We start from the raw sequence: 230,686 nt of genomic DNA, 5'->3' as shown, positions 1-230,686 counted from the left end.
TATAGATATTGCAGCCCAAAACTGCTTGTTTAATATTTTCAAAACAGATGATTTGAAGAAAGCATTAGAAGAAATGTATCGTGTGCTAAAGCCTGGTGGCCGATTGGTTATGAGTGATCCTACTTGTGAGCAAGAAATGAACGAAACCCTACGTAATGATGACCACTTAAGAGCTTTGTGCCTTAGCGGAAGTATCCCAATTAAAGAGTATATCAAAATGTTAACTGATGTAGGTTTTGGAACTATCGAAATTAGAGGAAGAAGACCGTACCGAATTTTAGATCCTGCAAATTATGCGACAGACGAACTAATTTTTATTGAAAGTATCGAAGTTTGCGCCATCAAAGACCAAATGCCAAGTGATGGACCGTGCGTTTTTACTGGGAAAGCGGCAATTTATTATGGTACAGAGGCTTACTTTGATGATAAAAAAGGACATACTTTATTAAAAAATCAGCCTCTTGCAGTATGCGATAAAACAGCTCAAGCGCTGGCAGACCTAAACAGAAGTGATATTTACATCAGCGAGTCGACGTTTCATTATAACGGAGGCGGTTGTTGTTAACCCTAACGAGCTGCAGTTTTAGTCCAACTGCAGCTTTTTAATTTTAAATTATGCAGCAAAAAAATGCAATTATTTTATTTACTAAGAATCCAGAATTAGGCAAAGTAAAAACTCGCTTGGCTAAAACGATTGGAAATGAGAAAGCTTTAGCAATTTATAAAAAACTATTGCACCATACTCAGGCAATTGTTACCCCAATTACTGCTGATAAATTCCTTTTTTATTCTGATGCAATTGTACAAAGCGACCAATGGCCGGAAACCGAATTTCACAAAAAAGTGCAACACGGTTCGGGTTTAGGAGAGCGAATGAATGCTGCTTTTCAAGAAATTTTTAGCTTGGGTTATACCTCAGTTTGTATCATTGGTAGCGATTGCTTTGAACTGACCTCTACAATTATTGAAGATGCTTTTACTCAACTTGAAAAATACGATACAGTGATAGGCCCTACTTTTGACGGTGGATATTATTTATTGGGTATGAAAAAACGACATGAATTCGTTTTTTTAAATAAAACTTGGAGTACTGAAACAGTTTACTCTGACACAATTACTGATGTGAAAGAAAATAATCTAACTTATTTTGACCTTCCAAAATTAACAGATATTGACGAAGAGAAAGACTTACCGCATATTTGGAAATAATTGCCTATGTATTATTTTTTTAAACTAGCAGCTTCTGTGGCCTTGCCATTGTACACCAAAAAAACGATAGCGCGTTTTCATGAGCCTTTTGTAGCAAATCAACCTACCATTTTAGCAAGTAATCATCCAAATTCTTTTTTTGATGCTATCGCGATTGCTGTACACTACCCGCAACCCATTTATTTTTTGGCGCGAGGCGATGCGTTTAAAAAGCCTTTGGTGGCACAATTTTTAAATGCCTTGCATCTAATTCCTATTTACCGCTTGAGCGAAGGGAAAGAGAACTTGAGTAAAAACACTGACACGTTTCAAACTTGTATCGATTTACTCCAGCAGAATCAAACTATTTTAATTTTCTCAGAAGGAATTTGCAAAAACGAATGGCAGTTACGTCCATTGAAAAAAGGAACTGCTCGATTAGCGCTAATGGCAGCTGAGGCAGGATTAAAAAACTTACGTGTTCAACCTGCTGCCATCAATTATTCATCATTCAACAAAAACCCGAAAGAAGTTGAAATACATTTTAATCCAACCTTTTCGATTGATAAAAAAATACGAGAAAACGAAGCAGTTTTTTTCAATGATTTCAACCAACAATTAAAAACAGGTATGACCACTAATTTGTTGGTAAAAAGTAATACAAAGGATATTGAATTATTTCCAAAGCAAGCAATCTTACAAGCAAAATTTATAAGGTACATTGTTGCAATACCAGCCTTTATCGGTTTTTTGGCTAACTATGGAATTTATTACACCCTTAAAAAAATAGCCTTGCGAAAAACTGAGAATACCGTTTTTTACGACTCCGTGTTGTTTGGTCTACTGTTAGTATTATATCCAATTTTGGTTTCTTTTCTGGCTATATTTACGGGAGTAATTTTTAATTGGAATGCAGCGTTGATGCTTTTTATAGGCATGCCCCTAAGCGCTTGGTTTTACAAAACCTATAAAAGTTTGTAATTACTTTACCTTACTTAAAGCTAGCATTTTAATCATCCATCGCGGTAATGGCTTTTCTTGATTTCTTTTGCGAAGGTCTAAATACCAACCTATTTTTTTTAGAATGGGAACTTTGTGCGTTTCTACCAATTCAATTAAAGTACCATCTGGATCTTCGATATAACAAAATCTACCTGAGGCATTATCCATCGCGAAGGTATTGTTGCTATCTACTGTAAACTCTAATTCGTGAGTAGCTGCATGATTTTTCAAGGCATCCATGGCAATAACATCAAAACAAAGATGGATAAACCCACAATCGCCCCAAAACCTGTTTTCGTAAATTTTAGGTTGTTTTTGATCTAAATTTTGCAGCAATTCAACAGTTACATTTCCGAGCAAGGTATTGAATGCTCCTTTACCTGTTGCTGCTTTAGAAAGTCCTACTTTTCTAAAATTATGACCGTTTTCAGTGCACAAATTATCGTATGTGATAGTATCAAGTCCTAAAATAGTTTGGTAAAAAGCAATTGATTTTTCCATATCGCTTACACCAATAACCGCTCCTACAACGCCACCCAAATCAAAATCATTATTTTGAAACCAATCGGTAGAGGAAATTATTTTAAAATGATTTGAGTCTGTATCAGTTACATAAAAATAAGGTTGACTATCAGGTCCTAATGCAATTGCACTCACTACCAAACCATCTATTACAGAGAGTCGTTGGTACGACTGTTTTAAATTTCGAGATTTTAAAATGGCCGCATTAATCCCTAAATGACCCAATGCAACTTGAGCACCTTGAGTTGGAGTTCTATCTTTAAATTGCCAAATTTCTAAACCTCCACCGCCTTGCAAATTCATAGTCAAAATAGCACGTCGGCTGTATACAACTCCACCAGTATATTGTGTCATTAAACTTGCCTGAGCTTCATCATCAAAAATTAAAACATCCATTCCAAAAAGATGTTTATAAGTATGCATGGCTTTTGTCGCTTGACTAACTCCAATTCCTACTTGTTGAATTCCTGATAAATACTGATGCATAGACTGTTTATATTTTAATTTTGTAAACCTTTTTTATGAGCAATTTTATAATACAAAGCGGGACAAAACCACCATAGCCACAGCAAAATACGTTCAGCTTTGACAATTACGATTGCTTTTTTACCTTTTTGAATTCCTTTAATAATTTTTCGGGCGCAAATTTTTACGTTCATTCCCACTTCATTGTTGGCATCAGTAGTACCGTACTGTTGTCCGTTGCCTTGAAGGGCATTTTTCGAGATCGGAGTATCAATCCTTCCTGGATATACGATAGAATGCCGTACTTTGGTTTCCAATAATTCACATTGTAACGTTTCGACATAACCTTTGATAGCGTGTTTAGAGGCTGCGTAACCAGAACGCAATGGAAAACCCATTAATCCAGCTACGCTGCTAATTATAACGCTATGGCCCGAGTTTTTAGCAACAAAATGAGGCAGCAAAGCCTGATTGATTGCAACTGGAGCAAAATAATTTATGGCCATTAATTTTTCATAAACTGCCATATCAGTTTCGGTAGCTTGAGCACGCTGACTAATACCAGCACTTTGAATCACGTAATCAATACGCCCGTAACAAGACAAAGCCTCGTCAACCAATGCAGGAATTCCTTTTAAATCTAATAAATTATAAACTAGTATTTTTGATTTTTGCAACTGTAGCTGCAATTCACTTAACAAACTTTTATTGGAAGACGTTAAAATCAAAATTGCTCCTAACGCATCAAATTGCAAAGCAAGCTCCTTTCCTATCCCTGAAGATGCGCCGGTAATCCAGACTACTTTGTCTTTAAAATGCATTTTTACGATAGTTTAAAAGATGTTTGTAGGTGGTCACCATATCAGTTTGAGAGGCTCCTTTTTTATACATACGTACAATTTTTAAATTAGCCAACTGCACGGTTAACCATGTATTATCAGTATATTTTCGAGCAGAAACCATGGTCGCTTTAGGAATTAATTTGAATTTTCCTTGTTCCCAAATTCGAGCAATAAAATCATAATCCTCCATGATAAACATCTGCTCTTTGTACGAACCCACGCGCTCCCACAATGCTTTGGTTACAAAAATTCCTTGGTCACCTCCTCTAAAAAACAAATAATTGAAGCGTGTAAAAAAGGCATTAACTTTTAATAGAAAACTATCGGAATCAAATTTCGTTCGGAAACTTCCACAATTATACCCTTTAACAAAAGCTTTTTGTAGTGATAGATAACAATCTGCAGGAGGTAAACTATCGGCATGCAAGAAAAAATACACTTCTCCTGATGCCTTTTGCACGCCAAAATTCATTTGCCCGGCGCGTCCTTTTACAGGCGAAAGGACTGCTACTACACCTAATTTTTCAGCAATTTGTAACGTACCATCCGTGCTACCGCCATCAGAAATAATTATTTCACAATTCGAAGGCGGTATAATTTTTTGCAAATGCAAGATTGTGTTTTCTATTATGAGCGCTTCATTGTAAGTTGGAATAATTATGCTGATGACCATACATTTGGGGTAGAAAAAAATTCTTGAAATAGTAATTAATTTGCAACTTCGCTAATAAATTTGATTCGCATCAACCGCAACTCATCTAAATCGTAATCACCATCAAATTCTTTCAAAGCTTTTTCGATACTATCTGTTTCTGATTCCATGAAATACTCATGAATTTCTTCTTGCTGATCATCATCGAGCATTTCGTCAATCCAATATTTGATATTAAGTTTGGTACCTGAATAAACAATTTGCTCCATTTCTTTAATCAAAGCATCCATGGTCAAACCTTTGGCTGAAGCAATATCGTCAAGCGAAAGTTTTCTGTCTATGTTTTGAATGATGTATAATTTGTTGGCAGAATTTACTCCAGTAGATTTTACCACTAAATCATCCGGTCGAATAATATCGTTGTCTTGCACGTACCTACTAATTAACGCTACAAATTCGTTACCGTATTTCTTGGCTTTACCTTCTCCAACACCATGAATATTGATTAATTCAGCTGCGGAAATAGGATATTTAAGCGCCATATCTTCTAGCGAAGGATCTTGAAAAACCACAAATGGAGGAACACCAATTTTTTTAGCTACTTTTTTACGCAAATCACGAAGCATTCCCATCAAAACCTCATCAGCAACACCTGTTGATTTGGCTGCAGTAACAATAGCCTCATCTACTGATTCATTGTATTCATGATCTTCTGACATCAGAAATGATTCTGGATTAGCAATAAAATCAGCTCCTTTTGAAGTCAATTTTACAATTCCATACGTTTCAATATCTTTTGACAAATAGCCTGCAACTAACACTTGACGCAATAAAGCCATCCAATATTTTTCATCATGAGCTGCTCCACATCCAAAAAAAGATTGCGAATCAGTACGATGCGCTTTGATTACCGCATTTACACGTCCAATTAGTGTAAAAACAATTTCTTTTGATTTGTATAAGTGTTTGGTGTCACGCACTACTTCTAGCAATTGCACCACTTCTTTTTGTGCTTCTACTTTTACTTTTGGGTTGCGAACGTTATCATCCATATCCGCACCTTCTCCGGTAGCTGAGTCAAATTCCTCACCAAAATAATGCAAGATGAATTTTCGACGAGACATTGATGTTTCAGCATAAGCCACTACTTCTTGCAGCAATGCAAATCCTATTTCTTGTTCAGCTACAGGTTTGCCAGACATGAACTTTTCTAATTTCTCAACATCTTTATAGGAATAGTAGGCCAAACAATGTCCCTCGCCACCATCTCGACCTGCTCTACCTGTTTCTTGGTAATAACTTTCAAGTGATTTAGGAATGTCATGGTGAATTACAAAACGTACATCGGGCTTGTCAATCCCCATACCAAAGGCAATGGTAGCTACTACTACCTCAACATCTTCCATCAAAAACATATCTTGATGTTTCGCTCTAGTTTTGGCATCTAAACCAGCGTGGTACGGCACTGCAGAAATTCCGTTTACTTGTAAAACTTCGGCAATAGCTTCCACTTTTTTGCGGCTCAAACAGTAAATAATTCCTGATTTGCCTTTATTTTGTTTGATAAATCGAATGATATCCGACTCAATATTTTTTGTTTTGGTGCGTACTTCGTAGTACAAATTAGGTCTGTTAAACGATGCCTTGAATGTGGTAGCATCAGACATATCTAGATTTTTCAAGATATCTTCCTGCACCTTTGGCGTTGCCGTTGCGGTAAGACCAATAATTGGCACATCGCCCAATTGTTTGATAATATGTTTTAAATTACGGTATTCCGGTCTAAAATCATGACCCCATTCTGAAATACAATGCGCTTCATCAATCGCTACAAATGAAATGGGCACGCTTCTTAAAAAAGTAACATACTCTTCTTTAGTTAACGATTCTGGCGCTACATACAACAGTTTAGTCAAACCCGAACTGATATCGGCTTTCACCTGTGTAATTTCAGTTTTGGTCAACGAAGAGTTTAAAACATGAGCAATTCCATTTTCTGAAGATAAGCTACGAATAGCATCTACCTGATTTTTCATCAAGGCAATTAAAGGCGAAACTACAATTGCAGTCCCCTCTTGAATCAAAGCGGGTAATTGATAACAAAGTGACTTTCCTCCACCTGTAGGCATAATCACAAAAGTATTTTTTTGACTCAAAATACTTTTAATGACTTGTTCCTGCAATCCCTTAAATTGGCTAAAGCCAAAATACTTCTTTAATTCTTTGTGTATGTCAATTTCGTTTGAATTCATTCTTTATTACGTGGTATTTTGTATAAATTTGCAATATCTAAAGGTACAAATTTCTTTTACACATACAAATTTTAATCATTCTGTTTTGATCACTAAAGAAAATATACTGGCCAGCGCCAAAAAAACTATTCTTTCCGAAAGCCAATCAATTGCTAAACTCACTGATTATCTGGACGAAAACTTCAGCAAAGCCGTTACTGCCATTTACCAATCTAAAGGACGGTTGGTTGTTACAGGTATTGGCAAGAGCGCCATAATAGCCCAAAAAATGGTGGCCTCGTTTAACTCAACAGGGACTCCATCCTTATTTTTGCACGCTTCAGAGGCCATTCATGGTGACTTAGGAATGATTCAAAATGAAGATATAATTATTTGTATATCTAAAAGCGGCAACAGTCCTGAAATTAAAGTTTTGGTTCCGTTATTGAAGCGATTTGGAAACACCTTAATTGCAATTACTGGAAACATGACTTCGTTTTTAGCAAAAGGATCCGACTACGTTTTGAACACAACAGTTGATGCCGAAGCTTGTCCTAATAATTTGGCTCCAACCAACAGCACTACTGCACAATTGGTAATGGGCGATGCGCTAGCGGTTTGCCTTATGGAAATGCGCGGTTTCAAAGCCGAAGATTTTGCCGTATACCATCCGGGTGGCGCTTTGGGAAAAAAGCTACTCATGCGCGTACAAGACCTATTAGAGCATAGTTTGAAGCCATTGGTTAGCCCAGACGCTCCAATCAAAAAAGTGATATTCGAAATTTCAGAAAAAAGACTTGGGGTGACTGCTGTAGTTGAAAACGAGCAAGTAATTGGAATTATTACTGATGGCGATATCCGTAGAATGCTTAACGAAACCGATACCTTTGCTGCGCTTACCGCAAAAGATATCATGACCAAAAACCCAAAAGTTACTAGCTCAGCAAATCGCCTTGAAGACGCACTTAATCTTATGGAGGATTTTTCGATTACGCAGCTAATTGTTGTCGATGAAGGAAAGTACAAAGGTGTATTGCATTTGCATGACATATTAAAAGAAGGAATCGTATAATGGCAAAAAAGAATCTAAACGAAATGTCGTTTTTGGATCATCTTGAAGAATTAAGATGGTTGTTAGTGCGCAGTACCATTGCTATTTTAGTATTGGCTACCATCACTTTTTTTATTAGTGATTATATTTTTAACGATGTTATTTTTGGTCCTACAAAACCTAGTTTTGTAACCTATCGCTTTTTCTGTGATTTGTCCAATCAATTGGGTTTTGCTGAAACTATTTGCGTTACAGAGATGCCATTTATCATCCAAAACACCAATATGGAAGGCCAAATTAATGTTTTGATTTGGACGTGTATCACGGCGGGATTCATTCTTGGTTTCCCTTTTATTTTGTGGGAATTATGGAAATTTATCAGCCCTGCTTTATATGATTCTGAAAAAAAACACGCCAAGCTTTTCATTTTTTCTTCGTCCATGTTGTTTTTCTTGGGCGTATTGTTTGGCTACTTTGTAATCGTACCGATGTCTGTGAATTTCTTTGCCACTTTTACAATAAGTGATGTGGTAAAAAATCAATTTAGTATCGACTCCTACATCAGTTTAATCAAAACCAGTGTCATCGCATGTGGGTTATTCTTTGAATTACCAATAATTATATATTTCCTAACCAAGCTTGGTTTAGTAACCCCCGTATTTTTGCGAAAGTATTGGAAATACGCCGTGATTATAATCTTAATTGTAGCAGCAATTGTAACTCCGCCAGATGTGGTTAGTCAAATTATTGTTACCATTCCGATGCTAATCATCTATGAAGCAAGTATCTTAATATCAAAAATAGTAGTAAAAAATCAACAAAAAATCAATGGCTGATATCATTCAAGAATTCAACGACTACCGTTCTAAAATGAACGAAAAATTATTGGCAGACAATAATAAAATTGTAAAACGTATTTTTAATTTAGACACAAACGCTTACGCTGAAGGTGCTTTAGATGTAAAAACTAAGGAGCTCCTTGGATTAGTAGCATCGGCTGTTTTACGTTGTGACGACTGTGTAAAATACCACTTAGAAACAAGCCATAAAGAAGGTGTAACTAAAGAGGAAATGATGGAGGCTATGGGAATTGCAACCCTAGTTGGCGGTACTATTGTGGTGCCACATTTGCGTCGTGCGTACGAATTTTGGGAAGCGCTAGAAGAAAACGCAACCAAATAAATTGTTAAAAGAAGTTCTAGTTTTTAGTTTTAGTTGTTCTTTTGAACCCTGAAACTAAAAACTATAGTTTCTAAAACCACTATATCATTAAAATAAAAACAAGAAGTAATGCAATTAAGAGCCGAGAATTTGATCAAAACCTATAAAGGTCGTAGTGTTGTAAAAGGCATTTCAGTAGAAGTAAACCAAGGCGAAATCGTAGGTTTATTGGGACCAAACGGTGCTGGTAAAACTACCTCTTTTTACATGATTGTTGGTTTGGTTAAACCCAATTCTGGCAACATTTTTTTGGATGATTTGAATATTACTGATTATCCAATGTACAAAAGAGCGCAGCAAGGTATTGGCTACTTAGCGCAAGAAGCTTCTGTTTTTAGAAAATTAAGTATCGAAGATAACATTTTGAGCGTGCTGCAATTGACCAACTTAACAAAAGCAGAACAAGTTGCCAAAATGGAAAGTTTGATTGCCGAATTCAGCTTAGAGCACATTCGTACCAATCGTGGTGATTTATTGTCGGGTGGAGAGCGTCGTCGTACCGAGATTGCGCGCTGCTTAGCTACCGACCCGAAGTTTATTTTATTAGACGAACCTTTTGCGGGTGTTGACCCTGTTGCTGTTGAAGATATTCAACGTATCGTGGCGCAACTTAAAAATAAAAACATTGGTATTTTGATAACCGACCATAACGTTCAAGAGACCCTTGCCATTACTGACAAGACCTATTTGATGTTTGAAGGTGGTATTTTAAAAGCGGGAATTCCTGAGGAATTAGTAGAAGATGAAATGGTACGAAGAGTATACTTGGGTCAAAACTTTGAATTGCGTAAAAAGAAAATTGAGTTCTAATTGAGAACTCATTTTTTTTTTGCTAAAGCAGTTCCGTTCTCAAAAACTGTTTGAACAGGACTATCAACCAACTATTCAATCGTAATAAAACGTAATTGTTGCAGATCGCCATTGTAAATATTTACGTCGACATTTTCATCAATACCTGGCACGGTAGCTTTTTCAGTAAACTGCCAAAACAACCAATCAGAGTCGATCGATTCACGGTAAAAATTATAATTGGCAATCCAAAAAAGGTAGTCACTAAATTCGTCCTTCAAAAAATCATCATAATACCGCTCTCCTGAATAGATAATGGGACGCACTCCATAATGCTTTTCAACCGCTTGCAACCAGCGTCGCAAACCTATTTTCAAATTTGTAATTGACTGATTTTTAGGCAATTTTTCAATATCTAAAACCGGAGGCAAATCACCTTTTTGCAAACGCACTGTTTCAATAAAAAGCTTTGCTTGTTCCAAAGAATTTTCGTTAGGACGGTAATAATGATACGCACCTCTGATCATTTTATTTTTTTTGGCACCAAGCCAGTTTTGATCAAATTTGCGATCCTTTCGATCCTTTCCTACAGTAGCTCTGATAAATACAAAGTCAATAGGATATTTTTGTTCTAAAGTATCTACGTAAGACCAACTAACTGCACCTTGGTATTCAGAAACATCGATCCCAATGCTTTTGCCTTCATGTTTTGCAAGTACTTGTATGTTTCTAACATCCGAAAGTTTTTTAGATAATGCACTTTCAGTGTTTGATTTATCACTTTTAAAACTAAAATAATAAGCTAATCCATTACGGTAATGATACGCCAGAGCCACCAGTAAAAAAACAACTAAAAAACCGATTACATATTTTGAAAACAAAAAGCGACGCCAATTGCTGTTTTTTTTTGGTTTTCGTACAGTACGCGTTTTTCTAACTATTTTTTGCCTAGCCATACCGACAAATTTACTTTTGTAACATTTTGTTGTTTACTACAGAAAGTAAAACATAAAATAAAATCACTAACGGAATTCCTAGGTATTGGAAAAACACTAATAACAATACAGAAATCAAAAGAAAGACGATTTGCAATCGGTTACCTGCCCAACTTAATTTTTTAATTTTCAAAGAAAACAACGGAATTTCAGCATTCAACATATAGGCGCTCAATAAAGTAATGAGCAATAAAAAGTAATTTGTTGTAAGCAATTCAATTGCAATTAATGAGTCGGTGTATTTTAAAACCAAAGGCAAACTCAAGATAAATAATGCATTGGCAGGAGTTGGCAAACCAATAAATGAATCCGTTTGACGCGTATCAATATTAAAATTAGCCAAACGGTAACACGATCCTAAAGTAATTATAAAACCCAAATACGGGAGAATTTGCAAATGAGGTGCAGCAGCAGTTGAGGAATGGCTAACCAGCATGTGGTACATCACCACGCCAGGCACGACGCCACTAGTTACCATATCAGCCAATGAATCTAATTGTAAACCAAGCGGACTAGAAACTTGAAACATACGCGCAAAAAAACCGTCAAAAAAGTCTAGAAAAATACCCAAACACACAAAATAAAAAGCCATTTCAAAATCTTGCTGAAATGCAAAAACAAGAGCGATACATCCTGAAAAAAGATTAAGTAAGGTAATAGAATTAGGAAGGTGTTTTACAAACGACATGGACTTGTGATTTAAAGTATAAGTGCGCAAATTTAGTACAATATGCCAATGAAAAATACGTTTTTAAGATAGTTTTTAGGAGCAGTGGTTGTTTTTAAGTTTATACTCATTAATGCATGTATTGAAAGCTTAGTCGTAATTGTCTTAAAAACGTTATCTAGCAACCTTACTAGACCATATCATCCCAAAAGAATTCAGCAGGAAATGAAAGTCAGCTAAATAAAAAATTCTATTTTTGATAAAAATTAAACAATCCCCCTTGTTTGTAAAAATGACATCCTTGCACAAACGCCTTCTCCTTGTATTCGCATTGCTTTCAATGAGCACCTTTGCACAAACAGTTAGAAAATATTCTAATGAGTTTATGAACATCGGTGTTGATGCGGCTGCTCTAGGGCGCTCCAATACGGCAGTAGCCTCCACAAAGAATGTCAACTCAGGCTACTGGAATCCAGCAGGATTGGTTCAATTAGAGGACCACGAAGTCTCATTCATGCATGCCAATTATTTTGCAAATATTGCGCAGTACGATTATTTGGCCTACGCTAGCCCTATTGACGAGCGTAGTGCGTACGGAATATCACTCATTCGCTTTGGAGTAGATGACATTTTAAATACCACTGAATTAATTGACAGCGAAGGCAACATTGATTACAACAGGATAAGTTTATTCTCAACTGCGGACTATGGTTTTACTTTTTCATACGCACGAAAATTGCCCGTTCCTGGTTTTCAATATGGAGTGAATGCAAAGGTAATCCGCAGGGTAATCGGAAAGTTTGCCGATGCTTGGGGATTTGGTTTTGATGCAGGAATACAATTTGAACGCAACAGTTGGTCTTTTGGATTGATGGTACGAGACATCACAACAACTTATAACGTTTGGAATATCAACGAAGAGGAATACCAAAAAATTGCCAATGCCATACCCGGACAAAATCAAGAATTACCAGAAAGCACTGAAATTACAGCTCCAAAGGCACAATTGGGATTGGCAAAAAAATTTATCATCAGATACGATTACAGCATTGAAGCAGCTGCCAACTTAAATATGCGCTTCACAAAAACCAATGACCTCATTGCTACTGATTTTGTTAGTATTGATCCTGCAGTGGGTTTTGAGTTTGGTTATACCGATCTGGTTTTTCTTCGTGCAGGAATGGGAAATTTCCAGAACGTACAACAATTAGACGGCACCGAAAAAGTAGGTTTCCAACCCAATATTGGTCTCGGATTCAAATACAAAGGCATTCAAATTGATTATGCACTAACTGATATTGGGGATCAAAGCACCGCCTTGTACTCGAATATTTTTTCAGTTAAAGTCGATTTGGGTCTTTTTAGAAGGTAACCAAATAACATTTAGTTGCAACGCTTTTTTTGTTTTCGCAAATGAAAAAGAAACAGTATCGCAGCTATTGAATAACATTATAAAAATGAATTTCATGCAGAAATTTTCAATTTACAAATCCATTATTTTCTTTTTAATCGGAATATTTAGTAGTGCGTTTTATGCCCAACCGCTATCGTTATCACCACAAAGTAAAGTTAGTGTGCTTACATGTGGCACCGGTAACGAATCGTACTCTTTGTTTGGCCATACAGCGGTTCGAGTTCAAGACGCAACTACTGGCTTTGATGCAGTGTACAACTATGGTGCTTTCGACTTTAAAACGCCCAACTTTGTCATGAAATTTGCTAAAGGCGATTTACAGTATTTTGCCGTTGCCCATTCGTATACAGATTTTATCGCTCAATACCAATACGAACAAAGAGCGGTTTATGAGCAAGAATTAGTACTCCCACTTGATGCCAAACAACGACTATTTGAACAACTACAGCACGATATCACCTCAGCAGATAGTCATTATACGTACAAATTCATTGATAAAAACTGCACGACGATGGTTGTTGATGCCATCAATAAAGCAGTTGGCATCAACTTAATTACAAAAAAAGAGGCTACTGATAACAGTTATCGCGATGTATTACTACCTTATTTTGATGGTCATTTTTACGAAAAACTCGGCACAAGCATCATCTTCGGATCTAAAGTAGACCAAGCAGCCAACCGCATTTTTTTACCTTTTGATTTGTTAGAAAGCCTAAAGAAAGTTCAGTTTAATAAATCACCGCTAGCCAAAGAAACAGTAACGGTATTGCCTTATAACCAGCCCACTCCTTTTTCGTGGTGGAATAATCCGTATAGCTATATTTTAATTTTGTTTACTATCGTAGGTTTAAACAGAAAAGGACTTTCTATATTTTTCATGACGATTTTAGGACTGATTGGAGTATTATTTGCAACAGCGTGGAATTTTTCATTACACGCAGAATTAGCCAATAATTATAACCTACTAGTTTTTAATCCAATATTACTTTTGTTATTGTTGGCTTATGTTATGAAAAACAAAAAAATAATTTGCTACTTGGCTACTATGAATTTAATTGCTTTGGGAGTTTATACCGCTTATTGCCTCAACAAACCACATTTAATTTTAGTGCTACCTATTGTACTCACAAGTGCAGCACTATCAGTTAGAATGTTAATTCAAAACAAAAAACCAATTCCTATTATTATTTAGATTGTGAGTGGTGAATTGTGAATTGTGGGAAAGTACTAAGAACCAATGACTAAAGACTAGGGACAATGAACTAAAGACTACTAAAAAAATAAAATCATACCTATTATTGCCCTCTATAAAAAAGAACAGTAGTAATGGTCTTAAAAGCAATGTTTAGATCTAAATAAATAGAACGGTGTTTGATGTAATACAAGTCGTATTGCAATTTGATCAGGCTATCTTGTAGTGTTTCTCCATACGAATAATTGACTTGCGCCCAACCCGTCAATCCCGGTTTGATAATGTGTCGCGTTTCATAAAATGGCATACTAGCGGCTATTTCTTTAACAAAAACGGGACGCTCTGGTCTTGGACCGATTACAGCCATATCTCCTTTTAAAATATTTATAAACTGCGGAAACTCATCAATTCTCGTTTTTCGCATGAACTTACCAAAAGTAGTAACTCGGCAATCGTTAGCCTTTGTAAAAACAGCACCATTTTCCTCCGCATTTTTGACCATCGTTCTAAATTTAAAAATAGAAAAAACAGCCCCATCCTTGCCCACACGTTCTTGTGTATAAAACAAAGAACCGCGGTTAGCTAAAGCATTCCCCAACAGAATCAATGGCAATAAAGCCAAACCTACTAATATACCCGCAACGGCAACTAAAACGTCAAAACCACGTAGGGTAACTAAATATAATTTATTTTGATTGGAACGGCTAAAAGGAAAAAAACGATAAAAATCACGAGACATGTGTTGTAGTGGTATACGCTGCGTTTTACTTTCATACACTTGCGTATATTCTCTAATAATTATACCCGATTCTAATGCTTTGAGTAATTGCTGATACAAACTAGTAGTCATTCCCGTAGTTATTTGCGAAGCGATTACTAACTCCGAAACGCCATTTTTTTTCACAAACGATAGCATTGCATCTCCATTAAGTTCCTTTACATAGGGATAACCCTCTTGCTGCGATTCGAAATCCAAAGGAACAAATCCAATAATTTTGTAGTGCGGATCAATATTTTCCAGACCTTTAATCAATTCTTTTACTTGTACCCGATCGCAGAGCAATACTGCTTTTTGAAAAAACCGATTAGAAGCTAAAAAACTTACGTAAATCATTCTCCACGCAAATAAACTCAGAAATACAACTATAAAAAACAAGGCGATTTGAAGTCGATTGCTAGGTAAGGTAGGCGAAAAATAGGGAGTTAACAAATAGATTAGTACCGTGGTAGAGGCTGTAATTAAAGTGCTTTTAAGCACCTGAAACTGATTACTTGCCACTTGTAAATTGTACATTTCGAATATAGTTCCGAATAAATTAAGATAAACAGCCAATAAAATCGCTCGGTGGTAGGTTCCAGCCTCAACTGCAAAATAATTAAAAGCTTCAACGTAAGTCAATAAATATAAAGCAGCTAAAACAAAAAACACATCAAAAAGCCGAAGTAACATCTTTCGCTCTGAGATTTCAAAATGCATTTTATCAACTGCAAACATGTGTGGTATTTTGATTGAGCATGCAATTTAGTATATTTTGGCTGAATTCAATTTGCTTCAAAGTTGTTTTTTTTTAACAAATTTTTAATAAAGCTAGCTTACATTGTTATCGGTCGATTTAACATTTATTGTTGAAGAACTTGACGAACTAGTACAATCAATCAAAGATCAATCATTTTCTAATCGCTTTTTTTGAGGTAATCCTAATTGCACATTTAATAACGAAAGTGAATAAACAAATGCCGGAGCGGCAGTACGCATAGCGGCATGATTAATAGTCAAAAACCAAAAAGCAACAAAACACAATAAGTACATGTTGAACTTATTCTCAATATACAACACTAATGGTGTGAAAAATAACAGCAATAAACTTAGTACACCTAAAGAGCCATGCTCTGCTAACATACGAGTAATTTCGTCATGAGATACAACAAATATTCCCGTATCTTGTGCTCGAATTTCTGCACCCTTACCTACGCCAACACCCAAAATTGGATTTTTAAAAAATATAGTTATCTCACTTTGAGCTACATCTTCCCTACCAGTAAACTGACTTCCTTTAGTTCGCCCTGCAGCATCTTGATTGGCATATCTTTTTTCTATCAATCCACCTGTTTGCAACGAAGTATAGCTCCAAGTGGCGGATCCAGCTAAAGCCAAAATGATTAGAATATAACTCAGTTTAACTTTTCCTTTTGTGTTCGATTTAAAATACAAGAACACTAACAGTAGTATGATCATTAAAAAACCAGTTATCATTCCCCCTCTCGAGAAAGTCACCATACCTCGATAGGTTATATTTAAAACTAAAATTGTATTAATTATTATTTGTAATGTAGTTTTACTCTCTAAAATAATTCTTGATACAAACACGAACATGCCTAAACCTAAAATAGTTGCCACCTGATTAGGCCCATAGCCTCCAGAGGTTTGAAAATTAGATTCTGTACTTGTAATTACATCTTTAATATTTGGGGTATAAAAGGCCAAATATACCATACATGAAATAATTGGCAAACCCAACCACAGTAGAATTCGATTCATTTCAGAGATACTTATTTTTCTGCGAAAGGTATACAAGGATGCAACCCCCAAACATACGGGACCAGAAATATTAAAAGCAATTGCTTTCCGCATATCCGTATCAAAATTCAAATTAACTGTTGCCAAAATAATTCCGGGCACTAATAATAATAGGAAAATCCAATAGGGTGCTGCACCTTTTGAGAAACCACTATAATACATTCCGATTAATAAAAATACCATTACGGCATATTTTGAGATTTCATACAAAGGATTGCCATCAGTCATTCGTAAAAAAACCTCACTGCCCACAATATAAGCTGCAGCTAAAAGAGCCTCATTATTTCTATTCTGATTTTTAATTACGTAATAAATTCCATATAAAAATATTCCATAGCCATATATTTTTGCAGTAAACGGGATTGCATACCCCATAAAACCAATTAGGACATGAAACAGTATAATCATCAAGTAGGATTGATCCTCTTTTCTCATTTTAATATATTTTTCAACCAGTTCAAATAGTTGGTCATTACCGATTTTTCAGAGTAGTGCTCTTGCACAGTATCATAAAGGGCTTGTCCTAAATTATCTCGCAGCGTACTATTTTCAATCAATTGTACTATCGCGTCATAAAATAATTGAACCTCTTGGGCAGGCACTACTAAACCATTTAAACCATTTTGTACAACAGCCTGCACTTCGCCAACGTTTGTTACTACCACTGCTTTTTTATGTGCACCATACTCTAATAAAGCTACCGGTAAACCCTCTGATTTAGAAGTTAGAATTGCAATATCTACCTGCTGGATAATTGCGGCCACATCGGTTTTACTGCCGTAAAGAAACACATTTTTTTCTAGTTTTAAATCGGAATGCCGCTTCTTAATTGTTGCAGCATATTCATCTTCAAAATCTTTTCCTACAAGGTGAAAAGTCCAATCTGGATGAGAATATTGTAATTTATTGGCCACTTCAAGTAAAAGGTGCTGGTCTTTTTGAGGTCTTAAATTAGCCAAGCACAAGATCCGTTTTCCTGGCAGCCCCAGCAAGTTAGTTTTAAGTGCAGTATTTTTCTCTAGTGCAGTAAAATTGGGCAAATACAGTACATGAGGTACTTTTAAAACCGTCTCGCACCAATTTTTGAGTTTCTGATTGACAGTGATGACGCCACTAAAAAACGATGCAGTGCATTTTAATACAGTTGCCGGTCTTTGTTTCAAAAATTCACTATCGCCATAATGATCGTGCCAAACTATTTGAAGGGATGGCAAGCAACATTTAAGCAAAACCGCTGTAAAAAATGAGGTGCTGTGCGCCTGCAGCACTTGAATTCGGTTCTTTTTAACAAATCTTCTCAAGCGCCAAAGTGCCTTTAAATCGATACTCCTTTTTTTTCTTAAAAAGAAATACGGCACTGCTGCTTCCAATTGATCTTGTAATGGGCCTTCTTTCCGAGTTACTACCAATGCCGAATAGTCGGTTAGTTTTGATAAAGCATTCGCATAGCTTACGGCCATTCGCTCTGCTCCACCTGCTTCTAACGAATCGATTAGTTGCATGATTCGAATTGGCACTTTTTCATCATCATTTAAAGCTTTACTAAAATGATTTATGCGCTGATCGTTTGGATTTGAAAGTAGTTCCTGTATGGCTTTTGCAAAAGAATCGGTGGTGAAATTTCTAGACCATGCCATGGCACTCATTTGTAGCTCAAGATATTGTTTTTCATTTTTAAGTAGGCTGGCAATTTTTCTACTATCGGCATCAGTATCTAGTTCCAACAACACCCCTCTATTGCCATGATCTAACATTGTAGGCACGCAGGAAACCGCAGTTCCTATTGGCACACAACCCCAAAACATCCCTTCAGCAAGCGCTTTGGGCCAACCTTCGGATTGTGATGGCAAAATTACAAAATGACTATTCTGATAAGCCTGTTGTACAGTCGCTTTGTTTTGATTACCGAATAGAACAACGCTCCCTTTTAAATCATTTTTATTAATGTAATGTTCCAAATTAGATCGTTCTGGACCTTCGCCATAGAATTTTAATTGCACCGCAAATCCCAAACGCGCTAACTCTTGAACCAACTTTATAGCATAAAGCGGATTTTTACCTTTGACTGAGGCTCCGACAAAAATAAAGGAAATACAATCTTTGGGTGACTTCGGTTCCACATTAACTGCGTCAGCAGCCGAATAAGATGCGGTAAAAAAAGGTTTGATATTGGTAGAACTACCGGGCCATTCCCCATAAACCAGCACCTGCATGTTACGCGTAAGAAAAGTATTTGATAAAATCCATTTTTGCAGTCGAGAGGACCAAGGTTGTTTTGCCATCGGATCCCAATTGCCCGCATATTTGGCTGTTTTGGATTTTGAAGGAAAAGCTATTTGAACAATACTTCCCAACAAGCCCATATTTCCGGGGCAGCGTAAGTGAATGTGATCTGCTTGATTCATCGATTTTGAAATGCGCCAAAGCAATAACGGCAGCATTACAATTACTTTAAAAAAGGACAGTGTGGATAATAAATTGATTGCAGGAACGGCTATAAACTTAACATCGGGGTGTTCGTACTCTTTGTCTATGGCAGTAGGTTCTGCTTTTGAACAAGGGGCAACGATGGTAATTTGGGATACAAATTGACCCCAAATATTCATTTCATCAATATAGGGTGCGTAAGAATAATAGTGCCCGTTTTTTTGTACATGCGGGACTTGTGTTATAATAAGCAATTCCATAACCCTCATTTAATTAAAATACCACCAACACCTGTAAAAGAATCAATACACCTTTAAAGTGGTGCCGGATGAATACAAGTTGTAAATATAATTAATAAAGAGGGATTGGCAACGAATCTATCAAATACCGGCGACGGAATTACTACGCTTTAGGTCACTAAGAGGCATGTTGTACTTTGGATCGGGACAAGACAGCAACCACTTCTTGATAATCAAAACCATAGTAGGTGCAATATTCTTTAATAGTCACTTTTTGATGTTGTTCTTTTTGTAAAACCTTCTTCAAATTTTGTATTTCTTTACGCGCATAGCTCTCACTCTTATCAGGGAGTAAGACAATATCGCTTGGGTATAATACAATTCTATTCATATGGTTTTGAGCTATCTACAGTTATTACAACTACAAACATAAGAAACATTTTTTATAGGTCCTCATGAACTTATTGACAGGTTTCCTCCGAGATTAATCTAATGTACAAAAGCAATTAAGTCAAAAGCATAAATAATCGACTAAGCAAGTTATTTATCAGTTGTTCTACTGAAAAAAAACACTTTAACACTATTTATATCTTATTTTATTGTTAATAAAAAAGTTTTCAAAACTTTACTTTTATACCATTACTTAGATTTTGACATAGATTTTCTATATAAAATTTCAATAAACAAGGCAAAATGAAATTGTTGCTTCCCACTTCAACATTTGTACTCGAGACAAAAAAGACAGCTTTTTAAATTTTTCGGCAAGCAAAATATCTATCTAAAAATGACATCTTTATTTACGTCATAACAATTCTTTTAAAGTTGCCATCATGTATGCATTATGTATAGGGTATGTACCGAGTATGTCCCAAGTTACAATTGAATTATTAGCTGTATAGAAATAACACTCTTTAGCTATTAAAAGCCCTTTTTTAAGCTATGTTTTCTGTAAAAAGTGAACAAAACGGTATTTATGTACTTTTTTTATCGTTTTTAGTCTACTGTATTCGTTTCTGTTCTTTATGCTATTTCTGAGACAAAACAAGCTTTTTACACTATTGCGCCAACAATTACAACAAACGCCAAACCCAGCACCAAGTTGTTGGCTATCAAACAAAACCGCTGTAGTTTTGATCATTATTAACCCTTAAACAAACAACAATGGGCAAATTATCAGGAATTATTAAGTTGGAAGGAACATTAGACGGACTAACGTTCTACAAAAGTAAAGACGGTCATTTGGTTCGAACCAAAGGAGGTGTCAACAAGAAAAGAATTATGACCGATCCTGCCTTTGCGCGTACTCGTGAAAATTTGAGCGAGTTTGGTCAGAATGCAAAAGCGGGCAAACTCATTCGCGACGCGGTTGGTTTGATGCTGAACAACTCCAAAGATTCAAAATTATCGAGCCGTATGTTACAACTCATGAACAGCATCAAAAACTTAGATTCCACCTCCGAGCGAGGCAAGCGCAAAGTGCAAGTAGGCCTGAGCAGTATCGAGGGAAAACAATTGCTTAAGGGATTTGACTTTAACATACAAGCTCCAATGGCTTCCGTTTTGCATGCTAACTACTCGCTTGATCCAGCAACAGGGACGGTAACTATGAGTGATTTTGTTCCCGAAGAACAATTGAGTAAACCAGCAACTACGACGCATTTTAGTATGCGAACTGCATTTGTAGTAGTTGATTTGGCAACTGGCCAATTTACAAAAAGCTACAGTCCACGCAACAGCTACCCCATTCAATCCACTGAGGTAACCTTTGACATGATTCCTGAAGCGGTACCTACTGGATCAGGCATTCATTTGTATCTACTTTTGATCGAATTTTTTCAGGAAGTAAACGGCGTGTCATACTCTTTAAAAAGTGGCTCTTACAATACGTTGAATATCGTAGAAGTGCTTTAAAATTTTCGATTCCAATTTAGAAAAACACCCAATAGACGGGTGTTTTTTTGTTTTTGAACATTAAATGAACAGCCAATTATCTTATAAAAAAAGCTAAGCAAAGCAGTGCTTCTCGATACATTTTTGCCCCGTTTCTCTACGCAAAAACACTCGAAGTGACGGGAATGGGGTTACTTCAGTTCGACTTCTCGATACACTTTTGTTTCGCTGTGCCGCACAAAAGCACTCGAAGTGACGGGCACTCAGTTGCTGGATGTTAGCCGTCAGTTCGAGTATTTTAATCAAAAATGCGATAGCTTTTTTGATTAAAATGTATCTAGAACAGTACTGTAAACAAGGTGACTTCTCTATACATTTTTACTCCGCTAAGCTGCACAAAAGCGCTCGAAGTGACGTGGCAGTTGTCATAGTAATTGCAAAACAATAAATAAAAAGCACTCGTAGTGACTAGAATACAGTTGCTAGATATTAGTCGTCAGTTCGACTTCTCGATACACTTTTGTTTCGCTGTGCTGCACAAAAGCACTCGAAGTGACGGGCACTCAGTTGCTGGATGTTAGCCGTCAGTTCGAGTGTTTTTTAAAATAATGCGATAGCTTTATTTTAAAAAATGTATCGAGAACAGTATTGCAAGCAAGACGACTTCTCGATACATTTTTGCTCCGTTTATCTAAGCAAAAACACTCGAAGTGACAACAGTTCTGATATCGTTATTTTAAATCTTCATTTATAAACAATAAATTTTCACCCCTGTTAAAATATGAAAAGTTGTATCTGCTAATGGCTGCAAAAAAACTTTTTGAACTGCCCTTTGTAATACCATCATGCAATTCGATTATTATACATTTTGTCTTTGGTAACCAATTCTCATAATTACTTTCAAATAAGTTTTTTTCTGCTCCTTCGATATCAATTTTAAGTAAATCCAAACATTCCAATTTATTATAAACTAAAATATCATCAATAGTTAATGACTCAACTTGATCAACTACTTTTTCTGATTGAATATCCTTTTTGACTTGAGTTACAAACCCCCAATTACCGAATCCTTTGTCCACAACATCGAAACTTAAATCCGACTGATTGGAAATCGCTTTCTTTACACAAAAAATATTTTTGTATTGAGTACTATTCTTTAAAAGCATGTCAAAATTTGACTTTTCTGGCTCAACAGCAAAAATTGTCGCATCTGGAAATTTATTTGCAAAAAAGACAGCGGAAAGTCCAATGTTTGCCCCAGCATCAACTATAAATTTTGGAACAAAACCTAAATTCATTCCATATTCTTTAAAAGTAAATATTTGATGAAAAGTTAAAATGTCTGATGATTTCTTTCTTAACTGAATGGGGAATTTCAATTCATTCAATTTTATTTTTTCAAAACCCAATGCCAATAAAAAATTGATGAAAAAATATCGTATTCCTTGCTGTGCTCGTACCAAAACTCTTTTCATAATCATTATATTTTTAGATTTGATACAATTCTATCAATGTAATTTTTAGGGTGTATATAACGATCGCTCCAATCTATATTAGCAAGACCCATATCTAAATACGATTTGTTTTTAAGCAAATTAGCGATTTTATCTGGTAATTCATGATATGCTGAACGCGAACTTAAAACTTCAAAATTTATCTGTGGTTTAAAATTTTCTACAACAATATTTATTGGTGTAGTAATTACTGCCTTTCCGTATAATACATATTCGCCAATTTTCCATCCAGGAGTATCTTTTAGTCCATCATCAGCAATGCCAATATCACTTTCTTTCATATAGTGCAAATAATGCTTTAAGGATGTTTTTTTTAAATCCAATAAAACATCAGGTGCTAACTGACTAGATAAAGCATCAGGAAACAAACCAACAGATACGTTCCTAAAATGTTTGTTTATTATGCGACAAGCTTCAATTCTAAATTCATTTTGAATGACTCTTCTTTCCTTTTCTTCATTATCTACATGATTAGCTGGATTCCATAATCGAGTATGAAAAATAACCCTACCGCCAAAATCACTTTTAGTCATTGGTATTTTTCTTATATCTATTGCATTGTGTGAAGAATTAGTGAAGGTATTGAAAAAGTCTAATGCTCTGATTAATTCTATTCTATTATTTTTATTGAAAAATTGTTTAAAAGGAAATTTAACAAGTAATTGTAGTGCTTTATATGACATATTGACTTGTAAATTTAGAGGATAAACATTTTTAATATTTACACCAGGCAATAATGCTCTTTTAAGATAAAAATCAAACTGCTCAGGATCTAAATTAAAGGATGGACTGTCGGAATAATCAAAGTATATTGTTTTCTCATTTAAAAACAATATAGCTGCATCCCATGGTAATTTTTCATTAATTTCCAAATAAAAATCACAACTATTTGATTTACAATAATAAAACCATGAGTAAATTAACATATTTTGATGAGGAGTCCAATGATGAATTTGCAATCTGTTCATAATTAAATTTTTGTTAATTTGGTTTATTAAACAACAAACTCCACCATCCCACTGTTCTTCCAATTGCTTCGGTTAAAGCTTCTTTTCTTTTTGATGTGGTCACTACATTAGTATACCGAATTAAAGTAAGCAACAAAGTTATAGCATTCCATTTATACCGGTGCTGAAAAGTAGGATTTGGATTTTTTACACGCCATACGTACCAGCCGTTGCGCACTACCATTTTCCCGTAATGATACTGATTGGGCCTGCCTGCTGCATCATGATAATGAAACAACTGTGCCGAAGTGTTCAGATACAGTTTTCCTAATTTTGAAACGCGTAAACTAAAATCGGCATCTTCATATAAACCATAGCCTTCAAAATAGGTCGAAAATTGCAGCTGCTCAAAAACTTCTTTTTTAAAGGAGGCTACACCACCCATGAGCATTTCAACAAGATAAGTTTTTCCGCTCAGTGGCAAAAAACCCACACTACGTCCATGCGAATATAATGAGGAATAACCCGGAGAACAATCGCTATCCAAACCTAATTTTTTACGTAGCACGAACCTACTGCCATCCATTTGTTTGTACCCGTCAAAATAAAACTCAGATTGTTTGGCTTGGTAATCGTAGCCTACAAATTCAAATTTGTCTTCATTACAAATGGCTCCACCCACACCCAAAGCATCAGGAAATTGATCGTATGTCTTAAGTAATTGTTCAAAATAGTCCTTTTTTAAGACAATATCATCGTCTAAAAAGCAAACTACTTCCATCTCTTGACTTACTTTCCCAATACCATAATTGCGCTGTTTGGTTAAGCCGCGATTTTGATCCGAAACCATAAAGTAACGCAATTGTTTTAGCTCGTTTTGCTGCAATACTTGCTTTGTTTGGTCGTTGACCGATCCATCAACAATAATAATTTCAGTAGGTGCTATGGTTTGTTCTGCTACTGATTGAAGCAATTGCATAAGAGCTTTAGGTCGCATATATGTGCAAATGATAAGTGCAAATTTCATTACTTCATTTTTATTTGATTAGCCCAATAAACACTTTTTTTCCATTGCTTCCTAAAAACTATCAAATATCGAAAAGGATTCTTAATCTTTTGATGCTTGTAAAACTTAAAAAACAAAACGGTTTTATACCCTAAAATTTGTTGTTTGGTGTTATGTGTAATTAAATAAAGCATCACTGTCGGCGATGGCTTAGGTTGAATGACATCATGATGCCACTGTAATATTGGTTTGGTTCTAAAGCCACCAACTGGTGCTTTTAGGTGTGCAATTGAAGGCTCGGGCAGATATAATACATCATGCCCTTGATTCCGCAATTGCATACCAAAATCACTGTCTTCACCATAACCAAATTCAAATGCCATTCTAAACTTTACATCCTTCAAAACAATATTTTTTAAAAAACTGTTACCTGCACCAAAAGTCGGCCACTGTATTATCCTATGGTGTGAGTTGCTTTCGCCATTTTGAAGATAACAAGTCGTAGCTATTAAAGAACCGTACTCTTGGATTTTTTGAAAAATCTCTTTTATTAGATTAGCTTCAAATCTATTATCATCATCCGCTAAAAAAACCCATTCACTTGTAGTTTGACTCAAAGCCACATTTCTCGCATTACAAGCTCCTGCTTGATGGGTAAAAATATGTTTTATTTGAAAAGGCCACTTTTCATTTTTTAAGTAATCTAGTTCGCTTGTACTAAGTGGCTCTGGATTTTGTTCTACGATAATTATATTTTGAGGTAAAACACTTTGCTTTGCAAAATCTCTTAGCACATCATACAAATAGGCTTTCCTACCAATTGTAGGAATTACAACATCTAAAGTTCCTGTGTCGATAGTAACTCTTGATGATTGAACGACAATTTCATCTAGGTTTATTTCATTATTAAATCTTCTTTTATAGAAAAATGCAGCTACAAAAGGATAGAAAACAATTTTACGCTCATAAATAAGCAAATTCAATGCTAATAAAAATATCCATCGCATTTTATAATGTTGCTTTACAAAACGAAAAAGTGTAAAGTGTGACGCTTTTGCTAGTGAATCAATTTTTTCTACCGACTTCAAAAGCTGTGGTTCGGAATAACACAACAAACCTAACGGCATGCATAATTTAGCAAGTGAACTCAGATAATAATCCAAATCGATATCGAAAGCTATTTTATCACTAATCGCATTTAAAACTGACGCATGAATAACCCCTACATAACCGCTCATCTGCCAGGTAGGATAAGATACCTTTTTATTCACATTTATAAATAAAGATTCCTCTGCATATCCGATGGAATGATCAAAAAAACAATCGGAATTCGGTCGGAATGATAGCATCATTTTATTGTGATGAAAAAGTGTTGCAATACCTTCAATATTCAAACTATTTCCCAGTAGTTCATGACACCATACGATAGGTTCATGAGGGAATTGATAAGACAATCTCACTAAAACCGAAGCAACGCTCGAATGGACAGCAACAGCAACCAATTCATTATTAGGTGATACAACTTTGGTTACGAGGTTATTTAGATGGTAAACGATAATCACGACTTCCCAATTATAGATTGATAAAAAATGATGTTTTGTTGTGCAATTTTTTCAATATCAAAAATGGCCTCAACACGTTTTCTGGCGTTACCTCCTATAGTCTGACAAAGATTAGTATCCGATAATAACTGCAGTATTCTATTAGCGTACAGCGAATGATCTTGTGGATGGACCAGAAAACCACTTACCCCATCTGCAATTAACTCTTGTGCCCAACCTATATTGGTATTAACCACTGGCTTCTGAAGCGCCATCGATTCAATAGTCACCATTCCCAAAGTTTCTGCAAAGCTAGGGAAGACACAAACATGTGCTTGTTTAATATAGTTTTGAACCTCTTTGTAAGGTATTTTTCCAAGATAACTTACTTTTTCTAAATCACTTGCCTCAAATTCTGTTTGAAGTAGTTGCCATGTAGAATGACTGCCAGTTTGTACATCCGAAGAATCTCCACCAATTAAGATAAGCTGTGCTTCTGGAAATTGCACTCGCACTTTTTTAAAAATTTCAGGCAATTCAAACACACCTTTCTTACGTATTATAGTGCCGATATACAGTAGCATTCCCTTTTCAAAAAGTACAGGATTTAGATTTTCAAAACGGCTCAATTCAAGTCCATAATGAATGGTTTCTATTCGTTTATTTTTTATGAAAAATAATTCTTTAGATACATTTCCCGCAAAAGTAGTAGGTGCAATAAAAGCTTTGGCATTTCGAATAGCGAGCTTTTCAAACCAATAGTTTTTTAATTTCTGTTGACGCTTTTCAAGATGGCAAAAATAGGTATCACTTCCGTGAAATCGAATAACCACTTGTGCTTTCAGACGCATAAAAGCAGTAATTCCAGTCCAATCCGGTACTTCTACAGCATCAATTTGTTCAGAAATAATGTGTTTATTTAAATATTTTTGGATGTACTTTCGATGCCAATACCAACCCATGAATTTATACTTTCTGTTTTTGATCATGTGAATAGTATATCTATCCTCGATAAGCACCGCATCCTCTTGCTGACCATACACAAATACCGTTACTTGGACTTTTTTATATGCCAAAGCAACTACTAAATTTTTGATGCTGGTACCTATTCCAGCTGCGTGAGTTACTCTTTCGTGAGGGAATTCAGGAGTTAGAAAGGCTATGTGCATAGTTTATTTATTAAAAAAATCTTTTATCACTACTTGAGTGAACTTTCGCGCTCCCGCATCATTCAAATGGCCACAAGAAGAAAAGTAACGATCTTCGATAACAGCATTTTCGTAATTGTAAATCTCAGGATACAACTTTTTAACTTTATTAAAATAATTTAGGCCTTTTGTATTTTCACACATCGGCGTCATCAAAACAATTAAATTGATATTATTCAATTTACAAAGATGCTTAATTTCTTCGTAGTATTTATTGCGTAAGGGTTTCAGATTAGTAATATTGTTTTTCATATTGGCATTTGGCTTTTTGCCTAATGGATAATAACCTAGATTATTTAAAGCATTGGTTGGCTTTTTTAATGCCGTTTGATACATCTCTCTAAATCCTATTTGAGAATCTGCAACAATATACCTATAAAAAGGCAGATAATATTTAGCATTAAAATCTTGATGCTCTTCGAAATGATTTGCAATAACAGTAGATTCATGTAGGTAAGGCATAAAACGGGCCACCACTGTTTCGGACTCTTTTTCGTTAGACAAATTCAAGTCGGCTTCAAGTATGATATTCTTGATTTTATGGTTTCGCTCCATCATTAGTTTCAGCATCAAAGAGGCTTCAAATAAATGACCACCACTCATACCGTAATTAAACGCTTTCAATCCTTGAGCCTCAAACATTGGGGTCACAAAATGATTGTTTGCACGCGACGATCCCAATACAACCACATCAAACTGCTTGACTTTTGAATTGATTACATGCCCAATTTTCCCACGATTAGCAGATTGCAAATACACTTTAGTATAAGCTACATCCAAGATAACAAGTAACAAAAATGTTACTACAACTATTTTTATGATAAAAATTAAAAAATGCTTCATTTACAATTTTGCTGTTAATTGTGTTTTAAAAATTATAGGATCAACCGCAATTTTGATTTGTTTTTTTCATCAATCTTGACGGGATTTTACCAAACTCTACTGAAGGAATCTGTTTGAGATTTGGAAAACAAAGAGTAAAGCAACTCTTAAAACTGAAAATAGATAAACTCTTTATAATCCGAATACGTTCCTAACGCGATAATGGCAAGCAAGCAAGCCGCTAATTTGAGCCAAGAATATCTCCCAGAAATAGGCTCTACTTTTGTACGATTGTACCATTCTACGATTACAAAAACACCTACCAAAAGCAAAATTTCGTAATTGTATCGTTCGTTTTCTAGATATTGCGAAGCGAAAGTGCTCTCAGTAAAAAGGCGAACGATGTAACTTACTGCTGCTTCAATACTTGGTGCCCTGAAAAAAATCCAAGCCAAACAACTTAAGGCGAATGTGAGTAGCATTTGAAAAAACACGCTAACCGATTGCCATTCCCACGGTAGAGCGACAGTACCCATATTCGATCTGTTGCGGTTCAAAAGTAATAAGGGTAAAAAATAAACCGCATTAATCGCGCCCCAAGCAATAAATGTCCAATTGGCACCATGCCAAAATCCACTAATTAGAAAAATAATAAAGGTATTTCGAACTTTCATTCCCATGCCTCCACTACTACCACCAAGCGGAATGTACACATAATCTCGAAACCAAGATGATAACGAAATATGCCATCTGCGCCAAAACTCGGCTATGTCTCTTGAAAAATAAGGATAGTTAAAATTTCGAAGTAAGTCGATTCCAAATAACTTTGACATACCCAAAGCCATATCTGAGTATCCTGAAAAATCACCGTAAATTTGGAAGGCAAAATAAACAGCACCTAAAATTAGTGATCCTGAATTCATGCTATCATGATTGTCAAAAATAGCATTAGCATAAGTAGCGCAGGTATCTGCAATAACTACTTTTTTTACCAAACCCCAAATGAACTGATAGACTCCTTGCTTGGCTCTTTCAAAATCAAAATTTCGCTTCACCTTTACTTGAGGCAGTAAATGTGTGGCGCGCTCAATAGGTCCGGCCACAAGCAAAGGAAAGTAACTCACAAACAACGAATAATCTACAAAATTACGTTCGGCTTTAATGCGTTTTAAATAAATATCAATCACATACGATAGCCCATGAAAAGTATAAAAGGAAATTCCAACCGGAAGCACCACTTCTAACAACAACGGACTGCTTTGTATGCCCCAACCATTTAACAAAGTGGCAAAAGAATTGGCAAAAAAATTATAATATTTGAAAACTCCGAGAAAACCCAAATTAACTCCCACACTCAACCAAAACCAAAACTTTCTGGCCGACTCTTTTTTGGCTTTTTCAATTTGAATACCGGTGTAATAATCTAAAAATGTAGAGAAAACCAACAGAAATAAAAATCGCCAATCCCAACAAGAATAAAAATAATAGCTTGCTATAATAAGTAAAGTGTTTTGATTGGTTTTATTCTTATTGAAAACAAACCAATACAATACAAAAACTATGGGAAGAAAAAGCGCAAAGGACAAGGAATTAAAAAACATAGAACAGGGAATTATTTTTGGTTTTTTAGAACTGTTTGAGTGAAAATTTCAGTAAATAGTGCTGCACCGCTAGGATTTAAATGAAAACAGTTTACAAAATGAGAATCCTCTTTCATGGCATTTGAAAAATCATATAGTTCTGGAATTTTCATTTTTAATTTTCGAATATAATCCAAGTTTTTGGTGTGCCTACAAAATGGAGCACAAAAGAAAACAATTTTGATATTATAGGCGCGGGCGAATTGTTTTATTTTTTCGAAATATTCGTTTCTCTTTTTTATTCTCAAGGGAAGCGAACGATGATCTAGATGAATATTATTGTCTGGTAAAGACTGTAAAGGATTAAATCCTCGATTATTCATTACTTGCGTTTTTTTGCCTATCGCGTTGGCTACCAATTCACGAAATCCTATTTTTTGATCTTGGTCAAGATACCTGTAAAAAGGGACATAATAATAAGCATCAGGTTTACCCAAATAATCCAAGTAATAGTTTTTAGCTGCAGTTGTTTCGTTTATAAAGGGAGCCATTTCATAAGGTAAATTAATTGAGTTACCTGACATTTCAAAGCTATAATCTATTTGAATAAATACAGTATCCGCTTTAATATCATATTCGTGAATAACTGCTAACAAACTATAAATATCTGCAAGTTTAGCCGCTTGAAAACCTGCATTCACAACTGACTTTTTAGTCATTTTTTCTATTATTGCCGGGTCAATTCCGTTATCAACTCTAGAAGAACCCAAAAAAATATAATTGACTTTGGTATTGGCTAAACTTCGTAAATATTGAAATTTAGTGCGCGGTCCTGCTTGCTTATAAATAGTGGTAAAACCAACATCTAGCACTGCTGCTAGTACTAAACCCAATAATAGGAAAACACCAATAAAAACACCAAATTTCCTCATACCACAGGATTTATACTTTTGCGAGTTTGCCTTCTTGTTCTAGTAGTATTCCAGAAATGCCTTCCCATATTTTTTGAGAAGCTTGTGTAGGTGTTGTTCCTGCAACAATGGCATACCATTTTTCACATTCGCTTACATTGGAAAGCTTATCTGTTATTATTTTTTCTACCAAACCTTCTAAATCCGCTTTATTGGTGCAGAAAACGGCGGCTTCTAAACTTGGCATGTTGCGGAAATGGACGTATTTGTAATTTTGACCAATGTCACGAATCCCTTTTTTAAGCTGTGGTTGTTCGTAATTAAAATAGATACATGGCTTTTGATGGGCAACAAAATCAAAAACAGTTGATGAACAAACGTTGGTTACCAGTTCGGTGTGTGCACAAATATTGTGCAATAGCGCCAGATCTTCCTTTGTGGGTAAAATTTCATTCCAATTGGTTCCCATTGGTTTCCACAACGGGTCAATTGCCATAATCAAATCATTATTTTCTGCCAATACTGCATCGTATCGCGTAGTGGTGTCTACGGGACATTTCCGATAAATTATACCTAAATTGTGCCCTTTAGCATTTAAGCTTCGAACGGCATTAGCCAAATCTTCTAAATAATACTGGTCTAATGGAGAAGTAGTTTCGTCATCACCAGAATAACAAATGTATTTTTTGGAAAGATCTAAATTGTAAGTAGCAAAAAATTCTTCTTTGGTTTGCATTAATTCCACATCATAGTGCGGTTCAAATTGTGGGGTGCCCGTTACGATAACTTGTCGCTCACTAATAAAAGGATAGTATTTTAAAACCTCATTTTTCATTAACTTACTCCAAACGAAATAATAGTCAGTTTCTACCACTTGCATAGCTTTGGGTACATTGTCCCACGAATACACAAAAGAGACCGTTGGTATCCCTAAATCTTGTGCAGCTAATAAGGCACTGATGGATTGTGTCGCACGTTGTGTGGTACAAAAAACCAAATCAGGTTGGTGCGCTTGCAATTGCGCATTGCAATACTTGTATTTTTCGGTAGCACGCTCTAAACTATTGATGCGTTTGCGAATACGAACGATTCCTTTTTCTGAGGAATTTAATCCAATCATCACTTTCGTAAAAACCGTGATCAAAGTATTTTTGATTCCGTTGTAGCTAAAAGGAAATTTATAGGTAGGATACACGTCATCGTTGAATTTTTTACGAGATACATTCAACTCAATATGCTTTCGTATTCGGGCATAAATGGGAGTTAACCTGCTGATGCGATGGTTTTCGATTTTTACTTCCTTGAAGCCTAATTCTTTTTCTAAAGAAAAAACAGTGTTGTTCCAATATACAATATCAAAACCTTTTTGCTCACCCAAAGTTTTGAATTGGGTAAAAGCAAAGTTTCGTAATCCTACTCCATCCGGAAAAAATACAAATATTTTTTTACTCATGCATGCTTGGTTTATATTCGTACACGACCAAGTGTACTACTTTTTTTGAATGCTACAAACCTACAGCTTTTTCTGCTGATGCCATTTAGTTTGGGTACAAAAAATGTAAAGCCAATCGAAGAGCATGGGTTGTTTATTGGCTACGGTAGTTGTTAGTGCATGAAAATACCGCTTCTCGATACACTTTTGCTTCGCTGCGCTACGCAAAAGCACTCGAAGTGACGGTGGAACTAAATTTACATGCCGCTACACTTCGTCAAAGCAATCTAAATGACGTTACAATGCATCGTCAGTTCGAGTGTTTTAAATAGAAGCGCGATAGCTTTTTTGTTTAAAATGTATCGAGAACAGAACTGCAGGCAAGACGACTTCTCGATTCACTTTTGTTTAGCTGCGCTACTCAAAAGCACTCGAAGTGACGTTAAAATACGTCGTCAGTTCGAGTGTTTTAAACAAAAACGCGATAGCTTTTTTGTTTAAAATGTACCGAGAATAGTATTGCAAACAAGACGACTTCTCGATACATTTTTGCTTCGCTGCGCTACTCAAAACCACTCGAAGTGACGGCTAAAAGACACTTTTATTTTGCTGCGATACTCGAAGTGACGGGAACTGCTTCTGCGACCATGATATTCATTACGAGCGCTTTAAACAAAAATTTGTCAGCTTTTTTGTTTGAAATTTATCGAGAACAGTACTACTAACAAGACAACTTCTCGATACATTTTTGCTCCGTTTCTCTACACAAAAGCACTCGAAGTGACGTTAATACATCGTCAGTTCGAGTGTTTTAAACAAAAACGCGATAGCTTTTTTGTTTAAAATGTATCGAGAACAGTAGTGGAAAAAACACTCATTAAATAAAATCTTAAAACTTCTTTTTAGCCAAATTGGGCAAGGCATCAAAATCACCATTTATGAGTGCTTCTTTTTTCGCACGAGACCACTTTTTGATTTGTTTTTCTTTTTCAATGGCTATATTTATATCTGTAAATTCAGCATAAAAAACGAGTTCTAGTGGGATGCGCTTAGCGGTATAGCAGTCAGGATAAAAACCAGATTCATGTTTCATCATCCTAGCATCCAAATTACTAGTTACTCCTGTGTAATAAGTTTCATCTGAACATTTTAAGATATAGACATAAGATACTTTCATCCCTAGCTTTATTTTTAAAAGTTATTTCTACCTCTTGATACGCCGCGCTACTCGAAGCGACTGGAACTACTTTTTCATTTTTGATCGTAAGTGCGACTTCTCGATACACTTTTGTTTCGCTGCGCTACCCAAAAGCACTCGAAGTGACGTTACAATACGTCGTCAGTTCGAGTGCTTTTTAAAATAGTGCGCTAGCTGTATTTTAAAAAGTATATCGAGAACAGTATTGCAAAAAAGACGACTTCTAGATACACTTTTGCTTCGCTGCGCTACTCAAAAGAACTCGAAGTGACGGTAAAAAGACACTTTTGTTTCGCTGCGCTACTCGAGGTGACGGGAACTACAACTTAGAACTTGAGCGTCAGTTCAAGTGTTTTAAAAAAAAATGCGATAGCTTTTTTATTTAAAATGTATCGAGAACAGTACTGCAAGCAAGACGACTTCTGGATACGCTTTTGTTACACTGCGCTACTCGAAGTATCTGGAACTGCTTTTCCCATCTTGATCGTCAGTTCGAGTGTTTTAAACAAAAATACGATAGTTTTTTTGTTTTAAATGTATCGAGAACAGTACTACAAACAAGGTGACTTCTCGATACACTTTTGTTTCGCTGCGCTACTCAAAAGCACTCGAAGTGACGGTTAAAAGACATTTTTGTTTTGTTGCACGACGTAAAAACACTCGAAGTGACGAGAATATATTTTAGCCGTTTACGACTTTCTGTTTTTTAATTTATCGCGCTGTACTTGCTCTATTGGCAATATATCGGTTGATTTGAATGCCAATGCGCTGTGCACTGCATGCAAATCTCGTGCAAGTTTACGCAAGCCCATAGGCTCTAAAGAGGCTGCATGATCGGTACCTTTCCAAGTTCGGTCAATAGTGTAGTGACGTTCTATGATATTCGCCCCAAGTGTATATGCTGCTACATCAACTGCAATACCTAAATGATGACCTGAAAAACCAATGTGCTTTACTTTGTCACCGTACTTTTGCTGAAGCAAGTTGATATCCAACAAGCATACATCTTGAAAAGGTACTGGATAGCCTGAAGTACAGTTGTACAACACCAAATCTTTATTACGACCTTTCTCGATAAAGTAGTTTACTAAAGTGTCCGCTTCATCTTTTGTAGTCATTCCTGTGGAGATGTGAATTTCTCCCTGATAATGATCACACAACCAGGCTAACATGTCGTAATTGTTATTACAAGCTGATGGAATTTTAATAAATTCTGGGTTTAAAGAAGCAATTTCTGTAGCAGAAGTAGTGTCCCAAACTGAAGTAGAATAGGTAATCCCAATCGATTCGCAGTACTCTTTCAACTCACGATGCTGCTCAACATCGAATTCTAGAAACTCGCGGTGTGCGCCATAAGTATCTCCGTAAGAGTTAGAGGCATTGGGGTGCGGCGCATTGTATTGCTCCTCGGTCAATAATTCTTTGTTATTTCTTTTTTGAAACTTCACCGCATCTACATTGCAGAAAATTTTAGCAATCTTGATTAGTTCCTTGGCTATTTCCATATCGCCTTTGTGGTTGCAACCAATTTCGGCAATCACATATGGCTTTTTATAATTACTCATATCTCTTGTTGTACTTTATAATCGTTTCACATACCTCTCTTATTGCACCAGCACCTGAGGCTGATCCGAGAACAAAATCGGCATGCTGTTTTATTGTTGATGTTGCATTAGCTGGAGCAAAAGAGAGTCCGACTGAACACATATTCGTTAAATCGTTTACATCATCGCCCATGTAAGCCACAGCTCCAAAACTACTATTTTTACTTGCAAGAACTTGTTTCAAAAAAGAATATTTATCCTTAACACCCAAAAAAGTAGCTTCAATTTGTAATTTTTTCATTCGTTGCGCCACCAACTCTGAATTTTCAGAGGTTAATACGAGTACCTCAACCGCATGCTGACGTAGTATTTCGAGTCCCATACCATCGCGCATGTCAAATTGTTTGGCTAGCTCTCCACTTTTATCATAATAAACGGAACCATCGGTAAACACGCCATCTACATCTAATACGAGATGGTCAATCCTTTGGTTTTGTTTTCTCCTTTTTTGGCGTTCTATCAACAAATCTTCAACTATAAGCCAATCAGTAGGACTGTCTATTTCAGTATAACTGTTTTCCTCCATTGTTACCAGACCTACTGCCCCACTCAAACGGCTTTTTGATTCTATGAATGCCAATTTCGTGCTAGCATAAACGGCGCCATTCTCGACTAACAAACCATTGAAGTCTTGTCTTCTTGGACGGTGATTGAAATCGTAATTTTGAGGTGTTCCATCAGTATTCCAAATAAAACGATGCGTTTTTACCACCGTCAAGGCACTGTCTTTTTGTTGTTCAACAAGCTGTTGCAAAACTGCATTGATATCGTGAGCCTCTGTAAAAGGCGAAGTTGCTTGCAATAAACATATGATATCGTAATCGTGATTGATTTTTTCTGAAAACTCCAACATAGCGCTTTCAGTCGATGCGGTATCAGTAGCATTTTCATCCACTCGTAATAGTACTTTTACTTTAGGAGTCCAACGGTATTCGCGCTCCACAAAATCAATTACTTCTTGATCATCTGTGAATACATACACCTCATCAAGCTCCGAAAAAATAGCAGCCGTAATCACCCATGTAAACAACGGGCGACCGACCATTTTCTTTTTATTTTTTCCTGGGATTCCCTTCGAATTTTTTCGAAGTGGAATAAGTCCTATTTTTTTCATTTTAGCTAAGTATCTTTTCTTTTGATTATCAATCAACTCAACGAGAATTCCAAATTTTTAGAATATCATTTTCAATTCTATAAATTTAGCTTTTCGATCATAAGTGTAATTATACGGATTATTTCGATGAAATTGCACAATCTGTCCTAGAATCAACGAATTTATTAACTCTAATTCTAGTTCATCACAAGTTCTGTTTACTAGTCGGTTCTTAATTTTGTTTTTCCATTTTTCCTTAACCCCAAGTAAAACAATTTTTAAATGAAGGCTTTCATCTTTAAAATTATGCAACTGTGACAAAACTGCATTCACTTTTTTAACTGAATTTGTTATTTGAAGCGAATTATCAAATGTGGCGTTGTTCAATTTTTGATACAAAAACTCTTCAGCTAATAAACCCCAAGGTTGTTTTTGATTTACAATTAATCGCTTTGTGGTCTTGGTAAGCTGCAAATATTCGTGATTAATTTGTTCTAAACCGATGTGAAATGGATGTTTACTTTTCTTATTGCGATATTGTTTGGCGTGCCACTGGTGCTTAATGATACAATCTGAATCATAAAATTTGATTGCATAGCCGAGCAACTGCATCCTAACATGCATATCTGTATCTTCGGCACCCCAACCATGATAAAACTCATCAAAACCGTTTATACTTTGTATAGCAGAAGTAGGAAATAATGTAGTACCTGTAACCTCTGGACTACCTTTAAAATCAACGGTATAGTCTTCAAAAGATTTATTTAAAAGAGATTCTTGTTGGGCTAAAAAGCCGTATTGAAAATACCAAACTTGTTGGTCATTCATTAAAGTATGAACTGTATTAATAAAATGTGGTGCAAAAATTAAATCGACATCACCTACTAAAAAATAGGGTGTAGTTGTTTGTTTCAATGCAATATTAATGGCTCGACTTTTATTCCACAGCTGTCCGTTTACCGGGCATAGAATCAGTTTAATTTTTGGATACGCTTGCATTGCTTCTTTTAAAGCCACTACATATTCTGAGTCACTACCATAGTCTACAAAAAACAACTCGAAAGCATCATTGGTTTGATTCAAGAGCGAATCCAAACATTTTTTTACAATTCGAAAATCGCGATTGCGATTGGTTAATACAAGTGTGACCATTAATTATTTATTGTCTTTTTGAATCAAAGATATCATTATACATTTTAATAATATTGTTTTTAAGCATCGCACGATCGTATCGTTGCTTAATCAATTCAATATTGTAATCCATTGCACTACTAATTAAATCGACATCAAGCAAAGCACTTTCAATTTGATTTGCAATTGCGGCTGTATCCAATGGATCTTGAATTAAAAATCCATTTTTACCCTCAGAAATCACCTCTTCGGAAACACCTCCTGGATTAGATTGAATAGGGAAAGCACCCATGCCCATTGCTTCAAGTAAAGCATTTGGCATTCCATCTGATACACTGTTGCCAATGTGTAGCACTGCTTTTCCCATTATTTGTAAAAGCTTTTCATTGGCCAAAAACTGACCTCGAGGGATAACTTTACAAGGCAATGATTGAAAAATTAAGTCAATTTTTATAGTCTGAACAATTGTTTCATCAGCGCTGTATACGAACAACTCATAGGGAGATAAAAGTTCTTTGTTTACCATTTTCAATGCTTGTAGAACAACATGCGCTTTTCCTACCCCATCATCATAACCTTTAACAATAATTTGATTGCGGTATTCTCTCGTTTTTATATAATCGTGCTTAATGGCTATTCCTCCATTACCAGGATACACCCCAAGAAAAGTATTTGAGAAACCTAAAGCTTTTGCAATTTCATGATCTCGATGGCAATCAGTGATTAAATAATTTACTCTTTGTAAAAATTGACATACACGTTCTTGCGAAACGCCTAATGCTTTGAAGTAATACAAATCACTGCCCCAAGAAGAATACACTAAAGTAATTGAACCATATTTTTGCAATACCTTAATCAAGGGTAAGCCCGTTAAGCGCATTTCAAAACAATGAATTACATCAGGCTTAAACTGATCGATCAATTTTTCAAAAACTACTGCTATGTCTTTTTCATTGAATCTGGCGAGCCATTGAGAAATTTTTGGGTAATGCATTTTGATGGTTTGCCGAAATGGAAAATCCCATCTCAATTTCCAACCTTTAATTTGATGTACCCATTGAATACGCTGCACCAAAGCTCCACCATCTGAAGCATCAAGCCACATTACTTCATGCCCGCTTTTTCCCAATTGGTTTACCCATTGAAAAAAATGATGATTCGGGATAGACACCATAAGGATTTTCATTAGGAGCTTAAAATTTTTTGATATGATTCATTAAATTTTTCTATACCAAAATGTTCCTGAGCATATAAAAACGAATTATACGATAAATCATTTCTGTATTTTATGTTCTCAACTATTTGATAAATTTTAGTACAAAATTCTGCCACAATTTTTTTTTCATCAAATTCATTAATCAAGATACCATTCTCATTATTTGTAATATGTTCACTAATCCCTTCCAATTGAGTTGAAATGGCTATAACACCATGAGACATTGCCTCCATTATCACTAAAGGAAATCCTTCATATATCGAAGGTAAGAGAACTACATTTAGTTCTTTGTATAATTGGTTTAAAATGGATTTATCTGTTATTTCTCCCAAAAACTCAACACCTGCTTCTAAAATAATATCTAAATTACTTCTCATTCCCGTTCCCGCCATTACAAAAGAAATAAAAGGGTATTTGCTTTTTACTCTTTTGGCTATTTCTAAAAAAAGTAAAGGACGTTTCTCAAAACACCACCGTCCTATAAAACCTATTTTAAATACGGATTCTTGCTTTTGGCAATACGTATCATTATCAAGTTCTATTCCGTTGCCAATAATTTTTATGGTGTTATGATAGTTATAATCCACTTTATTTTTATGATAGTATTTTAAAATATCTTGTTTAGCTGCATCATTGATCACTATTCTATGATTTATATATGGGATTGAATTAATGATTTGGTTTTCACGACTGTCATTTTCAAAAAAATTGTGGAACAAATCGATTCTTGCTATTTTATCAGAGATAAACGGAAGTAGATTGTAAAAATAAACTGAGTTGCAACCAAATACTGTTTTACAATTGTTTGCTTTGTTAATAGTGTTATAAATAGTTTTATTTAACAAACTATTTACAAACGAATTACGCTTATTTAATATCGGATTTATCTCAATACATTGGGCATTAGCTTTGAACTGTTCTTGAAAGTTTTTAGTTGCTGAATTTAATGTAAAAATTACACAGACTTTTTTAGAAGCCAAAGCTTTAACTATATTTAGATGTACTTTTTCCGCACCTCCTGTATGAAAGTACGGAAAAAAACATACGATGTTCGCTTGTCTAATTTTTTTTAAGTCAAAAATAAGGAACTTCAATAAATTCCATAATCCATGAAAAAAATAAATCAGACTTTTTATTTTTGATTTCAATACAAAACAATATTTAAAAATTGAATTTTTTTTTGACTCTCAAAACCCACAACTGTTATTTTTAAAAAACAATTATTTAGCTTCCTCATTAAAACATTACATTATTTAATTTTTACAATTTCTTATCATTTTTAAATGAGTATAAAATATGACGTAGTACCTTTTTAAAATACTCTATATTCATCTTATTTTTATAAAAAATTGACTTTAAAACTTTAAATACGGCTTTTAAATATTGTTTATTTTTTAAATAATCGAATTCATCATATTCCACCCAAGAAGCATTCCATAAATGAACTGCATATGTAGATGAATCAATATATCTTTTATAGTTTTTTATATCATATTTTTTTTTATTCGGCAAAGGATAAAAGTAAGAAAAAGAATAAATAGATAAACCTCCGCTATTTTGATTTTTGTCAAATAAAAGCTGAAAATTAAACAAATCACGATATACTTGAGTTAATATTATAGGTATTGCAATCTGATTAAAATCGGTACCAGCATTAATTTTGATAAATTCATATTTAGAAAGGCATCTCTTAATAAAATCATTATTTTTTTGCGCTCCAATAATACCAGCACTAATTAAATATTTGTCTTCAACTCCAAAAAAACAATCGTCTAGAAGCAAACTATTTAGAGATTTGATTATCATCATATCAGTATCTAAATAAATCCCACCATTAACAAGCAAAACTTTTAATCTTATAAAATCAGCAACAAAAGCCCATTTTTTTAATGCATAAGCTTCTTTTACGAAAGGATGACTCAAATCGGAATTTGTTTCATTCCATTCTTTTATTTCATAATCAGGTAAATGTTGCCTCCATGACTGAATACAGTCTAATATAAGCTTTGACTTTGGTTTTTTTCCAAACCAGCAATAATGAATGACCTTTGGAATCATTAGTACAGCTTTATTTTACTTAGATTCATAGCAATTGTATCTCCAGATTCATTGAAAGTATAATAACCTTCATTTTGCAATAAGTTTAGTAGACTATTTTGCTCTATTGTATTTAGATTTACATATTCATACTTTAAAATACTGGGATGCAGTTTTTTAAAATCGATCATCTTTATAACTTCGAAATCAAAACCCTCAGTATCAACTTGTAAATAATCTATTTTGCTATGTTTGAAATTTTGATTTATAATATTCATCAAAGAATCTGCTTTTACTATTTCTTTAATAATATCATCACTTTTAATACCTGTTTTTTTATGATGTTCAAAGTCCAATGACGCTATACCTTTAACCCAATCTGGATAATTATCAACAGCAATTGGGTCTATCCTATTAATTAATATTTCTTTTTCACAAGGATGTACAGCTTTATTAATCTTAATAATTTCTGGAAAATTTTGATAATTATTTACCAATTCGTTAAAATATTCTGTAACTGGTTCTATCACCACTCCCTTCGAATTACGAACTGTAATAAAATCATATAAAAAATCAAAACTGACACCATCATTAGCACCAACTTGAACAAAATTAAATTCTTCATCCCTTTGAAAGTTATTTTCTAACACCCTTTGACTTGAAAAAATATTTCTATTTAATTGTCTCCCACGTTTGAACTTACCTAAAATTTTCGATACAAATATTAGCAATATATTTAATAAATATTTCATTTTTAATTATTTTAAAACACCGTAATTTTCATTTATAAACCCCTTAAGTGAATTTTTATTCAACTTTATAATACTAACTGTCTACTCTAATAGATTATACTTAACTAAATACTTAGATAATCTTAATCTCTTAATTTTTTTTAAAGCGTAACGCTTTCTTTTCAATTAAGTGCCACGAGCAAAATCCACAAACTATTGAAATAAAAGCAGAAACTATAATCAGACAATAGACGTCTATATAATAACAAAAAATTAGAATTTGCTGTACCGGAAAACTATAAATATAAATACCATAAGACGAGTCGCCATACTTGCCAAATGTACTAAAAAAAGGTATTGCAGTAAAGCCAATGCATAATACTAAAACAGGAAAAAATAAATGTTTGATCAAACTATAATTTCCAAAATAAAGGGCGAGGATCAGGATAATAAAACTTAAGACCAAAAGAGTAACTGAAACCAACTTTTCAAATTTTATGCTTGCTAATGCACTTCCTGCTGCGAAAAAAGTACCCAAATTAAAGAATTCATATCCTTGAAGGGTTGCCAATTTTGAGGCACCAAATCGATCCATCGCAAAAACATAAAACAGATACATACAAAAGAAAACTATCCACAAGAATATGCGCACTTTATTTATTTTTTCTTTTATGAAAAACAAAAGTCCAAGAGCAATGTATAAACTAAATTCATAGCGAATAGTCCACAAGGAACCATTTATGGCATGGTAATAATTGGTATTAAACACGCCAGCAACAGTCGATTGAAAACCAAATAAACTAAGATTTCGTGGCAAATAGGTATAAAAATCTACTTGTTTAAAAATTGTATTCCCAGCTCGATGTAACAAAGGTAAAAGACAAACTGTAATAATTAGAACAACTAATAATCCTGGAAATACTCGTAAAATTCGTTTTTTAAAATAGTCATGCAACGAACGACTGCGTTCTAAACTTTGAAAAATAAAATACCCACTGATTACAAAAAAACCATTAAGTCCAATACTCGCCCAATTTATTTGATGGTTCGTTATTTTACTTAGCCATTGTGAAGTTTCACCTAAACCTGTTAAGGCGTACGAGTGCGACACTACGACAAAAATGGCAAATAAAAAGCGTAAAAAATCAAAATTATTGGCTTTAAAAACTCGATCTACTTTCAAAATTTCTTGGATTTATTACTTATAAAATGCAGTAAAAAGTAAAACCGCTTGCTATGGTAGTAACAATCTATGAAAAACTGCTTACCACTGTTCCATATTCCGCCAACAAATCCTTTCCAAGCCATAGCTGAGGTAACCTCTTGATGCCACAATTGGTAATTGCCTACCACATCATTTTTGAATCTAAAAAACAATTGTTTGGGAGTTCGCTTGATTTCATAACTAAAAATAACAGGAGCAAATTCAATGTCGTACCCATGACTTAGTACCCGTACAGTCCATTCTTTATCTTCAAAAGTAGCGACGTCTTCTCGAAAAGGATGTCTAGCCCAAACTGTTTTACTAAAAGCTGAACCTGAAAATATCAAGCCCGATTTGTTAGGGTCTATAATAGCCGAGATGTTATTGATATAATTGCGGTAATCGTTGACGCTATGCAAACAACGCAAGCCTGCCAAATTGGGATTACTATTAAATTTTGCTTGAATGACCTTAAAAAAATCTGGACTAACCGGGTACGAATGTGCACTAAACATAACTACTATAGGATGCTGCGCTGCATTGGCACACACATTGGCACTGCCGCCAAAACTAAAATTAGAGATCGATACCAAGCGCGCCCCAAATTGTTTTGCAACAGCGTGACTTTCGTCAGTAGACAAATGATCTACTACAACAATTTCAGAAATGTCCGCACTGTAGCGCTCTGTTAGATTTTTTAACAAAAAAGACAAAGCCGAAGCTTGATTTTTATTTCTGATGACTACTGAAATCATATTCTTTTATTTTGAAAACAATGCTTCCATTAATCGAAATGGTTTTGTAATTAACTTCCCAATTTTGTATTCTAACGAATTTTTAGAACGATCGTGTCCCTTTTTCTGAACTTTTAATTCAAAAAAAAGAACCTCCATGCAATTATTAAAATCTTCAATATAAAGTTCTTTGTGCTTGGTGAAAATATATCGTTTTATATCCTCCGCATGTGAATCAATTGTTTGCATTAACATTGATTGCTTTGCTTTGCGATAATAGAATAAAAATTCAGGAATAATTTTATAGGACCAACCTCTCTTTGTTACATTGAGCCAAAACTCCCAATCTTCAAATCCCTTTTTCATTGTTTCATCATATCCCTCAGCTTCTGACCAACATTCTTTCCTATACAATGAAGTAGCTACTAACTGATTCACATAATGCAAATAAATCGTTCGGTCTCCTTGCGGTTTCAATTCATAAAAAAAATCTGCTATACTTTTTTTGAAAAAACGAGTGTAACAGGACACAATTCCCAACTCTGGATTTTGCTCTAACACGGGAACTGCTTTTGTCAAATAATCAGCATCCAAAATATCATCAGCATCCAATGGTAATATAAATTTCCCTAAACTTAACGCAATACCTTCGTTTCTCGCACTTGATAACCCCCCGTTTTCTTTCTTTAAATATTTAAAGCGACTGTCTTTTTCAAGCCATCGTCTAGCTATTTCCTCGGTATTATCGGGGCTGCCATCATTCACAATAATACATTCCCAATAGGGATAGGTTTGGTGCAGCACCGATTGCAGCGAATCTTTTAAAAAATTCGCTTGCTTGAAGCAAGGTACTATTATGGAAACTATTGGACTCATCTTCTGTAAAATATTTTTTTTATTGCTCGCAAAGGTTTCAAAATATTTACCCCAATTGTATAATCTATGGAATTCTTTGCTTTATGAACACTATTCCTCAAAAGTGAATTTTGACGTAATAAAGCACCAATATAAAAATCAAAATGCTCGAGATACACTTCTTTGTGTTTTAGAAAAATATAATTTCTTAATTCAAAATCATGTGTTTTTAAGGCATTTTGATCCCTAGAAACTTCTTTTACCCTGTAATTCGACAAAACTTCTGGAATAATTGTTATACTACCTCCTATTTTTAAATTTGCAATCCAAAATTCCCAATCTTCATAACCGTCCCGCATTTTTTCATCAAACCCTCCCACTGCCTTCCAATCTAATTTTCGAAAAAGAGTATTTGCACTACAATTATTGATAACAATAAAATCTTTTAGTTTCCCTCCTAAAGGTTTTGTAATCTCAATTGTTTTAGTTTTTTGAAATATGCGGTGATAACTACTTACAGCTACAACCTTTTGATCTTTGTGCAAAACAGCCACTGCTTTTTCAAAAAAAGTAGACTCATAATAATCATCGGCATCTAAATTAACTATGTAATCTGTCTGGGCCATCGCAATGCCTCGATTTCGAGCAGCACTAACCCCTTTATTTTCTTGATAAATAATTTGAACTAGAGGATTATTAATTTTGTTCAGTATTTTTTTGGTAGGTACATCTGAACCATCATCTACAATAATAATTTTTTCTGGTAATAGTGTTTGATGGTAAAGGGATTGCAATGCTTCCATGATGTACTGCCCATCATTATAACAGGGAATAATAACAGTTATATTGCTCGCTAATAATTTAGACATTATACATTTTATTAAATTTAATACACACTCGCCAAATAGGTAAATTTATCTAGTTATTTTTAAACTCATAGGCTTTCATAAAGTAATGTAGTACAAGTACTAAAACATACTACACAACATTATATCTAATCAATCTCTTACGTACTTAGCAAATTTGTACCCTCTTTTTGTTAATACTCCCAAAAGTATAATTAGTGGATAGAGAAGCCCCTTTAATCCATTTACTCTTAAAAGTAAATAGGTAGCTCCTAAAATATTATCGGGCCATTTTTGTTGAATAGCTATCTTAAAGGTTAGTATTATATAGCTTGAAAGCAACCATTTCAACAAAGGTTTTGAAGCCAAATCTTTAATATACAATGCGGTTGTATAGTATGTTTCTGCATTCATCGTATCGAAATACAATTTATCCTTTTTTGCTTTTACCACAAGTCCATCATCATGTATAAGTCTGTAAGTTAGTATTTTAGGAATCAAAAAGCCATTCTCTGTAAGTAGCAACAATTTTATATTATACTGATACTCAGTAGCTTTATCTCGAATACCACCTCTAAATTCTAATTGATTTGCAAAATAGCGTTTCACCAACAAATCATTAGTAATCCAAGCTGTTTTCCATTGCGCAAAATTGATTGCACTTATTGGGGAGTTTAATCTATCTATCTCATATGGGCGCTCTAAAAAATTTTTCCCATCAAAATTGATACAATCCGCCACAACAAAATCATAATTACCTTGCTCTAGAGCAGTAACACAATCTGCTACATGATCTGGCAACATGATATCATCACTATCAAAAAATTTAATGTATTCTCCTTTTGAAAGGGAAAAACCATAATTTCTTGAATAGTTTGCCCCCTTTTTTACAGTATCAGGACGAACTATATAATTAAATCTACGATCGGACCTAACTATCTGATTAACTATAGCTGCAGTATTATCTGTCGAACCATCGTCGATAATAATACATTCAAAATTTTGATAGGTCTGGGATGCAATAGAATTGAGTGTATTTTCTATGAGGGTTGCTCTGTTATAGGTAGCTATAATAATTGAAACTAATTTACTCATTATTTAGAATTGAATTTAAGTGTTTTTTTAATAAAGCTAAACCAGACCACAATTCGATGTCCAAGTTGATAAGAAGTACTCTCTAATACTATTTGTTTTTCTTCCTTAAGTTTATTGTTTTGTTGTACTAATTCTTTGTAAATATATCTTGCATTATCTGTATAGTCATCTTTGTATTTATCATAAATCTGCAATTTTAACTCCAAGTCATTCTTTGTAGCAGTAGTTGTTCTTGACCCTTTTATATCTGAATAATTAAACAAAATCTCCTTTACTACTCCAAAAGTGTAACCCAATTTTAATATTCGTATGTTAAGATCCCAGTCCTCGTACCCTTTACTCATAGCAGTATCGTATGCTCGCGCTCTTATCACAACTTCTTTTTTAAACAATAAACAAGAAAGTACACCATTGTTCAACAAACAAGACGAGAGCGATACCATTGGTGGGATATAAGGTTTTACTTTCCTATCTTTAACAATCCGAACATAACCACACATGATACCACCATAGGATGAGTCTTCAGAAAATTTAATTAATGCCTTTTCCACAAAAGAAGGATCAAAATAATCATCGGCATCTAATGTTAGTATATAGTCTCCCATTGCCTCTTGTATGGCAATGTTTCTAGCATAAGAGACGCCTTTATTTTCTTGGTGTATTACTTTTAGTTGCGCATAATTTGATTTTAAATGCTCTAAAAGTCTTCCCGAATTATCTGTAGATCCATCATTAACTACAATAATTTCAGACACTGGACTAGTTTGGGACACCACACTCAATATGGCTCTTTCTATTGTGGTTTCAGCGTTAAAACATGGAATTATTGCAGATACAGTCATAAATATCAAATTAACTAGGAAAATTTAACACTAAAAAAATAATTTAAGATCTCTTTTTCTTCAAAATAATCGCAAATAGTCTAATAATACTATTTATAATTTTCAATAGTTGCTTATTGGTTACTAGTATTTCTATGCCTTCATCTAGTTGATTAACAAGTTCCTTTTGTTGTTCAAATTTCATTATAAATTTCTCAAAATACGCATCGTAAAAATCAAAATTTTCTATAAGTACTTTTTTACGTTCTTCAAGATGCTGTTGCTGATAAATCGTAGCAGTTGACAAACCTCCCTCATAAAAAGTAGCTATAATAGAATCTACCTTGCAGTGAGAAACTTTATGTCTACCTAATACTTTAACAAAAAAGGCCCAATCTGAAACTATTTTTAAATCTGTCCTATATAACCCATAAGTCTGAAATAACTCTTTTTTGATAACAGTAGACGGATGGCCTAAGGCGGTTTGCTTTAAAAAAGAAAAATCAATAAAATCAGGATATCGATTTCTAAACTCTTTCCCTTTTTCATCTACAATCCACAAATCACCATATACAATATCCATGTCTAACAAAAATGACTTTTTTAGAGCAAACAATACATTGTCATTGTTCAAGATATCACCGCTGTTCAAAAAAAGTAAATATTCTCCTTTTGCTACTTCAATACCTTTATTCATGGCGTAATAAACACCTTGGTCTGGCTCACTTACCCAAAAGTCAATATACTCACTTTGACTTTCGATATATGCAGCACTACCATCATTAGAACCACCGTCAATAATAATATACTCAAACTCTTGCCAAGTTTGATTGACAACGCTTTCGACGGTTTTTTTCAGCCCTTCAAAATTGTTATAGTTGATGGTGATAATTGAAAGTTTTGGCATTACCTATTAATTTTAAATTCTTGTTTGACTCTATCAAAACAAATCAAAGGTGGATAACTAAAATCTAATTGTTTCTTTTTGATCATATCCGAATAAAAGACCTTGGTCAAAATTCTTTTCAAAAAAGTATAAGGCATTTTATTCATGATAATATTGTACTTTTTTATACTTATCAACAAATCTTTTTCTTTTTTCGGAATATGATTCTCTATTTCTTCTTTTATCTTCATTCTTGCTTCCTCCATATATTCATCAAGAAAATTTATAGACAATTGCCCTTCACTTCGCTGTCGAAATCCTCCTAATAGGGCTTGTGTAACATATAATTTTTCACTTCTAAAAAAACGAAGCCATAATTCTAAATCAGCTGCATATTTCATATTGGAATCAACTTTACTTCCTGATTTTGTCCATAAAGAGCGCCTCCAAAAAACAGATTCCTGTTGAATCCATTCAAAATTCCTAAGATAGTAATCTAATTTATTCCATCTTTTTAATGGACTAACTGAGACCGTTCTTCCCAACTCATCAAAAGTTGATGGTATACCCATCAACCAATTAACATTTTTAATATTAGTAAAGATTTCTGCTACTGTAAAAAATGCTTTAGGGTGGTACAAATCATCTGAATTGATCCATGCCATAATTTCGCCCGTTGAACAATCAAATCCTTTTTGAACAGCATCATACAATCCTTTATCTGGTTCACTAACCCAATATGCTAGATGACTTTCATATTTTTTTATGATAGCAACTGAATTATCAGTACTTCCTCCATCAATTACAATATATTCCAAATTAGGATAATCTTGAGACAAAACAGATTGTATTGTGTGCTCAAGATACCTTCCCCCATTAAAATTTGGAGTAACTATAGAAATTTTTGGGTAAATAGTGTTATAAATCATAAGTGGTAAAGGTACATTCTTTTCCGTTCTTCTTAATACAAATCATGTCAAACGGCCATGATGAATTATGTTTTGTTTTTTGTAAAACGTCTACTAAATCAAAATAGATTAAGGTATTTTGCTACAATTCTTTAATGATTTGAGCAAAAGTATCTTCACGATTAAAATGATCGTCACGATTTTTTAAAAAAATACTCCGCTGTTTCTTTAGCAATACCTATGATAACGAAATCGTAAATAGTTTGATCAGCTTACTAATCTAGTAGTATATTACTTCCGTATTTTACAAGGTCAAATGGGTTGCAAAACCATCTTTTGAACAACTAATTAATTATAATATACTCAAAGTTGCGTCAAGTTTGACCAAACACGCTTCCGATGTTTTTTTGTTAACCAGCTGTATTGTTTCAATTAATATTGATGATATAGAGTTTATACATTATTTAAACTATGATTGAATTTTTAAACTGAGTAACCAAAGCGACGGATATGAGGTTTCCAAAACTCAAAATCATATTTTACCCATGCATGACATCCCATAGGAAGTCTAAAATCATTTAATGTAAATAAATAAGATGGCTGTACCTCAAAACTAAATTGTATTGCTTCTTTAATTGGAGCAATATTAAAATTTTTTATTTGAAGGGAAATGACATTTGCAATAAACCAATCTTCATTAAAATACTCCGCATTTTGAATTGTACTATTCTCTTTTCTATTAAACTTTATAAAAAACAATATTTTTTTAAATACATCTTTAAATCTTTTTTTTGTTGATAATTTGGAATTATTGGTTTCTACATAATAAAGTGCCCGAATTGCTTTGCGCATTGTCTTTATTTTACGCAATGAAAAGCCAGAATTACCTACCCCTATAATCTCATTAGTGTTTGCCTGATCGAATCCCAAAAACCAAGGCGCTCCGATGTAGTCATAATTTTTTTTACACCAATAATCGACTTCATCTTTAAATATAAAAGCATCTAATTCATAAGTAAGTAAAAAATCAAAATCATTGAATAAATGATAAAAATAAGAACTCAGCTTCAACTTGTTATAATTTTCAATAGATGATTGCCAATTTGGGTCAATAAAAATTACGTCAAAAACTGGTATTATTGCTCTATACTTTTCGAGATTAATACCTAAAGGAGCAATAATTTTTATTTCATGCTGATGTAATATTTTAAAGCACTGTTCAAAAGAAATCAATTCATAAGCAGTTGGGCAATGGCTATGAATAGGAATGACTACAACACACAATTTTAAGTTTTTTTTTCTGGCCACGGTTTAAATAATTTTGTAGTCCATCAATTAAAGTTTGCCTGTTAATAAAACATTGACTGTTTTTTTTAAACGGCTTTCAATTTTTGATAGTAAAGATTTTTTTTGAGGTGCTAACATTGATTTATTTTTACTGTGGATATAAAACACTTTTAGATTATAAATAGTTTCAATATTATTAGCAAGTAGTTTATTTTGATAGCTTTGAAAAAGTAAACGCAAATCAGCTCTTGCATTAAAATCAAAACGGGTTAAATAAGAGGCAATACAATTAGGGTTTTTGTAACTGTAACCGCTAAAGTGAAAAAAACGTAATTCGTATTTATTATTTACTACAAATTGTTCTTGTTTATTTTGCGATAGGATTCGTTCGTGTAAATTCCAATTTGCCATATTATAGCCAGGATGTTTTAGTATGTGATAATCGTCCCTCATGGCTGGGACATAATTAATCCAAAGCTGATCATAAAACATTGATTTACTAAAATTACAATAGCCATATTTTGCAACTCTATCGTGCCACCAAGCTATAAAATCAGCTATTTGATTATAACGAGCTAATGCAATGAAACCCAGATTAAAAACACCACCGCGTAAAGTGTGGTAATCTGTTGGCGCATATTCATCTTCAATAGGAGTACAAATATGCGGCGTGATTACTATATTTTTTGTATCTAAGATGGTTATTACTTCATCTAATCGGCTCGTCACTAATATATCAGGATCAATGTAAATTAACTTTTCGACTTCATAATTTGTGAAAATATGTTTTATAAATGTTGGTTTTACACACGTATTCAATTCAACAATATTGTATTTGTTGACTAAATTTTCAAAATCTGGAACACCTATATCTTTTACTTTAATTATTTCACATTTATTGAAAACATTATAATCAAACGATGAATCAAATTCATCACACAAACCAACAATAAATTTCCAATCAGGATGAAATTCTAAAAAAGAGTCTAAAAGCGTTTTAGCTTGAGCAAGATAATTATTTGAGCAAATGGTAAAAGCTATGTTCATGAATTAATTTTTAAAAATAAATATTCAGTAGGTAGGACCACAATCAAAAAATAAAAACAACCTTAATACTTGTTAATTATGATTATTTGGATAGAATTCGAATCATTTTTTTTTTAATAAAAGCAATATCTTTTTTACTATTATTTTCAAAATTGGCGGAACAAAAAGTAATACAAATTGTTTAGTTTTAATTCTTTTTTTAATTGGTGGTACTCCATTAATACTATTTATTTTCTCTGTACAAATTTGAAGCCCTTTCAATTCATTCTGAGATTCCAAAAATATTTTTATTTTCTGCGCCGCTTTTATAAATCCTTCGCTCATTTTCCCTAAATCATGACACATCGAATTATTATGAATTCTATAGCTTACTAAACAGTATTCCAAATTATAAATGCCTGAGGAAAAATAAAATAATTTTGTCCAAAAAACCCAATCTTCATGATTTGGTAATGATTCATCAAACTCAAGAATTTCACTATTCTGAACTAATAATTTAGATTTAAAAAGAACAGAATGACATGGTATCGACAGTGTCTGCTCCCACCTTTCAATTACTTGATATTTATAATTTTCAACATCTGGAAAAGGATTTATATATCTGTTTCTCTTAAAACCTTTTAGTTCATTATCAAATGGAAAATAATCACAAATTACGATATCAATTTTTTCAGAAAAAAAAGAAAGTTGAAATTCCAGTTTTTTTTCATTAAGTAAATCATCTGAATCTAAAAATTGAATAAAATCTCCGTTGGCCTCACTTAATCCTAAATTCCTAGCACTACTTAACCCACCATTTTCCTTTCTAACATACTTAAATCGCTTATCAATTTCAAGCCACTGTCGAGCTATTATATGAGTATTATCTGTTGAGCCATCATTAACAATTATACATTCCCAATTTTGATACGTTTGTTTGTATACAGAAGTCAAGCATTCATCTAAAAATTGAGATTGATTAAAACAAGGTATAATAATTGAAACCTTGTTTTTATTTATTTTTTTTGAAATAACCATAGCTGATATACAAGTATTTCGGAAGCACCTGAAATAGGTGGAATTCCATATCTTTCTAATTTTTTAACAATAAAATTTTCTCCAAACATCAACCCCTCAACTTCTTTTTCAGTTAACCAATCTTCAACCGGTTGGTCAGGACTTGTGAATGAACACCATTCTTTCTGAACCTCTTTTCTAGGTGTTGTAAGTATGAGATAGCCTTTTTTATTAAGAAGCTTATAAATATCTTTGATAAAGGTTACTTTTTCACTATCAGGTATGTGCTCTATTACCTCTGAAGATACAATTAAGTCAAAATTATCCTTGTACTTCTTAATCAAATCTTTGGTAGTGCCACATTTAAATTTGATATCTGGAAATAATTTTTTTGCATGAAAAAAAACTTCTTTAACTGGCTCTACTCCTAATACTTCGCCATGATTTGACATCAAATGAGTTAACCATCCTCTGCCACACCCTAAATCTAAAATCTTGATTTTTTTTTGATCGGATTCAACAGTTTCTATAAAATCTTTAATTATATGCCATCTTAAGAGCTCCTCCTTATTTGGAAAAGGCTTATTCCATAACGGATTTTCAATAAATAAATGTTCATAATATACATCATCAAAGCTTTTTTCTTTTGAAAATTTAAATTTTAAACTCTTAATTGCGTTAACAATAATCTTCTTCATTTTGGCTTTTTTTATAAATCTAAACATTTCCAATTAACATTCTCGTGAAACACTTTATTAATTCTCAAATTAAGTCCATTTAGGACTTGTTCATTAAAATCTTCAGTCACTTGAAAACTGATCGCATCATTCTGAACTTCTAAATCTATTGTGGAATCACCAAAGAACAGATCTACTTTATATTTTCCTGGCAGTAATTTTAGCCGCTCTATTTCGAGTGAAATTACTCCTCCAAAAATACTTTTCATATTTAATTTAGATGCCACATAATGCCTATTGTTAATCCCCATTAGTGGAACTTCGTCAAGGTCTTTTATTACAACTCCTAAAATAGGATTCGTTATTAAAAATTTCGCTTCAAATTCGACTTCCAAATATAAACGAGAATTATATTTTATAGTCGAAGCATTAAGTGTTGCTTTCTTTATAATTTCATCCCCAATAAAATACTCTTTAACCTCCTGCTGATCTGATTTTTGATAGATATTCAAAGCATCATCAATTTTTCCATCAAAAGCAATTTTTCCATGTTCCAAAACAATACCTCTTGTGCACAATTGTTTGACAGCTGCCATATTGTGACTCACAAACAAAACCGTTCGGCCACCAGTTTTAGAGATATCCTGCATTTTGCCAATTGCTTTTTTTTGGAACTCAGCATCGCCTACTGCTAAAACTTCGTCAATAATTAAAATTTCAGGTTCTAAAAATGCGGCTACGGCAAAAGCCAAACGCACGTACATCCCGCTACTGTATCGTTTTACAGGAGTATCAATGTAGCGCTGGCAGCCTGAAAATTCGATTATTTCATCGAGCTTTGAGGTTATTTCTTTTTTGGTCATACCCAAAATAGCACCATTCAGGTAAATATTTTCGCGTCCGGTCATTTCGCCATTAAAACCAGTGCCTACTTCAAGTAACGAGGCCACACGCCCACCAAACTTAATGCTACCTGTTGTAGGTGCAGTAACACGTGATAAAATTTTAAGTAAGGTTGATTTACCAGCTCCATTCTTCCCGATAATTCCAATAACTTCGCCACGACCAATTTCAAAATTGATGTCCTGAAGCGCCCACACATAATCACTCTCCCCTTTAGTAGAACGATCGTTAGTTTCACCAATTTTCAAGTACGGATCCTCTTTGCCACGTATTTGATGCCACCAACGGTTAAGGTCATGCATCAATGAGCCAGTACCTACAACTCCAAGTCGGTATTGTTTAGAGATGTTTTCTGCTTTTAATATTATGTCTTTCATTCTTTTTTAGTGAGTCGTGAGTGGCGAATTGTGAGTGATGAATTGTGAATGGTGAGTCGTGAATAGTCAATGGTGAATATTGAATGATGAGCATCTAAAATCAGCTTTTCACTTCTCTCCTCTCACTTTTAACTTCTCACTTTAAACTTCTCACTTTAAACCGTATCAATAAATTTCTTTTCAGTATGATTAAACAAAAGTAACCCTATTAAAAAAACACTAGCTGTAATGATCACCGTATAGATCATACCCCAAATTGGAAATTCTCCCGAACTCAATAACATATAACGAGTAGCTTCTATGCAATACGCTAAGGGGTTGTATTTTACAAGCCAAGCATAATTGGGCATTTTAATGGCAATTAACTCTAAAGGAAAAAAGACTGCCGAAATATACATGAGCAATTGAACACCAAAACCAATAAGATACGTTAGATCACGGTATTTGGTTACTAATGCCGAAATCATCATACCCAACCCAAGTCCAAGCACTCCCAATAAAATAACAATTAAAGGAAAAAAAACAGTAGCGCTGTTAAAAGAAATTGCAGCATTCTGACTATAGTAATAGATAAAGAAACAAAGAAATATAAAGACCTGAATTAAAAACTTAGCCAAATTTGAAATCACCACTGTTAAGGGAGCGATAATTCGAGGAAAATATACTTTTCCGAAAATACCAGCATTGTTTGCAAACGTATTGGAAGTACCGTTCAAACAAGAAGTGAAATAATTCCAAACCGTAATACTAGCCAAATTAAATAAAAAAGGAGGTACTGTGCCTGTACTAATCCCTGCTACATTATTAAAAATGATGGTAAAAGTGATACTGGTAAATAAAGGTTGAATGAAAAACCACAGTGGTCCGAGAACAGTTTGTTTGTAAACCGTTACAATGTCACGTTTTACAAACAAAAATAATAAGTCACGGTATTGCCATACTTCCTTTAAATTGAGGGAGAAAAATTTATTCTTAGGTGTTATTTCAAACAGCCACGTGGTATTGGTTTGTTCGTTTGGGGTCATAGTTTTTGGATTGAACTTTGTAAGCCTAACCAACAAAGATGCTTGGGCAAATAAAGTAAACAAATATAACAATTTTAGGATGGTTTTAACAAATACAAAAACAACCACTTATTGATTTTTTGACAAAAATACCCGCTGAAATGGCAACTGTAATGAAATATAATAGATACTTAGGTAGCCGTTTATCAATTATCCAAACCGCCACAACAATATCACTATGAATAAGTTAAAATGCAGTAAAAAGCGAAGTTTAAAATAATTACCTTAGCATTTGATGCACTAAAAACCACTACATCAGACAATAAAAACAAAAAAATAATCAACTCAAAAACAAACCAAAATGTTGACACAAATTCATCCTAAACTCCCTATGCGCAATAAAGCTATAACCAAAGCTTATTACACACAACAGCTCGGATTTGACGATGTGAGCGCCCATGATTATGAAGGCTATTTAATAGTAAAACGAGACCAAGTAGAAATTCACTTTTTTGAATTTAAAGAATTAGACTCGTTAGAAAACTATTCAGGCACCTATATCAGGACCAACGAAATAGAAAATTTTCACAAAGAATTGATTGACAAAGGCACAGCTATACACCCAAATGCACCATTAAACATCAAACCATGGGGACAGAAGGAATTTGCGTTACTTGATCCGGATCACAACTTACTCACCTTTGGTCAAGCAGTAGAATAAAATAAATTTATTTAATCAATACTAATTCTCGATATACTTTTGCTACGCTGCGCTACTCAAAAGCTAGCCAATTAACGAAAGCTACGCCGTCAGTTCGAGTGCTTTGTGCAATAATGCAATAGCTTAATTGTACGAAGCGTATCGAGAACAGTACTACAAACATGAAGACTTCTCGATACACTTTTGTTACGCTTCGCTGCACAAAAGCACTCGATGTGACGGTGAAATAAACTTTTGCTACGCTTCGATACACAAAGGCACTCGAAGTGACGTTAAGTTAGTCTTGAACAACGTGCAGTTCAAATTCTCGAGACACTTTTGCTTTGCCGTGCTGCACAAAAGCATTCACAATACCGATAGCTAGGCCGTCAGTTCGAGTGCTTCTTACAATAATGCAATAGCTTTATTGTAAGAAGTGTATCGAGAACAGTACTACAAACATGACGACTTCTCGATACACTTTTGTTACGCTTCGCTGCACAAAAGCACTCGAAGTGACGGTGAAATAAACTTTTGCTACGCTTCGATACACAAAAGCACTCGAAGTGACGTTAAGTAAGTCTTGAACAACGTACAGTTCAAATTCTCGAGACACTTTTGCTTTGCTGTGCTGCACAAAAGCATTCACAATACCGATAGCTAGGCCGTCAGTTCAAGTGCTTCTTACAATAATGCAATAGCTTTATTGTAAAAAGTGTATCGAGAACAGTACTACAAACATGACGACTTCTCGATACACTTTTGTTACGCTTCGCTGCACAAAAGCACTCGAAGTGATGGAAGCATTTTAACTTTGCTACGCTACAAAAAAGCAATCGTCTTGAGAATAGAACAAATTAAATAAACTCTTGACCTTAGAATAGCATTTATTTAAAAAACTAGAAAACCGTTTTTATGTGATTTTAAATTCATTCACATGTAACCTTGTCGAATTTAAACTTAACAGAATCAAAATCAATAGGTTCCCCTTTTATGAAATAAGTAGCACCCATAGTAGTCTGCATTTTACCATTCCCTAAAATCAGCTGCTCTCCACGTTTTAAAAAAGCCATAGGATTTTTGAAAGTTAGTTTTTCATTACTACCTTCAATAAAGGTATAACTAACAAATAAGGTATCACCACTAAATTCACCTGCAATTGCACCTTTTTTTATCGGCATTTTATCAAATTGCATTTGCATATTGCCTCCGATCTTACCACCATTGAATTTCTCAATTTGTAAATTTATTGTATCACGTTCATATATAGCTTTGTAACATTGCACAGTCAATAGCTTTTCAGCATTTTGTTTCTTTGAAGTTCCTTCAATATTTTGTTTCTTGTCTTGGCAGGATGTGATGGCTAAAATAGAAGCTGTAATAAGAAATAAATTTATTTTTGTTTTCATTTTGATAAAAGATTGATGGTTAAATAGAATAGAATAACGTAAGATACTAAGAAAATATTTTCTTTTGCGTTCCAAACAAATAAAATAAAATTTAAAAAATCATCAAATAAAACAAAGACAATATTTAAATGCTAATTACCATATACAAGGAGATAAATATCACACTAACCTCGGTAAATAAAAAACCCTTCCACACATTAGTGTAGGAGGGTTTATTATTGTACTCAGAGCGGGACTTGAACCCGCACGAACATTGCTGTTCACTGGATTTTAAGTCCAGCGTGTCTACCAATTTCACCATCCGAGCGAGCTTTGGTTGTGGTACCTCCAGGGATCGAACCAGGGACACATGGATTTTCAGTCCATTGCTCTACCATCTGAGCTAAGGTACCTTACTTGTAAAAAGTAAATGATAAAAAAAAGCCCATCCGATTAGAATGGGCTTTCAAAGAAAGGCAACGACATACTCTCCCACATAACTGCAGTACCATCTGCGCTGGCGGGCTTAACTACTCTGTTCGGGATGGGAAGAGGTGAGCCCCGCCGCAATAATCACCTTAAGATTATTGTTTAAGGAGTTTCAAGTTTTTATAGTTTCAAGTTTTTCAACCTGCAACATTAAACTTCAAACTTTAAACATCCGCCGCGGCGGACAAATATCTTAACATACTGAGATAAAGAATATAAAAAAGTATACATTGAAGTATTAGAAAGTTTCTCCCTCCCGATTACTCGGGAGGAAAAGGGTGTACATAAGCTTACGGGTTATTAGTACTACTCGACTATGACATTACTGCCTTTACATCTATAGCCTATCAACGTGGTCATCTCCCACGACCCTTAAAAGAAATCTCATCTTGTGGTGGGTTTCGCGCTTATATGCTTTCAGCGCTTATCCCTTCCAAACGTAGCTACTCTGCGGTGCCACTGGCGTGACAACAGATACACTAGAGGTTTGTCCAATTCGGTCCTCTCGTACTAGAATCAGATCCACTCAAATTTCTTGCGCCCACAGTAGATAGAGACCGAACTGTCTCACGACGTTCTGAACCCAGCTCGCGTGCCACTTTAATGGGCGAACAGCCCAACCCTTGGGACCTTCTCCAGCCCCAGGATGTGACGAGCCGACATCGAGGTGCCAAACCCCCCCGTCGATATGAGCTCTTGGGGGAGATCAGCCTGTTATCCCCGGCGTACCTTTTATCCTTTGAGCGATGGCCCTTCCATGCGGAACCACCGGATCACTATGCTCTACTTTCGTACCTGATCGACCTGTATGTCTCTCAGTCAAGCTCCCTTATGCCATTGCACTCTACGCACGGTTACCAAGCGTACTGAGGGAACCTTTAGAAGCCTCCGTTACTCTTTTGGAGGCGACCACCCCAGTCAAACTACCCACCAAGCAATGTCCTCCGCAATGCGGAGTTAGGCCTCAGATAAACAAAGGGTTGTATTTCAACAATGACTCCACAACGCCTAGCGACGCCACTTCACAGTCTCCAACCTATCCTACACATCATTTATCCAAGGTCAATACTAAGCTATAGTAAAGGTGCACAGGGTCTTTTCGTCCCACTGCGGGTAAGCGGCATCTTCACCGCTACTACAATTTCACCGAGCTCATGGCTGAGACAGTGTCCAGATCGTTACACCATTCGTGCAGGTCGGAACTTACCCGACAAGGAATTTCGCTACCTTAGGACCGTTATAGTTACGGCCGCCGTTTACTGGGGCTTCATTTCAATGCTTCTCCGAAGATAACATCTCCACTTAACCTTCCAGCACCGGGCAGGTGTCAGGCCCTATACTTCATCTTACGATTTTGCAGAGCCCTGTGTTTTTGATAAACAGTCGCCTGGACCTCTTCACTGCGGCCAGCATTGCTGCTGGCGACCCTTCTCCCGAAGTTACGGGTCTATTTTGCCTAATTCCTTAGCCATGAATCTCTCGAGCACCTTAGGATTCTCTCCTCGACTACCTGTGTCGGTTTGCGGTACGGGTACTTATTACCTGAAGTTTAGAGGTTTTTCTTGGAAGCCCTTAGGCGCACTATCTCTTCTACCGAAGTATCCGAGTACTATCGTATTTCCCCAAAACCCGTGGATTTGCCTGCGGGTCTTATAGGTAGGTACTTCAACGAACTATTCCGTCAGTTCGCGGCGCTTTCATCACTCCGTCACCCCATCACAGTAATAACTAGTACGGGAATATTAACCCGTTGTCCATCGACTGTCCCTTTCGGGTTCGCCTTAGGTCCCGACTAACCCACAGCTGATTAGCATAGCTGTGGAAACCTTAGTCTTTCGGTGTGCGGGTTTCTCGCCCGCATTATCGTTACTTATGCCTACATTTTCTTTTCTAACCAGTCCAGCATACCTTACGATACACCTTCTACCCTGTTAGAATGCTCCCCTACCACTTACAATAAATTGTAAATCCATAGCTTCGGTAATACGCTTATGCCCGATTATTATCCATGCTCGTCCGCTCGACTAGTGAGCTGTTACGCACTCTTTAAATGAATGGCTGCTTCCAAGCCAACATCCTAGCTGTCTGGGCAGACAAACCTCGTTCTTTCAACTTAGCGTATATTTGGGGACCTTAGCTGATGGTCTGGGTTCTTTCCCTCTCGGACTTGGACCTTAGCACCCAAGCCCTCACTGCACGGAAACATTATATAGCATTCGGAGTTTGTCAGGAATTGGTAGGCGGTGAAGCCCCCGCATCCAATCAGTAGCTCTACCTCTATATAACTTTATGCCGTGCGCTGCACCTAAATGCATTTCGGGGAGTACGAGCTATTTCCGAGTTTGATTGGCCTTTCACCCCTACCCACAGGTCATCCGAAGACTTTTCAACGTCAACCGGTTCGGACCTCCACACTGTGTTACCAGCGCTTCATCCTGCCCATGGGTAGATCACACGGTTTCGCGTCTAACACTACTGACTAAAGCGCCCTATTCAGACTCGCTTTCGCTACGGATCCGTGGCTTAACCACTTATCCTTGCCAGCAACGTTAACTCGTAGGCTCATTATGCAAAAGGCACGCCGTCACCCCACTAAAGGGCTCCGACCGCTTGTAAGCGTATGGTTTCAGGATCTATTTCACTCCGTTATTCACGGTTCTTTTCACCTTTCCCTCACGGTACTGGTTCACTATCGGTCTCTCAGGAGTATTTAGCCTTAGCGGATGGTCCCGCCAAATTCAGACAGGGTTTCACGTGCCCCGCCCTACTCAGGATACCACTATTTATTATACTCGTTACCCATACGGGACTATCACCCTCTATGGTTCGACTTTCCAGTCAATTCCGGTTCCTTGTACATAAAATATCGTGGTCCTACAACCCCAACATTGCCGTAACAACATTGGTTTGGGCTAATCCGCGTTCGCTCGCCACTACTTACGGAATCACTTTTGTTTTCTTCTCCTCCGCCTACTTAGATGTTTCAGTTCAGCGGGTTTGCCCACCTATCGGTGTACTATCTCTTCAAGATAGTGGGTTGCCCCATTCAGGTATCTACGGATCAATTGGTGTGTGCCCATCCCCGTAGCTTTTCGCAGCTTATCACGCCTTTCATCGCCTCTGAGAGCCTAGGCATCCCCCATACGCCCTTATTTTGCTTATTGTACCAATCGTAAAATTAATTACGACCGTTTTTTTTCGCTTTTTCTAATAAATTAGAAAAAACTGCTTTCTACTTTTTATTATTTCTTATCTCAATATGTCAATGAACTTTATTTAGGTCAAAAGTTGTAAAGCCTAAGGTCATAAAGTCATACTTTTGACTTTCAGACTTTAGTCTTTCGACTAAATTTGTGGAGAATAACGGAGTCGAACCGTTGACCTCCTGCGTGCAAGGCAGGCGCTCTAGCCAGCTGAGCTAATCCCCCAATCTATTTATGAATTGTGAATTATGAATTATGAATGTCGATTCATAACCTCTCAACTCTAGAATTTCCTTCCGAATGGCTAAAATAGTAGTCCCGGGCAGACTCGAACTGCCGACCCCTACATTATCAGTGTAGTACTCTAACCAGCTGAGCTACGAGACTCTGTTTTACTTCATCCTTCTTTTCAATTTCTTTAAATTAACAGCAAGAGTAATAGAACTTCTTTATTTAGTAAGTCCCTCTATCATTTATCTTTTTCCCTAGCGTGTATTGCTACTAACACTAAGGCTCTAGAAAGGAGGTGTTCCAGCCGCACCTTCCGGTACGGCTACCTTGTTACGACTTAGCCCTAGTTACCAGTTTTACCCTAGGCAGCTCCTTGCGGTCACCGACTTCAGGCACCCCCAGCTTCCATGGCTTGACGGGCGGTGTGTACAAGGCCCGGGAACGTATTCACCGGATCATGGCTGATATCCGATTACTAGCGATTCCAGCTTCACGGAGTCGAGTTGCAGACTCCGATCCGAACTGTGACCGGTTTTATAGATTCGCTCCTGGTCACCCAGTGGCTGCTCTCTGTACCGGCCATTGTAGCACGTGTGTAGCCCAAGGCGTAAGGGCCGTGATGATTTGACGTCATCCCCACCTTCCTCACAGTTTGCACTGGCAGTCTTGTTAGAGTTCCCGACATGACTCGCTGGCAACTAACAACAGGGGTTGCGCTCGTTATAGGACTTAACCTGACACCTCACGGCACGAGCTGACGACAACCATGCAGCACCTTGTAAATTGTCTTGCGAAAAGTCTGTTTCCAAACCGGTCAATCTACATTTAAGCCTTGGTAAGGTTCCTCGCGTATCATCGAATTAAACCACATGCTCCACCGCTTGTGCGGGCCCCCGTCAATTCCTTTGAGTTTCATTCTTGCGAACGTACTCCCCAGGTGGGATACTTATCACTTTCGCTTAGCCACTGAGATTGCTCCCAACAGCTAGTATCCATCGTTTACGGCGTGGACTACCAGGGTATCTAATCCTGTTCGCTACCCACGCTTTCGTCCATCAGCGTCAATCCATTAGTAGTAACCTGCCTTCGCAATTGGTATTCCATGTAATCTCTAAGCATTTCACCGCTACACTACATATTCTAGTTACTTCCTAATAATTCAAGTTTAGCAGTATCAATGGCCGTTCCACCGTTGAGCGATGGGCTTTCACCACTGACTTACTAAACCGCCTACGGACCCTTTAAACCCAATGATTCCGGATAACGCTTGGATCCTCCGTATTACCGCGGCTGCTGGCACGGAGTTAGCCGATCCTTATTCTTACGATACCGTCAAGCTCCTACACGTAGGAGTGTTTCTTCTCGTACAAAAGCAGTTTACAATCCATAGGACCGTCATCCTGCACGCGGCATGGCTGGTTCAGACTTGCGTCCATTGACCAATATTCCTCACTGCTGCCTCCCGTAGGAGTCTGGTCCGTGTCTCAGTACCAGTGTGGGGGATCTCCCTCTCAGGACCCCTACCCATCGTCGCCATGGTAAGCCGTTACCTTACCATCTAGCTAATGGGACGCATGCTCATCTTTTACCGTTGGAACTTTAATAATCTCTTCATGCGAAAAAACTATACTATGGGGCATTAATCCAAATTTCTCTGGGCTATTCCCCTGTAAAAGGTAGATTGCATACGCGTTACGCACCCGTGCGCCGGTCTCTAGTTCCGAAGAACTATACCCCTCGACTTGCATGTGTTAAGCCTGCCGCTAGCGTTCATCCTGAGCCAGGATCAAACTCTTCATCGTATATTGTTTGTCCGCCGTGGCGGACTGTTGTATGACGATAAACTCTATCGGTTCTTTTCAAATCTCTCGATTCTATTACTCTTATTCTTTTGTTTTGAAATCTCTTTCAAAACGGCTGTCAATTCAATATGTCTAGGAACGTATTCTTCTTTATTTAATGCGCTTTTCGTGTGTCTCAAAGCGGGTGCAAAAGTAGAAATTTCTTTTTAACTATGCAAGAAAAATTTAAAGTTTTTTTCGAAAATGTTTTTCTCGATTTTCTTTCCTTTTTCTCTCAATATGTCATAAGAACTCTGCTCTATTGCGGGGTGCAAAGGTAACATCTATTTTAACTCTGGCAAACTTTTTGCAATCTTTTTTTAAAAATTGTTTCTTCGTTTGTTTCAGGTTTTTAGTAGAACGTTGCGCTGATTGCGGGTGCAAAACTACAACCTTTATTCGCTTTTACAAGCCTTTTTTAAACTTAATTGTAAACTATTTTTTAAGTAACTTAAAATCAATAAGATTAGACAAGAAGTTTTTTGTTCATTATGAGGATTAGGTCGTTTTTGCGCGGTTGACACGGTTCTCGATAAGCGTCACTTCGAGTAGCGGAGCGTATCGAGAAGTTTTGCTGCGTTTTACTGCGCAAAAAACACTCGAACTGACGTTTTTAAGAATTGCAGTCTACGTGTTTTACTCTATATAATATGTAGCTCTTACAAAATTTGTCACTAATAAGTGGAGCTCGCGTTAGGGATAGCAGCGGAAAGCCCACAGGCACGACCGTCTTGAGGGAGTGCCGAGGACTTGCAGCAAATAGCTCGACGACTTTCTTGATCTTGCCCTAACAAAAGGCAAGAGCAAGAAAAGCGCAACGCCAAAAGGGAGACACTATTCATAAACAATGTGAGCTGCAATAAACATAGAGTGATGCATCAAAATTGAATATACAAAAAGCCATACAATAATAGGAGACTTTATTTATATTTGCAGCATGTTTACATTCTTAAAACCCAAACCGATCTTGAGGGACTTGATCCCTGATCATCATATTGACATACACTCTCACTTGCTTCCAGGTATTGATGATGGAGCTCAAACTGTGAACGAAACCCATGCTCTTGTAAAGGCGTTGCAAAGTTTTGGGATTTCTGAGATTATTACTACTCCTCATATTATTCAACATGTATGGAACAACACCAAGGAGGGTATCATTAATAAGGAACAATCTACTTTATTGGACTTAAATGCAAACGGATTTGTATTGCCGTTTAAAGCTGCAGCTGAATACTTGATGGACGACCAGTTTGTCACACTTTTTCAAGAAGGCACTCTTTTAACTCTAAAGGATAATTATGTGTTAGTAGAAATGTCATACATTAATGCACCAATACAGCTGTACAGTATTTTGTTTGACTTGCAAGTGGCAGGATATATTCCTGTGTTAGCACATCCTGAGCGATACCTCTTTTATCACAAGAACAGCAGTGAGTATGATAAACTTTTGCGAGCAGGCTGTGTCTTTCAATTGAACCTACTTTCGGTAGTAGGGTATTATGGTGAAGCAATTTCAAAAATCGCAAATCAATTACTACAGAAAGGCATGTATACTTATGTAGGAACGGATGTACATCATTTAAAACATATTGCAGCTTTTGAAAACAAAGTACTTTTGAAAGACCTAAAACCACTTGAAGAAGCCTTTGCTAACAATCAATTTTTTAAAAGTACAGGTCTTTAAGACTGGCTCAAAAAGCTTGATCACTTAACATAAAAAAAACGGGCACTATAGCCTTACGCTACAGTACCCGTTTTTCATGAAGATATTCTCTATTTAATTCCAAGTAGTCGTTTGTACCAAACTTTTTTCTCTACTTGTACTCCATAACCATAACCGTACCCATAACCTTTTGTTGAATCTGTATCATTAAGAAGCAAACACATGTTAGGCAACTTTTGTTCTTTGTACAAAGTGTTTGGTATATTAAGCATTCGTTTTTCTAAAAAATTAGCACGAGCTACGTAGATAAAACAATCCGCATGCTTGGCAATTAATAATGTATCTGTCACTAAACTTACGGGAGCCGTATCGACTATGATGTAATCGTATTGTTTTTTGAGTGATTCAAAGAGTCCATCTACTTTTTTATTCATTAACAACTCCGCTGGGTTGGGAGGGATAATTCCCGCTGGTAGAATATGGAAATCTTCGAAACCATCATACTTCACAATTAAATCTTCTAAAACTAGGGTTTTGCTAGACAAATAATTAGTTACACCACGATCTGGAATTGACAAGTACTCATCTAGTCTAGGATTACGAATATCCATTCCGATTAATAAAACTTTTTTTCCTGACAATGCAAAAGTTGCCGCTAAATTTACCGATACAAAGGTTTTACCTTCTTTAGGAAAGGTTGACGTCAGAAAAATTGTTTTTGCAATACCTTCTGGTACCTTGGTCAACATAAACTCTAAGTTCGTTCGGATGATTCGTAATGCTTCGGCTGAACTGGTTCTGCTCTCTGATTTTATAATTTCAGAAGGAGAATCGGATGAAGGCACGTCACCAATAAAGGGAATTGGCGATTTACCCTCCAAATCCAAACGGCTTTTAATTTTAGTATCTAAAAGATCCAGCAAATAAATGATAGCGAAAGGAATCAATAAACCTAGGAAAAGAGCACCTAAATAAATAATGCTTTTTTTAGGTGAAATTGGAGCGTACGATCCTTTTGCAGAGTCTACAACACGTGCAATTGACTCAGTTGCAGCAAGCGCTATAGCAGTCTCTTCGCGTTTTTGCAAAAGATACAAGTACAATTCTTCTTTTACTTTTTGTTGGCGTGCAATTACTCTAAATTGACGTTCTTGCGACGGGATTTTTTTTATTTTACTGTTGAAAACACCTTCTTGACTCCCTAAATCTCTTTTTTGAATCATCAAATTATTTTTTTGACGACTCAAACTAGCTGCAACATTTGATTTCAAAGCATTGATTTGTTCACTAATTTTAACTACCGTTGGATTGACCTCTGTTGCCGTTTTAAGAATGCGATTGCGAGTCAAAACTAACTGATTGTAATCTTGGATAAGTTCTTGCGCTTCTCCACTTGCAATATTAGTTGGTAATAAATCAGAAGGTGTACTTTTCTTTAAAAAATCAGTCAACGATGCAATCACATTCAATTGAATATCTGTCTCGATCCCTTTTTTGTCATACTCGCTTGAACCTTCTATAAAAAGTTGTGCCTCTGCCTCGATGTTGGTTAGCTGATTTCCTGTTTTAAAACTTTCTACATTTTTTTCAACACCATCTAACTCTTCAGTGATCAGAGCCAAACGATTTGCTATGAATTTGGAAGTGTTTTCAGAAATGAAGTTTTTATCGGCAGCAGCTTCTTCATTGTAATTTTGCACCAAATTATTCAAAAAATCTTCAGCTTGTTCTACTACAGGATCTACAAGGGACAACTCTACTACACTACTCGTTTTGCTCAACAAAGCTACACTTAAGCGTGACCTAAAACTAGTTGCTACACTTTCTAGAGGGTTGATTATGATTTTGATTGGACGCACCTCATCATTGTAAGGTTGCGTGTTGACCAAGGATTTGTTAATCACCAAAGTTCCATACTTAGTGCGTATAGGTTGCCCATAACGAAACACTTTTTTCCCTCCTTCTAAGACATTTCCTTGACCTAACAAATCAATAAATTGAAAAGTATCATTGGACAATGCCCAAAATTGATAGGATCGACCTTCGTTGTAGAAATCAGATTTTTTTTCAAGATAAGTTAGTAGAATTGGTGCTTTATTGTACAAATTAGTACTAAGCACCTTACCTTCAACAATAAACGCAATATTCAAGTTCATTTTACGAACGGTATTCTCAACCAAACTGCGAGATTTGAGAATTTCAATTTCGTTGTCTAAATTACTTTTACCGCCACTAATACCCATATCTGCAAAAGCAGACAGCTCTGAGGACAAGCCTCCTTTTTTGTCATCCTTAACTAAAATTGTTGTCGCCGCTTTGTACTGCGGAATTGAATAGCGCAAATAAATGTACGCCACACTCATCGTTATTGCCACTCCTAAAACAAACCACCTCCAATAGGAAAGGTACTGATCTACAATAGCCCTAATTTGAAAATCCTGTTCTGGTGTATCATTTAGCATAGAATTGTTTTCCATGGTCATAGCTTATTTTAAAGTGGTGATTATGAAAGTTGCCAATGATATTAATATACCCGTAACGGAGAATATCAAGTTTGTACTTGGCCCAGTAGCAGATCCGTCAATTCTATTTTGATTTGGCTCTACGTATACCACATCATTTTGTGACAAATAGTAAAAAGGTGAATTCATAAATTCAGCCTTTGTGATATCAATTCTATTATAGGAGCGAACCCCTTCCACCTCGCGAATCACCAAAATATTATTTCTTTTACCATACACCGTTAAATCTCCCGCCATAGTTAGGGCTTCAATCAGAGTCACCCTTTCAGATGCTATTGGATAACTTCCTGGTGCAGCAACTTCTCCTTGTACTGAGACTTTAAAATTACTAATTCGAAGACTAACGATAGGCTTTTTTATGTATTTGGATAACTCCTGCTCTAGTGATTGTAAAGCCTCACTACGAGATAAACCACTTATTTTGAATTTACCAACTGTTGGGAGGTCAATGTACCCATAAGCATCTACTAAATAAGAGGATCCAGCCGAGCTTCCTGATGTCAACTCTGTTGACATATTTAAATTGAATGACTTTACAGCTTCGGCATCGTCTGCGTAAACAGTGAGTAACAATAAGTCATCAGGTTGTATTTTAATTTCATAGCTATTTAAGCCTTTTTGACTTGATTGATTATCAACATCTTGATAATAAATCATATCCTTACGCGAAGCGCAAGAGCACAACAATACTACAAAAACCACAAAGAGTGCTGTTTTTTGTAAAAGAATGTGTTTCATATTTCTTAGTTTAAAAGACACCAAAGATAGTAATTATAATCATACAAACTTGCCAGATTTATGCTAAGAAGCTTTTAAATTCTAGCATTAACCTATGCGGCGATGCTCCAACTTGCGACAGACTATCCTAGGCTTTATCTCGTACTAAACTTTTTGGATAATTGTCCAAAAAAATCAATTCTAATATTTATTGTGTCGGAAAATAGCGGAAAATTTTCAACAGCCAATAAAACTTGAAAAGAGGCGTATCTAGGATTTTTATCTGACTAATCCTACTCAATTTCGACACAAATTGTCGCAAAAATCAATAGCTTTTGATTGTGGTCTGCTCGCACTTCACTTGTGATCAAATTGTCATGATCTACTTTAAAATTGACATTAATAGCACTCTACAGGATCTTAAAATCAAGAGCATAAAAAAACAGGCGATTGGATGCCTGTTTCGTTTAATTAAATTAATGTGTATTTATTTATGTTACTTATCTAGTGTTTCGAAACTAGAGTTCATGCTTTTGAATTCGGGTACAATTTTTTTCATTTGCCCAACGATGGCATCACCTGCAAAGTTTTTAGAAATGGAGATCAATTCATAAATCTCTTGGTGAAGATTCTCATATTCTTCTTGAATTTCTTGTGCAATCATAATTTTGGCATGATGCGTTGGAATAGACTTTGAGGTATCATTGAGTAGTTCTTCGTACAGTTTTTCTCCTGGTCGTAAACCCACTACTTCAATCTTTATGTCTTTTTCAGGCAGAAATCCCGCCAATTTTATCATTTTACGAGCCAAATCTATAATCCTAACAGGTTTACCCATATCAAAAATGTAAATTTCACCTCCTTTACCCATTGCGCCCGCTTCAAGTACCAATTGGCAAGCCTCGGGAATGGTCATGAAATAACGGATAATATCTTTGTGAGTTATGGTCACTGGACCGCCTTGGGCAATTTGTTTTGTAAAAAGCGGCACTACAGATCCATTAGATCCTAAAACATTACCAAATCGTGTGGTGATAAATTTTGTGGCTGCCTTTTCGTTCTCTTGTCGATTTTTTAACTGTAGCGATTGCACGTATTTCTCTGCAATTCTTTTACTAGCACCCATTACATTACTTGGGTTTACCGCCTTATCGGTAGAAACCATTACAAATTTTTTGACCTTGTACAAGCAAGATAAATCTGCTAGTATCTTTGTACCTACTACATTCGTAAAAACGGCTTGACAAGGATTATCCTCCATTAAAGGTACATGTTTGTATGCTGCAGCATGAAAAACAACTTGAGGAGCGTAGGTTTTAAAAACCATATCCATTGCTTCAAGGTTGCGAATATCACCAATAATTGTGCGAATCTCTACATCAATCCCTAAAACTGCTGTTTCTAATTGTAAATGATGCAAAGGCGTTTCAGCCTGATCCAGCATGATGACCAATTTTGGATTAAAAGTGATTACTTGTCTTACTATTTCACTACCTATTGAACCGGCCGCTCCCGTGATTAGAATAACTTTATCTTTCAATTGTTTAGAAATCCCTTTGTTATCTAAAACGATAGGCTTACGCTCTAACAAGTCCTCAATTTCAATTGTCTTCACTTTTTGAGAAATCTCCTTTTGATTTTCCCAATCCGAAATTAATGGTACGGTATAAACTTTTAAATTGTATTCCAAACATTGATCTACAAATGCAATTTGATCCTCTTTAGACAACGACTTATCTGCAATAATGACACTTTGAGCATTTACAGATCGCATCAATGTTGGCAATTTCTTTTTGAGTACTAGGATTGGTAAGTCTAACATCCTTTTGGATGCATTTTGATTGTTTTTATCCACAAACCCTACAATTTTGAAACGAGAAGGCGTTTCAAAATTAAGCGCATTGGCAACAGAAATTGCATTTGCATCAGTGCCGTAAATTACCGTTCGAATTAGATTTGCGCTCTTTTTATCTGAGAAATACAATTCGAAAGCTTGTTTTACCAAAACGCGGTATAAAAATAATCCACAAAAAGACAAAGTGGTATTAAAAAACAAAGCGGTGTTTAGTAAAGGCTTGAAACCAAGAGAAACCAAGCAGATAAAATTCAGCAGTACAAAGACAATCAATACTGAAGCCTGAGAGAAGAATAATTTAACTGCATCGATGTAAGATGAATGTCTTATAATTCCAGAATAAGTTCGAAATAGCCAAAAGAAAAATAAGTTTGTCCCAAAAAAAGAAAAGATAAATGCTACGTTGTGATGAGTTACAATATAACTCATTCGCATCCCTTGGAAAATCAAAAAAGTAGATACAAAACTAACCATTAACACCATCATGTCAATACTTACAATGATCCACCTAGGTAGATAGCCTAAATTTTTCATATTAAGTCTAACATTCAGCTTTTCTGCCAATGAAGCAATAAATTTAATCGATTTTTTCTTAGAAGAATTATGCAAAATTTTTGATTTATTTAATATTACTTACAGTACAAATATAATAATTAAAGTAGGCCATTGTACACCATTATTTCGATAAATATTTTTGAAGTAAGCTACCTTGTTCACCTTCAAATAACATACGGGTTCCTTCAGGCTATGTATAGGGTATGTACGGGATATGTATGGAGTATTTCAGAAGTACTTTCAATGAGGTACTTTTAAATTATGACCTTTTGATTGCATTAATTATCGATAATAATTCCCTGCCAATTAAAGTGTATTTAAATATAGTCTACGTTTCAATTCCGTAGTTAAAAACACTCGAACTGACCTTTTGAAAAACACACCTAATTATTTGTAATTAAGCAGTACCTTCAATATCGCTTGTTTAATACGCGTTTTATCAGTGTCAGTCAAATTAGACCCTGAAGGCAAACACAAGCCATTTTCAAATAAGTCCTGAGAAACCGTTGTGCCATAATAGGCATATTGTTCAAAAATTGGTTGTAAGTGCATGGGTTTCCATAATGGTCTTGACTCAATTTGTTCTGCGTCGAGTGCCAAGCGCAACTGTTCGCTTGTTAAGCCATTTGTTTTTGTAGGATCAATCACGATAGCGCTTAGCCAATAATTTGCAAAATAATCCGAGTCAGGCGAAGAGAAAACAGTGATACCCTCTTCATCTTGAAATAATTCTTCGTAAAAATCATGCATTTCGCGACGTTTAGCTACATGATCATCCAGTACTTCCATTTGTCCACGACCAATTCCAGCACAAATGTTACTCATTCTGTAATTATAGCCAATTTCACTGTGTTGGTAATGCGGTGCTGCATCTCTAGCTTGAGTAGCATAATAAATCGCTCGCTCCTTTATTGCCTCAGATTGTGCTACCAAAGCACCACCTCCAGAAGTAGTAATGATTTTGTTACCATTGAAAGATAATGCTGCAATATCACCAAAGGTGCCACATTTTTGGCCCTTGTAAGTACTGCCCAATGCTTCTGCGCTGTCTTCTAAAATTGGAATCTCGTATTGATCTGCTATCGCTCTGATAGCTTCAATTTGATAAGGAACTCCGTATAGATGCACTGCAATAATAGCCTTAGGCTTTTTTCCTTTCGCTATTTCTTGTACAATTGCTTGCTCTAGTGCTACTGGGCAAAGGTTCCATGTAGCGATCTCGCTATCAATGAATACTGGTATTGCACCTTGATACAAAATTGGATTTGCTGATGCAGAAAAAGTCATACTTTGGCATAAAACTACGTCACCAGCTTGTACCCCAAGGAGCACCAACCCTAAATGCAATGCTGCTGTACCTGAACTTAAAGCTCCAACATGTGCGTTGTTCCCTAAGTACGATTCTAAATCTTTTTCAAAGCCAGTAACATTTGGTCCTAGCGGAGCAACCCAATTGGTATCAAAAGCTTCTTGTACGTATTTTTGTTCATTGCCTCCCATGTGTGGAGAGGACAACCAAATTTTTGAATTATTCATTTTATATATCTAAGTATTGTTTTCCAAATAATTTTAAGATCACCCAAAATTGAATTGTGATAATAGTATTGTAAATTAAGTTTGACTTTATCAGGAAAAATGATAGCGTCATTATAGTGTTTGGGATTTTGCTTTTGTTTCAAAAGATTTTCTTCATTAAAATATTTAATTGACGCTTCACTAGTTAATCCTGGTTTTAGTTCCAAGACATGCAAATCTTCACCCTTAAGTGTATTGTAATATCCTTCGATATCTGGGCGAGGCCCAACAAAACTCATCTCACCGATAAAAATATTAATCAACTGAGGTAATTCATCAATTTTAGTTCGGCGAAAAAAAGAACCCGTTCTTGAAATTCTTGTCTCGCCATCAGATCCTACCTTCATTGTTTTTATTTTTATAATGGTAAAAGGACGGCCGTATTGGCCTATACGCTTTTGCAAGAAAAAACCTGAACTGCGGGTATCTAAAGTAGCGACAAAGTAACTCAATACAATAATCCACCCAAACAACAATAAGGAAGAAAAGGAACCAAGTAAATCAAAAAAACGTTTAATCATTATTATTTTAATAAGCTAACATTTAACTATAGCATCTTAAAATTGGCACTAAGAAAATCATTTTACACTTCATGAAACTTTATTGGCTTAGCTGGTATTCCTACCGCAGTACAATTTTCTGGAAGTGTTTTAGAAACTACTGCACCAGCACCAACAATAGTATTAGAACCTATCTCCAATTGATTGATAATTTTAACACCTGTACCAACGTAAACTTTTTCATGAATTATTACTTCGCCAGAAATATTGACAGAAGGCATAAATGACGAAAAAGAAGAAAGAGTTGTATCGTGTCCTACGGTACACATTAGATTAAGAATAACAAAATCTTCAATTTTAATATTACAAGTAATGATACAACTGGCACAAACTATACAACCGTCACCAATTTCAACAAAATCATTAGAGATTAATACGTTGGGATGTATAAGTGATGGAAAGGAAATTTGTTCATTTTTTATTTTTGAAAATAAAGTAAACTTAGTTTTGGGATCTCCAATAGCAATAGCAATGGCTAAAGCACTCTCTATTAAATTAACGTCTTCTACCCCTCCTAAAACTGGGTATCCGTTAACTAGACTTCCTTTTTCAAAACCATCATCATAAAATCCAACAAATTGATAGGTTGGATTTATCATATTGATACTGTCAATTAATGTTTTAACTTCTCTTCCAAAACCACCTGCTCCTATTATCGCAATTTTTTTCATAGCTCCTTATTTTGTTGTACCTGTAAATGCTTTCATAGTAACTTCACCATCTTGGGAAATTCCTTCTCTAACAAATACTTTTTTTACTGTTAGTAATAAAATTCTAATATCCAAGATCAAGCTACAATTCATCACATACCAAACATCATAGTCAAATTTCTGTTCCCAACTGATGGCATTGCGACCATTGACCTGAGCCCATCCTGTTATTCCTGGCTTTACCTCATGTCTTCGCTGCTGCAGCTCATTGTATAAATGCAAATATTCTGGCAACAACGGACGTGGTCCTACAATGCTCATATCACCTTTCAAAACATTTAGCAATTGTGGAAGTTCATCCAAAGAGGTCTTACGTACAAAGCTACCAATTTTTGTCAATCGCTCGGCATCGGGCAACAAATTACCGTCGGCAGATTTACGATCATTCATAGTTTTGAATTTGATAATCTTAAACAATCTACCGTTCAAACCCGGGCGAACCTGCACAAAAAATGGCTTTCCCGAATTGGCAAAAAACAACCCAATAAAAGCAACTAAAAACAATGGACTCAATAGCAGTAGTAAACTTAATGCGGTTAAAAAATCAAAGACAGGTTTTATTATATTTTTATACATCTGATCGGAATTATCATTTATTTTTTTTATCCAAAAAATTACTTTTTATCAAATAATCTACAATTTGATCAGCACCAAATTTAGTTAAGTGACTGTCATCAAACATATAAGGTATTTTGTTTTTTGAATCAAATTTTTTAATACCCTTTAGGTTATAAATGTCAATGTAATTTTTTTTAGGTTTAAATGACTTCAAGTAATTATTTAAATCAGATGTTTCTTTGTTTATGTAGCGATCATAATTAGCTTTTTCATTAGCTTTTGTAATAGCAATTATTCTTGGAAATGGCAATAGATATGATTCTGTTTGCCCTAAAACTATAAATTTAATTCTCTTGTCCTCATAATATTTTATTAACTGCAACATTTTAATTTTCAATTCTTCTTTACTGTAATCAATCAAATTATATTGATACATAGGCCAATGCACCGAAAAAACCACAATGTCGATATTTTTATATTGTTCAGGAAGAAAATCGCTGTATAAAAAATTCATTAATCTTTTTGAATCATCTTTTCCTATAGCATCAATAAATGGAAATGTAAAACCTGCACTTACCTCAATTATATTTTCATCTTTTAAATTTTCTCTAAATGATTTTGAGTATTGAGCAGAATGACTATCCCCTATTAAAAGAATATTTCTTTTTGTAGTACTTATTTTTAAACATTCTTCTTTCTTGTAAGACTTAATACTAGTCCCTCCATCGATGTAACATCCACAAGGATTGTATTGATCTTTCATTTCTTTTTTATGTAAATCAAAATAATTTACAATTTCATATGTTGAATTATTGTAGACAGATACAATTTTAGAAAAGCTATTTATTGGAAAAAAGAAAACAAACATGATAAAAAAGAAATTATAATGGAAAACAATAGTACCCTTTTATAATTTAGAAATTTTTCATTTTGTTCTACAAAGTAATAAGAAAGTATTGCCATCACCATTGATATAATCAACATCATAACAGTAGTTACGAAATTGATAATTCCAAAGTATTTAAATATTATAAAAATTGGCCAATGCCATAAATAGAGAGAATAAGATATCTTTCCAAAAAATTGTATTAGTTTATTTTTAAAAAATTTATTGTTATAATCCGATAATGTCAAGATCAAAAAAGTGCTTATGACAGGTATAATGGTAAAATAAGATGGCCATAAAAAACTCTCATTGATTAGCATACTACACAATAAAATTGTCACCAAGGAAAACAAGACAATGATCTTTTTCCAGTTTCCAGAAATAAAATCCTTTATTGAATTTGAGTAAAGAAAGGCAAGACCCCCAAAAGTCATTTCCCAGGCCCGTGTCGGAAACATATAAAAAGTAAAGCTATTAAACTCTTTGGTTAAAAAAGCAGCAGCTAAAAATGAGAATACAGTAATGAGAATTAATACTTTAGCAATAAGATTTCTTTTCTTTAAATATTTTTTTCTAAAAAGCAACAATATAATCGGGTACAAGATATAAAACTGCCATTCTACAGATAATGACCAAGTATGAAGTAAAATATTTTCATGAGAAGCGGGATCGAAATAACCACTGTAAAGCCAATAATAAACATTCGAAACAAAAAAATTACTTAAAAATATGTAGATTGAATTAATCTTTACGTCGTTAGCAAAAAAAAGAATATTCGAAATTAATAATACGAACAGTAGCAAAACCAGTAGTGCGGGAATGATGCGTTTAACCCTATTAATGTAAAATATCTTTAAATTAAAATTCTGATTGTCAAATCCCGTCAAAATTATTTTTGTCATCAAAAAACCAGAAATAACAAAAAAAACATCTACCCCAATAAAACCTCCAGAGAAAAAAGGGACCTTAAAGTGATAAAACACAACCACCAATACTGATAGTGCGCGTAACAAACCAATATCATATCTAAAATTACTTTGTTCTTTCATGTATTATATTTTTTGTAAGTATCAAGTACAGCTTCCCAAACCATTTGTTGCTTGTATCTTGTTACAATTATTTCTCGAGCGCTATGCGCTAAATTATTAGTTAAAACATTATCCTGCAACAACAAGTCCATTTGCGTCAATAGGCTTTGGGTATCGCGAACTGGAATTACAATACCGTTGCTATTATCTTGAATAATCTCATTACTACCACTAATGTTAGTAACTATACTAGGTAATCCCATAGCGCCCGCTTGCAAAACCACGTTGGGAAACCCTTCTCGGTAACTTGGAAACACAAATACATTCGAAATACTTAAATACGATCGAATATCTGCTTGAAATCCAACTGAAATAATGGCTCGATTAGTAGAAATAGCCTGCAGCGTGGCAGCAGATAACGGGTCCAATTCAGATTCCAAAGGCCCCACCAAAAGTAATTTACAATGCGTATTGTTTTTAGACAATTCAGAAAAAGCCGATACCAACTCATTGACGCCTTTATCTGCAACCAAACGACCTACAAAAACAAAAACAAAATCAGACAAGTTTAATTGCAGTTCCTTTCTCAAAGTTAATTGTTCCGACTCCGAAACTTGACTTTGATCAAAAAAGGCTGTATCAATGCCGTTCACATTCCCATTGGCAAGAACGTGCAACGGCTTAGTAGTAACTTTATAACGCTGCAAATCGCTCTTTACTCCTTCACCTTCTGGAAAAATATGTGTGGCAAAACGGCACAAAACTTTGTCCATAAACAGTAACAAGGTTTGCATTAATCCTTTTTTATACGGAAAAATCAAACCGGTAAAAGTATGCATGCGAACTGGAACTCCAGCAAAATAAGCCGCAGTCATACTCAACAAGCCAGCTTTAGGCGTAATTGAATGTACGATTTGTGGTTTTTCTTTTTTAAACAAAAAATACATTTTAACCAAAGAGACCAAATCTTTGATAGGAGCTATACTTCGACTCATAGGTACTGAAACAACACGAACACCTTCACGTTCTGCAACAGTTTCTAAATGACCATCGGCTCCAGACACCGCGACAACTTCATAGTGGGAATTCAAAAAGGAAAGTTGACCTTTTAGCAATATATCCAACGAAATAGCAACCGTAGCGGTACGAATGAGTTTAGGTTTGGAGTAGTTCTTCATACAAATCGATATGTTTTTGAACCATTATTTTTATATCGTATTGCAAGGCACGCTGCATACACAAGTCAGCAACAGCATCTGAAAAAGCGCTATCATTAAGTAAGGTTGTCACTAGCTCTGCCAATTGCACTGCATTACCTTGCTCAAACAAAATACCTGCACCACCTACAACATCAGACAAACCAGGCACATTAGAGGCTATAAAGGGTTTTCCTGCAGCCATTCCTTCAATACTTGACAATGATAAGCCTTCATAATGTGAAGATAAAACCACCACATCAGCCGTTTTCAATAAAGCAGCTACGTCCATACGTAAGCCCAAAAAATGAACTCTATTTTGTAATTGCAACGAAACAACTAGGGCCTCACAAATAGGTTTGGTTACACCATCTCCAACAAGCAGTAAGTGTACATGGGAAGGTAAAAGAGCCAAAGCTCGAATCAAGGTAAGCTGGTCTTTTTGCTCCCGAAAACCAGCAACTTGCAACAACAATTTGGCATCCGTAATATTCCAAGATTCTGCAAAATCCGACCTATATTGAGGCGTTGCGATGATTGCATCCAAATCAACCCCATTGTGAATAACTAGAAATTTTGATTCTTTGGAGTGAAGATGCTTTTGTAATAACGTTTGAACTTCTTCAGTGATACATACTATTCTAGTATAAAAAGAATAAATAAAGCGATCAATCAAACCAAATAATTTCGATTCCATGCGTCTATTATGCGTGTTATGCTCTGTAAAAAGGAGCTTAACTTTCGAAAAAGAAAGTAATTTGGCAAAGACAGTCCAATATTGCGCTGGAAACAAATGCACATGAACTAAATCATACTGCCTTAAATACGGGATCATTTTAAAAATAAGTATCGGATTATATACCGAACCCGTACCCAAAGAAAAAATCCGGCAACACGACTGCTCTTTTAGTTTTTTTAGAAAAGGAGTTTCGCTACCATTTAAAACCAATAAATCTACCAAAATACCTTTTTGATAATAGAGCGGAAGCGTGTCTAACAACAATTTTTCTGCACCACCTGTGCTTAAGGAGTTTATAACGTGTAGGATTTTCATTTATCTAATTAGTAATAATAAAATTAGGAACTTCTTTAAATTCTTTTGATTTAACAAATTTATATCCTTGAATACTTCCTTGGATAAAATATATTATTGGGTAAAAATTCAACTTTATTAAACTGTAAATAACATGTATACCAAAACTCCAAAACAGTTTTACAGTAAAAGCTAAAACTGTAAAAAAACATTTAGAAAAAGAATTTGTCTTTAAATTATAACAAATGCGCCACCATAAAATAAATTGAATCTTAGCCCTTTTCAATAACTTTTTTGCGCTGGATTTATATTTATCGCTTGAGCTTCCTGCGTCTAAATGAACTATTCCACTATTATAATGAACAAGTAGCACGTAATTATTGATATATAGTTTATAAAAAAATAATAAATCATCTCCATAGGCAAATTCAAAATCATCCAACCATTTCTCATCTTGAAATTTTATTCTTTTATAAGATTCTAATTTCCATAAAGATGCCGGACCTGCAGCACTTTGAGAGAAGCAAACCGATTGTGAAGGTGCTTTGTTAAAAGAAAAAGAACCGTCTCGTTTAATTTTAAATGCCCAATCATCATCTTTTCTTGAGGTTACAAAATTAGTAGCAAAAGCAGCTAATTTATTTTTAAAAGACATATCCTGGTTTTTAAATGTATCTGCAGCTATGCAATCTGCATTGTGTAACTGTAAACCTTCAAAAAGTTTTTCTACAGCATCATTTGGTAAGTATACGTCATCATCAAGAAAAAGAACATAATCAGTATCAACTTCATCGTAAGATAATGCGCGCTGAGCAATCATACCTTTTGGAGTAAGTATATATTGCTCAATACCAACCGTTTCCGTTGGCCTGTCGTATCCCTCAGCAAGATAAACTAAAATCTTTTTGGGAGGAATTGTTTGATTTACCAACGAAGTTAATTCTTGCTGGTATTTAACACCTGCCTTACCTAAAGTTCTAATGGCAACACAATAAGACAAATTATTCATGTTTAACTTATTTATTTGTTTAACGGATCGCTTTAATATATATATATCTTTTTATTGTTCGCTTTTGATTAAATATTTTTGAAGGAAACAGCTTCTGATTTCACTTCTTAAAAACTCGGCTTAATTATTATCGGTCTTTTAAATAAAAAACAAGACTAAGAGGATAAGCTACTAGAGAGAAAGCTGGGTCAACTTGTCTCCATTTACTTTTAAAAGAAATATTTAAATATCTTGCAAATCGCCAATAATTAATAATAGCACGCAGTTTATTGTAGGAATCAATGGGCATTTTAGACAATTCTTTATAGAAATTAGTTGTACCTACGGGTGATTTTTTCCGAATCTGAAAGATGCTATTAGTCAACCCATCTTGTAAATAACCTCCTATATAAATAATTTTTGAAGTCCATAATATTTTATAATTAACCGACAAGCGGATAAAAAGTAATCCTTCGGTACAAAATTTTTCTCCATCTATTTTAGGAAATGGAAACTTTTTCAAGACATCAGTTCTGAAAACTTCTGCCATATCACCCTCGATACGATATTTAAATCGAAGTTCTAGAGCTGTGGCTTCAATATCTTTAAAAGTTTTTTTTGACCCGATATAAGTATCTTTGTCTAGACCTCGACGAAAAGAAAAACCTGCTAGGTCACCTCTATTTTGAATGTTTTTAAATTGATTTTCAATTATTTGAATTGCATTATCAACTAAATAATCATCACTATCAACAATAAAGAATAAATCCCCTTTAGCCAACTCAACACCTTTGTTAATTGCTATATGTTTTCCTTCATTCTCTTTTTTACAATAAACAATTGATAGTGTATTTTCTTCAATCCATCGAGAAACTAGCTCATCGGTAGTGTCAGAACTTCCATCATCAACAATAACCCATTCAAAATTCTTGTTATCTTGACGCAATAAACTTTCATACAAATTTGAAAGTATGTAAGCTCTATTATAAGTAGGTGTAAAAACGGTTATCATATTAACGTAACATATAAAAAGTGAATAAAGCATTTAGAATTAAAGTCAAGGCAATTATTCGCGATTGAAAAGCTATCAAATGCTTGTTTAACAGCGGATACAATAACACAACCATATAGAGAAACCAAGACAAATAAGCAAAACGGTCAGAGAAATTAGCACGAATTACCAAAATCCAAAAAGCATTACACAAAACATAAGTATTGTACACAATAGCATAAAAACGGTCTTGATACTGCTTTTTATATATGTAATAATAGCCAACGGCAATTGGCATGAAACTGTAAATCACAAAATCAATTCGAAAACCAACATTATAAAATGTTTCTTCCGCAGCTAAATAATCTACCAATCGTTTTTCTTCTACCAAACCAGACATAAGCAACTGGATTTGACCACCTAAAACCAAACTAAGTGGCACACAAAGCAACCAAAAGTAGTAGTAGTAACGAGTAGCGTTAAATCGTTTGGAAATAAGTATCGCGATCACAGGAAGTAACATAGAGTTATGAAATCCAACAGCAGTAATCAACAATGCATAGAAAAAAGTTCTGTTTTCAATTTTAGCTAAGGCTAATAACAAAATGGAGCAAGCCAAACCAGCTCGAATAGTATTTGTACCATAGCCGAAAAATATAAAATTAGTTATTAAACCTAAAAATAATATGAAATAATTAGCAGTAACTTTCTTTGAAAAATAATAATAATTAAAAGTATATATAAAAGCCGTAAGTACAAACCAAATTTGGTCATCCATGAAAAAAGAACAGAACTTGTTATACAGAAAAAAAAATCGTTCTTGCACTACCGTTTCTAAGGATACATATTTAGCATTTAAAAAACCTTCTTGATAATTAGCGCGATCACCTTCGCCAAATACTGGCAAGGTACCCATTAAAAATGTCACAAATAAAACAGTAAAAATAGTGAGTCCATTTAAATGTTTAAAAACAAGTCTGTTTTGTGAGTTGGGAAGTATATGTAACGCTATCAGTATGCTAAAGCTAACTAACAACAGATATATATTTTTATAAAAAGTAACGTCTTCCAATCGAGGTAAATTATTTTAATAGGTATGGTTAAAATGGGACTAACAAATTTTAAACGATATTCTGAAAGCCTGCGAAGTTAGAACAATCTTCGTTAAAGTTAGTGCATTAATAAAGAATTGAATTTATATTCGATAATATGCAATTGTGACATTCTTACATGATTTATGCAATCAATGGAGCAACTGATACAGTTTTTCCAATTCACATTGATTGCTCTTGCGATCTTGTTCTAGATTTTTACTGTATTTTGTCCTCAAATTAGCATCGTTCAATAAGTCCGATACATCTTGAGCAACCGTCGTGGGTTCAAAACTAGTAATGGTGGCATTGTAACGATGCATAAATTGATCGTTGACAGTACTAAAATTAGTAACCACAATTGGCTTAGCTAATAATTTAGCTTCGTCCAGCGCAATGGATTTTCCTTCGAAAGAAGACAAATGAACCATAATCGTGGCATTTTTTATATATGGATAAGGATTCGGCGTAACACCAACAAAATGGATGTACTCTTTCAAACCTTTTGACTTCACGATTTGTACATAGTCAAAGTCTTTGCTGTCTTGTCCCACAAAGTACCATTGAAACTTAATTCCCTTGTTCTTTAAAATTTCAGCTACTTCCAATGCTAAAAGGGTACCTTTTAATTTTGTTAAATGCCCCACCGTTACAATCGAATTAATGCCCATATCAATAGGAATGGAACCAAGCTCATTTATTAGTTCAAGAGATGAAATATTCTCAAACAATTCAATTTTTGAAGCTTCGTTCGGAAAATACTTTTGTAGAGATGCAACACAAATATCAGAAATAGTAAAAATTTTATCTACTTTCGAAAAATATTCTCGATCCATTTCATAGTAATAATCCCATTTAGAATAATCACTATGAAAGAAACTTACTTTTACTGTTGCTTGCACTCGGTCTACCAAATAATACAATTGCTGTTGCCCATTAAAATCAACTGCTAAATCATAATGATCATGCAAGGTAAGAATGCCTTTAGACAACAATTTAGCACCAATTCCTTTATTAAAAATCATTACAAAAGCAGCAACAAATCGTAAAAGTGCGGCAAATAAATGCCCTTTCGCAATTAAGCTTAATAGATTATTGGGAAATTTCGAAAAAAACAAAGCTGTTTTAGCATCTTTTAATACTGTAACATCTGAAGGCAACAAACTCATAAAAACACCTGTTGGATTGATAATCAATACAGATACATCAAACCTACTTTTATCAATAACCGTAAGTAAAGTTGACATACTTTTCGAAACGCCTCCACTTTCTAAGTTACTGACAATAAATAAAATTTTCTTTTTCATTAGCGTTTATTAAAGTAAGGCTTCGAATTGTTTTATAGTATTTTCTACACTAAAATCTTGTGCACGAGTGTACCCTACTTTTTGGAAATGATTACGAAGAGCCTCGTCATTTATCATTTTTTTAACAGCTTCATAAATCGATTCGTCATCGTGATCACACAGCAATCCGTAGCGATTTTCATCTATTATTTCTATTGGACCAGCGGTTTTGGTAGATACTACAGGTACTCCCAATACCATTGCTTCACAAACAACCAATCCAAAACCTTCAAAACCAGAACTAAGCAAAAGTAGGTCCGCATTTTTCATATGAGGAAAAGGGTTAGCAACATATCCAAGCAAAGTAACATAATCTGAAACGTTAAAATCGGCTATTTGCGCTAATAAATCGGCTCTCAACTCGCCTTCTCCGATAATTTGAAAATGAACTTGATAATGCTCCTCTTTCAAACGGGATGCTAAACGAATAACACGATCCATTTTTTTTGGCAATGTCAAACGACCAACACAAACAATGGTAAAAACAGGACTTTTTGTACTAGAGTCTTGCGCCATCAACTCAATTTTTTTTCGATCAATAGGATTATAAATTACAGTTATTTCAGAACTGCAAGTAGGGAAACGTTTTTCGAATGCTAGTTTAGCATCATTAGAAACGCAAACAACTTTGTCCATCTTATTATAAGTAGCCAACTCCTCATTCTTTTCAAATTGTTTGTTAGTATAATGGAAATTGTATAAGTCACAATGCACCCAACTTATTTTTTTTGCTTTGGTGTTGAGTAATCCATGAAGTTTTAACGGCATTCCTTCTAAAAAACTAACTTCTACATCATATTCTTCAATTATCTTTTTCTTTAAGATACGCGTAAACATAAAACTATTCGAAAACCAAACTGACATCCGAAAAGCTATTTTATAATAAAGAGAATAATCATTCCATAAAGAAATTAAGGTGACTTCTTTAGGGATCTCGTGCAGCAATACTCCTTGATTTACCATCAGACAAAGCGTCACATCATAACGTTTATAATCTAAATTTCTTAATATATCAATTAATACTCTTTCTGCTCCACCAGCATTTAATGGACCATAGAGAAATAAAATTTTTTTCATAGACTAAATTATTTACTAGAAATTTTTTTGTAATAACTTCCTATTTTAGCACACCAAATATCAACATCATACTGCATCCTATTGATTTCTTTGGTCTTTAAACATAATTCCGATAGTTTTTCCTGCTTAAGTAATAAAACTTCCTCCATTTTTTCACTCAAATTATTACTATTTAGTGATTCAAACAAAAATGTTGAAGGTCTATCAGCATTCCATATCGTACCAGGGATATCTGACTGCAGTACTGGTACATTATAAAATGTAGCCTCTAAAATAGCGAAGGAAAATGTTTCATGTGCGGATGTTGAAACAAAACAATTAATCATATTGAAAAAATTACCGATATCATCCGTTTGATCAATTAAAGTTAACCATTCAGGTTGTTCCCCCGCAAAAAATTTATTTACGATTTCATTTGTATCGACACCTTTTGTAATCACTACGCGAAAGTTTAAGCCTTTCATGATTAAATTAGCAGATGCTTCTAACAGTAAATCAATTCTTTTTTGCACATTTCTACCTCCAAATGCTCCAAAAACCAGACTATCATTATGAAACTTAAAAGATACATTTTCAGGTAACTTTACCCCATTAGGAATAACGTCAGTGCTAAGGCTAAGTCGATTTCTATTACTAAATTTATTAAGGAATGTAACCATACCTTTACTCACAGAGACAATATTAACTTTCTTTGCCAATAAACCATAATGGTATTTAAAGACAAAAAATTGGTAACAACGTTTTACAAAATTGGATTGGTATTCAATAGTATTATGTAAATGCCAAATCAATTTAACATCAACTTTTGTTGCTCTCAAGTATTTATTTTTAGCTTGAGTTACTGGAATATCATATCCATCAAAATGTGTATGCACAATTGTAGGCCTCACATTTTTAAAGATTTCCAATAACACTTCAGACGATTTTCTTACATCTTTTTTCGTAAAAAAAACTTTATGATCATCCATAAATTTATTAACCCAAGGCGTTGCTTTGGTATCTTCTGGAAAAACATAAACAAAATCCATTTTGCCTTGATTTAATTCCTCGAGTCTTTGTAAAGAATTAATAAATGCTCCTTTATATGGTGCTGCATATTGGCAACAGTGGATGACTATCATAATAATCTAAATTTTAGGTAAAGGAATAAAAACACAACACTACTATTTTTGGTACCCAACAAAAATTTATAACTTGAACTAATTGACGATTTTGGTATAAAATCAATTATGTTTTGAAAGTAATTGGAATTAAATATCTCTTGAATTTCCTTTCGTTTTTCAGTAAATGTTTTTTGAGAGGTCTTATGAAAAATATTTGCCAATTTTTTTAAGATCGTATCCAAAATGATTTTTTTTATTGTAGTTGCAGACTCTTCATTTTGCGGCATTTTTTCTAATAAGTCAAACAGCAATTCTACATGGTCAAATTTATTATGGAATCTTGCAGTTGATGACGTCGGATGTTTAACATAGTAGTAACCATAATAATCAAGCAAGAGAACTGATGTAATGTGTTGACAGTATTCTAAATTAAATATTAAATCCTCTTGGTAAGAAATGTTCTCAAAAAATCTTATTTTATTTTCAATCAAAATATTTTTATCATACAACCTACAACATGGCGTACTAAAATTATGATGCGTGATAATTGTAAATAAATTAGAATATTCAATTCGTTTTTGGGGATTTCTAGATAATAATTCTTGATAATTTTCGCGCTCTACAATGTGAGATCCATCTACCAAAAACATTCCACACATTGGCCAAGAATCTTTCTTGTTTTTCAAAACAAACTGTTCAAGTATGTCAGGTTTCACATAATCATCGCCATCAATAAACATAATGTAGTCGCCTTGGGCCAACTCAATACCTCTGTTTCTGGTGTAACTTACTCCTTTATTATCGTGTGCATAAACTTGTATTCTAGTATCTTGCCCAGCATACTGTTTACAAATATCTAAAGTACCGTCGATCGAGCCATCATCTAACAATAACAATTCAAAATTGGAATATGTTTGTGTAAGAACACTGTCAATACATTGTGCAATATGGGGCGCAATATTATAACAAGGAATAATTATCGAAATTAAGATATGACTCTCACTTTCCCTTAAATTACTTTTTTCTGTAAGCAATGGTTACTTTTTTATTTTATTGATTAATTCAGCTGTTTTGTTTCCTTCAAATTTCGCGTATTGAACACTACCATAATGATTTAAATGCCCCTCATCATAATACATCAAAGTATCATTAAAATAAGGTGCATTCTTAAAAAATTTTTTGTTTTTAATATCCAAATAATGCACATTAGGATTTTTGTCAATAATTTCTTGTACGCCATAAGGCATTGTAGGAAATTTTATTTTTTCTAATTTAAAACCTGTTTTCTTAACCACCGAACGATACTTTCTAACAGGATTTTCATTTAATTTAGGAAAATCAGATACTAATATTAGGTGTTGATTAGTTCTTAATTTAGCAATCAATTTTTGTAGAACTGACCTAAAATATGCAGTTTCGCCGCTCCAATTTTTTACCAAAACAATGATGCGTGATTTTGAAATCAATTCGTTTGCAATAGGTATGGCTTCTAAATACTCTTTTTTATACGAAGATGGAACAAACCGTGCTTCGATCCCTTCTAAGGGTACTACATTATTTATTGCTAACGTTGAAAAATTAAAATCATTTTTTTGTCCAACTGCATCTAAAAAACCACTCATTACCATTGCATGGCTATCACCAATTAGTAAGATCTTATCATCTGATTTCTTTGAATTACCCAACAAAAAATAGTCTCTTTTGGCAATTTTATCAATATCAAAACCACTTGCACTTGTGTAAGGTCTTTGAAAATCTTGAATATCCTGATTATGAATTTTTGAAAAATACCAAGTACCAATTAATAAAGAGCTAAGAAATGCTAATCCTATATTGAGTTTATTTTTTTTCGTTGTTCTAAAAAACTCTTCAATATAATAGTACGAACATATTGAGATTACCACTATAATAACTCCCAAATAAAAAACTTCCAACAAAGTCAAGTCGTATTTAGCAAAGTAATACCTGTAAAAAGCAAGAATCGGCCAATGCCATAAATATAATGAGTAAGAAATTGTTCCAATAAAAACAACCAATCTAGTACCTAATACTTGGTTAATTTTAGTATCCTCCAACCAAATAAGAAGCGCCGTTCCAAAACAAGCAGGGACAGCCAACATACCCGGAAAAATTGAATGCTCATCAATAAAAGTAAAACTTAGAAGTAATACTAAAACACCTAGAATTGATAAAATAGATTTAATACCTCTAGAAACACGATGTGATGTTGGAATGAAATTTAAAAGTATGCCGATAACAAATTCTGAAATTCGAGCAATGGTAGAGAAATAAACACCTTGCTTGTTTACATCAAATTGCAATTGGTATTGTGTGTAAAATAATAAAAGTACAGTGCCGATTACCAAAATCCATTTATAAAACCTTCTTGGTAAAATCATAAATAGAATTGGCAAGAAAATATAAAATTGCATTTCTATACTTAATGACCAAGTATGCAATAATGGATTTTCAAAACTTTTTGCTCCAAAATAATCCGTAGCAGTTGCATACACTTGATTAGAAGTAAAGAGAAGTCCTCGCCTTAAATTATATAAGAAAGCTTCAAGATCATTGGGAATAAATAATTGTATTGCAATAAAAGCGCTGACTAAGCACATTATAAAATAAGCAGGTACAATTCGTTTTATTCTATTGATGATAAAATCAAAATAGCTAAAAGTATGCGCATCTGTTTGTTTAATTAGTGCTTTAGAAATTAAATAACCACTGATAACAAAAAACATATCTACACCAACAAAACCGCCCGGTAACCACTTGTTTTGAATATGAAAAATAATTACGGACACCACTGCTACAGCTCTAAGTCCTTGAATATCTAACCGTAAATTCATTATCTTTTATTCACAATTTTTATTAAATTAATGATTTTTTCGCTGGTCAAAACATCCACTTCAATTTTTCGTTGCGCATTGTATACGCCATTTTCTGCATCTACATAACCAGGATGACACATGATTTCGATACTGCCCTTTGCTTTTTCTATAATATCCTTTAAAACTGTTTCTGAAACTGCTTCGTCATAAAACTGAGAAGTAAACGAATCCGTGTAAAATTGATGCTTCTTAAACAACAAATCATGTTTCAACCATTTTATGGGGTTTCGGTATCCATTTGCTACTTTTCGTAAAGGCATTCGATACTTAGTAGCTAATTTTAAGAATACCCCTTTCAACAATTCACTCATGTGTACGTGATGGTGACTGTCAAAATGCGTAATGAGCACACCAGCGGCAAGTGCACGTTGGTATTGCGCCTCCAATTCGGCTTCTACTTCTTTTAAATCGACATTTTCTTTATCGCAAATAGATCTAATAAAAACACCCTTTTCATCTACTATTGTTTTGTGGCCAGGTAATAATGGAGGGAATTCAGTTAAATTAAAATGCAAACCAATGTTTTGCAATCCATGCTCTTGAATTAAAGAAACAGCCTCTTCAAAATAAGGTGTGGTGGTCATTAGCGAAGCACTATTCACCACGCCATTTTTATAACATTCCACTATACCAAGATTAACGCCATGTGTCAATCCTAAATCATCTGCGTTAAAGTATATTCTAGCCATTATCTTGTTATCATTTTACTATACATTTGTTTGTTCATTCCTGATAAGGTACCTACGACTTTAAAATTAGCCTTTAGAATCCCCTTACAACTTGATTTATTATCTGGAAATGCATAAATAATTTTTTTGGTAGCATCGCGACTACAAATTTTGTGCAATAAATAAGGATAAAGTCCTTTACCTCTGTATCGCTCATAAGTCTGAAAATCATATAAAACACTAAATTTTTGTGGCAAATTCATCGTTAAGTCCAACTCACCTAAATAATGAGATCCTGAATGATTGTACCAACCGTAACTCGCCACCAGGCCTTTGGAATCTTGTAACACACACAAAATATGATGTTCTAAAAATCGTTCCTCAAGAACTAACGTGTCATATTTAAAATTTATTGATGCTAAACTAGTAATATTACTATACTCAGAATATTGCAAATCGGTTTCAATATTAATTGAAGAAGCATCTATACTAAATCCATCCCAAACAAACAAAGTAAGTTTTCTGGTTAGATAATCAATCTTACCTTTTATTTTATGAAGTAGTGCAATCAAAATGTGCCGTTTATATTAAAGATTTTATGTGTTTTACCTCCTAAATCGTACTTGTATTTCTCATCTCCAACAGTCAAATCAATAGTTTGAATGCCTGTCTCGTAGGCCAATTTAACAAAAGCATCTAACAAGATCATACCTGGCGAATAAAATTTTAAGTTGTGGTTTATGGCGACTCTATTTATTTCTACTACTGCACCATTTTTAAGCCCAAAAAAATAAGCTCCAATCACATCATCTAGTTTTAAAATACCTACTACGAAGTCGGTATTTTTTACTTCTTCTAAGTCAAACAAGTCTAACTTTTTGCTTAAAGGATCATCTAAAAACCTATACAGTTTTGACTTCCAATGTACTGCTTGATTTTTAGAAGCACTACGCTCTTTGTAAATGGCTTTGAGTAAATTAAAATCAATAGCGTCGGCATCTTGTTGGTTCAAAAATAAAAGTTCGTTGCGAACACCATTTTTTAAAATCCGATTATGAGCTGTTCGTAAATTCTGTCGGGCATTTTTGCTGAGCGACTGATAATGTTCCTCATAACTAGAATTTAGTTCTAGCGCTACGCAATCTAAAGAATCCATTTGAAGAGTTCCAAAGAGCTGTAAAGCCTCATACAAAGCAGAACTTTCTTTGATATGCGAAAAACTAAAAGTAGTACATCTTTGATCGTGAGCTATTTTAGAAATACAATCTTTTAAAAAAGAAGCAGAAACAGGCTTTGCATAAACAAAATCATAATAATCCGATGGCCCAAGTAATTGAGTAAATTGTATCGATTTAGTTCCTTTGGTTTGTTTAATAAAGAAAAAACCCAGCATTAATATGGCGTTATCTGAACTAGATTCGCGCACCGTAAAATAAACTATTCGATTTGTTTTCTGAGTTAAAAAAGTGGCTTTTAAAAAACGTCTTACAATTTTATGCCATGCAAGGGTACAAAAATAAGAAGGCGGAACAACTTTATTCAATTGCTTCCAAATAGGAGCTATCTGAGTAAAGGAGTGGTAATATTGAATATTGATTTCTTTCATTTTACAATCAAATAATACAGCTAGTTAGTTGGCTTTATTTTTTAAACGTGGCTATCTTTCCTTTCACAAAATTAATCAGCATATTGCGTTCAGAAGATTCAATTCCCAAAAGTAAAATAAAGACAATACTACTAAAAAAAACAATGCTGCTTTGTGTGATAAATGCAAAAATAGTACTCGACTTGCCCAAATAAATTCTAACAAAATAAACTACACTAAAGACTAGCGCCGAAACTAAAAAAACTCTGAATAGTGTAACAACAAAAAACTGTTTCACGTCAATGACTTTTCTAACCAAGGCAATTCTAGCAAATAAGGCAATAGAATTAAGCACCATAGAAACATAAAATACGGTTAATGGATTGGCATTGATTTTTAATAGCACATACGATATCGGAACATTCAATATAATCAAGGTTCCTTCAATAATTTGAAACCATTTTACATTTCCTGTAGCTTGATTGGCAATAATTAACGGCTCGGAAACCGAATCTATCAAAAGACTAATTAACGATAAGGTTACAAACAGCACCACATAATCGGGTACGATAGTAAGCCACAATTTCAAGACAAATTCTAAATTTAATAGAAGTGGACAAATAATAACAAGCATTAAAAAATACGAAAACTTAGAACTTTTATAAACAATATCTTGAAAGTTTGAAATATTACCATTGGCATAATTCATTATAATTTGAGGACGAAAAGCAACTTGCAAATTGATTAAAAAGATACTAACTGCCGATAAAACCTGCATTGTAATTCCGTAAGCAGCATTTAGCACTGTGCCGAAAAAGATATTCAATAAGACATTAATTCCTTGATTTTTTGCGATTACCGACATACTACCAAACATTGTCCATCCAGAAAAGGATAACAACTTTTTGAACAGCGGTTTGTCATAATAAAAAACATATCGACTCTCTTCAAAGTTTCGAGTGCAATACATTTTATAAGAAATTCTAATAATAACAGAAACGAGCAAATACAAACCAGCGTAAACAATCAAATGATCGTATACAATGATTGGCAAAAGAAAAACAATAACTAATTTTAAAAACACTTCAAAAATACTCATGTAGGCAAACACATCCATTTTCTCTTTGGCAATCAATAAAGCATTGTAAGGCACCTGAATAATTCCTACGACAAAAGTAAGAACTGACAAATGAAACACGACATTCGCAGCAAACAAACGATCTTGTTGGATTACTAGCTTAGTATTCAAAAACCACAATCCAACAGTTTCTGCCAAAATAAGAAACACTATGGCCATAAAAAGATGCAAGGTAAGACTGGCGCTAAAAGTATTTTTTAACTTAACAAAGTCATTTTCTCCGAGCGCAAATGATAAAAAACGCTGCGTAGCATTAGCCATAGATGCATTAATAAATCCAAAAGAAGAAACAATACCGCCCACAATACTATATACTCCAAAATCAGAAACGCCCAAAGTAGTTAAGACTATACGTGATGTGTATAAAGAAACTGCCATAGTGAAAAACATCCTAATGTAGAGTATTAGCGTGTTTTTGGCAATAGTTTTGGAACTTGACATATAAATTTATCTCTTTTTAATATACTAGAATGAATTGGACAAATAAATCCATTGAAGCACTGTATTTGACAATGCGCTGCGGTTTAAAACAATTTGTGAATGCGTAAAATTCGAAAAACAACTAAAATGTTCTTTTCAATTATTTGTAAATAGTCAGGATTAATCGAAGTCTGTGTCAGCACGATTAGCGTTCAGCTGCAACTCTTGTTGAAACAAAAGTACATCAGCAGCCACCATTTCTTGAACCAAACTGGCAAGTGTATATTTAGGTTTCCACCCTAATTGTTGTTGCGCTTTTGTGGGATCGCCCAAAAGTAAATCAACCTCGGTTGGTCTAAAATAAGTGGGATCTACACGCACCACGACTGTTCCTATTACTAATTTATTTTGATTTTTTATTTGAATTGCTTGCAAACGTTCAGTATCAATAGCAGCCACAACTCCAATCTCGTCAACTCCTTCGCCTTCAAAACGCAGGTGATAACCTACCTCAGCAAAAGCCATTTGTACAAAGTCACGCACCTTGGTTGTAATTCCGGTAGCGATCACAAAATCTTCTGGTTTTTCTTGTTGTAAAATGCGCCACATGGCCTCTACATAATCTTTGGCATGACCCCAATCGCGCTGTGCTTCTAAATTACCCATGTATAAAATATCTTGCTGACCTAAAGCAATTTGTGCCACGGCACGTGTAATTTTACGGGTAACGAAAGTCTCTCCGCGCAAAGGTGATTCGTGATTGAATAAAATACCATTGCAAGCAAACATTCCGTAAGCCTCTCTGTAATTTACAGTAATCCAATAGGCATATATTTTAGCAACCGCATAAGGCGAACGTGGATAAAAAGGTGTCGTTTCAGACTGTGGTACCGCTTGTACCAATCCGTACAATTCAGAAGTACTGGCTTGATAAATTCGGGTTTTTTTCTCTAAACCTAATAATCGCACCGCTTCTAACATACGTAGCGTTCCTATTCCATCTGCATTAGCAGTATATTCTGGGATATCAAAACTCACTTTTACATGACTCATAGCACCCAAATTATAAATCTCATCAGGTTGCGTTTCCTGAATGATTCGCGTAAGATTCATAGAATCAGTCAAATCACCATAATGCAATTTAAAGCGCTGGTTTTTTTCGTGTGGATCTTGATACAAATGATCGATTCGCGTAGTATTAAACGACGAAGCTCTGCGCTTGATACCGTGAACCATGTATCCTTTATCTAATAAAAGTTCGGCTAGATATGCGCCATCTTGACCTGTAATACCTGTTACTAATGCTACTTTCATTATTGCTATTTTTTAGCAGATTTTATTGTGTCTACCCTATCGTAATTGTTTCTAATTACTTCTTTGTTGAACGGTTTCCTGATTGTCAAGATACCATTCGTATGTTTTTTGAATACCTGTTTCGAGGTCAACTTGCGCTTTCCAGCCCATCTCCTTCATTTTCGATACGTCCATCAATTTTCTAGGCGTACCATCTGGTTTGCTAGCATCCCAGGTAATAGTTCCCGTATAACCAACAATTCTTTTAATGGTCTCTGCCAAATCTTTAATAGAAAGATCAGTACCAGTCCCTACATTATAAAATGATTCTGTCATGTTGTTTTCTAATGCAAAAACAACAGCAGCAGCCAAATCGTCTACATATAAAAATTCACGCAAAGGCTTACCACTTCCCCACAAACCAACCGATGGACTGCTATTGATTTTGGCTTCGTGAAATTTACGAATCATCGCGGGTAATACATGCGAGCTATTCAAATCGAAATTATCATAACTCCCATACAAATTTGTTGGCATCAAACTAAAAAAAGCTTTGCCGTATTGTTTTTGAATGGCTTCACAGGCTTTTACTCCTGCTATTTTTGCAATCGCATACCATTCGTTAGTAGACTCTAGATAATCGGTAAGTAAGTATTCTTCCTTCAAGGGTTGTGCCGCCATTTTTGGATAAATACAAGAACTCCCTAAAAAAACAAACTGACTCACATTAGTACGCAAGGCAGTGTCGATTAAATTATTTTGAATTTGCAGATTCTGCATTAAAAACTCATAAGGCGCTGTCATATTGGCTAAAATTCCACCTACGCGAGCCGCTGCATCAATTACGATTTCGGGTTGTTCTTTCGAAAAAAATGTTTGAACTGCAATTTGATCGCGCAAATCTAAATCAGCACTTGCAGCGCCTATTAAATTGGTATAGCCTTTAGCTGTTAAAGCGCGCCAAATGGCACTCCCAACCATTCCTTTGTGACCAGCAATATAAATTTTGCTATTTTTTTCCATTACTGCAAAAGTGCTGGGTTTTCACGTTCCAACGCGTTGTAAATATTTTTCACATCCTGCGAACAGTCCTTTTGAAGGATTAAAGTAGCCGAATCAGTATGTACAAAAATAGTGTTTTTTAAACCTACAAAAGCGGTGAAATTAGTAGTTCCAATAACCATATTCCCATTAGCATCTACTGGATGACCGTTACTGTGCAAATAGTCATAAACCGATTCAAACGAACCTAAATCAGACCATAAAAACTCCGATGTTACCACTTTGATTTTTTTACTTCGTTCCATCACCGCATAATCGATACTGATAGAAGGAATCTCCAAAGAAAGTTCTAAGTCAAGTTGTCCAGCTTTGTTGGCCTCCCATGCTATTTTTGATTTTTCGTAAACCTCAGGAGTGAATGCTTGTAATTCTGCTAAAAAAACACTCGCTTTAAAACAAAACATACCGCTGTTCCAGAGAAAATTACCACGTGCAATAAACTCGCGTGCCGTCACTTGATTCGGTTTTTCTCGAAAAGAAAGTACTGTGTCTCCTTTGCGCTCAATATAACCATAACCCGTTTCTGGCTTAGTAGGTAATATTCCGAAGGTTACAATGTGCCCATTAGAAGCTTTTTCAACTGCTTCAGTAATGGCAGCTTCATAAGCTTCAGAGTTTGCTATAATATGATCCGAAGGTGTCACAATTAAAATAGCCTCAGGATCTGATGCAAAAGCAGCAAAAGCAATTGCTGCTGCAGTATTTCGTGGTGTAGCTTCTACAATATCAATATAAGAAGTTCCTACTTTATCTAAAACATTTTTACTGAGATGGCAGTTATCTATATTACCAACCACCATAATTTGATTTGCCAAATTGCGGTTGCGCTCGACCGTCATTTCGAATAACGACTTGCCTTCAAATAACTCTAAATATTGTTTGGGCTGGCTTTTTCGGGATAAAGGCCATAACCTGCTTCCTACTCCTCCAGTTAAAATCACATGTGTGACAGTTGATTTATTTTCCATAGTTATGTAACTATTATTTGTATAATCGCTTTTAAAAAAAACGAATTGTTTTATAATTTTCCGTCAGCTGCAGTTCCTAAAACGCCTTTCACATCATACAACACGCTATTTTCTTTTTGCAACTGTGCATACTCAATAGGAAGAAATTCACGATGTGCCACTCCCAAAACAACGGCATCAAATTTATTCTCAGGCAGTGTTCTAGTAGTTGTTAGCTTGTATTCGTGTTGCACTTCAATTGGATCTGCTAGCGGATCATAAATGGTGATTGCAATGCCATAATCAGCAAGAGCCTTGACAACATCTACAATTTTAGTATTGCGTACATCGGGACAGTTTTCTTTAAAGGTAATACCTAATAGCAATAATTGGGAGCCATGAACTGTTATTTCTTTCTTAATCATCAATTTAACAATTTGTGAGGCTACGTAATCGCCCATACTATCGTTAAGTCTACGACCCGCTAAAATGATTTCAGGATGATAACCAAATTCTTGTGCTCTTTGAGCTAAGTAATACGGATCAACACCAATACAGTGACCTCCGACTAAACCAGGTTTAAAGGGTAAAAAATTCCACTTTGTTCCCGCTGCCTCTAACACGGCCTGCGTATCAATTTGCATTAAATTAAAAATTTTAGCCAGCTCATTTACAAAAGCAATATTGATGTCTCGTTGAGAGTTTTCTATTACTTTGGCTGCTTCGGCTACTTTAATGGTTGGTGCCAAATGCGTTCCTGCGGTAATGACACTTTTGTACAAAGCATCTACCTTAAGACCTATTTCTGGCGTGGATCCCGAAGTTATTTTAAGGATCTTATCAACTGTATGTTCTTTGTCTCCTGGATTAATGCGTTCAGGTGAATACCCCACAAAAAAATCGACATTAAATTTTAATCCAGAATGTTTTTCTAAAACTGGTACACACTCTTCCTCAGTAGCTCCCGGAAAAACTGTAGATTCATACACTACAATATCTCCTTTTTTGAGCATTTTACCAACTGTTGCACTCGATGCGTATAAAGGTCGTAAATCGGGTCTGTTGTTTTTATCTACTGGTGTTGGTACAGTAATCACATAATAATTACAAGCTTCCAAAAAGGAATTATCTGTGGTACAATACAATCCCACTTGATCTGACACATTTGTCAACAATACTTCTTGAAGCGCACTGTTCGAAACTTCTAAAGTAGTATCTATACCAGATTGCAAAGCGCCTACTCGACTCTGATTGATATCAAAACCAACCACACTGTATTTTGTAGCAAATAGTCTGGCGAGCGGTAAGCCTACGTAACCCAATCCGATTACTGCAATTTTTATTGGTAAACCCATGTTATTAAAATGTATTTATAAAAAAGAAAAATACTTTTGATGAAATCTGTCGCTATATTGTTTCTAAAACAGCGGATTCATTATCTATGAGATATTTCTTAAAACAGTTGTCGTTATTAAAAAACCAAATTGAATGCATCTAAAAAAAAATCAAACACACTGTTTTTCAACACTATTACTCCAACTTAGACCGCATTTCGCTCACAAAAAAGCACCGCTTCGCAATCCTTACTCCCATTAAAAGGAATAAGAATTGCTTGTTTCAGAGAGCAAATATAGCTAGAATAGCGCATTTATAGATAGACTTCTTCATATTTGATGGTAAAAAAAAGACTGCACTTTAAAAAAGCAAAACTCATTTGCCTCATCTCAAACAACTAAAAAAGGGTTGATTTTTTTAAAGTTTTCTAACCTTAAAAAAATCAACCCTTCTACGTAATTTAAAAAGAACTACTTACCTATTTATATTGTTTTTCGTAATAAGAAGCATAATCACCCGAAGTGACACTTTGCAACCATTTTTCATTTTCTAAGTACCAATTTACCGTTTGCTCTAAACCTTGTTCAAAAGTCACTGACGGCTCCCAACCTAATTCTTTATTAATTTTAGAGGCATCAATTGCATAGCGTAAATCATGTCCAGGTCTGTCTTTTACATAAGTAATCAAGCCTGCAGAAGTACCTTCTGATCTGTCTAATTTTCGATCCATAATGGTACACAACAAGCGTACTAAATCAATATTTTTCCACTCATTAAAACCACCTATATTATATGTTTCGTGATTTTTACCTTGGTGAAAAACAAGATCAATTGCTCGAGCATGATCGACCACAAATAACCAATCACGAGTATAATTACCATCACCATATACAGGTAAAGGTTTGTTATTAATGATGTTATTAATAAACAACGGAATTAACTTTTCAGGAAAATGATTAGGGCCGTAGTTATTAGAACAATTGGTTAATACATAAGGTAATTGATAGGTTTCGCCATAGGCACGAACAAAATGGTCTGAACTTGCTTTACTGGCACTATAAGGTGAGTTTGGATCATACGCTGTACTTTCAGTAAACAATCCTTCTGCTCCTAATGATCCGTAAACCTCATCGGTACTAATGTGGTAAAAACGCTTGCCCTCTTGGTTATTCGCCCATTGCTTACGAGCAGCGTTTAATAAGTGAACAGTACCAAAGACATTCGTTTTTACAAAAGAAAGCGGATCAGTAATAGAACGATCTACATGCGATTCAGCAGCTAGATGTATCACTCCATCAAATTGATGTTCCTCGAATAAAGAGTTTACAAAAGTTTCATCGGCAATATCTCCTTTTACAAAATTGTAATTCGGTGCTTTTTCAATATCAGACAAATTTTCTAAATTTCCGGCATAGGTCAAAGCATCTAAATTATAAATATCATATTGTGGATATTGGTTAACGAACAAGCGCACCACATGCGACCCAATAAAACCAGCTCCTCCTGTTATTAAAATTTTCTTCATTTCTTCTTAATTCTTATGTTTTGAATAGGACTTTTTAGGGACCACATTTAACTTGATTTTTGCTAAAACTCCTTCTGACGCTAGAGCATTATTGATTGTGAATTTTCATTTTTAAAACACACCCCATACCTTCGAGCACTAGAACATAGTGTGTTTTTTTAATGTCCTGTACCACCGCACTTTGCGCCGTAAATGGCCCTGTTGGCACTTGAATACAATCTCCAATTTGATGCTGTGTCAGCGTTACTTCATTTTCTTGTGCAACTTGCAACCAATTTTGGATCGTTTCTATTTCTTCATTTCGAACAATCGCTGGCTTGCCCAACCAAAATAAATATCTTACCACGCCAGGCACATCAAACACTAAGTGACGATTTTCTTCTGACAATTGTACGAAAACGTACGAATTAAAAAGAGGAATATCTACCTTCTTTTTTCGGTCAGACCATTGCCTGCTCTGAACAACGACAGGACAGTAGCAATTTATACCTCTATTTTGCAATTGCAAAGATACTTTCTTTTCTCCTTTCGGTTTTGTATACACTACATACCAATTCATGTGTAAATATAATTTATGCCAATGAAGCTTTGTGCGGCTAGTTAGCTTTTTACTTATGAACCAATCGATTGATAAACAAACCCAATATTACGCAATTGCTCTTCGTTTAGTAAATTTCTACCATCAAAGATAAAAGCCGGTTTTTGCATGTTATCATAAATTTGTTGCCAATCGTAGTGAATAAACTCATCCCACTCGGTTAAAACTGCAATAGCATGTGCATCTTTACACGCTTCATAAGGATTTTCAAAGGACCTCACATAGGCTGCATTTTGATCTGCAGTTCTAGTTTCTAAATAATTCAAATCGTTTAAAACCTTTTTAGCTGATACCTTTGGGTCAAAAACCGCGATTTGAGCATGCTCATTTATTAAATCATCTGCCACGTAAATTGCAGCTGATTCTCTAGTATCGTTTGTATCTTTTTTGAAAGCCCAACCTAAAAATGCAATTTTTTTATCTGAAACTGTATTATACAAGGTTTGAACAATTCGGCTTGAAAAGCGTCTTTTTTGATGATCGTTCATGATAATCACTTGCTCCCAATAGTCTGCCACTTCGTGTAAACCATACGACTTGGCAATGTACACCAAATTAAGAATGTCTTTTTGAAAACAAGATCCTCCAAAACCAACTGAAGCTTTCAAGAATTTTGGACCAATTCGACTGTCCATCCCAATAGCCTTTGCTACTTCATTAATTGAAGCGCCTGTTTTTTCACATAGTTCAGACATGGCATTAACAGAAGAAATACGTTGTGCTAAAAAAGCATTTGCAGTAAGTTTCGAAAGTTCTGATGACCAAACATTTGTAATTAGAATTTGCTCTGTAGGAACCCAATTTGCATATACTTCTACGAGCGCATCAATAGCTTTTTGCCCTTCAGAAGTGGTGTCGCCACCAATCAAAATACGATCTGGTTGCAATAAATCTTGAACCGCTGTACCCTCTGCCAAAAACTCAGGATTAGATAAAATTTGAAACTGAACACCATTACCAGTGTGGTCCAAAATACTCTTAATAGCTTCGGCAGTGCGAACTGGCAGTGTTGATTTTTCAACTACTATTTTATTATCCTTTGCTACCCTAGCAATTTGTCTGGCGCAAAGCTCAATATATTTCAAATCAGCTGCCATACCTTTGCCTTTTCCGTAAGTTTTGGTTGGCGTATTTACAGAAATAAAAATCAGTTGTGCCTCTTCGATAGCTTTATCCACATCAGTAGAAAAAAATAAATTTCTACCTCTTGCCTCAGCAACAATTGCATCTAATCCAGGCTCATAAATTGGTATGTTTTTAGTATCGGGATCATTCCAGGCAGCAATGCGCTCCTGATTTAAATCAACAACCGTAACCTGAATGTGGGGACATTTTTGGGCTATAACTGCCATAGTAGGCCCTCCTACATATCCAGCTCCAATACAACATATTTTAGTAACTTTCATTTTCTTTATTTTGTAACATTTAAATCCCTCATTTACTCGAATCTTTCTTTTGATGGGATTACTTGAATAACTTTTTTATTTTTGTAGATTTTTCCAATACCAATCTACTGCTTCTTTTAAGCCTTTTTCTAAATTAAATTGAGGGTCATAACCAAGGAACTCCTTAGCTTTATCAATACTTGCTAATGAATGTGGAATATCACCCAATCTTTCAGGACCGTACTTTATTTGTACATTGGCTATTTCGGGATCGTACGTACTTAAATATCTTTTTAAATATTCTACCAAATCATTTAACGTATTGCGGTCACCAAAAGCAGTATTGTAAACCGTATTTATTGCTTCAGGGTTTTGGCTAAGCATAGCCAGTTCATTCATTTGAATTACATTATCGATATAGGTAAAATCCCTAGAATATGTTCCATCACCGTTAATTATCGGGCTCTCGTATCGAATTAATTGCTGTACGAATTTTGGAATAACAGCCGCATAAGCACCATTAGGATCTTGCTTTCGTCCAAAAACATTAAAATATCGTAATCCGATAGTTTCTAAACCGTAAGTACGACTAAAAATAGTAGCATACAATTCATTCACATATTTTGTAATTGCATAAGGCGATAATGGCTGTCCAATCGTTTCTTCAACTTTTGGCAAAGCAGACGAATCTCCATAAGTAGAAGAACTAGCTGCATAAACAAAACGTTTTACTTTTGCATCACGCGCCGCAACCAACATGTTTAAAAAACCACTAACATTAACCTCATTGGTTGTAACAGGATCATTAATTGATCTTGGTACCGATCCCAAAGCTGCTTGATGCAATACATAATTTACTCCTTGAACTGCAGCATTACAATCATCAGGGTTTCGAATATCTCCCTCTAATAACGTAAAATTAGGATTATCTAAACAGGCTATTAAATTATGCCTGTGTCCTGTTGCAAAATTATCTAAGCAGACAACCTTGTAATCCTTGCTCAAAAAATACTCACAAAGGTTGGATCCTATAAATCCTGCACCGCCAGTGATCAGTATGCTTTCTTGTTGTTGCTGATTCATAATTAGCGGATTTATTTTTTGCCTTTTTTCAATATTCTTTGTGCTACCTTTTGGTAAACACTTTTCTTTTTCTCCTCTTCATAATATCCGTTGCCATAGTTGCCATAGCCGTAACCGTAGCCATAGCCATAACCCGTACCATATTTAGCTTTGTTTTCGAGACCGTTAAGAACAATACTAGCATTTGTCAACTCACCGCGTTTTACTCGGTTATTCAACAATGAGATCATTTCTTTTTTGGTATAATTTTGACGAACAATATACAACGTAACATCGCAAAATTGTGCTAATTCAAGAGCATCTGACACCAATCCGACAGGTGGAGTATCAAGTATTATATAATCGTACTCTTTTTTTAACGATTCAATTAAATCCTTCATACCCTGACTCATAATCATCTCACTTGGGTTAGGTGGTACTGGACCTGACAAAATAACATCGAGGTACGGAATATGAGTTTTATTAATGATTTCGGGTATAGTTTTTTGACCAATTAAGTAGTTTACTACACCTACTTCGTTAGTTAAATTAAATTCACTTGCCAGTTTTGGCTTTCGTAAATCCAAACCAATAACAACCGTTTTTTTCTCGCTTAGCGCAAATACAGTGGCAATATTTATCGAACAAAACGTTTTTCCTTCCCCACTGACAGAAGAGGTAATCATCAAGGTTTTGGCTCCATTGAGATTTTGTTGCTTGTATAAAAATTGTAAAGAAGAACGGATAGCTCTAAACGACTCGGACAAAGCTGATTTAGGCCTATCAAATACAGCTAAATTGCTACTTTCTTTATTAACACCAATGATTCCGATCAACGGAATTTTAGTTAACTTATTAATATCTTCACTGTTTTGTACCGAATTATTGATAAAGAAAATGATGAATACAAATATCAACGGAATCAATAAGCCTAAAAAGAGTGCTAAAACATAATTCACCGAAGTTTTAGGACCAATTAATCCTCCACCTATATCCTTGGCGGGATCTATAAAATGCACATCAGATAAATTAGCTGCCTTAACGATATCGGCTTCACTTCTTTTTTGTAAAAAAGTATTGTAGATATTGTCGCTTAAGTCATATTTTCTCTTGATTTTTATGAGTTCTTGCTGATCCTCCGGAAGTGCTTTTATTGTACTTTCTGTCTCACTTATTTGGCTATTAACAATGGATAAATCATATTGCAGCGCTGATTTTGCAGTAGCAATATTCTCTAACAAAACATTTTTTATGGCCTCCATTTGATTGTCAAAATCCTGAAATATTTTTTCGCTTTTAACAGCATACGCCATTTCTGAGCGTTGGGTAGATAATGCAATTAATCGCGAGACATTTGCCACAATGTTGGGATCATCAATACCTGCCACAGATGGCGCAGGAAGTTTGGCGTAATTGACACTGCTTTTAAGGTAGGATTTCAAAGAGTTATAATAGGCTAACTTTCGGTTTACTTCATCTCTTTTTAGATCGAATTCTGAAATTTTTTCTGAAAACTTGGCACCACCATCTTCTACATCGAACATGTTTTTGCCTTTTCGGAACGATTTGAGTTCATTTCCGGTTTCTTTAAGCTGTGCTTCCATTGCAATCAAAGTACTATCAATAAAAGCGATCGTATTGGTAGCAAAACGATTTTTATCCTCAAGCTGCCTACTAATCAACATTTTAACAGTAGCATTGAGATATTCTACCATTCGAGCTTTATTGGTACCTTGCATACCTAATGTAATGATCGAACTACTTTTTTCACTAGACTGCACATTGATTCCTTTGTATCCAGACACAGTGCCGTCAAAATCATTAAATCGCACAAAATACTCATTGCCTTTGTACAGACCTGGATTTTCTTTGATTTCTAATTTCCAATTTAAGAATGGTAAATTGACTTGTTGTCCTACTTTGTATCTTTTGACAAATTCTCCCTCTTGTACAGCTGTATTGCTATACGTGTTATTTGCATAAGTAATCATTGAAGCATTAGTACCCTCAAAAGGAATGCGAATTTCATAAACGCTTTCAGAAATAAATTTTATGGCAATGTTTGCTCCAGCCAATTGACCTTTTGACTTGTCGATATTAACATAAAAAGGCGTTGCACCGTAAGCGTCTATTAAATTGTATTCGCCTTGTGTTAAGTAACTAATGTAAAACTGCAATTTATCAACTACAAGTTCATTATGAGATCTTGACTGTAAAGTCGTAGCAATAGTTTGAACTTGATCTGATGTGCCTCCCCAATTGAAGGTTAAACTAGTATTTGAGGTGAATAAAGGATTATTTTCTTCTTTAATTGAAATCATGGTTTCCATCCCGTAAATTTTTTCTTTTCGAATATTTACTTGATGGGCCACAGTAAAAGTAATTAGCAAACTGATTAAAAACCACTTCCAATAGCTTCCAATTTTTATTAAAAAACCTTTGAAATCAAAACTAACTTGATTTTCAAAAACCGCAAAATCCTTTATATCTAGCATGCTGTTGTTGTGGTATTAATTTTTAAGTAGTAAAAAAACAGTAGAAATCACAGAAAAAAGAGTCATGACAGTTCCGAAAGACTCTAAAGCTGTTTTCCCGGTTCCCCAAACTTTTTGTTTCAATGGCTTAATATAGATAAAATCATTTGGTTGTAAATAGTAATACGGAGAATTCATGACATTGATATCCGTCAAATCTATATCACCTATTTGCACGCCCGTCGGGGTTTTACGAATTATAGTCACAGCTTTTCTATCGCCGGTTATAGTTATATCACCAGAATTTGCAATAGCCTCCATGATATTAACCTGTTCTTGATAAATAGTTTTTGTACCAGGACCACCAATTTCGCCATTAATGGTAAAACGCAGTCCTGCCAACTTCACGGTAACAAATAAATTGGCTTCTTTATTAAAATATTCTGCTAACAACTGTTTTTCGATACGCACTCTGATTTCCTCGAGCGTATAACCAATCACATTCATCTCTCCTAAAACAGGAATACGAATATTGCCATGATCATCTACTGTAAAACCATCAAAATACAAGCCCGCTTCAGATTGACTTGCCGCCGCACCATCGTTGTTTGTACTAAATAGCTGGGCTAATTTAGGATCAATAGTTTTTATATTTAATCGAATAACATCATTAACCTGCAAGCGATAAGGTTTTCCCTCTACGGCAGTAATTTGAGATGTAGGGGTTGTTTTATCTTTTTGCTGTAAGTAAATTAAATCTTGGGTTGAGATGCACGAAGTAAGCATGATACTCACAACAAAGAACAAGTAAAGTGCAGATTTGCTCATTATATTTTATTTTTTAACACAAATATAGCTTTTCATTTAGGATATAAAAAGTCTGTTTTGGTATTTAGGAATCTAATTATTTTTTAAGGATTTTTCAAAAGGGACTCTATGTAATATGCTTCGCCCTAAGGTAACTTCATCAGCGTACTCTAATTCATCACCTACCGATATCCCTCTTGCAATTGTTGAAACAATGATATTACAGTGAGCTATTTGTTTGTAAATAAAAAAATTAGTGGTATCACCCTCCATCGTGGAACTCAAGGCAAAGATAATTTCGCTAACCAAACCTTCTTTTACTTTATTTACAAGCGAAGTAATATTCAACTGACTAGGCCCCACTCCATCAATTGGAGATATTTTACCTCCTAAAACGTGATAAATACCTTTGAATTGTCCTGTATTTTCAATAGCCATAACATCACGTATGTCTTCGACAATACAAATGAGTTGATGATTTCTATTACTATTGGAACAAATTTCACAGACCGATTGATCTGAAATATTATGACAACTCTCACAGTATTGAATATCCTCACGCATAGACAATAATGCCTGCGACAAAAAAACGGTTTGATCTTTGGGTTGTTTTAGCAAATGCAAAGCCAATCGTAGTGCCGTTCGCTTACCAATACCAGGCAATTGTGAAATTTCGTTAACTGCTTTTTCTATTAATTTTGAAGAGAATTCCATAGCTACAAAGATAGCAATTTGTTTGCTTTTTATCTGAATTACAGCCCAAGCATTAGCCTAGCGCCAACAACCAAAAGACAAGTATTTTACAATTTATACAATACAAATAAGGCCAGGTATCATTAAAATTGATTTGTTGCTAATAAAACTAATGTGCAAGCTACCTCTACTTTTATTCCGTTTAATTGTAGCAACTGATAAAACTCTGGATTTTCAGTTCCTGGATTAAAAATAACACGTTTGGGTTTAGCCTCGACTATGTAATTGTAATAGTCTCTTTGACGAGCAGGATTTAAATATAAACTTACCGTATCAATATTTTTTAAAGGAATTGCCTTAGTTTGAATTTTTATTCCTGCTACTTCGCCTGCACTTTGCCCTACCGCCAATACGGAGTGTCCTTTATCTGTTAACATTGTTACTGCTTTAAAAGCATAACGATCTGGCTTTGTACTCGCTCCTAGAACTAAAGTTTTTTTATTTTTTGTCATTTTCAAATGGTATAAGCCACAAAAGTACGCAAAAAAGAGGCTGTAGACAGTCTGCTTTTAAATTTAAGTTTGCCCGGCAATTAAAAACATTCCATTAACACTAAAAAACAAAAAAACAGTACTTTTACTTTATAAAACCAAAATTATGGATCTATTCATCTACTTATTTGTTGCCCTATTTTCAGTATTGAACCCTATCGGAACGGTACCAATTTTTGTTGGTCTCACACAAAACGACACCAAAAAAGAACGCTCCAGAATTTCGCTTTGGACTGCAATTAATGTTTTTATCATTTTAATGGTCTCATTTTTTATTGGTCAATACGTTTTACTATTTTTTGGAATCAGCATTGACGCACTTCGAATTGCGGGTGGAATAATCATTGTAAGTTCCGGCTTTTCGTTACTATCGGGCAAATTCACCAAAAAACGAGGGATCAACAAAAAAGTAGAAAATGAAGCCCAAAAAAGAAATGATATTGCTTTGACTCCGCTTGCCATACCAATGCTTGCTGGTCCTGGGTCTATTTCCTTACTAATTGCATTTTATCAAGAACACAATTCAACCCTTGAAATTATCATCTCTTGCTTTGCAATTTTAGCGATTGCAGTGGTCATTTTTATAATTCTTAGAAGCGCGCATTACTTAGCAAATTTTCTTGGAGCATCAGGTATTGTAGCCATCTCAAGAATTATTGGCTTTATTGTAATCGCTATCGGAATACAATACATCGTTAGTGCGATTATTAATATTATAAAAAGCAATTTAGTGTAATAAAAAAGGGATTCGCTTTTTGAACAGCCAATCCCTTTTTTATATGATTTTATATAGTTACTCTTTTGGCAAAAAGACCTCTGCCATCATGCATCGGGCGCTTCCACCACCACAAGCTTCGATCGTATCTAAACTAGAACTCAAAATATCTGCATGTTTTTCTAATTGAGCAATTTGCTTTGCATTCAAGGCTTGGTGCGCAGCAGCACTCATGATAACAAAACATTTATCATCGGTACCACGTAACTCTAACATGTTTCCTGCAAAATTATTCATTTGATCTTCTGTAATCAAAATAACATCTTTGCCACTTTCTTTTAGGTTATCTAAAACCATTTTGCGCTCTTTCTTATCATCGATACAATCAGCACAAATGACTGCAAAAGTTTCACCAATACACATCATAACATTAGTATGATAGATTAACTTTCGCTCTTCACCAACTGTTTGATAGGCTTCAAAAATAACAGGAGCAAAATCATAATCCTCGCAAAACTCGATAAACAATTCCTCATCAGCTCTAGGAGACAGTGCACAATACGCTTTTCCGTTTGCTCTATCTAACACAATGCTTCCGGTTCCTTCTAAGAAAAAGCCATCTTCTTCTGCGGATGTGTAATCCATGACGTCTTGAATTACAAATCCTTTCTCTTCCAACACATCAAATAAATCCTCACGGCGCTCTAAACGACGATTTTCAGCAAACATGGGATACATAACCACATCGCCATTTTCATGAAAAGAAATCCAGTTGTTGGGGAAAATACTGTCTGGTGTATCAGGGCTAAGCGTATCCTCAATTACAGTAACGTCAATTCCTTCGGCTTGTAACTTTTCTACGAAAGCATCAAACTCTTGTTGCGCTTTTGCATTAACCGTTGCTGGCAACAAGCCATCGATTACTTTTTGATAATAATTATTAACAGCTGTTTGTTCGTTCATTCGGAATGCCACCGGACGAATCATTACTATTGAATTGGTAGTTTGTTTCATATATCTTATTTTAAAGTTCGTCAGTTCAAAGTGTTATTTTTAAAACATTGAACAGTAAAACCATTATTTATTCTCTAATTAAAGGCAAGGTTGAACAACGTAATAATCCTTCTTGTTTGGCAATTTCAGCATATGAAATTTCTTCAACGATAAAATCATGTGAACGCAGCCAATTGTTTAATCGTGTAAAATTACGTTCAGAAACTACCACTTTTTCATCAATCGAAAAAATATTTGAATTCATGTGGTACATTTCGTCTCTTTTAATGTGAAAAAGATTTTCCTTTCCAAAAAGATCAACCAAAAAAACATAGTCTGCTTCTTCTCTAAAACCATTTTTGTAGATAATCCCTTTGTCTTTCCCGACAGGTTGAAAACAGCAATCCAGATGCAGTGCATTATCTCTAGCTTCTATTTTTGATTTAACTAAATCAAAATCTTTCACTTTTTTATGAGGAAACAAATCCTTAATAAATTGAACACCCAGTCCATTGGTGCGAGCAGTAATATAATCTGCATAATCACTTCCTTTATAGGTCCCGATAAAAATGTAATCATTCCAAAGCATTACATCACCACCCTCGATGTGTACTTCCTCAGGAGGACGCACCACTTTTAGCGGATCCATTTGGTCAATGATATAATTTATGGCGTCTAATTCGCGTTCGCGATCGGGTAGTATATTCGACTTTATAAAAACATCATCAATTACAAATCCGATGTCTCTGGTAAAAATTTGATTGTAGTTTTCAATACATTCTGGCCTGTAAATTTGAACATCATATTTCTTTAAAACCGCATCAAATGCATTCATTTCTTGAACCATATCTGCTTCAATAGGATAGGTTCCAGCTAAAATATGTTCTAATGACTTAGGATCATAAGCGTCGGCTGCTTTTGGAGTTGGGCCGTTACTCACTGCAGTTCCTAAAACTACCGCTCGAAGCCGCGAAGTTTCAGTTTTGATATTTAACTTTAACATGTATTTTTAGCTTTTGGCAAATATAAAAAAAGCCTCACCAATTAGTGAAGCTTTTTAAACTGATTTTATCTTTTATCTGTTGCAACAAATTCTCTCAATGGATGACCAGTATACACTTGTCTTGGACGCCCAATTGGTTCTTTATTTTCGCGCATTTCTTTCCATTGTGCAATCCAACCTGGTAAACGACCAATAGCAAACATAACAGTAAACATGTCAGTAGGAATACCTAATGCTCTGTATATTATTCCTGAATAGAAATCAACGTTTGGATATAAGTTTCTTGATTTGAAGTATTCATCTTCAAGAGCTGCTTCTTCTAATTTTTTAGCAATTGCTAAAATTGGATCTTCTACTCCAAGAGTTGCTAATACTTCATTAGCTGCTTTTTTGATGATTTTGGCACGTGGGTCGAAATTTTTGTACACTCTATGTCCAAAGCCCATTAAACGGAAAGGATCGTTTTTATCTTTGGCTTTAGCCATGTACTTATCAGCATCGCCACCGTTTTTGTGAATTTCTTCAAGCATTTCTAATACAGCTTGATTGGCTCCTCCGTGTAATGGTCCCCAAAGTGCCGAAACACCCGCAGAGATAGAAGCAAACAAACCAGCGTGTGACGAACCTACCATACGTACTGTAGATGTAGAACAGTTTTGCTCGTGATCACCGTGCAAGATAAATAATTTATCTAATGCATCAATCACTACAGGATTTGCAGAGTAAGGACCTGTTGGTAATTCAAACATCAAACGCATAAAGTTTTCAACGTATCCTTTTGTATTATCGTAATAATTCAACGGATAACCCATACTTTTTCTGTAAGTCCACGTAGCAATAACAAGGAATTTACCCATTGTTTTGCACACTGCCTCGTACATTTCTTTTTCGTTTTCAACATTAACCGATTTAGGATTGAACGCTGTTAACGCACTCGTTAGAGCAGCTAAAACACCCATTGGATGAGCCGTTTTAGGAAACCCATCAATAATGTTTTTCATTTCCTCATTTACAAGCGTGTATTTGCGAATATCATTTTCAAATTGCGCTAACTGATCTGCAGTTGGAAGTTCACCAAAAATCAATAAGTAAGAAACTTCTAAGAAATCTGCTTTTTCAGCCAAATCTTCAATAGCATATCCTCTATAACGAAGAATTCCTAATTCACCATCCAAAAAGGTAATATCACTCTTGCAAGAGCCTGAGTTTTTATAACCTGGATCAAGTGTGATTACACCTGTTAAATCACGTAATTTGTTCACATCGATGGCCACTTCATTTTCACTACCTTCAATTACAGGTAACTCAATTTTTTGTCCATCAATCTCTAATGTTGCTATCTTTGACATAATATAATTGAAAATAAACTTTTTTAAATAATAATTTCTCAAATTTAGGGAATTACACACTAAATAAAAAGAGAATCCCACAATGAAATTGTTAAATAAAATAAAAAAAAGCCATTCACTAGGAGCGAGTGGCTTTTTAAAAGAAATAGGTAAGAATTACTTTATTTTGAAAGCGTTTTTTCCAGGAAAATAGGCAGTATTTCCTAATTCTTCCTCGATCCGCAATAATTGATTATATTTTGCCATACGATCAGAACGAGAAGCGGAACCTGTTTTAATTTGCCCGCAATTCAATGCTACTGCAAGATCCGCAATAGTATTATCCTCTGTTTCACCAGAACGATGTGACATAACAGATGTATAACCTGCATTTTTTGCCATATTTACTGCTGCAATTGTCTCTGTTAAAGTACCAATTTGATTTACTTTAATTAAAATTGAATTAGCAATACCTTTTTCAATTCCAGTTGACAAGCGCTCTACGTTAGTAACAAATAAATCATCACCAACTAATTGAACTTTATCACCAATTTTGTCTGTTAACAATTTCCAGCCTTCCCAGTCATTTTCATCCATTCCATCTTCAATAGATATGATTGGATATTTTGCTGTTAAATCAGCCAAATAATCTACTTGCTCAGCAGAAGTTCTAACTTTTCCAGTTTCTCCTTCAAATTTAGAGTAATCGTATTTTCCATCTACATAAAACTCCGCAGCAGCGCAATCTAATGCAATCATAATTTCGTCTCCAAAAGAATATCCTGCTTTTTCAACTGCTAATTTAATAGTATCTAAAGCATCTTCAGTACCACCAGCTAAGTTGGGAGCAAAACCACCTTCATCACCTACAGCTGTAGACAATCCTCTGTCGTGAAGTACTTTTTTCAAACTGTGAAAAATCTCAGTACCCATTTGCATAGATTGCGAAAATGAAGTTGCCTTAACAGGGAAAATCATAAATTCTTGAAAAGCAATCGGAGCATCAGAGTGCGAACCACCATTGATAATATTCATCATTGGAACAGGCAATGTGTTTGCAGAAACACCACCTACGTATCTATACAAAGGCAATCCCAATTCATTAGCAGCCGCTTTTGCAACAGCTAAAGAAACTCCTAAAATAGCATTTGCACCTAAATTAGATTTGTTTGGAGTACCATCTAAATCAATCATTAATTGATCAATGTGATTTTGTTCAAAAACAGAAACACCAACCAATTCTTCAGCAATTACGGTATTTACATTTTTCACAGCATTCAAAACTCCTTTTCCTAAAAATGCTTTTCCACCATCACGTAATTCTACAGCTTCATGCTCTCCAGTCGAAGCTCCAGATGGAACTGCAGCTCTACCTAAAACACCATTATCTGTAATTACATCTACTTCAATAGTAGGATTTCCTCTTGAGTCAAAAATTTGTCTTGCGTGAATTTTGATTATAATACTCATATACTAAAATTTTTAAAATTTAAAATACAAATATATTCTATCTTTCGAAACCATGGAATGAAAAAAATGAATGTTATTAACGAAAACGATATAAATATTTGAGAAATAATGCATTTACTAATTTATAAGAAGTATTTTTTTTTGAAAATGAAATAATTCACGAAAGCAAAAAAAAGGCCTAACTAAATGTTAGACCCATTCCTAAAATCATAAAAAACGACTTTTATTGCATATTCTGGATAAATTGATCAAAAAGATACGATGAATCATGCGGCCCTGGACTCGCTTCAGGATGGTATTGAACAGAAAAACAGTTTTTATCTTTCATACGCATTCCCGCAACGGTACCATCATTTAAGTGTAAATGTGTAATTTCGAGAGCCTCATTGGCATCCAATTCCTCCTTACTAACAGCAAAACCATGATTCTGTGAAGTAATCTCACCTTTTCCAGTAACCAAATTTTGTACCGGATGATTGATACCACGATGACCGTTAAACATTTTATAAGTAGAAACTCCATTTGCTAAACCTATAATTTGATGCCCCAAACAAATACCAAACAATGGTTTGTTATCCGCGATGATAGCTTTTGCAACAGCAATAGCACCATCCAAAGGCTCTGGATCGCCTGGACCATTAGATAAGAAATACCCGTTTGGCTCAAAAGCTGCTAGATCTTCGTAGGAGGAATCAAAAGGAAAAACTTTAATGTAACAATCTCTTTTCGCTAAGTTGCGCAATATGTTGGTTTTGATTCCTAAATCTAAAGCTGAAACTTTATACGTAGCATTTTCATCTCCATAAAAATAAGGTTTCTTAGTTGATACCTTCGATGCCAATTCTAATCCTTTCATGTCGGGAACAGCTGCTAATTCAGCTTTCAACTCTTCCACAGAAGTACCGTCAGTACAGATAACAGCATTCATAGCACCGTTATCACGGATGTAACTTACAAGCGCTCTAGTATCCACATCAGAAATCGAAATCAAATTGTGCTTGATAAAATAGTCCTCTAAACTACCTTCAGCATCTGCTCTTGAGTAATTAAAGCTGAAGTTTTTACATACCAGCCCAGCAATTTTGATTCCATCAGACTCAACTTCTGATTCATTAACCCCATAGTTACCGATATGTGCATTAGTAGCTACCATTATTTGCCCAAAATACGAAGGATCAGTAAAAATTTCTTGATAACCAGTCATTCCTGTATTAAAACAAACCTCTCCGAAGGTTTTTCCAGAAATTCCGATAGATTTTCCATGAAAAATAGTTCCGTCACTTAGTAAAAGTATAGCTTTTTGTTGTGTTGTGTATTTCATTAGTAGTTTATGAATTTAAATATGATAAATTTTAGCGCGACTCCTAACAAGTTTTAGAGCCTAACTAATAAACCTTTGATTTTAAAAGGATAAAGTTTTGTTCACAAAATGGTAAAAAAAAAGGATAAACTACGAGTAGCTTATCCTTGATTTTTATTGAACAATTATTCTCATAATTACTCAGCAGAATCAGTAGTTGTTTCAGTCTCAGCAACTGGAGCTTCTGTAGTCTCATCCGCTTTTTTAGCTTTACCACCACGACGGCTTTTAGCTTTTTTAACTTCTTTTTTACCACCATTGTAAAGCTCATTGAAGTCAACTAGTTCGATCATTGCCATATCAGCATTATCCCCTAAACGATTTCCAACTTTAATGATACGAGTGTATCCACCTGGACGGTCTCCTACTTTAGCAGCTACATCTCTGAACAAATCAGTTACAGCATACTTGCTACGTAAGTAAGCAAAAACAATACGACGGTTGTGTGTAGTATCAGATTTTGACTTTGTTATTAAAGGCTCAACAAATTGTTTAAGCGCTTTTGCCTTAGCAACAGTAGTATTAATACGTTTGTGCTCGATAAGAGAACAAGCCATATTTGCTAACATAGATTTTCTATGCGCCGTCTGTCTGCTTAAGTGATTGAATTTTTTTCCGTGTCTCATGACGTGTTTTTTTATACTTTCATCTTGATACTATCCGCTTTGGAGATCAAAATATGAAGTAATTTATTCTTTATCTAGTTTGTATTTAGCTAAATCCATACCGAAGTTCAAATTCTTAATTGCAACTAGTTCATCTAGTTCCGTTAAAGATTTCTTACCAAAATTACGGAATTTCATTAGATCATTTTTATTGAACGATACTAAATCACCAAGTGTATCAACTTCAGCCGCTTTCAAGCAATTTAATGCTCTTACAGAAAGATCCATATCAACAAGCTTAGTTTTAAGCAATTGTCTCATGTGTAATGACTCTTCATCATACGATTCTGTTTGTGCAATTTCGTCGGCCTCGAGTGTAATTCTTTCATCCGAGAATAACATGAAATGGTGAATTAAAACTTTTGCAGCCTCAGTTAAAGCATCTTTTGGATTGATTGAACCATCAGTCTTAATTTCAAAAACTAATTTTTCATAATCTGTTTTTTGCTCTACACGGAAGTTTTCAATAGCGTATTTTACATTCTTTACTGGTGTAAAGATAGAATCAGTAAAAATCGTTCCAATTGCAGCATTTTGTTTTTTATTCTCTTCGGCAGGAACGTATCCTCTACCTTTTTCAATAGTTAAATCGAAATTAAGTTTGATCTTGCTATCTAAATTACAGATTACAAGCTCTGGATTAAGAACCTGGAAACCTGAAATAAATTTTTGAAAATCACCAGCTGTTAACTGATCTTTACCTGAAACAGAAATTGTAACTGATTCATTATCTATATCCTCAATTTGACGTTTAAAACGTACTTGCTTTAGATTTAAGATAATTTCGGTAACATCTTCAACAACTCCTGAAATAGTAGAAAACTCATGATCTACACCTTCTATGCGGACAGATGTAATTGCATAACCTTCTAATGCAGAAAGCAAAACTCTTCTAAGTGCATTACCAACAGTCAATCCGTAACCAGGTTCTAAAGGTCTAAATTCAAATTTACCTTCAAAATCGGTTGAATCGATCATGATAACTTTATCGGGCTTCTGAAAATTAAATATTGCCATAAATTTCGACTAAGTCAATTATTATTTGTTGTACAACTCTACGATTAATTGTTCTTTAATGTTTTCTGGAATTTGAAGTCTAGCTGGTACAGCAACAAAAGTTCCAGATTTAGTTTCATTGTTCCAAGTAATCCACTCATAAACATGACTTGAATTAGATAAAGAACGTTCGATAGCCTCTATAGATTTAGATTTTTCACGAACACCAACTACGTCACCTGGTTTCAAGTGGTAAGAAGGAATATTTACATTTTCACCATTTACCGTGATGTGACGGTGAGAAACGATTTGACGTGCACCTCTTCTAGATGGAGCGATACCCATTCTATATACAACATTGTCTAGTCTAGACTCACATAATTGTAAAAGAACTTCACCAGTAACACCTTTAGTAGCTGACGCTTTTTCGAATAAATTTCTGAATTGTTTTTCTAAAATTCCGTAAGAATATTTAGCTTTTTGCTTTTCCATTAATTGAACAGCATATTCAGATTTTTTACCTCTTTTTTTAGCCATCCCGTGTTGTCCAGGTGGATAATTTCTTTTTTCGAAAGCTTTATCGTCTCCGAAAATTGCCTCGCCAAATTTACGAGCGATTCTTGTACTAGGACCAGTATATCTTGCCATTTTAAATTGTTTAAGATTGAGATTATGAATTCAGGTCGGATCCTTCGATAATCTATAATCAATCTAGGTTATACTATTTACTTAAATTTTGAGTATTATACTCTACGTCTTTTTGGAGGACGACATCCGTTGTGAGGCATTGGAGTAACGTCAATGATTTCAGTCACTTCAATTCCACCATTATGCAAAGAACGAATAGCAGACTCACGTCCGTTTCCTGGTCCTTTAACATATACTTTCACTTTTTTAAGTCCAGCTTCAAGAGCTACTTTACTACAGTCTTCTGCTGCCATTTGAGCTGCATATGGAGTGTTCTTTTTAGAACCTCTAAAGCCCATTTTACCAGCCGATGACCAAGAAATAACTTCACCTTTTTTGTTAGTCAAAGAAATGATGATGTTATTGAAGGTAGCAGAAATATGAGCTTCTCCCGTTGATTCAACGATAACTTTACGTTTTTTTGCAGTTGCTTTAGCCATATTACTTATTATTTAGTTGCTTTTTTCTTGTTAGCAACAGTTTTTCTTTTACCTTTTCTTGTTCTAGAGTTGTTTTTAGTTCTTTGCCCTCTTAAAGGAAGACCAGTTCTATGACGAATACCTCTGTAACATCCAATATCCATTAAACGTTTGATGTTTAAAGAAACCTCAGAACGTAATTCTCCTTCAATTTTAAAAGCTGATACCGCCTCACGAATCGCTCCGATCTCGTCATCATTCCAATCTTGAACTTTTTTATCTTGGCTTACTTGAGCTTTTTCTAAAATCTCAACAGCTCTACTTCTACCTAATCCAAAGATGTAGGTTAGTGCAATAACACCTCTCTTATTTTTTGGGATATCTACCCCTGCTATTCTTGCCATAATTATCCTTGTCTTTGTTTAAATCTAGGATTCTTTTTGTTTATTACGTACAATCTCCCTTTTCTTCGCACAATTTTGCACTCGGGACTTCTCTTTTTTACTGAAGCTCTAACTTTCATTTTGAATATCCTTTAATATCTATAAGTAATTCTTGCTTTAGACAAATCATAAGGGCTCATTTCTAGTTTTACTTTATCACCCGGAAGCAATTTAATATAATGCATTCGCATTTTTCCTGAAATGTGCGCAATTACAATATGCCCATTCTCTAATTCTACACGGAACATCGCATTTGATAATGCTTCGATGATTGATCCGTCTTGTTCTATTGCTGATTGTTTTGCCATAAGATTAAGCTACCGCTTTTCTATTTTTACCACTTTTCATTAAACCATCATAATGCTTATTCAACAAATATGAATTGATTTGCTGCATTGTGTCAATAGCTACTCCAACCATAATTATTAATGAAGTACCTCCAAAAAACATTGCCCAAGATTGCTGAACATCCATAACACTTACAACAATTGCCGGGAACACAGCGATTAAGGCAAGAAATAAAGAACCTGGAAAAGTTATTAAGGACATCACCTTGTCTAGGTAATCAGAAGTCTCAACACCTGGTCTTACACCTGGAATGAAACCACCGCTACGCTTCAAATCATCTGACATCTTGTTTGTAGGAACCGTAATGGCAGTATAAAAGAAAGTGAATACAATAATTAATGTTGCAAAAACTAAATTATACCAAAATCCAAACATGTTACTAAAAGCACCAACAATAGATTGTGACGCATCAGATTTAGACAAACCTGCGAGTGCAGCAGGAATGAACATAATAGCTTGTGCAAATATAATTGGCATTACACCAGATGCATTAAGCTTTAATGGAATCCATTGTCTATTTCCGTTAAGCATGTCTTGTTCAAAATCACCAGAAGTTGTACGACGAGCGTACTGAACTGGAATCTTTCTCACAGCCATAACTAAAAGGACACATGATATGATAACTAACAACCAAACAATTATTTCGATTACTAAAAGCATTGGACCACCATTATTATTAGTTACCCTTGTAGTAAACTCTTGAATGAATGCCTGTGGCAAACGAGCCAAAATACCAACCATAATCAATAGCGAGATCCCGTTACCAATACCTTTATCAGTAATTTTTTCTCCTAACCACATTGCAAAAATGGTACCTGTAACTAAAATTACAACTGAAGAGAATAAAAACTCAAAAGAGTTGAACCCTAATAAGAAGGCTTTAGCCGGCAAAGTTCTATACAAATTATAAATGTAAGTAGGACCTTGAACAAGCGTAATACCAATAGTTAACCAACGTGTGATTTGATTGATCTTTTTTCTACCGCTCTCTCCATCACTTTGAAGTTTTTGTAAATAAGGAATAGCAATTCCCATCAGCTGAACCACAATAGATGCAGAAATATAAGGCATAATTCCCAAAGCAAAAACTGATGCTTGGGAAAATGCGCCTCCTGTAAACATATCAAGAATTGAACCAATTCCTTCTTTAGTTTGCCCAGCTAAATTAGCTAACTCTGAAGCATCAATACCTGGTAGGGTAACTTGTGCTCCAAAACGATAAACTAAGAGTAACCCGATTGTCATCAAGATTCTATTCTTTAGTTCTTCAATCTTCCAAACATTACTTATTGATTCAATAAATTTCTTCATACTAATTGAAAAATTACATTGTTACAGCTTCTCCACCAGCAGCTTCAATAGCAGCTTTTGCAGTAGCAGTAAATTTGTGAGCGGTTACTTTTAATTTTGCTTTCAATTCACCTCTACCTAAAATCTTAACGATTTCATTTTTAGTAGCCAAACGGTTAGCAACGTAAACTGTCATATCAACAGTATCTGTAATAACACCATTATCAACTAAAAGTTGTAGTGTATCAAGATTTACACCTTCGTAGTTCTTACGATTGATGTTTGTAAAACCAAACTTAGGTACACGTCTTTGAAGTGGCATTTGACCTCCTTCAAAACCAATCTTTTTAGAATAACCAGAACGAGATTTTGCTCCTTTGTGACCTCTTGCAGAAGTACCACCTTTTCCAGAACCTTCTCCTCTACCTAATCTCTTATTTTGATTGTGTGTAGAACCTTCAGCAGGTTGTAAGTTACTTAAATTCATAACAGTATTTGTTATTTAGCTTCTTCAACAGAAACTAAGTGTTTAACTTTATTTATCATCCCAAGGATTGTAGGGTTTGAATCATGCTCTACAACTTGTCCCATCTTACGTAGACCTAAAGCTTCTAATCCTCTTTTTTGAGAAAGCGGACAGTTGATTTTGCTTCTAACTTGTTTTACTAATAATTTAGCCATAATTTCCTTGAATTAACCTTTAAAAACTTTTTCTAAAGAAACGCCTCTTTGTTTTGCAACAGTGTAAGCACTTCTCATTTGTAATAAAGCATCAAAAGTCGCCTTAACTACGTTGTGAGGATTTGAAGATCCTTGAGATTTTGATAATACATCATGAATTCCTACTGACTCTAAAACTGAACGAACAGCTCCACCAGCAATAACTCCAGTACCATGAGAGGCAGGAATTAAAAATACACGTGCACCACCAAATTTACCTTTTTGTTCGTGAGGAACAGATTGACCGTTCAAAGGAATTTTCACTAAGTTTTTCTTTGCATCTTCTACTGCTTTCGCAATTGCTTCAGAAACATCTTTAGATTTTCCTAATCCGTGTCCAACTACTCCGTTTTCATCACCTACCACTACAATCGCAGAAAAACCAAATGCTCTACCACCTTTTGTAACTTTAGTAACACGATTTACACTTACCAAACGATCTTTTAATTCAAGACCAGTTGGTTTTACTAACTCTACATTCTTGTATTTACTATTAGACATACTATATTAGAATTTAAGTCCAGCCGCTCTTGCGCCTTCTGCTAATGATTTAATACGACCGTGGTATAAGTATCCTCCTCTATCGAAAGTTACTACTTCTATACCAGCCTTTAAAGCTTTTTCTGCAACTAGTTTTCCAACTGCAGTAGCCACTTCAATGTTCGTACCGTTACCTATTTCTTTTTCTCTTGAAGAAGCTGCCAATAAAGTAACTCCATTCACATCATCAATTAATTGAGCGTAAATTTCTTTGTTACTTCTAAAAACAGATAGTCTTGGATTAGTAGCAGTACCACTAATTGTCTTTCTAATTCTGAATCTAATACGTTGTCTTCTTTCAGGTTTTGTTAATGACATAATCTTATTTTTTAAGCTGATTTACCTGCTTTTCTTCTTAATACTTCACCCACAAATTTAACACCTTTTCCTTTATATGGCTCTGGCTTACGGAAACCTCTGATTTTCGCAGCTACTTGACCTAAAAGTTGTTTGTCAAATGATGTTAACTTAACAATTGGGTTTTTACCTTTTTCAGATATAGTTTCTAAAGTTACCTCTGGAGCAATCTCTAAAATAATATTGTGCGAAAAACCTAATGCTAAATCTAATTTTTGTCCTTGGTTAGAAGCTCTGTAACCTACTCCAACCAATTCTAATGATTTAGTAAAACCATCAGTAACACCAACAATCATATTGTTGATTAATGATCTGTATAAACCGTGCTTTGCTCTTTGATCTTTGTGATCAGATGATCTGCTCACTTGAACCGTACCATCTTCAACTGTAACAGTAACGTCCGAAAACTCCTGAGTTAGTTGACCATTTTTTCCTTTAACTGTAATAACACCGTTAGCAACTTCAACAGTTACACCCGCAGGAACTACAATTGGATTTTTACCTATTCTTGACATCTTATTATAGTCTTTAAATTAGTATACGTAACAAATTACTTCACCACCCACATTTAACTGCTTCGCTTGCTTACCTGTCATCAACCCTTTAGAAGTTGAAACAATCGCAATTCCTAATCCGTTAAGGATTCTTGGGATATTAGCAGAACTTGAGTATTTACGTAAACCTGGTTTACTAATTCTCTGGATATCTTTAATTACTGACTCTTTAGTATCTTTATCATACTTCAAAGCAATTTTGATAGACCCCTGAACAGCGTTGTCTTCAAACTTGTAACTTAAGATGTAACCTTGATCGAAAAGGATCTTAGTTATTTCTTTTTTTAGATTAGATGCAGGAATTTCTACAACTTTGTGGTTTGCAGCCACAGCATTACGAACTCTTGTCAAATAATCAGCAATCGGATCTGTATACATATGTATTAATTTGCGGTCTTGGTTTTCAATAAACTATTTATTGAACCTTAAACCAATTTATAAATATCAATAATACAGACTTAACACAAAGTCAAGTCTGTATCAGAACGCAATCTCTTGCGTATTACCAAGATGCTTTTTTAACACCTGGAATCAATCCGTTGTTTGCCATTTCACGGAAAGTAACACGTGAAATACCGAATTGACGCATATATCCTCTTGGTCTACCTGTCAATTTACAACGATTGTGCAAACGAACTGGGGAAGCATTTTTTGGTAACTTTTGCAAACCTACGAAATCTCCAGCTTCTAACAAAGCTTTTCTTTTCTCAGCATACTTTGCTACTGTTTTTTCTCTCTTCACCTCACGGGCTTTCATTGATTCTTTAGCCATGTCTTAATTCTTTTTAAAAGGTAATCCTAATTCTGTTAATAGAGACTTTGCTTCTTTATCTGTTTTAGCAGTAGTTACAAAAGTGATATCCATTCCTGAAATCTTGTTAACTTTGTCAATATCAATTTCAGGGAAAATGATTTGCTCTAAAACTCCAAGGTTATAATTACCTCTTCCATCAAAACCAGTAGCTTTAATTCCGCTAAAGTCTCTTACTCGTGGTAAAGCTGAAGTGATAAGTCTATCTAAAAACTCATACATTCTTTCACCACGTAAAGTTACTTTTGCTCCAATCGGCATTCCTTTTCTCAATTTAAATGACGCAACGTCTTTCTTTGAAATTGTAGAAACTGCTTTCTGTCCAGTGATCTTTGTTAACTCTTCAACTGCATAGTCGATAAGTTTTTTATCAGATACAGCTGCACCAACTCCTTTACTTAAAACGATTTTGTCCAATTTTGGAACCTGCATTACGTTTACGTATCCGAATTCCTCTTTAAGAGCAGCAATTACTCTGCTCTTATATTCTTCTTTTAGTCTAGGTATATACGCCATTACTATAGTACTTGATTAGATTTTTTTGAAAATCTTACTTTCTTATCTCCTTCAACTCTTACACCTACTCTTGTTGTTTCCTTAGTTTTAGGATCTATAAGAGAAATGTTAGAAATTTGAATTGGAGCCTCTTTCTTTACAATACCACCTTGAGGGCTTTTTGCACTTGGTTTCGTATGTTTAGAAACCATATTTACACCTTCAACAATTGCTTTGTTTTTCTCGCGGTCAACACGTAAAACCTTACCTTCAGCACCTTTGTGATCTCCAGCAATTACTCTTACGATGTCACCTGATTTAATTTTTAGCTTTATCATCTTAAAACGAATTAAAGCACTTCTGGTGCTAATGATACAATTTTCATGAATTGTTTTTCACGAAGTTCTCTTGCTACTGGACCAAAAACACGAGTACCTCTCATTTCACCAGCAGCATTTAATAAAACGCAAGCGTTATCATCAAATCTGATGTATGAACCATCGGCTCTTCTTACTTCTTTTTTGGTACGTACAACAACTGCAGTTGAAACAGCTCCTTTTTTAACGCTTCCGTTAGGAGCAGTATCTTTGATAGAAACTACAATTTTGTCACCAACAGAGGCATATCTTCTTTTAGTACCTCCTAAAACACGGATAGTTAAAACTTCCTTTGCTCCAGTGTTATCTGCTACTTTTAGTCTTGATTCTTGTTGTACCATAATTATTTAGCTCTTTCTAAGATTTCAACTAACCTCCAACATTTTGTTTTACTCAAAGGACGTGTTTCACTAATCCTTACTGTATCTCCAACATTGCAGTCGTTCATTTCGTCGTGTGCGTGATACTTTTTAGTTTTCAACACGAACTTACCGTATAATGGGTGTTTTACTCTACGTACTTCAGCAACAACAATAGACTTGTCCATTTTGTCAGAAGTTACAACACCAATTCTCTCTTTTCTTAAATTTCTTTTTTCTTCCATCTTTCAGCAGACTACAGTTATTGTCTTTTAGTAAGTTCGGTAGCTAATCTTGCAACTGTTCTTCTCACAATTCTAATTTGAAGTGGATTCTCAATTGGTGAAATAGCGTGAGCCATTTTTAGATCAGCATAGGTTTTCTTAGTCTGGCTAAGCTTCTCTTGCAACTCTGCTGCAGAAAGATTTTTTATTTCTGATTGTTTCATAATAATATAGATTATGCTTCGAAATCTCTAGCTACGACAAACTTAGTTTTTACTGGAAGCTTTTGAGCCGCAAGACGTAACGCCTCTTTTGCAACTGACAAAGGTACTCCTCCAACTTCAAACATAATTCTTCCGGGTTTAACAACAGCAGCCCAATACTCAACTGCTCCTTTACCTTTACCCATACGTACCTCTAAAGGCTTCTTAGTGATAGGTTTGTCTGGAAATATTTTAATCCATAATTGTCCTTCTCTTTTCATGTAACGAGTTGCAGCAATACGTGCAGCTTCGATTTGACGAGAGGTTAAGAACATTCCATCTTCATGTACAGATTTAATTCCAAACATTCCATTTGAAAGTTCATGCCCTCTTTGAGAATTCCCTTTCATTTTACCCTTTTGTACCTTACGGTATTTTGTTCTTTTAGGCTGTAACATTTTTCTTTACTTTAAAAATTACTTTCGTTTACGAGCGTCTGGCTTTCCACCTTTGTTGAAAGGCTTTCTATCTCCTCTTGGAGAATCACCACCTTTACCACCGGCACCAGATTGTTTTTTGTCCATTCCGGCTAGTGGAGAAAGATCTCTCTTTCCATAAACTTCACCTTTCATGATCCATACTTTGATTCCCATTCTACCATAAGTAGTATGAGCTTCTGCCAAAGCATAATCAATATCAGCTCTGAAAGTTGATAGAGGAATTCTACCTTCTTTGAAACCTTCTGAACGAGCCATCTCAGCACCATTCAAACGACCAGAAATTAAAACTTTGATACCTTCAGCGTTCATACGCATAGAAGCAGCAATAGCCATTTTAATTGCACGTCTGTAAGAAATTCTGCTTTCGATTTGACGACAGATGCTTGTAGCAACTAGATACGCGTCAAGCTCAGGTCTTTTGATTTCAAAAATATTGATTTGAACCTCTTTGTCAGTAACTTTCTTAAGTTCTTCTTTCAACTTGTCTACCTCTTGTCCGCCTTTTCCGATAATGATACCAGGTCTTGCAGTAGTGATAGTAACGGTTACAAGTTTCAAAGTTCTCTCGATGATTACTTTAGATACACTAGCTTTTGATAAACGAGCGTGGATATACTTTCTGATTTTGTGATCTTCGGCTAATTTATCACCGTAATCATTTCCACCATACCAGTTTGAGTCCCATCCTCTGATGATACCAAGTCTATTTCCAATTGGATTTGTCTTTTGTCCCATGCTGCTTAAGAATTGCTTTGTGTGTTATTGATAGCTCCTAACACGATTGTTACGTGGTTAGAACGTTTTCTTATTCTGTGTGCTCTTCCTTGTGGTGCTGGACGAAGTCTTTTCAACATCATACCACCATCTACACGGATTTCCTTAACAAATAATCCCGCTTCTTCTAAACTAGCTTCACTATTTTTTTGCTCCCAGTTGTTGATTGCAGATAATAATAGTTTTTCTAATTTTCTTGAAGCTTCTTTAGAACTAAATCTCAAAATGTTAAGTGCTCTTTCTACCTTCTGACCTCTTACCAAGTCCGCTACTAAGCGCATTTTTCTAGGTGAAGTAGGGCAGTTATTCAATTTTGCGAAAGCAATAGACTTATTAGCCTCTTTTCTCGCATCTGCTGTTTCTCTTTTACGAACTCCCATTGCTTCTTATTTTTTACCTTTATTTTTTGCTCCAGCATGACCTCTAAAAGATCTAGTTGGTGAAAACTCTCCTAATTTGTGACCTACCATGTTTTCAGTTACGTATACCGGTACAAATTGACGACCGTTGTGAACTGCGATAGTTTGACCAACAAAATCTGGAGTAATCATAGAAGCTCTAGACCAAGTCTTAACCACTCCTTTATTTCCACCTGCTATGTTTTCCTGAACTTTCTTATCTAACTTATAATGAACGAAAGGTCCTTTTTTTAATGAACGTGCCATATCTTATTATTTCTTTCTACGTTCTACGATATACTTATTACTCGGGTTTTTCTTAGAACGAGTTCTATAACCTTTAGCTGGTATTCCATTTCTTGAACGTGGATGTCCACCAGAAGAACGTCCTTCACCACCACCCATTGGGTGATCGACAGGGTTCATTGCAACAGGTCTTGTTCTAGGTCTTCTTCCTAACCATCTAGTTCTACCAGCTTTTCCTGATACTACTAATTGATGATCTGAATTCGATACAGCTCCAATTGTAGCCGAACAAGTCAACAAGATCAATCTTGTTTCTCCAGATGGCATTTTAATTGTTGCATATTTTCCATCTCTTGCCATTAACTGAGCAAAAGTACCAGCTGAACGAGCAATTACTGCTCCTTGACCTGGACGTAACTCGATGCAAGAAATAACAGTTCCTAGTGGAACTCTACTTAAAGGCAAAGTATTACCAATTTCAGGTTGTGATTCTGGACCAGAAACTAATTTCTGACCAACTTTCAAACCGTTTTGTGCAATAATATATGTTTTTTCACCATCAGCGTAAGCTAATAATGCGATAAAAGCAGTACGATTTGGATCGTACTCAATTGATTTTACCGTAGCAGGAATACCATCCTTAGCACGTTTAAAATCAATAATACGATATCTCTGCTTGTGACCACCACCCGTATAACGCATGGTCATCTTTCCTTGACTATTTCTACCTCCAGAGTTTTTTATCGGCGCTATCAAAGAGCGTTCCGGCTTATCAGTTGTAATGGCGTCATAACCATTCACAACTCTAAATCGCTGACCTGGGGTAATAGGTTTTAATTTTCTTACTGACATTTTATCTTAGATATTGTTGTAAAAATCAATTGTTTCTCCTTCTTGTACTTGAACAATTGCTTTTTTGATTGCATTTGTCTTTCCACTGATCAAACCACTTTTAGTGTATTTTGTAGTTCTATCCGGTCTTACGTTCATTGTGTTCACACTCAAAACAGTTACTCCATAAGCAGCTTCAACAGCTTTCTTAATCTCAACTTTGTTTGCTTTTCTGTTCACAACGAATCCGAAGCGGTTTAAAACTTCACTTTCTTTGGTTACTTTTTCCGTTACTATAGGCTTAATTATGATGCTCATATCCTATTATTTACTTAAATTTTCTTCAATTACCTCCAAAGAACTCTCTAAAAGAACTAAATTATTAGCATTTAAAATATCATAAGTACTTAATTCTAAGCTACTTACAACATTTGAACCCTTCAAATTACGTGAGGACAAATATACATTTTTATTGGTATCACCCAATACAAATAATGATTTTTTATTTTCTAACTCTAAAGCTTTCAAAACGTTAATGAAATTTTTAGTGTTTGGAGTTTCAAAATTAAAGTCTTCAAGAACGATAATATTTGACTCTTTAGCTTTAAGCGAGAAAGCTGATTTTCTTGCCAAACGCTTCAAGCTTTTATTCAATTTGAATGAATAACTTCTTGGTCTTGGTCCAAAAACAGTTCCACCACCTTTAAACAATGGATTCTTTGCACTACCCGCACGAGCAGTACCAGTTCCTTTTTGTTTTTTAATTTTACGTGTACTTCCCGCTACTTCAGCTCTTTCTTTAGCTTTGTGCGTCCCTTGTCTTTGATTAGCAAGATATTGCTTCACATCAAGGTATACAGCGTGTTTGTTTGGTTCGATACCAAATACTGAATCAGAAAGTTGCACTTTTCTTCCAGTATCTTTTCCGTTGAAATCTAATACTTTTGCTTCCATTACTTCTGAATGATTACATAAGAGTTGTTATGACCAGGAACACATCCTTTAATAACAAGTAGGTTCTTCTCAGCAACTACTTTTAAAACTCTAAGGTTTTGAACTTTTACATTGTCTCCTCCCATTCTACCAGCCATACGCATTCCTTTGAATACTCTAGATGGATAAGAAGAAGCTCCCACAGAACCTGGCGCTCTTAAACGGTTGTGTTGACCGTGAGTTGCTTGACCAACACCACCAAAACCGTGACGTTTTACAACCCCTTGAAAACCTTTACCTTTAGATACACCTTGTACATCTACAAATTCTCCTTCAGCAAAAATAGAAACATCAATAAGATCTCCTAATTTTTGTTCAGTTGCAAAATCTTGGAATTCAACGACTTTTTTCTTAGCAACAGTTCCCGCTTTTTTAAAGTGACCTAAAGCCGCTTTTGTGGAATGTTTCTCGTTTTTGTCATCGAAACCTAGTTGCAACGCTTCATACCCGTCAACACCTTTGGTTCTGACTTGGGTAACAACGCATGGACCTGCTTCGATTACTGTACAAGGAATGTTTTTCCCGTTTTCGTCGAAAATACTAGTCATGCCGATTTTTCTACCAATTAACCCAGACATAAATATTAATTATTAATTACTAAAACTCCCTTCAATTTGAAAACAACAGAAGCTTTCAAACAGGGAGTGCAAAAGTATATATTAAAATCGAATATACCAAACAGTTACAAAAATTAAATCCCTCATTATCACAATTAAAGAAAACAAAAAACAGAAAACAAAAAAAATTGGGATAGAAAATCAGGTCACAAAAGCAGTATTTGCCAATCAAAAAAAGCAAAAAACAATTTTGAGAAAAACCACTAAAACGCCCGAAAAACAAGGGATTACAAGATTTTTTATGAAAAAAACATAATAAAAAAGTAAATAAAAGAACATAAAAAAAAAAGCGAAACATTTCTGTTTCGCTTTTTCTATTAAAATATAAAAAAATTATACTTTTATTTCTACTTCTACTCCACTTGGCAATTCAAGCTTCATTAAAGCATCAATAGTTTTTGATGAAGATGAGTAAATATCAATCAATCTCTTGTATGACATTACTTCAAACTGCTCTCTTGCTTTTTTGTTTACGTGCGGTGAACGCAATACTGTAAACAATTTTTTGTGAGTTGGCAACGGAATAGGACCAGTTACAACAGCACCAGTAGTTTTTACTGTTTTTACAATCTTCTCAGCAGACTTGTCTACCAACATGTGATCGTAAGATTTTAATTTTATTCTGATTTTTTGACTCATTTTCTTAAAGATTAAGCGTTTCCTTTTGCTTTTTTGATTACTGCCTCTGAAATATTAGAAGGCGTTTCTGAATAGTGAGAAAATTCCATTGTTGAAGTCGCACGACCTGAAGACAATGTCCTTAATGTTGTTACATATCCAAACATTTCAGATAATGGCACATCAGCTTTGATAGTTTTAGCTCCATTTCTGTCACCCATATCATTAACTTGACCTCTACGACGGTTAATATCACCTACGATATCTCCCATGTTTTCTTCTGGTGTAATAACCTCCATTTTCATGATTGGCTCTAAGATTACAGCTCCAGCAGCTTTAGCTACTTCTCTATAACCCATTCTTGCCGCTAATTCAAAAGAAAGTGCATCAGAATCCACAGGGTGGAAAGATCCATCTAATAAAGTAACTTTCAAACTATCTACTTGGTATCCTGCTAAAGGACCTTGTTTCATAGCTTCACGGAAACCTTTTTCTACAGAAGGAATATATTCTTTAGGAACGTTACCACCTTTAACAGCATTAACGAATTGCAAACCTACAGGAACTTTACCATCAACTTCGTCGGCTGGCTCCAATAAAAATACAATATCACCGAATTTACCACGACCTCCAGATTGTTTCTTGTATGTTTCTCTGTGTTGCGCTGATCTTGTAAAAGCTTCTTTGTATTCAACTTGAGGCTCACCTTGGTTTACTTCAACTTTGAATTCACGCTTCATTCTATCAACTAAGATATCTAAGTGAAGCTCACCCATACCTGAGATAATAGTTTGTCCTGAAGCTTCATCAGTTCTTACTGTAAATGTCGGATCTTCTTCAGCTAATTTAGCCAAAGCCATACCCATTTTATCAACATCTGCTTTAGTTTTTGGCTCAATAGCGATACCAATTACCGGTGCGGGGAATTTCATTGACTCAAGAATGATTGGATGTTTTTCATCACACAATGTATCTCCAGTTTTGATATCTTTAAATCCAACTGCTGCTCCAATATCACCTGCTTCGATATAATCGATTGGGTTTTGTTTGTTCGCGTGCATTTGGTAGATACGAGAAATTCTCTCCTTGTTACCAGAACGTGTATTCAATACGTAAGAACCAGCATCTAAACGACCTGAGTAAGCACGGAAGAAAGCTAAACGACCTACGAATGGGTCAGTAGCAATTTTAAATGCCAAAGCAGCAAATGGCTCCTTAACATCTGGCTTACGCAAGATTTGCGTTTGATCTTCTTCTAATAATTCAGCATCATCAGGATGAATTCCTGAAATACCTTCTTTATCCATTGGAGATGGCAAATATTTACAAACAGCATCTAACATGAACTGAACTCCTTTGTTTTTGAAAGAAGAACCTGCAATCATAGGAATGATAGCCATGTCCATAGTAGCAGCTCTAAGTGCATTATTAATCTCTTCTTCTGTAATAGAATCTGGATCTTCCATGTACTTGTCAAGTAAATTCTCATCGTAATCAGCTACTGCTTCGATAAGAATATCTCTGTACTCTTTCACTTCGTCAACCATATCAGCTGGGATATCGATGATATCAAAAGTTGCCCCTTGAGTAGCATCATGCCAAACGATAGCTTGGTTTTTAACCAAATCAACAACACCTTTAAAATCATTCTCTTCACCAATTGGCAAAGTGATCGCTACAGCGTTTGATTTTAACATGTCTCTAACTTGCTGACAAACTGCCAAAAAGTTAGATCCTTGACGGTCCATTTTATTAACGAATCCCATACGTGGAACTCTATATTGATCAGCTAATCTCCAGTTAGTTTCTGATTGTGGCTCAACACCATCTACAGCACTAAATAAAAACACTAAACCATCTAATACACGTAATGAACGGTTTACCTCTACAGTAAAGTCAACGTGACCAGGAGTATCAATAATGTTAAAGTGGTACGGTTTAGATTCTGGCAATGCTTTACCTTGCTCAGTTGGAAAATTCCACTCACAAGTAGTAGCAGCAGAAGTAATAGTAATACCTCTTTCTTGCTCCTGAGCCATCCAGTCCATAGTTGCAGCACCATCGTGTACTTCACCTATTTTGTGTGATTTACCAGTATAAAAAAGGATACGCTCAGTTGTTGTTGTTTTACCAGCATCAATGTGAGCAGCAATTCCAATATTTCTTGTATATTTTAAGTCTCTAGCCATTTCTTACGAATTAAAATCTAAAGTGAGAGAAAGCTTTGTTAGCTTCTGCCATTTTGTGAGTATCCATTCTTTTCTTAACAGCAGCTCCTTCTTCTTTAGCAGCAGCTAAACACTCTGAAGCTAATCTTTGAGCCATTGACTTTTCGTTTCTTCTTCTTGAATAAAGAATCAACCATTTCATCGCCATAGATATTTTTCTATCAGGACGAATTTGCATTGGAATTTGGAATGTAGCTCCACCCACTCTACGTGAACGAACCTCTACGTGAGGCATAACGTTTGTTAATGCATCTTTCCAGATTTCTAGTGATGATTTTTCAGCATCTTGTTTTTTAGACTCAATGATGTCAATTGCATCATAAAATACTTTAAACGCTGTCGATTTTTTTCCATCCCACATTAAGTTGTTTACGAAACGTGTTACCAGTTGATCATTGAATCTTGGATCTGGTAAAAGTGGTCTTTTCTTTGCCGCTCTTTTTCTCATGTCTTTTTTTTAATAAAATAGATACGAATGCAAAACCATTAGGCCTTGCTACATACAAACTTTAAATTACTTTTTTGCTTCTTTTGGGCGTTTTGCTCCGTACTTAGATCTTCTTTGCGTTCTTCCTGCTACTCCTGACGTATCAAGTGCACCACGAACGATGTGATATCTAACTCCTGGTAAATCTTTTACCCTTCCACCCCTAACTAATACTATCGAGTGCTCTTGTAGATTGTGTCCTTCACCTGGGATGTAAGCATTCACTTCATTACCATTTGTCAAACGTACACGCGCAACTTTACGCATTGCAGAGTTTGGTTTTTTTGGTGTTGTAGTGTAAACACGCGTACAAACCCCTCTTCTTTGAGGACAAGAATCTAAAGCAACCGATTTACTCTTCTTAGTTATCTGAGTTCTTCCTGTTCTTACTAATTGTTGAATTGTTGGCATAATTAATACTAAAAATTTCTTATTATATTAAATTCCCGCTTTTTACGGGGTTGCAAATGTATTTATTTTTTTTGAGATTACAACATCATTTGAATTTATTTTTAAGAGCAAATAATTGTAAGTCAAAGATCTTTAACCAACAACGACAATGATTTCCTTAATTTAATATTTTAAAACAGACTAAGCGAGCCCAAAAATGTCATAAATTTGACTTCGAAAAGGGAGAAAAAAAGATTTCCAGCTCATCATAAAATACAAACTCAATTGAAAAATAATTTAGCACTGCTGCTTTTTCTACTTTGTACAATCACAATGAGTGCACAATCATTCTATATAAAATTCAAAACAGCAACAACCGAAAATCAAACACTACCAGACACTTTACTCAGCCTAAAGAAACACACAAACTTACAGTCCATAGAAAAAAGAATTTCCACAATCAGTCAGCAATTAATAAAAAAAGGATTTTTAGACAGCAACATTCAAACAGCGGTAAAAATAAATGACAGCGTGTACAGTAGCACTATTTATTTCGGCGATAGGATAAAATCAGTAGTTATTAACGCACCGAATAATTTTGAAATACCTCCTTTTAGCAAAACTAAAAAAACACACACAATCGATTACGAAGATTTGGACCAATTTTTAAGCAACATACTTTCCATTTATGAGCAACAAGGCAACGCTCTTGCTAATATCAGACTAAAAAACATCGAAAGACAAAAAAATCTACTGCAAGCCGAACTTGAAATTTATAAAAGCTCGAGTAGAAAATTAACCAATATCATCGTAGAACAAGCAAACAATCTGCAACTACCAAAAAGTCTCTTGAGCCAAATCAAAAAGAAATACTTAACCAAAACATACAACAAAGAAACATTATCGAATATATACAATCAATTTGAAAAATTAGGATTTGCAAAAAATAGTAAATACCCAGAGGCCCTACTTACAACCGATTCAACTGCAGTGTATGTCTACCTAGAAAAACAAAACGCAAACACTTTCGATGGCTTTATCGGATTTCGCAATAACGATGCTCAAAAAATTCAACTAAATGGATATGCTAACATCGAACTACAAAACATACTTAAAAGAGGCGAAAAAATTCAGATCAATTGGAAAAGCGACGGTCAAGATCAAAAAACATTTGACGCAAGCGTTGTATTACCATTTATTTTCAACTCCCCAATCGGACTGAAAACAGAGTTAAACTTATTTAGACAAGACAGCACGTTTCAAAATACCAAAACAATGATCGCTGCAACCTATGAAATAAAATCACGACAAATAATAACAGTTGGATATCAAACCACAACATCAAATGACATCCAAAACATAAACAGCGTAACTATACAAGACTATTCAAACTCCTTTTTAACTATCGGATATAAATACGAAGACACTACTAAACGACTAAACAATACAGAACCGAATCAACTATCAGTAAATTTCGACCTAGGAAAGAGAGACTTAAATAACACAGCAAACCCAGAAACACAAAAACAATTTTCAACAAGTATTAACTGGACCTACAACATAACACTATCTCAAAAAAATAATATCATTATACAATCAAATAGCTATTTGTTACGAAGCAAAAATATTTTACAAAATGAATTATACCGTTTTGGCGGATTTAACAGTTTAAGAGGGTTTAACGAAAATAGCCTACAAGCATCAATGGCAACTGTACTAAAAACTGAATTCAGAACCACACTAAACACTCAATTGTACTTTCACAGTATTTTAGACTATAGCCTCGCAAAAGACAAATCCTCCTCATTGTCAAGCAACAGCACTAGATCAAGACTAGGCACTGGTTTCGGGATCGGACTTCAAACATCAAACGGACTTTTAAGACTAGCGTTTGCAAACGGAGCAACGTTAGAAGAAAAATTCAATTTTCAAAACAGCATAATTCACTTGAGCTACAATGTTAAATTTTAAATTTTAACACTAAATGGTTTTACTATTATTAGGAATGTTAAGAAATTATTAAGAGTTTTGCGAGACTAATTCAAAATATTAAAAAATGAAACTAAAGTTCAATGGAATCTTAGTGCTTTTATTAGCACTAATGGCGCAGATAACTTTTGCGCAAGAGAGAGCGGTTTCAGGAGTTGTCTCTGACAATGCAGGCTTACCTATACCAGGAGTAAGCGTATTGGTTAAAGGAACAAAATCTGGAACACAAACTGATTTTGATGGAAAATTTACCATCAAAGCAAGTGCAAGTCAAGTATTAGTATTTAGCTATGTTGGGATGAAAACCCAAGAGCTAGCTGCTAGTTCAACAAGTTTAAAAATTACACTGAAAGACGACTCAGTTGAACTTGAAGGTGTAATTGTTACCGCAATGGGTATCAAAAGAAAACCGAAAGAACTTTCTTATGCGGTAGAAAACATCAAAAGTGAAGATTTAACCAAAACAAGAGCCGTAAACGTTGCTACAGCTTTATCTGGTAAAGTTTCTGGTTTGCAAGTTAACGTTGTAAATAACGGTGTTAACCCAAGTACAAGGGTTGTACTTAGAGGTAGCAGATCTTTGTTAGGTAACAACGAAGCATTGATCGTTATTGACGGATTCCCATCTGCAAGAGGAGTCCTTGATAGAATTAACCCAAATGACATTGACAACGTAACCATCCTTAAAGGTGCCAACGCATCTGCATTGTATGGTTCAGAAGCTTCAAATGGTGTCATGATCATTACAACTAAAAAAGGAAATGGTAAACTTTCTATCAACTACAACAGCTCTTTACAATTAGAGCAAGTAGCTTACTTGCCTAAGGTACAAAGCGAATTTGGAGTTGGTGGCTTCCCTGACGGAACACTTTACCCATTGGAAAACGTAAACTGGGGACCACGTTTTGACGGAAGACTAGTTGACGCAAGTGAAACATTAGATGACGGATCAGTTTGGCAAGTTCCTTTTACACCTGTAAAAAACAACATCCGTAACTTTTTTGATACAGGAGTATCTGCTAGACACGGTATCACATTTAAAGGTGGTGACGAAAATAGCGACTTTTTATTCTCTATTGACCAAACAAATACAACAGGAACTGTACCAAACGATACGTACAACAGAACAAACGTACGTTTAAAAGGTAGTAGAAAATACAATAAATTAACTGTTGGTGGAAACGTAAGTTTCTTTAGAGCTCACTCAAACCAAGTAAGTGAAACAGCAGGTAGACAAGGAAGACCAGTATACTGGAACGTATTAAATACGCCATTACACATTCCTTTGGACCAAATGAAAAACTGGAGAACAGGACAATTTACTAGAAACGAGGTATCTTTTTACAGATTCTATGAAAACCCTTACTTCATTCTTGACACTCAAAGAGAGAAAAACGATTATACTGAGTTCAATGTGCTTTCGAACATTGATTACAAATTTACAGACTATTTAACATTATCTGTGAATACCGGATACACTTCATTTTCAGAAGATTTCAAAAGAGAGTTCGGAGCATTTACATACGCTTTCGAATTAGCTAATACTTACTCTTCGATGGATCCTTACGGAGCAAGTACTGCATCAAGAATAGGAGTTGGTCAGCGTTTAAACAATGATATCATCTTGAAATTCGACAAAAACTTAAGTGATGACTTTAACTTAAAAATTAGTGCTGGAGCAAACACACGCTTAACATCGTCATCAAGTGTCAACGTTAGTGGTAACAACCTAACTATTCCAGATTTTTACAATGTTGGAACTAGAACTGGTGAGTTACTTGGAGGTGAAGATAAATTTTTATTCAGAAGACAAGGTGTTTATGGGGAATTAACTTTAGGGTATAAAGATTATTTATTCCTTACTGCTACAGCTAGAAATGATTGGTCATCTTCATTACCAATTCAAAACAGATCGTTCTTTTACCCTAGCGCAGGTTTATCATTTCTTGCAAGTGATGCCTTCCCAAGCATCAAAAGCGATAACGGAATTGACAATTTAAAATTTACGTTCAACGTTGCAAGAGTTGGTAACGATGGTGGCGCACCATATGTTACGAAAGCCATTTTCTCTACCCCAGTAGGATTCCCTTATGGAGCTACTACAGGTTTATCTCAAGGCCCAAGAGATCCTGATCAAAATTTAAGTCCGGAATTTACATTATCAAAAGAATTTGGTATAGAACTTGGCTTGTTTAAAAACAGATTGATTTTCAATGGAAATATCTACCAAACAAATTCTACTGACCAAATTGTACCTATCAACACATCATTGGCGTCGGGAGCTTCAAGCATTTTGACTAACATTGGTGAAATTGAAAACAGAGGTTTGGAACTTGATTTAAAAGGAACAATCATTAAAACAGCTGATTTTGGTTGGAAAATGGGAGTAAACTACTCTGGAATTAAATCTGAAGTAAAATCTTTGTTTGACGGTGTTGAAGAAGTAAGTATTGGTGGATTTGCTGATGCTGAAATCGTTGCAAAAGTTGGCGAATCTTACCCATTAATCAAAACTAGTTCATATTTAAGAGATTCTGAAGGAAGAGTAATTGTTGGTGATAATGGTAACCCTATTAAAGATTCCCAAAACAGAACACAAGGGCAAACTGCACCTAAGTACATTCTAGGTTTAAACACTACGCTTACCTATAAAAACTGGACCTTGTATGCTGTTGCTGATTACAGAACAGGACATGTATTCTATAATAACCTGAATGATGCGCTTGAGTTTACAGGATTAACACAACACAGCGCCTCAGCAGGAAGACAACCTTTCGTATTCCCTAACTCATCTTACTCTGATGGAAATGGCGGATTTGTAGCAAACAACAACCGTTTGACTGCAAGCGGTGGAAATGCTTTCTGGGATGAATACAACACGGTGAAAGAAAATTATGTTGTTGATGCAACTACACTAAAACTAAGAGAGGTATCCTTGAACTATGATTTCAATTCTGACTTCATCAAAAAAGCAGGTATCGATGCATTGAGCATTGGTTTCTTTGGTAGAAACTTACTTACCTTAAGACCAAAAGAAAACACAACAACAGATCCTGAATTTAACTTCACTACAGGAAATGCAGTAGGAGTTGGTACTCAAGCACAAACTCCACCAACAAGACAATTTGGGGTAAACCTAAACTTAACTTTTTAATACCTAAAAACATGAACATAGTAAAAATCATAAAATCATGTACACTGCTAACATTAGCAGCCGTGATGACTGCAAGTTGCAGTGATTATTTAGATGTAGACACCAATCCAAATAACCCTGGTATTTCAACTCCTGGCTTAACACTACCTGTAGCACAGAGAGATTTAGCGAGTTTGAACGCAACGCAAATGACCTACTTAGGTCAATACATTGCATACAACTGGGCTACCCCATCTAACTGGTCAGCTAACCAAGAGTTCGCTCGTTATACAGTAAATTCAGGATTTTATGCTGGAATTTTTGAAACGTCTTATGGTACAATCTTTAGGGATTTAACATACGTTCAAAATTACACCGATCCAGCTGGAGCAAACGATTATAGCGCTTACAAATCAATCGCTACAATCTTAAAAGGTTTTCAATACCAATACCTTGTTGACCTTTACGGAAATGTACCTTACACAGAAGCTAATTTAAGAGCAGGAAACATCACTCCTAAGTATGATGATGCACAAACTGTATACAAAGCAGTTATTGCTGAATTAACAACGGCTGCTACTACAGCACTTAGTGTACCTGCTAATGCGGAGAACCCACATGAAAAAGACATCATCAATGGTGGTGACATGACAAAATGGGCTCAATTCGCAAACACTGTAAAACTGAGAATGCTAGTACGTTTAAGCAACACCAACCAAGATGCTTACATTCGTGCACAAATAGCATTAATTGATGCAAACGGAGCAGGATACATTACAAGTGACATTGCTGCTAACCCTGGTTATGTAGATGATACTAACAAACAAAGCCCATTTTTCGGATACTTCAGAAGACCATCAACTGGTTTAGAAACTGACAGAGGAGATTTTACTGTAGCATCTGACTATACAGTTGGATACTTAACTACAACAAATGACCCAAGATTATCTAGACTTTATGCTGGAGCTACAACTGGAGGCGCTTTCAAAGGTGCTCCTCAAACAACAACGCTGCCAGGTACTGGATTCACATCTAGAGACTTAGCAAAAGTTGGTCCTGGATTATTGGTGAGTGCTACTCAAAACCAAACGATTATGTCGTTACCAGAAAGTTTATTACTTCAAGCTGAGGCCATTTCTAGAGGCTACATAGCAGGTGGTGATGCTGCTGCAAAAGCGAAATACGAACAAGCAGTACGTGCTTCATTTACAAGATTAGCTGTTCCTAATGCTGCTACTGCTGCAACAACTTATTTAGCACAAGATATCCCTAACGTTTCATGGGATTCATCGCCAAACAAAGTTCAAGCGATTATTACCCAAAAATGGGTTGCATTAAACGGTACATCATCTATTGAATTGTGGATTGAGAAAACAAGAACAGGTTTCCCTGCAAACTTACCACAACCTGCTGAAGGTGGAGGAAAGAGACCAGTAAGACTTTTATATCCTTCTTCAGAGATTTCAAGAAACTCTCAAAATGTACCTGCACAAACAGCTGCATCAGCATTCAATGATAATCCATTCTGGAAATAAAATATATAATTATGAAAAAGTATTTATTATCTAAAACCATAGCAGCGATCGTACTTGCAGTATCTTTTACTTCATGTGATGCTATTTTAGACCAAGACGAAACAGACTTTGGAAAAGGTCCAGTTTTGACAACATTTGCACAAACGGCAACAGAAGTGAACATCATTAAAGATGCAGCAAACACTCCAAAAACGTTTAGTTTTGATATCTCTTACGCAGGCGGTAAAAACGTTGCTTTAGACAGAGATGTGACAGTAACTATTGCTACGAAATCTACTTCAGAAGCGAAAGAAGGAGTAGAATTTGAACTACCTGTGAAAACATTTACAATTCCTGCAGGGCAAACAAGCGCTCAAGCATCTGTAAAAATTCTAACTGGTGGTTTGGTACCGTTTGATTTTAAAGATATTGTTTTAGAAATCGTTGACTCATCAGAGTCAGTTGCAGAAAACAATACGATTACTATCACAGTGAAAGCACTTGGAGCAAATAGTTTAGCAGGTAGATATGAAGTGTTAGAAGGAACTTACTTCAGAATTGGAGTAAATACTCCAGGGAGTGCTTCACCAGTTGGAGCGACACGTGTAATTGAAGCGTTAAGCGAAACTTTATACAAGCATACTGAATATGTTGGTAATTTCTCTGGAAACAACTGGTATTTTACAGTTGACGCCAATAACAAAGTAACTGTTTTAACAAAGGACCCATTCACAGGAGCACCAACATTATTAAATGGTGTTGCAGCAATTTCTTGTGAAACAAATCCATCAAGTTTGACACTTTCTAAATGTGGAACTTCTAATGTTGTCGAAAGAACAAACAACAGAAAAGACGTCATTAAACTTACTGTTGGATACAATCCAGCTGCACCAAGAGAATTCTATGAAGTAATTCGTAGATTAGAGTAATCACCTCTTGATTTTGATTAATAAGCCACCCCTTCTCGGGGTGGCTTTTTTTTGACCATAATCCTCGAAAACAAAAGTTAAAAATACTTCTAACCCAAACTGCACCACTTTGTAACCCAAAAAAAAAAAAAAACATTTGAAGACAAATCTAAAATTAACTCTTAGGCAAAGAGTAAATTCTGCCTCGGGATAAGAGATAAATTTAATTATTGCTGATACCATGAAACCAATATCCACTTAAGATAAGCGCTACTTATTAGTTGAAAATTCAACATCCAAAAAGCCCATTTATAGCATCGATCTTATACCAAAATCAGTAATAAACGGGAATATTCAACATTGTATAGATACAATTAATCTTACACTATACCCACAATAATTAACAACAAACACATATTATTCACAACATTTTTTGTTAAAAGATAATTTATAACAATTTAATTAGGAAAGTTAACAAATAATTAAGAGTTTTGCCTTACTAATCAAAACAATTAAATAATGAAACTAAAGTTCAATGGATTTTTAGTACTACTAGCAGTACTACTAGCGCAATTAACCTTTGCGCAAGAGAGAGCAGTTTCGGGAACTGTGACGGACAATGCAGGCATGCCAATACCAGGCGTAAGTGTATTAGTCAAAGGAACTACAACTGGAACTCAGACTGATTTTGACGGAAAATTTTCTATCAAAGCAAGCCCAACTAGCATCATTTTGTTTAGTTTTATTGGGATGAAAAATCAGGAGGTTGTTGCGAAATCAACAAACCTAAATGTCAAAATGCAGAACGAAACTACAGAACTTGAAAGTGTAGTAGTAACTGCACAAGGTATTAAAAGAGAGAAAAAATCTCTTGGTTATGCCGTTAGTGAAATCAAATCAGCAGCAATTGAACAAAGAGCTGAGGGGGATGTAGCCAGAGTTTTAACTGGAAAAGCCTCAGGTGTTATCATCAACCAAACCAGTGGTATTTCTGGTTCTGGTACAAGTATTAACATTAGAGGTCTAAATTCAATCTCTGGAAACACACAGCCGCTATTCATTGTAGATGGAGTGCCATTCTCCAGCGACACTAATGCCTCTGGAAACTTTGCCGATGGAAACTCTGGATCAAGCCGTTTTCTTGACTTAGATCCTAATAACATTGCCAACGTTAACATCCTTAAAGGCTATGCAGCTACTACCCTATACGGTACAGCAGGACGAAATGGAGTAATTTTAATCACTACCAAAGGAGGATCAACTAAAAAAGGAAGTAAGAAAAATGAAATAACGGTAAACCAATCACTATTTTTTAATGAAATAGCTTCTTTACCAGACTATCAAAACACATTTGGTAACGGATTCGATCAAACCTATGGAAACTTCTTTTCAAACTGGGGACCAGGATTTTATAAAGATGGCCTAGGTGGTTATGCAGCAACAGGATCAGGAATCGCCGCTGATGGAACAATTCTGCACCCATATAGCAAACCAGCCTTAGCGAGCGTTTTTCCAGAATACCAAGGCCTACGTATTCCTTACAAACCAGTACCGAATAACGTTAAAGATTTTTTCAGAACTGGAGCTGTTGTAAATACAAGTGTAAATTTAGCAGGTGCATCTGAAAACGGAAACACTTCTTACAATTTCAACTTTGGAAACTTAAATGACGAAGGGTTTACTCCTGGAAATGTTTTGCAAAGAACTTCATTTAGTGCAGGAGGAAGATCTAAATTGAGTAACAAATTTACCATTAGCGGTACCATGAATTTCTCAAGAACTGATTTCACAACTCCACCAGTAGCAAGAAGTAACGGTTCAGGTGTTGCCGGTTCAGGTTTGTCTATTTTTGCTGATATTTTCTACACACCTCGAAATGTTGATTTGCAAAACTGGCCATCACAGCATCCTATAACTGGAGCAAACTTAAGCTATCGTTCTGGAAACGATATCGTGAATCCATATTGGACTCTTAACAACTCATCAATAAACCAATTAACGCACAGAACATTTGGAAACACTGCATTGGAGTATGAAATAAACAGCCACTTAAAATTAAACTACCGTTTAGGATTTGATTTCTATAACGAAAGAAATAGCTCTTATACAAATGTTGGTGCTCCTAGAGGACCGGTTTTAGGAAACTATAGAACAGTTGACAACAACAATTTGATCTGGGATCACAACTTGATGCTAAATGGAAACTATGATTTAACAGACGAAATAGGGTTTAACTTTACTGCAGGTGCTACCTCAAGATATCAATCTTATGACAGACAGGGTGTATTTAGCGAAGGTCAGCAAGTTTTTGGAATTCAAAGACATTACAACTTTAGTACACAATCACCTATTCAATATACCGAAAACAAAAACATCGTTGGTCTTTATGGTTTGGCTGAGTTAAACTATCAAAAATACTTGTATGTAAATTTGTCAGCTAGAAAAGACTGGGTTTCTAACACGTTTATCAATAGTATAATTTACCCAGCAGGAAGCATCTCTTTTATTCCAACAGAAGCCTTTTCTTCAATGACTAGTAATAAAGGATTAAACTTCTTAAAATTACGTGCTAGTTACGGAACTTCTGCCGGATTTGCAGATTCATACCCAGTTGCTAATACTATTGAAGGAAATCCTAGAGCGTTTTCAGATATAAACGGTGTCATTAGCGCTTCACAACAAGCAAGTTCACGCTTAGGAAATAGCAACCTAAGGCCTGAATTACTTAGTGAATACGAATTTGGATTTGATTCGAAATTTTTCGATAACAGAATTGGCTTAAATGCTTCCTATTTTTTAAGAGAAACAAAAAATTTAATTACTGAAACACCTATTGACCCATCAAGTGGTTTCTTAACTACTTTTACTAATATAGGACTATTAAAAGGTAATGGTTTAGAGATTGAACTTGATCTTCACCTAGTGAAAAATGACGATAAAGGATTCAATTGGGATTTATCTACAAACTTTTTCAAGGGAGAAATGATTGTAAAGGATCTTGGTGAATTAGAAAGAATTACAACGGCAGGTTTCACCAACTTAGGTAACCAAGCTATCGAAGGCCAACAAGTTGGTGTTATGGTTGGGTCTAGAGTTAAAAGAGATGCAAACGGTAATTTTGTAGTAAACAGCGTGGGTGATTACGCTATTGAAGCAGGTCCATTTATCATTGGAAACCCAAATCCTGACTTTACTTTGAATACCACTAACACATTCACTTTCAAAAACTTTAATTTAAACTTCTTAATAAGCTATGTAAGTGGTGGTGATGTATACTCACAAACTACTGCTGCATTACTTGGTAGAGGTTTAACTACTGATACTGTAGACAGACTACAAACGTTTATCTTACCTGGAGTAAAAGAAAACGGAACACCAAACGATATTCAAATCAACAACTCAACATACTACTTTAACAATATTGCTTTCGGACCAGACGAACTTAGCGTTTATGACGGATCCGTAGTACGTTTGAACGAAGTATCTTTGGGTTACACATTACCAACTAAATTTTTAGAAAAAACACCTTTCGGGTCACTTAGTTTTAGCGTAGCAGGTTACAACTTGTACTATAACGCATTCAACACTCCAAAAGGCGTAAATTTTGATCCAAACGTTGTTGGTACCGGTGTAGGAAACGGAAGAGGTTTCGATTTCTTAAACGGACCGAGCGGTAAAAGATATGGTTTTAGTATAAAAGCTTCTTTCTAAAAAACACACATGAACATTATGAAAAAAATATTAAAAACAGCAGGTTTACTTATTGCATTAATAAGTATCGTGACTTTCTCCTCGTGCGAAACCACAAACCTAGAATTAACAGAAGATCCGAACGCATTACCGGAAACTGCAGCTAATCCCGATTTATTATTAAACAAAGTACAAACAGAGTTTGCCGGAGCGATGCAAAGTTTCGGTACAGTTGGAGCTGAAGTGAGCCGATTAAAATACATGTTTGGTAGAAGTTACCAAGATGATGCCTACTCTGCAAGCACATTTAACGGTACTTGGGCAAGTGCTTATGCGGTAATCTTGAAAAACAATCGTTTAATAGCTCCTATTGCTGAAGAAAAAGGTTTAACCAAGCACATCGCGATAGGTCAGGTAATCGAGGCATACACCATTGTGACTCTTGTGGATTATTTTGGAGATATTCCTTATTCTGAAGCAGTAAGCACGACAAACCTTACACCAAAACTAGACGCGGGTAAAGATGTATATGCAGCAGCCTTATCATTATTAGATAAAGCAATTGTTAACTTCAATGCAGCTTCAACAGCTAATCCAGCAATCGATTTTTATTACAATAAAAACTGGGCAAAATGGATTAAATTAGCAAACACAATAAAACTAAAAATTTATCTGCAAACTAAGCTAGTTGATCCAACTGCAATAACTAAGTTCAATACCATCATTTCATCAGGTTCTTTCATAGGTACAGGGGAAGATTTTGAATTCAACTGGGGGGTTAGCAATTCAAATCCTGATTCTAGACATCCACTTTACATTGCTAATTACACACCTTCAGGAATAGAAGATGGTTACCAAGCTAACTGGTTGATGAATGAAATGAAAAACGGAAAACCAGTTCAGGATCCAAGAATGAGATATTACTTCTACAGACAAGTAAATACAGTTCCTGTGAGTGAGCAAGACTTAAGATGTAGCGTAGAACCTGCACCTGCTCACTATGCAGCTGGCGGATATGTGTACTGCCGTATTGACTCTGACCAAGGATATTGGGGAAGAGACCATGGAAATGACGAAGGAATTCCAAATGACAGACAAAAACGTACTGCTGTTGGTGTTTATCCTGCTGGAGGTAAATTTGATGACAATACTTTTAGAGCGATAAACGGCCTTACGTTTGGTGCTGCTGGAGGTGGAATAACGCCGATAGTTTTAGCATCTACAGTTGATTTTTGGAGAGCTGAAGCAGCGCTATCTACAGGAGGAACTGGTGATGCTCGAGCATTTATGACCGCAGGTATCCAAAAATCCTTGACTAAAGTACGAGGATTTATTACAAGAGATAAAACTGCAATTGCCTCTTTTGCACCTGCTCTCAGTGCCGATACGAATTATATAACTGCTGTAACAGACAAATATGATGCTGCAACAAGTAACGCCGAAAGACTAGATGTTGTAATTACAGAGTTCTTTATATCACTTTTTGGAAATGGTACAGATGCTTACAATGCTTACCGCAGAACGGGATTTCCTAGAAGAATTCAACCAAACATAGACGAAAAAGCAGATGGTTTCATTCGTTCTTTCTTATATCCTGCAGATGTAACTGGTACTAATCCAAACATAAAACAGAAAGCTAAAGTAACGCAACGTGTTTTCTGGGATACTAATCCTGAAACAGGTTTCCCATTTGGTAACTAAAAAAAATAAATCATGAAAAAATTAATAAAATACCTTAGCGTTGTAGTTCTATCTACTTATTTGTTCTCATGTAGTGAGGGAGATAATCCTGTAGACTTTGTTTTAGATAACACTGTAAATGGTGGTGGAGCACTTCGTACAATCAAAGTAGATAACCCAAGTATCGCCCTTGGAGATGCAAATGCTAAGTTTCAAGTAACCTTAGAAGTTCAAGACAAAAACGAAGGCAAGGATACTGAAAGAGTGGATGTTTACGTTTCATTTGTGGACAACTCTACTGGAAATGGTACAAATCCAAAAGCTGAGGGACTACTTAAATCAATTGCAGCTGCAAACTTTACAGCTGGAACAAGGGAATTACCTCAAGCTGTTATCAGTGTAACAATTGCAGAATTGAAAACTAAACTTGGCTTAACTGATTCACAGTACACTGGTGGAGATCAATTTATAATCCGTTTGGCACAAGTTCTAAAAGACGGACGCGTATTTACAAGATCTAATTCAAACGCAAACGTAGTTGGAGGTGCTTATTTTTCATCTCCATTCCAATACAGTGCCAATGTGGTTTGTCCTATAACTGAAAGTCTAGCGGGTACGCACACATATGTAACTACAAATATGAAGGCTGCCGGCGCAGCTTGCGGAACAACAGTAACTGGAACAGTTAAATTTACTGAAACAGCAACACCTGGAGTATACGCTATAAGTGATTTATCATTTGGAATGTTCGGATCTTCATGTTATGGTGACAATCCAGCATTCAGTGCTAGCTCAAAAGTTACATGGTTTTGTAATAATTTAGTTGCCGGTGGTACAGACCAATATGGTGATTCATACACTTACACCATTACAGCTGCATCAGGCAATACGATTACTTTAAATTGGAGAAGTACTTACAACGATTCAGGTACAACTACCATTTCAAGACAAGGTGGAGCCAATTGGCCAGCAATCTTTGCACGCTAAAAAAGTATCAACTTAACAACAAAACCACCCCTTTTTCGGGGTGGTTTTTTTTTATATCTTTGCCACATGGAAAAAGAACATCAAATATTTGGAATAAGAGCAATAATCGAAGCCATACAATCTGGCGCAACGGTTGACAAAGTATACATTCAAAAAGAGGCTAGTAGCGAACTCATGAAAGACTTAATGAAAGTCATGAAGCGAGGCAATATTAACTTCTCTTACGTTCCTGTCGAAAAACTCAACCGCTTAACACCAAACAATCACCAAGGTGCGGTAGCAACCATCTCTCCTATTTCATTCTTTGACTTAGAAACACTAATTGAAACTGTTATTGAAAACGGCAAAAAGCCTTTGTTTTTAATATTAGATCAAATATCTGACGCACGTAATTTTGGTGCCATCATCAGAACTGCAGAATGTACTGGTGTTAATGGAATAATTGTTCAAAAAGCAGGTTCAGCACCTGTAAATGGTGACACCGTTAAAACCTCAGCAGGAGCAGTTTTTAACATTCCAATTTGTAAAGTAGAACACATTAAAGACGCGCTTTTCTTGTTGCAAGCTAGCGGAATCAAGACAGTAGCCGCAACTGAGAAAACAGATCAAAACATCTACGATATAGCATTGAACGAGCCAGTGGCTATCATTATGGGTTCTGAGGATAGAGGTGTAAATCCATCTGTTTTGAAATTGGTTGATGAAAAAGCTAAACTACCAATGTTTGGAACCATAGGATCATTAAATGTGTCTGTAGCTTGTGGTGCATTTTTGTACGAAGCGGTGAGACAACGTCAATAAAGAACAAAATCACAATATAAAAAATGAACTATTGCCCCGGCTCTAGTTCATTTTTTTGTTTTACATGATATACAACCATAGCATTTGAAGTAAAATAAGATAAACTTATAGTTTGCTCCTCAATTACTTCTGGCTCTTCAACAGGTGGTAAGTTCACAAAATTTCCATCAGCATCAAACCGTTGCATAAACTTATCTTCGGACGGGTCGTAGTCTGGTTTTTCCCATTCGTATTTTGGTGTTTTTTTGAACTTTGGCGTAGCAAAACTAACCGCCAAGAAACAGCCTGTTAGCAATCCAGACAAATGCCCTTCCCAGGAAATAGATTGCCCTTCTGTACCGTCAGGCAAAGGAAAAACGTACCAAACCAAACCACCATACACTACAATAATAGCTAATGAAAGTGCCACTAATCGGTAATATCTAGTTTGAATTCCTTTAAAAAAAATAAAACTGAACAATACATAGATTAATCCGCTAGCGCCAATATGGTAACTCGATCGACCAATTAACCACGTCAGCAGTCCTGAACCCAAGATTCCTAGTACAATCACCTTGTTTGCTTGACTTGCATAAAAAAACTGTAGGCAAGACAACAAAACAATTAATGGAATTGTATTGTTATACAGATGCTCTAAGTCAGCGTGAATAAATGGACTAAACAACACGCCTTGCAACCCTGAAGCTGTTCGAGGTAAAATGCCGTTTTCTACAAAATCAAAATCGAATCGAATTTGTAACCAATAGACCAACCAAATCATAAAAACAAAGACGAAAGGGAACCAAACAACCTTGTTGTTATATTTAAATTCATTTTCCATATTGTGCGCAATTGTTTCAAACCAACTTCAAAAATGTATCCAAACCACCCAGCGTGCTATTTTGTCAGCAAGGCATCAAAATCAATTTATGCTTTTTTGACATCTTATCAACTTAAATCAGTTCTAACAACAAAAAGCAAAAGACTTTTAATAAAAATAGTAATTTTACATTTTAACTTAAATCGTTACATTTTTACAAAAGTGAGCGATTTGTAAGCAAACAAACCTCAATGGAAGCTCCACTTGCAGAACGCATTCGCCCTCAAAAACTGGAGGATTACATCAGTCAATTACATCTTGTAGGACCTGAAGGATCACTTACGCAGCAGATCAACCGTGGCAGTATTCCCTCTTTAATATTTTGGGGACCGCCTGGAACTGGTAAAACAACCTTGGCACAAATCATAGCGCAGGAATCAAAACGGCCTTTTTATATTTTGAGCGCCATTAATTCTGGTGTAAAAGACATAAGGGATGTAATTGAAAAAGCCAAGCAAAGTGGCGGACTTTTTACAGCTAAAAATCCGATTCTTTTTATAGATGAGATTCATCGATTTAGCAAATCACAGCAGGATTCGTTATTAGCCGCTGTAGAGAAAGGTTGGATCACACTTATTGGTGCTACAACGGAAAACCCGAGCTTTGAAGTAATTCCTGCACTTTTGTCGCGTTGTCAGGTTTATATTTTAAATGCTTTTACAAAAAAAGATTTAGAATCTTTGTTGGAACGCGCCATCAAACAAGACAAAATACTCGCAACCAAAAATATTGTTTTACAAGAAACAGAAGCTTTACTTCGACTTTCTGGTGGCGATGGTCGAAAATTATTGAACATTTTTGAGCTAGTGATTAATGCCTCAGCATCTGAAAATGTTATCATAACCAATGATCTCGTTTTTTCATTGGTACAACAAAACACTGTTTTGTATGATAAAACAGGTGAACAGCATTATGATATTGTATCAGCTTTTATCAAGTCTATTCGAGGGAGCGATCCCAATGGAGCCGTGTATTGGCTAGCACGAATGATCGAAGGTGGCGAAGATGTAAAATTTATTGCCAGACGGATGCTTATTTTATCGAGTGAAGATATTGGCAACGCTAACCCTACGGCTTTTATCATGGCCAATAACACCTTTCAGGCCGTGAGTACCATTGGTTATCCTGAAAGTAGAATTATACTTAGTCAGTGTGCAGTTTACTTGGCCACTTCGCCAAAAAGTAACGCCTCTTACCTAGCAATAGGGACGGCGCAGCAACTCGTGAAACAAACTGGAGATTTACCCGTTCCCATTCATTTACGAAATGCACCAACCAAACTGATGAAAGAACTGGGATATGGGGAAGAATACAAATACTCTCATGATTACGCCAATAATTTTGCTGAACAAGAATTTTTACCTGATGCCTTGAGCAAAACTCCAATTTATGTTCCTGGAAATAACTCGAGAGAAAACAGTATTCGTGAATTTTTAAAAAATCGCTGGAAAGACAAATACGGATATTAAAACTATAAAAAAAGCCAGAACAATTTCTGGCTTTTTAATTCTGTGACAATTACGAAATTTAAAATTTAACGTTTACTTTTTCTGATAGTAGGACATCATTTTTATAATATTCAAAATACCATTGTCCGTCTTTTAAAAGTAAGGAACCTTGCAATTCTCCTTTGATTGCGATAAATGAGTTCGGCTGAGAAGTTTTCATTAATTTCATTACCACTTTTGGAGTACTATCAATCAATTGAAAACCAGTCGCTGTTGCTTGCGCATACAACAAATCAGCTCCAGACGTCAAAGCTACTGTGGCAGTGGAAGCAGGAGCAGCAACAACAACCTCGCTCGACTTTGGAGCGCTCATTTGCTCCGCCGGTTTTGCGACAACTGTTTCTTGAGCAACTACAGATGTACCACTATATTGATATCCTAACGCTAAAATTGATTCGAAGGCTTCATTTAAAGATTCCGTGTAAGCGACTTTATAATCTTTCTCCTTACTCTTTCCCACTTCGGATTCGAAAATCACCTTTTCATTACAATCTTTTAATTGTACGACTAATTTCGTAATCAAAAAATTACTTTGATTGAGTACTGTAGCGTACAACAAATTACAACGGTCATTAAAACTACTTGGTATACTTTCTTTATTGTAAAAAGCCTGAAATCCTGCTTTTTCTAAATTAAATTTGGTTAATGTATTGAGTCTATATTGATTATCTTGTTTTAGCCAATCGTATTTAACAGGAACAATAACAGCTTTGTAATCGTTGATAGACTGTGCTTTAGACAAGCCGCAGATCATCAAAAGGGCAACTAAGAAATATTTTTTCATGATTATAAATGTTTTTTTAGGTCTAATAAGTGCGTTATGTGTTTGATATCATTTGGAACTTCTAGCTTTGCTTCATTAAAAAAAATAGCATCTAAACCAGCATTAAGTGCTCCGTACACATCGGCCTCTAAACTATCGCCAATCATAACACTGCGCTCTTTTGAGGTGTTTGCCACCTCTAATGCGTATTCAAAAATGGCAGTATTTGGTTTTTTTACACCTGCCAATTCACTATTGGTTAAGGTTTTAAAATACTTCACTAAATTAGCATTTGCCATCTTTTTTTCTTGCACTTTAGCAAAACCGTTGGTGATAATATGAAGTTGATAGCGATCGGAAAGGTAATCTAAAATTTCAAAAGCTCCTTCAAATAAGTGATTGTTATCTGGTAGAAGAGCAATATAGTCATTCGCTACGATTTCAATTTCAGCATCAGTGATAGTATAACCAATTGCATCAAAAGACTGCTTTAATCTGTTATAACGCAATTCGTCGTGCGTAATTTTGTCAAACTGATATAATTTCCAACATTCTTGATTAATAGGAACATACTGCTCAATAAAATGTGCTGTGTGTACCTCAGGAAAGCGATTATTAAATATTTTTTCAAATGTAAGTTCTGAATTTTTATCAAAATCCCACAAGGTGTGGTCTAAGTCAAAAAAAACATCTGTTATATTGTTATTTTTCATGGTGCAATTTACATTAATCCTTCGTCAGCAAAGCTAAAATAACTTCTTTCAGTTACAATTAGATGGTCTAACACTTTTATTTCGAGACTTTCGCCTGCTGTTTTTACTTTTTTGGTGATTTGTTTGTCGGCATCACTCGGCACCAAAGTTCCCGACGGATGATTGTGGCACAATATTAAAGCTGTTGCTCCCATTTCGAGTGCCATTTTGTATACCAATCGAACATCTACTAAAGTTCCCGTAATTCCTCCTTTACTGAGTTGCGATTTGTAAATTACTTTGTTGGAATTATTCATGTAAATCACCCAGAACTCTTCGTGCGGCAATTCGCCAATGATGGGTTGCATGATCTCAAAAATAATTTTACTCGAGGTTACTTTGGTGAGCTCTGTGGCTGCTTCTGCACGCCTTCTTCTACCTAATTCTAAAGCTGCAATAATGGCAATTGCTTTGGCCTCGCCTATTCCTTTGAACTGGGTTAATTGTGCTAATGATAATTTTCCGAGTGCGTTTAGATTAGAGTCGACGCTAGCCAAAATCCGTTTACTCAAAGCAACAGCTGATTCGTTACGACTACCCGACCCGATCAAAATGGCAATCAGCTCTGCATCACTTAAAACGCTTTTGCCCTTGAGCATTAATTTTTCCCGAGGTTTATCGTCTTCGGACCAATTAGTAATCGGAAAAAAAGATTGCTCCCCCATTTGAATATCCTTTAAATTGTTTTACGCATACAAACACTTAAATCTTGGCCCTCGTACGGAGGATAATTCTCTACTACATCAAAGCCAAAACTTTTATATAAAGCAATAGCTGCTGTTTGTTTAACCAAAGTTTCTAAAATTAAACTCGTGAACCCTAAAGCTGCTGCATTTTTTTCTAACTCCTGCAACATGTGCTGTGCAAGACCGAAACCTCGATGTTCAGGACTCACAAACATCCGTTTGATTTCGACCGAATTGGTATCGTACTTTTTAAAACAAGCGCAGGCTACCGCTACATCATTTCGAAATACCAACACAACATTCGGATTGAATTCAATAATATTGTTGCCCCAGTAATCCGCTTTTAGTTCAGGATAGGTTTCCCACAAGCTTTGGTCTAACAAGCTCACTAACTTTCTGAAATCAGGATTATCACTATTGGTATTTTCTAAACGATACAACGTATTCATCTTTTTTGAATTATTGAATAATTTGTTTTACCTCATCAAAATTCAATCCGCCATAATTACCCGAGCTCATCAACAGCAAAGCTGAATTGTCTAAATCAAGATTAAACAAATAGTCTTTAAAATCTTGTGGATTGGTATAAATCACTAAATCTTCGCGATTGAAAGCCTTGGCAATTTGCTCGTAGGTTACCTCTTCTAACTGTTTAATTTTTACCGCATCTGGCGAATAAAAAACTACAGCTACATCAGCGTGATTTAATGCACCTTCATATTCTTTTAAAAATTCAGCATTCAAACTACTATAGGTATGCAACTCTAAGCAAGCCACCAGTTTTCGGTTCGGATATTGTTCTTTTACCGCCTTTGTAGTTGCGGCCACTTTACTTGGCGAATGTGCAAAATCTTTGTAGGCTACCTTGCCTTTACCCTCGGCTATTTTTTCTAACCGTTTAGAAGCTCCTGTAAAACTAGCAATGGCTTCATAAAAATCAGCTTCATCTACGCCCATGTTTTGGCATATCCATTTGGCTCCCGCTAAATTATTCAAATTATGAGCACCAAAAACTGCAATAGGCATTGCGCCATCAGGGGTTTCTAGTAAAGTTACCCCATCAGCAACTGTATAATCAGGAGTGCTGTATGCCATTTTACGGATAGGGTTAGTTGCCGCTTCAGCTACTCGTTTGACCTCCGGATCATTTTCATTGTAAACTAAAATACCTCCGTTGGTTATTTTTTCGATGAAAATCTCAAATTGATTGACGTAATTTTCATACGTAGGAAACACATTGATGTGATCCCAAGCAATACCTGAAATCAGAGCAATGTTCGGCTGGTATAAATGAAATTTTGGACGGCGATCAATAGGTGACGATAAGTATTCATCGCCTTCTAGTACGATGAAATCATTTTCTTCTGTGAGATGTACCATCGTATCAAAACCTTCTAATTGTGCACCAACCATATAATCGACTGCAATATCGTGGTAATGCATTACATGTAAAATCATTGATGTGATGGTTGTTTTTCCGTGAGAACCTCCAATTACGACACGCGTTTTATTTTTAGACTGCTCGTATAAAAACTCTGGGTAAGAGTAAATTTTCAAGCCAAGCTCTTGTGCTGCCAGCAACTCAGGATTGTCTGCCTTAGCGTGCATTCCTAAAATTACTGCATCAATATCTTGTGTGATTTTTTCAGGGAACCAACCTAATTCAACAGGCAAAATTCCTTTTTTTTCTAAACGTGATTTTGAAGGTTCAAAAATAGCATCGTCGCTACCAGTTACTTGATATCCTTTGTTGTGTAAGGCTAAAGCAAGATTGTGCATGGCACTACCTCCGATAGCTATAAAATGTGTACGCATTCTGATATTGAGTTTATAATTATTGGCTTAAACAAGCATTTTTTAATCTTGTTGTTTGCTCGAATAGGTTTCTAAAATATTTTTTGCCTTTTCTGGTTCGCGCATTTTGTTTTTGTACAAACTAGCTAATTTTTGGTAACTGGTTTTTGAACCGCCAACTTGAATGGCTTTTTTATATTGTACTTCAGCATTTTTATAGCGCTTAAAATATTCTTCAATGTGCCCGCGCGATAAATACCCATCTACAGGTGACAAGCGCAACAATTCATTTGAATATTTAATGGCTTTTGACTCGCTCCCTCCTACTATTCCGGGCAATTGGATGTACAGTTCTATCAAGGCCCATCTAGAATCGATGTGTTTCGGGTTGAGTGCTATTGCTTTTTCAAACGAAGCTTTTACCTCATCAATCATTCCTAACGCCCTAAATTTATTGGCATCTTTGGCTTTCATACCTAAGGCGCCACCGTATTTATAAAAGTAATTCGCTTCTGAAGGCTTGCTTAACTTTAATTTTTTGTAATAGGATATCGCTTTATCCCAATCTTTATTTTGACCTGCAATATCTCCTAAATACTCGATTGCTTTTAAATCGTTTGGATTGTTTTTTAAACAAGATAAAAACCCCTCTTCGGCTTGGCTGTATTTGCCTTCTTTAAAGAGTTTTTCTGCTTTATCAAAATTAGACTGAGACCATATCATCGCTGGTAGCAATAAAAGTAAATAAAGAAATTGTTTCATAATTCAAAAATAGGTAATTAAAATAAATAAGAGCAACAATTTAAAAAGCAATCCCTTTTTAAACTGAATACGCTGCGAAATCCTCTTCTTTGAAAAAAGGAATTAGAAGTGTTGGTTGCAAAGTCCTTGCCAAATATCTGCAATCTCAGTATTGAAAAGTCTGACGCCCTAAAAAATTAATGGTGGTTTTATGATTTTGAGAACTTTTTATTACATTAGCTCAAAACATCAGTTTATGAAATCGTTACAAACTTGGTTCGAAGAATACAGTGTAAGTCATCAAAATGTGACCAATAAACAAATCCATTACATTTGTGTCCCTGTAATTTTCTTTTCGGTGGTAGGTTTATTCATGACTTTCCCTAACAGAATACTTGCTCCACTAGCAGCTATACATCCTATAACTGCTAATTGGGCTTTTGTAGTTCTTGTATTTGTATTGCTTTTTTACTTTAGATTATCTATTAATATGGGTTTAAAAATGCTACTTTTTGCAGCTATTTGCCTAGTTGGGAATTATATAGTTGGTCAATTTATTTCTTTATTGTTGTTCTCTGTAATTGTATTTTCAGTTGGTTGGATTGGTCAGTTTTACGGACATAAAATTGAAGGCAAAAAACCCTCATTCATAAAAGATTTACAATTTTTGTTGATTGGACCAGCTTGGGTTATTCATTCGGTATTTGCTAGAAAGTAGAACAATTCTATACTTTTGTTACTTTTCTACAATAACAAAACTTCACAAGAGCGATTTTCTTAATTCAGGGAAGGAGATCGCTTTTTTATTTAGGAGCTTACATCAAAAAAAGAAGAAAATACACTACTTTTATACTATTCTTTTTTAGAAAAACTTTTTAATTAAAAACAAAACTTCATTTATGAGAGGTATTCTTTTATTCCTGTTTTTTACCTGCACAGTAATGCAATCGCAACAATTTGACAAAAAATGGCAAGAAGTTCTTGCAAACGAAAATCAGGGTAAAATAAAATCAGCCTCTGTACTCGTTGATAGAATTTACAAGAAAGCAGTCCAAAATAAGAACGAAGAGCAAATTATCAAATGCTTTTTTTACAAATCAAAATACCTGCAGGTTCTTGAAGAAGATGCAAAAAGTCAAATCATTCATAATCTTAAAACTGAAATTAAGACCGCAAGCATACCTACAAAAGCAATTTTGAATTTAGTTTATGCAAAGTGTTTGAGCGATTATAACGAAGAATATGAAAACTTTGGGGTAGCTGTTGTGGATTCATCCTCACTCGAAAATGAAAATAACGAAAATATAATAGATAGTGCAACAGTTAGTAATTACAAAACTTCAGAGGACATTGTCAAAATATTCGAAAAAACATTAGAAAACGAGTCCGTTTTAAAAGTAATTCCTCTAACCAATTATGAAGAGGTTTTTAATTTTTTAACTTTAGAGAAATTAAAAAAAGAAAATCTGTTTGAGTACTTGCTAAAAGAGAACATTACTTTTTTCCAAACAAAAATAAATGAATGGCAGTTTGATGCGAAACAATTTGAAGCTTATAAAAATAATTTATTAGGAAACTCTGATGCCTTTTTAAAATTAAACATTGATTTCATCGGAGATGAAAGTTTAAAAAAAGTGCTTTCCTTGTTTCAAAAGTTAGAAGCTGATGCACCAACTATTGAAAACAAACTAGAACGTATACTATTTTGTTCTAACTATCTTATAAAATCTGATGAAAACTTACTAACTGCATTAGTTAACCTTGAAACACTACCAAGTGAGGATATTATTTTACAAAAAATTCAACTAGAAAAAGCCAAAACTTATGCAAATCTGGCTTCAAAAGAGGTACATCCTGATTATAATAACAAAGCGTTAGCCGAATTAGAAAGCGTTTTAAAAACTAATGATAACTCAAATACCTTCAAACTGGCTCAACAAGCCAAAGAAGAACTACTGTCAAAAACCATTCAAGTTGAACTCCAACAAAACATTTACAATAAAGAAAATACAAGAGCATTCATTCGATATAGAAACACCAATAATTTAAAGGTTTCTTTTTTTAAAATAAGTAATAACAAAAAGGAAGAATTTTACCAAAAATACCAAAAAAGTGATAGTTTGGCTAACTACATTGTAGCTAATAAAAAACCTTTTGTAACAAAAAGCTACGAACTAATTGACAAAAAAGATTATTTTGAGTACACCACCGAGGTACTTTTACCACAATTAGAAACAGGTAATTATCTGGTCTATTTCGAAAGTGATAGTAACTCTAAAGAGAAAAAAGGATTTGGGTTTGAAACCATAACAGTTTCAAATATTTCAGTCTTAGCAAACACAAAAGACAACACTGAATATCACACAGTTATAGATAGAAAAACAGGAACACCATTAGAAAATGTCACTATCAAATTGTTAAACAAAACCCTCAAAACAGATAAAAATGGACTCGCTTTTCACCCAAAAGAAAAAGACAATTATGCAAATAGCTATATACAATTCTCAACCAAAAATGATACCCTACTTATCCAAAAGGAATATTTAAATAACAGTTATGATTATAAAAAAATAGAAGATAAAAAAATTGTTAGAAAAGTTGAATTTTACCTGGACCGGGCTATTTACAGGCCAGGCCAGACGGTTTATTTCAAGGGAATTGCTATTCAAAAAAAGAATAACAAATCGAATGTTGTTCCCAATTCTTCTTTTCTAATAAGCATTCAAGATCCGAATTACAACAACTTTAAAGATATTGAGGTTTCCACAAATGAGTTTGGTTCTTTTTCTGGTGAATTTATTTTACCAAAAACAGGCTTGACGGGAAGTTTTAGAATACAGGCAAAACACCCTGCAGCTTACACCAAAAATATGTCATCTGACATTACAGGAGACGAACAACCTATGCTAGAAAATGTTACTTTAGAAAACTCATCTACTTATTTTAGAGTAGAAGAATACAAACGTCCAAAGTTTCAAGTTACTTTCGAACCTAAAAAAGAAAGCTTCCAGGTTAATCAACTGGTTACAGTAAAAGGAACTGCCAAAGCATTTGCAGGGAGCACTATTTCGGATGCCAAAGTAACCTACACCATAACTCGTTTTACGAATTCTTACAGAAATTATTATAGTAACGAGCCCGATGAAACTTTAATTAGTAGCGAAACTAAAACTGATGCTTCAGGCAAATTTGTGATTGATTTCATTGCAAAGCCGTCTTACAATGCGAGTAAGGAACAGCAACCTATTTTCAATTATAGAATAAACGCAAGCGTTACTGATATTAATGGAGAAACACATACTGCCGTTACCACGATTAAAGTTGGTTACCATGATTTGGTATTGAATGCATTTATAGCAAACAGGATTGAAACGAAAAACAAAAATGAAATCAACGTAAATAGCACCAATTTAAATGGAGAATTTAAAGCTACAAAAGGAGTAATTAAATTGTATTACGTAAGTCCGTTTGAAAATAAATTCAAATCTAGAGTTTTCACTAAACCCGAAATTGCTACTATTTCGGATACCGATTTTGAAAAATTATTTCCTTACGAAGTTAATCAATCTGAAACATCCAAAAAACCAACTGAAATCTTACTATTTTCTAAAAAAATAGATACTGAAAAAGACAAAAACATCGCACTCGATTTCATTACTGATTATCAATCTGGAAATTATAAGATTGTATTTTCGGCAAAAGATAGTTTTGAAAACCCTATCGAAACTGTTTCTAATTTTTCAATCATACAAAGCAAAGACAAGTACAACCCAAATAAATTATTTACTATTGAGCAGATAAACAAAGACCCAAAGAAAGATGGTTTTGTAACCGTTGAGATCCGCTCCATATTAAACTCATTACATATTCTTACAAGTGCCAATTATAAAAACGGTACTTTTTATGAACAAAATATTGTTTTAGAAAACAAACGAGCTACAGTCACTATTCCCCTTCAAAAGGATTTCGAAAAGTCTCTAAAAATTGGTTTCCAAAGTGTGTTTGAGAACCAAGCATTTACGGAACAACTAGAAGTTGCATTAAAATCTGAGGAACATAAAATAGAATTTTCAGTAGAAAGTTTTAGAAATAAAATTCAGCCTGGAACTACTGAAAATTGGTCTTTTCACATCAAATCATCAAACACTCTTCAAGAAGCTGAAATTTTGGCTTCCATGTATGACAGCTCTTTAGATCAGTTTAGCAAAACTTCGTGGGAGGCATTAAATTTTAATGACTTTAGTAGAAATAATATCTACTTCAAAACAGGTTTAGGATTTGAAAACACGTATATCTATTTTCAGAATTTAAATTTAGATTCAAATCCCCTGAATCTTCTTAATGAAGTCATTCGCCTAAAATGGTTTGGCTTTAATTTTAATGAATCCACTTATGGAAATGGACCGTCTTACTATGAAATAAAAGATAAAAAACTTGGAAGTGAAATAATTAAAGGAGACCCTGATGCAGTACTAACTGTAGAACCAAGGGTAACGGGCACCGCAGCAGCACTTCAAGAAGTGGTATATGCACCTTCACCAAAAGTAGACCAACTTCAGTTTGTCAAGCCGACAATAGCAAAATCCGATAAAATCATCATTCGCGGAGCGGCCAGTTCATCGGCACCGTTAAATGCGCTATGTATCGTTGATGGTGTACCTATGAGCATGGAACAAATTAAGGCGATCCCATCGGCTGATATCCTTAATATTGAAGTCCTTAACGGCACTAAAGCCACCGCATTATACGGAGAAAAAGGTAAAAACGGAGTCATCATCATCACTACTAAAAAAGCGCTTGAAGCAATAACTCAAGTAAAAGCAAGAACTAACTTGTCTGAAACTGCGTTTTTTTATCCGCATTTGCAAAGTGATGCCAAGGGCAAAGTACAATTTTCATTTACCTCTCCTGAAGCACTAACGGCTTGGAAGCTGCGTTTGATGGCGCACAATAAAGAAGCGGTTTCTGGCTTTTTAGAAAAAACAGTTGTTACTCAAAAAGAGTTGATGGTAACCCCTAACCTACCTCGTTTTTTTAGAGAAAAAGACAGTATCACCATCACTGCCAAAATTGCCAACATCACCAAAGATCCAAAAGTTGGAATTGCAATTTTTCAATTGTATGATGCCACAAATATGCAGCCAATTGATTTAAAAATGGCTAATAACAAACCGACCAAAAACTTTACAATTGCTCCCTTTGGCAATACCACGGTAAGCTGGAAAATTTATATTCCAGAAGGTTTGCAAGGCGTACAGTATAAAATTTTGGCCAAAGCAGGAGATTTTTCAGATGGCGAGGAAAATATTATACCCGTTTTAACGAACAACATGCTTGTCACAGAGAGCATTCCGGTTTGGGTAAAAGACAATTCTAAGAAAGAGTACACCTTTACGAACTTAAAAAACAACAGCTCATCCACTTTAAAAAATCATCAATTCACCTTTGAATATACTTCAAATCCTACTTGGCTCGCCATACAATCATTGCCTTATTTAATGGAGTACGAACACGAATGTACTGAACAAACCTTCGCTCGTTTTTATGCTAATGCACTAGCAACGAACATTATCAACAGCAACCCAAAAATTGAGCAAGTTTTTGATAATTGGCGTCAAAAGGGAACTAAAAACAGTCCATTAGAATCTAATGAAACTCTCAAATCCATTATTTTGGCCGAAACGCCTTGGCTCCGTGATGTTTCTTCCGAAGAAGAAAAAAAACAAAGACTAGCCACTCTTTTTGATTTAGAGAAAATGAAAGCATCGCAAGAAGCAACGTTTGACAAATTAAAACAAAAACAAAAATCATCTGGTGGATTTGCTTGGTTTGATGGCAGCGATGCCAACGAATACATTACCAGACATATCGTAGCTGGTTTAGGTCACTTACAAAAATTAAGTTCTGACGAAAAAACTACTGCAAGTATCAGCACAATTACAAAGACAGCTGTACCGTACTTGGACCAACAGTTTTTACTTAGTCATAATAATAGCACTGCTAATAATTCCACTTTGATTTGGCGCAACCCGTACACCGAATTGCATTATTTGTACAGCCGAAGTTTTTTCCTCAAAACAAATCCAACTTCGGATACGCTGACTAAAACCATCAACAAATATCTTGATGCTGTTAAAAAAGATTGGCTAACTTATTCTTTGTATCAAAAAGGTTTGGCTGCACTTACATTGAATCGTTTTGGCGAACAAGAAAGTGCCAAAAAAATAATCGAAAGCTTAAAGGAAACAGCCTCGAACAATGAAGATTGGGGTATGTATTGGATTGCAAACAAATCAGGTTGGTATTGGTATCAGGCTCCTATTGAAACACAAGCTTTGCTTATTGAAGCTTTCACAGAAGTGACAAACGATAAAAAATCCGTTGATGACATGAAAGTTTGGTTGCTTAAAAATAAACAAACAAAAAATTGGCCAACCACAAAATCAACTACTGAAGCCATCTATGCATTACTTATGCAAGGCACAGATTGGCTGAGTGTCAAAGACAATACAGTCATTAAAATTGGAGACGAAAAAATACTGACCAAAAAACGCACCGAAACGGATAAAGAATCTGAAACAGGATACCTTAAACTCACTTGGAAAGCAGCTGAAATCAAAAAAGAAATGGCTACTGTTAGCATTCAAAACAAATCAAATGTTCCTGGTTATGGCGGAATTTATTGGCAATATTTTGAAGATTTAGATCAAATTAAAACCAGCGATAATCAAAACCTGACTATCTTAAAAGAATTATATCTCAATAAGGATACGGCAAATGGCAAACAATTAAACAAAATCACTGCTGCAAATCCGCTACAAATTGGTGATTTGGTCACCGTTCGAATAGTAATAAACGCCAAAGAGCCTATGGAATTTGTACATTTAAAAGACATGCGAGCGTCTTGTTTTGAGCCTACCGATGTGCTTTCAACTTACCAATACAAAGGTGGATTAGGATTTTATCAAAGTACAAAAGATGCGGCGACTCATTTCTTTTTTGATAAGATTGAGAAAGGAACTTACGTTTTGGAATACACAGTTCGCGTAAACAATAAAGGCGATTTTTCGAACGGAATTTCGACTATTCAAAGCATGTACGCCCCAGAATATTCTAGCCATACCAAAGGAATTAGAGTTACCGTTAAAGAATAATCAAAATTAATTTCCTTTTCAAAAATCCGTTTTCTCATGCAGGAAACGGATTTTTTTCATCCCATTTAAAGGAGCAACTCCATTAAAAAACTTCTAACAAACTCAAAAACAGTTACAATTCTAAATCATAACGCTAAACCAACATTGACATAACATTGTAAGAGTAAATTCGTAAAAACTTTTTATGAAAAGAAAGCGAAAAATACCTTTAGTTGTTATCAGTGATGTTCACCTTGGTACGTACGGCTGTCACGCCAAAGAACTACTCCATTATTTAAAATCGATCAAGCCTAAAATTTTAGTTTTGAATGGCGACATCATTGACATGTGGAGCTTTAGCAAAAGTTACTTTCCGGCTGCTCACATGGAAGTACTGCGTTACATCATTAAAATGTCAAATATGGGAACGCGTGTAATTTACATTACCGGAAACCATGACGAAGCACTCCGAAAATATTCTGATTTTATACTTGGGAATTTAGAATTGGTTGACAAACTGGTATTAGACCTTGACGGACAAAAAGCGTGGATTTTTCACGGCGATGTGTTTGATTCTTCAACGCAAGGCTATGCCAAAATAGTAGCAAAACTCGGCGGCAAAGGCTACGACTTGCTGATTCTAATTAACAGTTTTATCAATTGGATTTTGGTATCGATGGGTAAAGAGAAACGAAGCTTCTCAAAAATGATAAAAAATAGTGTCAAAAAAGCAGTTGCTTTTGTATCCAATTTTGAGACAACGGCGGCAGAAATCGCTATTGAAAAAAAATACAGTTATGTAGTATGTGGCCACATCCACATGCCACAAAAAAAGATTGTCAAAAATGAGAACGGACAAGTATTGTATTTGAATAGTGGCGATTGGGTTGAAAATTTGACCGCATTAGAATATCGAAAAGAAAAATGGCGCATTTACCATTATCGCAAAACAGATTTTATGACCGATGATTTACAAGAAAATCAAGTTACAACTGATATTGTCTCTAAAATTTTAGCATAACAAGTCATAACATTTCCAGAAAAGATTAAATAAATTCCTTATTTATGAAAATATTTTATGCCATACAGGCCACAGGAAACGGCCACATTAGCAGAGCAACACAACTGTATCCGTACTTAAAAAAGTTTGGCGAAGTAGATTTTTTTTTAAGCGGAAACAATGTAAGCCTCGATATTAATTTGCCTGTAGCGTTTAGAAGTAAAGGATGTAGTTTGCATTATAGCACTTGCGGAGGACTACATTATTGGAACATTGCTAAAAATTTTCGACCGTTACAAATTTATAAAGACGCTCGTAGTTTACCTTTAAAAAATTACGATGTAGTCATCAACGATTTTGATTCTGTTACTGCTTTGGCTTGTAAAATTCAAAAAGTTCATTCGGTACAATTTGGACACCAAGCTAGTTTTATCTCTGAGAAAACCCCACGACCTGAAAAGAAAAGTGTCATGGGAGAACTGATCTTAAAGCATTATGCACCATCGCCTAAACATATTGGTTTGCATTTTGAAAAGTACGATTCGTTCATACATCCGCCGATCATCAAAGATGAAATTGTAAATGCGGAACCCAAAGACCAGGAACATATTACGGTTTACCTTCCTTCGTTTGACAAAGAATGTTTAGAAAAAGCCTTTATTAAAATGCCTACAGTACATTTTCATTGGTTTCTAGGAGATATTAAGGAATCATATACACTCGGAAATATTACCTATTTCCCAGTCAATCAACAACTATTCAACCACAGTCTTATTCATTGCCACGGAATCATTACTGGTGGTGGTTTTGAAACTCCCGCTGAAGCTTTGCATTTGGGTAAAAAGATACTCAGCATACCCATTCGCAACCATTACGAGCAAGAGTGCAATGCTGCGGCTTTGCAACAATTGGGAGTTCCTGTGCGCTACGACCTAGGGAAAGATTTTGAAATCACAATCGGAAATTGGCTGAATGCAACGACCATTTATCCTTCGATGCCGGCCAATTCTATTCCTGACACATTGCAATATTTATTTGACACTTACCACGACTAACAATAATCCTAGAACAAAACGAAGTTAAACCAAAAAAGGATTTCAATACATGAAATCCTTTTTGAATAGAAATAAAAAATAGCTTAATCATTAAGCATTTTCCACAATTTATCTTTTAGTTCCGTAAGTCCTTGCTGTGCCACAGACGAAATAAACATATACGGAATATCTTTAAACGAAGCATCCAACTCTGTTTTTAATTCTGCTTTAAGTTCATCATCAAGCATATCGCATTTAGAAATTACTAACAAACGCTCTTTGTCTAACATTTCCGGATTGTATTTGGTCAATTCGTTTACCAAAATATCGTATTCTCCTTTAATATCTGGGGTATCTACAGGTACCAAAAACAATAAAGTCGAGTTGCGTTCAATGTGACGTAAAAAATAATGCCCAAGACCTTTACCTTCGGCAGCACCTTCAATAATTCCGGGAATATCAGCAATTACAAATGATTGAAAATCTCTGTAAGCCACAATACCTAAATTGGGTTTCAAAGTGGTAAAAGGATAATCAGCAATTTTTGGCTTAGCCGAAGTCAAAACTGATAATAAAGTCGATTTACCCGCATTAGGAAAACCTACTAAACCAACATCAGCTAAAACTTTCAATTCTAAAATAACATCCATCTCTACGCCTGGTAAACCTGGCTGTGCATATCTTGGCGTTTGATTGGTTGAACTTCTAAAATGCCAGTTTCCTAAACCACCTTTTCCACCGCGAGACAATATTCGTTTTTCACCATCTTCGGTTATTTCAAATAAAATCTCACCTGTTTCTTTGTCTTTTACTACCGTCCCCAAAGGCACTTCGAGGTATTTATCTTCTCCATCAGCACCCGTACTTCTGTCGCCACTACCATCTCCGCCATTTCCCGCTTTAATATGTCGGGCAAATTTTAGGTGAAATAAAGTCCACAATCCTTTGTTTCCTACTATATACACATGTCCTCCACGACCTCCATCACCTCCATCAGGACCACCGTATTGAATAAATTTCTCACGGTGCAAGTGCGTAGATCCTTTACCACCTTTACCTGATGAAACATATATTTTTACGTAGTCTACAAAATTTCCTTCTGTCATTTTCTTTTTTTTTACCGTTAAATATTCCTTCAGTATTTTGCTTTTTACAAGCAATTTACCTTGCTATTTAACTCAATTTATTCTTAAACATTAATGGATTTAACCATCACTTTATCAATCTTAACACCATCCATATCGATGACTTCTAACTCAAATTTTTGCCAAATTAATTTCTCTCCTTGTTTCGGAATATGAGATAACTCAGTCATAATCAAACCACTTACGGTAGTTACTTCGTAATCGTTAATTAGTTCATCCAATTCAAAATAAGTTAAAAAATCGTGAAGCGAATAATGGCCGTCAACTAACCAACTGCCGTCTTCTCTTTCAATCAATTGAAAATCATCCTTATAAAAATCGGCTGCATCACCAACTAGCGCTTCCAAGATATCATTCAAAGTAATTATTCCTTGAAAAACACCATATTCATCAGAAACAAAAGCGTAGTGAATTCCTGATTTTTTGAAATTTTCTAGCGCTACGTAGGCTGTAGTTTGTTCCATCATAAATGGCGCTTCGGTCATGATATTTGCTAAATTAAAATTATCATTTTCGAAATTCGAAAAGATGTTTTTCAAGTTCACAACCCCAACAATATCATCGTAATTGTCATTAAAAACAGGGTAGATAGAGTGTAATTCTTTCAACATGAATTCTCTAACCTTTTCTTTATCGGCATGAAGTGGAAGAAAAACAACCGACTTGCGATGCGTCATTAACGAATTGATTTTGCGATCACCAATATGAAAAACACGCTCCACAATATCTTGTTCAATTTCTTGAACTTCACCACCTTCAGTTCCTTCTTTAATGATAGCTTTGATTTCTTCTTCAGTTACTTTCCCATCTGCTGTTGGTTTTATTTGCAACACATTCAATAAAAAATCAGTCGAAGTGGTAAGCAACCAAATAAAGGGTGCGGTTACGATCGATACAATTTTCATTGGTAAGGCTACTGCTTTTGCGATAGATTCGGGATGATTAAGTCCGATTCGTTTTGGTAATAACTCTCCTAAAACCAAAGAGAAGAAGGTTAAAATCACTACAACAACACCCACAGCAATAGGTTGAGCATACGGCTTGAGCAAATCAAATCCACTCACAAATAGCTCAACATCTTGTGTAATTTTATCACCACTATAGATACCCGTAAGAATTCCGATAAGGGTAATTCCAATTTGCACTGCCGATAAAAATTTATTGGGAGAGTTGGCTAAATCAAGTGCGATTTTAGCGCTTTTATTCCCTTTTTTTGCAGCGGTTTCAAGGCGGTTTTTTCGAGCCGAAATCAAAGCGATCTCCGACATAGAGAAAACACCGTTAAGAAGGATTAGCAAAAATATTATGAGTATTTCCAAAGTAGATATAAATTCGTTGATATAGTGTGTTGTGCCAAAGCAATCAAATTACAATTGGTCAATTACGGCACTTACGCGCTCCGTAATTTCGGCAATAGAACCTATTCCATTTACCGCATAAAACTTGTTTTGTGCCTCGTAGTAGTCCATTAAAGGAGCTGTTTTTTCGTTGTATTCTTGGTAACGATTTCTGATTTTTTCCTCGTCTTGATCGTCTACACGTCCGCTTGTTTTTCCGCGTTCTAGAAGGCGTTGCACCAAAACTTCATCATCAGCCTCAAGTGCAATTGTAGCCGCTACTTTTGAACCAATTGATTCTAAAAAAGCGTCTAAAGCTTCTGCTTGAGCAATTGTTCTTGGATAACCGTCAAACAAAACGCCATTCGTATCTGGGTGCTTGTTTACCTCATCAATTAACATTTTGGTTGTCAATTCGTCTGGTACTAAATCACCAGCATCCATGAATACGCGGGCTTGTTTGCCTAATTCGGTATCATTTTTTAGGTTAAAACGAAACACATCGCCAGTAGAGATATGAGTTAATTTATATTTTTCTTTCAAAAACTCAGCTTGAGTTCCTTTACCTGCACCCGGTTTTCCAAATAAAACTATGTTCGTCATGTTCTTGTTTCGTTATTCTTTTAATTTATAAACTTCAGGTAAATTCCTACCTAATCCATCATAATCTAAACCGTACCCTACAATAAATTTGTTTGGGATACGAATACCTACGTAATCAATTTTGATATCTTTTTTGTAGGCTTCAGGTTTAAAAAAAAGTGTTGCAATTTTAAAATGCTTAACATTTTGTTTTTTAAACAATTCTTTCAATTCTACTAGAGTGTTACCAGTATCAACAATGTCTTCAATAACAATAACACTGCGGCCTGTCAAATCTTGATTGACTCCAATTAATTGTTTCACCTCGTTGGTAGAAGTTGTTCCTTCGTAAGATGCCATTTTAATAAACGACACTTCGCATGGTTTTTTATACTGCTTCATAAAATCAGCAACTACCATGAAAGCACCATTTAATACTCCAACAAAAACGGGTGTTTCATCAGCAAAATCTGCCTCTACTTGCGACACCATTTTAGCAATAGCAAACTCTATTTCTGTAGCCGAAATAAACGGAACAAATTGTTTATCGTGAAGTTGTATCATTATTTTTAGGTTTAAAATAATGGGCAAAGATAGCAATTTCTTACTTGACTCAAGCCATTAAAAAAAGAAGAATTATGGTCTCTAAAAAAATACGTATTTCTAGCTATCACTCTGATAGCAAAAAGCAAAAAAAGTTATCCTGCAAAACCCCATACTTTTGTAAAATGAATCAAAATTTTAAAAAACAAACCACCAAAATTTGCATTTTATCAATTGAAACAGATACGGTATCTTTGCGTAAACATACAACTACACTATGAATTATTTTTCTACTAATTTCACTCTTGGTATTCTTGGTGGAGGGCAACTTGGTAAAATGATGCTGGCCGACACCCGTAAATTTGACATTCAAACTTATGTATTAGACCCAAGTGATGAAGCGCCTTGCAGAATGGCTTGCAATAAGTTTTACAAAGGCAACTTGATGGATTACGACACCGTATACCAATTTGGTAAAATGGTTGATGTATTAACTTTTGAAATAGAACTGGTAAATCTTGAAGCCTTATTGCAATTAGAAAGTGAAGGACTTACAATTTATCCATCACCTAGAACTTTGCAACAAATTCAAAATAAAGGCAAACAAAAAGATTTTTATGTTGAAAATAACATCCCTACTGCGCCTCACCAACGTTTTGTAGATTTAAATGATTTGAAAAAATCTTTAGAGAAAGACGAATTGGATTTTCCTTTTGTGTGGAAGTGCGCCGAATTTGGGTATGATGGTAACGGTGTAAAAGTATGCCGCTCTACCATCGATTTATTAAAATTACCAGATGTTGAATGCATCGCTGAACAAATGGTTCCATTCAAAAATGAATTAGCAGTCATTGTTACGCGCTCTGCTTCTGGCGAGGTGAAAACGTATCCTGTGGTTGAAATGGAATTCCATCCCGAAGCCAATCAAGTTGAATATGTGATTTGTCCCGCACGAATTGATGATAATGTGGCTCAAAAAGCAATCGAAATAGCACTAAAAGTTTCTGAAGCCTTTGATCACGTCGGGTTATTAGCAGTTGAAATGTTTCAAACCGAAGACGATGAAATTTTAGTCAATGAAGTCGCTCCAAGACCACACAATTCCGGGCATTATTCCATTGAAGCAAGTTACACCTCTCAATTTGAAAATCATTTACGCGCCATTTTAAACCTACCTTTAGGAAACACAGATAGCAAAGTTGCTGGAATAATGGTAAATTTGGTTGGCGAAGAAGGTTTTTCGGGTCCAGTACTTTATGAAAACATCGAAAAAATAATGGCAATTGATGGCGTTACTCCTCACATTTACGGCAAAAGAGAAACAAGACCTTTCCGGAAAATGGGACATGTTACAATTGCAAATGAGAATATGGTTGAAGCAAGGAGAATTGCGGAAGAAGTTAAGAATAGTATTAGAGTGATTAGTGGTCAGTAACAGTAATCAGTCGCAGTTGGAAGTTTTAAAAACAAAAAAACTTGAAACCTTAAACTTGAAACAAAAAAACAAAATGAGCAAAGTAGCCATCATCATGGGAAGCATTTCGGATATGCCAGTAATGCAAGAAGCCATCGACATATTAAAAGGATTTGACATCGAAACTGAAGTTGATATTGTTTCGGCACACAGAACACCTGAAAAATTATTTGATTTTAGTAAAAATGCTCACAACCGAGGTATCTCAGTAATTATTGCTGGTGCTGGAGGCGCGGCGCATTTACCCGGAATGGTTGCTTCTATGTCGCCGCTTCCTGTAATTGGCGTTCCTGTAAAATCGAGTAATTCCATTGATGGTTGGGATTCGGTATTGTCAATACTTCAAATGCCAGGTGGTGTTCCCGTGGCAACAGTTGCGCTTAATGGAGCCAAAAATGCCGGTATCCTTGCCGCGCAAATCATCGGTAGTCACGATCAATGTGTGTTAGACAAAATCATTTTTTATAAAGAAGGATTAAAACAAGCTGTTGACAAAGCAGCATCTGAATTGAAAAAATAATTATCTTTAATAAAAAGAAAACTATGAATATTCAAACTTCAAAAATTGAGTTAGCCAAAGTTATTTTGGATATTGAAAACCCAAAATTGATTGAAGAAATTATTCATCTGATTCAATCTAAAACTACTTTAACCGAAAACAAAAGACAGCCATCGATGAAGCTATTATTTCTTTAGAAAAAAAGGAAGGGATTGCTCACGACTTGGTCATGGAGGAAACAAGAAATCGCTATTCAAAATATTTCAAATAGTGATTGTTATTTGGTAGCCACAAGCAAAAAAAGACTATTGGCAAAACATTGATTACCTTGGAGCTGAATGGTCATTTCAAGATGTTGTAAATTTCCTAGACAAAGTAGACAACACAATTGCTCTATTGGTAAAGAACAACATTGAATTTATTTCTACAAATTACAAAAGCGTAAACAAAGTTGTAATTACGAAACAAATAACGCTTTACTACAGAATAAATTCTAATACCATCGAATTACTCCGATTTTGGAATACGTACCAAGATTTAGAAAATTTAAAACTTTAAAACGTAAGGACAAGTCCCGACTTGTCCCTTCAAATAAAATTATGAAAACACTTACCTCAACATTCAATACCAAACACAATACAGCACCATTTTCGGCAATAAAACTAGAAGATTACAAACCTGCTTTTATCGAAAACATCGCTGCCGCAAAAGCTGAAATTGATGCTATCATTACTAATTCCGACGCTCCAACATTTGAAAACACTATTGTGGCTTTAGATTTTGCTGGTGAACAATTGGATAGATTATCATCGATTTTCTTCAATTTGAATTCGGCTGAAACTAATGACGAAATGCAAAAAATTGCTCAAGAAGTTTCTCCATTGTTGACTGAGTTTAGTAATGACATCGCTTTAAACGAAAATTTATTCAAACGAGTTAAATCCGTTTACGATCAAAAAAAATCTTTGAATTTAACTACTGAACAAGCCACTTTATTAGACAAAAAATTCAAAGGATTTTCTAGAAATGGAGCTTTATTGAATGAAGAAGACAAGTTAAAATTACGAGAAATTGATACCGAACTTGCCAAAATTAAATTGACGTATGGCGAAAATGTTTTGGCCGAAACCAATAACTACCAATTGCATATTACAAACGAAGATGATTTGAAAGGTTTACCTGATGGCGCGAAAGAAATGGGCGCAAGTTTGGCAAAATCAAAAGAATTGGAAGGTTGGGTTTTCACTCTTGATTTTCCGAGTTACTTGCCTTTTGTGACTTACGTTGAAAACCGCGAATTACGAAAAGAAATTGCCATTGCTGCCGGAAAAAAATCATTTCAAGACAACGAATTCGACAATAAAGAAAACGTAAAACGTATTGTAGAATTACGTCATAAACGTGCTAATTTACTGGGATACAAATCACATTCTGACTTTGTTTTAGAAGAACGAATGGCTCAAAATCCTGAAAAAGTACTTTCGTTTTTGAATGATTTATTAGAAAAAGCGAAACCAGCCGCCCAAAAAGAATTTACTCAATTAACCGCTTTCGCAAAAGAACTTGACGGAATTGATCAGTTAGAAAAATGGGATGGCGCTTATTATTCTGAAAAATTAAAACAAAAATTATTCAACTTTGATGATGAGATTTTAAAACCTTATTTCAAGTTAGAAAATGTTTTAAATGGAGCTTTCACTATTGCCGAGAAACTATTCGGAATTACTTTTAAAGAAGTTTTTGATATTGACAAATACCACGAAGATGTTCAAACTTTTGAAGTTTTAGATTTCGAAAACAAATTGGTTGCTGTTTTCTATGCTGATTTTTTCCCAAGAAAAGGCAAACGAAATGGCGCTTGGATGACATCATATAAATCGCAAGCTATAAAAAATGGAATCAATGAAAGACCACATGTTTCTATCGTTTGTAATTTCACACCACCAACAGAAACGAAACCTTCGTTATTAACGTTTAATGAAGTCACGACCTTATTCCACGAATTTGGGCACGCCTTACACGGAATGTTAGCCAATACTACTTATCCAAGTTTATCTGGAACTTCAGTGTATTGGGATTTTGTGGAATTGCCAAGCCAAGTAATGGAAAACTGGTGCTACGAACCAGAAGCATTGGCATTATTTGCTAAACATTATGAAACGGGTGAAGTTATCCCTCAAGAGTACGTAGAAAAGATTAAAGAAAGCGCAAGTTTTTTAGAAGGAATGGCAACATTAAGACAGATCAGTTTTGGACTTTTAGACATGACCTATCACGGAAAATCGCAAGTAATTGAAGATGTAAAAGCTTTTGAAAAACAAGCAATGGCAGGTACAAGTTTATATCCTGATGTTGCTGAGAATTGCATGAGTACTTCATTTTCTCATATCTTTCAAGGCGGATATTCTTCTGGATATTACAGTTACAAATGGGCCGAGGTTTTAGATGCCGATGCTTTTGCCTATTTCCAAGAAAAAGGAATTTTCAATAAAGAAGTGGCTACTAAATTCAAAGACAATGTACTTTCTAAAGGTGGCACCGAATTACCAATGGAATTGTACAAAAAATTCAGAGGTCAAGAACCAAAGGCAGATGCGTTGTTGAAACGCGCTGGATTACTATAGATCAATGTTAAAACACATAGTAAGTTATAAAAGGAAGTCGAGGTAGCAATATCTCGACTTTTTTTAATTGGTTTTGCGTTAGGGATTGCAGAGAAAAGCCCACAGCAAGGAGGAACGACGCAGCGAGGACTTGCAACGAAAAGCCCGACCTGAAAGGGAACGCCCAAAACAAAAATAAACTTTCATTTATTATTGAAAGTTCGAAAACATTATTTATCTTTACACTATGACAATGAGCATTCATGCGATTTGCATTTGACCGTTTGAAAAATAATAAAATCCACAAATGAAATTCAAAGAAGCAAAAAATAAATTCGTTCAAACGTGGGGTGCATTAGGCAGTCAATGGGGGATTAATAAAACCATGGCTCAAATTCACGCGCTTTTGATGGTTTCACACGAAGCCGTTTCGATGGAAGACATTATGGAGGAATTGCAAATTTCGCGCGGCAATGCATCTATGAATTTACGTGCTTTGATGGATTGGGGAATTGTTTACAAAGAATACAAAGCGGGCGAACGCCGAGAATTTTTTACAGCTGAAAAGGATTTAGACGAACTGGCTGTGAAAATTGCGAGAGAAAGAAGCAAACGCGAAATCAAACCTGCTTTGAAAGTACTAAAAGAAGTTTCTTCCATAACATCAGACAATACCGCCGAAGAAAAACATTTTGTAGATCAAACTACTAAATTGTATGATTTTGTTCTAAAAGCAGATAATGTTTTGGATAAAATGACGGAATACAAAGACAATTGGCTAGCTAAATTGGTTGTTAAAATAATGAAATAGTTTTTTAATCATTTTAAAAATAGCATTATAAAAAACTATTCAATGAGACCACTAAAAAACAATAACAAAGAACAAATCAGATAAAAAAATTTAATTAAAACTTTCATTTTTTTCTGAAAGTTTGAAAATAAAACTTAAAATTATGAGCTTCTTAACCGCAGAATGGAATGATTTAGCGATGTTTAATTACGAAATCGATCCAAAAATTTTAGAAAGTTATGTTCCAAAAGGAACTGAACTCGATTTATGGAACGGCAAATGTTACATCAGTTTAATTGGATTTATGTTTGAAAACGTGAAAGTATTAGGAATTAAAGTTCCGTTTCATGTGAATTTTGAAGAAGTCAATTTACGCTTTTATGTAAAAAGATTCGAAAATGGCAGTTGGAAACGAGGCGTTGTTTTCGTCAAAGAAATAGTTCCGAAGCATGCCATTACCATTGTCGCCAACACCTTATACAACGAGCATTACCAAACCTTGAAAATGCGTCATTCAAGAACCGAAAATGCGATATCAAAATCTTTTCAATACGAATGGTTCAAGGATGCAAAATGGAATTCCATTTCCATGACGACAGAAAAAAATCCGATTCCGATTGAACTAAATTCAGAAGCCGAGTTTATAACTGAACATTATTTTGGGTACACCAACTACAATAACGATAAATCAATTGAATATGCAGTTTCGCACCCAAGATGGGAACAACTAAAAGTAATTGAATCGAAAATTAATGTTGATTTCGAAAGTATTTACGGCAAGGATTTTAAGTTTTTAGAAGATTTAAAACCAACATCAGAATTTCTTGCTGTTGGTTCGAAAATAACGATTGAAGGTAAAAAAACGATAAAATAAAAATCATGAACTTAACAATCCCAAACTGGCTGATTATCCTAAGTGGAATAGGTCAAATATTTACAGCGATGATTTATCCTTACATCCGTCATCAAGTTTTTGATTGGTATAATGATGTGAAACAACTCAAACCTTTGAATCAAGAAATAGCAAAAACTTACGGAAGATACATTCAAGGTTTGAACTTTTCTTTCGGATTGATAGCCATTTTATTTACTAATGAATTAAAAGAACAATCTGCATTAGCAGTTGCCTTGACCGGATTGATTGCTGCCTACTGGGTTGGAAAAGTAGCAACTCAAATTGCCTATTATCCCATGTATGAAATTCCGAAAAGAACATTATTCAAAGTCGGAAGTTATTTTATGAATACACTTTTTGTGCTTTTTGCAGTGGTAAATACGATACTTTTTATCCATAATATATTTGGGCATTATCAAATTTACTAATCATTTGAGCGTTACCCTCCGTAAAAACTTCGGGTCAGGCTTTACGTTCCCGCTTTTTTTCATTGGCAAAAAAGCCAATAAAAAAAGAGCTTCACTGCAATCCTTAACGCAAAACACCTTTAAAAATGACAACCATACAACTAACAACCAAAATAAACGCACCTATTGAAATCATTTTCGATTTATCCAGAAACATTGATATTCACCAACAATCCACTGCAAAATCAAATGAAACCGCTATTGATGGAATAACTTCGGGTTTGATAAATTTAAACGAAACCGTTACCTGGCGTGGCAAACATTTTGGCGTTTATTTAAAACACAAAAGCTTGATATCTGCAATGGAAATTCCAACGTACTTTGTAGATGAAATGCTCGAGGGCGAGTTTAAATCCTTCAAACACCAGCATACTTTTATTCAAAAAAAGGGATTTGTTATCATGGAAGATAAAATTCAATACGAAACACTTTATAGTATTTTCGGAAAAATCTTTGACCATTTAATCCTCAAAAAACATTTAACCAAATTCATTTCTGAAAGGAATTCTTTTATCAAGTCACTAGCTGAAAACCATCAAAAATAACCACCAAAAAACAGGAATACTTTCTACCCAAAAAGAAGCGTAATAGCGTGAACGATTTTCGTTAGCATTCACTAAAAACAAAATTGTAGTAAGTGCCAAAGCTAGTTTCAAAAGAAAAAACTTCGTTTGAAAATCGGGCGTCAAAAACTCCAATAAAACAAACAAAACCATTAACACAACTCCTATTTGCTTGGTTCGTTGCACACCTATTTGTTGCGGAACGGTTTTTAAATGTGGATCATCCAATTTTAAATCGATAACCTCAAAAATTAAAATCAACACAAAAATAAGTAGAAACCTTTGTATCGCCGTAACGCACAATCCATCTGCAAAAGTTCCTTCACTGTTGAGGATAGGTAAAAAAAGCGTCACTCCTACCCAACATAAAGCCACAACATAGATTTTGATTCCAGCCCAATTTCGAGCATTTTTTTGATTCGGAAAAAAAGGCAAAGTATATAACAAAGTCAATCCTAAAAACAATACCGACACCATTTGCGTATTGTAGGCCAAAGTAAAAAAGAAAAAACCACAAATAAGTGAAGAAAAAGCACTAAACGCAACGATCATTTTGAGCTGAAAACCAATAGCTTGACGTTGTTTTTGAACAAGTTGCCCGTACTTAACAAAATTATACCCGACTATGGTTCCAAAAAACACAAAATAACCAAGAGCCACTTGATAAGAAATGTGGAAGAGTTGTTCAGTCATTCGCAGCAAGGCAAAACAGGACAAACCTACGTGAATACTGCTATTGATATAAAAATCAAATATTTGTTTGAAAAACTTCATTAGACAAAATTAATCAAAGTGTTAATAAGAAAGGGATTTAGTTGAAAAATTCACAGAAAATCACGTTTAAAAAGACAATTAATAGCATTTTAATATTTAATTTTACCACCTTTAAATCGCAAGAAACACACAACCCATTTTATACACAATGAAAACAGACGCTTTTGCATTAAGGCACATTGGCCCAAGAGAAAATGATTTAGCACACATGCTCAGAACAATTGGCGCTTCAAGCTTAGAACAATTGATTGACGAAACTATTCCAAGTGATATTCGCTTGCAAGCTGATTTAGATTTGCCAGCGGCAATGACCGAGTATGAGTTTGCCAGTCATATTTATAATTTAGGTAATAAAAATAGAGTTTTTCAAAGCTACATTGGTTTAGGATACCATGCTGCCATCATTCCAGCAGTTATTCAAAGAAACGTCTTTGAAAACCCAGGATGGTACACGGCTTACACACCTTACCAAGCAGAAATTGCTCAAGGCCGTCTCGAGGCTATTTTGAATTTTCAAACTACGGTTATCGAATTAACGGGAATGGAAATTGCAAACGCATCTTTACTTGATGAAAGTACAGCTGCAGCCGAAGCTATGGCACTTTTATTTGATGTTCGCTCTCGTGATCAAAAGAAAAATAATGTTAATAAATTCTTCGTTTCTGAAGAAATTCTACCACAAACACTTTCGGTTTTACAAACGCGTTCTACACCGATTGGCGTTGAATTGGTAATTGGAAACCATGAAACATTCGATTTCTCATCAGAGTTTTTTGGAGCTATCCTTCAATATCCTGGTAAATTTGGGCAAGTACATGATTACGCTTCCTTTATCGCCAAAGCAAATGAAAACGAAATTAAAGTGGCCGTTGCTGCTGATATTTTAAGTTTAGTTAAATTGACTCCTCCGGGTGAAATGGGCGCTGCAGTTGTTCTTGGTACCACGCAACGTTTCGGAATTCCGTTAGGTTACGGTGGGCCACATGCCGCTTACTTTGCAACTAAAGAAGAATACAAACGCTCTATGCCAGGTCGTATTATTGGTGTAACTGTTGATACTGATGGCAACCGCGCTTTACGTATGGCTTTGCAAACACGTGAACAACACATTAAGCGTGACAAAGCGACTTCTAATATTTGTACAGCACAAGTTTTACTATCAGTTATGGCAGGTATGTACGCCGTTTACCATGGTCCAAAAGGATTGCAATACATAGCTAATAAAGTTCATGCTTCGGCTGCAACTCTTGCAAATGCATTGACTGCATCAGGTTATACACAAAATAACACGGCCTTTTTTGACACTATCTTAATAAAAGCTGATGCTGCAAAGGTCAAAGCTGTTGCTGAGAAACATGAGGTTAACTTTTACTATCCTGATGCTGAAAGTATTTCTATTTCGTTAAACGAAACTACAAACATCGCCGACTTAAATAAAATTATAGCGATTTTTGATGAAGCAAATGGAACAACTACCACAGCCATTTCAGATTTATCAACAACAAATCATTTCCCTGAAAATTTAGATAGAAACAGCACGTTCTTACAACATGATGTTTTCAATAAATACCATTCAGAGACAGCTTTGATGCGTTACATCAAAATGTTAGAGCGCAAAGATTTAGCATTAAATCATTCTATGATTTCTCTTGGATCTTGTACCATGAAATTAAATGCAGCTTCTGAAATGTTGCCGTTAAGTATGGCACAATGGAACAACATTCACCCATTTGCTCCACTTGACCAAGTACAAGGTTACCAAGAAATGCTTACTACTTTAGAGCAACAACTTAATGTAGTAACAGGATTTGCAGGAACAACATTGCAACCAAATTCAGGTGCACAAGGAGAATACGCAGGTTTAATGGTTATTCGTGCTTACCACCAATCTCGTGGTGATCACCACCGTAATATTGCTTTAATTCCATCATCAGCTCACGGAACCAACCCGGCTTCTGCAGCTATGGCAGGGATGAAAGTTGTGGTTACCAAAACTCTTGAAAACGGAAACATTGATATTGACGATTTACGTGAAAAAGCAATTCTTCACAAAGATAATTTATCTTGTTTAATGGTAACTTACCCTTCAACTCACGGAGTTTTTGAAAGCGCTATTAAAGAAATTACGCAATTGATTCACGATAATGGTGGTCAAGTATATATGGATGGTGCTAACATGAATGCACAAGTAGGATTGACAAATCCTGCAACAATTGGTGCTGATGTTTGCCACCTTAACTTACACAAAACATTTGCTATCCCTCACGGTGGTGGTGGTCCAGGTGTAGGTCCTATTTGCGTTGCGCCACAATTGGTTCCGTTTTTACCAACTAACCCAATCATTCCTACAGGTGGCGAAAATGCGATTACAGCAATTTCTGCTGCTCCATGGGGATCGGCTTTGGTTTGCTTGATTTCTTACGGATACATTTGCATGTTGGGAGCTGAAGGTTTGAAAAAATCTACTGAATATGCGATCTTGAATGCAAACTATATCAAAGAAAAACTTAATGGTCACTACGACACATTATATTCTGGTGAAATGGGTCGTGCTGCTCACGAAATGATTTTAGAGTGTCGTCCGTTTAAAGAAAAAGGAATCGAAGTTACTGATATCGCAAAACGTTTGATGGATTATGGTTTCCATGCTCCTACCGTTTCGTTCCCAGTTGCTGGAACTTTAATGATCGAGCCTACCGAAAGTGAAAACTTAGAAGAATTAGATCGTTTTTGTGATGCTATGATTTCAATTCGTAAAGAAATTGAAGCAGCAACAATTGAAAACCCGAACAATGTTTTGAAAAATGCACCTCATACTTTAATGATGGTTACTGCCGATACGTGGAATTTCCCATATACACGTGAAACTGCAGCTTTCCCATTAGAATATATCACAGATAACAAATTCTGGCCAACAGTTCGCCGTGCTGATGAAGCATATGGTGACAGAAATTTAGTTTGCTCTTGTGCTCCAATTGAAGCATACATGGAAAGCTAGTCTAACCAAAATATTTTGAAAAACGCCTCGAAAATTTCGGGGCATTTTTTTTGAAGCCAACCACAACCAAATCAATTAAACCCTATAAAATGCAACAACCTAAAAATCAAACAACAAATACCAACATCAAGTATTATCAAAAAATTTCGCAGTAAAATTTAATTTAGACAAAATTATTATCAGTTATTTTGCCAATTATCTCATATTTCATAATTATATGCATGCATAGTAAATTTTGTGATATTTCTATTTTTATATTAGTTAAATTAGCCTCGAAATTTGCAAAATGAACACGATGAAAATAAAAATAGCTGGAATAGGAAGCTATATTCCTGAGTTACAAATAGCCAATACAGACTTTAGCGAACATATTTTTTTAAATGAAGACGGCAGCCCATTTGCCTATCCTAATGAAGTTGTTATCGGTAAATTTAAAGGCATTACCGGAATTCAAAACCGCCGCTATGCCGAGCCACATCTTACATCATCTGACTTAGCCTATTTTGCAGCTCAAAAAGCAATTAGCAACGCTGCAATTGATCCTGAAACTATTGATTACATCATCTTTGCACATAATTTTGGCGATGTTTCCCATGGCACTATCCAATCTGATATGGTGCCTAGCTTAGCAACCCGCGTTAAAAATAAATTGCAAATTAAAAATCCAAAATGCGTTTCCTACGATTTACTATTTGGTTGTCCTGGCTGGATCGAAGGCGTATTGCAGGCCAATGCTTTCATCAAATCAGGCATGGCAAAACGTTGCCTAGTAATTGGTTCTGAAACACTATCTCGCGTAGTCGATGCCCATGACAGGGACAGTATGATTTATTCTGATGGAGCTGGAGCAGCCATTATTGAAGCCTCTACAGACGAGAGCGGTATGCTATCTTACGAAAGTGCCACCTACGCCAATGATGAGGCTGGCTACCTCTTTTTCGGAAAATCCTACAACCAAGACCTCGACCCTGACACCCGTTACATCAAAATGTACGGCCGCAAAATATACGAGTTCGCTCTAACCAACGTTCCCTTGGCAATGAAAAACTGCCTAGAAGCAAGTGGTGTCGCTATAGGCGATCTTAAAAAAATCCTTATCCACCAAGCCAACGAAAAAATGGACGAAGCCATCATCAACCGCTTCTATAAATTATTCAACCAAACTGCTCCAAAAGACATCATGCCTATGAGTATTCATGACTTAGGAAACAGTAGTGTAGCAACGGTGCCGACACTTTTCGACCTACTTATTCGCGGCGAAATCAAAAACCAATCCATTCAAAAAGGTGATGTATTATTATTTGCATCTGTAGGTGCAGGCATGAACATCAACGCCTTCGTATACCGCTATTAGTAGATATTAGTGCCTAGTCCAAAGTACTTAGTGCCTAGTCAGTTTCTCTAGCAAAACTTACTACTAAGGACTAAGAACCAAGGACTAAAGACTAAGGAATTAAAAACTAAGAAGCCCAATCCGGCTGTACATTGCAATTCCTCGTTATAAAATTTGTTTTTCTAAGGCAGGAACGTGCTTCCTTTGGTCGCAGTTACTGCCTTGCAAAACTACATTTTACCACTGCGGGATTTTCATTCCCATCCGGGCTAAAAAACCACGCCCAAAAACACTTTTATTACTATATTTGTAGCTTGGTGCCACGCTGGCAAAATCAATAAAAACCATGTACGAAAAAACATTCCCAAATAAAAGATTTAAGCATACTTTAGAATTTTTACAAAAGCACATCACAACTTCTGAAACTATTTTTGACCTAGGCGTACCCAACCCGTTCTCGAAAATTATGGAACAAAACGGATACACTGTAAAAAACACCACCGGCGAAGATCTTGACAAAGACCAAACTGCGTTACAAACGGAATCTTATACCGTATTCACTGCGTTTGAAATATTTGAGCATTTGCTAAATCCGTACACCGTACTCGAAAACGTGAACTGCGATAAATTACTTATTTCAATTCCGTTGCGACTTTGGTTTTCACCCGCCTATCGCAGTAAAACTGATATGTGGGATAGGCATTACCACGAATTCGAAGATTGGCAACTGGATTGGCTACTCGAAAAAACAGGTTGGAAAATTACCGCTCGCGAAAAATTCACACATCCGGTAAAAAAAATCGGTTTCAGGCCTTTGTTGCGTTATTTCACACCGAGATACTACATTGTTTTTGCAGAGAGAATCAAATAATAAAAGCTAGAATTACAGCTTTTTTATGTTGTAAAAAGCAAAATCAAACCACATCATTGTACAGCCAAAACGCGCATTATGCAGTACTACATCATCATTCCCACTTACAACGAGGAGCAATTCATTTCGTTAACACTTCAATCGTTAGCTGATCAAACGGTTTTGCCTACCAAAGTCATCATTGTTAACGACAGCTCAACAGATAGAACACCCGAAATTGTTGCAGCATTTGCAAGCAAACATCCTTGGCTTGAAATGGTGACTAAAGAATCAGCTGACATACATTTGCCAGGTAGCAAAGTGATTCAAGCCTTTCAAAAAGGTTTAGAAAACATTGATGACAACTACGATATTTTAGTAAAAGCCGACTCTGATTTGATTTTTCCATCCAACTATTTTGAAAAAATCATTCAGCACTTTCAATCAGATGCTTGCATAGGAATGGCTGGCGGTTTTTGCTACATAGAAAAAAATGGCGAATGGGTTCTTGAAAATTTAACCGACAAAGATCATATTCGTGGTGCTTTAAAAGCGTATCGAAAACAAACTTTTAAAGATATTGGAGGCCTAAAACCGGCTATGGGCTGGGATACCGTTGACGAATTACTTTGCAAGTTTTACAATTGGAAAGTGGTTACTGATGACTCACTGCACGTAAAACACCTGAAACCAACAGGCGCTCGCTACGATAAAACAGCACGCTACAAACAAGGCGAAGCGTTTTATACTTTGGGATATGGTTTTTGGATTACAGCAATTGCATCAGCTAAACTGGCGGTAATGAAAAAAAAGCCGTTGCTCTTTTTGGATTACCTCAAAGGTTTTTGGAAAGCTAAGGCCGCACAAAAACCATTACTCGTAACAAGCGAACAAGCACAATTTATTCAAAAATACCGCATGCAAAAAATGAAAGACAAATTGTTTGGCAACAATTAAACGGCAATCACATAAAAATGAAGTATTTTTACATATTATTTCAAACTGAATACAACACCTAAAAACATGATGCTAATTCGATATTTATCGCAAATAGGAAGATACTTCTTGATGCTACAAGAAATTTTTAGCAAACAAACCAAATGGTCTGTAATGAAAAAATTAATTTTCAAAGAAATTGATGATTTGGTTATCGACTCTCTTGGCATCGTCGCTTTCATCTCCTTTTTTGTGGGAGGCGTTGTAGCCATTCAAACAGCCTTGAATTTAACCAATCCTTTAATTCCAAAATACCTTATTGGTTTTGCTACTCGCCAATCGGTGATTTTAGAGTTCGCTCCGACTTTCATTTCAGTTATTATGGCTGGAAAAATGGGATCATTTATCACATCAAGTATTGGAACAATGCGTGTAACCGAGCAAATTGACGCTCTCGAGGTAATGGGTGTAAATTCATTAAACTATCTTGTTTTTCCAAAAATTATAGCACTTTTATTGTATCCGTTTTTAATAGGAATTGCAATGTTCCTGGGCGTTTTAGGTGGATGGACTGCGGGAGTTTATGGAGGTTTTATATCGAGTAGTGAATTTATTACTGGAACACAAATGGAATTTATACCGTTTCACATTGCGTACGCATTCATCAAAACTTTAATATTTGCAATGTTACTAGCTACCATTCCTTCATTTCACGGCTATTACATGAAAGGCGGGGCACTGGAAGTAGGAAAAGCAAGTACCGTATCTTTCGTTTGGACCTCTGTTTGTATCATTCTGATCAACTATATATTAACTCAATTGCTACTTGGATCATGATTGAAGTAAAAAATATCGAAAAATCATTTGGTGGCGTTAAAATTCTAAAAGGAATTTCAACGACATTTGAACCCGGAAAAACCAACCTTATCATTGGCCAAAGTGGATCTGGAAAAACAGTTTTACTAAAAAGTTTATTGGGTATTCACCAACCAGAAAGTGGACAAATTTGTTTTGACGGCCGTGTCTACGCTGAACTTGAAGATGATGAAAAAAGAGAATTACGAACTGAAATCGGAATGGTTTTTCAAGGAAGTGCCTTATTTGACTCGATGACAGTTGCAGAAAACGTTGCTTTCCCGCTGCGAATGTTTACAAAAGATAAAGCTTCAAAAATAAAAGAACGTGTAGATTTTGTTCTCGATCGCGTTGCTTTAGTAGATGCGCATAACAAATTACCTTCAGAAATTTCAGGTGGAATGCAAAAGCGTGTTGCCATTGCACGCGCCATAGTTAACAATCCGAAGTATTTGTTTTGCGACGAACCCAACTCTGGATTAGACCCTAACACAGCAATTTTGATTGATAATTTAATTAAAGAAATCACCGAAGAATACAACATTACGACCGTAATCAATACGCATGATATGAACTCGGTGATGGAAATTGGGGAGAAAATTTTATTTTTAAAAGATGGCTTAAAAGCCTGGGAAGGCAATAAAGAAGAAATTTTTAGAACCGATAATGAAGCAGTTGTAGCCTTTGTATACTCTTCGAATTTGTTTAAAAAAGTACGTGACGCATATCTAAAAAGCTAGTTCGAACGAATTAGCTCCACCTCAGCATTTGGATTAAAAAGATACAAACGACCCGAACTAATTTCTAAACATTCAAATCGTTTGGTTCTGACTGCTATCTTTTTAAAAATTTTACCGTTTTTTATTCGGAAAACACTACCGTAAGGAATTTCGAAAACGTAGTTTTTATCCGTTTGCTCATCGTATTGTTTTAAAGCCAAAGACAAAGTCGTGTCGGTGTCGCTACTGGCGCTTGGATTTCTGAAATGCCTGGCCAACAACGGCAGCAATTGATTTGGGAAAATTTCCGGTCTAATATAAGGCACCATCAACTTCTGAAAAGTATACTTCCATTCTTGTCCATGCGGTTTGATATTTCGACCAAACTTTTCAAAAGCTACTAAATGGGCAATTTCATGAATTAAAGTGATTAGGAATCTAAATTTGTTTAAGCTACCGTTCACGGTAATTTCATGTTTTCCGCTTAACCCTTTTCTATAATCACCATGACGCGTGGCTCGTTCGTTCACAATTTTAAGATGAACACCATGCGCAACAATCAAGTCAAATGTAGGTTTGACAGCGTGATCAGGTAAAAATTTAGCTAGCGTTTCAATCACAACAAACTTATTTTATGGATTTGTAGATGAAACTTGCAACACTTTACCATTAAAATACTTGTTACCATTTAAAGTAAAATCATAAATATAATTAGCCATTTCATCGGCTTGAATTGGCGCTTGATAACCAGGAAAAGCTTCTTCTAACATTTCTGTTTGCACAGAACCTAGTGCTAGTACATTAAATGAAATTCCTTTTTCTTTATACTCCTCAGCCAATAATTCTGACAAGGTAATTACAGCGCCTTTGCTTGAACTGTAAGCCGCTAAACCAGCAAACTTCAAACTTCCTTGAATACCGCCCATTGAACTAATAGTTACCACATGACTACCCTTAACCAAGTAAGGAACGCATATACGAGTCAAATTAGCCACACCAAAAACATTTACTTTATAGATGTTCTCAAAATCAACTTGCGTCGTTTCTGCGAAAGGTTTAAGCAATAAACTACCTGCATTATGAATTACTGCATCAATATGTTGCCAAGAAGTGCTCAAAAACTCTTGCACTTGAACTAGCGATCCTTCATTAGCCAAATCGACAGACAAACAAGTGATGTTTTCATGTTGCATTAAAACAGCAGGGATATTGCGTGACAAGGCCAAAACCTGATGTCCTGCTTGCGCAAATTGTAATGCTAATTCTAATCCAATGCCTCTACTTGTACCAGTAATAATTATATTTTTCATACCACAAAAATAAGCAAAAACAAGAAAATCATAGTCGGTTTACAAAACAAAATTCGGCAACAATGACGCACTTTTGATAGTTAAATTTGTATTTTTATAACTTGTCAATAAATATAATTTACCATCATGAACACATCAATTACTTTTGTACAAGCACAACTATCAGACATTGATAGCGTACTTGATTTACAAGAATTATATTTAGTGACTAACTTATCCGAAACAGAACGCGCAGCAGGTTTCGTTACAACACCATTCACAGTAGAACAACTGAAAACAGTAATCGCTAAAAAGGAATTATTTCTAGCAAAAGAGGGAAAACGTGTTGTAGGATATATTTTTGCGGGAAGTTGGCAATTTTACCAGCAATGGCCCATATTTGCCTATATGAGTAGCTTGATTACTCAGTTAAATTTTGCTAATAAAAATGTAGATCTTCAAAATAGTTTTCAGTATGGCCCTATTTGTATTCATAAAAAGTACCGCGGTACCGGAATTATAAAACCTTTGTTTGAACTAATGCGCAGCGAAATGGTTCAAAAATATCCTTTGGCGTTGACTTTTATAAACAAAGCCAATCAGCCCTCAACAAAAGCACATACTGAAAAACTAAATTGGAGCATTATTAGCGAATTTGAATACAATACCAATTCGTATTATATTCTAGCTTACGACATGCAAAATGAATTAAAATGATTATTTCAACATTTTCATTTCTTGTGTAGGCGTGTTCGCCATTTGCGTAATAGCAGGCAACAGTTCCTGAATGAATGAAGTCATGTGCGGAATATCCATCGCTTTAAAATCATCGGCAACGTGATGGTAATATTCAAAGTTCTCGAAGTCAAATGTACTTACTGAATGACATGGGACCTTGAATAAATCATAGAAAGAGTAGTTATCAGAGCGGAAAAACAATTGGTATTCTGCCTCTTTTGGCAAAAAACCGATAGTGTTTTTACCCGTGTACTCATTGATTTTAGTCGCCATATTCGACTTGTCGAAACCAGTTATATAAGCCAAATAATCTCTCTTCATTGGTACACCAATCATTTCAATATTAAAATGCGCGTACAAATTGAATCCTTGTGTTTTAAGCTTTTTAGCTAAATGTTTCGAGCCTAACAAACCTTTTTCTTCCCCAGCAAAAAACACAAACAAAACACTGCGCTTGTTGTTTTTAGCTTGACTGAAATATTTAGCCATCTCAGCAACTGCAGTCGTACCAGAGGCATCGTCATTGGCACCATTATTAATAAAATCGCCGTTAATTCCTTTTTTGGAAATACCAATGTGATCGTAGTGCGCGCTCAAAATGATAAACTCATTTTTTAATTTTGCATCAGTACCTTCTACATACCCAACTACATTAAAAGCCGTTCCTTTAAAAGTACTCAATGTATCTTTGTACGAAGTAAAATAAGGTTTTACATGATTGTCTTTTAACATTTTCTCCAAGTAATCAGCTGCTTTTACCAAGCCAATCTGACCAGTTTCGCGACCTTCCAATTCATCCGAAGCTAAAAATTGTAAAGTAGCAGCAACTTCATCTGCTTTTACTTGATAATTTCCAGTTGACTTTGAATCGACTGCTTTTTGTTGTGCCAAAACAGTTGGAGCAACAAATAGAGTAAAAGCTGCCGCCGCAAATGTGAAGATGTTTTTTTTCATAGTTTTTAAAATTAGTTTTTTTGTTTTATGATTTGGTACTTTCCTTTTGGTGATACTTCTTGTACACTTTAAACATTTGAAAAAAGGCTAAAATCACAAAGAAAAGTGGAATTATCACAGGAAAAATGTAACTAGAATAATCACTAGTATGCGTTGATAATTGGTTTAATACCAAAATTAAAGCCAACATGCCGGAAAAGGTACCGAGCAATGTACCTGCAATGTAAAACAGTTTAAGCTTATTTCCTACTGAAATATATTTGCCATTCATTAGGTATAAATTCCAGCCCGTCCAAAATGGTATTTGCAAAAAATTAATGGCGCTTAAAAACACGCCAATAATAAATGAAGAGTATTTTAAATATGGACCTAAAACACTTTGATTGTCACTTGAAGCTTGAGATCCAGCGTAAAATGAATATCCTATCAGCAGCAAAAAAACAATAGCGAAATAGTCAATGTACCGCATCAACTTTAGATTTTCAACCAAGCGCTGCGCAAATTTCAAGGTATAAAAAATCACAAAACCTTCGACCAAAACAACGCCTAACAGGAACCATATCAAAGATAGTAATCCTTGGCTGCGGTGAATTTCAAAACCTACTAAATTTAAATATCCCAACGGAATCGAGCCTACAAAACTCACCAAAAACCCAACTAGAATATTTTTTACAATTTTCATGATTTAAAAATTAGCAATCTTTTTACTTTGCTCCAAGTGTAAGCGGTATTCTTTCATCCCTTCTTTGTGAGACAAGTACGGCGCACCATTTTTGTGATTGGCTACACTAATTTCATACATGTAGGTAATGTGTCGTGCGAGTTCTTTCCAAGCAAAAAAGATGGAATGCTTTGGATCGTAAATATGCGTAGGCTCACTTGCGGCACCGTTCAATTCTACCACAGCAAAATTTTTCCCTTCTTGTAATTCGGCCATCGTGTTGTACATAATATCTAACCTCCCAAAATAAAAACCCGGAATTTGCAAGCACATTTCGTTAATGGCCTGCGTTAATTGAGGCGTTATCCAATGGCTGCCATCAACAAATTTTGCACCTCTAGCATGGTTACCGTAAGGAACTAGATTTACCTTTTCGTTTAGCGGAATTACTTGTTGCAATTGTGCGCCATACTCCTGCTTTAAAACTTTTAATTGTAACTCATAGCGCGGATTTTTTTTGATCAATTCCTCCATTGTTGATTTACCATCGCCCGTAATGATTAGAAATTCTTTAGACACAATTCCTGTTATTCTACCCAACTTTTCATGCGGATAGCGCACATAAAAAATTCCTACTTCCTCAGAATATGGAATTAAATTTTGAACCAAATAATCAAAGTTTGCCTTTGTCGCATACTCATTCAAATCAGTAACCGACTCGATTTTTTTTACGCCACCGCCACGCAAACCAATATCTGGTTTTGCAATTAGCGGAAATTGAATTTGATTTTTTTCAATTAAAGTCTGAACTTCGGATGTAGGTGTGCCCTCAGTAACCAAAATTGTAGTTGGGTAGTATTGTTGCGGAATAATATCGTAAATTTCTTTTTTGGACTCCATCATAAAACCGCCATTTTTTATAGTCGGATTAGAAGCATTAAAGAAAAAAATAGATTTGGCTTTAATGGCATAGTACGACCACAAAAAATAAATTGGTATGTAAACAATTAGAAAGGGCCAGTATTCCCAATGGGTAAGTTTATGAAAAAATAGTTTCAAAATTTAAAATTTAGACGGTGATAAATGAGGTTGTAAAATCCTCTTGTGTGATCAAGTCATAATGCAATACACTCACCTTATTCTGTTGTAAGAACGCTTGCGTAATACTTAAGGTTTGCATCTCATCATTGCGATTAATAACTAAACCATTTTCTTGATTGTCATTGTGCGTGTACCTGTGAAATTGATACATGTCGTTTGCTGAAACCTGCTGCTTTTCATTCATATATTGATGAAACCATGTCGCGCGTTCCTCACGCACGGCTGCAGGATACAAGGTTGAAGAAGACCAAACGTGCGGTTGATTTATATCCAATTCGATTGTTTCTTTTTCTGAACCATTCCAGCGCAATTGCCATAATTGTTCTTCCTGAAACAACACTAAAGTAAAGGGTTCAATTTGATCTAAATCTACCACATCCCACGACGCTCGTGGTGAAGAAGCGCTAATCACATCCAACACAATTAAACCGCGACTTTTGCGATATGGCAATTGTACCTCATGCTTTTCCTGAGCACCGTTAAGCAAAACGAGAACTGCACCTGCTTCATTAGTTGCAAACCAAGTTCCGCCCGCTTTTGGGTCTTTTGGATAAATTAAATTTTGATTATTAACGCTATACCTTTGTGGCGGTATAGCACTTGGTCTGATTATTTTTTCGTCTCGATTAGATGTAATAATGATACTATCTGTCGTTTTTACAAAACTTACTGTGCACATTGATTTCTATATTCGATAGTGGATCTGGCAACGCCAAAATTAGGATCAATACTCACGGTTTCACACTGCAAAATAGCCACCTTTATCAACGCTTGATGGTGAATGCAATGCTCCAAATTATAAAGTAATTCTCGGTGATAATTGGTGCTGATTCGTATTTCTTCGCCATCGATTATTTGCAACAATTCCATGTCTTTATTTTCACGATCTAAATTTTCCTGAATGGCAACGATGTTTTCTATTGCAAACTCTGTGTCGGTTTGAATACGTGTATTGCGAGCTCTATTATCATAATTAACACAACCTGACTCGTATTGATTTTCAAGACACTGAAACATTTCAATTATATGACGCGTGTGCTCACCGATTGTAGCATTGCTTAACTCTGGACAGGCTTTAGAATACTCTGTTTGAGACAATTGTTGGAGCAAGTCAGTCAACTCATTTAAGCTGTTTTGTATAGAAGGTAATAACATATTTTTACTAATTGAACCAATTTTTAATTTATTCTTTTCTTTTGCCAGCAATCTAGCACAACAAAGAAAGGCATTTAACACCAAAATAAAAAGCGCCGCACCATCATTTTTACCCTCAATCACAAGACCAAAAGATGCTCAAAAAAACACTTTACAATTATGAAGATTAAAATAATAGCTAATACCTATTGTCCATTTTAAGATAAGTTCAAATAAAATTATGAAAGTTATGCCATTCAACTTTTAGATAAATATCTTTTAATCTTTCAAGGACCGTTAGCTTAGATGTTCAGACATACTTGTTTGCTTTTATGTAAATGTATTAAAAAAACAAAACCCTTTCTAACCGAAATTAGAAAGGGTTTATTATGTAATATGTACTACTTACGCCAGCATGGTAACTGGGCTTTCGATATATTGTTTTAAAGTTTGCAAGAACTGCGCTCCTGTAGCACCGTCAATAGTACGGTGATCACATGCAAGAGATAACATCATGGTGTTACCTACTACAATTTGACCATTTTTCACCACGGGCTTTTCTACAATTGCTCCCACTGATAGAATAGCAGAGTTAGGCTGATTGATAATTGAATTGAATTCTGTTATACCAAACATTCCAAGGTTTGAAACCGTAAAAGTACTTCCTTCCATTTCCTGCGGACCTAATTTTTTGTTTTTAGCTCTTCCGGCAAGATCTCTTACACTAGCTCCAATTTGAGATAAGCTCATTGTATCTGTAAATTTCAATACAGGAACAACCAAACCGTCTTCAACCGCAACTGCAACTCCAATATTTACATGGTGGTTGATAGTAATTGCATCTTCTTTCCACTGAGAGTTAATTTTTGGATGTTTTTTCAATGCCAAAGCACATGCTTTAATCACCATATCATTAAATGAAACTTTAGTATCAGGAACAGTATTAATCACTGCTCTTGAAGCCATTGCATCATCCATAGACACTTCAATAACTAAATTATAGTGTGGCGCTGTGAATAAAGATTCCGCTAAACGTTTTGCGATAATTTTACGCATTTGTGAATTCTTGATTTCCTCTGTCATCACTTCACCTGCTGGAACAACTACTTTTGGAGCAGTTACTGCTTCAACAGTAGTTGCAGCTGGAGCAACTGGCGCCGCTGCTGCGGGAGTAAAGTTTTCAACATCACTTTTAACGATTCGACCATTTTCACCAGAACCTTTTACTTGGTTCAATTGAATGCCTTTATCGCTTGCAATTTTTTTAGCTAACGGAGAAGCCAAAATACGCTGACCTGCAACTGCCTCTTGAGCAACTGGAACAGCTGCGGGAGCTTCAACTGCTGGAGTTTTTTCTGCTGCTGGAGTCTCAGCGGTTATTGCTGCTGCACCTGGAGTATAATTTCCTGCCAAAGCGCTAACATCTGTTCCTGCTGGCCCAATAATAGCTAACAAACTATCCACTGCTGCTGTACTTCCCTCTTCGATTCCGATATGCAAAAGAGTACCTGCGTTGAAAGACTCAAATTCCATTGTAGCTTTATCGGTTTCAATTTCGGCTAAAATATCACCTTCAGCTACCACATCACCTACTTTTTTCAACCAAGTAGCCACTGTACCTTCGATCATAGTATCACTCAAACGAGGCATAGTAACAACTACTACTCCTTTTGGTAATGCAGACGTTGTAGGAGCTACAACTTCAGTTTTTACTGCTTCAGCAACCGGAGTCACCTCAACAGCTGGTGCGGCTGGAGTTGCTGCACCACCAGCAAGTAAAGCTGAAATATCTTCACCCTCTTTACCAATAATAGCTAGCAAAGAGTCAACTGGAGCCGTTTCTCCAGCTGGTATACCTATATGCAAAAGAACCCCTTCATTAAAAGATTCAAATTCCATTGTTGCTTTATCTGTTTCAATTTCAGCAAGAATATCTCCTTCGCTTACTTGATCACCTACATTTTTAAGCCAAGTTGCAACGGTTCCTTCCGTCATAGTATCGCTCAAACGAGGCATTGTAATAATTGTTGCCATAATTGATTTATAGTTTATGAGGAATAAAAGGATAGTTTTCTTGTTCGTATACTACGTCATACAATTGTTGTATTGGCGGATAATCCGACTCTTCAGCAAATGTTGCACATTCCTCTACTAAATCTTTTACGCGTTGATCAATTGCTTCAATTTCTTCGGCAGTAGCATAATTTTCATCTTTAATTATGTCTAAAACTTGTGTAATTGGATCTATTTTTTTGTACTCTTCTACCTCATCTTTTGAACGGTACAATTGCGCATCTGACATAGAGTGTCCTCTGTAACGGTAAGTTTTCATTTCTAAAAACGTTGGACCATCTCCGCGACGTGCTCTTTCAATTGCTTCTGTCATTGCCTCTGCTACTTTTACAGGATTCATTCCATCAACAGGACCACATGGCATTTCGTATCCTAAACCAAGCTTCCAGATATCAGTATGGTTAGCTGTTCTCTCTACAGACGTTCCCATTGCGTATCCGTTATTTTCAACGATAAAAACAACAGGAAGTTTCCACAACATAGCCATGTTAAATGCCTCGTGCAAAGAACCTTGACGTGCAGCACCATCACCAAAATAGGTTAATGTTACTCCACCAGTATTAAAATATTTATCTGCAAAAGCAATTCCAGCACCTACTGGAATTTGAGCACCTACAATTCCGTGACCTCCGTAAAAACCATGCTCTTTAGAAAAAATATGCATTGAACCACCCATACCTTTTGAAGTACCGGTTACTTTTCCTAAAAGTTCTGCCATTACTCTTTTTGGATCAACGCCCATACCAATTGGTTGAACGTGATTACGGTATGCAGTAATCATTTTATCTTTTGTCAAATCCATAGCATGTAAAGCTCCTGCTAATACTGCCTCTTGACCATTGTATAAATGTAGAAATCCTCTAACTTTTTGTTGGATGTATAAAGCGGCAAGCTTATCCTCAAACTTTCTCCACAGCAGCATATCTTCATACCACTTTAAATATACTTCTTTTGTAACTTCTTTCATCTGACTTTTTCTTTTGCTAAAGTGTTATTGTGTTATCAATTTGTACCTATAACGCAAAATAGTTTCCTCCCACAAATTTGCGAAATGCAAAAATAAGACATTCCAACTTAGAACTAAAATATAAACACCAATTTTTGGCGCTTTTACAAGAATTTTTTATCGAACATAAAGGGCAGTAGATTTTTAAGAGAATCTGATTGATACACTGCTCCTATTTCGCCCATGAAATAAATTTCAATTGGAACCTCTTGTTTGATTTCGTACTCCGCAATAGACTGTCTGCACGATCCACATGGAGGAATTGGCGCTGTAGTTTGATTGGTATCAGAAGCTGCAGTGATGGCCATTTGCGTTATTTTGGCCTGCGGATATTTTGCACCAGCATAAAAAATAGCTACTCTCTCTGCACAAAGCCCTGACGGATAAGCAGCATTTTCTTGGTTCGACCCTGTAATTACCTCGCCGTTATCTAACAGCAGTGCAACGCCAACTCTAAATTGTGAATAAGGGGCATAGGCATTTTTTCGTGCTTCGACAGCTTTCTCCATCAATTTCTGAACCGGAACAGGTAAATCAGTTAGCGCATCAAACACTTTAAATTCTGTTGTAATTGCAATTGTTTTCATTTTTTGTAAGGAAAAAAAATCCAAATTTCATTCGACTACTCGGAATGAAATTTGGATCGTTATTTATTATTGAATTAAATTTTAATACACTTCGTATTTATCACCAAAATTAAACGTTAGTGAAAATCGCAAGGTGTTTTCTAATGGGTTTCGAACATTTGACGCAGAAAACAAATAAGAAACATCTACTTTGATTGCTGTATATTTAAAACCTGCGCCTAGACTTAAAAATTGTCGAGCTCCTTTTTCTGGGCTTTCGTGAAAGTAACCCATTCGCAAAGCGAAAGAATCTTGATACATATATTCAGCACCAACAGCATAAGTTACCTCTTGCAATTCTTCGCTAAAACCACCTGGCGCATCTCCAAAAGACTTAAAAACACCTGAAGTCCAGCCTATAGAACGGTAATTGTTTCTATTTTGATTGACTTCATCATTAGTAATGGTTCCGTCACCATTTAAATCTGAATCTTGAAAACTTGGAATTAGTAACTTATTAAATTCAACATTAAGCGCTACTTTATTAAAATCATCTAGGATAAAATCGAAACCAGATCCTATTTTTAAATTAGCTGGAATAAAGTTGCTGTTAAAATCATCATTATCATAACTAATTTTTGGACCTAAATTTTGGATATTAAAACCTGCTCTCCAGCGACCATTAAAATCGCTGTACGCTATTTCTTCAGACTGATAAAATCCAGCAACATCAACCGCAAAGGTACTTGCTGAACTTGCATCTGTGTTATCCGATGCTACTTTTAAATTAGAATTTATGAATCGGCCACCAACGGCCATCGAAAATTTTTCGCTTAACTTTAAAGAATACGAAGCATCAAGTGCAAGCTCATTTGGAGACACAATTCTTGCCGGATCAATTGCATTGTCACGTAATTCAATATCGCCTAATCCAAAATAACGCAAACTACCAGCAAAGGCACTTTTCTCGTTGATTTTTTGGTAGTAGGTTAACTGAGCCAACGAAATATCGTTAACTAAGTCTGTTAAATATGGAGTGTAACTTACTGAAAATCCGTTTGCATCTTCTGCAAAAGCATATTTTGCGGGATTCCATTGTTGTGAGGTCGCATCGGCAGATGTAGCAACTCCAATATCACCCATACCTGCAGCTCTTGCGTCAGCAGCGACTAATAGAAACGGAACACCTGGATTAAGAGTTCTATCTTGCGCTACAGCGCTCTTACAAGCAAAAATAAATATAAATAGTGGTATTATTTTTTTCATTATGATGCTAAAATTTAAGGAACAAATATACTATATTATTAAAGGATTACAAGTTTTTCAAATTTTTCGGATTTTTTGTTGGTTAAAGTTGATTTTACTGTCAACTTATACACATAAACCCCTTTACCCAATCGATCGCCAAAATCATCCTTACCGTCCCAAGTGATGTCCTTTGACAAGAATCCTGCAGTAGTAACGATTTGGTTTTTGGTCCACACCACTTTTCCTGTTACCGTCATGACTTGTACTTGCACTTCTAAAGGCTCAAACGGCCTATTGTGTGTAAACCAAAACTCCGTGTAACTCACAAAAGGGTTAGGATAATTTAGCACCCTAGTCAAACTCACTACATCATCGCCCACCACAACAAATTGAATTTCTGCCGTAACCGGATTATTATAAACATCCCAAGCCGTAAAGGTTATGGTGTGCAAACCAGGCTCCAAATTACGAAGTGGAAAACGCAATGTACCTTTTGTAAAATCATCTACATTCGCCTGATAATAATCATTGAGAATAAAAGGATTATTAACATCTCCATCTAAAACTGCAATGATATCATGACCTATTCCGCTAGCTGTATTAATACCATTCTCATCTTCAAGATATGCCACAAAAAACGGTGACGCATTGGTTGTTCCTCCTGAAACAAATGTCTCGTCGTTCATATATAACTGCACTCTCGGACTAATATTGTCTGCCACTGCATTTTCGTTAATACCACCTACCTTGATTGTCGCATCAAAGCCCGCTTCATTTTGTAATACTTGTGCTCTTTTAGCATAAAAACTAATACGTCCTTCGCCAAGAGGAACTCTAATATCACGTGGTACAACAAAACTAAACTCGAACTTACCGGCAGTAATACTTGCGTTTCCTCTAAAAATAGTTTCACCTAAAACATTAAAATTGATTGACGGACTATTCCCATCATTATTAAAGGTGCTGCGAGCAATCATTTTATCAAAAACAGAAGTACTAAGTTCTCCGTTGTAGAACGTGAGCGGATTGTTGTTCTCATCTGTAATTTCTCCGGCTAATTTTATTTTAGAAAGCGATTTAAAATCAGGAAGCACAGCTGTAACGGGAATGTCATTCACTCTAGTTAGTCTAATTTTTGGTTTAGCAATAGCAAGCATCAACGCAGGATCACCAATGTAAAAAACCACGTTTGTTGCCGATGTGGGATTACTATTTTTCGAAATGCGCAATGCCTCAGCAATGGTCGTGTATTGATTAGAACCAAAGGAAAGCAGATTTTTGGTAAACGTATCATTGAAAGTTTCGGCACTAAATTGACCAATAGATCTAATTGTAGTGATCATTGCAATAGCACCACCCTTGGGATTCCAATAAGTAAATTCACCAGCAGTTGGACGAAACGGATTATCAAAGCGCGAAAAATCACAAGTGATGGTTATAAACAAAGGGTATTTGTAACAATTACTCAAGTTTTGTCCATCTGATTTTTCCCAAATACGCTCCGCTGACAATCCATCCTCGCCACCATGACCGAGATAATTAAACACAAGGGCTCCTTTTTCGAAAGCATTAAAAAAATCAGTTCTCGCTTTTGGATAACGCGAACCTCCTGCCGAGGCCTCTTGTGTGTATGAATCCAACAGAATTTTACTAACGTTAAAAAAAGGCTTTTCGGTTACGATTGTATTTGCTAAATTGTTTTGCTTGTTTTGCAAATTTGCGTCTGACGGCACATCAGAATCATCTGAAACCAAAACTACATTGTTTCGCCAACTTCCGTAAGAAGCCAAATCATGATATTCAAAAACTTTGGTTACCATTTCTTCGGCTTGCTTGCTATCATTTACTAACATTCGCCCTACCGCAATATCTATTCCACCAAAACGAGATACAATATTCCCTTCATTAGCATCCATTAATCCGTAGAAATCATCAGAGGCATATGAAGATTCTCCGGATGTGTTACTATTTAAGGAGTGATAGATAGGAACAATATTTGAATTATTAGGGATTCTGTTTTTATAATCATAGGAAGCATCTCCAAAAAGATTTATGTACTTGATGCGTCTGTCAGGAGAAGAGGCATTTTGATATATATATTTGACACAATTTCTAATTGCAGCAATATCTTGTTTTCCTGATGAGAATTCCTGATAAACTTGCTCTAACGTAATTACCTTCACTTTTAAATTAGAGTTAGAACGATGAAACGCAGCCAATCGCTCTGCTTGAGAAAGCAAAAATGAAGGTGCAAAAATCGCGTAATCAATATCCTGAAAACCACCTTGCTCATTTTTCAACAAGGTCCCTTTCAAATTCTGATTTGCAACTTTTGTGTTTGCTTCTCGCAAAGGCTCTAAATAATCAGCACTATCTATTGCAACATATTTGCGAACCTCACCAAGAACTGCTTTAAAATTGATAGTATTTTGATTGGAATTAGCAAGCGATGTTACATTGTATAAATCAGTCACATCCCAAATTTGACTTATCTGTGCTGCATTAGCCACAACGTAATTAGCAACACCACTACTAGAAGCGGCTTGCTCGTATTGGAAAAGAAACTGTTTGCCATAACCTTGTAATTTTCTTTTGGCTTGTAACCTAATATGATCTAAAAAACCTCGAGAACCTGGGACGCCATTGTTGTTGTATTTCAATTTTATTTTAACCGTCTCTGCCGCCGCAAATTGAGTGTTAGCAGGAAGCGATGCCGCAAAATAAGCCACGTCCGAAGCCGCATTTAAAGCAGGAAACGACAATGTTCCGGCAACTGCACCATTGCCACTTATTTCGAAATTAGTTGTAGAAAAAGACGCCGATGCCGCCGTAACCAATAATTTAATGGGGCTTGAGGTATCAATATTAGGAAAAGAAAAATCAAACTCCTGCTCTGCTTTCACATCAAAAGTTTCGCCAAACCACTGCCTACCCAATCGGGCTACATTTACCAAATCTTGTTCGTGAAATTGGTAATCGTCAAAAGAACTAATATTTAATGTAGCCGATGCAGATGGCTGCGGAAGAGGACTCATTCGCTTTCCATCGGCACCTTGAACATTGATATAATAATAAGATTTGTTATCGTATAAATTTTGATGTGTCCTACTTTCGTCATTCCAGTTGGCAACACCTTCTCCATAAAAAAGAATAAAATCTTCATTATTAAAAATACCATCCGTTTCACCTACAACCTGAATGGCATTTTCGGTAAGATCATTTGGGTAAAAAATTGAATTAGCGAGCGGTAACATTCGACCTCCATTACCATAAATTTTAATTTTACGCGGATCCACTCTACCTACATCAATGCCTAACTGCTGTAAAAAAGAGCGGCTAATTCTGTAAGCTCCAGATTTTTCTATATAAAATCGGTACCAATTACCGCTTGCTAACACCGAGTTAGTAATGACATTGGTTCGCGCATTTTCTGTACGCAATCTTGAAGCAGCGGAATTAATTTGATACGAAAACGAAACAATTTTTTTTAAACCCAAACCATCTTTTACAATTGGTGAAATATGAATAAAAGCATCCCATCGATCACGCGACTTTTTAATATCAAGTTCAGCGACAACTTTGTCTGGAATTGCTTTTAAATCCAACTCTCCTAATTCATCGATGCCCATCATCTGGAAATTGACTCCTGTAATTTGCAAAACACCTTCATCAAAAATAATAGGCTGAACAACACGGTGGGTATATGCTATGCTTTTGTTAGTATCATTATACCCAAAACCAAGATTTGAAAAGGACGGAATTACTCGTTTGAAATCGCCATAAAACATCTCTTTTTTTGCAACCCAATCTAAAACAACTTCACCTTTAGTTTGTGCGATAGACCCGCACGAAACAAGGAACAGCAGAAGTAAAAGCGTATTTTTCATCATGATTTTTAACGGGATTGTACAGACCTTATTATTAATGCGTAAAAATAAATCATTTCGTGCCATACTGAATAATAAATAGTATAAATTTGCGTTCTATTAGACAATTTAATGTTAAAATTAGATTGATAAATTTTTTAAAAAAAGTTAGATGCCAATTAATTGTTAATTATTATATTGCGGCATTAAAATTATTACCCCAAAAAGAGTATGAAAGCAAACAGAATTATGGGCTTACAGGCTTTACTTGCAATTATGTTGTTAGTAGGTTTTTCCAGTTGTAGTAAAAAATCCAGCTCAAAGAATACATCGAGAGCAACGGGTTGGAACATGGATAGTAGAAAAGGCTCTAGTAAAAAGAAGCAGGAAGCAGGACCAGGTTTGGTTTTTGTTGAAGGAGGAACCTTTACAATGGGTAAGGTACAAGATGACGTAATGCACGATTGGAACAATTCACCAACGCAGCAACACGTACAATCATTTTATATGGATGAAACAGAAGTTACCAATTCGATGTACTTAGATTACTTAGATTGGTTGAAAAGTGTTTATCCACCAACTGAAGAAAATTATAAAAACATCTACGAGGGAGCATCTCCAGATACCTTAGTATGGCGTAATAGATTAGGATACAATGAAACAATGACTAATAACTACTTGAGACACCCATCTTATGCGGAATATCCAGTAGTAGGTGTTAATTGGATTCAAGCTGTTGAATTTAGCAACTGGAGAACACAACGTGTAAACGAAGCTTTGTTAGAGAAAAACGGCTACCTAAAGAAAAATGCAAAAACTAAAGACGTAACTGCGGATAGTAACTTTGATACCGAAACGTATTTAGCTACACCAACTTCTGCTTACGGAGGAGACGAAACTATTGTATTGAAAAAAGGAGCAAGAAGAGCACCTGCTGGTAGAAATGGAACTGCCGCAGAACCTAAAAATGTTTATGCACAACGTTCTTCTGGAATCTTATTACCAGAATACCGTTTACCAACTGAAGCAGAATGGGAATATGCTGCAGCTGCTGATGTAGGGCAAAGAGAGTACAATATTTACAAAGGACAAAAGAAATATCCTTGGTCTGGAGGATACACTCGCTCAGGAAAAAGAATGAGCAAGGGAGATCAACTTGCAAACTTCAAACAAGGAAATGGTGATTACGGCGGAATTGCAGGATGGTCTGATGATGGCGCAGATATCACGAACGAAGTAAAAAAATATCCTGCTAACGACTTTGGATTGTATGATATGGCCGGAAACGTTGCAGAATGGGTACAAGATGTTTACAGACCGATTGTTGACAATGAAGCTAATGATTTTAACTACTTCAGAGGAAACCAGTACACAAAAAACAAAATTGGTGCTGACGGAAAAGTTGAAATTGTTACCAAAGCGAACATGAAATTCGATACGCTAAGTAATGGTAGAATTATCGCAAGAAACTTTCCTGGTCAAATTGCACAAGTACCTGTTGATGAACAAGAAACTTACTTGAGACAAAACTTTGACAAAAGTAACAACATCAATTACAGAGATGGTGACAAGCAGTCTACCCGTTATTACAATTTTGGAGAGTCAGAATCAGATGATGACAAAGCAAAATCAGACAAAAAAATGTATAATTCTCCTAAACACAATGTTACAACAGACAGTTTAGGTAAAATGGTTAGAAAATACGATCGCTCTAGCAAAAGAACAACGTTGATTAACGATGATTCAAGAGTATACAAAGGAGGATCTTGGAGAGATAGAGCGTATTGGTTAGATCCAGCTCAAAGAAGATATTTCCCTCAAGATATGGCAACAGACTACATTGGGTTTAGATGTGCTATGTCACGTGTAGGTCCAAAAGCAGACAAGAAAAGATCTGCTAGAAACTAAAAACAAAACATCATTTACCCACAAAAGCCCTTTGATTAGGGCTTTTGTTTTTATACGTTATTGCTATGGACATTAATCATTTGCACCAACTTTTTCTTGAATGCAGCTCAATATCAATTGACACTCGAAAAATTGAACCTAAATCTTTATTTGTAGCTATCAAAGGAGAACGGTTTGACGCTAACACTTTTGCAGAAGAGGCATTAATCAAAGGCGCATCATACGTTATTATTGACAATGCTAACTATTTTATTGATCACCGAACCATACTTGTAACGGATAGCTTAACCGCACTACAAGAGCTAGCTAAGTTTCATAGACAGTACTTGAAAATCCCTATATTGGCCCTTACTGGCAGTAACGGAAAGACAACTACGAAAGAACTCATTAATGTGGTGTTGTCAAAAAAATTCAATATTAAGGCCACGGTGGGCAACCTCAACAATCACATTGGCGTGCCTTTAACACTTCTTTCCTTTGACAAAACAACTGAAATAGGAATCGTTGAAATGGGTGCTAACCACCAAAAAGAAATCGAATTTTTGTGCGAAATTGCACAACCAGATTTTGGATATATTACTAATTTCGGAAAGGCACATTTAGAGGGATTTGGGGGAGTCGAAGGCGTAATTAAAGGTAAAAGCGAAATGTATGACTACCTTAAAAAAGCAACCAAGCTCGCATTTGTAAACTTAGAAGATAAAATTCAGATAGAAAAAACAAATTCAATAGAACGCTACACTTTTGGAGTTAACAAAAAAGAAGCAGATATAGATATCTCTGCAATTGAGGCAAAACCTCTTGTGAAAATAAACTATCATAACGTTGAAATACAATCGCAATTAATTGGGTTGTACAATGCTAACAATATTAATGCTGCCATTGCAATAGGAACATATTTTAAGGTCGCACTAACCGATATTAAAGATGCACTGGAGAACTATATTCCTGAAAACAACCGATCGCAATTGATGCAAATAGGAAGCAACAAGATTATCTTAGATGCCTACAACGCCAATCCAAGCAGTATGAAGGTTGCTATTGCTAATTTCATTCAGCTGCAAGACCTAAATAAGATATTAGTCTTAGGAGATATGTTTGAGCTTGGAGAAGAAAGTGCACAAGAGCACAAAATCATAGTAGAATCGTTGCAAAATGAACCAAACATCATTTGTTATTTTGTTGGAGCTGATTTTAAAGCGCAGCAAAAAGCACAATCAAATTTATTATTTTATGAAAGCTTTGATGACTTTGCCAAAGATTTAGCCAACATTACATTCGATAATAATTCAATCTTGATAAAAGGATCTCGCGGCATGGCACTCGAACGCACTACAGCCTACATCAAATAAAAACAAAGCCCTACTTATAATAATGTAATTAGGGCTTTGTTAATTTAAATACTCATAAGAAAACCAGTGAGATTTTCTTTTTTATTTAGCCCTAGCTTTTTACGAAGTCGATAACGGGCCAACTCTACTCCACCAGTAGAAATGTTCATGATTTCTGCAATTTCCTTTGTAGACATATTCATCAAAAGGTAGGTTGACAAATCCAACTCTCTCGGGCTAATTGTAGGATATTGTTCTTTCAATCGTTTCAAGAAATCAAAATGAACATTTTTAATGTGCTTTTCGAGATCCTTCCAACTTTTATCTGCATTTACTTCCTTTACAATACTTTTGTTTAATTTGGAGAACTGAAACTTTGTAGACTCATCAAAAGCATCTGCATTAATATCTTTTAATTTATGGATAATTCCATTCAAAATCTTATTCTTCTTTACAACCTGCAGTGAATTGTTAACCAACTCTTTATCCTTGGCTAAAATTTTGATCTTTAATTTATCATTTTTTAATTTCTCAATCTCTTTCTCTAAATCGTATTGCTCTTGTCTAATTTTAGCTTCACGTTCTAAATAAAGCCTACGTTGCTCTATAGTTTCATAGTATTTATTCTTTCTAATTTTAACCTGAATTCGTTTTCTAACAAAGAAAACACATCCCACTAACAGCAACATATAAAGTAGGTAAGCCAAAAAATGGCGGTACCAAGGCGGAGAAACTTCGAAACTAACTGTTACCTCTTCAGATTCAATTCCGTTACTGTTTCTCACCTTTAATTTCATGGTATAATTTCCTTCTTTTAAGTTGGTATATTCCTTAATAGAGGAATTCGACCAATTACTCCAGCGCTCATCAAACTCTTCTAATTTGTATGAAAATTCTACATTTTTTAAATTTTCATAGATCGGAGACGAGAATGTAAACCTCACTCGATTAGAACGAAACGGAATCGTAATTAATTCTGTGGTAGCACCTCCATTACCAAACAAAATAGTATCCTCTGGATATGAAAAACTACGAATAAAAGCCTGCGGTTTTTGCAATGCGTTATTTGCAATCGTAGCATCGTAATGGGCAAGACCATCAGTAAGACCAATTAAAATATCTGAGGGGTTTAACACATTTATAGACATATAATTAGACACTAAATTACCAGATAAATTACTAAATGCAGCCATTTCATTCTTATAACCACCACCATTTTGCTTGCGCAAAACACCTAAGGACTCTTTATAGAAATACCATACGTTTCCATATTTATCTTGGCTTAGTGCCGAAATTTGAGGTAAATATTGAAATATTTTAGAAATTTTGGTATCCTCATAAAATAAGGATTGTTCTTCAGAAAAGCGATAAAAGCGATTTTTATTTTGAAAATAAACTATTCCATTAAGCAATTGTACACTCCCAATACCTTTATTTGTAGCATTGAAATTAGAATAGAATTTAACTTTATGAAATTGAGTAAGATCAGAGTTAAAAGCCAATTGATACATCAAATTATCTTTTTTTAACCACAAATTATTCTGATCAATTTCAAAAGTATTAACAGATAAATCAAATCCTGAAATTGCATTTTTAAAACGGTATCCTGCTTCAGAATTTTCAAAAAGCGTGAACCCGCTGTAGGTTGAACCAACTAAATAATTGGGTTGATTGGGCACCGACTTAAAACCAAAATGACCCTTTTCGCTCAAAACCTTTATAACTTTTGCTCCAGAAATTAATAACGCACCTCTATTGTGCCCACAAATGAGTTGCCCATTTACCACTTGAATATTCCACGCTTGACCAGTAGTACCAGCAACAATTTTAAAATTTCCATCTCTAAAACTAGAATTCCAAGAGTGATAAAATAATCCCTGATTGGTAGCGACATATAAATTACCTTGGTGAATTACCGATGCATAAACTGTACTTAAATTATAACTGAAACCAAAAAATGAAAAAGGCGAATTCTCGTTTACAAATGCAATACCGTTATCTAATCCTAACCATAAATTATTCTTGTTATCAATAAATGAGGAAAGAACTGTGTTATTTTGCAATCCTTGTTGGTAATTGATGTGTTGGATAATTTTACCATTCAAATCACAAATTATAATTCCATCAAGAACAGAATTAAGGGCAATTGTGTTCTTACCCACCATAACACCACCAAGACAACTATTGCGAAGCATAAATTGATTGGCCTCCGTTTTCCAAGGACTTAGGGTTCCTTCACTGTATACAAACATTCCTTTATCCAAGGTACCAATAAGTAGTTGCTGGTTTGACAGAGGAAAAATACCCCATACTTCAGTAGAATTTAAAATTGTTGTCCCCTTTAACGGACGCAATTCTCCATTGACATATTCAAGTAAACCAGCTTCTTTATCTTGAAAAATCAATTGATTATTTACCACATAAGAAAATTGAAATCTGCTGACAGGATTTAAGATTTTTAGTTTTCCACTTTTATAAATGTAGGCTCTTGAAAAAGATTGAAAAATAACTTCGTCTTGATACAAGTGAATTTTCCATATAAAATCGATTGACTTAATACGACTAGATTCTAGTAATTTTGAAATTGAAAAATATTCCAATTTACCCTTTCTATTGGCTTTGTAATAACCAAACTCATCATAGCCTCCTACATAAATCAGCCCTAAAGAATCAATTCTGAGCGATCTAACAGCAACCGTATTTCGAAGTGCATACCTGCGCCAAGAGGCACCATCGTACTGCAATAATCCATTGTTGTTTGCAAAATACATATTTCCATTTGCATCCTGATCCATACACCAATTTTGAGTTCCGGCTCGATAATCTAACTTTTTATAATTTCTTACCTCTGGTAATCCTATATTTTTCACTTGACCAAAACAAGATATATATGCAGAAAAAAAGAAAAGAAGTAGAATAATATAATTTGGGAATTTCATTTTTTAAACTAAAATTTTTTAAAAAAACCTCACAAGAATTTTAAACACACAAAAAAAAGACATTTTTCCGTATAAACGATAAATGTAGTGGTTTTTAAATCATTTAACATCTTAATAAGAAAGCAAAATAAATTTTAAAATGTTTAAAATCAATATTTTAAAAAATTTTTGATGTGTTTTTGTAAAGTATTAAAATATACTTTGATGTGTTTTTGTAAGGATTACAAAAAAAGAATACAGAAAATTTTATGCTAGTATTGCATCAAATTACTAATTAATTAACCAAAATTTTTAGAAATATGAAATTTACAAAAGTGTTTATTTTTTGTCTCTTATCTATTCTTTTCACAGCGTTTGTACAAGCGCAGGAAACAAGCGTGAAAGGAAAAGTCGCTGACGAAACTGGTATGCCTATCCCAGGAGTAAGTATCCTTATTAAAGGAACTACAAAAGGTACTACAACCGATTTTGATGGACTTTATCAAATAACAGCTAACGCAAAAGCAACACTTGAGTTTAGCTATGTTGGCTACACAACCACAAGCCAAGTTATCAATGGAAGGCAAAACATTTCGATTAAATTACAACCAGCAACCGAAAACCTACAGGAAGTTGTGGTAGTAGGCTACGGCACTCAAAAGAAAAGTGTTGTTACCGGCGCGATATCTAGTGTAAAAGCAAAAGACTTAGAAAAAGTACCTAACGGAAGAATCGAGCAAGCTCTTCAGGGTCGTGTTTCTGGTGTTACTATTGCAGCAAGTTCAGGTCAGCCAGGATCTGGCAGCACAATCCGAGTTAGAGGTGTTACTACTTTTGGAGATGGAGGTAATAACCCACTTTGGGTAGTTGATGGTGTTGTGGTAGATGGAAATGGAATTGGGTTTTTAAACCAATCTGACATTGAATCTGTTGAAGTCTTAAAAGATGCCGCATCGGCAGCAATTTATGGAACTCGCGCCGCGACAGGAGTTATTTTAATTACGACTAAAAAAGGTAAAAATGGTAAAATTGCAGTAAGCTATACAGGGTTTTCTGGATTTTCATCACCTGAAAAAATGCTAAATCTGCTAAACGCAACACAATACGCGACTATATTAAACGAAAAGTCAACTGCAGCAGGTGGTTCGCCTGTGTTTGCCAATCCATCATCTTTAGGTGTGGGAACCGATTGGCAAAAAGCAATTTTCAATAAGTCAGCATTCCGTTACTCACATGAAGTAAGCCTTAGTGGCGGTAGCGAAAAATCAAACTTTTATGCTTCGTTTGGTATTCAAGACCAAGAAGGAATCGTTATGACCGAAATTTCGAATTTTTCAAAGAAAAACTTCCGACTAAATTCTACCCACAAAATATCTGACATATTTACGTTTGGACAAACACTTGGTTTTTCTAGACAAAAATCAACAGGCATTGGAAATACAAATAGTGAATTTGGAGGTCCTTTAAGTTCTGCTATCAACTTAGACCCAACTACACCATTAGTTGAAACAGATCCTACAAAAGCAAACCAAGCACCATACGCTGGAAATCCAGTTATTAGAGATGCTAACGGCAATCCTTATGGAATATCAAGTTTGGTTGGTCAAGAAATGACAAATCCATTAGCCTACGCAAAAACGAGATTAGGTAGTTTTTCAACGTCTGATGATATAGTTGGAAATGCCTATTTAGAAGCAGCTATTTCAAAACATATAAAAGTTAGATCTACGCTTGGAGCAAAATTATCAACTTGGGGCGGGCAAGGTTTTACTCCCGTATTTTATTTAAGTGCCACATCAAATGTGTTAAAAAACAATTACGCTAAAAGCGAAAACAAAAGCTTTGCTTGGAACGTGGAGAATATTGTTACTTACACCAACAAATTTGCAAAACACAACCTGACCGTATTATTAGGACAAGGTTCGTATGTTGATAATATTGGTGGCGGTTTAGGAGCTACTTTGTTTGGATTACCAATTTCTGATTACAGAGATGCTTCCTTCAATTTTGACATTCCACAATCAGACCGCACTAGCTACACCTACGATGCCACTGTGCATAAATTAACTTCGTTGTTTTCACGTGTGAATTATGATTATGATGAAAAATACCTTTTTACGGGTATTATTCGTAGAGACGGATCAAGCCGTTTTGGAGGCAATAATAAATTTGGTGTTTTCCCATCATTCAACTTAGGATGGGTTGTAACCAAGGAAGAATTCTGGAAAGAAAACAAATTTGTAAATACTTTTAAAATCCGTGGAGGTTATGGAATTGTTGGTAATGATGCTATTCCAGATTTTAGATACCTATCATTGGTTGAAGGAGGTTACAATTACTCTTTTGGAAACACAGGCGCAATTACTACAGGATATGCAAATCTTACTTTAGATAACCCTGATTTGAGATGGGAAGAAACTTCACAAGGCAACATCGGATTTGAGTCGAAATTATTAAACGATTTTACCTTAACTGTAGACATGTACAAAAAATCTACAAAAGGAATTTTAAGACCAATTAATATTCCTGGTTACGTTGGAGTTACAGCCAGTCCTGTGGGCAACGTTGCCGATATGGACAACAAAGGAATCGAGATTGAACTTGGATACAAAAAAAGCTTCGGAGATCTTAATTTTTCTGCAAATGGAAACATTGCTTATTTAGAAAACAGGGTGACTTTTGTAGCTTCTGACTCAAATTTTATAGGAGGAGATGCTTCATTCCAATCAATGGGACAAGTAACTAGAACTCAAGTAGGACAATCATACAATTCCTTCTTTGGGTTTAAAACTGCCGGTATTTTTCAAAACCAAGCCGAAATTGATGCTTACACCAATACCTCTGGCGGATTAATTCAGCCTAATGCACGCCCAGGAGATTTCCGTTGGGTTGATACCAACGGTAATGGCTCTATTGGCGATGACGACAGACAATTTTTAGGAACAAATATCCCAAAATACACCTACGGTTTGACTTTAAACTTTGATTATAAAAACTTCGACTTAATGATCTTTTCGCAAGGAGCAGCTGGAAATAAAATTTTCCAAGGTTTACGTCGTCTCGATGTAGGAAATGCCAACTACCAAACAAGCGCTTTGGGCAGATGGACAGGCGAAGGTACATCTAATACGTATCCACGTTTAACGAACAACGACAGCAACAACAACTTTGGAAGAATGTCTGACTTTTATCTTGAAAAAGGAGATTATTTGAGATTAAAGTTGATCCAATTAGGATACTCATTACCAACCAAAGCAATTAGCAAAATTGGAGCAAGTAAACTACGATTTTATGTAAATGCTGAAAACTTATTTACTATAACAAAATACACAGGTTACGATCCAGAAATTGGAGGTGGTGTATTTGGTATCGACAAAGGAATTTATCCGCAAGCAAGAACCTTCATGCTTGGAGCTAATGTACAATTCTAAAACATAAAAAATTATGAAAACTATCTTACTAAAAAATCTATTCGTAGCAACTGCAGTACTTTCAATGGTATCATGCTCAGAAGAATTTGTAGAAGTTACACCAAAAGGTTCCTTTTTATCTGAAAATTATTATGCCAATCAAGATCAAGCTACTGCTGCTCTTGTTGGTGTTTATGACCCGATTAGAAAAAATTCAAGCGGTTTCGAAAATATGATTGCGATGATGAATGCCGGATCTGATGATCATTTTGCAGGTGGCGGAGGACCAACTGATGGTGCTGGAATTCAAGGTTTCTCATCGCACTCCTTAACTCCAACTACCGTTCCGGGAAGTTTCTGGAACGACCACTACCAAGGAATTTTTAGAGCCAACACTCTACTTTTAAAAATTCCGGGAGTAGCAATGCCAGAAGAAGTTAAAGCGCGTTTCACGGGAGAGTCAAAAGCTTTGCGAGCAATTTACTACTTCAATTTGGTACGCTTATTTAAAAATATTCCTTTACTACTGGATCCGTTAACCGCTACAAATATGTACACGGTAGAGCAAGCAACACCACAAGCTGTTTACGAACAAATTGAAAAGGATTTGTTAGATGCTATTAACCTTTTACCAAATCGAGTTAATGTTGAAACTGAGTCTGGAAGATTGAACAAAGGCGCTGCACAAGCCATGTTAGGTAAAGTTTATTTATTTCAAGGTAAAAAAACAGAAGCAGCGGCAATACTAGCACAAGTAAACGGAACTCCTGGAACAACCAATCAATACGGAAACAGATTGCTAACTAAATTTAGTGATTTATGGGTAGTAGGAAACAAGTTTAACACAGAATCATTAATTGAAGTATCACATACTAGCGCGGGCAATTCAGATTGGGGTTTCTGGGGTTCAGGAAGAGACGAAGGAAATTCACTAAACGTTATGGTTGGACCAAGAAGTTATTCCAAAACCGTGGGATCTACGGCAGCAGATTTACCTTCGGGCTGGGCATTCAACCTAATCACACAAGATTTGTACGATGCGATAAAGAATGACCCGCGTTTTGAATCAACGATTTATGATTTAAAAGCTTTAAAAGCAGCGGGACAAGCAAATTATATTGGCGCATACCAAGACACAGGCTACTTTTTGAATAAATTTTTACCACGAAAAGAAGATGTACGAACTGGAGGTGGTGCTGCCGAACTAAATTACAAACAAAATAGCTACATCTTGCGTTTGGCCGACACGTATTTGATGGAAGCAGAAGCATTAGGATCAGGACCAAGAGCACAAGCATTACTTGACGCAGTTCGAAGTAGAGTTGGTCTACCATCAATTCCTGTTACTATTGACGCGATCAAGAATGAAAGAAGAATGGAATTGGCAGGAGAAGGACACCGCTTTTTTGACTTGGTTCGTTGGGGTGATGCTACTGCAAAATTAGGAAGCAGAGGTTTTAATGCCGGAGTAGACGAAATTTTTCCAATTCCCGAAAGAGAATTACAAGGAACAAAATTAAAACAAAATCCTGGCTACAATTAAGCACTGCTTTTGTTTCAAGCTAAATTAAGTCTAGAACAATTGTAACTCGTTCTAGACTTGGTTATAAAATAAAAGGCTAAAACGCTTTATAATACTGGTAATTAATAATTTGTATTTGATTTTTTTTGTTTAGTTAGCCCTTCATTAAGAGCTTTTAACTAATTTTAGCTAAAAGCTCATTAGAAGGGAAATAATCATACAACAAACATATGAAGCAACTTAAAAACACAATCGTTTGTATCATTTTAGGATGTCTGACATCAATTTGTGAGGCGCAAAGTCTAAAGGTCTTAACGTATAACATCCGTTTGGATATTGCTAGTGATGGCATAAACAATTGGTCAAATAGAAAGGATTACCTCAACGCTCAATTACAATTTTACAATCCTGATATTTTTGGTATTCAAGAGGCACTACCAAATCAAGTTCGTGATATTGCAGCAGCGCATGAAACGTACAAAAATATCAGCATGGGCAGAGATGGAATGGAGCAAGGAGAAGCATCTTCTCTATTTTTTAAAAAAGATCGTTTTACATTGCTACAAGGTGATACTTTTTGGCTTTCAGAAACACCAAATGCTATTTCAAAAGGTTGGGATGCTGCATTAAACCGCATTTGTACCTACGCCCTTTTAAAAGACAAAGAGACTAAAAAACACCTCTGGGTTTTTAATACCCATCTTGATCACATGGGAGAGCAAGCACGAACAGAAAGTTTGGCTTTAATTGTAACTAAAATAAAGCAACTAAACACGCAAAACTATCCTGTTATTTTAATGGGTGATTTCAACTCTGAGCCTCATGAAGAGCGTATCAAACAACTCAAAAAGTCAATGGATGACTCAAGAGATATCAGCATTCAAAGGCCTTTTGGACCCAACGGCACATTCAATGGTTTTAAACACAACGTACCCGTAACTAAATTAATTGATTACATTTTTTTATCAAAAAACAATCCTTTTCTCGTGACAAAATACGCTATTCTAAGCGACTCGAAAGATCTCAGATATCCTTCGGATCACTTGCCAGTATATATCGAGTTAAAAATGAAATAATTATGACTTTACTACAAAATTCTATAAAACTAGCACTGCTTTTGAGCTTTAGTATGGCCACAAGCAACTGTTCGTCGTCAACCGATACTACTGAGGTTGTGGTTACACCCGCTCCTACTACACCGCCTACAACAGGAACCAATCAAATGGATTTTTGGTTAACCAAAGGTAATCAAACTATACTATTACAAAAACAGCCTGGCAATTTGACTTTTGGCAACAGTACTAATACTTATGCTAACATTGAAGTTGACGAAAGCAAAACATTTCAAACTATTGATGGTTTTGGTTATACACTAACAGGTGGAAGCGCTCAAGTTATCAATCAACTTTCTGCACAAAAAAGACAAGAACTTTTAAAGGAATTATTCGGTAATGATGCTAACGGAATTGCAATTAGTTATTTACGTCTAAGTATTGGCGCATCAGACTTAAATGCGGCACCATTCACATACAACGATCTTCCAAATGGACAAACCGACCTTACTTTATCTAAATTTAGTTTAACTCCTGATCAAGCGGATGTAATCCCGATGTTAAAAGAGATTATAGCCATAAATCCGTCAATAAAAATAATGGCAACACCATGGTCGCCGCCAGTTTGGATGAAGGACAACAACAGTTTTGTTGGAGGAAGTTTAAAACCCGAATTTTACAATGTATATGCGAAATATTTTGTAAAATACATTCAAGCCATGAAGGCCGAAGGAATAACAATTGACGCCATTACACCTCAAAACGAACCTTTACATCCTGGCAACAATCCAAGTATGTTAATGCTGGCGCAACAACAAGCTGATTTTATTAAAAATCATTTAGGGCCAGAATTTAAAGCCGCAAACCTCAGCACAAAAATTGTAGCGTACGACCATAATTGCAATAAACCAGAATATCCTATAGCCGTATTGGGAGACACAGGAGCAAATCCCTTTGTAGACGGATCGGCATTCCATTTATACGAAGGCGATATTAGCGCACTTGAAACCGTTCACAATGCTTTTCTAAACAAAAACATTTATTTTACAGAGCAATACACCTCGTCAACAGGTAGTTTTTCTGGAGATTTAAAATGGCATGTAAAAAATGTAATCATCGGATCCATGCGCAATTGGAGTAAAACAGCTTTAGAATGGAATTTAGCCAATAATGCCTCTTTCGGTCCAAATACTCCTGGTGGTTGTACAACTTGTAAAGGAGCTTTGACAATTAATAGCAGCGATAGCTTTACAAGGAATGTAGGCTACTATATTATTGCCCATGCTTCAAAATTTGTTCCAACCGGCTCTGTGCGCATTTCAAGCAACAATTCAGGTAATTTAAATACCGTTGCTTTTAAAACCCCTGCAGGAAAAAAAGTTTTATTAGTTGAAAACGACGGAGAAACAACTACTTTATTCAACATCAAATACAAGGGAACATGGATTACTACTTCATTAGAAGGAAATTCAGTAGGAACTTATATTTGGTAAAAGCACATTTTATACAATACAAATGAAAAAAACAACTACCGTAATATTACTAGCATCTAGTTTATTTGCTTTTTCACAATCAAAAAAAACAAATCAACCTGCAGCAATTAGCACCACAGGAAAAACTATTACAGTTTATACCACAGCAGAAAATACAAAATTACGGCTGTCTCAAACAGACAAATTGAGTTTCGGTATAGCCAAACAGCCCCTTGAAACTGAGATTTCAGTTTTTGTGGAGCCAAACAAGACGTTTCAAACATTCATGGGCATAGGTGGTGCCATAACTGATGCCAGCGCAGAAGTTTTTGCGAAATTAAGTAAAAGCAAACAGCAAGAATTACTGCAAGCCTATTACAATACTGAAAACGGTATTGGTTATTCGCTACTAAGAACAACTATTCATAGTTCAGATTTTTCAAGTGGAAGTTATACTTACGTGAAAGAAGGCGATAGTGAACTAAAATCGTTTAACATTGACCACGATCAAAAATACCGCATCCCGATGATCAAGGACGCAATCAAAACGGCTGGTGGAAAATTGACACTGTATGTTTCGCCTTGGAGCCCGCCTGCATTTATGAAAAGTACTGGCAATATGTTGAAAGGCGGAACTTTGAAACCTGAATTCAATCAAGCATGGGCCAATTACTACGCTAAATTTATAAAAGCCTACGAAAAAGAAGGAATGCCTATTTGGGGACTTACGGTACAAAACGAGCCTATGGCAACCCAAACTTGGGAATCATGCATTTACACTGCCGAGGCTGAACGCGATTTTTTAAAAAACTTTCTGGGACCAACTTTAAAGAAAGAAGGCTTAGGCGATAAAAAAATTGTTGTTTGGGATCATAACCGAGATTTAATAAATCAAAGAGCAAATGTCATTTTTTCTGATCCAGAAGCATCAAAATATGCTTGGGGAATCGGATTTCATTGGTACGAAACTTGGGCAGGTGGTGCACCTATGTTTGAAAATATTCAAAAAGTCAATGAGGCATACCCAACAAAAAACCTATTGTTTACTGAAGGTTGCGTGGAGAAATTTGATGCCAATAAATACCAATTGTGGGCTAATGGCGAACGTTACGGCACTAACATGATTCACGATTTTAATAACGGCACCGTTGGATGGACGGACTGGAATATTCTTTTAGACCAAAATGGAGGTCCTAATCACGTGGGGAACTTCTGTTTTGCACCAATCCATGCTAACACTAATTCTGGAGAACTTATTTATACCCCAAGCTATTACTACATTGGCCATTTTTCTAAATTCATTCGACCAGAAGCTAAAAGAGTTAGTACGGCGGTAAGCCGAAGCACTTTAATAAGTACTTCATTTTTAAATAAAAACGGCAAAATGGTAACGGTAGTAATGAATCAAGGAGATAAAAATGTAACCTATAATCTAATCATCTCCAATGAAAAAACGATGATCGAAATTCCCGCGCACGGCATTCAAACCTTGGTGTATTAGAATATCTGCTTTTAAAACTAATCCAATGAAAAATTTACTTTAAAAAAGAAAACTTCAACTTGAAATTTTTTAGAATTCAGAAGAGCGGCTAAATAAATTTTCAACAGTGGCTTTAAAAGTTTTCTATCAAAATTAAAAATTAGTTCAAAATTAAAAAACGCAGCAAACAGTATTTCAACATACTGCTTACTGCGTTTTTGTTTACAATTTAACCAACAATTAAATTTCAATACGACTCAAATATTCCTTTTGAAAGCATTGTTTGTAGGCACTTTTTTTTGCATTGCTTTCAAACTCTTTTTATTTTTGATTGGCCGCTTTTAAAATTCCATCAATATTTTCTTCAGTAAATTTTCCTCCAGATAATAAAACTAATTTGTTTATAGGCATATCAGATAACATTGTTTCAAAAAACAAAGCTGCTTTTTTCTCGTCTTCGGTTTCTGGTTTTTTTGAAGCTCCCATAAAACCTTGCACTAAGTTTTCATAAATTGCTAAAGTTTTTGGAGACTTTTTGAATTCTTTAAATAAAGATTCACGAGTAAAAACGAGTTGTGCGGGATTTGAAGATTCAATAAAAACCGTTTGTTTTAAAGGCAAATCTCGAGAAGAACCTCCAACCAATATATCAAACTTTCCTGATTTCACGGTCCACTCATGTGTTTTTGAATTGTAATAAGAGAAATCACGAGAACTTAATTTGAAAGTAACTGTTTTTTCCTCTCCTGCAGCTAAGGCAACTTTTTCAAAATGTTTCAATTCATTTTCTGGTCTACTTACCTCACTTTCTTGCTCATGCACGTACAACTGCACTACTTCTTTTCCTGCCATTTTTCCAGTATTTTTTACTTTAACAGAAATGGTAACCCCTTCTGAATCTTTAACTGAGGTAGTATTGGCTTTTATATCAGAATATGAAAAAGTAGTAAAACTCAATCCGTATCCGAAAGGAAAACTTGGTTCAATTTTCTTTTTGTCATAGTAGCGGTAACCGATATAAATTCCTTCACCATAATTAGCTTGTCCGTCTCTTGATGGGAATTCAATTGCGGTTGGAGTATCTTCCAATCGTGCTGGAAATGTTTCCGATAACTTACCCGAAGGATTCACTTTTCCTGTCAATACATCTGCAACTGCGCCTCCACCAGCTTGCCCGCCAAGATAGGCTTCCAAAATAGCTGCAACATCATTTTTCCATGGCATCGCAACAGCAGCTCCATTCATCAAAACCACAACACTATTTTTGTTTACTTGCGCAACTGCACTAATTAATTGATTGTGGCCTAGTGGCAAATCCATATTAGTCCTATCAAAACCTTCCGACTCATAACTATCTGGCAAACCTGCAAAAACAAGAACTACATCAGCATCTTTAGCAATTCGCACTGCCTCAGCTAATTTCGCCTGATCTGTTTCTCCTTGTGAATTGTATCCTTGCGAAAATGTAAACTGTGTACCTTTGGCTAGTTTTTGTAATTCATCAAATGCGTTTAAAATTTGAGTTGGACGCACTTGCGAACTTCCAGCTCCTTGATAACGTGGATTTTTGGCAAAATCACCAATGATAGCAATTTTTTTAACTGAAGGTTTTATTGGTAAAATAGCAGATTCATTTTTCAACAACACAATGCATTCGCTGCTAATTTGTCTTGCTAGTTCATTGTGCTTAGTCTTGTCAACCACAATACCTTTTTTGTGACTGTCTTTTGCTTTTAGAGTTATCGCTAATAAATCAGTTACAATTTCGTCTAGTCGGCTTTCTTTTAGAGTACCGTTTTTAACGGCATCAACAATTTTTTTATCATTTAATCCACCACTTGCTGGCATTTCAAGATGCATGCCCGAGTCAACACCAAGCGCTCTTTCATTTACAGCACCCCAATCAGAAACTACAAAACCTTGTAATCCCCACTTGTCCTTTAACATTTGCTGTAATAAAAATGGATTTTCAGAGGCATAGGTTCCATTTAGTTTGTTGTAGGAACACATCACGGTCCAAGGTTGTGCCTCTTTTACTGCCATTTCGAATGCAGGAAAATATATTTCATTCAAAGTACGTTCGTCAACATTTGAATTATTAGACATTCGTTCAAACTCTTGACTATTTGCCGCAAAATGCTTCATAGAGGTACCCACGCCCTGGCTTTGCACCCCATTTATGAATCCAACTGCAATTTTACCCGCCAAAACAGGATCTTCTGAAAAATATTCAAAATTCCTTCCACCCAGAGGAGAACGTTTCATGTTTACTCCAGGTCCTAACAAAATTTGTACATCATTGGCTTGGGCCTCAATTCCCAGAGCTTCGCCCATCTTTTGAGCCAATGCCGTGTTCCAAGAAGATGCCAAAGCTGATGCCGTAGGAAAACAAGTTGACGGTACACTGTTTGTAAAATCAAAACCCTCTGCCTTACGTAATCCGTGAGGACCATCAGTCATAAAAATGGACGGAATACCCAGTCTTGGAATGGCCTTAGTTGACCAAGCTGTTCCACCTGAGCACAAAGAAGCTTTTTCCTCGAGTGTCAATTGCGAAACTAATTTTTTAGCTTTTGCTCGATAATCAATAGCCTGCGCTTGCATTTGTAGCGTAAATGCGAACCCAAGGAGTAATAGAATAGTTTTTTTCATAGTCTTTTGCGTTAGTTTTTTTTATTCAAAGGTTAAAATAATTATTGTGTTATAATGACGCAATGTAAACAATATTTTTGAAAAACAGCACATTACATTATTTTTGATAAGCTTTTTTACATAGAATGCATAACTAGTTCGAAAATGAAACATGAAAAAATGCAATTCTTAACTCATTCTTTTCATATTGTACAACGCGCTCTTGAATAATTTTGGAAAAAACTTATTTGTATTCAAAAAATGTACTGTTTTAATTTCCGAGTAAAAATATACTAAATTGCGCCTCATAAAAGTGTACTAATTTCAAGAATGAAAGTCCCATGTTAAAGAGCGTTTTAGAAAATAAAGAATTATACCAACCCGGTTTATCAATAGATTGCGTGATTTTTGGATTTCATGACAACCAACTAAAAGTATTGTTAATTAAAACAAGGTACAGTAATAAATGGGCTTTGCCCGGAGGTTTTGTGGCTTTGAATGAAGGAATTGATGAAGCCGCAGTAACAGTTTTGCATCGTAGAACAGGTTTAAATGGAATTTTTTTAAGACAATTTTCAACTTTTGGTGCTGCCAACCGCTGTGATGTAGAGGTGAGCAACAACATTCTGCGCTTTTATAACATACCAATCGAAGATGGAAAATGGTTTGCTAGTCGTTTTGTTACGGTTGGCTACTATGCCTTAGTTGATTTTTTACAAACCATACCGCAGCCATTAGCAGCTGATGAAATTGTCGAATGGATTGACCACGATGCCGTTCCGGAATTGGTTTTAGACCATAAAGAAATTCTTGATAAAGCACTATCTACTCTACGAAACGAATTAAACCTTACACCTGTAGGCTATAATTTGTTACCTGAAAAATTTACAATTCCAGAATTACAAAAATTATACGAAACCATTTTAGGCAAGAAATTAGACCGTCGTAATTTTTTAAGAAAGATTACAGCTATTGGGATACTAATAAAACTTGACGAGAAGAAGAGCAATGTTGCTCACAAAGCCCCTAACCTGTACCGCTTTGATAAAGAAAAATACGAGGCTGTAGTTAAAAACGGAATCAACCAAGGTTGGTAAAATTAGAAACAAAAAAACTCCTTAATTTCTTAAGGAGTTTCTTGGTGGGCGATGAGGGGTTCGAACCCCCGACCCCCTCGGTGTAAACGAGGTGCTCTGAACCAGCTGAGCTAATCGCCCTAGTGCAATTCGATAATTTTCATTTCCTTATTGCGAGTGCAAATATAAGACTGTTTTTTGAATATGCAACTATAAAAACAAAAAAATTACAAAATTTCTGCAACTACAAAAGTACTTCCTCCTACGTAAACAAAGTCAGTCGCTGCGGCATTTTGCTTTGCTTTTTGATAAGCTTCTGAAACAGAATTGTATACTTCGCCATGCAATGCAAACAATGCCGCTTTTTGTTGTAAAACTTGCGCATCCAATCCGCGAGGAATATTGGGCTTACAAAAATAATATTTTGCATTTTTTGGAAACAAAGGCAAAATTTCTTCTAAATCTTTATCATTTACTACTCCTAAAACAAAGTGTAAAGCGTCAAATTTTTCTTTTTGTATTTGCTTTAATACAATCTCTAGACCGTTTTTATTATGAGCAGTATCGCAAATAACCTTTGGGGCTGTATGTATTTGCTGCCACCTGCCTTGAAGGCCTGTGTTTTTTACGACATGCAATAAACCTGCTTGTACATTTTGAGAAGTAACTTTAAATTCATGCTGATTATTCAAAACCTCTATGGTTTGCAATACCGTCTTTTTATTATGAATTTGATAATCTCCAATTAAATCTGAAGGAAAGCTTTCTGAAATTAAATCAGAGGCAAAATAAATTTCTGAATCGCCCTCTTTAGCTCTAGACAAAAAAACAGGTTTTGTTTCAGTAGTATATTCTCCAATAATTACAGGAACATTTGGCTTTATAATTCCTGCCTTTTCAAAAGCAATAGCCTCTAATGTATTTCCTAAAAATTGCGTGTGATCTAAGCCAATGTTTGTTATCACCGAAACCAAAGGCGTGATAATATTTGTGGCATCTAATCTTCCGCCCATTCCTACCTCAATTATGGCGATATCCACTTTTGCAGCAGCAAAATAATCAAAAGCCAAACCAACTGTCATTTCAAAAAAACTCATGTCATTAGCTTCAAAAAATAGTTGATGCTCTGTTATGAAATCTTGAACAAATTTTTCAGATATTTCGACCCCATTTATTTTTATACGTTCCCTAAAATCTTTTAAATGTGGCGATGTATACAAGCCGACTTTATATCCGGCTTCTTGTAAAACAGATGCCAACATATGAGAGGTAGATCCTTTGCCATTGGTTCCTGCCACATGTATGCATTTCAATTTTTTCTCAGGATAATTTAGGTGCGCTGCAAGTTTGTGAGCGTTTGTTAAGTCCTTTTTGTAAGCTTGTGCACCCTGAAGTTGGTACATCGGAAGCTGATTAAACATCCAGTTTATAGTGTCTTGATAATTCATTTTATAGGTAAATAGGAATTGTTTAAAATATTTTTCGATTTTTTTAGTTTAATACTACATCGAAAAGTATCTTTATTGCAAATTTGAAACAAATTTTAGAATTAATGATTAAAACACAATAATATTATATGTTTAGTTTTATCCAATTACAAGCGGACACCCTTACTAATGCCGCATCAAGCGCAGTTGTTGAAAACATTGCTCCAAACACCGAAATTTCTACTTTAGGATTTTTATTAAAAGGCGGTATTTGGCTAATCCCAATTGGGATTTTATTATTTTACACTTTTTACCTCATCGTAGAGCGCTACTTATACATTAGCAAAGCTTCAAAAGTAGACTCATTACTTTTACGTGATGTTAGGGATCAGTTAAATTCTGGCAATTTAGATTTAGCACGATCGCTTGCTGAACGAAATAATACAGCATCTGGAAATATCATCAAAGAAGGTATCCTTGTTATTGGCCGCCCAATCGGTGAAATTGAATCGAATATGGATCGTGCAGCCGATATTGAAATTGGCGAAATGGAAAAACACTTGGGACACTTGGGACTTATAGCTGGTATTGCTCCTACTTTGGGTTTTATTGGTACCATTTCCGGAGTAATTAAAATTTTCTACAGCATATCAGTTACTGAGAATATTAGTATCGGGAACATCTCTGGCGGATTGTACGAAAAAATGATTAGTAGTGGAGCGGGTTTGATAGTGGGAATTGTTGCCTACAGTGGATACCACTTGTTGAACGGGAAAATTGATAATTTTGCATTAAAAATCCAAAAACAAGTACTTGAATTTGTAAATATTATTCAAAAATCATAACATGTCTATCAAAAGAAAAAGAAGATTTCATGCCGAGGTCGCGACTTCTTCATTAAGCGACATCATGTTTTTTTTACTGCTGTTTTTCTTGATTATTTCTACGCTTGCCAACCCAAATGTAATCAAGATGACGCTACCAAAAGCGCAATCAAACGAAAAAACGAACAAGCAATTCATCAGCTTATCTGTCACTGAGGATAAAAAATTCTATATTGACAAACAACCCGTTTCATTTGAAGAACTCGAGTCAACGCTTATGTCTAAAATGGATACAACAAAAGATCAAACCGTTGTTGTTAGAATCCCATTTAATCTTCAGGTGCAAGATTTAGTTGATGTATTACAAATAGGAGTACGTAACAATCTGAAATTTGTAATCGCCACTAGCCCGAAATAAAAAACGGTATTAATTAAGGATGCGTCTTGCTTTTGGGCGTGACCGCAATAAAAAAAATGGAGCCAATCAACTAGTATGCTGATGGACTCCATTTTTTTATTGCCGTCGGGCTATTCGCAGTACTGCGGTACTTGCTGCTATCCCTCACGCAAAATAACGTTTAAATTCTCTATTTTCTTTAACAAGCTACCTATTAATTAGGCTGAAATTATAAATAATTTTACCCACTTGTTTTTCCGGCGCATCTGAACTAGGATCCCATTTCGTATTCAAGGCAGCAATTCTAGCTTGATCAAGTAAACATCTTGCCGTATTTGTTGTTCCTTTCACCCCTGCAATAGCGCTCATGGTGCGTCCGTTTCGATCTACGGCTACCTCCACAACAACTCGACCTTGTTCGCTGCATGTGTATTTTGGCACTGGTTTAGATACTGCTCTTCTATTACCAAGAGAATATCCGATTCCGCCACCAGAACCACTTCCGGATCCGCCACCGCTTCCAGAGCCTGAACCTTTGCCGGTTCCTGTTCCATTTCCAGTTCCGTTTCCTCCGCCAGTACCACCTCCTGAACCGCCTAAACCATAATAATCACCTGAATTTAAATTGCCATTTGAATTTCCTTTATTTCCAGCTGTTTTATCATCACCATCACCGCCTTTATTAGATCCTTTCAGTATACTTGACAACGCATCATTGGTCGAATTCGATACCTTGGGTTTTACAACAACTGGTTTTGTTTCTTCTTTTATAACTACCGGTGTTTTTTTAGCTGGAACTTTAGTCGGGATAACCACACTTTCATCAGTGCTGTTTTCTTGCGATAGGATTGCTTCGTCAGGAATACTGTTCACTGGTACCGCTTTCGCTTGATTTTTTACCTCTAGCACTTCACTTTTATAGTCCGATCCCGATCCTAAATCACTATCCCCAAAATTCACCGTAACTCCACCACCACCGCCACCGCCAGCAAGCTCCGCTCCATTTGCCGGAGGCCAAAAACGGATGAAAAACAAAATCAACAACATTGCCGCATACAAAAGAGTGGTAATGATTAAAGATTTCTTTTGATTGGTTGAATTAGTAGAACTCATTGTATTGGTATTTGAAAAAAGGATATGACTAAAAACGTTGAAAAGTACTAAAAATTGTCAAGAGTAGAAAGCTAGTGTTCAATTATAAATTAGACCAAGTTCAAAGTAAAATGGGAATCAGTAGCTTTTTATATCTACCAATTCCCATTTTGTATAATTGTAATTATAAGTGCTTGAATTAAGTAAGCTGTTTCAATGCAATCTCAAAAGCAGTGGCACTAATATTAGTTTTACTAGGATTAAGTGCATGTGCTTTCTCAATCGCTTTTTTAATAATTTCTGAAGTATCAGAAAAAATAGCCTCATCAGTCATGTGTACCTTTTTCTCCATGAAATAGGCAAAAACACGAGCCATTCCGCAATTCGAAATAAAATCAGGTATCAAACTTACTTTGTGATCCACATCTTCCATAATTGGACCAAAGAAAATCTCTTTATCTGCAAAAGGAACATTCGCTCCACAAGAAATTACCTCTAAACCATTTGCAATTAAACTATCAATTTGCGACTGCGTAACCAAACGAGATGCTGCACATGGCGTGAAAATCTCGGCACCAATTGTCCAAATTTTTTGGTTGATTTCTTCAAAAGGAATCATGTTCTCAGCCACTAGTTTGTTACCATCTTTGGCTAAAAATAAAGCTCTAATTTCTTCGAAAGAAAAACCATCTTCATTGATCAATCCACCATCTCTATCAATAATACCAATTACTTTGGCACCCATATCCGCAAGGTAAAAGGCTGCAGCTGAACCTACATTTCCAAATCCTTGAACGATCGCTTTTTTACCTTTTACATCGCCGCCATAAATAGCATAAAAATTACGAACTGCCTCAGCAACACCGTAACCTGTAATCATATCAGCAACTGTATATTTTTTTGAAACATCAGGAGAGAATTTTGGGTTTTCAATTACCTTAACAACTCCTTGACGCAACTGACCTATTCTGTTGATTTTATCTGCTTCGGTTGGTTTGAAGTGTCCGTTAAAAACACCTTCTTGCGGATGCCAAACACCACATTCTTCAGTCATCGGGATCACCTCATGAATTTCATCAACGTTCAAATCTCCACCAGTTCCGTAGTAACTTTTCAACAAAGGAGAAACCGCTTTGTACCAACGTTGTAAAACTCCTTTTTTGCGAGGATCATTCGGATCAAAATTGATACCCGACTTTGCTCCACCTATCGCAGGTCCAGAAACCGAAAATTTAACTTCCATGGTTTTTGCCAATGACAAAACTTCATTCATATCCAAACCTTTTCGCATACGAGTTCCACCTCCAGCAGCGCCTCCACGAAGCGAATTGATAACTGTCCAACCTTCAGCTTCGGTTTCAGCATCTTTCCAATGGAAAACTATTTCAGGTTCTTTATTTTCGAATTTCTTTAATAAATCTTTCATTTGTTGCGATATGTTTAATTTTGGCAAATATAAAAAATAGAATAATGTGAATTATGTGTTTTCGAGTTTATTTCAAAAGTTTATACCATTCTATTACTAGACCTCTTAAATACTACACGCTCGAAAACCACCGCCAAGAGTACACCAAATGTGTACGCAATTAAATCTGCGAATAAAAAATCTTGTCCCAAAACCAAGCGTCCAATTGCTGTAGCTCTAATTTGTAACAACCAATTCCAGCGCGCCAATTGTAAAGACTCGATCGCAAAACAGAAGAATAAACTCATTACCGCTATGGCGACAGCCGTTTGTGTGGTGAAGAAAAACCGAAAAATAAAATAAATTAAAACGGCGTAAAGTAAATCTCCAATAAATAGCGGTACTACGGAAAAAACTCGACTGAACAAACCCAACAAAATAGTTGCCATTGCCACTACTAAATAGCTTTTTCTAGATGGTATCATGGCGTGTAAACCATTCCGGCAGAATGGTCTTGTTGGGCTCCAGTTACACTGCACAGCACATTAATTTCACCTCTTAACTTCAAAACGCCTAACAATCCAAAAATTACTGCTTCTTTAAATTCAAGTACTTCTCGATCAGGAATTACTATTTCCATATTAGGCAAGTAGGATTGTGCACGTTCTATCAAGAAATCATTATAGGCACCACCACCTGTTACAAAAATTTGACCGGTTTTGGTAGGCAGCGCAGCAGCAATTTGAAAGGCAACATGCTCTGTAAAAGTGTTCATTTTATCGGCTACTGCCAAATTATATTTTTCTATCAAAGGCAACACAATACCCTTTACAAATTCAAAGCCCAAGGATTTAGGATATTTTTGCGAGTAAAATTCAAGCGCATTCAATTCGGTCAATAGTTCTTGGTGACAAGTACCTGAACGCGACATCGCTCCTTTATCATCATATTCGAAACCCAATTGTTGCGCATAAAAATTCAATACGGTATTGACAGGCGAGATATCAAATGCAATACGCTGTCCGTCTTTCTCGAACGAAATATTTGAAAAACCTCCCAAGTTCATGCAATAATCATAAGAGGAAAACAAAATTCGGTCTCCAATTGGCACCAAAGGCGCACCTTGTCCTCCCAAAGCTACATCCTGAACTCTAAAATCACAAACCACTTTTTGCTGAATCAAGGTAGCAAGCTGTGGCAAATTCCCTATTTGTAGTGTGATCCCCTTCTGAGGTTGATGCAGCACCGTATGCCCATGTGAGCAAACAGCATCTAAATTTTTAATAGCGTTGTTTTCTATAAAATCATTTATGACAGTTGCCAAATGACTGGTGTATTCATCATTCAGATCTATGATTTCTAGACTTGTAAGCGTTACAGCAGTTTGCAGTTTGTTTAACCAATAAACAGAGTACGAAACCGTTTCAGCCTGTAAAATTTCAAATGACCATTCGTTATCAACCTTAGTAAAAACGATATGTGCCAAATCGACGCCATCTAGCGATGTTCCTGACATGACACCTACTACAAAATACTTTTCTTTAAACATAGGCTAAAATTACGAAAACGTTTGAAATCTACTATTTTATAATTACTTTTGTGGTCAAATTTAAGAACATTTAATTTACAATAAAAATATGGATTTTAATCTAACCGAAGAGCATTTAATGATTCAACAAGCGGCTAAAGATTTTGCTGTAGCAGAATTATTGCCAGGTGTTATTGAACGTGATGAACACTCAAAATTCCCTACTGAACAAGTAAAAATGATGGCCGACTTAGGCTTCATGGGAATGATGGTCGATCCTAAATACGGTGGATCAGGTCTTGACAGCATTTCATATGTTTTGGCTATGACCGAAATTGCAAAAATTGATGCCTCGGCAGCGGTAATCATGTCTGTTAACAACTCATTAGTTTGCGCCGGTTTAGAGAAATATTGCAACGAAGAACAAAAAATGAAATACCTTGTGCCACTTGCAAAAGGAGAAGTAATTGGAGCATTTTGTCTTTCGGAGCCAGAAGCAGGATCTGATGCAACATCACAAAAAACTACTGCAATTGACAAAGGCGATTACTACCTTTTAAACGGAACAAAAAACTGGATCACCAACGGAAGTACTGCATCAACATACATTGTTATTGCTCAAACTGATATCGAAAAAGGACATAAAGGAATCAATGCGTTCATCGTTGAAAAAGGATGGGCTGGTTTTGACATTGGACCTAAAGAAAAGAAAATGGGAATTAGAGGTAGCGATACGCATTCTCTAATGTTTACTGACGTAAAAGTTCCAAAAGAAAACAGAATTGGTGCCGATGGTTTTGGTTTTGCCTTTGCCATGAACGTTCTAAACGGTGGTCGTATTGGTATTGCCTCGCAAGCATTAGGAATTGCAACTGGTGCTTACGAAACCGCTTTAAAATACGCACACGAACGCAAAGCATTTGGTAAAGAAATCTTTAACCACCAAGCTATCGCTTTCAAATTGGCCGATATGTATGTAAAAGTAACTGCAGCCAAATTACTAGTAATGAAAGCAGCTTGCGAAAAAGACGCTGGAAAAGATATTGCACACTCTGGAGCTATGGCCAAATTATACGCCTCAGAAATCGCTTTAGAAGTTGCCAATGAAGCTGTACAAATTCACGGAGGAAACGGTTACGTGGCCGAGTATCATGTAGAACGTATGATGCGTGACTCAAAAATCACTCAAATTTACGAAGGAACTTCAGAGATTCAACGTATTGTGATTTCACGTGGTTTGATGTCATTGTAAATCAAATTTTCAAAATATAAAACTCGCCTTAATGTATTTTAAGGCGAGTTTTTTTATGGCATGACCTTACTTTCTCTTTCGTTACAGTAAGGTCGGGTCATCCGCTGTATCTTTTTAAGCCTCGCAAAAAAAGCGAGCCTTAAAAAGGATGCCGCTCCTACCCCTCATGCAAAACTTACCAACTTAGCTATTTTTTGCTTCAATCCATTTCGACATATACTTCGTACTCTTTAAAGTATGATGCTGTAGCAAAGCACCCATAAAATTAGCCAAACGATGCGCATCTAAGTTCTCAATCACCGTAGTCATTTGATTTGCAAATTTCTCAGCAAAAATAACTTCATCATATAAACTTTCAACTAACCTAAAACCGTTTTCCTGCGAATTCAACCAATAACTTTTATCCTGATACAAACGCACAGCATCTTTCGCAAAAAGTAAAGGGTCATCAACTACAGCACCATTCCAAGGCATATTCCCATGCATCGACTCTGCGCCAATACTCGTTGTCACATTAGGTGTACCCCATTGCATACTCTCTAACAACTTTCCTTTTATTCCTGCGCCAAAACGCAAGGGCGCTAAAACCACTCGCGCTTTTTGTACCACATCTTTAGCTTCAGCAGCACGACCTAGAATTAAAAAACCTGACTTTTCATGATGCAACTGCACTACTTTTTGCGACGGATAAGCACCATAGACATGCAATTGCGCATCAGGTAAATGCTTCCTAATTAAAGGCCAAATTATTTCTTTTAAGTATTGAACTGCATTCCAATTGGGTTCATGCAGAAAATTTCCAATAAAAACAAAATTTGCTCGGTCCTCAAAAGATGGAACTTGCTCTGCTACAAACATTTCTTGTTTTTGCACCAACAAAGGCAAATAAAACAACAAAGCCGCATCGATTTTAAAAACTGTTTGCAGCAATTCCATTTCAAAAGTAGCAATCATCAAAGTGATATCACACCGAAGTATACAAGCAATTTCTCTTTTAGCTACTTCCTCGACAAGCAAATCAGCAATCTTAAAATCACGCTTTTCTTTAAAGGCGCTTTGTCTTGCCAAACGCAAACAGTGTAAATCTTCGGTGTCCAATACACGTAATGCTGATGGACAATTTTCAGCCACGCGCCACCCAAATTGTTCTTCCATCATAAACCGATCAAAAAGAACGATAGTCGGATTTAAATCAACAATAAAAACATCAAAACTCCCACAATTCAGGACTATATTCTTTTTAGCAACTCCATACTCACTTAAATTAACCATGAATTCAGAATCTTGCGCGGGACTAGCAAAAGTTACAGCATACCCTTGCGATTGATACAACCGAATTAATTGCATCATTCGTCCACCTGCTGCGGATGACTTTGGCTCCGGCCAAACAAAACCTATAATTAGTACTATTGGTTGTACGCTCATATTTTCTCCATCTTTAGGATACAAAATAATAGTAATTTTATCGATAAAGCTTTGTTATCAAACAAAATCATTGAAATAAAGAGTAATTTTGCAGCAAAAGAAAACGATTATGTTGGGACTTAAGTTAGCTACAGATCCGAGATGGGTTACTATTGTAGAATCAAACATCGAAGAAATACTTACCGATCACGCTTGGTGCGAGCAGAAAGCAGCATCAAATGCTATTAGTTTGATCACACAAAATTCTGAAAAAGAGGAATTAGTTACTGAACTTACTATTATTGCTAAGGAAGAATTGGAGCATTTTGAAATGGTGCATCAATTAATCAAAAAACGTGGACTTACTTTTGGTCGCGAACGAAAAGACAGTTACGTGAATGAACTTTTTAAGTTTATGAAAAAAGATGGAAGTCGAAACGATGCCTTATGCGAGCGTTTACTTTTCTCGGCAATGATTGAGGCGCGCAGTTGCGAACGATTTAAAGTTTTATCTGAAAACATAAAAGATCCTGAATTGGCTAAATTTTACCGAGACTTGATGATCAGTGAGGCCGGACATTACACAACCTTTTTAGGCTTTGCTAGACAATATGCCGATAATGTTGATGTGGATAAGAGATGGAAAGAATGGATTGCTTATGAAACCTCGATAATTACAAATTACGGCAAGAACGAAACAGTACACGGATAAATAAAAAAACAGCATACCTACAAAAGATATGCTGTTTTTTTTTTAATACTTAGACTTCTAATTATTTTCTAATCAAAAACTCAGATCGTCTATTTAAAGCCATTTCTAACTCGGTACAATTTTCTTTACAATCAATTTTTGGGGCACCTTCTCCCATTCCTTTACCAGAAATACGTTCAGCAGCAATACCCTTTTCAATTATATAAGCTACTGTAGCTTTTGCTCTTTTTTCAGATAAAGTCAAATTATACGAATCAGTTCCACGGTAATCAGTATGAGCCACAACATCAATTTGTAATTTTTGATTTTGAGACATTACATAAACTAATTTATCCAACTCAGCAGCTCCCCTTTCAGTGATTTCACTTCGGTTTGAATAGAAATAAATAGGATTCAAGATAATCTCCGTCTCAGTTACAATTACTTCAATTGGCTCCAAAGCAACTCCAACTAAATTGGAACCAGCCACTGCATTTACCGTTTTACTTTGTGTTACAAAACCATCTTTTAAAATTTGCACCTTATATGATTTTCCACAAGTCATGTCGTAAGATAATATTCCCTTATCATCTGACACCTGATTTACTATTTGTTCCTGACCATCCATAACTATTTCAACTCTGGTAGACGCAAGAGCAGCACCATCTTTGGCATTTTTAACAGCTACCATCAAATTGGATTTGCAAATTGGATTCAGTACATAAATATCATCCTGCCCAGTTCGGTTACTAGAAAGAAAAGCAATGTTTTTTTCAGTATTGAATGTAAAAGAAAAATCGTCTTTCTCAGAATTGACAGGTTTCCCTAAATTTTTTGGAGTAGCTCCAACTTCTACTAAATCAACAGAAAACACATCAAAACCGCCATACCCCAACAAACCATTTGATGCAAAGTACAATACACCATTATCAGCTATAAAAGGGAAATTTTCATCTGCTGCGGTATTAACACTTGCACCTAAATTTTCTGGTTGACCATAACTACCATCTGTATTCATTTGTACTTTCCAAATATCTGTACCACCAATACTTCCAGGCATGTCTGAGGCAAAATATAAAACAGTTCCCTCTTTATTTACAGAAGGGTTTCCGCTTGAGTAACTTTTATTATTCCAAGGTAAAGGAGTTACTGCTGACCATTTATCATTTTCTTTTTTTGCACTGTAAAGACTAACTTGGCCAAATTTTAATCTTCTTTTTTTATCTTTTTCAAATAAATCATTTTTAAAACTTTCGCTCGTAAAATACGCAATTGATCCAGACTTCGTAAGTGAAACTGACCCTTCATGAAATTGCGAATTTAATCCCGTAACTTCCTCTGGCACTTCGAAGTTTCCATTAGACAATCTTTTTGCTTGATAAATATCTAAAAATGGTTCATTATTCCAGCTGTAGACTTTCTTGCTTTCGTTGCGCGCACTAACAAAATACAATACATCGCCGTATAAGGTTGCGCCCCAATCCGAGCGAGCAGAATTAATATTCAATTTATTAATTTCATACGCAGCATCAATTCTTTCCAACTGATCCAAATAATTAGGATTAGCACCAAACTTTTGAGCACGACTATCATTTGGACTTAGTTGAGCAAAACGCTGTAATTGAATATTTGCTTCTTTATACTTTAAGTTGGCTTTTAAAACCTGTGCGTATCTAAAAAATACTTCGGCATCTTTTTGCGATGTTATACTTTGAGCATACCATTTTTCGGCTTCTTTAAAGTTGTCAATGTAGTAGTAACAATCAGCCAATTGCTTTTTAATGTACAAATCATTGTTGCCCTGCCCTACTAAAGTTAAGTATGCCTCGATAGCTCCGTAATAGTCATAGCCACTCGCTAAATCATCCGCACTTTTAGTTTGTTTATTTTGTGCAAGGCTTGAAAAACTAATTATTGCTACAAGAACTAATAGTATATATTTTTTCATCAAATAGTTGAATTAAACGTTAGAAAAACCTCGGCGAACGAGATACTTTTTTAGATTCGAAAAGATCATACAACAAAATAAACTCATGTGATGACGGCGTACTTACTCTCAAATCAGAAACAATATGATCATATGCATATCCAATTCGCAATGATGGACTCACAGCAACATTTATCATTCCTCCAAAACTATCTTGTAATCGGTATGTTGCTCCAACCTCAAATTTTTCTTGGTATAAAAAATTAGCCGATAGATCTAGCGAAGGCGTTACATTTACAGCAGATTTCAACATGAATGACGGTTTGAATTTTAAATCATAATTTATATCCATTACATAACCGGCTGTTAAAAAATAATGCGAAACATCTGAGCCATATGCCCTTCCATTAAAATCAAGATGAGCAGCTTTTAACATGTTTGGTATTGATAATGCTGCATAATATTTATCTGAGTAATAAAAAAGTCCGGCTCCAACATTCAAGGAAGCATCACTAATGTCTTGTCCAAAAATCCCCTCGGAAGGATCTGGCAAACTAGATTGTAAATCTCGTAATCCTACATTATGAAAAGAAGCTCCCGCCTTTATACCAAAAGCAAGTTTATCTGTTTCATTCAATTGTAGCGTATATGAAAAATCTCCGTAAACGTTTTGTTCTGAAACAGGACCTATTTTATCCGAAAGAAAAGAAATACCCATACCCACATTTTTTCCAACGGGAGTATGACCCGAAAATGAAAAGGAAGATGGTGCACCTTCGATATTAACCCATTGCTTACGGTACAACAGTCCAAAAGATAAATTTTCTTTTGATCCCGCATAAGCTGGATTAATGACATTCATATTGTACATGTATTGCGTATAGTGTGGATCTTGTTGCGCACTTACCTCACAAAGAGAAAAGCAAACTAACAAAGAAATTAATAGTATTTTGTTCATATCGTTTTTGTTTTTTATCAAAGTCAATTAATACTTCTTGAGACTATTGCTTTAGTACTACTTTTATTTTTCTCGAATTAAATAAATCCAACCCGTTTTTGGGGTTCCAGATTCAAATTCAATTACATAGTAATAGGTAGCACTTGGCAAAGCTTCGCCAGAATTGGATTGCCCTGTCCATTGATTTGTATAATTAGATTGACTGTACACCTTGATACCGTATCTATTAAAGACTTCTAATTTTTTAACCTTCATAAAAGTTAAATCAAAAGAATCATTAGAACCATTTCCATCAGGAGAAATCCCCTTTTGAATGTTGCAGAAAATAGATGTTACTGTAAATGTTTGTGTAGTCTCGCAACCAGTCGCAGCAGAACGAATTGAAAGCGAAAAGACCGCTGGAAATACAATTGAATTTGAATTAGACGCTACTTGAGATAGATTAAGGCTACTAGATGTACCTACTACTATACCATTTGGATCTTTCCATTGATAAGTAACTTGGGCAGGGTCATAACTTGAACTACGCGGAATAGCCGTTAGCACAAATTCATTATTTACACAATTGGATTCAGTCTCGAATTGAATTTGCTGTGGAATTGCATTGATAGTAATTATTCCGCCGGTCGCAATACAAGCAGGACTGTTAGTAAAACGAACTGTAATTGTATAATTTCCTGGTACTAGATTAGCAAAAACTGGACTATTTTGATATCCATTACCGATGCTGTATTGCACATTTTGTTGTGCACTAATAGTTATGCTTCCAGTAGGAACTGCACAAGTAGGTTGCACAATTGTAGTTGCAGTAGGATTAGTTGGAAGCTGTGGTAAAGCATCAATTGTTACCGTTTGTGTCGATGAAGTAATACAGGTGTTATCCGTTGTACTTCTAACGTAAAGCGTATATGTATTTGGAGCTAATCCTGAAAACACATTTGATGCTTGGTAATTGGTTCCATTTAAACTGTACTCCACTGCATTTTGTGTACTCACTGTAATACTTCCTGTTGGAACCGCACATGTTGGTTGTACAACACTCGCTGCAGTTGGTACCGCTGGTGGTGTTGGCGCATTATTGATTGTTACCGTTTGTGTCGATGAAGTAATACAAGTATTATCCGTTGTACTTCTAATGTAAAGCGTATATGTATTTGGAGCTAATCCTGAAAACACATTTGATGCTTGGTAATTGGTTCCATTTAAACTGTACTCCACTCCATTTTGTGTACTCACTGTAATACTTCCTGTTGGAACCGCACATGTTGGTTGTACAACACTCACTGCAGTTGGTACCGCTGGTGGTGTTGGTGCATTATTGATCGTTACCGTTTGTGTCGATGAAGTAATACAAGTGTTATCCGTTGTACTTCTAACGTAAAGTGTATATGTATTTGGAGCTAATCCTGAAAACACATTTGATGCTTGGTAATTGGTTCCATTCAAACTGTACTCCACTCCATTCTGTGTACTCACTGTAATACTTCCTGTTGGAACCGCACATGTTGGTTGTACAACACTCGCTGCAGTTGGTACCGCTGGTGGTGTTGGCGCATTATTGATTGTTACCGTTTGTGTCGATGAAGTAATACAAGTATTATCCGTTGTACTTCTAACGTAAAGCGTATATGTATTTGGAGCTAATCCTGAAAACACATTTGATGCTTGGTAATTGGTTCCATTCAAACTGTACTCCACTCCATTTTGTGTACTCACTGTAATACTTCCTGTTGGAACCGCACATGTTGGTTGTACAACACTCACTGCAGTTGGTACCGCTGGTGGTGTTGGTGCATTATTGATTGTTACCGTTTGTGTCGATGAAGTAATACAAGTGTTATCCGTTGTACTTCTAACGTAAAGTGTATATGTATTTGGAGCTAATCCTGAAAACACATTTGATGCTTGGTAATTGGTTCCATTCAAACTATACTCCACTCCATTTTGTGCATTCACTGTAATACTTCCTGTTGGAACCGCACATGTTGGTTGTACAACACTCACTGCAGTTGGTACCGCTGGTGGTGTTGGTGCATTATTGATTGTTACCGTTTGTGTCGATGAAGTAATACAGGTGTTATCCGTTGTACTTCTAACGTAAAGCGTATATGTATTTGGAGCTAATCCTGAAAACACATTTGATGCTTGGTAATTGGTTCCATTCAAACTGTACTCCACTCCATTTTGTGTACTCACTGTAATACTACCTGATGGAACCGCACATGTTGGTTGCACAACACTCGCTGCAGTTGGCACCGCTGGTGGTGTTGGCGCATTATTGATTGTTACCGTTTGTGTCGATGAAGTAATACAAGTGTTATCTGTTGTACTTCTAACGTAAAGTGTATATGTATTTGGAGCTAATCCTGAAAACACATTTGATGCTTGGTAATTGGTTCCATTCAAACTATACTCCACTCCATTTTGTGTACTCACTGTAATACTTCCTGTTGGAACCGCACATGTTGGTTGTACAACACTCACTGCAGTTGGTACCGCTGGTGGTGTTGGTGCATTATTGATCGTTACCGTTTGTGTCGATGAAGTAATACAAGTGTTATCCGTTGTACTTCTAACGTAAAGTGTATATGTATTTGGAGCTAATCCTGAAAACACATTTGATGCTTGGTAATTGGTTCCATTCAAACTGTACTCCACTCCATTCTGTGTACTCACTGTAATACTTCCTGTTGGAACCGCACATGTTGGTTGTACAACACTCGCTGCAGTTGGTACCGCTGGTGGTGTTGGCGCATTATTGATTGTTACCGTTTGTGTCGATGAAGTAATACAAGTATTATCCGTTGTACTTCTAACGTAAAGCGTATATGTATTTGGAGCTAATCCTGAAAACACATTTGATGCTTGGTAATTGGTTCCATTCAAACTATACTCCACTCCATTTTGTGTACTCACTGTAATACTTCCTGTTGGAACCGCACATGTTGGTTGTACAACACTCACTGCAGTTGGTACCGCTGGTGGTGTTGGCGCATTATTGATTGTTACCGTTTGTGTCGATGAAGTAATACAAGTGTTATCCGTTGTACTTCTAACGTAAAGCGTATATGTATTTGGAGCTAATCCTGAAAACACATTTGATGCTTGGTAATTCGTTCCATTCAAACTGTACTCCACTCCATTTTGTGTACTCACTGTAATACTTCCTGATGGAACAGCACATGTTGGTTGTACAACAATCGCTGCAGTTGGTACCGCTGGTGGTGTTGGTGCATTATTGATTGTTACCGTTTGTGTCGATGAAGTAATACAAGTATTATCCGTTGTACTTCTAACGTAAAGTGTATATGTATTTGGAGCTAATCCTGAAAACACATTTGATGCTTGGTAATTGGTTCCATTCAAACTGTACTCCACTCCATTCTGTGTACTCACTGTAATACTTCCTGTTGGAACCGCACATGTTGGTTGTACAACAGTCGCTACAGTTGGCACCGCTGGTGGTGTTGGCGCATTATTGATTGTTACCGTTTGTGTCGATGAAGTAATACAGGTGTTATCCGTTGTACTTCTAACGTAAAGCGTATATGTATTTGGAGCTAATCCTGAAAACACATTTGATGCTTGGTAATTGGTTCCATTCAAACTGTACTCCACTCCATTTTGTGTACTCACTGTAATACTTCCTGTTGGAACCGCACATGTTGGTTGTACAACACTCACTGCAGTTGGTACCGCTGGTGGTGTTGGTGCATTATTGATTGTTACCGTTTGTGTCGATGAAGTAATACAAGTGTTATCTGTTGTACTTCTAACGTAAAGTGTATATGTATTTGGAGCTAATCCTGAAAACACATTTGATGCTTGGTAATTGGTTCCATTCAAACTATACTCCACTCCATTTTGTGCATTCACTGTAATACTTCCTGTTGGAACCGCACATGTTGGTTGTACAACACTCGCTACAGTTGGTAACGCTGGTGGTGTTGGCGCATTATTGATTGTTACTTGACTATCCGCCGATGTAATACAACTACTATTTGTTGTACTTCTTGTGTATAATGTATAAGTAGCCGCTGAAAGATTATCGAAAATAGGTGAGTTCTGAAAATTTATACCATCTAAACTATATTCTACGTCTTCTTGAGTAGCGAAAGTAATCTTTCCATTTGGGATTGCACATGTTGGCTGAACAACATTAAAAGCAATAGGTTTCGTTACAAAGTTCATCTCAATAGATGCATCAGAGTAACAAGGAGTTAGAGCAGCAGATGCCACAACAACAGGATTAGGATCTCGTTGATTAAAATCTACAGCGTTACCCCCATAATCTAACGCACTAGATTGCTCAGGACTTAAAAAAGAGTTTGTAATTGATTGCAAATCATTACCATCCGTTACTACCGTAAAAGCGAAAAATTTAAGATCTCCAGTTGTATAACCAAGTGCAGCTTTCTTTAATACAACTTCAAATCCATTTGAAATATCAGAAATGCCCGAACTATTTGGATTTACAGCAAAAGCAGATGAAGGGTTTCCAGAAGACGCATTACCAATAAAAGTTAGTAATGAAATATCACTTTTTAATTCTACTAAGTTTGCACTATAAGTGCCAGATGATGAATCGGCAAATAGTACCAAACAATAATCTGCTTGAAAATAGGAATCGAAAGTATTACCATTATCATTTAAGAAATTAAAAGCTTTAACGGCGCCACTACCATCTAAAACATCTGCAAAATTAGTCATATTAAAACCACCTGGTTTTGTATCTAAAAAAAGAAGTAAACTATTATTATTTGTAATCTTACTAGGTACAGCAAATATAATGTTATCCTCCTCAGAAGCAACTTTAACAGCATTAACATAAGCATTAACTGCTGATGATGATA

General features: G+C 35.5%; 202 protein-coding genes, 5 tRNA genes and 3 rRNA genes (2 of these 210 running past the window's edge). 53 read left to right on the top strand and 157 right to left on the bottom strand.

Features of this window, described 5'->3' with window-relative positions; translation table 11 throughout:
* The 3 genes in view from arsM to ACXX8U_RS02390 are tightly spaced (at most 50 nt apart) and all read left to right on the top strand, a layout consistent with a single transcriptional unit that may run on beyond the window.
* Positions 1–565 carry the 3' portion of an arsenosugar biosynthesis arsenite methyltransferase ArsM gene (gene arsM / locus ACXX8U_RS02400; RefSeq protein ID WP_458564443.1) on the top strand. It extends 407 nt beyond the left edge of the window, so the window shows 565 of its 972 coding nt (coding positions 408–972); its start codon lies beyond the left edge, outside the window; the stop codon is at positions 563–565.
* Between the two features lie 50 nt (positions 566–615).
* Positions 616–1,209 (top strand): TIGR04282 family arsenosugar biosynthesis glycosyltransferase, encoded by a 594-nt coding sequence (locus ACXX8U_RS02395; RefSeq protein WP_458564442.1) that lies wholly within the window; start codon positions 616–618, stop codon positions 1,207–1,209.
* 6 nt (positions 1,210–1,215) lie between these two features.
* Positions 1,216–2,169 (top strand): 1-acyl-sn-glycerol-3-phosphate acyltransferase, encoded by a 954-nt coding sequence (locus ACXX8U_RS02390; RefSeq protein WP_458564441.1) that lies wholly within the window; start codon positions 1,216–1,218, stop codon positions 2,167–2,169.
* Here ACXX8U_RS02390 and ACXX8U_RS02385 read toward each other — a convergent pair whose 3' ends face one another.
* The 4 genes from ACXX8U_RS02385 to ACXX8U_RS02370 are packed head-to-tail and all read right to left on the bottom strand — an operon-like array spanning position 2,170 to position 6,923.
* A complete protein-coding gene (locus ACXX8U_RS02385) occupies positions 2,170–3,198 on the bottom strand; it encodes a VOC family protein (RefSeq protein WP_458564440.1) in 1,029 nt (342 codons plus the stop codon).
* A gap of 14 nt (positions 3,199–3,212) precedes the next feature.
* Positions 3,213–3,998 carry an SDR family NAD(P)-dependent oxidoreductase gene (locus tag ACXX8U_RS02380; RefSeq protein WP_458564439.1) on the bottom strand — a complete coding sequence of 262 codons (786 nt, stop codon included), beginning with the start codon at positions 3,996–3,998 and terminating at the stop codon, positions 3,213–3,215.
* Complete coding sequence (locus tag ACXX8U_RS02375) at positions 3,988–4,692, bottom strand: TIGR04283 family arsenosugar biosynthesis glycosyltransferase (RefSeq protein ID WP_458564438.1); 705 nt, start codon at positions 4,690–4,692, stop codon at positions 3,988–3,990. The genes ACXX8U_RS02380 and ACXX8U_RS02375 overlap by 11 nt, the downstream gene beginning before the upstream one ends.
* Before the next feature lie 35 nt (positions 4,693–4,727).
* Positions 4,728–6,923, bottom strand: a complete 2,196-nt coding sequence (locus tag ACXX8U_RS02370) for a RecQ family ATP-dependent DNA helicase (RefSeq protein ID WP_458564437.1) — start codon at positions 6,921–6,923, stop codon at positions 4,728–4,730.
* Positions 6,924–7,008: 85 nt separating this feature from the next.
* Here ACXX8U_RS02370 and ACXX8U_RS02365 point away from each other — a divergent pair, with 85 nt between their 5' ends.
* The 4 genes from ACXX8U_RS02365 to lptB all read left to right on the top strand — a co-directional run bounded on the left by ACXX8U_RS02365 (position 7,009) and on the right by lptB (position 9,984).
* On the top strand, positions 7,009–7,974 hold the full coding sequence (locus ACXX8U_RS02365; protein ID WP_458564436.1) for a KpsF/GutQ family sugar-phosphate isomerase: 966 nt from the start codon (positions 7,009–7,011) through the stop codon (positions 7,972–7,974).
* Complete coding sequence (gene tatC / locus ACXX8U_RS02360) at positions 7,974–8,789, top strand: twin-arginine translocase subunit TatC (RefSeq protein WP_458564435.1); 816 nt, start codon at positions 7,974–7,976, stop codon at positions 8,787–8,789. Before ACXX8U_RS02365 ends, tatC begins: the two co-directional genes overlap by 1 nt.
* A complete protein-coding gene (locus tag ACXX8U_RS02355) occupies positions 8,782–9,135 on the top strand; it encodes a carboxymuconolactone decarboxylase family protein (RefSeq protein WP_166136377.1) in 354 nt (117 codons plus the stop codon). The genes tatC and ACXX8U_RS02355 overlap by 8 nt, the downstream gene beginning before the upstream one ends.
* A gap of 108 nt (positions 9,136–9,243) precedes the next feature.
* Complete coding sequence (gene lptB / locus ACXX8U_RS02350) at positions 9,244–9,984, top strand: LPS export ABC transporter ATP-binding protein (protein WP_166136374.1); 741 nt, start codon at positions 9,244–9,246, stop codon at positions 9,982–9,984.
* Positions 9,985–10,055: 71 nt separating this feature from the next.
* Here lptB and ACXX8U_RS02345 read toward each other — a convergent pair whose 3' ends face one another.
* Both ACXX8U_RS02345 and ACXX8U_RS02340 read right to left on the bottom strand, forming a co-directional pair.
* Entirely contained in the window at positions 10,056–10,919 is an 864-nt protein-coding gene (locus ACXX8U_RS02345) for a glycoside hydrolase family 25 protein (RefSeq protein WP_458564434.1), read from the bottom strand.
* A 10-nt stretch (positions 10,920–10,929) separates the two neighbouring features.
* Complete coding sequence (locus tag ACXX8U_RS02340; RefSeq protein ID WP_458564433.1) at positions 10,930–11,646, bottom strand: CDP-alcohol phosphatidyltransferase family protein; 717 nt, start codon at positions 11,644–11,646, stop codon at positions 10,930–10,932.
* Between the two features lie 319 nt (positions 11,647–11,965).
* Here ACXX8U_RS02340 and ACXX8U_RS02335 point away from each other — a divergent pair, with 319 nt between their 5' ends.
* Together ACXX8U_RS02335 and ACXX8U_RS02330 are read left to right on the top strand one after the other, a co-directional pair.
* Positions 11,966–12,997: a putative type IX sorting system protein PorV2 gene (locus ACXX8U_RS02335; RefSeq protein ID WP_458564432.1), complete on the top strand. Its 1,032-nt coding sequence runs from the start codon at positions 11,966–11,968 to the stop codon at positions 12,995–12,997.
* 94 nt (positions 12,998–13,091) lie between these two features.
* Positions 13,092–14,231 carry an Lnb N-terminal periplasmic domain-containing protein gene (locus tag ACXX8U_RS02330; RefSeq protein WP_458564431.1) on the top strand — a complete coding sequence of 380 codons (1,140 nt, stop codon included), beginning with the start codon at positions 13,092–13,094 and terminating at the stop codon, positions 14,229–14,231.
* A gap of 103 nt (positions 14,232–14,334) precedes the next feature.
* Here the strand turns inward: ACXX8U_RS02330 and ACXX8U_RS02325 are convergent, their stop codons facing one another.
* The 4 genes from ACXX8U_RS02325 to ACXX8U_RS02310 form a co-directional block, all read right to left on the bottom strand.
* Entirely contained in the window at positions 14,335–15,726 is a 1,392-nt protein-coding gene (locus ACXX8U_RS02325; protein ID WP_458564430.1) for an exopolysaccharide biosynthesis polyprenyl glycosylphosphotransferase, read from the bottom strand.
* 168 nt (positions 15,727–15,894) lie between these two features.
* Positions 15,895–17,244, bottom strand: coding sequence for an O-antigen ligase family protein (locus tag ACXX8U_RS02320; RefSeq protein ID WP_458564429.1), 1,350 nt, complete (start codon positions 17,242–17,244; stop codon positions 15,895–15,897).
* Complete coding sequence (locus tag ACXX8U_RS02315) at positions 17,241–19,496, bottom strand: glycosyltransferase family 4 protein (RefSeq protein WP_458564428.1); 2,256 nt, start codon at positions 19,494–19,496, stop codon at positions 17,241–17,243. Before ACXX8U_RS02315 ends, ACXX8U_RS02320 begins: the two co-directional genes overlap by 4 nt.
* A 157-nt stretch (positions 19,497–19,653) precedes the next feature.
* Positions 19,654–19,866, bottom strand: coding sequence for a hypothetical protein (locus ACXX8U_RS02310; RefSeq protein WP_458564427.1), 213 nt, complete (start codon positions 19,864–19,866; stop codon positions 19,654–19,656).
* A gap of 770 nt (positions 19,867–20,636) precedes the next feature.
* Between ACXX8U_RS02310 and ACXX8U_RS02305 the strand changes: the two genes are divergently transcribed.
* Positions 20,637–21,386, top strand: a complete 750-nt coding sequence (locus ACXX8U_RS02305) for a hypothetical protein (protein WP_458564426.1) — start codon at positions 20,637–20,639, stop codon at positions 21,384–21,386.
* 710 nt (positions 21,387–22,096) lie between these two features.
* Here the strand turns inward: ACXX8U_RS02305 and ACXX8U_RS02300 are convergent.
* The 31 genes from ACXX8U_RS02300 to ACXX8U_RS02150 form a co-directional block, all read right to left on the bottom strand.
* A complete protein-coding gene (locus ACXX8U_RS02300) occupies positions 22,097–22,840 on the bottom strand; it encodes an FkbM family methyltransferase (protein ID WP_458564425.1) in 744 nt (247 codons plus the stop codon).
* Positions 22,841–22,845: 5 nt separating this feature from the next.
* Complete coding sequence (locus tag ACXX8U_RS02295) at positions 22,846–23,910, bottom strand: hypothetical protein (RefSeq protein WP_458564424.1); 1,065 nt, start codon at positions 23,908–23,910, stop codon at positions 22,846–22,848.
* Positions 23,861–24,853, bottom strand: a complete 993-nt coding sequence (locus ACXX8U_RS02290) for a glycosyltransferase family 2 protein (protein ID WP_458564423.1) — start codon at positions 24,851–24,853, stop codon at positions 23,861–23,863. Before ACXX8U_RS02290 ends, ACXX8U_RS02295 begins: the two co-directional genes overlap by 50 nt.
* Positions 24,853–26,394: a glycosyltransferase family 2 protein gene (locus ACXX8U_RS02285; RefSeq protein WP_458564422.1), complete on the bottom strand. Its 1,542-nt coding sequence runs from the start codon at positions 26,392–26,394 to the stop codon at positions 24,853–24,855. The genes ACXX8U_RS02290 and ACXX8U_RS02285 overlap by 1 nt, the downstream gene beginning before the upstream one ends.
* Positions 26,391–27,542, bottom strand: a complete 1,152-nt coding sequence (locus tag ACXX8U_RS02280) for a glycosyltransferase family 4 protein (protein WP_458564421.1) — start codon at positions 27,540–27,542, stop codon at positions 26,391–26,393. The genes ACXX8U_RS02285 and ACXX8U_RS02280 overlap by 4 nt, the downstream gene beginning before the upstream one ends.
* 3 nt (positions 27,543–27,545) lie before the next feature.
* Positions 27,546–28,424 carry a hypothetical protein gene (locus ACXX8U_RS02275; RefSeq protein ID WP_458564420.1) on the bottom strand — a complete coding sequence of 293 codons (879 nt, stop codon included), beginning with the start codon at positions 28,422–28,424 and terminating at the stop codon, positions 27,546–27,548.
* 146 nt (positions 28,425–28,570) lie between these two features.
* The gene (locus ACXX8U_RS02270; protein ID WP_458564419.1) at positions 28,571–30,004 is read right to left on the bottom strand and encodes an MBOAT family O-acyltransferase; all 1,434 of its coding nucleotides are present in this window, start codon (positions 30,002–30,004) and stop codon (positions 28,571–28,573) included.
* Between the two features lie 11 nt (positions 30,005–30,015).
* On the bottom strand, positions 30,016–30,915 hold the full coding sequence (locus ACXX8U_RS02265) for a hypothetical protein (protein WP_458564418.1): 900 nt from the start codon (positions 30,913–30,915) through the stop codon (positions 30,016–30,018).
* Between the two features lie 10 nt (positions 30,916–30,925).
* Positions 30,926–32,347 (bottom strand): CDP-glycerol glycerophosphotransferase family protein, encoded by a 1,422-nt coding sequence (locus ACXX8U_RS02260; RefSeq protein ID WP_458564417.1) that lies wholly within the window; start codon positions 32,345–32,347, stop codon positions 30,926–30,928.
* Between the two features lie 868 nt (positions 32,348–33,215).
* Positions 33,216–33,503 carry a GIY-YIG nuclease family protein gene (locus ACXX8U_RS02255; RefSeq protein WP_458564416.1) on the bottom strand — a complete coding sequence of 96 codons (288 nt, stop codon included), beginning with the start codon at positions 33,501–33,503 and terminating at the stop codon, positions 33,216–33,218.
* A gap of 710 nt (positions 33,504–34,213) precedes the next feature.
* Positions 34,214–35,089 carry an N-acetylneuraminate synthase family protein gene (locus ACXX8U_RS02250; protein WP_458564415.1) on the bottom strand — a complete coding sequence of 292 codons (876 nt, stop codon included), beginning with the start codon at positions 35,087–35,089 and terminating at the stop codon, positions 34,214–34,216.
* On the bottom strand, positions 35,082–36,242 hold the full coding sequence (locus tag ACXX8U_RS02245; RefSeq protein ID WP_458564414.1) for a cytidylyltransferase domain-containing protein: 1,161 nt from the start codon (positions 36,240–36,242) through the stop codon (positions 35,082–35,084). Before ACXX8U_RS02245 ends, ACXX8U_RS02250 begins: the two co-directional genes overlap by 8 nt.
* 57 nt (positions 36,243–36,299) lie before the next feature.
* On the bottom strand, positions 36,300–37,373 hold the full coding sequence (locus tag ACXX8U_RS02240; RefSeq protein ID WP_458564413.1) for a glycosyltransferase family 2 protein: 1,074 nt from the start codon (positions 37,371–37,373) through the stop codon (positions 36,300–36,302).
* Positions 37,374–37,380: 7 nt separating this feature from the next.
* Complete coding sequence (locus ACXX8U_RS02235; protein WP_458564412.1) at positions 37,381–38,538, bottom strand: glycosyltransferase; 1,158 nt, start codon at positions 38,536–38,538, stop codon at positions 37,381–37,383.
* Positions 38,538–39,716 (bottom strand): glycosyltransferase, encoded by a 1,179-nt coding sequence (locus ACXX8U_RS02230; RefSeq protein WP_458564411.1) that lies wholly within the window; start codon positions 39,714–39,716, stop codon positions 38,538–38,540. Before ACXX8U_RS02230 ends, ACXX8U_RS02235 begins: the two co-directional genes overlap by 1 nt.
* A 112-nt stretch (positions 39,717–39,828) precedes the next feature.
* On the bottom strand, positions 39,829–40,626 hold the full coding sequence (locus tag ACXX8U_RS02225) for a glycosyltransferase (RefSeq protein WP_458564410.1): 798 nt from the start codon (positions 40,624–40,626) through the stop codon (positions 39,829–39,831).
* Positions 40,626–41,357, bottom strand: coding sequence for an FkbM family methyltransferase (locus tag ACXX8U_RS02220; protein WP_458564409.1), 732 nt, complete (start codon positions 41,355–41,357; stop codon positions 40,626–40,628). The genes ACXX8U_RS02225 and ACXX8U_RS02220 overlap by 1 nt, the downstream gene beginning before the upstream one ends.
* 130 nt (positions 41,358–41,487) lie before the next feature.
* On the bottom strand, positions 41,488–42,519 hold the full coding sequence (locus ACXX8U_RS02215) for an acyltransferase family protein (protein WP_458564408.1): 1,032 nt from the start codon (positions 42,517–42,519) through the stop codon (positions 41,488–41,490).
* Positions 42,516–43,295 (bottom strand): glycosyltransferase family 2 protein, encoded by a 780-nt coding sequence (locus tag ACXX8U_RS02210; RefSeq protein WP_458564407.1) that lies wholly within the window; start codon positions 43,293–43,295, stop codon positions 42,516–42,518. The genes ACXX8U_RS02215 and ACXX8U_RS02210 overlap by 4 nt, the downstream gene beginning before the upstream one ends.
* Positions 43,296–43,301: 6 nt before the next feature.
* Positions 43,302–44,150: a glycosyltransferase family 2 protein gene (locus tag ACXX8U_RS02205; protein ID WP_458564406.1), complete on the bottom strand. Its 849-nt coding sequence runs from the start codon at positions 44,148–44,150 to the stop codon at positions 43,302–43,304.
* Positions 44,147–44,998 (bottom strand): glycosyltransferase family A protein, encoded by an 852-nt coding sequence (locus tag ACXX8U_RS02200; protein ID WP_458564405.1) that lies wholly within the window; start codon positions 44,996–44,998, stop codon positions 44,147–44,149. Before ACXX8U_RS02200 ends, ACXX8U_RS02205 begins: the two co-directional genes overlap by 4 nt.
* Positions 44,999–45,127: 129 nt before the next feature.
* Positions 45,128–46,069 (bottom strand): glycosyltransferase family 2 protein, encoded by a 942-nt coding sequence (locus tag ACXX8U_RS02195; RefSeq protein WP_458564404.1) that lies wholly within the window; start codon positions 46,067–46,069, stop codon positions 45,128–45,130.
* Positions 46,069–46,911, bottom strand: coding sequence for a glycosyltransferase family 2 protein (locus ACXX8U_RS02190; RefSeq protein WP_458564403.1), 843 nt, complete (start codon positions 46,909–46,911; stop codon positions 46,069–46,071). Before ACXX8U_RS02190 ends, ACXX8U_RS02195 begins: the two co-directional genes overlap by 1 nt.
* A 43-nt stretch (positions 46,912–46,954) precedes the next feature.
* Entirely contained in the window at positions 46,955–47,797 is an 843-nt protein-coding gene (locus ACXX8U_RS02185) for a glycosyltransferase family 2 protein (RefSeq protein WP_458564402.1), read from the bottom strand.
* A complete protein-coding gene (locus ACXX8U_RS02180; protein ID WP_458564401.1) occupies positions 47,797–48,705 on the bottom strand; it encodes a glycosyltransferase family 2 protein in 909 nt (302 codons plus the stop codon). The genes ACXX8U_RS02185 and ACXX8U_RS02180 overlap by 1 nt, the downstream gene beginning before the upstream one ends.
* A 462-nt stretch (positions 48,706–49,167) precedes the next feature.
* Positions 49,168–49,992: a DUF5672 family protein gene (locus tag ACXX8U_RS02175; protein ID WP_458564400.1), complete on the bottom strand. Its 825-nt coding sequence runs from the start codon at positions 49,990–49,992 to the stop codon at positions 49,168–49,170.
* A 27-nt stretch (positions 49,993–50,019) separates the two neighbouring features.
* Entirely contained in the window at positions 50,020–51,018 is a 999-nt protein-coding gene (locus ACXX8U_RS02170) for a glycosyltransferase family protein (protein WP_458564399.1), read from the bottom strand.
* A gap of 102 nt (positions 51,019–51,120) precedes the next feature.
* Complete coding sequence (locus ACXX8U_RS02165; RefSeq protein ID WP_458564398.1) at positions 51,121–52,035, bottom strand: glycosyltransferase family 2 protein; 915 nt, start codon at positions 52,033–52,035, stop codon at positions 51,121–51,123.
* The gene (locus tag ACXX8U_RS02160) at positions 52,014–52,712 is read right to left on the bottom strand and encodes a class I SAM-dependent methyltransferase (RefSeq protein WP_458564397.1); all 699 of its coding nucleotides are present in this window, start codon (positions 52,710–52,712) and stop codon (positions 52,014–52,016) included. The genes ACXX8U_RS02165 and ACXX8U_RS02160 overlap by 22 nt, the downstream gene beginning before the upstream one ends.
* An 11-nt stretch (positions 52,713–52,723) precedes the next feature.
* Positions 52,724–53,971 carry an ABC transporter ATP-binding protein gene (locus tag ACXX8U_RS02155; RefSeq protein WP_458564396.1) on the bottom strand — a complete coding sequence of 416 codons (1,248 nt, stop codon included), beginning with the start codon at positions 53,969–53,971 and terminating at the stop codon, positions 52,724–52,726.
* A gap of 155 nt (positions 53,972–54,126) precedes the next feature.
* The gene (locus ACXX8U_RS02150) at positions 54,127–54,996 is read right to left on the bottom strand and encodes an ABC transporter permease (protein WP_458564395.1); all 870 of its coding nucleotides are present in this window, start codon (positions 54,994–54,996) and stop codon (positions 54,127–54,129) included.
* Between the two features lie 340 nt (positions 54,997–55,336).
* Between ACXX8U_RS02150 and ACXX8U_RS02145 the strand changes: the two genes are divergently transcribed.
* Entirely contained in the window at positions 55,337–55,696 is a 360-nt protein-coding gene (locus ACXX8U_RS02145; protein ID WP_458564394.1) for a bleomycin resistance protein, read from the top strand.
* 908 nt (positions 55,697–56,604) lie between these two features.
* Here ACXX8U_RS02145 and ACXX8U_RS02140 read toward each other — a convergent pair.
* From ACXX8U_RS02140 to ACXX8U_RS02105, 8 genes are all read right to left on the bottom strand, one after another.
* Positions 56,605–57,084 (bottom strand): hypothetical protein, encoded by a 480-nt coding sequence (locus ACXX8U_RS02140; protein ID WP_458564393.1) that lies wholly within the window; start codon positions 57,082–57,084, stop codon positions 56,605–56,607.
* A gap of 221 nt (positions 57,085–57,305) precedes the next feature.
* Positions 57,306–57,391: transfer RNA gene (locus tag ACXX8U_RS02135), tRNA-Leu, on the bottom strand.
* 12 nt (positions 57,392–57,403) lie between these two features.
* Positions 57,404–57,476: transfer RNA gene (locus tag ACXX8U_RS02130), tRNA-Phe, on the bottom strand.
* Between the two features lie 58 nt (positions 57,477–57,534).
* Positions 57,535–57,644 (bottom strand): 5S ribosomal RNA (gene rrf / locus ACXX8U_RS02125).
* Positions 57,645–57,832: 188 nt separating this feature from the next.
* Positions 57,833–60,716 (bottom strand): 23S ribosomal RNA (locus ACXX8U_RS02120).
* 190 nt (positions 60,717–60,906) lie between these two features.
* A tRNA-Ala gene (locus ACXX8U_RS02115) sits at positions 60,907–60,980 on the bottom strand.
* Positions 60,981–61,068: 88 nt separating this feature from the next.
* Positions 61,069–61,142 (bottom strand) — tRNA-Ile (locus ACXX8U_RS02110).
* Between the two features lie 132 nt (positions 61,143–61,274).
* A 16S ribosomal RNA gene (locus tag ACXX8U_RS02105) occupies positions 61,275–62,788 on the bottom strand.
* Together the 16S, 23S and 5S rRNA genes with 4 tRNA genes alongside form the textbook arrangement of a ribosomal RNA operon.
* 976 nt (positions 62,789–63,764) lie before the next feature.
* On the opposite strand from ACXX8U_RS02105, the gene ACXX8U_RS02100 reads away from it, so the two are divergent.
* On the top strand, positions 63,765–64,511 hold the full coding sequence (locus ACXX8U_RS02100; protein ID WP_458564392.1) for a tyrosine-protein phosphatase: 747 nt from the start codon (positions 63,765–63,767) through the stop codon (positions 64,509–64,511).
* 89 nt (positions 64,512–64,600) lie between these two features.
* Here ACXX8U_RS02100 and ACXX8U_RS02095 read toward each other — a convergent pair whose 3' ends face one another.
* The 35 genes from ACXX8U_RS02095 to ACXX8U_RS01925 all read right to left on the bottom strand — a co-directional run bounded on the left by ACXX8U_RS02095 (position 64,601) and on the right by ACXX8U_RS01925 (position 104,679).
* A complete protein-coding gene (locus tag ACXX8U_RS02095; RefSeq protein WP_458564391.1) occupies positions 64,601–66,967 on the bottom strand; it encodes a GumC family protein in 2,367 nt (788 codons plus the stop codon).
* A 9-nt stretch (positions 66,968–66,976) separates the two neighbouring features.
* Entirely contained in the window at positions 66,977–67,750 is a 774-nt protein-coding gene (locus ACXX8U_RS02090) for a polysaccharide biosynthesis/export family protein (protein ID WP_458564390.1), read from the bottom strand.
* A 475-nt stretch (positions 67,751–68,225) separates the two neighbouring features.
* Positions 68,226–70,118: a polysaccharide biosynthesis protein gene (locus tag ACXX8U_RS02085; RefSeq protein ID WP_458564389.1), complete on the bottom strand. Its 1,893-nt coding sequence runs from the start codon at positions 70,116–70,118 to the stop codon at positions 68,226–68,228.
* Positions 70,119–70,526: 408 nt separating this feature from the next.
* The gene (locus ACXX8U_RS02080; protein ID WP_458564388.1) at positions 70,527–71,675 is read right to left on the bottom strand and encodes a DegT/DnrJ/EryC1/StrS family aminotransferase; all 1,149 of its coding nucleotides are present in this window, start codon (positions 71,673–71,675) and stop codon (positions 70,527–70,529) included.
* Positions 71,672–72,235: a sugar transferase gene (locus tag ACXX8U_RS02075; RefSeq protein WP_458564387.1), complete on the bottom strand. Its 564-nt coding sequence runs from the start codon at positions 72,233–72,235 to the stop codon at positions 71,672–71,674. Before ACXX8U_RS02075 ends, ACXX8U_RS02080 begins: the two co-directional genes overlap by 4 nt.
* Before the next feature lie 62 nt (positions 72,236–72,297).
* Positions 72,298–72,945: an acetyltransferase gene (locus tag ACXX8U_RS02070; RefSeq protein WP_458564386.1), complete on the bottom strand. Its 648-nt coding sequence runs from the start codon at positions 72,943–72,945 to the stop codon at positions 72,298–72,300.
* Positions 72,946–72,951: 6 nt separating this feature from the next.
* A complete protein-coding gene (locus ACXX8U_RS02065; protein ID WP_458564385.1) occupies positions 72,952–73,560 on the bottom strand; it encodes a sugar transferase in 609 nt (202 codons plus the stop codon).
* A gap of 13 nt (positions 73,561–73,573) precedes the next feature.
* Positions 73,574–74,305, bottom strand: coding sequence for an SGNH hydrolase domain-containing protein (locus tag ACXX8U_RS02060; protein ID WP_458564384.1), 732 nt, complete (start codon positions 74,303–74,305; stop codon positions 73,574–73,576).
* 80 nt (positions 74,306–74,385) lie between these two features.
* Positions 74,386–75,477, bottom strand: coding sequence for an acyltransferase family protein (locus tag ACXX8U_RS02055; protein WP_458564383.1), 1,092 nt, complete (start codon positions 75,475–75,477; stop codon positions 74,386–74,388).
* Entirely contained in the window at positions 75,474–76,634 is a 1,161-nt protein-coding gene (locus tag ACXX8U_RS02050; RefSeq protein WP_458564382.1) for a glycosyltransferase family 4 protein, read from the bottom strand. Before ACXX8U_RS02050 ends, ACXX8U_RS02055 begins: the two co-directional genes overlap by 4 nt.
* Positions 76,612–77,706 (bottom strand): glycosyltransferase, encoded by a 1,095-nt coding sequence (locus ACXX8U_RS02045; protein ID WP_458564381.1) that lies wholly within the window; start codon positions 77,704–77,706, stop codon positions 76,612–76,614. Before ACXX8U_RS02045 ends, ACXX8U_RS02050 begins: the two co-directional genes overlap by 23 nt.
* A gap of 4 nt (positions 77,707–77,710) precedes the next feature.
* On the bottom strand, positions 77,711–78,694 hold the full coding sequence (locus ACXX8U_RS02040; protein WP_458564380.1) for a glycosyltransferase family A protein: 984 nt from the start codon (positions 78,692–78,694) through the stop codon (positions 77,711–77,713).
* Positions 78,695–78,821: 127 nt separating this feature from the next.
* Complete coding sequence (locus tag ACXX8U_RS02035) at positions 78,822–79,685, bottom strand: glycosyltransferase family 2 protein (RefSeq protein WP_458564379.1); 864 nt, start codon at positions 79,683–79,685, stop codon at positions 78,822–78,824.
* Between the two features lies 1 nt (position 79,686).
* Complete coding sequence (locus ACXX8U_RS02030; RefSeq protein WP_458564378.1) at positions 79,687–80,700, bottom strand: EpsG family protein; 1,014 nt, start codon at positions 80,698–80,700, stop codon at positions 79,687–79,689.
* A 207-nt stretch (positions 80,701–80,907) separates the two neighbouring features.
* Positions 80,908–82,062 (bottom strand): glycosyltransferase, encoded by a 1,155-nt coding sequence (locus ACXX8U_RS02025; RefSeq protein ID WP_458564377.1) that lies wholly within the window; start codon positions 82,060–82,062, stop codon positions 80,908–80,910.
* A gap of 9 nt (positions 82,063–82,071) precedes the next feature.
* On the bottom strand, positions 82,072–83,178 hold the full coding sequence (locus ACXX8U_RS02020) for a glycosyltransferase (RefSeq protein ID WP_458564376.1): 1,107 nt from the start codon (positions 83,176–83,178) through the stop codon (positions 82,072–82,074).
* 8 nt (positions 83,179–83,186) lie between these two features.
* Entirely contained in the window at positions 83,187–84,299 is a 1,113-nt protein-coding gene (locus ACXX8U_RS02015; RefSeq protein ID WP_458564375.1) for a glycosyltransferase, read from the bottom strand.
* Positions 84,296–85,315, bottom strand: a complete 1,020-nt coding sequence (locus tag ACXX8U_RS02010) for a glycosyltransferase family 2 protein (RefSeq protein ID WP_458564374.1) — start codon at positions 85,313–85,315, stop codon at positions 84,296–84,298. The genes ACXX8U_RS02015 and ACXX8U_RS02010 overlap by 4 nt, the downstream gene beginning before the upstream one ends.
* 3 nt (positions 85,316–85,318) lie before the next feature.
* Positions 85,319–87,133, bottom strand: coding sequence for an acyltransferase family protein (locus tag ACXX8U_RS02005; protein ID WP_458564373.1), 1,815 nt, complete (start codon positions 87,131–87,133; stop codon positions 85,319–85,321).
* Positions 87,133–87,864, bottom strand: a complete 732-nt coding sequence (locus ACXX8U_RS02000; RefSeq protein WP_458564372.1) for a carbohydrate deacetylase — start codon at positions 87,862–87,864, stop codon at positions 87,133–87,135. Before ACXX8U_RS02000 ends, ACXX8U_RS02005 begins: the two co-directional genes overlap by 1 nt.
* Complete coding sequence (locus ACXX8U_RS01995; RefSeq protein WP_458564371.1) at positions 87,864–88,415, bottom strand: hypothetical protein; 552 nt, start codon at positions 88,413–88,415, stop codon at positions 87,864–87,866. The genes ACXX8U_RS02000 and ACXX8U_RS01995 overlap by 1 nt, the downstream gene beginning before the upstream one ends.
* Positions 88,412–89,449 (bottom strand): GNAT family N-acetyltransferase, encoded by a 1,038-nt coding sequence (locus ACXX8U_RS01990; protein WP_458564370.1) that lies wholly within the window; start codon positions 89,447–89,449, stop codon positions 88,412–88,414. Before ACXX8U_RS01990 ends, ACXX8U_RS01995 begins: the two co-directional genes overlap by 4 nt.
* Before the next feature lie 34 nt (positions 89,450–89,483).
* A complete protein-coding gene (locus tag ACXX8U_RS01985) occupies positions 89,484–91,007 on the bottom strand; it encodes an MATE family efflux transporter (protein WP_458564369.1) in 1,524 nt (507 codons plus the stop codon).
* 159 nt (positions 91,008–91,166) lie between these two features.
* Positions 91,167–92,300, bottom strand: a complete 1,134-nt coding sequence (gmd, locus tag ACXX8U_RS01980) for a GDP-mannose 4,6-dehydratase (RefSeq protein WP_458564368.1) — start codon at positions 92,298–92,300, stop codon at positions 91,167–91,169.
* A 51-nt stretch (positions 92,301–92,351) separates the two neighbouring features.
* A complete protein-coding gene (locus ACXX8U_RS01975; RefSeq protein ID WP_458564367.1) occupies positions 92,352–93,302 on the bottom strand; it encodes a GDP-L-fucose synthase family protein in 951 nt (316 codons plus the stop codon).
* Positions 93,302–94,309: a mannose-1-phosphate guanylyltransferase gene (locus ACXX8U_RS01970; protein WP_458564366.1), complete on the bottom strand. Its 1,008-nt coding sequence runs from the start codon at positions 94,307–94,309 to the stop codon at positions 93,302–93,304. Before ACXX8U_RS01970 ends, ACXX8U_RS01975 begins: the two co-directional genes overlap by 1 nt.
* Positions 94,310–94,359: 50 nt before the next feature.
* On the bottom strand, positions 94,360–95,643 hold the full coding sequence (locus ACXX8U_RS01965) for a nucleotide sugar dehydrogenase (RefSeq protein ID WP_458564365.1): 1,284 nt from the start codon (positions 95,641–95,643) through the stop codon (positions 94,360–94,362).
* Between the two features lie 458 nt (positions 95,644–96,101).
* Positions 96,102–97,148: a dTDP-glucose 4,6-dehydratase gene (gene rfbB, locus ACXX8U_RS01960; RefSeq protein WP_458564364.1), complete on the bottom strand. Its 1,047-nt coding sequence runs from the start codon at positions 97,146–97,148 to the stop codon at positions 96,102–96,104.
* Positions 97,149–97,236: 88 nt separating this feature from the next.
* Complete coding sequence (locus ACXX8U_RS01955; RefSeq protein ID WP_458564363.1) at positions 97,237–97,707, bottom strand: UpxY family transcription antiterminator; 471 nt, start codon at positions 97,705–97,707, stop codon at positions 97,237–97,239.
* Positions 97,708–97,760: 53 nt separating this feature from the next.
* Positions 97,761–99,152: a UDP-glucose 6-dehydrogenase gene (locus tag ACXX8U_RS01950; protein WP_458564362.1), complete on the bottom strand. Its 1,392-nt coding sequence runs from the start codon at positions 99,150–99,152 to the stop codon at positions 97,761–97,763.
* A gap of 75 nt (positions 99,153–99,227) precedes the next feature.
* Positions 99,228–100,214 carry an SDR family oxidoreductase gene (locus ACXX8U_RS01945; RefSeq protein ID WP_458564361.1) on the bottom strand — a complete coding sequence of 329 codons (987 nt, stop codon included), beginning with the start codon at positions 100,212–100,214 and terminating at the stop codon, positions 99,228–99,230.
* 11 nt (positions 100,215–100,225) lie between these two features.
* Positions 100,226–102,688: a polysaccharide biosynthesis tyrosine autokinase gene (locus ACXX8U_RS01940; RefSeq protein ID WP_458564360.1), complete on the bottom strand. Its 2,463-nt coding sequence runs from the start codon at positions 102,686–102,688 to the stop codon at positions 100,226–100,228.
* Between the two features lie 15 nt (positions 102,689–102,703).
* Positions 102,704–103,495 carry a polysaccharide biosynthesis/export family protein gene (locus ACXX8U_RS01935; protein WP_458564359.1) on the bottom strand — a complete coding sequence of 264 codons (792 nt, stop codon included), beginning with the start codon at positions 103,493–103,495 and terminating at the stop codon, positions 102,704–102,706.
* Positions 103,496–103,567: 72 nt separating this feature from the next.
* Positions 103,568–104,188: a recombination mediator RecR gene (recR, locus tag ACXX8U_RS01930; protein WP_458564358.1), complete on the bottom strand. Its 621-nt coding sequence runs from the start codon at positions 104,186–104,188 to the stop codon at positions 103,568–103,570.
* 122 nt (positions 104,189–104,310) lie between these two features.
* Positions 104,311–104,679, bottom strand: a complete 369-nt coding sequence (locus tag ACXX8U_RS01925; RefSeq protein ID WP_458564357.1) for a CoA-binding protein — start codon at positions 104,677–104,679, stop codon at positions 104,311–104,313.
* Between the two features lie 145 nt (positions 104,680–104,824).
* Here ACXX8U_RS01925 and ACXX8U_RS01920 point away from each other — a divergent pair, with 145 nt between their 5' ends.
* A complete protein-coding gene (locus tag ACXX8U_RS01920) occupies positions 104,825–105,454 on the top strand; it encodes a MarC family NAAT transporter (RefSeq protein ID WP_458564356.1) in 630 nt (209 codons plus the stop codon).
* Between the two features lie 57 nt (positions 105,455–105,511).
* Here the strand turns inward: ACXX8U_RS01920 and ctlX are convergent, their stop codons facing one another.
* From ctlX to rpsL, 37 genes are all read right to left on the bottom strand, one after another.
* Positions 105,512–106,447, bottom strand: coding sequence for a citrulline utilization hydrolase CtlX (gene ctlX, locus ACXX8U_RS01915; RefSeq protein ID WP_458564355.1), 936 nt, complete (start codon positions 106,445–106,447; stop codon positions 105,512–105,514).
* Positions 106,448–106,514: 67 nt separating this feature from the next.
* Positions 106,515–107,429 (bottom strand): dimethylarginine dimethylaminohydrolase family protein, encoded by a 915-nt coding sequence (locus tag ACXX8U_RS01910; protein WP_458564354.1) that lies wholly within the window; start codon positions 107,427–107,429, stop codon positions 106,515–106,517.
* A gap of 65 nt (positions 107,430–107,494) precedes the next feature.
* Positions 107,495–108,778, bottom strand: a complete 1,284-nt coding sequence (locus tag ACXX8U_RS01905; protein ID WP_458564353.1) for a citrate synthase — start codon at positions 108,776–108,778, stop codon at positions 107,495–107,497.
* A 156-nt stretch (positions 108,779–108,934) separates the two neighbouring features.
* On the bottom strand, positions 108,935–110,227 hold the full coding sequence (gene eno, locus ACXX8U_RS01900) for a phosphopyruvate hydratase (RefSeq protein WP_458564352.1): 1,293 nt from the start codon (positions 110,225–110,227) through the stop codon (positions 108,935–108,937).
* Positions 110,228–110,450: 223 nt separating this feature from the next.
* Positions 110,451–111,548 (bottom strand): glutamine-hydrolyzing carbamoyl-phosphate synthase small subunit, encoded by a 1,098-nt coding sequence (gene carA, locus ACXX8U_RS01895; RefSeq protein WP_458564351.1) that lies wholly within the window; start codon positions 111,546–111,548, stop codon positions 110,451–110,453.
* 176 nt (positions 111,549–111,724) lie between these two features.
* Positions 111,725–112,213, bottom strand: coding sequence for a 50S ribosomal protein L17 (gene rplQ, locus ACXX8U_RS01890; RefSeq protein ID WP_210791236.1), 489 nt, complete (start codon positions 112,211–112,213; stop codon positions 111,725–111,727).
* A 63-nt stretch (positions 112,214–112,276) separates the two neighbouring features.
* Entirely contained in the window at positions 112,277–113,269 is a 993-nt protein-coding gene (locus tag ACXX8U_RS01885) for a DNA-directed RNA polymerase subunit alpha (protein ID WP_035668087.1), read from the bottom strand.
* Between the two features lie 21 nt (positions 113,270–113,290).
* Entirely contained in the window at positions 113,291–113,896 is a 606-nt protein-coding gene (rpsD, locus tag ACXX8U_RS01880) for a 30S ribosomal protein S4 (RefSeq protein ID WP_458564350.1), read from the bottom strand.
* 95 nt (positions 113,897–113,991) lie between these two features.
* Positions 113,992–114,375 carry a 30S ribosomal protein S11 gene (rpsK, locus tag ACXX8U_RS01875; RefSeq protein ID WP_024981527.1) on the bottom strand — a complete coding sequence of 128 codons (384 nt, stop codon included), beginning with the start codon at positions 114,373–114,375 and terminating at the stop codon, positions 113,992–113,994.
* 8 nt (positions 114,376–114,383) lie between these two features.
* Positions 114,384–114,758, bottom strand: coding sequence for a 30S ribosomal protein S13 (gene rpsM / locus ACXX8U_RS01870; protein WP_210791234.1), 375 nt, complete (start codon positions 114,756–114,758; stop codon positions 114,384–114,386).
* 2 nt (positions 114,759–114,760) lie between these two features.
* Complete coding sequence (gene ykgO / locus ACXX8U_RS01865; RefSeq protein WP_008992256.1) at positions 114,761–114,877, bottom strand: type B 50S ribosomal protein L36; 117 nt, start codon at positions 114,875–114,877, stop codon at positions 114,761–114,763.
* 12 nt (positions 114,878–114,889) lie between these two features.
* On the bottom strand, positions 114,890–115,105 hold the full coding sequence (gene infA, locus ACXX8U_RS01860) for a translation initiation factor IF-1 (RefSeq protein ID WP_007136545.1): 216 nt from the start codon (positions 115,103–115,105) through the stop codon (positions 114,890–114,892).
* A gap of 4 nt (positions 115,106–115,109) precedes the next feature.
* The gene (gene secY / locus ACXX8U_RS01855; protein ID WP_166138186.1) at positions 115,110–116,456 is read right to left on the bottom strand and encodes a preprotein translocase subunit SecY; all 1,347 of its coding nucleotides are present in this window, start codon (positions 116,454–116,456) and stop codon (positions 115,110–115,112) included.
* A gap of 13 nt (positions 116,457–116,469) precedes the next feature.
* On the bottom strand, positions 116,470–116,922 hold the full coding sequence (gene rplO / locus ACXX8U_RS01850; RefSeq protein ID WP_166138183.1) for a 50S ribosomal protein L15: 453 nt from the start codon (positions 116,920–116,922) through the stop codon (positions 116,470–116,472).
* A gap of 11 nt (positions 116,923–116,933) precedes the next feature.
* Positions 116,934–117,116, bottom strand: a complete 183-nt coding sequence (gene rpmD, locus ACXX8U_RS01845; RefSeq protein ID WP_114753105.1) for a 50S ribosomal protein L30 — start codon at positions 117,114–117,116, stop codon at positions 116,934–116,936.
* Between the two features lie 12 nt (positions 117,117–117,128).
* The gene (gene rpsE / locus ACXX8U_RS01840) at positions 117,129–117,656 is read right to left on the bottom strand and encodes a 30S ribosomal protein S5 (protein WP_166138177.1); all 528 of its coding nucleotides are present in this window, start codon (positions 117,654–117,656) and stop codon (positions 117,129–117,131) included.
* Between the two features lie 6 nt (positions 117,657–117,662).
* The gene (gene rplR, locus ACXX8U_RS01835) at positions 117,663–118,013 is read right to left on the bottom strand and encodes a 50S ribosomal protein L18 (RefSeq protein ID WP_121925772.1); all 351 of its coding nucleotides are present in this window, start codon (positions 118,011–118,013) and stop codon (positions 117,663–117,665) included.
* An 11-nt stretch (positions 118,014–118,024) separates the two neighbouring features.
* Complete coding sequence (gene rplF / locus ACXX8U_RS01830) at positions 118,025–118,567, bottom strand: 50S ribosomal protein L6 (RefSeq protein ID WP_210791229.1); 543 nt, start codon at positions 118,565–118,567, stop codon at positions 118,025–118,027.
* An 18-nt stretch (positions 118,568–118,585) separates the two neighbouring features.
* Complete coding sequence (gene rpsH, locus ACXX8U_RS01825) at positions 118,586–118,984, bottom strand: 30S ribosomal protein S8 (RefSeq protein WP_086452756.1); 399 nt, start codon at positions 118,982–118,984, stop codon at positions 118,586–118,588.
* 124 nt (positions 118,985–119,108) lie between these two features.
* Entirely contained in the window at positions 119,109–119,378 is a 270-nt protein-coding gene (rpsN, locus tag ACXX8U_RS01820) for a 30S ribosomal protein S14 (RefSeq protein ID WP_026707007.1), read from the bottom strand.
* A gap of 3 nt (positions 119,379–119,381) precedes the next feature.
* Positions 119,382–119,933, bottom strand: coding sequence for a 50S ribosomal protein L5 (rplE, locus tag ACXX8U_RS01815; protein ID WP_166138172.1), 552 nt, complete (start codon positions 119,931–119,933; stop codon positions 119,382–119,384).
* Positions 119,934–119,935: 2 nt separating this feature from the next.
* Positions 119,936–120,250: a 50S ribosomal protein L24 gene (rplX, locus tag ACXX8U_RS01810; RefSeq protein ID WP_166138168.1), complete on the bottom strand. Its 315-nt coding sequence runs from the start codon at positions 120,248–120,250 to the stop codon at positions 119,936–119,938.
* A gap of 11 nt (positions 120,251–120,261) precedes the next feature.
* Entirely contained in the window at positions 120,262–120,630 is a 369-nt protein-coding gene (gene rplN, locus ACXX8U_RS01805) for a 50S ribosomal protein L14 (protein ID WP_026717863.1), read from the bottom strand.
* A gap of 2 nt (positions 120,631–120,632) precedes the next feature.
* On the bottom strand, positions 120,633–120,893 hold the full coding sequence (gene rpsQ / locus ACXX8U_RS01800) for a 30S ribosomal protein S17 (protein ID WP_166138164.1): 261 nt from the start codon (positions 120,891–120,893) through the stop codon (positions 120,633–120,635).
* Between the two features lie 17 nt (positions 120,894–120,910).
* Complete coding sequence (rpmC, locus tag ACXX8U_RS01795; RefSeq protein WP_166138161.1) at positions 120,911–121,096, bottom strand: 50S ribosomal protein L29; 186 nt, start codon at positions 121,094–121,096, stop codon at positions 120,911–120,913.
* Positions 121,097–121,107: 11 nt separating this feature from the next.
* Positions 121,108–121,533 carry a 50S ribosomal protein L16 gene (gene rplP / locus ACXX8U_RS01790; RefSeq protein ID WP_017495016.1) on the bottom strand — a complete coding sequence of 142 codons (426 nt, stop codon included), beginning with the start codon at positions 121,531–121,533 and terminating at the stop codon, positions 121,108–121,110.
* Between the two features lie 18 nt (positions 121,534–121,551).
* A complete protein-coding gene (gene rpsC, locus ACXX8U_RS01785) occupies positions 121,552–122,310 on the bottom strand; it encodes a 30S ribosomal protein S3 (protein WP_121337683.1) in 759 nt (252 codons plus the stop codon).
* 5 nt (positions 122,311–122,315) lie between these two features.
* Positions 122,316–122,729: a 50S ribosomal protein L22 gene (gene rplV / locus ACXX8U_RS01780; protein ID WP_024981512.1), complete on the bottom strand. Its 414-nt coding sequence runs from the start codon at positions 122,727–122,729 to the stop codon at positions 122,316–122,318.
* Between the two features lie 6 nt (positions 122,730–122,735).
* Entirely contained in the window at positions 122,736–123,014 is a 279-nt protein-coding gene (gene rpsS / locus ACXX8U_RS01775; RefSeq protein ID WP_007136562.1) for a 30S ribosomal protein S19, read from the bottom strand.
* 6 nt (positions 123,015–123,020) lie between these two features.
* Positions 123,021–123,845, bottom strand: a complete 825-nt coding sequence (gene rplB, locus ACXX8U_RS01770; protein WP_166138158.1) for a 50S ribosomal protein L2 — start codon at positions 123,843–123,845, stop codon at positions 123,021–123,023.
* 6 nt (positions 123,846–123,851) lie between these two features.
* The gene (rplW, locus tag ACXX8U_RS01765; protein ID WP_166138155.1) at positions 123,852–124,142 is read right to left on the bottom strand and encodes a 50S ribosomal protein L23; all 291 of its coding nucleotides are present in this window, start codon (positions 124,140–124,142) and stop codon (positions 123,852–123,854) included.
* Positions 124,143–124,148: 6 nt separating this feature from the next.
* Positions 124,149–124,778 carry a 50S ribosomal protein L4 gene (gene rplD / locus ACXX8U_RS01760; RefSeq protein ID WP_166138152.1) on the bottom strand — a complete coding sequence of 210 codons (630 nt, stop codon included), beginning with the start codon at positions 124,776–124,778 and terminating at the stop codon, positions 124,149–124,151.
* A complete protein-coding gene (gene rplC / locus ACXX8U_RS01755) occupies positions 124,778–125,395 on the bottom strand; it encodes a 50S ribosomal protein L3 (protein WP_072945403.1) in 618 nt (205 codons plus the stop codon). Before rplC ends, rplD begins: the two co-directional genes overlap by 1 nt.
* Before the next feature lie 372 nt (positions 125,396–125,767).
* On the bottom strand, positions 125,768–126,073 hold the full coding sequence (rpsJ, locus tag ACXX8U_RS01750; protein WP_007803605.1) for a 30S ribosomal protein S10: 306 nt from the start codon (positions 126,071–126,073) through the stop codon (positions 125,768–125,770).
* 11 nt (positions 126,074–126,084) lie between these two features.
* Positions 126,085–128,241: an elongation factor G gene (gene fusA, locus ACXX8U_RS01745; protein WP_458564349.1), complete on the bottom strand. Its 2,157-nt coding sequence runs from the start codon at positions 128,239–128,241 to the stop codon at positions 126,085–126,087.
* 10 nt (positions 128,242–128,251) lie between these two features.
* Positions 128,252–128,728, bottom strand: a complete 477-nt coding sequence (gene rpsG / locus ACXX8U_RS01740; protein WP_166138146.1) for a 30S ribosomal protein S7 — start codon at positions 128,726–128,728, stop codon at positions 128,252–128,254.
* 66 nt (positions 128,729–128,794) lie between these two features.
* The gene (rpsL, locus tag ACXX8U_RS01735; RefSeq protein WP_007136570.1) at positions 128,795–129,178 is read right to left on the bottom strand and encodes a 30S ribosomal protein S12; all 384 of its coding nucleotides are present in this window, start codon (positions 129,176–129,178) and stop codon (positions 128,795–128,797) included.
* Between the two features lie 264 nt (positions 129,179–129,442).
* Here rpsL and ACXX8U_RS01730 point away from each other — a divergent pair, with 264 nt between their 5' ends.
* The 8 genes from ACXX8U_RS01730 (at position 129,443) to rlmB (ending at position 143,859) form a co-directional block, all read left to right on the top strand.
* Positions 129,443–131,128: a BamA/TamA family outer membrane protein gene (locus tag ACXX8U_RS01730; RefSeq protein WP_458564348.1), complete on the top strand. Its 1,686-nt coding sequence runs from the start codon at positions 129,443–129,445 to the stop codon at positions 131,126–131,128.
* Between the two features lie 85 nt (positions 131,129–131,213).
* Entirely contained in the window at positions 131,214–134,300 is a 3,087-nt protein-coding gene (locus ACXX8U_RS01725) for a SusC/RagA family TonB-linked outer membrane protein (protein WP_458564347.1), read from the top strand.
* A gap of 11 nt (positions 134,301–134,311) precedes the next feature.
* Positions 134,312–135,814 (top strand): SusD/RagB family nutrient-binding outer membrane lipoprotein, encoded by a 1,503-nt coding sequence (locus ACXX8U_RS01720; protein WP_458564346.1) that lies wholly within the window; start codon positions 134,312–134,314, stop codon positions 135,812–135,814.
* An 11-nt stretch (positions 135,815–135,825) separates the two neighbouring features.
* Complete coding sequence (locus tag ACXX8U_RS01715; protein WP_458564345.1) at positions 135,826–136,722, top strand: hypothetical protein; 897 nt, start codon at positions 135,826–135,828, stop codon at positions 136,720–136,722.
* 498 nt (positions 136,723–137,220) lie between these two features.
* Positions 137,221–140,412: a SusC/RagA family TonB-linked outer membrane protein gene (locus ACXX8U_RS01710; protein ID WP_458564344.1), complete on the top strand. Its 3,192-nt coding sequence runs from the start codon at positions 137,221–137,223 to the stop codon at positions 140,410–140,412.
* A gap of 18 nt (positions 140,413–140,430) precedes the next feature.
* The gene (locus ACXX8U_RS01705; protein ID WP_458564343.1) at positions 140,431–142,092 is read left to right on the top strand and encodes a SusD/RagB family nutrient-binding outer membrane lipoprotein; all 1,662 of its coding nucleotides are present in this window, start codon (positions 140,431–140,433) and stop codon (positions 142,090–142,092) included.
* Positions 142,093–142,104: 12 nt separating this feature from the next.
* Positions 142,105–143,058, top strand: coding sequence for a hypothetical protein (locus ACXX8U_RS01700; protein ID WP_458564342.1), 954 nt, complete (start codon positions 142,105–142,107; stop codon positions 143,056–143,058).
* 66 nt (positions 143,059–143,124) lie between these two features.
* On the top strand, positions 143,125–143,859 hold the full coding sequence (rlmB, locus tag ACXX8U_RS01695; protein WP_166138122.1) for a 23S rRNA (guanosine(2251)-2'-O)-methyltransferase RlmB: 735 nt from the start codon (positions 143,125–143,127) through the stop codon (positions 143,857–143,859).
* A 28-nt stretch (positions 143,860–143,887) separates the two neighbouring features.
* Here rlmB and ACXX8U_RS01690 read toward each other — a convergent pair whose 3' ends face one another.
* The gene (locus tag ACXX8U_RS01690) at positions 143,888–144,679 is read right to left on the bottom strand and encodes a rhomboid family intramembrane serine protease (protein WP_458564341.1); all 792 of its coding nucleotides are present in this window, start codon (positions 144,677–144,679) and stop codon (positions 143,888–143,890) included.
* A gap of 230 nt (positions 144,680–144,909) precedes the next feature.
* Here ACXX8U_RS01690 and ACXX8U_RS01685 point away from each other — a divergent pair, with 230 nt between their 5' ends.
* A complete protein-coding gene (locus ACXX8U_RS01685) occupies positions 144,910–146,187 on the top strand; it encodes a replication-associated recombination protein A (RefSeq protein ID WP_458564340.1) in 1,278 nt (425 codons plus the stop codon).
* A gap of 58 nt (positions 146,188–146,245) precedes the next feature.
* Here ACXX8U_RS01685 and ACXX8U_RS01680 read toward each other — a convergent pair whose 3' ends face one another.
* Genes ACXX8U_RS01680 through ACXX8U_RS01655 form a run of 6 tightly spaced genes read right to left on the bottom strand, consistent with a single transcriptional unit; the run spans position 146,246 to position 150,983 of the window.
* Complete coding sequence (locus tag ACXX8U_RS01680; protein ID WP_458564339.1) at positions 146,246–147,010, bottom strand: hypothetical protein; 765 nt, start codon at positions 147,008–147,010, stop codon at positions 146,246–146,248.
* A 2-nt stretch (positions 147,011–147,012) separates the two neighbouring features.
* On the bottom strand, positions 147,013–147,702 hold the full coding sequence (locus ACXX8U_RS01675) for a YjjG family noncanonical pyrimidine nucleotidase (protein ID WP_458564338.1): 690 nt from the start codon (positions 147,700–147,702) through the stop codon (positions 147,013–147,015).
* An 8-nt stretch (positions 147,703–147,710) separates the two neighbouring features.
* Positions 147,711–148,406, bottom strand: coding sequence for a RadC family protein (gene radC, locus ACXX8U_RS01670; RefSeq protein ID WP_458564337.1), 696 nt, complete (start codon positions 148,404–148,406; stop codon positions 147,711–147,713).
* 11 nt (positions 148,407–148,417) lie between these two features.
* Positions 148,418–148,876, bottom strand: a complete 459-nt coding sequence (locus ACXX8U_RS01665) for a GNAT family N-acetyltransferase (RefSeq protein WP_458564336.1) — start codon at positions 148,874–148,876, stop codon at positions 148,418–148,420.
* 10 nt (positions 148,877–148,886) lie between these two features.
* Positions 148,887–150,242: a UDP-N-acetylmuramate--L-alanine ligase gene (locus tag ACXX8U_RS01660; protein ID WP_458564335.1), complete on the bottom strand. Its 1,356-nt coding sequence runs from the start codon at positions 150,240–150,242 to the stop codon at positions 148,887–148,889.
* A 42-nt stretch (positions 150,243–150,284) separates the two neighbouring features.
* Positions 150,285–150,983 carry a tetratricopeptide repeat protein gene (locus ACXX8U_RS01655; protein WP_458564334.1) on the bottom strand — a complete coding sequence of 233 codons (699 nt, stop codon included), beginning with the start codon at positions 150,981–150,983 and terminating at the stop codon, positions 150,285–150,287.
* A gap of 235 nt (positions 150,984–151,218) precedes the next feature.
* Between ACXX8U_RS01655 and ACXX8U_RS01650 the strand changes: the two genes are divergently transcribed.
* From ACXX8U_RS01650 to ACXX8U_RS01635, 4 genes are all read left to right on the top strand, one after another.
* Entirely contained in the window at positions 151,219–151,680 is a 462-nt protein-coding gene (locus tag ACXX8U_RS01650) for an Mpo1 family 2-hydroxy fatty acid dioxygenase (protein WP_458564333.1), read from the top strand.
* A 181-nt stretch (positions 151,681–151,861) separates the two neighbouring features.
* Complete coding sequence (locus ACXX8U_RS01645) at positions 151,862–158,116, top strand: alpha-2-macroglobulin family protein (RefSeq protein ID WP_458564332.1); 6,255 nt, start codon at positions 151,862–151,864, stop codon at positions 158,114–158,116.
* Positions 158,117–158,300: 184 nt separating this feature from the next.
* Positions 158,301–159,116 (top strand): UDP-2,3-diacylglucosamine diphosphatase, encoded by an 816-nt coding sequence (locus tag ACXX8U_RS01640; RefSeq protein WP_458564331.1) that lies wholly within the window; start codon positions 158,301–158,303, stop codon positions 159,114–159,116.
* A 44-nt stretch (positions 159,117–159,160) separates the two neighbouring features.
* On the top strand, positions 159,161–160,150 hold the full coding sequence (locus ACXX8U_RS01635; RefSeq protein WP_458564330.1) for a glycosyltransferase family protein: 990 nt from the start codon (positions 159,161–159,163) through the stop codon (positions 160,148–160,150).
* An 83-nt stretch (positions 160,151–160,233) separates the two neighbouring features.
* Here the strand turns inward: ACXX8U_RS01635 and obgE are convergent, their stop codons facing one another.
* The 4 genes from obgE to hpt all read right to left on the bottom strand — a co-directional run bounded on the left by obgE (position 160,234) and on the right by hpt (position 163,757).
* Positions 160,234–161,235 carry a GTPase ObgE gene (gene obgE, locus ACXX8U_RS01630; protein ID WP_458564329.1) on the bottom strand — a complete coding sequence of 334 codons (1,002 nt, stop codon included), beginning with the start codon at positions 161,233–161,235 and terminating at the stop codon, positions 160,234–160,236.
* An 83-nt stretch (positions 161,236–161,318) separates the two neighbouring features.
* A complete protein-coding gene (locus ACXX8U_RS01625; RefSeq protein ID WP_458564328.1) occupies positions 161,319–162,542 on the bottom strand; it encodes a hemolysin family protein in 1,224 nt (407 codons plus the stop codon).
* A 99-nt stretch (positions 162,543–162,641) separates the two neighbouring features.
* The gene (locus ACXX8U_RS01620; RefSeq protein WP_458564327.1) at positions 162,642–163,214 is read right to left on the bottom strand and encodes an adenylate kinase; all 573 of its coding nucleotides are present in this window, start codon (positions 163,212–163,214) and stop codon (positions 162,642–162,644) included.
* A gap of 12 nt (positions 163,215–163,226) precedes the next feature.
* The gene (gene hpt, locus ACXX8U_RS01615; RefSeq protein ID WP_166138070.1) at positions 163,227–163,757 is read right to left on the bottom strand and encodes a hypoxanthine phosphoribosyltransferase; all 531 of its coding nucleotides are present in this window, start codon (positions 163,755–163,757) and stop codon (positions 163,227–163,229) included.
* A 256-nt stretch (positions 163,758–164,013) separates the two neighbouring features.
* Here hpt and ACXX8U_RS01610 point away from each other — a divergent pair, with 256 nt between their 5' ends.
* The 8 genes from ACXX8U_RS01610 (at position 164,014) to ACXX8U_RS01575 (ending at position 171,009) form a co-directional block, all read left to right on the top strand.
* Positions 164,014–165,171: a 5-(carboxyamino)imidazole ribonucleotide synthase gene (locus ACXX8U_RS01610; RefSeq protein WP_458564326.1), complete on the top strand. Its 1,158-nt coding sequence runs from the start codon at positions 164,014–164,016 to the stop codon at positions 165,169–165,171.
* A 73-nt stretch (positions 165,172–165,244) separates the two neighbouring features.
* Complete coding sequence (gene purE, locus ACXX8U_RS01605) at positions 165,245–165,730, top strand: 5-(carboxyamino)imidazole ribonucleotide mutase (protein WP_221916346.1); 486 nt, start codon at positions 165,245–165,247, stop codon at positions 165,728–165,730.
* 23 nt (positions 165,731–165,753) lie between these two features.
* Positions 165,754–165,906, top strand: coding sequence for a hypothetical protein (locus ACXX8U_RS01600; protein ID WP_458564325.1), 153 nt, complete (start codon positions 165,754–165,756; stop codon positions 165,904–165,906).
* 402 nt (positions 165,907–166,308) lie between these two features.
* Positions 166,309–168,333, top strand: a complete 2,025-nt coding sequence (locus ACXX8U_RS01595) for a M3 family metallopeptidase (protein ID WP_458564324.1) — start codon at positions 166,309–166,311, stop codon at positions 168,331–168,333.
* A gap of 286 nt (positions 168,334–168,619) precedes the next feature.
* Positions 168,620–169,123: a GbsR/MarR family transcriptional regulator gene (locus ACXX8U_RS01590; RefSeq protein ID WP_458564323.1), complete on the top strand. Its 504-nt coding sequence runs from the start codon at positions 168,620–168,622 to the stop codon at positions 169,121–169,123.
* Positions 169,124–169,265: 142 nt separating this feature from the next.
* The gene (locus ACXX8U_RS01585) at positions 169,266–169,976 is read left to right on the top strand and encodes a YqjF family protein (protein ID WP_458564322.1); all 711 of its coding nucleotides are present in this window, start codon (positions 169,266–169,268) and stop codon (positions 169,974–169,976) included.
* 5 nt (positions 169,977–169,981) lie between these two features.
* Positions 169,982–170,425, top strand: coding sequence for a hypothetical protein (locus ACXX8U_RS01580; RefSeq protein WP_458564321.1), 444 nt, complete (start codon positions 169,982–169,984; stop codon positions 170,423–170,425).
* 125 nt (positions 170,426–170,550) lie between these two features.
* Complete coding sequence (locus ACXX8U_RS01575) at positions 170,551–171,009, top strand: SRPBCC family protein (RefSeq protein ID WP_458564320.1); 459 nt, start codon at positions 170,551–170,553, stop codon at positions 171,007–171,009.
* Here the strand turns inward: ACXX8U_RS01575 and ACXX8U_RS01570 are convergent.
* Positions 170,986–171,801 (bottom strand): UbiA prenyltransferase family protein, encoded by an 816-nt coding sequence (locus ACXX8U_RS01570; RefSeq protein ID WP_458564319.1) that lies wholly within the window; start codon positions 171,799–171,801, stop codon positions 170,986–170,988. The genes ACXX8U_RS01575 and ACXX8U_RS01570 overlap by 24 nt on opposite strands.
* Positions 171,802–171,949: 148 nt before the next feature.
* Between ACXX8U_RS01570 and gcvP the strand changes: the two genes are divergently transcribed.
* The 6 genes from gcvP (at position 171,950) to ACXX8U_RS01540 (ending at position 179,513) form a co-directional block, all read left to right on the top strand.
* Positions 171,950–174,799 (top strand): aminomethyl-transferring glycine dehydrogenase, encoded by a 2,850-nt coding sequence (gene gcvP, locus ACXX8U_RS01565; RefSeq protein ID WP_458564318.1) that lies wholly within the window; start codon positions 171,950–171,952, stop codon positions 174,797–174,799.
* 295 nt (positions 174,800–175,094) lie between these two features.
* Positions 175,095–176,153: a 3-oxoacyl-ACP synthase III family protein gene (locus ACXX8U_RS01560; RefSeq protein ID WP_458564317.1), complete on the top strand. Its 1,059-nt coding sequence runs from the start codon at positions 175,095–175,097 to the stop codon at positions 176,151–176,153.
* 325 nt (positions 176,154–176,478) lie between these two features.
* Positions 176,479–177,003: a methyltransferase gene (locus tag ACXX8U_RS01555; protein ID WP_210790927.1), complete on the top strand. Its 525-nt coding sequence runs from the start codon at positions 176,479–176,481 to the stop codon at positions 177,001–177,003.
* Between the two features lie 78 nt (positions 177,004–177,081).
* A complete protein-coding gene (locus ACXX8U_RS01550; RefSeq protein ID WP_458564316.1) occupies positions 177,082–177,939 on the top strand; it encodes a glycosyltransferase family 2 protein in 858 nt (285 codons plus the stop codon).
* Between the two features lie 66 nt (positions 177,940–178,005).
* On the top strand, positions 178,006–178,755 hold the full coding sequence (locus ACXX8U_RS01545) for an MlaE family ABC transporter permease (RefSeq protein WP_458564315.1): 750 nt from the start codon (positions 178,006–178,008) through the stop codon (positions 178,753–178,755).
* Positions 178,752–179,513, top strand: coding sequence for an ABC transporter ATP-binding protein (locus tag ACXX8U_RS01540; RefSeq protein WP_458564314.1), 762 nt, complete (start codon positions 178,752–178,754; stop codon positions 179,511–179,513). The genes ACXX8U_RS01545 and ACXX8U_RS01540 overlap by 4 nt, the downstream gene beginning before the upstream one ends.
* Here ACXX8U_RS01540 and ACXX8U_RS01535 read toward each other — a convergent pair.
* Complete coding sequence (locus tag ACXX8U_RS01535; protein ID WP_458564313.1) at positions 179,510–180,112, bottom strand: SprT-like domain-containing protein; 603 nt, start codon at positions 180,110–180,112, stop codon at positions 179,510–179,512. The two genes, ACXX8U_RS01540 and ACXX8U_RS01535, sit on opposite strands and share 4 nt — an antisense overlap.
* Before the next feature lie 12 nt (positions 180,113–180,124).
* On the bottom strand, positions 180,125–180,802 hold the full coding sequence (locus ACXX8U_RS01530) for an SDR family NAD(P)-dependent oxidoreductase (RefSeq protein WP_458564312.1): 678 nt from the start codon (positions 180,800–180,802) through the stop codon (positions 180,125–180,127).
* A gap of 126 nt (positions 180,803–180,928) precedes the next feature.
* On the opposite strand from ACXX8U_RS01530, the gene ACXX8U_RS01525 reads away from it, so the two are divergent.
* Complete coding sequence (locus ACXX8U_RS01525; RefSeq protein WP_458564311.1) at positions 180,929–181,498, top strand: GNAT family N-acetyltransferase; 570 nt, start codon at positions 180,929–180,931, stop codon at positions 181,496–181,498.
* Here the strand turns inward: ACXX8U_RS01525 and ACXX8U_RS01520 are convergent, their stop codons facing one another.
* From ACXX8U_RS01520 to porU, 10 genes are all read right to left on the bottom strand, one after another.
* Complete coding sequence (locus ACXX8U_RS01520) at positions 181,499–182,473, bottom strand: M20/M25/M40 family metallo-hydrolase (protein WP_458564310.1); 975 nt, start codon at positions 182,471–182,473, stop codon at positions 181,499–181,501.
* Positions 182,474–182,498: 25 nt separating this feature from the next.
* Positions 182,499–183,155, bottom strand: coding sequence for a hypothetical protein (locus tag ACXX8U_RS01515; protein WP_458564309.1), 657 nt, complete (start codon positions 183,153–183,155; stop codon positions 182,499–182,501).
* A gap of 3 nt (positions 183,156–183,158) precedes the next feature.
* The gene (locus ACXX8U_RS01510; protein WP_458564308.1) at positions 183,159–184,193 is read right to left on the bottom strand and encodes an ATP-grasp domain-containing protein; all 1,035 of its coding nucleotides are present in this window, start codon (positions 184,191–184,193) and stop codon (positions 183,159–183,161) included.
* Positions 184,194–184,203: 10 nt separating this feature from the next.
* Positions 184,204–184,914, bottom strand: coding sequence for an NRDE family protein (locus ACXX8U_RS01505; RefSeq protein ID WP_458564307.1), 711 nt, complete (start codon positions 184,912–184,914; stop codon positions 184,204–184,206).
* Positions 184,902–185,390 (bottom strand): DinB family protein, encoded by a 489-nt coding sequence (locus tag ACXX8U_RS01500; protein ID WP_458564306.1) that lies wholly within the window; start codon positions 185,388–185,390, stop codon positions 184,902–184,904. The genes ACXX8U_RS01505 and ACXX8U_RS01500 overlap by 13 nt, the downstream gene beginning before the upstream one ends.
* A gap of 384 nt (positions 185,391–185,774) precedes the next feature.
* The gene (locus tag ACXX8U_RS01495; protein ID WP_458564305.1) at positions 185,775–187,403 is read right to left on the bottom strand and encodes a dihydrolipoyl dehydrogenase family protein; all 1,629 of its coding nucleotides are present in this window, start codon (positions 187,401–187,403) and stop codon (positions 185,775–185,777) included.
* Between the two features lie 7 nt (positions 187,404–187,410).
* Entirely contained in the window at positions 187,411–188,409 is a 999-nt protein-coding gene (pdhA, locus tag ACXX8U_RS01490) for a pyruvate dehydrogenase (acetyl-transferring) E1 component subunit alpha (protein WP_458564304.1), read from the bottom strand.
* A gap of 143 nt (positions 188,410–188,552) precedes the next feature.
* Positions 188,553–189,035 carry a cytidine deaminase gene (gene cdd, locus ACXX8U_RS01485; RefSeq protein ID WP_458564303.1) on the bottom strand — a complete coding sequence of 161 codons (483 nt, stop codon included), beginning with the start codon at positions 189,033–189,035 and terminating at the stop codon, positions 188,553–188,555.
* Between the two features lie 81 nt (positions 189,036–189,116).
* Positions 189,117–190,280: a type IX secretion system outer membrane channel protein PorV gene (gene porV, locus ACXX8U_RS01480; RefSeq protein ID WP_458564302.1), complete on the bottom strand. Its 1,164-nt coding sequence runs from the start codon at positions 190,278–190,280 to the stop codon at positions 189,117–189,119.
* Positions 190,281–190,318: 38 nt separating this feature from the next.
* A complete protein-coding gene (gene porU / locus ACXX8U_RS01475) occupies positions 190,319–194,149 on the bottom strand; it encodes a type IX secretion system sortase PorU (protein WP_458566379.1) in 3,831 nt (1,276 codons plus the stop codon).
* Positions 194,150–194,359: 210 nt separating this feature from the next.
* On the opposite strand from porU, the gene gldJ reads away from it, so the two are divergent.
* Positions 194,360–196,036, top strand: a complete 1,677-nt coding sequence (gene gldJ / locus ACXX8U_RS01470) for a gliding motility lipoprotein GldJ (protein ID WP_458564301.1) — start codon at positions 194,360–194,362, stop codon at positions 196,034–196,036.
* Positions 196,037–196,101: 65 nt separating this feature from the next.
* Positions 196,102–197,388: a UDP-N-acetylmuramoyl-tripeptide--D-alanyl-D-alanine ligase gene (locus ACXX8U_RS01465; RefSeq protein ID WP_458564300.1), complete on the top strand. Its 1,287-nt coding sequence runs from the start codon at positions 196,102–196,104 to the stop codon at positions 197,386–197,388.
* Positions 197,389–197,432: 44 nt separating this feature from the next.
* Here ACXX8U_RS01465 and ACXX8U_RS01460 read toward each other — a convergent pair whose 3' ends face one another.
* Positions 197,433–200,306 carry a triple tyrosine motif-containing protein gene (locus tag ACXX8U_RS01460; RefSeq protein ID WP_458564299.1) on the bottom strand — a complete coding sequence of 958 codons (2,874 nt, stop codon included), beginning with the start codon at positions 200,304–200,306 and terminating at the stop codon, positions 197,433–197,435.
* 299 nt (positions 200,307–200,605) lie between these two features.
* Here ACXX8U_RS01460 and ACXX8U_RS01455 point away from each other — a divergent pair, with 299 nt between their 5' ends.
* The 5 genes from ACXX8U_RS01455 to ACXX8U_RS01435 all read left to right on the top strand — a co-directional run bounded on the left by ACXX8U_RS01455 (position 200,606) and on the right by ACXX8U_RS01435 (position 209,242).
* Positions 200,606–203,716, top strand: a complete 3,111-nt coding sequence (locus ACXX8U_RS01455; protein ID WP_458564298.1) for a SusC/RagA family TonB-linked outer membrane protein — start codon at positions 200,606–200,608, stop codon at positions 203,714–203,716.
* Positions 203,717–203,729: 13 nt separating this feature from the next.
* A complete protein-coding gene (locus tag ACXX8U_RS01450) occupies positions 203,730–205,238 on the top strand; it encodes a RagB/SusD family nutrient uptake outer membrane protein (protein WP_458564297.1) in 1,509 nt (502 codons plus the stop codon).
* 209 nt (positions 205,239–205,447) lie between these two features.
* A complete protein-coding gene (locus ACXX8U_RS01445; RefSeq protein WP_458564296.1) occupies positions 205,448–206,293 on the top strand; it encodes an endonuclease/exonuclease/phosphatase family protein in 846 nt (281 codons plus the stop codon).
* A gap of 2 nt (positions 206,294–206,295) precedes the next feature.
* On the top strand, positions 206,296–207,762 hold the full coding sequence (locus ACXX8U_RS01440) for a glycoside hydrolase family 30 protein (RefSeq protein WP_458564295.1): 1,467 nt from the start codon (positions 206,296–206,298) through the stop codon (positions 207,760–207,762).
* 22 nt (positions 207,763–207,784) lie between these two features.
* Positions 207,785–209,242, top strand: coding sequence for a glycoside hydrolase family 30 protein (locus tag ACXX8U_RS01435; RefSeq protein WP_458564294.1), 1,458 nt, complete (start codon positions 207,785–207,787; stop codon positions 209,240–209,242).
* Positions 209,243–209,542: 300 nt separating this feature from the next.
* Here ACXX8U_RS01435 and ACXX8U_RS01430 read toward each other — a convergent pair whose 3' ends face one another.
* The gene (locus tag ACXX8U_RS01430) at positions 209,543–211,873 is read right to left on the bottom strand and encodes a beta-glucosidase family protein (RefSeq protein WP_458564293.1); all 2,331 of its coding nucleotides are present in this window, start codon (positions 211,871–211,873) and stop codon (positions 209,543–209,545) included.
* A 320-nt stretch (positions 211,874–212,193) separates the two neighbouring features.
* Between ACXX8U_RS01430 and ACXX8U_RS01425 the strand changes: the two genes are divergently transcribed.
* Positions 212,194–212,949: an NUDIX hydrolase gene (locus ACXX8U_RS01425; RefSeq protein ID WP_458564292.1), complete on the top strand. Its 756-nt coding sequence runs from the start codon at positions 212,194–212,196 to the stop codon at positions 212,947–212,949.
* A gap of 42 nt (positions 212,950–212,991) precedes the next feature.
* Here ACXX8U_RS01425 and ACXX8U_RS01420 read toward each other — a convergent pair.
* Positions 212,992–213,069 (bottom strand) — tRNA-Val (locus tag ACXX8U_RS01420).
* Between the two features lie 86 nt (positions 213,070–213,155).
* Entirely contained in the window at positions 213,156–214,376 is a 1,221-nt protein-coding gene (locus ACXX8U_RS01415) for a bifunctional folylpolyglutamate synthase/dihydrofolate synthase (protein ID WP_458564291.1), read from the bottom strand.
* A 128-nt stretch (positions 214,377–214,504) separates the two neighbouring features.
* On the opposite strand from ACXX8U_RS01415, the gene ACXX8U_RS01410 reads away from it, so the two are divergent.
* The gene (locus ACXX8U_RS01410) at positions 214,505–215,200 is read left to right on the top strand and encodes a MotA/TolQ/ExbB proton channel family protein (protein ID WP_166137946.1); all 696 of its coding nucleotides are present in this window, start codon (positions 214,505–214,507) and stop codon (positions 215,198–215,200) included.
* 1 nt (position 215,201) lies between these two features.
* Positions 215,202–215,597, top strand: coding sequence for an ExbD/TolR family protein (locus ACXX8U_RS01405; RefSeq protein ID WP_458564290.1), 396 nt, complete (start codon positions 215,202–215,204; stop codon positions 215,595–215,597).
* A gap of 186 nt (positions 215,598–215,783) precedes the next feature.
* Here ACXX8U_RS01405 and ACXX8U_RS01400 read toward each other — a convergent pair whose 3' ends face one another.
* The 4 genes from ACXX8U_RS01400 to ACXX8U_RS01385 form a co-directional block, all read right to left on the bottom strand.
* Complete coding sequence (locus ACXX8U_RS01400; protein WP_458564289.1) at positions 215,784–216,689, bottom strand: energy transducer TonB; 906 nt, start codon at positions 216,687–216,689, stop codon at positions 215,784–215,786.
* A 178-nt stretch (positions 216,690–216,867) separates the two neighbouring features.
* The gene (locus ACXX8U_RS01395; protein ID WP_458564288.1) at positions 216,868–218,094 is read right to left on the bottom strand and encodes a Glu/Leu/Phe/Val dehydrogenase dimerization domain-containing protein; all 1,227 of its coding nucleotides are present in this window, start codon (positions 218,092–218,094) and stop codon (positions 216,868–216,870) included.
* Between the two features lie 80 nt (positions 218,095–218,174).
* Positions 218,175–218,558, bottom strand: a complete 384-nt coding sequence (locus tag ACXX8U_RS01390; RefSeq protein ID WP_458564287.1) for a ribosomal maturation YjgA family protein — start codon at positions 218,556–218,558, stop codon at positions 218,175–218,177.
* Positions 218,555–219,622: an anhydro-N-acetylmuramic acid kinase gene (locus ACXX8U_RS01385; protein WP_458564286.1), complete on the bottom strand. Its 1,068-nt coding sequence runs from the start codon at positions 219,620–219,622 to the stop codon at positions 218,555–218,557. The genes ACXX8U_RS01390 and ACXX8U_RS01385 overlap by 4 nt, the downstream gene beginning before the upstream one ends.
* An 88-nt stretch (positions 219,623–219,710) precedes the next feature.
* On the opposite strand from ACXX8U_RS01385, the gene ACXX8U_RS01380 reads away from it, so the two are divergent.
* Positions 219,711–220,853: an acyl-CoA dehydrogenase family protein gene (locus tag ACXX8U_RS01380; RefSeq protein WP_210791020.1), complete on the top strand. Its 1,143-nt coding sequence runs from the start codon at positions 219,711–219,713 to the stop codon at positions 220,851–220,853.
* Positions 220,854–221,036: 183 nt separating this feature from the next.
* On the opposite strand, the gene ACXX8U_RS01375 is transcribed toward ACXX8U_RS01380, so the two are convergent.
* The gene (locus ACXX8U_RS01375) at positions 221,037–222,278 is read right to left on the bottom strand and encodes a glycosyltransferase (protein ID WP_458564285.1); all 1,242 of its coding nucleotides are present in this window, start codon (positions 222,276–222,278) and stop codon (positions 221,037–221,039) included.
* Between the two features lie 109 nt (positions 222,279–222,387).
* Between ACXX8U_RS01375 and ACXX8U_RS01370 the strand changes: the two genes are divergently transcribed.
* The gene (locus ACXX8U_RS01370) at positions 222,388–222,969 is read left to right on the top strand and encodes a MiaE family protein (RefSeq protein WP_166137921.1); all 582 of its coding nucleotides are present in this window, start codon (positions 222,388–222,390) and stop codon (positions 222,967–222,969) included.
* Between the two features lie 61 nt (positions 222,970–223,030).
* Here the strand turns inward: ACXX8U_RS01370 and ACXX8U_RS01365 are convergent, their stop codons facing one another.
* The 3 genes from ACXX8U_RS01365 to ACXX8U_RS01355 form a co-directional block, all read right to left on the bottom strand.
* The gene (locus ACXX8U_RS01365; protein ID WP_458564284.1) at positions 223,031–224,896 is read right to left on the bottom strand and encodes an OmpA family protein; all 1,866 of its coding nucleotides are present in this window, start codon (positions 224,894–224,896) and stop codon (positions 223,031–223,033) included.
* Between the two features lie 19 nt (positions 224,897–224,915).
* Positions 224,916–225,833, bottom strand: a complete 918-nt coding sequence (locus ACXX8U_RS01360; protein ID WP_458564283.1) for a PorP/SprF family type IX secretion system membrane protein — start codon at positions 225,831–225,833, stop codon at positions 224,916–224,918.
* A gap of 63 nt (positions 225,834–225,896) precedes the next feature.
* Positions 225,897–230,686, bottom strand: partial view of a T9SS type B sorting domain-containing protein gene (locus ACXX8U_RS01355; RefSeq protein ID WP_458564282.1) — the 3' portion only. 733 nt of this gene lie beyond the right edge of the window; only the last 4,790 of its 5,523 coding nucleotides appear in the window; its start codon lies beyond the right edge, outside the window; the stop codon is at positions 225,897–225,899.

This window comes from Flavobacterium sp. GNP001 (assembly GCF_054343775.1).
The sequence above is the reverse complement of the archived record's forward strand: the minus strand, read 5'-3'. Positions and strand labels throughout refer to the sequence as shown.

What these genes read in the sequence shown, in the direction of transcription:
- ACXX8U_RS01465 (WP_458564300.1), top strand. Translation starts at nt 196,102, where the DNA reads ATGGACATTAATCATTTGCACCAACTTTTTCTTGAATGCAGCTCAATA.
- recR (WP_458564358.1), bottom strand. Translation starts at nt 104,188, where the DNA reads ATGGAATTCTCTTCAAAATTAATAGAAAAAGCAGTTAACGAAATTTCA.
- ACXX8U_RS01675 (WP_458564338.1), bottom strand. Translation starts at nt 147,702, where the DNA reads ATGAAAAATAACAATATAACAGATGTTTTTTTTGACTTAGACCACACC.
- rpmD (WP_114753105.1), bottom strand. Translation starts at nt 117,116, where the DNA reads ATGGCTAAATTATTAGTAAAACAAGTTAGAAGCAAAATCAACTGTCCG.
- ACXX8U_RS02270 (WP_458564419.1), bottom strand. Translation starts at nt 30,004, where the DNA reads ATGTTTTTTAATTCCTTGTCCTTTGCGCTTTTTCTTCCCATAGTTTTT.
- ACXX8U_RS01365 (WP_458564284.1), bottom strand. Translation starts at nt 224,896, where the DNA reads ATGAAAAAATATATACTATTAGTTCTTGTAGCAATAATTAGTTTTTCA.
- ACXX8U_RS02320 (WP_458564429.1), bottom strand. Translation starts at nt 17,244, where the DNA reads ATGAGAAAAGAGGATCAATCCTACTTGATGATTATACTGTTTCATGTC.
- ACXX8U_RS01910 (WP_458564354.1), bottom strand. Translation starts at nt 107,429, where the DNA reads ATGTTAAAGTTAAATATCAAAACTGAAACTTCGCGGCTTCGAGCGGTA.
- ACXX8U_RS02020 (WP_458564376.1), bottom strand. Translation starts at nt 83,178, where the DNA reads ATGAAAAAAATTTTATTTCTCTATGGTCCATTAAATGCTGGTGGAGCA.
- rpsM (WP_210791234.1), bottom strand. Translation starts at nt 114,758, where the DNA reads ATGGCAAGAATAGCAGGGGTAGATATCCCAAAAAATAAGAGAGGTGTT.
- ACXX8U_RS01435 (WP_458564294.1), top strand. Translation starts at nt 207,785, where the DNA reads ATGAAAAAAACAACTACCGTAATATTACTAGCATCTAGTTTATTTGCT.
- ACXX8U_RS02305 (WP_458564426.1), top strand. Translation starts at nt 20,637, where the DNA reads ATGGGCAAATTATCAGGAATTATTAAGTTGGAAGGAACATTAGACGGA.
- rpsG (WP_166138146.1), bottom strand. Translation starts at nt 128,728, where the DNA reads ATGAGAAAAAGAGCGGCAAAGAAAAGACCACTTTTACCAGATCCAAGA.
- radC (WP_458564337.1), bottom strand. Translation starts at nt 148,406, where the DNA reads ATGGGGGAGCAATCTTTTTTTCCGATTACTAATTGGTCCGAAGACGAT.
- ACXX8U_RS02075 (WP_458564387.1), bottom strand. Translation starts at nt 72,235, where the DNA reads ATGATTAAACGTTTTTTTGATTTACTTGGTTCCTTTTCTTCCTTATTG.
- ACXX8U_RS01945 (WP_458564361.1), bottom strand. Translation starts at nt 100,214, where the DNA reads ATGAATCAGCAACAACAAGAAAGCATACTGATCACTGGCGGTGCAGGA.
- rplV (WP_024981512.1), bottom strand. Translation starts at nt 122,729, where the DNA reads ATGGGAGTTCGTAAAAGAGAAACAGCAGATGCGAGAAAAGAGGCTAAT.
- ACXX8U_RS01920 (WP_458564356.1), top strand. Translation starts at nt 104,825, where the DNA reads ATGGATCTATTCATCTACTTATTTGTTGCCCTATTTTCAGTATTGAAC.
- rplB (WP_166138158.1), bottom strand. Translation starts at nt 123,845, where the DNA reads ATGTCAGTAAGAAAATTAAAACCTATTACCCCAGGTCAGCGATTTAGA.
- ACXX8U_RS02260 (WP_458564417.1), bottom strand. Translation starts at nt 32,347, where the DNA reads ATGAGTAAAAAAATATTTGTATTTTTTCCGGATGGAGTAGGATTACGA.
- tatC (WP_458564435.1), top strand. Translation starts at nt 7,974, where the DNA reads ATGGCAAAAAAGAATCTAAACGAAATGTCGTTTTTGGATCATCTTGAA.
- ACXX8U_RS02345 (WP_458564434.1), bottom strand. Translation starts at nt 10,919, where the DNA reads ATGGCTAGGCAAAAAATAGTTAGAAAAACGCGTACTGTACGAAAACCA.
- rplW (WP_166138155.1), bottom strand. Translation starts at nt 124,142, where the DNA reads ATGAGCATCATAATTAAGCCTATAGTAACGGAAAAAGTAACCAAAGAA.
- ACXX8U_RS01595 (WP_458564324.1), top strand. Translation starts at nt 166,309, where the DNA reads ATGAAAACACTTACCTCAACATTCAATACCAAACACAATACAGCACCA.
- ACXX8U_RS01380 (WP_210791020.1), top strand. Translation starts at nt 219,711, where the DNA reads ATGGATTTTAATCTAACCGAAGAGCATTTAATGATTCAACAAGCGGCT.
- ACXX8U_RS02335 (WP_458564432.1), top strand. Translation starts at nt 11,966, where the DNA reads ATGAGCACCTTTGCACAAACAGTTAGAAAATATTCTAATGAGTTTATG.
- ACXX8U_RS02370 (WP_458564437.1), bottom strand. Translation starts at nt 6,923, where the DNA reads ATGAATTCAAACGAAATTGACATACACAAAGAATTAAAGAAGTATTTT.
- ACXX8U_RS01425 (WP_458564292.1), top strand. Translation starts at nt 212,194, where the DNA reads ATGTTAAAGAGCGTTTTAGAAAATAAAGAATTATACCAACCCGGTTTA.
- ACXX8U_RS01400 (WP_458564289.1), bottom strand. Translation starts at nt 216,689, where the DNA reads ATGAGTTCTACTAATTCAACCAATCAAAAGAAATCTTTAATCATTACC.
- lptB (WP_166136374.1), top strand. Translation starts at nt 9,244, where the DNA reads ATGCAATTAAGAGCCGAGAATTTGATCAAAACCTATAAAGGTCGTAGT.
- ACXX8U_RS01665 (WP_458564336.1), bottom strand. Translation starts at nt 148,876, where the DNA reads ATGAATACGTTGTATCGTTTAGAAAATACCAATAGTGATAATCCTGAT.
- rplE (WP_166138172.1), bottom strand. Translation starts at nt 119,933, where the DNA reads ATGGCGTATATACCTAGACTAAAAGAAGAATATAAGAGCAGAGTAATT.
- infA (WP_007136545.1), bottom strand. Translation starts at nt 115,105, where the DNA reads ATGGCAAAACAATCAGCAATAGAACAAGACGGATCAATCATCGAAGCA.
- rpsN (WP_026707007.1), bottom strand. Translation starts at nt 119,378, where the DNA reads ATGGCTAAAGAATCAATGAAAGCCCGTGAGGTGAAGAGAGAAAAAACA.
- ACXX8U_RS01530 (WP_458564312.1), bottom strand. Translation starts at nt 180,802, where the DNA reads ATGAAAAATATAATTATTACTGGTACAAGTAGAGGCATTGGATTAGAA.
- ACXX8U_RS01715 (WP_458564345.1), top strand. Translation starts at nt 135,826, where the DNA reads ATGAAAAAGTATTTATTATCTAAAACCATAGCAGCGATCGTACTTGCA.
- ACXX8U_RS02190 (WP_458564403.1), bottom strand. Translation starts at nt 46,911, where the DNA reads ATGACTGTATCTGCAATAATTCCATGTTTTAACGCTGAAACCACAATA.
- rpsE (WP_166138177.1), bottom strand. Translation starts at nt 117,656, where the DNA reads ATGTCTAATAGTAAATACAAGAATGTAGAGTTAGTAAAACCAACTGGT.
- rplD (WP_166138152.1), bottom strand. Translation starts at nt 124,778, where the DNA reads ATGGAAGCAAAAGTATTAGATTTCAACGGAAAAGATACTGGAAGAAAA.
- gcvP (WP_458564318.1), top strand. Translation starts at nt 171,950, where the DNA reads ATGAAAACAGACGCTTTTGCATTAAGGCACATTGGCCCAAGAGAAAAT.
- rpsK (WP_024981527.1), bottom strand. Translation starts at nt 114,375, where the DNA reads ATGGCTAAAGCAACTGCAAAAAAACGTAAAGTTATCGTTGAATCAACG.
- ACXX8U_RS01405 (WP_458564290.1), top strand. Translation starts at nt 215,202, where the DNA reads ATGTCTATCAAAAGAAAAAGAAGATTTCATGCCGAGGTCGCGACTTCT.
- ACXX8U_RS01700 (WP_458564342.1), top strand. Translation starts at nt 142,105, where the DNA reads ATGAAAAAATTAATAAAATACCTTAGCGTTGTAGTTCTATCTACTTAT.
- rpmC (WP_166138161.1), bottom strand. Translation starts at nt 121,096, where the DNA reads ATGAAACAATCAGAAATAAAAAATCTTTCTGCAGCAGAGTTGCAAGAG.
- rpsJ (WP_007803605.1), bottom strand. Translation starts at nt 126,073, where the DNA reads ATGAGTCAAAAAATCAGAATAAAATTAAAATCTTACGATCACATGTTG.
- ACXX8U_RS02265 (WP_458564418.1), bottom strand. Translation starts at nt 30,915, where the DNA reads ATGAGGAAATTTGGTGTTTTTATTGGTGTTTTCCTATTATTGGGTTTA.
- ACXX8U_RS01650 (WP_458564333.1), top strand. Translation starts at nt 151,219, where the DNA reads ATGAAATCGTTACAAACTTGGTTCGAAGAATACAGTGTAAGTCATCAA.
- ACXX8U_RS02340 (WP_458564433.1), bottom strand. Translation starts at nt 11,646, where the DNA reads ATGTCGTTTGTAAAACACCTTCCTAATTCTATTACCTTACTTAATCTT.
- ACXX8U_RS02225 (WP_458564410.1), bottom strand. Translation starts at nt 40,626, where the DNA reads ATGATTCCAAAGGTCATTCATTATTGCTGGTTTGGAAAAAAACCAAAG.
- rpsQ (WP_166138164.1), bottom strand. Translation starts at nt 120,893, where the DNA reads ATGGAAGAAAAAAGAAATTTAAGAAAAGAGAGAATTGGTGTTGTAACT.
- ACXX8U_RS02250 (WP_458564415.1), bottom strand. Translation starts at nt 35,089, where the DNA reads ATGAGTAATTATAAAAAGCCATATGTGATTGCCGAAATTGGTTGCAAC.
- rpsD (WP_458564350.1), bottom strand. Translation starts at nt 113,896, where the DNA reads ATGGCAAGATATACTGGTCCTAGTACAAGAATCGCTCGTAAATTTGGC.
- eno (WP_458564352.1), bottom strand. Translation starts at nt 110,227, where the DNA reads ATGAGTATTATAATCAAAATTCACGCAAGACAAATTTTTGACTCAAGA.
- secY (WP_166138186.1), bottom strand. Translation starts at nt 116,456, where the DNA reads ATGAAGAAATTTATTGAATCAATAAGTAATGTTTGGAAGATTGAAGAA.
- rplO (WP_166138183.1), bottom strand. Translation starts at nt 116,922, where the DNA reads ATGAATTTAAGTAACTTACAACCTGCTGAAGGTTCTACACACAATCAA.
- rplP (WP_017495016.1), bottom strand. Translation starts at nt 121,533, where the DNA reads ATGTTACAGCCTAAAAGAACAAAATACCGTAAGGTACAAAAGGGTAAA.
- ACXX8U_RS02055 (WP_458564383.1), bottom strand. Translation starts at nt 75,477, where the DNA reads ATGAAAGAACAAAGTAATTTTAGATATGATATTGGTTTGTTACGCGCA.
- ACXX8U_RS01970 (WP_458564366.1), bottom strand. Translation starts at nt 94,309, where the DNA reads ATGGAAAATAAATCAACTGTCACACATGTGATTTTAACTGGAGGAGTA.
- ACXX8U_RS02180 (WP_458564401.1), bottom strand. Translation starts at nt 48,705, where the DNA reads ATGATTTATAACACTATTTACCCAAAAATTTCTATAGTTACTCCAAAT.
- ACXX8U_RS02300 (WP_458564425.1), bottom strand. Translation starts at nt 22,840, where the DNA reads ATGAAAAGAGTTTTGGTACGAGCACAGCAAGGAATACGATATTTTTTC.
- ACXX8U_RS01955 (WP_458564363.1), bottom strand. Translation starts at nt 97,707, where the DNA reads ATGAATTGGTATGTAGTGTATACAAAACCGAAAGGAGAAAAGAAAGTA.
- purE (WP_221916346.1), top strand. Translation starts at nt 165,245, where the DNA reads ATGAGCAAAGTAGCCATCATCATGGGAAGCATTTCGGATATGCCAGTA.
- ACXX8U_RS01590 (WP_458564323.1), top strand. Translation starts at nt 168,620, where the DNA reads ATGAAATTCAAAGAAGCAAAAAATAAATTCGTTCAAACGTGGGGTGCA.
- ACXX8U_RS01410 (WP_166137946.1), top strand. Translation starts at nt 214,505, where the DNA reads ATGTTTAGTTTTATCCAATTACAAGCGGACACCCTTACTAATGCCGCA.
- rplR (WP_121925772.1), bottom strand. Translation starts at nt 118,013, where the DNA reads ATGTCATTAACAAAACCTGAAAGAAGACAACGTATTAGATTCAGAATT.
- ACXX8U_RS01985 (WP_458564369.1), bottom strand. Translation starts at nt 91,007, where the DNA reads ATGTCAAGTTCCAAAACTATTGCCAAAAACACGCTAATACTCTACATT.
- ACXX8U_RS02390 (WP_458564441.1), top strand. Translation starts at nt 1,216, where the DNA reads ATGTATTATTTTTTTAAACTAGCAGCTTCTGTGGCCTTGCCATTGTAC.
- rplF (WP_210791229.1), bottom strand. Translation starts at nt 118,567, where the DNA reads ATGTCAAGAATAGGTAAAAATCCAATTGTAGTTCCTGCGGGTGTAACT.
- ACXX8U_RS01560 (WP_458564317.1), top strand. Translation starts at nt 175,095, where the DNA reads ATGAAAATAAAAATAGCTGGAATAGGAAGCTATATTCCTGAGTTACAA.
- ykgO (WP_008992256.1), bottom strand. Translation starts at nt 114,877, where the DNA reads ATGAAAGTTAGAGCTTCAGTAAAAAAGAGAAGTCCCGAGTGCAAAATT.
- carA (WP_458564351.1), bottom strand. Translation starts at nt 111,548, where the DNA reads ATGAAATACACAACACAACAAAAAGCTATACTTTTACTAAGTGACGGA.
- rpsL (WP_007136570.1), bottom strand. Translation starts at nt 129,178, where the DNA reads ATGCCAACAATTCAACAATTAGTAAGAACAGGAAGAACTCAGATAACT.
- ACXX8U_RS02235 (WP_458564412.1), bottom strand. Translation starts at nt 38,538, where the DNA reads ATGAAAATCCTTATGGTGTCTATCCCGAATCATCATTTTTTTCAATGG.
- gmd (WP_458564368.1), bottom strand. Translation starts at nt 92,300, where the DNA reads ATGAAAGTAGCATTAGTAACAGGTATTACAGGTCAAGATGGCGCATAT.
- ACXX8U_RS02395 (WP_458564442.1), top strand. Translation starts at nt 616, where the DNA reads ATGCAGCAAAAAAATGCAATTATTTTATTTACTAAGAATCCAGAATTA.
- ACXX8U_RS01705 (WP_458564343.1), top strand. Translation starts at nt 140,431, where the DNA reads ATGAAAAAAATATTAAAAACAGCAGGTTTACTTATTGCATTAATAAGT.
- ACXX8U_RS01585 (WP_458564322.1), top strand. Translation starts at nt 169,266, where the DNA reads ATGAGCTTCTTAACCGCAGAATGGAATGATTTAGCGATGTTTAATTAC.
- ACXX8U_RS01635 (WP_458564330.1), top strand. Translation starts at nt 159,161, where the DNA reads ATGAAAATATTTTATGCCATACAGGCCACAGGAAACGGCCACATTAGC.
- ACXX8U_RS01375 (WP_458564285.1), bottom strand. Translation starts at nt 222,278, where the DNA reads ATGAGCGTACAACCAATAGTACTAATTATAGGTTTTGTTTGGCCGGAG.
- ACXX8U_RS02275 (WP_458564420.1), bottom strand. Translation starts at nt 28,424, where the DNA reads ATGAAGCATTTTTTAATTTTTATCATAAAAATAGTTGTAGTAACATTT.
- ACXX8U_RS01385 (WP_458564286.1), bottom strand. Translation starts at nt 219,622, where the DNA reads ATGTTTAAAGAAAAGTATTTTGTAGTAGGTGTCATGTCAGGAACATCG.
- porV (WP_458564302.1), bottom strand. Translation starts at nt 190,280, where the DNA reads ATGAAAAAAATAATACCACTATTTATATTTATTTTTGCTTGTAAGAGC.
- rpsH (WP_086452756.1), bottom strand. Translation starts at nt 118,984, where the DNA reads ATGTATACAGATCCGATTGCTGATTATTTGACAAGAGTTCGTAATGCT.
- cdd (WP_458564303.1), bottom strand. Translation starts at nt 189,035, where the DNA reads ATGAAAACAATTGCAATTACAACAGAATTTAAAGTGTTTGATGCGCTA.
- ACXX8U_RS02070 (WP_458564386.1), bottom strand. Translation starts at nt 72,945, where the DNA reads ATGAAAAAAATTGCGATAATAGGAGCAGGTGGTTTTGGAAGAGAAGTT.
- ACXX8U_RS01570 (WP_458564319.1), bottom strand. Translation starts at nt 171,801, where the DNA reads ATGAAGTTTTTCAAACAAATATTTGATTTTTATATCAATAGCAGTATT.
- ACXX8U_RS01495 (WP_458564305.1), bottom strand. Translation starts at nt 187,403, where the DNA reads ATGGCAACAATTATTACAATGCCTCGTTTGAGCGATACTATGACGGAA.
- ACXX8U_RS02195 (WP_458564404.1), bottom strand. Translation starts at nt 46,069, where the DNA reads ATGAGTAAATTAGTTTCAATTATTATAGCTACCTATAACAGAGCAACC.
- ACXX8U_RS02245 (WP_458564414.1), bottom strand. Translation starts at nt 36,242, where the DNA reads ATGAAAAAAATAGGACTTATTCCACTTCGAAAAAATTCGAAGGGAATC.
- ACXX8U_RS01580 (WP_458564321.1), top strand. Translation starts at nt 169,982, where the DNA reads ATGAACTTAACAATCCCAAACTGGCTGATTATCCTAAGTGGAATAGGT.
- ACXX8U_RS01710 (WP_458564344.1), top strand. Translation starts at nt 137,221, where the DNA reads ATGAAACTAAAGTTCAATGGATTTTTAGTACTACTAGCAGTACTACTA.
- ACXX8U_RS01610 (WP_458564326.1), top strand. Translation starts at nt 164,014, where the DNA reads ATGAATTATTTTTCTACTAATTTCACTCTTGGTATTCTTGGTGGAGGG.
- ACXX8U_RS01640 (WP_458564331.1), top strand. Translation starts at nt 158,301, where the DNA reads ATGAAAAGAAAGCGAAAAATACCTTTAGTTGTTATCAGTGATGTTCAC.
- obgE (WP_458564329.1), bottom strand. Translation starts at nt 161,235, where the DNA reads ATGACAGAAGGAAATTTTGTAGACTACGTAAAAATATATGTTTCATCA.
- ACXX8U_RS01690 (WP_458564341.1), bottom strand. Translation starts at nt 144,679, where the DNA reads ATGGAAAATGAATTTAAATATAACAACAAGGTTGTTTGGTTCCCTTTC.
- rplX (WP_166138168.1), bottom strand. Translation starts at nt 120,250, where the DNA reads ATGATAAAGCTAAAAATTAAATCAGGTGACATCGTAAGAGTAATTGCT.
- ACXX8U_RS01950 (WP_458564362.1), bottom strand. Translation starts at nt 99,152, where the DNA reads ATGAAAGTTACTAAAATATGTTGTATTGGAGCTGGATATGTAGGAGGG.
- ACXX8U_RS01450 (WP_458564297.1), top strand. Translation starts at nt 203,730, where the DNA reads ATGAAAACTATCTTACTAAAAAATCTATTCGTAGCAACTGCAGTACTT.
- ctlX (WP_458564355.1), bottom strand. Translation starts at nt 106,447, where the DNA reads ATGAAACAAACTACCAATTCAATAGTAATGATTCGTCCGGTGGCATTC.
- rplQ (WP_210791236.1), bottom strand. Translation starts at nt 112,213, where the DNA reads ATGAGACACGGAAAAAAATTCAATCACTTAAGCAGACAGACGGCGCAT.
- ACXX8U_RS02095 (WP_458564391.1), bottom strand. Translation starts at nt 66,967, where the DNA reads ATGGAAAACAATTCTATGCTAAATGATACACCAGAACAGGATTTTCAA.
- ACXX8U_RS02220 (WP_458564409.1), bottom strand. Translation starts at nt 41,357, where the DNA reads ATGAAATATTTATTAAATATATTGCTAATATTTGTATCGAAAATTTTA.
- ACXX8U_RS01390 (WP_458564287.1), bottom strand. Translation starts at nt 218,558, where the DNA reads ATGATACCATCTAGAAAAAGCTATTTAGTAGTGGCAATGGCAACTATT.
- ACXX8U_RS02160 (WP_458564397.1), bottom strand. Translation starts at nt 52,712, where the DNA reads ATGAAGAAGATTATTGTTAACGCAATTAAGAGTTTAAAATTTAAATTT.
- ACXX8U_RS02150 (WP_458564395.1), bottom strand. Translation starts at nt 54,996, where the DNA reads ATGACCCCAAACGAACAAACCAATACCACGTGGCTGTTTGAAATAACA.
- ACXX8U_RS01940 (WP_458564360.1), bottom strand. Translation starts at nt 102,688, where the DNA reads ATGCTAGATATAAAGGATTTTGCGGTTTTTGAAAATCAAGTTAGTTTT.
- ACXX8U_RS02000 (WP_458564372.1), bottom strand. Translation starts at nt 87,864, where the DNA reads ATGGCTAGAATATACTTTAACGCAGATGATTTAGGATTGACACATGGC.
- ACXX8U_RS01430 (WP_458564293.1), bottom strand. Translation starts at nt 211,873, where the DNA reads ATGAAAAAAACTATTCTATTACTCCTTGGGTTCGCATTTACGCTACAA.
- ACXX8U_RS01505 (WP_458564307.1), bottom strand. Translation starts at nt 184,914, where the DNA reads ATGTGCACAGTAAGTTTTGTAAAAACGACAGATAGTATCATTATTACA.
- ACXX8U_RS02210 (WP_458564407.1), bottom strand. Translation starts at nt 43,295, where the DNA reads ATGATTTCAGTAGTCATCAGAAATAAAAATCAAGCTTCGGCTTTGTCT.
- rplC (WP_072945403.1), bottom strand. Translation starts at nt 125,395, where the DNA reads ATGTCTGGGTTAATTGGTAGAAAAATCGGCATGACTAGTATTTTCGAC.
- ACXX8U_RS01725 (WP_458564347.1), top strand. Translation starts at nt 131,214, where the DNA reads ATGAAACTAAAGTTCAATGGAATCTTAGTGCTTTTATTAGCACTAATG.
- rfbB (WP_458564364.1), bottom strand. Translation starts at nt 97,148, where the DNA reads ATGAAGAAAATTTTAATAACAGGAGGAGCTGGTTTTATTGGGTCGCAT.
- ACXX8U_RS02310 (WP_458564427.1), bottom strand. Translation starts at nt 19,866, where the DNA reads ATGAATAGAATTGTATTATACCCAAGCGATATTGTCTTACTCCCTGAT.
- ACXX8U_RS01540 (WP_458564314.1), top strand. Translation starts at nt 178,752, where the DNA reads ATGATTGAAGTAAAAAATATCGAAAAATCATTTGGTGGCGTTAAAATT.
- ACXX8U_RS01905 (WP_458564353.1), bottom strand. Translation starts at nt 108,778, where the DNA reads ATGTCAAAGATAGCAACATTAGAGATTGATGGACAAAAAATTGAGTTA.
- ACXX8U_RS01525 (WP_458564311.1), top strand. Translation starts at nt 180,929, where the DNA reads ATGAACACATCAATTACTTTTGTACAAGCACAACTATCAGACATTGAT.
- ACXX8U_RS01545 (WP_458564315.1), top strand. Translation starts at nt 178,006, where the DNA reads ATGATGCTAATTCGATATTTATCGCAAATAGGAAGATACTTCTTGATG.
- ACXX8U_RS02355 (WP_166136377.1), top strand. Translation starts at nt 8,782, where the DNA reads ATGGCTGATATCATTCAAGAATTCAACGACTACCGTTCTAAAATGAAC.
- ACXX8U_RS02385 (WP_458564440.1), bottom strand. Translation starts at nt 3,198, where the DNA reads ATGCATCAGTATTTATCAGGAATTCAACAAGTAGGAATTGGAGTTAGT.
- ACXX8U_RS01685 (WP_458564340.1), top strand. Translation starts at nt 144,910, where the DNA reads ATGGAAGCTCCACTTGCAGAACGCATTCGCCCTCAAAAACTGGAGGAT.
- ACXX8U_RS01455 (WP_458564298.1), top strand. Translation starts at nt 200,606, where the DNA reads ATGAAATTTACAAAAGTGTTTATTTTTTGTCTCTTATCTATTCTTTTC.
- ACXX8U_RS01680 (WP_458564339.1), bottom strand. Translation starts at nt 147,010, where the DNA reads ATGAAAAAATATTTCTTAGTTGCCCTTTTGATGATCTGCGGCTTGTCT.
- ACXX8U_RS01625 (WP_458564328.1), bottom strand. Translation starts at nt 162,542, where the DNA reads ATGTCGGAGATCGCTTTGATTTCGGCTCGAAAAAACCGCCTTGAAACC.
- ACXX8U_RS02375 (WP_458564438.1), bottom strand. Translation starts at nt 4,692, where the DNA reads ATGGTCATCAGCATAATTATTCCAACTTACAATGAAGCGCTCATAATA.
- ACXX8U_RS01720 (WP_458564346.1), top strand. Translation starts at nt 134,312, where the DNA reads ATGAACATAGTAAAAATCATAAAATCATGTACACTGCTAACATTAGCA.
- fusA (WP_458564349.1), bottom strand. Translation starts at nt 128,241, where the DNA reads ATGGCTAGAGACTTAAAATATACAAGAAATATTGGAATTGCTGCTCAC.
- ACXX8U_RS01370 (WP_166137921.1), top strand. Translation starts at nt 222,388, where the DNA reads ATGTTGGGACTTAAGTTAGCTACAGATCCGAGATGGGTTACTATTGTA.
- ACXX8U_RS02165 (WP_458564398.1), bottom strand. Translation starts at nt 52,035, where the DNA reads ATGGTTATTTCAAAAAAAATAAATAAAAACAAGGTTTCAATTATTATA.
- rlmB (WP_166138122.1), top strand. Translation starts at nt 143,125, where the DNA reads ATGGAAAAAGAACATCAAATATTTGGAATAAGAGCAATAATCGAAGCC.
- ACXX8U_RS01395 (WP_458564288.1), bottom strand. Translation starts at nt 218,094, where the DNA reads ATGAAAGATTTATTAAAGAAATTCGAAAATAAAGAACCTGAAATAGTT.
- ACXX8U_RS01440 (WP_458564295.1), top strand. Translation starts at nt 206,296, where the DNA reads ATGACTTTACTACAAAATTCTATAAAACTAGCACTGCTTTTGAGCTTT.
- ACXX8U_RS02040 (WP_458564380.1), bottom strand. Translation starts at nt 78,694, where the DNA reads ATGAATAATTTGTCTTATTGTGTTGCCATTAGAACTTTAGGTAAGGCA.
- ACXX8U_RS02015 (WP_458564375.1), bottom strand. Translation starts at nt 84,299, where the DNA reads ATGATAGTCATCCACTGTTGCCAATATGCAGCACCATATAAAGGAGCA.
- ACXX8U_RS02330 (WP_458564431.1), top strand. Translation starts at nt 13,092, where the DNA reads ATGCAGAAATTTTCAATTTACAAATCCATTATTTTCTTTTTAATCGGA.
- ACXX8U_RS01550 (WP_458564316.1), top strand. Translation starts at nt 177,082, where the DNA reads ATGCAGTACTACATCATCATTCCCACTTACAACGAGGAGCAATTCATT.
- ACXX8U_RS02200 (WP_458564405.1), bottom strand. Translation starts at nt 44,998, where the DNA reads ATGTCTAAATTATTAGCGAGCAATATAACTGTTATTATTCCCTGTTAT.
- ACXX8U_RS02100 (WP_458564392.1), top strand. Translation starts at nt 63,765, where the DNA reads ATGTTTACATTCTTAAAACCCAAACCGATCTTGAGGGACTTGATCCCT.
- ACXX8U_RS01925 (WP_458564357.1), bottom strand. Translation starts at nt 104,679, where the DNA reads ATGACAAAAAATAAAAAAACTTTAGTTCTAGGAGCGAGTACAAAGCCA.
- rplN (WP_026717863.1), bottom strand. Translation starts at nt 120,630, where the DNA reads ATGGTACAACAAGAATCAAGACTAAAAGTAGCAGATAACACTGGAGCA.
- ACXX8U_RS01655 (WP_458564334.1), bottom strand. Translation starts at nt 150,983, where the DNA reads ATGAAACAATTTCTTTATTTACTTTTATTGCTACCAGCGATGATATGG.
- ACXX8U_RS02280 (WP_458564421.1), bottom strand. Translation starts at nt 27,542, where the DNA reads ATGCACATAGCCTTTCTAACTCCTGAATTCCCTCACGAAAGAGTAACT.
- gldJ (WP_458564301.1), top strand. Translation starts at nt 194,360, where the DNA reads ATGAAAGCAAACAGAATTATGGGCTTACAGGCTTTACTTGCAATTATG.
- ACXX8U_RS01520 (WP_458564310.1), bottom strand. Translation starts at nt 182,473, where the DNA reads ATGAAAAAAAACATCTTCACATTTGCGGCGGCAGCTTTTACTCTATTT.
- ACXX8U_RS02315 (WP_458564428.1), bottom strand. Translation starts at nt 19,496, where the DNA reads ATGGAATTGCTTATTATAACACAAGTCCCGCATGTACAAAAAAACGGG.
- ACXX8U_RS02205 (WP_458564406.1), bottom strand. Translation starts at nt 44,150, where the DNA reads ATGAGTCCAATAGTTTCCATAATAGTACCTTGCTTCAAGCAAGCGAAT.
- ACXX8U_RS02255 (WP_458564416.1), bottom strand. Translation starts at nt 33,503, where the DNA reads ATGAAAGTATCTTATGTCTATATCTTAAAATGTTCAGATGAAACTTAT.
- ACXX8U_RS02140 (WP_458564393.1), bottom strand. Translation starts at nt 57,084, where the DNA reads ATGAAAACAAAAATAAATTTATTTCTTATTACAGCTTCTATTTTAGCC.
- ACXX8U_RS01885 (WP_035668087.1), bottom strand. Translation starts at nt 113,269, where the DNA reads ATGGCAATATTTAATTTTCAGAAGCCCGATAAAGTTATCATGATCGAT.
- ACXX8U_RS01660 (WP_458564335.1), bottom strand. Translation starts at nt 150,242, where the DNA reads ATGCGTACACATTTTATAGCTATCGGAGGTAGTGCCATGCACAATCTT.
- ACXX8U_RS01600 (WP_458564325.1), top strand. Translation starts at nt 165,754, where the DNA reads ATGAATATTCAAACTTCAAAAATTGAGTTAGCCAAAGTTATTTTGGAT.
- ACXX8U_RS01460 (WP_458564299.1), bottom strand. Translation starts at nt 200,306, where the DNA reads ATGAAATTCCCAAATTATATTATTCTACTTCTTTTCTTTTTTTCTGCA.
- ACXX8U_RS01515 (WP_458564309.1), bottom strand. Translation starts at nt 183,155, where the DNA reads ATGAAAATTGTAAAAAATATTCTAGTTGGGTTTTTGGTGAGTTTTGTA.
- hpt (WP_166138070.1), bottom strand. Translation starts at nt 163,757, where the DNA reads ATGATACAACTTCACGATAAACAATTTGTTCCGTTTATTTCGGCTACA.
- ACXX8U_RS02185 (WP_458564402.1), bottom strand. Translation starts at nt 47,797, where the DNA reads ATGCCAAAACTTTCAATTATCACCATCAACTATAACAATTTTGAAGGG.
- ACXX8U_RS02005 (WP_458564373.1), bottom strand. Translation starts at nt 87,133, where the DNA reads ATGAATTTACGGTTAGATATTCAAGGACTTAGAGCTGTAGCAGTGGTG.
- porU (WP_458566379.1), bottom strand. Translation starts at nt 194,149, where the DNA reads ATGAAAAATACGCTTTTACTTCTGCTGTTCCTTGTTTCGTGCGGGTCT.
- ACXX8U_RS02080 (WP_458564388.1), bottom strand. Translation starts at nt 71,675, where the DNA reads ATGAATAATTCAAAAATTTGGTTGTCCTCTCCACACATGGGAGGCAAT.
- ACXX8U_RS01990 (WP_458564370.1), bottom strand. Translation starts at nt 89,449, where the DNA reads ATGAAAGAAATCAATATTCAATATTACCACTCCTTTACTCAGATAGCT.
- ACXX8U_RS02065 (WP_458564385.1), bottom strand. Translation starts at nt 73,560, where the DNA reads ATGTATAAAAATATAATAAAACCTGTCTTTGATTTTTTAACCGCATTA.
- ACXX8U_RS02290 (WP_458564423.1), bottom strand. Translation starts at nt 24,853, where the DNA reads ATGAAATTTGCACTTATCATTTGCACATATATGCGACCTAAAGCTCTT.
- ACXX8U_RS01500 (WP_458564306.1), bottom strand. Translation starts at nt 185,390, where the DNA reads ATGTTATTACCTTCTATACAAAACAGCTTAAATGAGTTGACTGACTTG.
- ACXX8U_RS02050 (WP_458564382.1), bottom strand. Translation starts at nt 76,634, where the DNA reads ATGAAGAACTACTCCAAACCTAAACTCATTCGTACCGCTACGGTTGCT.
- pdhA (WP_458564304.1), bottom strand. Translation starts at nt 188,409, where the DNA reads ATGAAAGAAGTTACAAAAGAAGTATATTTAAAGTGGTATGAAGATATG.
- rpsC (WP_121337683.1), bottom strand. Translation starts at nt 122,310, where the DNA reads ATGGGACAAAAGACAAATCCAATTGGAAATAGACTTGGTATCATCAGA.
- ACXX8U_RS02170 (WP_458564399.1), bottom strand. Translation starts at nt 51,018, where the DNA reads ATGAACATAGCTTTTACCATTTGCTCAAATAATTATCTTGCTCAAGCT.
- ACXX8U_RS02045 (WP_458564381.1), bottom strand. Translation starts at nt 77,706, where the DNA reads ATGAAAATCCTACACGTTATAAACTCCTTAAGCACAGGTGGTGCAGAA.
- ACXX8U_RS01575 (WP_458564320.1), top strand. Translation starts at nt 170,551, where the DNA reads ATGACAACCATACAACTAACAACCAAAATAAACGCACCTATTGAAATC.
- ACXX8U_RS02380 (WP_458564439.1), bottom strand. Translation starts at nt 3,998, where the DNA reads ATGCATTTTAAAGACAAAGTAGTCTGGATTACCGGCGCATCTTCAGGG.
- ACXX8U_RS01645 (WP_458564332.1), top strand. Translation starts at nt 151,862, where the DNA reads ATGAGAGGTATTCTTTTATTCCTGTTTTTTACCTGCACAGTAATGCAA.
- ACXX8U_RS02085 (WP_458564389.1), bottom strand. Translation starts at nt 70,118, where the DNA reads ATGAAAAATTTAGGCTATCTACCTAGGTGGATCATTGTAAGTATTGAC.
- ACXX8U_RS02025 (WP_458564377.1), bottom strand. Translation starts at nt 82,062, where the DNA reads ATGAAAAAGAAAATTTTATTTATTGTCAGTAACTTAGAAAGTGGAGGC.
- ACXX8U_RS01445 (WP_458564296.1), top strand. Translation starts at nt 205,448, where the DNA reads ATGAAGCAACTTAAAAACACAATCGTTTGTATCATTTTAGGATGTCTG.
- ACXX8U_RS02035 (WP_458564379.1), bottom strand. Translation starts at nt 79,685, where the DNA reads ATGATAACCGTTTTTACACCTACTTATAATAGAGCTTACATACTTTCA.
- ACXX8U_RS02090 (WP_458564390.1), bottom strand. Translation starts at nt 67,750, where the DNA reads ATGAAACACATTCTTTTACAAAAAACAGCACTCTTTGTGGTTTTTGTA.
- ACXX8U_RS02325 (WP_458564430.1), bottom strand. Translation starts at nt 15,726, where the DNA reads ATGTTTGCAGTTGATAAAATGCATTTTGAAATCTCAGAGCGAAAGATG.
- rpsS (WP_007136562.1), bottom strand. Translation starts at nt 123,014, where the DNA reads ATGGCACGTTCATTAAAAAAAGGACCTTTCGTTCATTATAAGTTAGAT.
- ACXX8U_RS01935 (WP_458564359.1), bottom strand. Translation starts at nt 103,495, where the DNA reads ATGAGCAAATCTGCACTTTACTTGTTCTTTGTTGTGAGTATCATGCTT.
- ACXX8U_RS01620 (WP_458564327.1), bottom strand. Translation starts at nt 163,214, where the DNA reads ATGACGAACATAGTTTTATTTGGAAAACCGGGTGCAGGTAAAGGAACT.
- ACXX8U_RS01965 (WP_458564365.1), bottom strand. Translation starts at nt 95,643, where the DNA reads ATGGGTTTACCAATAAAAATTGCAGTAATCGGATTGGGTTACGTAGGC.
- ACXX8U_RS01415 (WP_458564291.1), bottom strand. Translation starts at nt 214,376, where the DNA reads ATGAATTATCAAGACACTATAAACTGGATGTTTAATCAGCTTCCGATG.
- ACXX8U_RS02155 (WP_458564396.1), bottom strand. Translation starts at nt 53,971, where the DNA reads ATGAAAGACATAATATTAAAAGCAGAAAACATCTCTAAACAATACCGA.
- ACXX8U_RS01360 (WP_458564283.1), bottom strand. Translation starts at nt 225,833, where the DNA reads ATGAACAAAATACTATTAATTTCTTTGTTAGTTTGCTTTTCTCTTTGT.
- ACXX8U_RS02060 (WP_458564384.1), bottom strand. Translation starts at nt 74,305, where the DNA reads ATGAAAGATCAATACAATCCTTGTGGATGTTACATCGATGGAGGGACT.
- ACXX8U_RS02145 (WP_458564394.1), top strand. Translation starts at nt 55,337, where the DNA reads ATGTTGACACAAATTCATCCTAAACTCCCTATGCGCAATAAAGCTATA.
- ACXX8U_RS01975 (WP_458564367.1), bottom strand. Translation starts at nt 93,302, where the DNA reads ATGGAAAAAAATAGCAAAATTTATATTGCTGGTCACAAAGGAATGGTT.
- ACXX8U_RS02240 (WP_458564413.1), bottom strand. Translation starts at nt 37,373, where the DNA reads ATGGTCACACTTGTATTAACCAATCGCAATCGCGATTTTCGAATTGTA.
- ACXX8U_RS01555 (WP_210790927.1), top strand. Translation starts at nt 176,479, where the DNA reads ATGTACGAAAAAACATTCCCAAATAAAAGATTTAAGCATACTTTAGAA.